The sequence below is a fragment of the Pedobacter sp. MR22-3 genome (genome assembly GCF_026240075.1).
In the GTDB taxonomy this organism is placed as follows: Bacteria; Bacteroidota; Bacteroidia; order Sphingobacteriales; family Sphingobacteriaceae; genus Pedobacter.
Map to the genome: position 1 here is coordinate 692,058 of NZ_JAPIVF010000001.1, position 188,765 is coordinate 880,822.

Below are 188,765 nucleotides of genomic sequence, written 5' to 3' on the forward strand. Positions count from 1 at the left end.
CAATGCGAAGTGGAGAGATCTATAAATAGATTTAGCTTCGCTAAGCATTACGTGGTTCTCGACTGTGCTGCAGCCAATGCTATCGGGTTCGCTCAAAATGACGTAACTTGAAGGGATTTTTAAGCCTAGATCAATTGACTTCAGACTGAAGACTTAGGACTTAAAGACTAACTAAATAATCCCCATGTCTTTACAATAAGCGATTAGTTGTTCATTTTTAGAAAAACCAAGCACTTCCTTCATCAGGTTAAGGCGTTTTTCGATGCTACTGAGACCAGAGGGTTTTATATCATTTTCCTGCAGGTAGTAAGGAATGTTTTTTTGAGGTGTGCCTTCCACCAGTTGGGAGATGATGGCAATATCCAGATCTGTAAAATCGTGTGAATTATTTTCTTTTCTGGCCAGCTTTACATCGGGTGAGAGGTATTTTTTATGGTTATGGATGGCATTGATGGCCAGCTTGAGGTATTGGCCGTCGTGACGGGCTTTTCGGACATAACCATCAATGTTCATTTCTTTAAATAGCATATCGATAACCGCCGTTTTACTTTCTCCGGAAAATACCAGTGTTTTTAAATTAGGCTGTACTTCTTTTGCCGCTTTGATGAGTTCGGCACCCCCGGCAATTTTTTGCCGGTTATGATCTTCTTCAAAATAGAGATCGGTAATCAACAGTTCGTAGGGTTGATCTGTTTTGGCCGCATTTTTTATCCAGGTCAGTGCATCATCACAATAATAAACGTATTCGGGTCTTTCTGCACCCAGGTCGGCCAATGTTCTCTGCAGCGAAATATTCTGTGTTTCTTGATCTTCGGCAATAAGTATTCTTTTAAACATATTAATACAATTAGGAAACCGGAAAAGAGATTTGGATTTTAAGCCCCTTTTCAACTTTGGTATCAAAGATAATTGTACCACCAATGGCATCAATACGGGTTCCCGTATTTGTTAAGCCATTTTTGGGTTGTGGCTTACCTGCTATGCCAATACCGTTATCGGTATAAAAAATGTTTATTTTTTGCTGCACCTGCTCAAATTTGATCACCACATCGCTTGCCTGGCTATGCTTGCCCATGTTGACCATCAGCTCCTGAAGGATATGTTCTATTTCATCTTTGGCCTGTTCAGAAACTTTTTCCCACAATGTGGCCGAATTCCCGACCAGTATTACCCGGGTATTTTCGGAAGCGAAGGATTTTAACAGCTCAAATATTTTGTCGTGAAAGTCTTGATTTTTAGATCTTGGTTTTTCGTAGGAGAGGTCACGCGATTGCTCATAAAGTTCTTCTATCTCGTTAACAATAGGATTGTCTTTTAGGGTCTCCTGATTATCGAGTTTACTCATAATCCGATATAATCCATTGGCAACCACATCATGCACTTTTTGAGAGGTTTTGAGTTTGTTTTCGCGGATGGTGTTTTGAGCTTGGAGCTCTAATCTTTGTTTTCTCTTTTTGTACCAAAGGGTACCGGCGATAATGATTAAAAGAATACCAATAATAAGGATGATGATCTGATACCTTTTGCCTTCATTGTCTTTCTGCAGCACCAAATTATCGGCTTTGCTTTTTTCCGTGTCATAACGGATCAGTGCAAACTGGTTTTTGGCAGCACTACGGGCGGTTTGGACACTATCGTTTAATTTTTCATAAACATTGAAAAAATGTTTAGTTTCTTTGGGTTGACTTAGTTTGATGAGTTTTTGTAGAGCTTCAAGTTGGTCATTTGCACTTTTTATTTCTTTAGCTACTTTATACATTTTATTGGCATAAAATAAGGCAGAATCTGATTGCTTTTGGATATAATAGTCTGCAAGATTTGCATAACTTGAGTTTTGCCCCCATAAATCATTTTCTTTTTTTCGAATTTGTAGCGATTTTAAAAATTGTGGAACTGGATCGTATTGAGAATTTTCAAGCCATTTCGTTTTTGCAATATTGGTTAATACGCGGGCATATTCTTGTTCATTTTTAGACGTTTTTGCTAAAATCTGATCATAGATTTTAAGTGATGACTTATAATCCTTTATTTCTTGGTAAACCTTAGCCTTATTATTTAGATACATATAAGTATCTAAGGAATCATCAGAAAATTTGATCGCAGAATCGTATAGTCTTAGTGAATTATCATAATCTTTTAAATTGTACGTGGCAATGCCTAAATTATTATAATTAGATCCCAGATAATAATGATGACTCGTATCACTTTCATTCAAATATTTATTAGCCTCTATTGAGGTTTCCTGGCCTCCGAAATAATCACCTGCATTTGTTAGCAATATGGCCATATTAATTAAGCTACTAGCTGTACTTAAACTATCTTTATTTTCTAGTCCAAATTCTTTCGCTTGATTAAATACTCTGAAGGCACTATCTGGTTTTCTATTGTTACGATATTTTTTAGCTATATCGTAATATGGATTATGAAATTTCTTTTTTATACTTTCTTTTTTTGAACAAGAAAATAGAAATAAGAGAAGGATAAGTGATGAGAGCAGTTTCAAGGGAGGTATTTTTTTATTCGAAAATACAAAAAAAGCTCTTATTATTTAATGTTTTTATTATCAGATACATTGTGTTAAATCTGATTAATTATTCGTTTAAACTTTCTTAATGTTTATTCAAGTTGTAAGCAGTATAATTGTTTTTGAAATAAAAAAAAGGAAGATGGCTAGTGGCCATCTTCCTTAAAGATATTACCTTGGAGGATTTTGTCCTGTGTCTCCACCAGTACCATCGTCACCTGGGTCTCCTGGGTCGCCAGGCGTATTGTTGTTGGTGCTTACTGTTGTACCGCCATTGTGGGTACAGTTGCTATTGGTATTCGATGGGCTTACAAAGCCTAATAATATGGCAATAAAATATGGTAAAAACATGATTCAAAAATTTTAGAAATGAAATACTGTGTAGTTCCCCTCGCACCATGCGAGGGGTTTGCTACGGTTGTAAATCAGAAGGCCTTCTGAAATTTTTGGGAAGTGATGAGCGTCTGTCGCGGGAGCTAGTAACTGCTTCCCAAACCGGCTACTAACGACCGCGATTTCTACTCTTTTTATTAATCAGTTTTTTATTTAGCTTTGATAATGAATCGCCGCCTGTGCTGATCAACGATACAAATATGGGGTGAGTCAAAAGATTAATTATCAATACATTCCGATGTTTCCCTTCTTTCCATTATAATTCCGGAAAACCGTAAAGTTTCCGGAAATTCCACCCCTATTTTTACGCTAAATTTTTAAAGAAATGTTTGAAGAGTATAAATCATCCCTACTAGATTTTTATCATGTAAAAAGAAAAAGCCAGCGGCTCACGCTTAATCTTGATCAACCCGGCAGAGAAAAGTTAAGGAAAGAATGTGTTGAGGTTTTTTTGAGAAAAAACACTCAAAAAGACAAAGACTTAATTAGGTTTATTTTCGATCCCCGAAACCAATTTGATGATCAGGTGAGAAGTATAGAAAGATTTAAGCTGGACAAATTCAGACCGCTGGTAAGTTTTATGGTAGAAGGAAGAAGTACAAGGGATGAAGGCCTGGTTAAGCTTCTTGCCTGGTTAATAGATTTTCCATCCTACAATGAATGGAGAGAACTTAGCGAAGAAGAATTAAAATTTATTTTTGAGGAAGCAGCTAAAAAGCCAGAAGAAGATGCGAATGATGTTACAATTGATGAGGGAGAGCTTAAGAATGAAGAAGAAGCGATTCAAGTAGAAGATTCAAATGACGATCAGCCAAAAAAGGAAGAATTCAAGAAAGAAGGTCAAAGTGGTGGTGAACTAGAAAATGATAGAGACGGAGAGGAATCTAACCCTGAATCGGAATACGTTCGTCTCTTCTCCCCCCGCTACATCACCATATCCTGTATCCTTCTACTTTTTATTGGCTCGACCTCTTTTGTTGCATGGGAAACTAGTCCCTCTTCAATTCGAATGCCAAAAGCAGATGAGGGATGTATGTACTGGAATGAAGATCATTATGAGCCGGTAAAATGCGGTACACAAATGGCAAATGCTACAATAATCCCATTAAATCTTAAAAAGTTACAGCGTCAAAGGAAGATTAACCTATCAGATACCCTAACCAGCTACTCATTAGGTAAAGTATGGTACAAAGGTTTTGTAAAAAATCATGAATTTTTCACGGATAGCGGTGCATATCCTTTAGATACACAAAGAGTGCTCAAACCCCTTTCAAATACCATTTTAACCAAGTACACGTCTAATTACCGCTATTGGAATGCCCGGTTAGCATGGTTTTTATGTGCCGCTTTTTTTATAAGCCTTTGCGGCTTTGCGGTGAGTAAGCTAGAGAAAGAAGTCATAACAAAAGATGATTCTGGAGCGCAGGATACGCAAGCAGTATTACCATTAGCGGAAGAACCCATAGTTGAACAAACCGAAGGCTCTTTGGCCATGTAATTAATGATAGAATGTTTAGTGCATTTTATATTGTATTTACGTCGCGGGAGTTCTATTACTCAAATTATGGCTACCCAGTTTGAGCAATGGCATGCGCTGGAATTAATGTGTGTAATCAATACAATTGGTGTTCTGCTAAATGGAAGTGCACAAGGATTTCTTAATCTTTGTTTTTTGATGTATGTGTATGATTGTTAGTACGAAAGTAATTCGAAAAACAACCTTGATTTTTCCATCCTAATGATTTTCCCCATCTCGTGAAATACGCTTTCTGCCATTTAATTGCTAAGATCGACAAAGTCATAAGAGGACATTAATATATGGCTGAACTTTAAATTTGTCTTTATTGAAAGGATTTTATAATAGCCCCTAACCAATGGAATATTTAGGATAAAATTGAGTATAAAAAACGGAGGATCAGAAATTTATAGCTGTCCTCCGTTTTCTATTTTTAGAAATATTGATAATCTGGTATGTAAGATCTGGTAATTACAATAGGGGTTTTATCGTACCCTGTTTTGGGTATTATAGTAACTGTTACCTTTACTACAAAGTTTTTATTAAAACCACCAACAGTTATAGTAGGCAAATCATTATCCTCATTTGGGTTACCAGGAACCGGAATAGGGCCTCTGATGTTCTCTGTGAATGAACCATGTTGTACCTGGTAAAATTTATTTGCTTCGTCCTGATAAGCTAAAATCCCGCCAGTAATTAGGCCTGTCATTACAGAATTATTCCAGTTACTGTTTCCTTTAAATTGATCATAATAAAACAAATCCGTACTAACTTCATAAGATTCAATCTCCGGTAATAGATCAGGGTTGATCTTCACTTTAATTGAACTGGGATCTAAGAAATAATGTCTTTGATAGAGGTCGTCATCTGGTGGCAGGTGATTACCTCCGGTAGCTTGCTGGGAAGTTAATAAAACAGGTTTACTTTCCAGGTTCCAAACACCAAGCTGTTTATCAAAACAAGGAAGCAGGAAATTACTCAAGTCTGGGCGTGTACCGGGAGTATAAAGGCCTGCAATTGATGATACATTATTGGCCGATGTTGAACTTATTGTTCCAAGCAGGTTGATGGTACCATTGGTTTTAAATTCTATTTTTTGGGTAGTCGATGTTGTTTCTGATTTTTTGCCTATGAATGATCCAAATAATAAATTGATGCCGGCGTTTATAATCTCTTTTACTCCGCCACCGATCACAACACTTGCGGCACTGCCAAATATTTTTTTTATAAATGATGAACTATCAGATTTTACTTTGCTTTTGATGTAGTCTTTTGCTGCATCGCCACCAGATTTTGCTGCAGAATTAGCAGCGTCCTGTAAACCGTTCTTCGTCCCTACACTAACGATTGTTCCGGCTGAGCTTAGCTGCACATCACCGGATAAGCTAACCTGAGAAATATTACTGGTGGTAGAAAATACACGCATTTTAATTATTTTGGCAGCAGCATCTGGGTCATATGTGATTTCGGTATCAAATGCATTCCAGCCGCGTGAAATTCCTTTTGTAGTCGCATCTAAACTTAAATTGCTTGATATCGCCAATGGATCTTGACTCAGTTCATTAATCGGGGTGGCAAAATAGCCCACATTATTAAGCAATGCATTCTGACTGGTAAAACTAAGTCCCCACATACCGTTACTTCCAGCTGTGACATCATCAGCTAAAAAGTAATAAGTACGAATGATACCGGTAAACTTATTATAAAAAAACAAATAATTCTGACCATTCTCGGTACCGCTTAAAAAATTATATAATAGCTCCCAACCCTCCTCTTTTTTGTAATCACTTAAGATGAAATCAGGTATTTGTGTGGTTGCACCATTATACCATGGAAGAATACGGGTTTGGCCATTTGTCAGGCTTACATAGGGATTGGTTTCCCAGTTGAAACAACTGTTTACACCAGTTATCGTGTTTATCGTTGCCTGCGAACCAGGTTTCGTTAATGCTTCGATATCTTTAGGAAGATCTTTTTTGCAAGATGTAAAAAAGCTTAATGTCAGTGTTAATGAATAAAGGTAGTTTTTTTTCATAAAAGGGTTTTTAGTTTAAAAATATTAGAAATGAATTTGCGAATAGATGAATAACAGTTTGTAGTTGTGATGATCAATAAAGATGCTTTTACAAAATTTTTAAGCAGGCAATATAATATTTTAGTAATGGTACTACAAATTGATTACATTAAAAAAGCACTTTATAAGTATTTTAAAGTAATTATTAATGTATTTCTAATGTAGTTTTAATCTTAATCTTCTGTGATTTTATTTAAAATAGAAATAGTGGTAAATGTTCAGGGGTCATAGATTTTTGAAACGATCGAGAAATATATTTAAGTAGGATTTCAGGCATGGGCATTAAATGAAATAGCTGGCTATCCCTAAAAATAGAGGCACTGCTATGGTATCATAAATTCTCCATGATTTTTTAACTGCGAATATTTAAATTTGAGCACACGCGGATGAAAAATCACCTTTTGTTAACATCATGAACAACGATTTACATTTTCAACTTGGCTATCCGGATCAGTCGCTCAGTGATTTTGTATATTGTTTCTCCTCTCTGCAAAATTTCTCCAATCAAGAGCAGGCCGTGATCATTCCCAATGGCAAAATTGACCTGATATTTTCAAAAATTGGTGAAGCTGATTTTCAGATTGCCTTGCTTGGACTGGAAACCAAGCCTAAACATGTTGATGCCGAGGTGAATAGCTTTTTTTCTGTAAGCTTTCATCCATTGGCAATAGAATACTTGTTCCACTTTCCTATTGCTGAACTGTTGGATACCGGGAAAATATTGCCATCAGGTTTCTGGAATATCAACAGCAATGACCTGAACAATTTTGAAGGATTCTGTAAAAAGATAACAGCGAAAATCCATTCCATTTTACCTGAAAAAATAGATGAGCGGAAAAGAAAGTTGTTTCAACTGATCTTTTCTTCCAATGGGGAAATCTCCATCAGTGTGCTTGCCCAGGAAATTTTCTGGAGCCAACGGCAGATCAACCGTTATTTTAAACAGCAGTTTGGGCTCTCCTTAAAATCGTATTGCAAGATACTTCGCTTTCAGGCTTCCCTTCGTGATATTAAAAATGGTGAGCTTTATCCAAAACTTAATTTTACCGACCAGTCGCATTTCATTAAAGAAATCAAACAGTTTGCCGGCGTGTCGCCTAAAGAACTCCATAAAAACAAAAACGACCGTTTTTTACAATTCCTCGTTTACAAGGAGGAGTAGTTTTGCTGTATAAACAACGATTATGCGGTTAGAAAACAAAAAAATAGCCATTATAGGGGGTGGTCCCGGCGGACTGACCCTGGCAAGACTTCTACAACAAAAGAATATTAATGTGAAAGTGTATGAAAGAGATGTTGATAGAAATGCCCGGGTGCAGGGATCTCCTTTGGATTTACATGAACATTCAGGGCTGGCCGCATTAAGGGAAGCAGGTTTACTGGATGAATTCAGGAAAAATTATATGGAAGGTGCGGATAAGACTACGATTACCAATGAACAGGCAGAGATTGTTTTCAGCGACGCCGAAAATAAACAGGAAGAAGCATTTGGAGAGGAGCATTTTCGGCCGGAGATTGATCGTGGCGTGTTGCGTAGCATCCTGATTGATGCCTTAGATGCGGCGTGCATCGTTTGGAACAGGCAATTTGTCGCCATGCAAAAACAAGGTGAGGGCTGGCTGTTAAATTTTAAAGATGGCACAAATGAATATGCGGATATCGTGATCGGTTCGGACGGTGCAAATTCAAAAATCCGTCCTTATCTAACCCATGTTCAAGCTTTTTATTCGGGTATTACCATGCTTGAAGGCAATATTTACGATGCTGAAAAAAAAGTCCCGAAGATTTCGGCTATGCTGCGGGGCGGAAAGATCATGGCATTCGGAAATCAGCAGAATATCCTGATGGGACAAAAATCGAATGGAGAAATTGGTTTTTATGCCAGTTTTAAAGCCGAAGCACACTGGGCGGAAAAGAGTGGTCTGGATTTTTCTGATAAATCAGAGATGCTTGAATGGTTTAAAACAGCATACAGCGAATGGAATGAAATCTGGCAGGAGTTATTTGAGCATGCAGCTATGCCTTATATTGTAAGACCAATTAACTGTATGCCATTGAACCAAAGTTGGGCTGCCATGCCCAATCTGACCATTATTGGTGATGCTGCACACCTTATGCCGCCATTTGCCGGAGAGGGCGCAAATATGGCCATGCTAGATGCGCTGGAATTGAGCCGGATGCTCTTATCAGAAGAGTATAATGATATTCGGCATGCAATCGCTCACTATGAAACCGAAATGCGGGAAAGAGCATCTTTAAAAGCAAAAGAATCTCTTGAAAATGGCGAAAGGATGCATAGTGAAAATGCACTGTCTGTTATGACCAGTTTCTTTAGCGGAACTTAGCGGAAACTTAAAAAGGCCCTTTTAAATGCTATAAATTAATATTAAATGGCAGTTTATTGTAAGTGGTCACTCGTATTAAAATGTAATTTTAAAATTATTTAATTTGTAGTATAAATTTTATTAAAAATGTAAAATTTATAATTTTTTAACTCTTTTTTGTAAGTTTTTTTAAGGCTAATGTTTTCCGGTTTTGATTAGGCTTATCATTCCAGTTGTAACCGTTTCCTTTTTGATATCATGGTTCTGCATTAATGTGCCTCATATGTGGCAGGATGATAAACTCAATCTTTTATAATGCATATACCATTTAACTGTCCTTTAGGATATTTAAATGCACTATGCTATTTTTGAGAACAAGATCAAAAAAGTTAAATAAGGAATAATATTGTATTTTAAAATATAAAATTTAATAAAATAAATAAGTAATTAAAATTAGATTAAGGTTGCTATAATTCCATAAAACGAATACCGTTGAAGGATTTATGAACATTTGTGTCATAAATTTGATGATTAATAGTGGTGCTGCGGTTGTAGATATATTTTCTTTGCATCTCTAACCAATATAATCATACATGAAAAAACAACACTCACTGACAAGTGTAACCAGGAAGGTTACCTTTGTTGCTGCAACTATTGCGCTGGCAAGCGCTGCATTGTTAACAGGCTGTAAAAAAGATGCAAGGATGGAACCCGAAGCAGTTGCAGTTACTGCCACTACGCCGCCGTCTGACAAATCCGCAGTTACTGAATCCTATCAATCTGGTACAAATAATGGCTTCTTTTGGTCGCTTTGGAAGAGTGATGGTGCTACAGGTACCGTTAATTACGCAAATGGCGCCGCCGGAAATTACAGCGTTAACTGGAATGGTTTCAATGGTAATTTTACCTGCGGTAAAGGTTATTCGGTAGGTTCGGCAAACTATAAGATCGGGTATAACCTTAGTGCTTATTCTAACTCCGGAGGTGGTACTTTTGGCTGGTACGGATGGAGCAGAAGCCCCTTTTATGAGTACTACGTAAACGAAACCTGGGGTGCAGTTTCACCTCACAGCGGTACTTTCCTGGGTACATTTGATAGCGATGGTACAGCTTATAACGTATGGACCCGCTGGATGACAGGTAAAAATATTGATGGTGGCGATGGCTTCAGACAGATTTACAGTTCAAGGGTTACAAAAGCTGCTCCCGGACAAAATCGCGTAATTACTTTTGCCAACCACTACAACAAATGGAAAAGCTACGGATATACGCTTGGTCAGCTAAATATTCCAGCAATTATGGTTTCGGAAACATGGGGCACGAATACCAATGGCAATATTAACTGTACCATTTGGGCACAGTAGACAGTATTTAATGCAATCACAACCGCATCCTGCCTGGCAATAGCCTGGCAGGATGTACTTCAGGTACTTTCTGATCATTTACCTGAATTAAAAATCTTTTAATATTATTTAACAATTAGTTATCATGAGATCCATCTTTTATTTTCTTGCTTTTTTCATTTTTGCCATCTCTGCCTGTAATTCGTCAAAGCCTAAAAACACAGATGGAAATAAAAAATCGCTTATCGGTAAATGGTATAAATTTTCCATGGCAAATGGATATAGTGAATTTGATATTGATTCGCAATATGTAGTTTTCTATAACCAGAAGGTTGGCCGGTTCAAGCTTGCGTATAAAATAGAGAATGATTCATTAAGGTACCTGACCAAACCATATGTAGCCAAAATTGCAAACTATGGTGACTCTGTGCTTATGCAAGGTAACGACAGTACGGAAGCCGTTTTGCACAGGTTTAAAGAACCGAATATTCCTTTTGAAACCATCCCTGAACAAAAGGATTCTTTAAAATTTGCTTCATACATTGCAGGTTTTGATAAAAGATTAATCCGCGAATTTGAGAAAGCCGGAATCAAGATTTCTGATGGTATGGAAAAGCACGAGGAGCCTGCATATGAAGAACTGTTAAAAAAAAGCAAATAAAAGAGTAACTGATCTTTATCGCCCCGGATAGCTTTTGTTCGGTCGTATTGGATGTTCAGCTTGAAAATTTTTTAATTCAGACGTATTGCATAAGAGGATTAAAAAGTTTAAGTGATGTTCTCCTAACCGTTCGTCTAGAAATTAAAGGCGTTGGTCTAGTGGTTGCTGATACTGGTATAATATCGGGTTTTTGCCTGCAACGTTTGATGGACAGCTGCGTCTTAATCACAAAACAATAGCAAAAACTTAAAACATAAAGATATGAAAACCTTCACTAAAATAGTATTCGCAGCAGCATTAACAGCAGTCGTATTCACTTCATCAGTAATGGCCACTTTTGCCGCTGAGCCCGTTAAAGCAGAAATAAAAACTGCTTCATTATCAACATTCAAAAGGATTTGGGTGAGCGGGAATGTAAAAATCATCTTAACCCAGGGTGATAAGCAAAATGTATCGGGCACCAGCAACTACGACGCTGCAAAAACCTTTGTATCAACTGATGGAAAAACCTTGTTCATCAACTCCATGGAAACCAATCAGGTCATACTGAACATTACTGTAAAAGATTTAGAAAGAATTGAAGCATATGGTCAATCGGTAGTGGTAACCAGCAATAACTTCGATGTAAAATACCTTCAGTTGTTTTTGAATCAGAGTGCTACAGCGAAGATTAAAACGACAACAGGTAGTTTGTATACCATTGTTAAGGATGATGCGGTACTAAAATTAAATGGTACTGCCGATCAGAGTACCATGATCGCCAGCAACATCAAAAATGTAAAATTAGGAGACTTTGTCAGTCTTAAATCTGCATCTTTTGTTTCCCAGGCAATCATGGAAGCAGAACAAAATGCGCAGGTTTTAGCAAAATAGATCACTATATTTAAAGTGAATTAAAGCTGTCCATCCGGGCAGCTTTTTTTATTATACCGCGTAAAAGGATTTACCGGTTATCCCAAACCGTATCTTGAGATCAATATTTTTCTTTTCTATTTTGACTGATTTTTGTTCTTAACTTTAAGTAAAAACATGTAACTGGCGAAACAGCATATCATTCCAAAACAGCCCATTAAACTATAAACAAAACCAACAGATAGTTTACCTGCAATCAGCGTAAAAAATAAGATGCCCAGAGATACTATTCCACTGTCTGAAATCAATACTGACATTACTTTTCCCCTGATTTCTGTTGGTGTGTTGAGCTGAAAGATACTCCGACCTGTGCTTCTGAATAATTGACTCATTAATCCTAAAACAAAAATAATAAGTAAAACAGCTAATGAAGTACCCGCAAAGCCCAATAATAACAGGAAAAAACAGGAAAGCATTCCCATCCAGGGCCAAAACCGGAGCAATTGATCCTGAGTAATATATTTAAGTAAGAGTCCGCCAAGCACGGCCCCAAATGCTTCAGTGGCACTGATCATCCCGAATGATCTTGCATCTGACTGGAGTGTGTTTTTAACCAGCAGCGGAAGCATTGCGCCAAATGGGAAAAGAAAAAACATCAGGGTAACACTTAATATCAGGCTATTGCGCAAAACGGGAGATTGCCTGATGTAAGAAATTGCAAAAATATAGCCTTTTTTTGCCATACCCTTGCCCACGGCATCTTGGTGGAGGGGTATGGCGGGAAGCAAAAACAGAATCAGAAAAGAGGGGATCTGCAAACAAAAATCGGCAATTAACAAGGGGGTAATGGTCATGACAGATAGCAGGTATCCGGCTAAAACCGGTGCAAAAATAGCGGCCAGGTTTAAACTGGAAGCATAAAAGCCAACAGCTTTTGCAATGTTTTCTTTTTTTACAATGTCGGGCAATAGTGCATTTCTGATACTGGGCTCTGCGCTGTCAAAAACATTTCGTAAAAAAACAACTGCTACAATATAAATCCAGTGCAAACCAGACAGGTTCCAGATCACCAGAATCTGCAAACCTGTTGTAATCATTAATCCGGAATATACCCCGATAATCAGCTTTTTACGATCCATCCGATCGGCAAAATAACCGCCCACAAAGCTCATGAAAAACCGGGGAACAGTTCTGGCAAAAAATACCCAACCCAGTACTTCTGCAGAACCTACTGAATCTACAATATACCATCCTAATGCAGAAAGGGTCATGTAATCTCCTAATGCGCCGATAAATGAACAAACCAGAAACTTATTATAAAATGTGCCTGACCGATTTTGCGCTGCCGGATTACTTTCTGTTGTTGTATTTTGAAAAAGGGCCATCAGCTAATATTGAACATTGGGTTGGGAATGGCCTGGTACAGCGTTTTTTCTGCAATGCGCATTCTTAATAAGGGTTTGATCATCAGCGTCGGACTAAAAAGCAGCTGACATAAATCATCTTTTAGCTGGTTGGGTACGGTGCAGCTTTGGATAATACGTATACTGGTTTCTTTAACTTTGCTCCAAATCTGCGGTTCAGGTATGGCGTATGCGCTGGCTGTACAGCTGATGATGCCCCCGATAAGATTATTGAAAAGTGTGTGCATCAATTCACTAACGGTATCTTTATAGTTCATAAAAGTGGAGGCTTCTCCATAAAAAAGGTGTTTCTGTTCATTAAAGGAAGGCGATGTGTCTGCCACTTGTACACTCCCCAGATCACGGTAAGCCAGTGCGCATACCTGATGAGATTCATCAAAAACAATCATGGTATTTTGACCATGCAAATCCAGGGCAATACCTTTATACAAAAATACTTCCAGTGGCATAGTTAACAGGGTTTCGATCAATTGATCCAGGTAAATTTCTACTGATAATTTAGACTGATTGATGAACTGACAAAGAAGTGGAGTTGGGTGTAATTTAGTAGAATGGGTTAAAGCCGCAGCAACCACCATGGTTTCTCCCGGTAAACAATGGTTAACGGGATCATTTCTTAAAAGAAAAGACAGACCAGGATTTGTTTCTCCCTCGGTTTTAAAATGTGCCGCACACACATCACTGATTAATCGCCCACGTTTGTTCGCAATAGAGGGGATTTTCTGCATCATATCCGGAATCATTTTGCTGAATTCAATACCGTTATACAAATCCCGGAGGGTTAAGGATCTTTTAACACTGGTAGCCTGAATACTTATGGGAACCTTAATGTGATAAAACGGCTGGCCCGGAGTAGCTGGTAAAAATGCTGTTCTCATAGATAAAGTTGGCAGGGCATCTATCGCCTCATCTTCAAGTTTAAATAAAACACCACTGTTGATGTGTGCCTTATATGCCTGAGCAATAACATGCTTGTATTGCCATGGGTGAACCGGCATGATCAGGTAATCCTTCGCTTGTTTATGTGACAACAGTTCAGCACTGTATTTTGTCCAGATGTCAATTTCATCAGAACATACCAGATGTGACCGGTGTACGGCAAGCAGTTGCAGATTAACCTTCGGTGAAAATTCCGGACTGTAAGCCAATACATCCTGTCTGGAAAAGCCCATTTTGGTTTTGGCACACACGTGGATCGGATGTCCTTTAAAGGGTATGATTTCTGAATGTAAAAGTGTTTCCCTCTGCTGAAAAACAGATTTTTTTGCTAAAATTACTGCTTTAATGCATTGGCTGATCTGATCAGTATGTGCTGCCTCATGATCAAATGCCATAGCGAGGTGATCTAAACAGTTATTGATTTCTGCTCTTATTTTTTCGCTACAGGCCTCTTCCGTTTTCCATAAATCCAGTATGCAGTTCAATAGGGCCATCACATCAAGTTCTGTTAAATCACCATCATTTCTGAGCAATACCACTGATAAATAAACCGTAATATTCCTTTCATTGGTTTCTACGCAGGTTAAAATTCCCCCACTGGAAGGGAGAACAATCCGCCTTACTTTAAACTGATCATTGGTGGTGGTTAAAACAAGCTGCCGCTGATCTGAATGCTCATGAATCAGCGCATAGAGCAGTCTTTGCATCACTTCCTGGCAAGCCTGAGCGTAGCCTGATGTCTCAGTTTGCGGTAAAACTGTTAAAGGTAATGGTTGGGCTAAGTGATTCATGATGGCTTATTTAAATAAATAATCAAGGTATTGTGAAACTACTTGTCTGGATTTCCCTTCGGTTGGATACTCATGATCGACCATACTGGGCCGGATGTTCACCTCAATCACTGCAAAGGCTGATTCCTGGTAAGATACTGCGATGTCATCGCATCTGATATCAATACCAATCACATCAATTTCAGCTATCGCTGCTATTTTTTTGGCAAGGAGAAGGTTATCGGGATGAATATTTTCTGTTTGATCAATCGCTAACGCACCAGCCCAGCCATTTCCGCAATAGCTGATGTAAATTTTTTTGCCATGGCCGGGAACATATTTAAAGTCTAGTCCCTGCAATGCCAGTGCCTGCCCTGCATCTTCCATGGGAACCGGAGAAAGCATTTTAAAATTCCGGTTATAAACAGGCGTACCTTCCGTTTCTCTTTTCTTATTTTCAGTTTCGATCAGCTGTTCCAGCTGATCTTTTCCATTGCCGGTTACATAAGCCCATTCGTTCCATAATACACCGGCAAGTTCATCTCCAATAAGTAAAATCCGATAATCCTTACCTGCAGCCTGACGCTGAAGAATGGCATGGCTGCTTACCTTTCTAACCTTTAAAAAAGCCTGTTCCAGATCTTTTATATTGGAGATATTCAGGTGGATTTCAACCCCCTTGTTGGTGTCAAACGGTTTAACTACCAAAGGCTGATATTGTTCCAGAAATGAGATGGCCTCTTGCTGAAGGTCAGCACAAAACATAAATTCAGGGATAGGAATTCCATGGTTTTGAAGCAAGGTATTGGTTGCTAACTTGTTTTCTGAAAGGGTAGCCGCCATATGACTGACATATGGAGATACGCCACGGTTGATGAAGATTTTACGGTCACCTTTTTGAAGTTCAAAAATTTCTTCATCTCCAGGTACCAGCAGTTCACAACTGATACCTTGTTCCTTACATCTTTCCTGTATGAGGACACTATGTATATTTTTAAATCGCATGTTAATCGGTAGATTGAGGTATAATTTGTCTTTTAAAATTTCATAGCGAGTGAACCTATAATCTGCCTCAGCATTTGTGGCTGTGCATCGCTGTTCCAATATTTTTGGTTAGATAGGTTATTCATTTTAACGGATGCTGTCCAGCTTGGCTGATGATAACTGATTGCGGCATTCAACACTGTGTACGAGGGTATGGTAATGGTATTCGCGGCATCCCAGAATACCTCGCTGACGTAATTGCCGCCAAAGCCACCGCCAAAATTTTTCAAAAAGCCACTCACACACTGATAATTCATCCAAAGGTTAAAGACCTCACCCGGCGCACCGGCAACTTTTTTCCCGATTAGTGAGGGGGTACCAGATATAAATTTATTGCTGTTCCTGGCATATCCGGATATAATATAAAAATGATCAACAGGCTCTGCATTCAGTTCAGCTTCAAAACCCTTGCTTCTTTGTGTGCCCCCTTGTAAGCTAAAATTATTGATGTCGGTATAAGTGGCATTGTTAACTTTGATATCGTAAAAACTTAAGGTAAAACCCAAATGCTTGTTTAACAGATCTGTTTTGACACCGCCTTCCCATTGGTTGGCTTGCTTGGGTTTTAACCGGAGTGTACCGCCATCAGGCTGGGTAACCGGCCCCTGATTTAAAAAACCATTCATGTAATTTCCGAAAAGAGAAACTTTCTGATCTACAATTTGATAAATCAATCCGAATTTAGGGGATAATGCCGTTTGCTGATAATCATCTTTTACCGGAAGACTATTTTCGATGCTGGCCTTGTTTACAAACTGGTCCAGTCGCAAACTTGCCATCACCAGCAGGCGATCGGTTAGGTTAATCACGTCAGAAGCATAAAGGCTGTAATTGGTTTGTGTGTTTTGATAATGACCTGGTGTTTTGGCGGCCATTAAGGCATTGGCACGCTGGGCAAATAACGGAGCGAAATTTTGATTCACATTAATGGTATCATAATTAAAATACGCATAGTTTAACCTGGTAATTGTACTGGTAAAATCTGCACCAATAACGGCCCGGTTACGCATTTTGCCTATTTTAAAGTCACCATTAAAATTCTGTTGAAACTGAATGAACGAAAGTGTACGTGCGCTGTACATTCCTATATTCCTGGTCATCGTAGAATCCGTCAGCCATCTTGGATAAAGCTGATTGGCATAATCTACATAACCATTACTAAAATTCAGGTTGGTAGAGGAAACCCATTGATCAGACAATTTGTAGGTTGCCTTGGTAAAGAAATTAGAAATGGTTGTTTTAGCATCCACATCATCACCACCAATATATTTTTTGTAACCAATTGGAATATCCCTGAAATTTTTAAAAGTTGTATTCGGGCCAAATGACGGGTAGGGTTGCTGTGTTCTGGTTACCGCTGCAAATTCAGCATCAACGAGGAAAGTAAGTCTGTCGTTTATTTTATAAAGAAAACTTGGCGCAGCACTGATACTCTTATAACGTCCGATATCTTGAAAACTATCTTCAGCGTGGTAAGCTGCATTTAGCCTGAATAAGGATGTTTTTGATGCATTTAAGGGGGTGTTCACATCGGCCGTTATTCTCATTAAGCTATTGCTGCCTGTAAAAACGGCTACTTCAGTTGCCGCAATGGGATTTGGGGTTTTGGTTATTTTATTAATTAAGCCGCCAAATGATATGGCACTGGAACCGAAGAGCGTGCCGGCCGGTCCTTTGATCACCTCAACCCGCTCAATATTAATGGGATCAGACTCTGCCCGGTATTGGGTAACCATACCATTTCGGATCGCATTTCTGGTGTCAAATCCCCTTATCCAGGCGCTTACCGTACCAATCGGTGTATAATAAGCCACTACGCCAGTAGCATTATTGATTACATCCTTGCTGTTGAGCGATAACTGACTACTGATAAGCTCTTTCGGAATAACAGAATACACCTGTGGATTCTCCAAATTCTTTAATGGGATTTTGGCAACCTGATCACTTTCCTTATAAATGTATTTATGTGCCCTGAGTGCGCTAACCGCTACTTCTTCCAGCTCTTTTATGGTCTCACTGATTACAAAATCAATATTTGTGGTTTCACCAGGCTCAATTTTAACAGTCTTGGTTTGAGTTTGGATGCCTATAGCAGAGAGTTGGATCACTTGATTTCCTGAAGCAAGATTTTTGATCCTGTAAAGACCTTTGTCATCCGTCACGCTTCCGAGTGTAGTACCTGGAACGCTTACGGTAATACCGGTGGCGGCTTTGCCATCATTGGTGGTGATTTTTCCTGTAATGGTTGCTGGTTTCTGTGCCCTAACCATCAGTACTGGTATCAACATTAAAAAAAGTACGAGTTTAATTTTCATATAAATTTAACCTAAAATAAACACTACAGTTATTTAGACTGAATAAAAATAGTAGCCAAAGTTGTGTAATATTTTTGATAGATCAAAGCATAAGTTTTGTTGAATTAAAATAAATGGAGTTACCGGGTGCTGGCGATTGTTTTGAATGAATATGCTGTATATGGATATTCATTCAGGTTTACTACCTGTATGCCTGAGGAAACCAATTTGGATAACTGTCATGTTATTATGTGGTTTAAAGTAAGGGCTTCAGCAAGTGGATCTGGATTGACCCAGCCTTCTATTCTTATATGACGGGCGAAAAAGGCAATCTCATCGGCATATATAAGGTAATGCCGCTGGTATGGAATGCGGATGCAAAATGGAACGTAGTAAGCCAGTAGGATACGGAAACCTGGATATGTGGCAAGGAGGTAAATTATGTAGCGCTTCTCCCATTGGATGGTATCCCGCAGGGACCACAAAAAATGAGTCAACCAATCAATAAACCGGTGGGTAAAATTTTGTTAGCTATAAAACCAATAATCCTAATCTGTTCTGGACCTTGGCCTAAATGATAAACGGGATCAAGTTTTTGATTATGCTGTTTTTTTAAATGCAGTGCGTGTAGCGCAAGCCTGATCGGTGTTAAATTAATTCTTCTTTTATCCCGCTATACGGTGTTTAAGGAAGTGCAATGCTTTACCATCAAATTTGAAAGTCCAGGCCACGGCATATTCACTGCAAATTTCTTCTTCATCCGGGTGTGATTTTCGGTACTCATCATTTGAATTGGTACCATAGGTTAGTGTGACCTCGTCATGATGATCAACCGATATGCTGTAGAAATAATAACAACCATCGCCTTTAATTATATTGTCGTAATTGACACTGTCCTGGTTTTTCAGGTTATTTATTTTCAGGAATTTAATGAGATTTTTAAATTCCCTCATTTCTGTTTTCTGATAAATGGAAGCAAAAGAATTGTCAAACATTGCTTTTGTAATTCTGTCATTATTCGCTTTACGTGCAGCATCGAAAATGGGATCTACTTCAAAAAAGTTTACTGAACTATCTGCTAATGGAAAGTTGAAATAAGCTAAAATAGCAGGTTTATCCTTTTCAGCCATTGCCTGCATGAGTGTTTTAATTTCGCCAATCAATTTCTCCCGTTTGGTAACGACATTAGTTTGCGCTGAAGGTGTAACTGTTTCGCTTTTTTTTTCTGTTGTATGTTTACGCTCATCAGTTTGATTACAGGCGCAAAAAAATAGAGACAGCAGCAATATGAGAATGTTTTTTTTCATTAGATTGTATCAGGATTAGATCAAATTAACAAACAGAGATCAATTTTGTTCTGTCTCGGCTTGCTCGAAGTAGTTTCACTTAATCTACCGGTAAACCTGATTATAGGTAGATTAAGTGAACTGGAAGAAGATGATGTATAGAATGAAATTTAAGTCCAAAATATTTCAGGTATATGTTGAAAAATAGACCTCATTTAATAAAGCTTAAACGAGGCCATCTCTATACTTTGTGACAGCCCCATTTAAAATTCAGTTAATTGATAAAGTTCAATAGCGTGTTTTATAAATCTATCCTTTCAATTTGCTCTTCCTGCTTTGACAATAATTCAATCAGGATTTTCGCCGTTGGTCCGGCGGAGAGTGGATTTTGCCCGGTGATGAGTAAGCCATCTGTTTCTACATGCGAAAGGAAGGGTACAAGGGCTGTTTTCACTTCTGCACCAAGTTCTTCAAGTTTGGTTTGCAGGAGATATGGTACATTACCACTCCGTCCTACCATGGTTTCTTCAGTATTGCTGAATGCAGCGATTTTTTTACCCTTTAAAAAACCAGGTCTTTGCTGGTCTGCATTAATCAATGCTGCGGGTCCGTGGCAAACAGCGGCCACCGGTTTGCCTGCATCAAGAAAATCAAGGATCAGTATTCCACTATTATTATCAACAGCTAAATCCCAGATCGGACCGTGCCCACCCGGGTAAAACACGGCATCGTAATCGTTAGCATTCACCTGATTCAACACGGTAGTATGTGAAAATGCCGCTTTAGCATGCTCGTCATCCTGAAACCTGCGGTTAGACCCGGTAATATTTTCTGTAAGCTCACTCATGGGGTCAACAGGTGGTCTGCCGCCCTTTGGACTGGCAAGTATTACCTGATAACCGGCATCAATAAATTCATAGTAAGGATCGGTAAATTCGCCGAGCCAAACGCCTGTTTTATGGTCTGTATTTTCCATCTCGCTGTGCGAGGTCAATACCATTAATATCTTTTTCATAGTGTTGTTTATTTAATATCCTCTGCATCAATTTCATTGCCTTCCTCATCTATCTGCTGATGTTCATTCCAATTAGCGTCTTCTTGGGGCTTTACCTCAGGATTGACATTTTCAGCTGTTGCCTTTTCATCTTTTTCTCCGGGATTTTTCATGTTTTCCATTTTAAGTTTAAATCATAACAAAGCTTAACAGGCAATGGTTCGGGAATATTAAAAAGAACGGGCGTTTGAATATGGCCGTACTTGCTTACTAAAAAAGGCTCCGATAAGGGGACGACCTTTTTTGGCTGAAGGTTAATCATATTCCAGCTGCCTTAACAGCACGACTTCAGGTCTTGAAAAAGAGCATTTAACAAAAGTCACGCGTGGCATAATACCAGGGTCAGACAATCTTAATGCGGATAGGTCCTTTAATGTGATCTACATCAACAGGCATACCCTTTTGCGTGATCATTATTTTGCCCTGTTGATGCAGGCCAATAGCTACCTTGCGTATATTTTTCATGTGCTTACGCCAGTCGTCAGGATATAACCTGCGGGCAATTTCAGATGGGCAGGTGCTTTTTTCAGGGCCTCGTTGCTCGGCCATAAGCAAAATGGTAGCTGATATGTCTGTATGATGTCGCATATGGGTTTAACCAATTAAACCTGATGATTGCTTTGAAAAGTGTTTTATACTCCGCTTAACTTATTAAGCCAAAGAAATTATAAAGGCTATTATGTTTAGCCTGTTAACCCATAACGTGTTTTTATTAACTAATATGTTGCAATATAGCTGTTATTGACTCCGAGGTAATGGTTACGGTGTGTGGCAGATTGAGTGGGATCTGCATGAAGTCGCCAGGTCCCATGTTAATGAAATGTTCACCAATATGACAGATGCAGGTTCCTTTTAAAATTAAGAAACTTTCATCCAGGCTTTCATGTACTTCTTCTTCCACATCGGTAGCGGAAATCACCAGCACCTGCATTACCCCATTTTCGTGGCGCAGTAGTTTTTCGAATCTTTCGCCCGAATAATTTTCCGGCAATAATGGTGTAACCAGCTCCAGCCAGGCATCGGCGTTTGATAAGGCACTAATAAGTGGTGTTGCTGAAAGCTGCATGTTTTGTTCAGCCTCCAGGTTGTTAAACATCAACGCCATTTTTTCATCCATTCGGGTATGGGGGCTTACCGCATTCCGGATGGCATCTTCTTCCAGAAAGGATTCAAGTTTGGCCAACTCTGCATGCACTTCGGGATATAATTTACGCATGCTTTCTACCAAAGAAACCTCTTCGGGATGGAGTGTGTTAATCAGATAAAGTTCCAGCATGCCGCTGTTTAAAAATTCATTTAACTCCATCTGATGCATTATTCTTTTAGTTGTTGTCTTAAGCTGAAGATCGCTTCCTGCATACTGATTCCTAATATGCCGGCTGCCTCCTGAGTGCTGAAACCTTCTGAAAGTACCAGTCTTTTAATGCACCGGTTGTCATCGCTTTTTTTTACTGAATAATCTAAAAGATAATCTCTGGAAACCTTTCTGGCTATATTCAGCAGCCAGACCAGTAGCTTCCCCTTAATCAGTCTGTTATTTTCAAGCTCGGCTTTAGCGATTTCAAATACCTTTTCCGTTAATTCATATGCCTTTGCATGGTCTCTGCAGAAAGTTGAAAACTGGCCATAAACAAGTGGACAATAACTTTCATAAAGTGCTTTATGGAAGTCACTGTTTTTTAAAAGCATAAGCTTTCTGATCTCTTCCTCACAGTTTGGATGGTAACGGGGCATTTTCTTTTTGATAAATATAGGCAAAATTGATGTGTTGAGAAAACAGTTTGTTAAAATGGCGAATCTAAATTTTTCAACGCTATTCCATTCCCTCTTAAAATAGTTTAATCAGTGGCTGTTTAATCTGTTTTGAGGTTAAAACATTCTTCCAGACTTAACATTAAAGATATATAGTGTTAAAAGTACACCTCTAGCTTTGCGGCATTAAAGCACTCGAAATATCCTGGTTATTAATTAAGAGAATGCCTATGTGAATCAGCCTCGACATGCCTTTAAACATTACCATACTAGCAAACCAAACACAAATCATTACTAACGATTAAAAGATGACATCATTTTCTTTTATTGCAGGTTTAAAGCCAACCTGCAGAAAATTGCTCTTGCCTATAGGATTACTGGCTATGAGCAATTTGCCTGTTATGGCCAGCAGCCATTATAAGAACGATCTGACTGTGGCCAGAAGCCAGGCCGCTTTTACGATCACTGGTACCATTACTGATGAACAGCATCAGCCCTTGCCAGGTGTAAGTATTTTCGATAAAAAAAATAAAAAAACAGCAGTAACTGATGGGAATGGAAAGTATACCATTTCTGTTCAGGAAGAGACCACACTGGTATTTGCTTTTGTGGGTTATATTACGCAGGAAGTGGCTGTGAGCAATGCAAGAACTTTAAATGTAATTTTAAGGGAAAGCAATAATACTTTGGATGAGGTGGTTGCCATTGGTTATCAGAAAGTAAGAAAATCTGACCTTACAGGCGCCATCAGTAGTGTAAAGGCTTCAGAAATGAACCTCACTTCACCAACAATAGGCCAGGCCCTGGTGGGTAAGGTAGCCGGCGTACAGGTTTCACAAACCAGTGGTGCGCCCTATTCCGGTACCAAAATCAGGGTTCGGGGTGTAGGGTCCATTAATGCCAGTTCAGATCCTTTATATGTCATCGACGGTTATCCCTCAGGAAATAATGTATCCATTAATCCTGAAGATATTGAAACAATTGACATCTTAAAAGATGCCGCATCTGCAGCCATTTATGGTTCAAGAGCTTCGGGTGGTGTGGTATTGATTACGACCAAAAGAGGTAAGGACGGTAAAGGTCATTTTGAGTATGATGTGCAGGGCGGTGTTTCTCAGCTGGCTAAAAAAATTAAGCTGCTTGATGCCAATCAGTTTATTCAGTTACTCATCGACGGACGGAACAATGCCTATAAAGATTTATGGGTCAATTCTGGCAAGACATGGAATGATTCAATGTTTGGCGATGCCAATGCTACCCGTATTGCGAATGTGGGCAACGGGAGTAGTGTAAGTATCCCTTCTGATCTTTATAATTTTTCTACCCAGCAGGCCATTCCTGCACAATACAATACCGACTGGCAGGATGAATTGTATCGAAATGCAGCTTTCCAGCGTCATAATCTTTCTTTTAACGGTGGGAATAAAGATGTTCGGTATTTTATGAGCGGCGGTTACCAGGATAACAATGGTATCGTAACCAATACCAATCAGAAAGTTATCAACTTCAGGGCCAATATTGACGGAAATGTAAGTGAACGCCTGCATGTAGGAGCAAATGTGTCTTATACACAAAATAACAACCGTGAGGTGCAGGAAGGCCGGTACAATTTAAGTCCGATGATGTCTGCCCTGCTCTATCTGCCTTATCTCCCGGCACGCGATGGCAATGGCAATCCCATCCAGTTTGGCATGGCCTCACTGGCTTCTCAATACGGGATCCAAAATCCGGAAAACCCACTGGCTACTGTAGAACAGTTAAAAATTACCCGTAAGGGAAGCAGAAGCACCTATAATGCCAATGCCACCTATAAAATTTTAGACGGTCTTGATTTTAAAGCCAACCTGGGTACGCAAACCTATAATGAGAAATATGATTATTATCTGCCAACCAGCCTGAGTAGTGGCAATAACCCGCCATACTCTACCGCATCGGTTACGGCAGCTAATGCCGTGGCCAGAACAGTGAGCCAGATAGATCAGCTGGCAGAATTTACGATGAACTATAGTAAAACAATAGGAAAACATAAATTAGATGTACTGGCAGGATATTCTGCACAGAAAACAACAAGTGATAGCATCCGTGTTTCGGCTAAAGGCTTTCAGAATGATTATATCGGGGAGATTTCAGATAAAGGTGCCGATCCAAGCTTTTTTGCCCTGGATAATGCCTCAAAAACCACCAATACCTTGCTTTCCTATTTTGGAAGGGTAAGTTACAATTATGCTGGTAAATACTTTTTGTCGGGAACTTTCCGTCGTGATGGCTCTTCCAGGTTCGGACCTTTAAATCAGTATGGTAACTTCCCTTCCATTTCTGCGGGCTGGAACCTTTCTGATGAAGAATTTTACCACAACTTTCTGGGCGAACATTCTACCGTAAAAATCAGGGCGAGCTGGGGTTTAAGTGGAAACAACAACATTCCAAATTACAGAACCCAGCAGCAAATGAGCGCACCCGGCGGCGTAGTGTTTGGCAATGCAATTGCTACGGCCATATGGCCCAATTCAATCCAGGATGCGAGACTGGGGTGGGAATCTACCTCACAGTATAACTTTGGTACAGATATTAGTTTGTTCAGAAATCGTCTCTCTATCATGGCTAACTATTACCTCAGTAATTCTTATAACCTCTTATTTAATCAACCTATTTCAGCTGTTTCAGGCAGTGCTTCTATCCTTACGAATCTGGCAGACAGTAAAGTTCGCAATACCGGTTTCGATATTCAGCTGGATGGAAGGATCATCCAAACCCATGATTTCAGTTTAGGTTTGAGTGGAAACATTGCGCTGAACAGAAATAAGGTATTGGATATGGGCGGTGCGAGTACCATTCTAACCAATGGTGCGGAACGTTCTTACATGACCCACATTACACAGGAAGGTCAGCCAGTAGGTATGTTTTATGGTTTCAAGGTATTAGGTCGAATCACGGCAGACAACCTGGGTAAGGTAGCACCTTCAGCCTCTACCACCAATCCGGCTAAAATCGGTGATCTCTATTTTCAGGATACCAATGGTGATGGAATTGTAAATGATGCGGATAAAACAGTTATTGGTACGCCATATCCTAAATTTACTTATGGCTTCGCCTTAAATGCATCGTATAAAACAATCGATTTCAGGGCCTCATTTAATGGCTCCCAAGGCAACCAGGTGTTGGATGGACAGGATTATTACCTGTACAATTTTGAAGGCTCGGGTAACCAGTATGCCCAGGTGGCAGATCGCTACCGGAATGAAGCCAATCCGGGCAGCGGCTTAAATTACAGGGCCTCACGTGCCGGAACACAAAGTAACAATACCCGTTTATCCTCTTTCTATCTTCAGGATGGATCTTATTTCAGGTGTACCAACATTACTTTAGGCTATAGTTTCCCTAAAGCCATTGCCAACACACTTAAAGTGAGTAACATTCGGGTTTATGCCAGTGTAGATAATGCCTTCACGGTTACCAATTATAAAGGTTATAATCCTGAGGTAGACTACAATGGCGGTGCGAACTTAACGCCTGGGGTAGATTATGGAAATTATCCGCTTGCAAGAAACTATAACCTTGGTATTAAACTGACTTTCTAGAATCTAATAAAATGAAAAAATATATTTTAATGGCTGCCCTGGGTGCTACAGTTTGCTTAAGTGCCTGTAAAAAAGAATTTCTGCAACAAAATAATCCCAATGCCGTAACGGTAGAAAATTATTTCAAAACAGAAAATGATGTTTCGCTTGCTGTTAATGGTGCCTACCAGGCCTTAAGAAGCAGCAATACCATTGGTGAGAACAGTGGTTTGTTTACTGATGAACGCTCTGATGATACCGGAAGAAACGATAACCAGAGTAATGCAGGTGAACCCTTCCAGTTTAATGATTTTTCGGTGTTGCCCAGTAACTCCTTCTTAAAAACACATTGGCTGGCCCTTTATAATTCGATTGCCAGAAGCAACGTTATTTTATCCAATATTGATAAGGTTTCTTTTTCCAATCCGGCCACCAAAGCCAATTATATTGCCGAAGCGAAGTTTTTAAGGGCCATCATGTACTTTGAACTGGTGCGCAAATGGGGCCCGGTTCCATTGGTCACCAAACAACTGGTCACTACCGAAGAGGTAACCGCTGCTACGTTCAGGGCTCCGGAAGCAGAGGTGTATAACCAGATTGTTGCCGATTTAAAAGACGGCTTGAGCAGTACCCTGCCTAATTTTCAGCCAACCGCTGGAATTGGCCGGGCTTCAAAAGCAGCCATTAATGCTTACCTGGGTAAAGTTTACCTCACTATGGCCGCAACGCTTACCAACAATCAAGCTGAAAATCTGGCCAATGCCAATACCTGCCTTTTGGCTGCCTATAATATGAAAACCTTCGGAAATTTATCCGAAATTCCATATGTGGATGTGTTTGATGTAAACAAAAAAACAACCTGTAAAGAATTGATTTTTCAGATCGCCAATAAACAAGGCGATGTAAATTACAGCTCCAGCATCGCTGCAAATAACCAGGCCAAAGGCGAAACCATCAACTCGCTGAAGGTATCAACCGGTATTGGTGGAAACGTGACATTAGATTTAATTAATGAATACGAAGCTTCGGACCTTAGAAAAGATTTCTCCGTAAAATATGCCAATGATCCTATTGTGAAAGATTGGTTCATTACCAAATTCCGTGATGCCAGTTCATTGGCGACAGCGAACGGATATGGCGGCAACGACTGGATCCTGATGCGCTATGCAGATGTGATCCTGATGCTGGCCGAAGTAAATATGCTGCAGGGAAATGATGCTGCAGCCATTCAATACCTGGATATGGTGAGAACCCGTGCCGGAATGCCAAATTATGCGCTTTCTAAAACCAATGCTGCTTATGCCGCTGCTTTCCCTACTTTAAAATTAGCCATTCTCCATGAACGCAGGGTAGAGTTTGCTTTTGAACACCAGCGCTGGTTTGATCTGATCAGGAATTTTACGGCAACCGAACTGGCCGCCTATTTAAAGGCTAAACCGCAATCTTCTTTCGGCATTGCCAAGCTGGCGAACGTAACCACTAAAGATAGATTCTTCCCGATTCCTTTTGATGAAGTAAAGCTTGATCCGGTAAAAATGTACCAGAACCCCGGCTATTAATCGTTTACCTGTATTTTGATAATTAAATGGTGGCTGAAAAACAGCCGCCATTTATCAATCTCCATAGATTTATAAAAAATGACTTATAAAACCTGTTTTAAAAAAGGAAGCTGTTCACTGCTTTTATTGGGCATATTGATGCTATCCTCCCGGACTGCCGTTGCACAACACCCTGACCAGAAACTGGCTGCCGTATTTAGTAAAGGCCATAACCAAATACTGGTTGCCGCCCATCGTGGGGATTGGAGAAATGCACCTGAAAATTCGATGCAGGCGCTTTTAAACAGCATAGAAAAAGGCTTCGATATCATGGAACTCGATGTTAAAATGACGAAGGATAGCCAGATGGTAGTGATGCATGATCAAACCATCGACCGAAGTACAAACGGAAAAGGAAAGGTGAGTGATTATACGCTGGCCGAAATCCAACAGTTTAGGTTAAAAAATGGTCTGGGCAGAACAACCCCTCATCGGATTCCAACAATGAAAGAAATGATGCTGGCTGCAAAAGGTAAAATCATCATCAATGTAGATAAAGGAAATGACCACCTCAAAGAAGTATTCCGGATTCTTCAGGAAACGGAAACCCTTAACCAAACCATTGTAAATATAGGCGATAACCTGAGTTTTGATCAATTAAAAAGCCATGAAGTCATTCCGGCAGAAGCGTATGTGATGGTGGTGGTGAACATGAAAGGAACTGATGCCCTCCCGATTATGAAAAGCTACCTGCCCAATAAAAGAAGTATTATTCAGCCTGTTTTTGATACCGATACCTTGAAAAACCTGAAAATGCTGCCTGAAATTGCTACAAAACAAGTGCTTTGGCTAAATAGCTTGTGGCCTTCCTTAAATGGGGGGCATGATGATGACCTCGCCGTAGAAGAAAACAAAAAGAAAGAAAGCTGGGGCTGGCTTATTGAAAAGAAACCCGCTATTCTGCAAAGCGATCGCCCGGCAGAATTGATTCTTTATTTAAAAAAGGCTGGCTTACATTTTTAATATGTTCCTTCTGGATTTAAGGATTTATAAGGGGTTCAATTGCTTATGATCATGTTGCCAGAACAATAAATGGGCAAAAATAATATGGTCGGATCTAATGATGCTCAGGAACAGGTATTCGATGAAAAATCATTCGAAGACCTTTACCGCCGGATGTACCCCACCTTAAAAAAGTATGCAGTTTACCTGGTAAAAGACAGAGAAGAAGCACAACTGATCTTAAATGATGTGTTCATCTCCATCTGGAAAAATAATCTTATCCCCGCCAACGAAAAGGCCTATCTTTTCCGGGCAGTTAAAAATGCCTCAACCAATTACCATAAAAAAGCCAGGGTAAAACTCTGGCATATAGATGGTGAAGATGAAACACCCGAAATAACAGATCTTAAAGAAACACCGGCGCAAAGCTTCCAGAATAAAGACCGGAACCGCATGCTCTATGCTTTAATCGATCAGATGCCAGAAAGGCGGCGACTGATTTTCTACCTGTACCGGATTGATGGTTTAAGTTACAAGGAAATAGCGGCTTTATTGGATATTTCAGTAAGAACTGTAGAAGACCACCTGGTAAAAGGTTTTCAGTTTCTTCAGCAAAAAGTATTAAATAACAAATCAGAATTTAGGTAGGCTGCTCCTTAACAATTTATTCATGTAACGTTAACAACTTGCGGCCCGTAGTGCAGCTCTGATTCTTGTCTTGTAGGTATAAAGGCATTAGAATGGATCAGGAAACCTGGAAATTAGTACTTGCATATGTAGCAGAAAAAGAGCGTAACGGTGGGCGTAATTTAGAAGTTGAATTGCTGGAGCAAGACCTTAAAGATTGGGCTGGTAATGATCCCGATCGGCTGGAGCAATTGGAGCAGGCACTGCACTTGTGGGAAGATACAGCAACTCTGCACGAGGATCATTCTTGGCAGGAAAGTTTTGCAACGATTAAACAGCAGTTGGAGCCTGCAAAAACCAGAACAATCAAAAAATTAAACTGGTTGACCATGGCAAGTGCTGCCGCAATAACCGGTGCACTGGTATTCTTCGTTTTTAAGAATCAAAAACAACAACCTGTTTCAGAAAGCGCAATCACCTGGATAACCGAGAAAGCCGCTGCGGGCAAGATAATCAACATATTGCTTCCTGACAGTTCAGAAATATGGCTGAATGCCGGCAGTAGCATCAGCTTCCCTAAAAACCTTAAACATGCCGCCATCAGAACGGTAAAGTTAAACGGAGAAGCATTTTTTAAGGTAAAGCGAGATCCCGCACATCCTTTTGTGGTGAGGAGCCAGAATATTCAAACCAGGGTACTGGGCACCAGCTTTAATATCCGTGCCTGGAAAAATAATCAGCCAGAAGTAACCGTACTGACGGGCAAGGTGGCAGTTTCGAGAGATTCAGCAGGTAAACAATCAGTTGCCGTTCATCTATTGCCCAATCAACAAGCATTTTACGACTTAAAATCCAACCGCTTGAGGTGTCAGAACGTAGAAGATGCACAGGCATCAGTTGATTGGAGGGTTGGCAAAATGTATTTTGATAAAACCCCAATGGAAGAGGTATTTCAAACCATCTCGAGAAAATATGCAGTGAAGATCATTTCCGATCAGTCATTCGACAGCTGTGAACTCACTGCAAAGTTTAACAATGTAAGCATCAGTGAAGTGTTGCGCACGCTGGCGCTCACATTTAATATTCACTATACCATTAACAAACAAACGATTTATATAAAAGGAGGTAAATGTAATTAAATACAAACGATAAGAAAGCTGCAGCATGTTGGCGCATGCCGCAGCTAAGAAATTTTAAATTTTATTTTAACCCATCAAGATTAAAACAAACAAAGTTATGAAAAAGTCAGCAGTGACTGGTCAATTAATTTTTAGCGTCATGCGTTTTTTTACCCTTATTTACATCATGCTCTCTGTTATGTTCTTTGTAGGACGGGCATCACCCGTAAATGCACAGCAACTAAACGTTAAAGTAAGCATCAACATTAAACAAGGAAACTTAACTACACTTTTCAAAACCATCGAAAAGAAAACCAGTCTCTATTTTGTCTATACTAATAAAGATAATATAGATCATTTGCAAATCAGTAGTTTAAAAGTTGATAATGAATCTGTAAGCAGTGTGCTCGGCAGGATATTGCCACCCTTGCAACTTACCTACCTGATCGAAAAAAACCAGATCATTATCAAAAAATCAGTGCGCGTAAAAGGTAAGGTAACAGATGAAAAAGGTTTACCATTACCTGGCGTAAATGTAATAGAAAAGGCAGGTAACAACACTACCACCACCAACCTTAACGGCGATTACAGCCTGAATGTAACCGATAATTCAGCCACGCTGATCTTCCGGATGATGGGCTACCAGACCAAAGAAAGCCCAGTTCGTGGTGCAACCGAATTAAACATTAGCCTCATCCCTGATGAAACAGCGCTTTCTGAAGTAGTCGTTACTGCCCTGGGTATTAAACGTGCTGAAAAAGCATTGGGTTATTCTATTGCTACAGTAAAGGGCAGCGATGTGAATACCGTAAAAGAAGTAAATGTAGTGAACTCATTGGCAGGAAAAGTGGCGGGTGTGAATGTAGTGAGTACAGGTTCAGATCCCGGGGCAAGCGCATTCATCACCATCAGAGGGCAATCATCTATCGCAACAGATAACCAGCCACTGTTTGTGGTGGATGGTGTTCCGGTAGCGCATTCACTCCGTGCCACAACAGAAGTTGGACGTTCATCGGTTGATTATGGAAGTCCGATTGCAGACATTAGTCCGGATGATGTGGAAAGCATTACGATCCTTAAAGGCGCAAGTGCTGCGGCACTTTATGGTAGCAGGGCAGGAAGTGGCGTAGTGCTCATTACCACTAAAAATGGTTCGGCCGGTAAAAAAGGATTGGGCATTAACTTCAACTCCACCGCCATGTACGATCAGGCCTGGATGTTTCCTCACTTTCAGCATACATTTGGTGGTGGCGAATATACCGATGATCCAGCTTCTTCTACCTCCTCTGCCTGGGGTCCAAGGCTTGATGTAGGGACCAAGCATCTGCAATGGAACAGTCCGCTTGATGCCAATGGAAAACCAATCGCTACAGATTGGGTATCCTATGGCAATAATCCACAGGATTTTTATGAAACCGGAAGCACCTACACCAATAATATGGCCATTAGTGGAAAAAATGCAGATGGTAATTACCGCCTATCTTATACCAACCTCATCAATAAAGGCATAGTGCCCAACACTGATTTAAAAAGGAATACCCTGAACCTCTCTGCAACCTATGTGTTGCATCCTAAGCTAAAAATCAGTTCCAATGTAGGCTATGTAAATAACCAGAGCGATAACAGGCCATCAGCCTACCGGGAAAGTGTTACCCAGATGTTGTACTCGCTTCCTCCAAACATGAATATCAACGACCTGAAGAATTACTGGAAACCGGGAAGGGAAAACATCGAACAGTTTTCTGCAGATGATTCAGATAACCCATACTTTGTTGCCTACGAACATATCAATGGGTACGACAGAAACCGTTTGACCGGAAATGTGCAGGCCGTTTATGATATCACCAAAGAGCTGAGTTTAATGGTGCGGACGGGTTTGGATTTGTACAACGAAATGCATGAAACCAAACGCCCTTTTAGTTCGAAAAGATTTAAATATGGTGGATACGGTGCAGACAATTCTTTTTTTAAGGAACAAAATACTGATTTTTTACTCAGCTATAAGAAACTGCTGAACCAGAATTGGTCATTCAGTCTTTCGGCGGGTGGCAACCAGATGAGCCAAACCAACCGGAGTACGGCACAGAAAACAGAAAGCCTCAGCATTCCGGGGGTATATAACATTAGCAACGCTCAGGCGGGTACCATTGTGAATTCACAATACAATTCACGTAAGCACATTAACAGTTTGTATGGCTTAGGTCAGGTCTCATTTAAGGATATGGTTTTTCTTGATTTAACAGGAAGAAACGATTGGTCGAGCACTTTACCTGCCGAAAACAACTCTTACTTTTATCCATCTGCATCATTAAGCACCATTGTAACGGACCTGTTCAAAATTAAATCTGATGCAATTTCGTTTATTAAATTAAGGGCTAACTGGGCACAGGTGGGTAGTGATACCGATCCCTACCAGTTATACAATACCATTCCTTTTAACCAGGACTGGGGCGATGTAAAAAGGGCCACCATTGAGTTTAACCTGAAGAATAACTTCCTGAAACCCGAAATTGCAACCTCATATGAATTTGGCGGCGATCTGCGCTTTTTTAAAAGTCGCATAGGTATAGATGTAACCTGGTACAAAACCAATAAAAGAAACCAGATTATTAATATTCCAACAACCATTGCCTCCGGTGCTTCTAACCGCTTAATCAATGCCGGGAATATTCAAAACAGCGGTTGGGAAATTGGTTTAAATGCTGTGCCTTTTAATGGTGCCTTTAAGTGGGAAACCGATGTAAACTTTACGAAAAACGAAAATAAGGTGATTGAGCTTTCAGCAGGTTTGAAGGAGTACTCCATGGGTAGTGCCGATGGTGATAACATCCGTTACCTGATTAAAGAAGGAACCAAAATCGGCGACTTTTATACGCCAAGTTATACCAAAGTAACCAGTGGACCCAATGCCGGAGCAGCCTTATTGGATAAAACCGGGCATTATATCCGCAATAATTCAGAATACATTAAGGTAGGTAATTATAATCCTGAATTTACCGTAGGCTTTAACAATACCTTTAGCTATAAAAACTTCACCTTAAATGTGCTGTTAGACTGGCGCAAAGGTGGTAATTTTTACTCCTACGTGGTTAAAAGCCTGATTAACGCAGGCTTAACCGATAATACGCTCACGGGCAGGGATGCAGAAACAGGGGGCTTGCCGTGGACAGATTCGCAGGGTAGAAAGCGCAATGATGGGATGATCATTCCGGGTTATATCGCAGATGCCAATGGCAACCTGACCGAAAACAAAATCATTATTGCCGCTGCCGATTTTTATAACAATACATATAATAAATACTATGAAAGGTTGACCTATTCGGCGTCGTTCCTGAAAATCAGGGAAGCTTCATTAACCTATGTATTTCATCAAAAGCTTATCCGCAAACTCCCCATCAGTAACCTTTCCATATCCCTGATCGGAAGGAATCTGTACACCTGGACAGCCAATGGATTGGGTTATGATCCGGAAACAACCATGAGTGTTACCGAAGGCTTTAAGTTAGGGGTAGGCCACTGGACCTTGCCTGGCACCCGCTCCTTCGGCTGTAAACTAAGTTGTAATTTTTAATCTGTATAAAATGAAATTCAAATATATAACGCTTTTGTTCGCCATTACAGTGTTATTGGCAAGCTGCACTAAAGACTTTGAAAAGATCAATACCAACCCTAATGCGCCAGAAACCACCAGTACGGAGTTTTTAATGTCTGATGTATTGGTGTCAACAGCCTACGCTTACCAGGAAAATGCCGTTGACAGAAGACCCGCTTCGGCAGCAAGATACCTGACACTGGTGCGCAATACGGGTTATGACCTGCTTGATTGGGGTCCTGTTGACTGGGATGATATTTATGCCCGTTTAGCCGTGAATAAAACTTTTTTAGAAACCGCACAAAAACGATCAGAAAACCAGTATATCGCCATTAGTAAAATTATGAAAGCCTTTAATTTTGGCTATCTAACTGATTTATATGGAGATATTCCCTATTCGCAAGCACTTAAATCTAAAGAAGCCAATCTGATTTATCCGGAATATGATCAGCAGCAAACCATCTATCCCGATTTGTTAAGAGAACTTAAGGAAGCCAATAATTTGCTGAAAAGTAATGTACAGGAGATTAATGCCAAGGGAGATGTGATGTTTAAAGGAAATGCCCTCGCCTGGAGAAAGTTTGCCAATTCACTGCGTTTACGCATGTTATTGCGCATTTCTAAAAACTATGCGCCAGCCTTTACTGAAATGCAGGAGATCGTGAATGATAAAACAGCATTTCCCATTTTTGAAAGCAGTGCTGATAATGCAGAGATAGCCTACCTGGGGAACATGGCTACTTATAGCTGGCCTGGTGGTCCTTTAGCCATGATTGATTTCGACTATTTGAAAACTAAAGTGAGCAAGGAACTGGTAGATCGCCTGATGGAGCGAAATGACCCAAGGCTGGCCGTTTGGGTAGAGCCTGTAAAAAGTACGGTTGGATCAACCATAGATTTTAATAAATATGTGGGCGTACCCAATGCCATTGATGCGCCATCGGCCTATAATGGTGGAGAAGATCATGTCTCTGTTTTTTCTTCCTCATTCTTCAGGAAAAATGGAGGATCAGCCAATCCCTTATTAAAGGCCAGCCTGGTAACCTATACCGAACAGTGCTTTATTCTGGCAGAAGCGCTGCAAAAAGGTAAAATTACGCTCAATGGAGAAACAGCAGAATCCATGTACTACAAAGCGATTAAAGAATCGATGAGCAGTTATGGGGTAACAGCAGCCCAATCTTATTACAATCAGCCACTGGTAAAATACGATGGTACACTCGTGCAACTGATTACCCAAAAATGGATGGCCATGTTGTTTAAAGGTTCTGAAGGATGGTTTGATCAACGCCGAACAGGTTATCCCGCTTTTGTTACTGGTCCGCTGGCTGCCGGAAGAGGAATCCCTAAACGTTACATCTATCCGGATTCGGAAAGCGCAAAGAACAAAACCAATTATCAGAAAGCTGTCTCCGCTTTCGGTACAGACAATCAGTACACCCTAATGTGGTACCTGAAATAATTTAAATTTTAATCAGAATCAACATGAAATCCTTTATAAAATCAATTTTAATCATCACCTTGCTTTCGAGCGGAGTGCTAACCAAACTATCAGCCCAGAACTTTAGTCCAACTCAATACCCTGACCGTGTAATTTTAACCTGGGCGGGAGATCCGGCAACCAGCCAAACGGTTAACTGGCGCACTGATACAACCATCATGGCTTCAAAGGCACAGATTAAAGCTGAGGATGCCAACCCTGCATTAGAAAAGGCCATAACAAGTTACGATGCCAGCTCTACCGTATTAAATGGCAGAAATAATTATGAAACGGCCAAGTATCACCATGTTACTTTTACTAACCTAAAACCAGCAACGGTGTATGCCTATCGGGTAGGTTCAGGTGAACACTGGAGCGAATGGTTTCAGTTTACTACAGCTTCAGCCAAAAATGAACCGTTTTCTTTTATATACCTGGGCGATGCGCAAAATGATATCCGTTCCAAATGGTCGCGGGTTATCCGCAAGGCTTTTTCTCACCAGCCTGATGCACGGTTTATTATTCATACCGGAGATTTAATCAACCGTTCTAATAATGATCAGGAATGGGGCGAATGGCATTATGGTGGTGGCTTTATTAATGGTATGATCCCAAGTATTCCATCACCGGGAAACCATGAATATGTACGGGACGATCAGCGAAAGCTCCTTTTAGATCCACACTGGGGCGTACAGTACACCTTTGCCGGCAACGGACCAAAGGGGCTTGAATCATCGGTATATTATGTAGATTATCAGGACGTACGCATCATTTCCTTAGATTCGCAAATGATCATCCTAGATGAAGCTTCTGCCAAGGCTCAATATGAATGGCTGGAAAAAGTACTGAAAGAAAATAAGAAGTTGTGGACGGTGATCACCTTTCACCACCCTATTTTCTCTACGGCAAAAAGCCGGGACAATAAGGAGTTCAGAGAACGCTTTAAACCACTATTTGATCAATACCACATTGACCTGGTTTTGCAGGGGCATGACCATACTTATAGCCGGGGGCAGAACCTGCCCAGAGGTTTATCCGGACGGGATGCAAGTGGACCAGTTTACCTGGTTTCGGTAGCAGGGCCTAAAATGTACCAGGTAGATGGTGCCAAATGGATGGATGTATCCTTAGAGAATACCCAGCTTTTTCAGGTGATTCACGTAGATGGCGATAAACTTAAATTTGAGGCCTATAAAACTTCCGGTGAGCTTTTCGATGCTTTTTCATTGCAAAAGACAAGTAGAAACCGTGCAGCAGCATTTACAGATTTGAACCCGGCTTTAAAACCATAAAAGATGAACTCAAAAAAGAAACTGGCCTTATGCACCATCTTAATGAGCTGTTTTTGTTTCACTGGTTTTTCGCAACAGGTAGCAAAGTCACTGCCTAAATCAAAACATGGTTTTATCGTTATTGCACACCGTGGAAGCCACCTCAACAAACCTGAAAATACCATAGCTGCTATTGAGGAAGCTATTTTACTGGGTGCAGATTATGTTGAGCTGGATCTCAGGACTACCGGGGACGGGCAACTGGTTCTTTTACACAACGACCGTGTAGATCAGGTGAGTGATGGAAAGGGGTTGATAAAGGACCTTGATTTTGAAGCCATAAAAAAACTTACGCTAAAAGGGGTAGATGGTAGCCTGCACCAGATCGCCAGCTTTGCTGATGCATTAAAAACCTGCAAAGGTAGGATCAATATTTACCTTGATTTTAAAGCTGCGGATGTAGGTCTGGCTTACAAGGAAATTGAAAAAGCAGGGATGACAGATCAGGTATTGGTTTACATTAATGAGCTGAAACAATACTATTCGTGGAAAAAGATTGCGCCGAAAATGCCCTTAATGTCCAGTTTAAATAAGACCATTAGAACAAGGGAAGCATTATTAGCCGCTTTGGACAAAATGTCCCTGAATGCTGTGGATAACATTCCGGCCGAAAATCTTTTACCGGTGATCAGATCTTTAGGAATTAGTGTATTTCTGGATGTTCAAAAAAGCAATGAAATGCCTGATGATTGGAAAAATGCCATCAATAAAGGCATACAGGGTGTACAGACCGATCATCCGAAGGCATTGATTGAATACCTGAAAGTTAACGGACTTAGGTAACAAGACAGTGAATCAATTAAGTGATGGCATGATATATTTAATGGAATGTCATTACTTAATTTTAATGATATAGATAAAAACTATGTTCTTTTTAAAATATATAGTTTTATTTATTTCATTTTCTTTATCTGGTTTTTGTTACGGAAACCCGTAAGATTGGCTTGATGTGGTGTATTACATTTGAATCTTAACAAATCAATACGCAGTAAATCAACTAATATGGAATATAAAGTTATACCTTTTACCGCTACCATAGATCATAAAAAGCAGACTACTGTAGCAGTAGCAGAACAATTGGAGCAAACTATCAACCACTATCTTAACGAAGGCTGGATATACATCAGGTTGGAGAGTGTTTCTACTTATGTGCAACCAGATCCCGGATGCTTTGGATTTGGTGCAAAACCAGGTTATCTTGCCTCATATCAGATGGTTGTATTTGGGAAAAATCTATAATGAGATTTCTGCTGCTATTCTTAATTAAAATATACTGGATGCTCAAGGCTAAAAACCAAGAGCCCCGGTGTATTTTTAGAATAAGCTGTTCCCGGCATGTTTATCAAATGGCTAAAACAGAGGGGTTATTCAAAGGACTAAAGGCATTTGCTTATCGATATCAAAATTGTAGGGACGGTTATCAGGTAATCATAAATCCGATTACTGATCAAAATTATATGATTTTGCCAAATGGTGATCAATTACAACAACATGAAATAGCTAAAAAATTTCAGTCCTGTTTACTAAATAAAACAGAGTTATAGAGGTAAACCATTCAATCGGGCTTTGCTAAAAACTAAATAAATGCATGAGTAAAACTTCTATATCGGCAGGTGCACGGTAAACACTGAGCCCTGATTCCGCTCGCTTTCCAATAAGATTTCACCCCCATGCCTCGATATGATATTATGCGCTAAAAATAATCCGATTCCAAAACCACTGAAATATTTTTCATTCTGACCCTCTACCCTGAAAAAGCGTTCAAAAATTTTGGTCTGGTCTTTTGCTTCAATACCAATTCCATAATCTTTGATGTCAATCAATACTTCATTTTCAGTTGTGGAAACAGCGATATCAACTTGGTTGCTTTTAGGAGAATACTTGATTGCATTGGCAATCAGGTTGATCAGTACCTGGCTGATCCGGTCGCGGTCGGCATGAACAAATATATTCGCAGCCGTTTCCAGGTGGAAAACATATTGCTGATGGCTCAGGCGAAAATCTTCTACCACTTCTTTTACCAATGTATCAATTGCAAAATGATCTACCTTTAAATCCATCCTGCCGGCATCAATCCGGCTAAGGTCAAGCATATCCCTGATGAGTCCGGTTAATTGCAAAAGCAGTACATCAATACGTGATAATGAGGTGCTCAGTTTTTGTAATGATGGAGATAATGTTTCTCTTGATAATAACCGTAAGGCCAGTTGTACATGCCCCTTAATGGAGGTAACCGGCGTTTTAAGTTCATGGCTTAACATGCTTACGAAATCACTTTTACGCTGTTCTTCCTCTTTTATTGTTTGAATATCAGTCGTAGATCCCACCCACATCATGACCTTTCCTTCTTCATCTAAAATGGGCGATGAGATATTTAAATGCCAGATATAGTTGCCATTTCTGTCTTTAAAGCGCATTTCTGCAACATGTGGAGTGCCATTAGCTGCTGCTACTTCCAGCCCTTTTTTAAAGGAGGCAATCTCATCAGGATGCATGATCTGGTAATAGCCAAAATCACGAAGATTTTCAAAACTCATTCCTGTAAAATCCAGCCAGTGCTGATTAGAGAAAGTCACCATGCCGTTTGGTAAAGCATTAGAAATCTTGGCGGGCACCAGGTCGGCAAGTTTCCGGAAATGCTGCTCACTTTGTTCAATCGATCTGCGGGCATGAACTTGTTCTGTCACATCTGTCGCAACGATCAATATATCAGATACGGCTCCATCCTGTCCAACTACAGGTTGATAAACTACATTAAAAAAGATTTCTTTTAATTCTCCTCCATGATTTAACATGGCGCTGATTTCATTGGCGTAAAAGGGTACGCCGGTCATAAATACATTATCCAGTATGCCTAGAAAAGGCTGACCACTTAATTCCGGTAGTGCCTGAGCAAGCGGTAATCCTATAATTTCGGGGCTTTTACCCCAAACTTCCAATATCTTCTGGTTAGCGGTTTCCACAATCAGCTCCCTGGCATGTAAAACTCCAATGGCCACAGGTGCCTCCTCAATAAAAAACTTAAATCGAGCCTCACTGGCTGCCAGTTTATTGTTCGCGATAGAAAGCGACTTATTTACCTGGGTAAGTTCGGCAGTGTATTTTTCGAGTAATCGTTTAGAAAGTATCCTTTCTGTAATTTCAAAAGACATCACCAGTACCCCGTTTCTGTTGCCAAAAGCATCTGCAAGGGGTTGGTAAGTATAGTCTACATAAGTCTCTCGGATGGTACCATCCGGCATAGTAAACAGTACTGGGCTTTCCTTTACATCAATGACTTCGCCGGTATCCATTACTTTGCGAAGCTGGCCGGCAAAAGGCTGATCGGCCAGATCCGGCAATATGTCCAGAAACCTTTTTCCTAAAACCTCTTCTTTGCTTTTGTTCCAGTATTTCAGGTTACTTTCATTAATCAATTCCACCACCAGGTCATAGCCACGGATGACGACCACGGAGGCCGGTAACATATTTAAAATCAGTTCCAGGTTCCTGTTGGCTTCACTCAGCCTGTTCTGGGAAGTTTGAAGTTCTTCATTGGCCGCATTAAGTTCCTCGTTTGTTGCTTCAGCGGCTTCATTTAATAAAGCCAGTTCGGCAGACAACCTGAATTTTTCCTGCTCCTGTTGCTTGCGTTGTGTAACATCGCGGGTAATCCCTGAAATAGCGACTACCAGACCACTGGAATCAAATACGGGTGTCAGGATATAATCGTAAGTTCTGTTACCCAGTGCCGCATGAGGGAAATCGACCTCACCCCGAATGGGTTTTCCGGTGGTAATAATCTCATCAATTTCCCGCTCATGCATCTCTGCATGCCAGGGTTCATAACCATTCTCAAGCAGGGTTTTGCCCACGGCATCTTCCCAACGCTTCCCCCACATTTCAAGCAAAGCTTTATTGGCATAGGTAAAGCGGTAATCTAATCCAAATACATAAATCAGATCAGGTGTATTGGATGTTACCGTTTCATAAAGCCGCTGTTGCTGCTCTGCCAGCTCTTTCGCCTGCTGAAGTTCATGCTCTGTTTGCTTGCGAAGCGTAATGTCTTTGGCAGCACCAAACCATTCCAAAATATCTCCTGCATCATTTAATATGGGTACAGCCCTGGAAATTGTCCAGCCTGTACTTCCGTCTGCACGCAAAACACGGTGCTCCAGTTCAAACATTGATTTTGTGGCAATGGACCAGGATATTGCCTCATTTACCATTTGCAAATCAGCAGGATGCACGTTATGGTTCCGCCAGTTTTTAAGCGGTTCAGAAGTGCTTTTTAAAAAACCCCGGCCATCAAGTTCATACATCACCTCCCAATCCGGACTCATGCGATAAACAACATCTGACGTTGCGGCTACAAGGGCTCCGAAACGATCCTGATTCGCGGCTGTATTGCTCATATATTAAATGGTAATAATCTCAAAAAAACGAATGCAAATTAAGCAAATATCATCAATCCGGATCTTTTTCCGGAATACTTCTTAAAAACAATTCGGCAGTTGATTGCGATTTTCGTGAAGCGCATCGGTCATAATATAGCTACTTCAAGCTTTTTTAAAAGACAATAAAGCCAGATGAAAGATGGAGATTCTCCTTCGCACAAAAGCGAAAAGGGATCAATCCCCACAATGCCAATCTTCTTTTCAGCTGGTGATTGATTTTATAATCTTCAATCCAAAGAACCGTAAAAAAAAGAAAACGGGAATCATCATAAAGACGACTCCCGTTTAATCTAAATTAACGCTCTCCATATAAAGACGATCATTTTAACACATTATTGCCCGGTACTGAAAATAATTTTAAAATAATCTATTTTGAGGGGTATAACGGATCGTTAGGGTGAGAACAATAGCTTAAATATTACTAAATCAGGAAATGCCTCAACAGCTCCTGTTCAAATTGAATCCAAAAGAAAACGGGAATCATCATAAAGACGACTCCCGTTTAATCTAAATTAACGCTCTCCATATAAAGACGATCATTTTAATACATTATTGCCTGGCATCGAAAATATTTTAATTTTTTTTAACGGTGTGGGATGCTGAAGAAAAATGCTGCGCATTAAAAAATGCAGAAAGATCAATTTAAAAGGCCTACAGGACATCTTATCTTGGTAATCATCTGTTTAAAATGAATGATTTTACCGATCTTTAAACAGTAATTTATGGAATATTTTAGACCCTTTGATTTATTTTTAAATAAATCAAAGGGCAGATGCAACATTATTTCCCCTATTGCGACTTCAGGATAGAATAGAAACTTCTTGAATTAAAAATTAACTGAAACGCTACTTGCTTCAAAAAGAAAACATATCTGATCAGGAATTGATTGCCATGTGCCTTCGGGGCAAGGATGCGGGTTATACCGGGCTCTATAACCGATATGCCAGGGGGATTTTTAATTCCATTAGCCGGCTGGTTGCGCACAGTGCGGAGGCAGAAGATATTTTGCAGGAAACTTTCTGCAATGTCTTTAGCGATCAGAAGCGGTTAATGCAAATCAATAGTTTTGAAGCCTGGGTAAGGAGAATGGCGATCAATAAGTCGATCTCGCACCTCAGGCGAAAGAAACTGCTGTTTTCAGATCTGGACAACTATGAGTTCAGGGCCGAGGCTGATTATGACATCAGGGAAGATGAAATTTTTGAAAGCCGTGTTGAGGATGTCAGGCGTTGTATTGACGAGCTTTCGGACGGGTACAGAACAATTTTAACCCTGTACCTTTTTGAAAAAATGCCACAGGATGAAATCGCACTTACACTAGGTCTGGCCCCGTCTACTGTCAGAACGCAGTACCATCGGGCAAAAAAAAGAATATTAGTATCACTAAAAGATAAAGCTTATTATGAATGATCCGATAAAAGATTTTGTGGAGCAGCACCGGGAAGATTTCGATCATCTGGAAGCTCCGCAGTTTAACCTGGCGGGATTTAAAGCCAGTCTGGCTCAAGAACCCATGGTAAAAAAGCACCGTACTTTAAATATCAAACCTGCAAGCTGGATGGCTGCAGCAGCAGTTTTACTGGTATGTACTATTGGATTATGGTTCTTCAATAACACGCAACGGGCAAAGAAAACTGAACAGCACCTGGCCCTGAATAAGCAGAATAAACACCCAAAAATTGCTGAGAAGCCATTAGTAAAGGCCGTTACACAGAATGCAAAACGGTCTCAGTTTGCTGCACATGAAACAACTTCTCATGTAAAAAAGCATCAAAGCAAAGAAGAAGTTCCGTTCATACCCTCACCCGATCAGATGCTTTATAAAAAGTTAAACGACAGCGCTTCATCAAGTACCCGGTTGGCCGCTGTTTTAGCCATCAAAAAAAGTGAATTGATCAGTTATGATATGCTTGATCGTCTGGCTGCAACCATTCAGCATGACGGAAACAGCAATGTGCGTTTGGCTGCATTGAGTGTGTTGGAGAAATATAGGCAAGATACACATGTTACCAATCTTTTGGTAAACGCCCTCAATCACCAGAATGATCCGATGTTACAACTCTCACTTGTTAATCTTTTGGGTAAAATGCAAAATGTCAAGATTGATGAGCGGCTTTACGCCCTTGTGAATGATCCATCTACACTGGAGGCAGTTAAAGATGAGGTTTACCAGATCCTGCTTAAAGAAAATAAATTTTAATCAACATAAACACTAAAGATATGAAACTACACTTGATCTTATTATTTGCCCTATTTACCACTGGCCTGTCGGCCTCGGCACAAAAACAATACAAGCTTGCTAAAAATAATGGAAAACTGAACCTCAACATCAGCGGGGTTACGGTAGAGGGTTACGATGGGAATGAAATTATTTTCTCTCTTCCTAAAAATGAAGATGAAGAAGTTGATGAGCGTGCTAAAGGACTAAAGGCATTTAACAGTTCTGGTTTTAAAGATAATAGCGGTTTGGGTTTTGATGTTACCGTAAGGGGAGATGATATTAATGTAAATCCGGTTAGCGTGGCTAACCAACCAAAATTAAGCATCAAATTACCAAGAAACGTCCGTGTTTCCTTTGCCAATAACAGCAATATGTATCAGGATACAGTTACACTTAAAAATTTGAAAACAGAGATTGATGTAGCGGTAACCGGAAATGATATTGTATTAACCAACAATGTCGGTCCTATGAATATCAAAACCTTACACGGCTCGGTTGATGCGTCATTTCCAGCTGATTTGAAAGGTCCCATCTCTATTATATCTGTGCATGGGCATGTTGATATTGCGCTTCCTGCTTCTGTAAAAGCTAATCTCGAAGTGATCAGTAACTATGGCAAAATCTATGCAGCTGATGACTTGAAAATTGCAATAAATCCCGCTTCTAACCCGAAAACGAATGCAACAGGGCAACCTGTAAAAACACTAACTATTGGAAAGGGCGTTCAGGCTTTAACCATCAAAAGTTTAGCTGCCAACAGTGAAAACCAGGATGAAAATGCTCCTGTATTTGGCTATGAGGGTGGGAATTATGCAGAATCACTTAATGGAAAAATAAATGGTGGTGGAGTAGATTTCATCCTTAAATCTAACCACAATAATATCTACATCAGAGAAAAGAAATAGATGATATAACAGGTTTGATTTAAATTCAAAAGGCCTTCTGTATTAAAATTTGTCATGTTGAGCTTGCCGAATACCGTTAAGCAATTCTTTTAAAGGCCCTTCGGCAGACTCAAGATGACATTTCGAATGTATGATACTGTCTCTGGCAGTAAAATCTTCTACTTTACCACAGTGGCTTCCAGTTCTACCTTTAAGGTTTCAAAAAGACTTTTCACTTCCATTACTGTTGTGGCCTGCTTAATACCATGTTTCACCACCCAATCTTGAAGGATCTGAAAGCTATTAAAAAATTCATCAATATTAGTGTGGTAAACATTTAAGCGGACAATGTTTTTGCAATCATAATCTGCCGAGGTAATTAACTGTTCCAGGTTTGCAATGGCTTGCGTAAGTTGCGTAGCCATATCAGCATCACTAGATTTTCCATCAGCATCAATAGCAGTTTGTCCTGAACAATACAACGTTCCATTCGCTGCTTTCACTTCTACAGCTTGTACATAATTTCTTTGATCCTGCCAATTCCAGGGATTTATTGCTCGTTTTTCCATGTCAAATTGTTTCATTATAGCGAATTTGCTATACCACAAAATTGAGAGAATGATTGTTAAGATCAGTTGCGGGACATCACCATTTTTTTGTGATGTTTATCACACGCTAACCTGACAGCCTGCTCAATGTTTCTCTGGATACACCAAGATAAGCAGCGAGTAACGATTTTGGAACCCGCTGAAATAAAGAAGGATATTGTCTTCGCAATTGTTCATAACGCTCTTTTGCGTTAGCAGTAAGTAACGATAAGATTCGCCTTTGTGCGGCGATATTACCGAAGTGTGCTTTCTCCAGAAAGAAAGATTCTACTTTTTGAAGTCGGGAGCACAGCTTTCTATAATTTACCAAAGAGATGCATAGCACCACCGTATCTTCAATACATTCCAGCGAAAGCATTGCTGGTGTTTGCGTGAGGTAAGCATGGAAATCACTTTCCCACCAATCTTCCATGGCAAAAGAAATAATATGTGCTTTACCACTTTCATCATGATGGACCAGTTTAGTTAATCCTGAAACTAGAAAATAAGAATACCGTACCATTTCCCCTTCCTGAATAATAAATTGATGTTTTTTATATCGTTTAACTTCGAAATGCTGTTGCACAAAATCAAACTCTTCATCTGTTAAGGCAATTTGTTTTTCAATGTGTATGCGTAACGTTTCGTATATAAGCATGGTTAAATTTAATTAACGAAGATAAGCATTGCGACCTGTTCTTCGCCAGCGTATAGTTCGAAGAATTTATGATAAACGAAAAACGTTGCAATTCTGGGTTCCCGTAAAAAAGAGCTTTACAGTTCCTATATTTTTGAGGCATAAATCAAAACAATCCACATAGATTATGAAGATTGGTAAAACTTTAGGGTTTACATAAATTAAAGGATTATTAACGCGAATGAAGATGCGGTGGAATTTGGTCGCTTATTTCGTTCCGGAGACAGCTGGGAGTTTGAAGCAATGGGCCGTGCGCATACCGGAAGCCTGCAAACCTTATTAGATATGCATACTTAAAATAAAAATTATGTCATTTGATTTAAATAAAAATGAGCCGTTGGCAAAAGCCAGAACTCAATTTGATCTTTCTAAAAACGAAACAGCAGAGACTCCAAAAAACAAAAACTGGACGATTGGTTTGCTTCTGGTATTGCTGATTGGTGGTGGCCTTTGGTGTTACCTATCTCTTTCACCAGCAAATTTATCTGAAAGCATGGAAACAGTTAAAAATCCTGGAAAGGCTGCTGCTGCGGGCAAAAAGCCTTCTGGCAAAGCCTTGGCTGATGAAAATAATGTAGATTCTACCGGTCTAATTGTAAAACCGGAAGAATTAAATATTACGACAGTTGTGCGTCACCAGCATCAGTAGAATATTTTTATAATGCCAGGCCATTCCCTCCGTTTAATTATTTCCTGATGAAGTACCTTTTTTGATTGGCGATGACGGTAATAAGTCATTTATATCGTTCGTGTTTTATTGGGGGATTTTATATAGAACTTCTGTAGTATCACCATTCATAATGCGGATAACCTTTGTGCTAAATGCTGGTTTTTGAGGGTAAACATTTTGATGAGTAAATGACGTAGAGCTAAAGGCTAATCGATATATTTACGCTACAAAACAAAGGGATTTAGTGTTAAGATTTAACCAGTATTTTTATGAGTGACGATTTTTTCGGTTACCTGTTTAGAAAGCGAAATAGTGATAACCATCTGCCACCTAATGATGTTATTGCGCATTGGGCTATCAAAATTGTCGACTTGTTATATCCCGAGCATAGCATTATCCACTTTGAAAGTGAAACTGATTTAGTGATTTATACCCAGAGCTTAAAATCTGAGTTGTTTAACATCGCATCAGCTGGCCATCCGGAAAATCCTGGTGATGCCAATTTAATAACGGAACTTTTCTTTGCACAGCTTCCGGTGCTTTATCAAACACTCCATACTGATATCTCTGCAATTTATAAAGGTGACCCTGCGGCGGTGAGTGAATTTGAGGTCATCCGCACATACCCGGGATTTTATGCCATTTGCCTTTACCGCATTGCACATGCCTTGCATGTACTGGGGCTCAGGCTGATTCCAAGAATTTTAACTGAACATGCACATTCAAAAACCGGGATCGATATTCATCCGGCGGCAGAAATTGGCGAATACTTTTATATTGATCATGGAACCGGTATTGTGATTGGCGAAACCACCGTTATTGGTGAACATGTAAAATTATACCAGGGCGTAACGCTGGGTGCTATGAGTGTGAAAAAAGTATTTGCAGGCAGCAGCAGGCACCCAAAGGTAGAAGACCGGGTGGTGATTTATTCAGGAGCCACCATCCTGGGTGGAGATACCACCATCGGACATGACAGCATCATTGGCGGAAATGTATGGCTTACGGAAAGTGTGAATCCTTATTCATTGGTTTATCATTCACCAACCATCACCATCAGAAATATAAAAGAAAAGAATTAAACATTATGGCAGGAATTATAGATTTAATCGGGAACACACCCATGGTTGCATTGAGTAAACTCAGCCCTAACCCAAAAGTGAAAATTTATGCCAAGCTGGAAGGAAATAACCCAGGCGGAAGTGTAAAAGACAGGGCTTCTCTAAATATGATTCGCAGTGCAATAGAACGTGGTGAGATTAAGCCAGGAACGAAATTGGTGGAGGCAACCAGTGGAAACACAGGCATCGCACTGGCCATGATTGCCAAATTATATAACCTGGATATTGAGCTGGTGATGCCTGAAAATTCTACCCGCGAGCGTAAAGTAACCATGGAAGCTTTTGGTGCACGGGTGACCTTGCTCGAAAGTATAGAAGCCTGTCGTGATTATGCTGAAGAAAAAGGTGTTTCTGAGGGTTACTTTTTGCTGAACCAGTTTGCAAATCCTGATAATTACCTGGCACACTATAAAACTACTGCGCCGGAGATGTGGAGAGATACTGAAGGAGAGATTACACATTTTATCAGTTCAATGGGTACAACCGGCACCATCATGGGGTGTTCGCTATACCTTAAAGAACAAAACCCAGCGGTTCAAATTGTGGGTTGCCAGCCAACAGATGGTGCATCCATCCCCGGAATCCGCCGTTGGCCGAAAGAATACTTGCCCCAAATTTTTGAGCCTGAACGTGTAGATCGTATAATGGATATCAGTCAGGAAGAAGCTGTGGAAATGTCGAGGAGATTAGCCAGAGAAGAAGGTATTTTTGCAGGAATGAGTTCTGGTGGTGCCTGTGCAGCGGCCATTCGTGTAGCTTCGGAATTGGAGTCTGGTGTATTGGTTTTTATTACCTGCGATCGGGGTGATCGATACCTCAGCAGTGACTTATTTGGGTAAGTCGCTTTTTATCCTTTTGCGGCTTAAGTATTTTCTCACAGGCAGATCATACCATACCATGGCAAGATAGGCGAGGCACAATAAGACCATTACCCCCGCAATAATTAACAGCGATAATTCTTTGCCCTGCGGTTTATAGGTGCTGTAATAATGGTTAAACATCCAGATCGCTGAATAATGGGTCATGTATAACGGATAGGAAATTTTGCCCGAAAAATGGCACAATCCTGTCAGGCGCTCATGCACTTTAGTGCCCACGCCCAATGCAATGATTAAGGGGAAATAAAATAATACCACCGCTAATTCGGCTAGCCAGCTATAGCTAAAAAAAGGCATCAGGAACGCTAAGCTGAGCAATATGGAAAGGCCAAAAAAGCCTAAATTATTTTTAATTGTCCACTTGAAGCGATAAACCAGCAGGCCCGCGATGAAAGAGTAAAAAATTCGGGCTCCACCATCCCAAAAGTTATCGCCAGCCCATCCGCCCATTAATGAGCCAGCCCGGTAAGCCACTACGCCTAAAAGTATGGCCGCGATAATGGCTAAAATAACCAGGTACTTTCGATGCAGCCTGGCCAGTATAAAAGCATAAAATATATTCGCTACATATTCCCAGAATAACGACCATGATGGCGCATTTAAACCAAATAAGTTAAAAGCCCTTTCTTCCATCGCCGGAAAAGGAACCAGTAAGGCCGAACTGATAAAAAGCAAAATGATCTTACCTGTACTGAAAATAAAGGGTTGACCGCCAAAGGGATCAAATAAAAAGGCAAATAGCCCGAGTACAGAACCGAATAATACCAGCGGGTGAAGCCTGATGATCCGCGATTTAAAAAACTCCAGGATGCCCATTTCTTCTAAACGGTTGTCATAGGCATAGCCAATAACAAAGCCAGATAAACAGAAAAAGAAATCGACAGCCAGGAAACCATGGCCAATAATGTTTTGGGTAAAATCGGTAAAAACGATTTCCATAAAGTGAAAAATAACAATAGCCAGTGCTGCTACGCCCCGCAATCCATCAAGAACCGGAAAATGTTGTCTGCTTTGAAGTATGGGTAAGGTTAAGGATTTCATTTGTAGCTTTAAGGAAATAACTTAATCAGGCTCAATTGCAAGAATAACCAATTGGATGGTTTTATTCAAATCGGGAAGCATATAAAATTTTGATTTCAAAAAAATAAGGCTTCAAATTTGTATTAAAGCCTTATTGCTGGTCATGAACATGCCATCTATTCTAGGGTATATTGACTATAAAAGCATTCTACATTGCTTAAGTAAGAGAAATGGCACCAATTTGTTGCAGCACGCTTAATCCATCAACTAAAGACCAGTGCGCTGTTATTTTTTCGTTGGTAAATTTTAAAATATATACGATATCATATCTGACTTTGATACCTGTAGCCGGTACATTCATGAAAAGGTCTTTGTGCGTACCCTCCAGCGTGAAGTGACAGGTAACCTGATCTGCATCACCTAAAATGTGGTTAAAGCTGATTTTCAGATCAGGGAAAGCCAGTCCATATATCTGGCTGATATCCCGAAATCCGTCAGCTCCTGTTCTTTGTCCGGGAAATGGATTTTGAATACTGACATGATGATCCACAAACTGATCAATGGCATCTATATTTTTTTGGTTAAACAATTCGTCCAAAAATACTTTACAAATCGCTTTATTTTTTTCTACCTGATTATCCATATTTAATTTTCTTGCTGAAACTTTTAAGTACAACAGGATAGTTTTATGGTTGTTTCCGGAAATTCAAAATCATGTTAGGTAGCATTAGATGATATTCAAGTTGGCTTTTTAACAGGCTGAGCAGAACATTCCGGCTCTGCTTAGCTTTTTAAAAACATTCTACTTCCCAGAATCGTTCCCACTGCTGGCCCTGCTTCAATTTTATAATTCCTTCTTTATGGGCAAGTTCCTGGTTATGCGCTACATCATCTGCTACACCACACCAAGGTTCAAGACAAACGAAAGGTGCATCCTTTGCAGCCCAGATGCCAAAGAAGGGGAAATCATCAAAATGGAAATGCAGGCCATAATCGTTTTTGGTGTTTAATAAGCTGATGCAATTGCTTTGCATGGCCTTAAATACCAAAGCATCCTGATAAAAAAGTTCATGTTTTAATTGGAGTTTATGGCCGTTAAGCGCAATGCTTCCGGTTTCTTTCGCAATCAAACCATTGTCCAGTTTCCAATAGGTAAGTTTCTTATCTGCATTAAAAGCCAGGTAATAATCCGTATAATCTGTTTTAGGACTGTTAGGGACAGCAAAAGCCGGATGTGCACCAAGGGAGAAAAGAAGTTCATCATCACCTGTATTGATTACCTGATAAGTGAGGATTAATTTTCTGTCGATGAGCTGATATTTTAATCTCAGTTCAAAATGAAAAGGGTAAACCTTCAGGCTTTCTTCGCTTTGGGTCAACGTGAATATGGCTTCGGTATCACTGTTTTTCTGCTCATTAAAAATCTGGTCGCGGGCAAAGCCATGGCGGGGTAAATGGTAGGTGTTGTTTTTATAGGTAAAACTATCGTTTTTTAAAGCGCCAACAATTGGAAATAAAACCGGACTATGTTTACCCCAGTACTGGTCGTCTCCGCTCCAGAGGTATTCCAGTTTGGTTTCTTTACTGTATAAGCGCTGGAGTTCTGCTCCTTTAGCTGCTAAATTTACGTTGAGGTATTCGTTTTCAAGAGTGATCATGGTGTGCTAAAGTAACAAATATGATGCTAAAAAATATCTTTTTTCTAAATTCCAGGTCCGTTTATATCACGACTGGTTACTATAGACTCCAGACTTTGGACTTCAGACTGCATTACCCTTTCTCTTCCCAGATGGAGGCAATGTTGATGATGGTTTGTACGGCCTTCTCCATATCCTGTACACTAACCCATTCCTGTTTACTGTGAAAAGCATGTTCACCGGCAAATATATTCGGGCAGGGTAAACCCATGAAAGATAAGCGTGAACCATCCGTGCCACCACGAATGCTTTGTTTTTTAGCCATAACACCTGCCCGCTCAATGGCTTCAATTCCGAACTGAACAATTTGCGGAAACTGATCCAGCACTTGCTTCATATTTCTGTATTGTGCCTTAATGTCTAAATCAAAAGTGGTGTTTGGATACCTGGAGATCACATTTTTTATCGTTGCTTCCAGAAATTGACCATGTGCAACAAGTTTTTCATCTGTAAAATCTCTGATGATAAAATGTGCTTCAGCCATTTCTACCTGGCCGGAGATGCTTACCGGATGGATAAAGCCTTCTTTCTGATGCGTAGCCTCAGGAGTTAAGGTGTCTTTTGGTAAGGCCGCAATGATATCCGCAAGAATTTTAATGGCACTTTCCATTTTTCCCTTAGCAAAACCAGGATGTGTACTTACCCCATGAATGACCAATGTGGCACCATCGGCAGAAAAGGTCTCATCTTCAATAGAACCCAGTGTTTCACCATCTATGGTATACCCAAAGTCTGCCCCGAGTTTTTCCACATCCAACTGATCAACGCCACGGCCTATTTCTTCATCAGGCGTAAACAGGATTTTAATGGTGCCATGTTTTACTTCCTGATTTTTCATTAAAAAGCTGGCCGCTTCCATGATTTCGGCTACGCCTGCCTTATTGTCTGCACCCAGCAACGTTGTACCACTGGCTGTGATGATATCATTACCAATTTGATGTTTTAAGTCCCTGTGCTCAGACATTTTAAGCACAATATGAGGGTCATCTGGTAAAATAATATCATCGCCCTGGTAATTGTGATGGATTATTGGCTTAACACCTTCACCGCTGCAATCCGGAGAGGTATCCATATGAGAACAAAAGAAAATTACAGGCAGTATTTTTTTGGTGTTGGGCGGAATTGTTCCATAAACATATCCGTTTTTATCCATTTCTGCATCCGAAATGCCCAATGCTATTAATTCTTCAACCAATAAGGCACCTAAATTCTTCTGCTTTAATGTGGAAGGGCAGGAAGCTGAGTTCGGATCTGATTGTGTATCTATTTTTGCGTAATGTATAAAACGCTGTTGTAAAGATTGGTTTAAATTGATGTATTTGCTCATAATTCAAAGGTAAATGTTATAAATATTCAATAAACATATTATTTTTGTAAAAAAACACCATGATATTCAAGCTCTCCAGGTTTACAGCCCTGACTGTTTTATTTTTCCTGCTGATTAATTATTCCTTTGCGCAATCTAATTATTTTAAATGGTCTGTTGGTTTTGGTGCCGGACCAAACTATTCTAAAACAGATGTATTAAAGGGCAGCTGGGGCCATACAGTATATGGAGAAGTAAATCATTACCTTACTCCTTTTGTATCGCTTGGACTTGAGGGGCAATATGGTTTAGTGCAGGGTGGAGATATTCATACTGATCCGCATAACCGGCAATTTTTAAATGACTATACCAGTCTCAGCGTCAATTTTAAAATGGCACTTGGAGAGTTGATCGACTTTGAAAGAAGCACGCTCCTTGATAATATTAAGGGAATTTACGTTGGCATTGGTGCTGGCGCAATTAAGAATAATATCGCCGATATTGTTCGGCGCAAACCTATGTGGGCTGCTATTGATCCGGGATACGGACCCTTTCCCGGAGAAAATAAAACAACAAACCTCTGGGTGCCTTTAAATCTGGGATATAATTATTATTTCTATGATGGTTACGGTTATGCACGTTTTGCCATCAATCTCAATCTTCAAAGTAATTTCACGTTTGGTGAAGGCTTAGACGGATATGATGATTCATCTGTTAATTTTAAAAATTATTCACCAGATACGTACAATACCTACAGCATAGGGGTTAAGTGCTTCTTCGGAAACACAAGAGTTTATCGTAGAACTTTGTAGGTTTGTTTCACCATATTTTCAGCTTTTTTCCATGAAAAATATTTTTGTGTTTTACCTGCTGTTTTACACATTATTTGCCCACGCACAAAAAACACCATTTGAACGAAGCCAGAAAACACAAACATCCACTTACCCGGAAGCCCTGGCATATTATAAGCACCTGGCAGATCAGTATCCACAGGCAAAACTTTTCAGCTACGGAAATACCGATTTTGGTCAGCCGTTACAGCTGCTGGTATTGTCAAAAGATCAGGTTTTTGATCCTGTAGACATTAAAAAAAGCAATAAAACGGTTCTCTTGATCAATAATGGCATTCATCCGGGTGAACCAGAAGGAATAGATGCTTCTATGATGCTGAGCAGGGATTTATTAAAAGGGAATAAGCTTCCAAAAGATGTGGTTATTTGTATCATTCCACTCTATAACATTGATGGGAGTTTTAATAGAACCTCAACTTCCAGAGCCAACCAGAATGGTCCGTTGGCTTATGGTTTTCGCGGAAATGCGAAGAATCTGGATTTAAACCGTGATTTCATTAAAACAGATTCTAAAAATTCAGCTGCATTTCAACTGATTTTTAATACCTGGAAGCCGGAGGTTTTTGTAGATACCCACACCAGTAACGGAGCCGATTATCAATATGTTATGACCCTGATTCCGACGCAGAAAGATAAGCTGAATACCATTTTGTCGGGATACTTAACCAGTACTTTGGTTCCAGGTTTGTATGGAGCCATGGCCAAACAAGGTTATCCTATGATTCCCTATGTAAATTCAATTGGCGAAACGCCTGAAAGCGGAATTACCGGATTTATAGAATCTCCAAGATATTCTACCGGATATGCTGCACTGCATAATGTAATTGGTTTTATGCCAGAAACACATATGTTAAAATCTTATGATTTGCGTGTTGATGCTACCTATAAATTACTTCAAAGTTATATTGATATCATTCAGCGTGATGCAAAACTTATTCTGGAAAACAAGCAAAGGGCAGATGAGTTTGTAAGCAGGCAACTTGAATTTCCTTTAACCTGGCAGTTGAACAAAAATGAAGTGAATCATATCACTTTTAAAGGTTTCGAAGCCGGGCAAAAACCAAGTGCAGTTAGTGGCTTTAACCGATTATTCTATGATAGAAGCAAACCTTACACCAAAACTATTCAGGAATGGAATAAGTATGAACCCGCAATTACTGTTCAGAAGCCACTGGCTTACATCATCCCTAAAGCCTGGGACAAAGTGATTGCACTTTTGAAACTGAATGGCGTGGAGATGCAGGAACTTAAAAGCGATGCCAAAGTAGAGGTAGAAAGTTATTACATTGAAGATGTTAAAACGAGTTCAAGGCCTTATGAAGGACATTATTTGCATACGGGAGTGAAAATAAACCCAAGGAAACAAACGCTTCAATATTATGCTGGTGATGTGGTGATATATGTCAATCAAAAAAATAACCGGTATATTGTAGAAACGCTGGAACCGCAGGCTACAGATTCTTTTTTTAACTGGAACTTCTTTGATTCCATTCTGGATATGAAGGAACATTATTCTGCTTATGTTTTTGAAGACACAGCTGAAGCGCTTTTAAAAAGCAATCCATTATTAAAGGCTAAATTAGATGAAAAGAAATCTGCCGACACTGCTTTTTCAAAAAACGCTGCTGCCCAGCTTGATTTTGTCTATAAAAATTCTGATTATTACGAAAAAACACACAACCGGTATCCGGTAGCCAGGTTAATGGCAAATGAAAAATTCAATTTAAAATAATCCAAATGGAATACTTAAACATGGCTCCTGTAGCCTCCATCATTTTTGTCTTTACCCTTGTTACCAGCCTTTATGCTTTTTACGATCACAGTTCGTATGGAAAGTTTATGTTACATCCATATAGTGTTTCTAAGGGTCATAAGGTTTTTACTTTGTTAACAAGTGGCTTAATTCATGCCGATTGGATGCACTTGTTTTTTAATATGTTTACCTTTTATGCCTTTGCTTTTACGCTTGAACAAATGATGGGCAGCTGGCAGTTTGGCTTACTTTATTTTTTAGGTTTAGTGCTGAGTGATTTACCTACGGTTTTTAAACATAAAGATGATTTTCATTACAATAGCCTGGGTGCTTCGGGCGCTATTAGTGCGGTGCTTTTTAGTTATATCTTGTATAATCCGATGTCTAAAATTTACATTATTTTTATCCCGATTGGGATACCTGCAGTAATTTTTGGCGGATTGTATCTGGTTTATTGTATGTATGCCTCTAAAAACTCCAGAGATAACATTAACCATGATGCACACTTTTTTGGGGCCCTAACCGGATTGATCTTTACTGTAATTTTTGTGCCCGGCATCATTCAGCATTTTATTGCTGCGCTATCCGGCAGTAGGTAAACAAGGGTTTTCGAAAAAGCTCATGGGATTATTGGGGTCTTTGATAATTTCAAACTGCACATAACCCCAGGGTTTCCAGAAGTTTTCCAGCACCTGGGCATAAACCTTGTGCTGCCAAACATCAAACAAGGGTTTGCTCATGTTTCCGCGTAGTGGCATGGCTTCAAAGTAGGTGGTACCCTCCACCGGCATAATGGTGTATTCCGGCAAACGGTTAAAGAGATAAGCTGAATAATAAAAACGGGCGGTTAATTCTTCAAATTGTTCGGCCGTTAAAGCTTTGTCGCTAATTTCATTAATAATTTCCTGGTGAAAACGTTTGTTCGTGCCGTTATCCTGCAGGCAGGCCACAATGCCAAAATCTTTAAACTTTAGCGAGAAAGTAAGGGTATTGATCTCATCGCGGAAGCTAAAGGGGGTTTCTTTATTTTCAAGTTTTACCACGGTGATTGACCATGGCGTAAAATCTTCAAACGCTATGCTGGTATAGAGGTTTTGCAACATAAAATTGAGGTTGGCAAACTTCATCATCAGTGATTGCGACATATTTAAACCATCTGCAGTCATTTCCTTTCGCAAGGCAGCATGCATTTCGATGTATACAAAACCATATAAAAACTTACCAACCCAGTTGAATATTTCCAGCTCAGTTAAGGTGGAAACGCCGGCATAACCCTTTGCAAAAGCCTGTTCTATTTTATGTTCAAGCGGGATTAAGAATTGCTCATTCACTTCACTATTTGCCGGAATAACCAGTGTATTGTAAGAACGGATACTTTCATCTAAAAATTGAATCTGCTCTTCGCCGGTTAAGCCAGCCTGTGCCAGCAACCATTTTGGAATAAGTGGCAGCTGAATAACAGGTGAGTTGAAAGTGTTGCCACTTAAAAAGCATTTCTTGTATAAAAAATCAAAATGTTGGAAGGGATTGTATAAGCCAGTATTCATCGCTACAATATTAGACATTATATTTTTAGGGCTTATAGAAGATGTTTTATTTTAACGCTGCGATTACGAAGTGATTTGCTAACTATGGAATGGTCTTAACACGCTTTTGTGTAATTTGGAAGAGATGCTGAATCAAGTTTAGGAGGATGTGCGAGAGCATGACTAATGTAATTGAGCCATGCTGAGTTATGAAGCATCTGCATATGATGGAAAGCTGACCATTGATTACGAATAGCCTTAATAATTATTGTAAAAATAACTGATATTCTCCACCAGTTGATTATAAATCGGTTTGGTAAACTCTAAAAATAAGGCTGCAGGTGGTGGTGGAAGAATCTCTTTTCTTCTGGTCATGGCCAATTGGTTTTTATTCAGTGCACGATCATCGCCCTGATAACTTGCCCAACTGTCTCTCCAGACAAAAGTGCCTGGAAATTTTTGCTGTTTAATAATTTTCCGGCTCTGCCAATCTGTAATGGTCATATCCAATAAACCTGAAGAGGAAATACTTTTTTCAAAAATACTTAAGGTTGCAGTTACCGTTCCGTATACAGGTTTTTTATCTCTCGTTTCGCCAATGATCACACTGTCGCGTTTCAGTTTTTCTACCCTTTCTTTTACATAGGTTTGGCCTACCACAAAATCATCAAAATTTAAACTTAATACCTGATCAGGAACAATTTTTTCATTGGTAGCCTGCTCTTCAGGATAAAAGAGCACAAATTTATTGCGGGCATAACTGCTCATGAACTGATTGATTTGTTGCTGGAAATAATCTCCGCTTAGCTGATATGGCCCCCTGTTCACGATGATTGGCTGAACGACCACACGGGTAACTGCCGCCCAATAAGCATCATCCAGTTTCGTTTTAACATCTTTATAACCGGGTTGAAGGTTTTGCGCTTTCTCAAATTCGTAATAAGCTTTTTTAGCCGAGAGGCGATTGTTTTCATTCAGGTAACCCATACCAGAATTGTAACGGGCAGCCGCGGCATTATAACGGCTATCGGCAAGTTCTTTTACATATTTTGCCGGTGCAGGAATAATAACCAAACAAGCAGGGCAGGTATAAATGTCATCTGACAGCTGGTTGATTTTCTGGTAATCATACATTACCGATTCCCATCTGAATAAATCGTTGGATAGCTTAGCCTCATTAATTTTCCGGAGGTGATCCTGTAGTGCCAGCTCATAGGCTGTTTTTAATACCTGCATGGCTTCGCTGTTTTTGGGCGAATTTTGTAATCTGCCAACTGCTTTAGCAACTGATGCATCATAATCGCCCTTTTGCAAGGCATTTTTTCCAGTGGTACATCCACCCACAATGATGATGGATAAATAAATAAAATACCGTAATCTTGAAAGGTTTTTCATAAACAGCGCATTGAGTAGTTATTGGATGAATATAATCAAATGTTTATTCATCCTATGATTAGATTTTAATGATAAATTTCCAGTCATATATTAAGAAGACGATTGATCATGATGATTAGTTACAAGCCTTTTGAATTAGAATTAAAATATCCTTTTTCGATCTCCAAATTTACACGTACCAGCACCCCTATCATGCTGTTGAAAATTAATTATGGTGAAATGGTGGGATATGGAGAAGCATCTATGGTGCCTTATATGGGTGAAAGTGATGAAACGGCACAGGCTTTTCTGAAAAAGGTAGATCTGAGCCAGTTTACACATCCTTTTAATTTTGAGGAGATTATTCATTATCTGGACCAAATAGCACCTGGTCAGCCAGCTATTAAAGCCGCCATTGATATTGCCTTGAATGATATTAACGGGAAGATTTTAAATAAGCCCTGTTATGAAATATATGGTGCAGATCCATTAAAAATGCCGGTAACTTCTTACACCATCGGGATTGACACGCCCGAGGTGATTCGTGAAAAGTTAAAAGATGCTGCACGGTTTAAAGTCATTAAAGTAAAACTGGGGCGGGATAATGACCGGGAAATTATTCAAACCATCAGGAGCATGACAGATGTTCCCCTTTACGTTGATGCCAACCAAGGCTGGACTGACCGGATTAAAGCCATTGATCTGATTTATTGGCTTCATCAACAGGGGGTGGTGTTAATTGAGCAGCCTATGGATAAAAATGATCCTGATGGAAATGCCTGGTTAACAGCGCGCAGCCCGATTCCCTTACTTGCAGATGAAGCGGTACAGCGTTTAAGCGATATGGATAAACTGAAGGGAGCTTATCATGGCATCAATGTTAAACTGATGAAAAGTTGTGGGATGTATGAAGGCCATCAAATGATTTTGAAAGCCCGTACTTTCGGAATGAAAGTGTTAATTGGCTGCATGAGTGAAACCAGTTGCGCCACATTGGCCGCCGCTGCCCTGGCACCACTTTGTAACTGGGCAGATTTAGATGGCCCCTGGTTAACCAAAAATAATCCATTTACTGACCCAGATTTTGAAGAGGGAAAGTATACTTTAACGCATATGCCAGGCTTGGGCTTACAGGGGGTTACTTCGGGTCTTTTTCTTTAAAAGATTTTCGAATGTCTTTGGTTAACTGATATTTAAAATAAAATAAACAGCAAACTACACCTACTAAAAATCCCGCAGGAAGGTATTTAGCATTATTGTAACACCATACTAAACCAAAAATGGAAAGGATGATGGCCAGATTATAAAATATATTTAGTGCGAATTTTTTACCCACAGTGTAAAGGATTGAATGAGGAAATGATTGAATGAGGAAATGAGTGAATTTTGAATGAAAGAATGATCGAGTTGCCTAGCGATTGCTTCATTCACTCATTCAAAATTCACTCATTATTTTAATATACAGGCATATTTGGATCAAAAGCCTCTTGCCAGGCCAAAATCCCACCTTTTAGGTTATACAAATTTTCATAACCGTATTGCGCTTCCAATTGCATCACTGCGGCTGCACTTCTTTTTCCGCTGCGGCATTGAATAATTACCGGTTTATCTTTCGAAACCTTATCAGCCTCAATTAAAATTCCGCCTAGTGGAATATTTTCACCATCCAGGTTGGAAACTTCATATTCGAATGTTTCACGAACATCGATTAATTGAAAATCTTCTTTATTGTCGATTTTCTCTTTTAGTTCTTGTACCGATATTTCTTTCATTTTGATTTTTGTGTTTGTGCAAATATAGGGAATTCAATTTTACGGTTAACATCAAAAAAATACCACATAATCTGATGTTGGTCTGTAACAACTTTAACACTTAGGCGTTTAACTATAAAATAAAATGGACAAGCTGAATCGTTTCTTTTGGTTTTGTTCTGGTGCGCATATCCCAACACTGGAAAAGTATCCATCTGAGCAAAATAAATATACAGGCATTGGTGCCACTATCTTTTTTACAGGATTATTTGCTGCCTTATCTGGTGGCTACGCCATGTACTTTGTTTTTAAAGGCGATGACTTAGCCGTTGTTTTTGCGCTGATATTTGGATTTTTATGGGGTGCGGCTATTTTTAACATGGATCGGTATATCGTATCAAGCCTTAACAAAAGTGCCGGCACAGGCAAGCAGCTTTTACAGGCAACACCGCGTATTTTACTGGCGATCATGATAGGGGTGGTTATTTCCAGACCCATTGAGCTTAAAATTTTTGATAAGGAAATAAAAGAACGCTTAAAAGTTAGTTACCTGAATGGGCAACGATCTAAAATTGACACCTTAAATAAAGCATTTGAAAACAAATACCAGGTTGAATTTGGACGGCTCAAGCAGCAGAAAGCCACACGTGATTCACTGGAAAAAGGAATCAAGGCTGACCGGCAGAAATTAAATTTCGAAATTTTTGGCAATAAAACAACAGAAACTTCTGGTGTGATGGGCTACGGACCTTATGCAAAACGTAAAGAGGCAGAAATTAAGCAGCGGGAGGTAGAGCTTGATTCATTACGGTCAAATATCAATAAATCGGAATCATTTGTAGATCAGCGCAAGGCATTTGACGGCTTGTTTACCGAAAACCTGTATACTAAAAAGCAACTGGATAGTTTGGCTAATCTGGCGGGTTTTGCTGATCGGAACTGGGCCCTGGGGCAATTAAAATTTAATGTAGACGGCACGCGGGATAACAATACCGCCACCGCAGTAACTTTTATCGGCCTGCTTTTTGTCTTTTTTGAATGCCTGCCTGTTTTCGTAAAACTCATGAGTGCCCGCGGACCTTATGATTATGCCACGGCTGACGGCGATGATGTGTTCATTTATCAATCTAAAAAAGATAAGGATTTTTATTTTGAAGTAGCCGATAACATTCATGAAACCCGGGTTGATGCAGAATCATCCAAACGAAAAGAAATCATTAAAGGAAAAGCATACCGGGATCTGGAAAAGTACGATTGGGACCAGGATTAACCAACAGCTTAAATGTTATTAATTATTTTACATCTTAGCTCGCGCATTCTTAGTAATTTAAGCCCATCAAACCTCTTTTATGAAGAAATTTTTAGGCACAACCATATTTAGTGTGCTTTCGCTTTGCGTTTTCGCTCAAAATGAAATTAGTTATACCGTTTCGTTTCCAAATGCAATCCATCATGAAGCTGAAATCGCCATGAGCATTCCTGATGTTCCTGCCGGAAACTTAATCGTGAGGATGAGCCGCTCATCTCCCGGGCGATATGCCACACATGAGTTTGGTAAAAACATCTATCATCTTAAAGCTTTTGATGCAAATGGCAAGGCATTAATCATCAAACAATCTGCCGGTGATGTGTATGAAATCCCATCGCATGGCAACCATGTAAAAGTAACTTATACCTTGTTTGGCAACTGGATTGACGGTACTTATGCCGGTTTCGATGAAACACATGCACACATGAATATTCCGGCAACTTTTGCTTTTCCGGTGGGAATGGATGATCGTCCGAGATTGGTAAAGTTTGATTATAAAGACAAACCGCAATGGAAAGTAGCCACTCAGCTCAAACCATTGGCTAACGATACTTATTTTGCGCCTAATTTCCAGTATTTTATGGATAGTCCGGTAGAAATAGCGGATTACAAAACAGCCAAGTGGGAAGTTAAAAACAAGGATGGGAAAATACAGACCATTCACTTCATTGCACATGCTAACGATAGTCAGCAAACGATAGACCAGTATGCAGAAATGCTGAAGAAAATGGTGGATGAACATTTTGCCGTCTGGGGCGAATTTCCTAGCTATGATTATGGTAATTATTACTTCCTTGATGATGTATATCCGGATAATGCCGGTGATGGAATGGAGCATCGGAATTCTACTTCTATCGTGCAGCGCACACCAAAAATTGAAGGTTATGAGGCCAATTTGCTGGGCACCTTTTCGCATGAATATTTTCACAGCTGGAACGTAGAGCGTCTTCGTCCGAAAACACTGGAGCCTTTCAATTTTGAACATTCTAATATGAGTGATGAACTTTGGCTGGCTGAAGGATTTACACAATATTACGGCGGTTTACTGCTCACCAGATCCGGATTAAAAACAGTAGATAATGCTATTCAAGCTTTCACCGGAATGGTGAATTCAGTTTTGAATACCCCGGGAGCAAAGAATTTTTCACCCATCCAGGCCAGTCGTTATGCCGTATTTGCTGATGCCGGTGTGGCAATTGATCAAACCAATGCAGCTAATACTTTTCTTTCTTACTATACTTATGGTGCAGCTACGGCCTTAGCCCTCGATCTCCGTTTACGTGCTGAATTTAAGCTCACACTTGATGATTACATGCGTGCACTTTGGAAAGCTTATGGGAAGCCTGAAATTGCTTATACTATTCCTGATTTGGAAAAAACGTTAAGCGAGCTGACCAAAAATCAAGCATTTGCAAAGGATTTTTTTAGTCAGTATGTTTATGGAACAGATAAAAATGACTATGCAAAGCTTTTGCTTCATGCTGGTTTTGTATTGCGTAAAGCTAATCCCGGAAAGGCATATGCGGGTTTCGGGCGGTTAAATTTTACAAACGGCAAAGTAGTTTTACCACAAACTTTAATCGGTTCTCCCGCTTACCAGGCAGGTTTAGATGTCGGGGATATTATTTTAACCATGGATGGAAAAGAAATTAAAACCATTGCCGATATGGATCATGTAACTGCAGCACACCAGCCTGGCGATAGCATTCCGGTGAGCTACCTTTATCGTGGTGAAGAAAAAACAACCCAGTTAATTTTTACAGAAAATCCCACTTTGGAAATCATCACAATTGAAAAAACCGGAGGGACATTAACACCGGCTTTGCAAAAATTCAGGGATAATTGGTTAAACTCGCAGGTAAAATCTAAATAACAGCAAAATATATAGTTTATGAAGAAAATATTTTTTTTAACGCTTGCTGGCCTGGCCAGTTTACAGCTCAACGCACAAAACATTGATAAAATCATCACCCAAGAATATACCGACCATCTGATCAAAACCTTAAGCAGTGATGAGATGCAGGGGCGTGAAACCTTTACCCCAGGTATAGATAAAGCAGCTACATTTATCGAGTCTGAATTTAAAAAGATAGGACTTCAACCCTTAACAGGAGAAAAAAATTTTAGACAGACATTTTATAAATATCAGGTTGCGAATGTAAGTAAAACGATTAAAATTGATGGGAAAGAGATTGCCCCCGAAAATTTAATGGTTACGGGCATCACCACAGAAAGTGTTACGCTTGATAAATCTAACACTACAGTTGTTAAATTAGATCCTGAAAAACCATTTGTAGCTCAGTTTAGGGCTATGCTGAATACCAATAAAAATCAGATCGTATTGATAGACAGTAAATTTGCAGATCTTTTTAACCGCTATAGAGACCATTTTAGTAAGCCAACAACTGTTGATGAAAAAGATATAAAAGCAACGACTAGTGTTGTACAGGTTTTTGTGTTAGGTAAAGATGCCGCAACAGATTTTTCAGCAACTTTTAAAAGCAAGGTAACCCAAATGCCATTGTTCAATGTTGCAGGTGTAATTCCAGGTAAATCAAAAGCTAAAGAACTGGTTGTTTTCTCCGGGCATTATGATCATTTAGGCGTACTTAAAACAGTAGATGGGGATAGCATTGCGAATGGAGCTGATGATGATGCTTCAGGAACAACAGCTATGATTGCGTTGGCTAAATATTATAAAACACAAAAAAATAATGAACGTACCTTGATTTTTGTGGCCTTTACGGCTGAAGAAATCGGTGGTTTTGGCGCAAGGTATTTTTCAGAAAAATTAAATCCTGATGATGTGGTAGCCATGTTTAATATTGAAATGATTGGGAAAGATTCTAAATTCGGTAAAAACACCGCATTTATTACGGGTTATGATAAGTCGGATTTTGGAAAGATTTTACAGAAAAATTTAGCTGGCACAGAATTTACTTTCCATCCGGATCCCTACACCGAACAGAATCTTTTTTATAGAAGTGATAATGCAACTTTAGCTGCTTTGGGCGTGCCGGCACACACCATTAGTACGGATCAGATTGATGTCGATAAGTTTTATCATACCGTGAAAGATGAGTATAGCACACTGGATGTGGAAAATATTTTATCAACAATTAAGGCGATTGCCAAGAGTGCAACTTCCATTGTAAATGGCATAGATACGCCCACCCGAATACCAAAATTAAAATAGCATATTCGTTTTTAAGTTTCAATAGCCTACCATAAAAAAGCCTCAAATTATCAGTTCAATACTATAATTTGAGGCTTTTAAATTTTAATGAAGACTAAAATTTGTATTCCATCACATAGTCATCCATCAGAAAGCCTTCACCAATATCAATTTTTACCGATTCTTTGATGGTAAAGCCCCCTTTCAGGTAGAAATCTTTTGCTTTATTATACTTGTTAACATTCAGTTGTAATGCTGATGCTCCGGCTTCTTTCGCCTGATTGAAAATTTCATTGATCAGCAGTTTACCTACACCTTTACCATGGGCTGATGGCAGCACATAAAGCTTATGGAGTTTGTATATTTTTTCTTCAAGGTCAATAATGGAATAACCGGCAAATCCATATTGGGTTTCATTATCCTCAGCAATTAAGAAAATATGCCCTTCCATCAATTGCTTTAACAATTCCCCCTTACTGTACATTTTTTCAAGCATGTAATCAATCTGATGCTGGCCGATAATTTCAAGATAGGTGGATGGCCAGGTTGCTGCAGCAATATCCCGAATGATCTCAATATCTTGTTCTTTGGCCTTTCTTAATGTAATCATATGGGTTCACTGATAAAAATGGGTTGTCCGGAAAAAGTAAATTCTACGAAGCCATCTTTAACCACTACAAAAATTTCTTCTTCTGTCTGCGTCAGATTGGTGACTTCCAGGTATCGGTTTCCGTGGATCAGAAACTCACTTCCTGCGGGCTTCCATACAGAAAAACCAGATTTAATAGGGTAATGTTTCGCTTTTTCTGTGAATACAACGAGGTTAATCTGGTCTTCGAAACCAGCGAATTTTTCCAAATCAAATTTTTTGGCAATCACATTAACTGCCGGATATTTCTCTTCATATAAATAGTTGACGGCAACCATTAAGGCATCAACTGGGCCCTGAATAATTTTCGTGTCTTCCTGTACATCTTCTGTTTTTCCATTTACCAGCACATCCACTTTCAACCCAAGTGAGAAAATTTTATCATAGTTTTCACCATTAACCAACAGTGTTGGGCTCCACTCCAACAGTTGACCCAATAACTCCTCGTTAAAATTTCCAAGCTCATCTATATATAAAGCCGGCTCTTGTTTTTCTTTTACAATATGGTGTGATGACATAATGCGAAGATATAAATTTCGCATTAAGTACGGTACATTAAGAATCAGCTGCAGGTAAAATGATTAACGGTTATAAGGGTATTCACTTACCCAATGAAATCCCCTGTTAATGAGCCTGAAATCGTTAAGATCTTCCCTTTTAAAGCTTACCGATATAGCGTCTTGATCGCTCAAACCAGAGAAAACCAGTTTGTCTTTTCCAATAAGATGGTAGCTTAACATATATTTTGATGAATCTTTAGCGGTAGATTTTAATACCAGTTCTTTCTTTTTCTGATCAAAAACAGCAGTGAAATTAACTGTACTATCATTCATCTTTTTTATCCTCGCATAACCTGTATAATTGATCACCATTTGTTTCCAACGGATGCTATCGGTAGTTAACGGAAGCAATGTTTTATCGTTAAGCCTCATGTCTTCTACATTATAAATACCATATAAAAATGCTTTAGGTGCCACACTGCCATAAGTTTTGGTTTGTTGGATGAAAGTATACAGCAAAGTAATCATTGAGGCGGTGATATACAGATATTTCAAACTATAGGCCGAAATGTAAAGCCAACGCTTTTTAAAAGCAGGGCGGTACATTTTATTGAGTTGCTGAATTTCATATTTGATGAAGAAACGGTACAGTGTTAAGAAATGAGGGGCCAGAATAAAAAGGCTCATGACTACAAGCGCGGTTGAAAGCAGTTTTACAGGTACGTCGAAAAAATAATTCATCGACATAACATGTACAGTTGCCGCCAGGGATAAAAAGGCACCTACCACTACCGTTCGGCGGAACAATAATAAAACAGCAGAAACTTCTACAACACCCATAAAGATATTGTATCCTTTCGAAAAGCCCAGAAATGTCCATGCAAGGCCCATAGGTGAGGCATCGCCAAAAGGTTGTAAAAGTCGGTTTAACGAAGGATCGGGAAATTGAAGTTTGATTACCTTTAATAAACCATATAATATCAGGGTAAAGGCCAGATAAAACCTCACCAGTACTACGAGCCAATAATAGGCCGCATTGTAGCCTTTACGTTTGCGGTCGAAAACTGACCAAATGATACAGCCGATTACTGAAACCAAAAATATAAAAAGCAATAATACCCAATCATATGAGGTATCACCACTGCCGTTGGTGGTGATTGTAAAATCGTAATTGTAATTGATGACATGTTTGGAAAACCACGGAATGAAATGATGTAGCACCAAGCTTGGTAGCTGCAATATGCCCGAGAGAAATGGGAAAGCCTCGTTATTGTTTAGGATGATAAAAAGCGGCAATAAGAGAAAGAAAAACCTGAAAGCGATTTTTGTATAGATATTCCAGGGGGGGCTGGTTTGAGAAACATTTTCTGACATGCTGGTTAGGATTTATCCCAAAACTAAAAAATATCCAACTGGCTTCAAATGATAAAATGTTAATTCACAGCAATTTATTTAACTAAGTTGTAAAAATCCTGATAAGCTTCAATAAAATCATCTGCAGAATAGATTGCTTCAGATACGGCGATTCCATAAATGCCTGTTTGCATTAAAGCTTCTGCATCGTAAGTTTTTATCCCGCCAACGGCCAGAATGGGTGTAGTGATTTTTAGAGATTCAAGCTGTGGCATGATGGTAGCATATCCTTCCACGCCTAAAAGGGAAAAATCATTGGGTTTAGTATTTGTGCTTGCAAAAGGACCAAGTCCGATATAATCTGCTCCTGCTTTAGTCAAGCTGAGCATATTTTCAATTGTATGTGCAGTGCCTCCTAAAGTAATATCGTTTCCTACTAATTTGCGCAGGGCGATAAAATCTGCGTCCAGATCTTCCATATGAAATCCCTGAATATCTGCCTGGCCATTTAAATGAATATGGTTGGTCACGATTAATGTTGTACCCCAATCATCACAGATTTCGGCAATAACATTGATTTCTGCTAAAAGCTCTTCATCTGTTTTATTTAAACAGCGATACTGTATCCACTTCGCTCCTGCCTCACAAGCCATTTGGGCTTGTTCAATATGTGTTAATTGTGGAATGTCGTGCGTGATATATTGAAGTTTCTCAATGTATTTCATAATGATGTGATTCAGTTGGGCGAAAGTATAAACCCGAAGGTATGAATATATCGGATGAACTACATAAAAGTATTATAAGGGCAATTACGCTGAACAGCTAATCTTTTCAAACAGCATTAACCGACAGGAGGATGTTTGCCAGTTCATCTCTGCAAATGGATTAGATCAGTAATGTAAAAAATATAAGTTGAGAGTCTATCTTATTTTTTCTTACATTACTGATGGGGCAAAGAATTAAAAAAATGATAAAGACTAAAATTTCACATTTAAATTCAACAGCAAGTTAGTGCCTGCCTGTGGGTAATAAAAATTTTCTGTAATCCTGCTTCCACCTGAAAGATAACCGTAAGTGTAGCCGTTGCTTTCGTATTTTTTGTCAAACAGATTATTCACCAATAAACCGAGATTGACATTTTTTACGCCTGCAAATTTAAAGTTATAGCCTAAACGTGCGTTACTCACCCAATAGCCATTAATTGTTCTATCATTGTTTTGCGTGTTATCCAGGTACTGTTTGCTGACATATTTACTTTGCAGGGCAATGGCAAAACCTGCTACCGGTTTGTAAACCAATTCGCCGAATAATACGGCTGCGGGTGAGAAGGAAATGTCAGTTAATGAATAATGATTAACCACCTGGCCACCGTTATCGTAGTCGTCATAATATTCCGTAAAATTTTTGATTTTGTTTCTGCTGAATGCTGCATTTGCATTCAGTGCGAAAGATTTATTAATGGTGTATGAACCATCCAGCTCCATCCCCAAACGGTAGCTTTTATCTACATTCTGACGGAAGTTACCACCAACATCATTGATTTTTCCGGTAACCACCAGCTGGTTTTTATAAAACATACCATAAGCATTGGCACCTAAGTTGAAGCGGCTGTTTTTGAAACGGTAACCAAGTTCAACATCATTTAAGCGCTCCGGTTTTGGGAAAACACCAGCCGCCGCATCTACATAATCGTCACGGTTGGGCTCTTTATTGGCTACGCTGAATGATGCATATAAATTGCTTTCAGTATTGATGAAATACGTGGCACCTAATTTTGGATTGAAGAAATTTAACTGATCATTAATGGCCAGTGTATTTAATTTATTCTCCGTTCCGGAAATATCATAATAAACCCTGCGGTATTGTAAATCGGCAAATAAGCTTAGCTGTTCAATAGGACTATAATTTACTTTTCCGTAAATATTAAAGTCAGTTTTAAAACCTTCGTTATCATAATAATGCCTGTCTATATTTCCGTTGGATGCATATTGCGCCCAGATAATCTGTCCGAAATGTGCTCCTTTATATTCATTATATGCACCACCAACTGTAAAGTTTAAGTTTTTTTGTGGTACATAGTTGAAGGCATAGGTAACCCCATAAAAATCATTATCAAGCCAGCGGCGACGGATTAAATCTGTATTGGTTATGGTTGTCTGACCAACGATAACCGGGTTTAAACCATAATCACTTAGCTTATTATCTGTCCTGAATTCCTCATAATATCCTTCTCCCTTTGTATAGTGCAAAGCCCCGTTGAATGAGAATTGATCAGAAAATTGCCTTGCATACAGCAGCTGGTAATGATTTTGCCAGTAATTATCCGTTTGATTATGATAAGTAAAACTGTTATACCGGCGGCCGGAATTTAGTAAGTTTGCGGCATCATCAGCATTCAGACCATTCCTTTCTATATAAGCCTGCATTCCGGCAACATCATTGTTTAATCTTGATTCAGGTATTCCATTCCAGGATTGATAGGTTTTTTCCGATCCCGCAAATACGTTTACCCTTAACAAATCTTTATTGCCATGATAAGCACCTGAAAGAAAGTATGATTTTAAGAGTGAGGCTCCCCTATCAACATAGCCATCAGAACTGATTCTTGACAGGCGGCCATCAAAACTAAAACGATTATTGATTAAACCTGTCCCTACTTTTACCGTGTTTTTCCAGGTATCGAAACTGCCATAGGTATTATTTACCTCGGCGTAAGGCTCCATTTCACTGGCTGTGGTCTGAATATTTAAACTGGCACCAAAAGCACCTGCGCCATTGGTAGAGGTACCTACACCACGCTGAATCTGGATATTATCTACCGAAGAGGCAAAATCGGGCATGTTAACATAAAAAGTTCCCTGGCTTTCACTATCATTAACGGGAATACCATTTACGGTGACATTAATCCGGCTGTTATCGCTTCCGCGGATGCGAATTCCGGTATAGCCTACACCTGCGCCTGCATCCGAATTCACCACCACTCCTGGTGTGTTCTGCAGAATGAAGGGCAAATCCTGTCCGAAATTATTTTCTTCAATCTCGGCTTTGGTTACGTTTTTATAGGTGGTAGCTGATTTTTCATTCGCCCGTGTGGCCCGAACAATTACCTCATCTGCCAGGAAATTTTGTTGAAGCAGCGTGAAATTTAATACGTTGTTTCCATTAAGCGTGATCGGTTTTTCCTGCGTTTTATAACCCACATAACTGACCAGAATGATATAATTCCCGTTCGATAAATTACTTAAGGTATAATTGCCATCCGCATCGCTTAATACCGCAGTTCGCTGGTTTTTGATTTTGATGGTTGCACCCGGTAGGGCGTTTTGATTGTTATCCGTTACTTGTCCGGTAATGGCATTTTGTGCCGATGCCAGAAAAGGTAACATTGCAACAAGCGCGGTAAAAAGTAAATTCTTCAATGTTTTTTGTTTTAGTTAAACCCATCAGAAATAGGGGTACTCCCGATTTTAGTTAAACTTCCATAACTCCAATCCCTACGCCGGCATTATCCGGATCAGGTGCATCTAAGGTAGAGGGATGGAGGGTTTAAAGGCAGAGGGTTTACCTTCTTCCTTTTCAGCTTTAGCCTTCTACCTAAGAATGGGTATGATCTCAGCCCGTTTTTGTGTTTATAACAAACAAGGCACCCCCAATGATGGCGCAAATGTATAAAAATATGTTAACGATTATTTAATTATTTATAAAATAACCAGGTAAAATTAATCACTTCCGGTATTTTTTGTCAGTTGAAGTTCAAACTGAAAGCAGCACTTTAAATCTAACATTAGCATGGCATAAATTTTTTAGACCCTTTTTAATTTTATGCTTCAACTAATCTCGTGTGATCAATAAGTACGTTTCTCATTTGGGTATATTGCTGTTGGGGGTATTATCTTTGCTCCCCTTATCCCTTTTATATGTCCTGGCTGATGGTGTTTATTTGCTGCTTTACCATATTATTGGTTATCGCAGAAAAGTTGTCCGAGAGAACCTGCAGAATGCCTTGCCGGAAAGAACACTTAAAGAAATCATCAATATTGAAAAGAAATATTACCGGTATCTGGCTTCATTGATTTTTGAAGTGGTAAAAATGAGCCGCATCTCGCGGTCTGAAATTGAAAAAAGGTTTGTCTTTAAAAATAAGGAACTTGCTCTATCTTATTTAAAGAGGGGAGAAAGCATCCTCATTTGCTCTGCACACTACGGAAACTGGGAATGGGGTACCTTAGGTCTTGGCCTGAATTTCCCCTGTGCGCATTATCCAATTTACAAGCCCCTGAGCAATCCGGTTTTTGACCGATGGTTTAAAGGAGTAAGAAGCCGCTTCGGGAATAAGCTCATCGCTATGCGCCAGACCATGCGGGCTTTGGCTGCTGGCAAAAATAAACCGAGCATGTTTAGTTTTGGGAACGACCAGGCACCATCCAAGGATGAGTCACATTACTGGACCACCTTTTTACACCAACAGGCCTCCATCCAGCTGGGGATTGAAAAGATTGCGAAAAGAACAAACCGGCCTATCTTTTATTTACAGGTAAAGGTTTTAAGACGTGGATATTATGAAGTAGACTGTGTTCCCTTATGCTTAAATCCTGCGGAAACAGATGAATTTGAGATTACTGAAATGCACACCCGTTTTTTAGAAAAAATCATCAGAGAAGAACCCGCTTACTGGTTATGGAGCCACCGCCGGTGGAAGTATAAGCCTGCGGCATAAACAGAAATTTTTTCAGGCAGAACAAAGGAACAGGCACTAATCGTTTATATTTGTTTGCCTAATGGATTATCCATGAAAACTTTTAAACGTACCCTCATTTATGTGTTTAGCTTTCTGCTGCTGTTTTTTGCCTGCCTGTTCATCTGGCAACCGTATCTGCTGAAAGTGTTGTGGTATCGTACCCCTGATGCAAGCACCTATAAAGTTTTTCCTCAGGAAGTGATTCATAAAAGCGATTCAGCCTTTCATTTTATTCGGGCAGAGAGAATGAGAAACGACATCGATACCCTTCAGGTTCGCGACGGCAGCCATCAATCCATTCCCTTTGGTGAATATTTTAAAAAGGGGAAGTTAAATGCTTTTATCGTCATCAGAAATGACAGCATCCTGTATGAAAAATATAGTGAAGGGTATGCTGATACTACCTTAACCACAGTATTTTCTGGTGCCAAAAGTATGGTTTCGGTTCTTTTGGGGCAGGCATTGAAAGATGGTAAGGTTCAGAATTTATCACAAAAGGTAACGGATTATATTCCGGAATTAAAGGCTAATCCGGCTTTTAAAAATATTACCTTGAAAAACCTGCTGGACATGAAATCCGGACTGGAATTTAAAGATGCTTATGGCGGAATAATTAAAGCTTTTCTCTCGGATGAAGCCAAATACTATTATACGGGTGATATGAAAGCGGAGCTGATGAAAGTGAAACTGGTAAATAAACCAGGCACGGTGTGGAAGTATAAAAGTATCGATCCGATTTTGCTGGGCTGGGTAATTGTTCGTGCAACAGGAAAAACACTGGCAAAATATACTGAAGAGAAACTGTGGAGGAAAATGGGGACGGAGCATGATGCAAGCTGGGGATTGGATCAGGAAAATGGCCTGGTTAATACCGCCAGCAGGTTTCAGGTTTCGGCCATTGACTGGGCAAAGGTGGGCCGTTTATACCTGAACGGCGGAAGATACAAGGAAAATCAGATTGTGCCTCAAGATTGGGTGGAACAATCAATTGATATCGGGAAAGAAGTACCCGCATCTGCAAAAGGCTGGCAAAAATCAGCCCATCATCACTTATGGTGGATTCCGCAAACAGGAGAGAAAGGCGATTTTGCTGCGGAGGGCATGCTGGGACAGCGATTGTATGTAGATGCCAAAACCGGAACCATTATTGTTCAGTTTGCGGAGCATGGTGCCGGTGATTATCCTTACCGGAAAATCAGCAGATACTTGGCCGGTTTGCCATTTCATTATTCGAGAGGGAATTAACCATAGAGCGCACGGTGTTTCACGAAGAGAAAGAGGTAAAATTTACGCTGTTTTCTCTGTGGTAAAAAAAATTAAAATGCTACATTGTCTCTGAATGGAAAACGAAGACGTAAAAATCCTTAAAAAAAAACCAATTTTTCCGGTTACACCAGCTTTACAAAAGTATTTGCGCAAATACCAGCGTGAAGCCAAATTGCCCATTGGCTATCATGATTTGATGCAGTTTAATGAAGCTTTCCCTTTAATGGATAAGTTCGGAAAGGATTCGCTTTGGGAAGGTCCGATTTATGCGCAAGACCTGATTGAAACATTACACAATGGCTTAAAGGAGATTTATGCCAATCTGAAGGCATCAGGAAACCTGCGTATTGTAGAACATAAATACATTGATAAAATTGAATATTGCACTTTTGGAAATACCCATCCCTTCCGGATCAGAATCGTTAACCGCCTGAATGATGTTTACGATTATTTCTACATTAAAAAGGCCGATGCCTCCCGTATTTATGGTTTGGAAATGGAAGAAATCCTATCTCCAAACCAGGTCAATTACCTGGTTGATGGTGATACGCTGGTAGAAGAACATATCGCAGGCATTCCTGGAGATGTGTTTACAAAGGGTCAGTTGTATACCCCGGAATTTAATCCAACACGTATTGCCAAAGAATTTGTAAAGTTTAATGAGCGTTGTTTGATTATGCTGCTGGGCGATATGAGGGCTTATAACTTCGTGGTGCAAATCACACCTGATTTTGATGATATTCAGTTTAGAATCCGTGCAATCGATTTTGATCAGCAGTTTTATGAAGGTAACCTGAAGGTATACTTACCGCAGTTTTTTAAAGAGAACCTACCTTATGTAAAAATGAGTATGGAACAGCTTACCGAAAAAACCGTATTGCAATATCAGCAGGAAGAACGGTCTTCTATTGTGCATCGGGTCAGGAGCGAACGACATCGCCTGACAGATCTTAGGGATGTATCTAATAAAGAAGAATTAACCACGCCCGAAAATATTGCCGTTTTGAAACAAGGTATGAGTGATTACTTTAAGGATGCCAATTATCTGAAGTGTACAAACATGACAGATATAATTGAACTGAATATCAAAAATATCATCAGGCAGGTAAAGCTATAAAACTAAAAACGGCTGGTAAAATTACCAACCGCTTTTTGAGTGAATCTAGAAAGAGCGTCTAAAAACGTTTAGGCATGCTGACCTTCATGTACTCCTTCTGCAAATTCCTCTACAATTTTATCGTTAAAAGCTGGTAAATCTTCAGGAGTTCTGCTGGTTACCAGGCCCTGGTCTACCACAACCTCTTCGTCACTCCATAACGCGCCTGCATGAATTAAATCTTTAGAAATGTTTTTCACAGAGGTCAATTTTCTACCCTCTACTACTTCAGCATTAATTAATGTTTGCGGACCATGGCAAATTGCTGCAACTGGCTTCCCATCTGAAAAAAATGATTTCACGAAAGCAATGGCATCTTCATTTACACGTAGCTGGTCAGGATTGATTACTCCTCCAGGCAATAATAATCCATGATAATCTTCAGCATTTGCTTCTGAAATGGTTTTATCTACATCCACTTCTATAGACCAGTGATCCTGATCCCATGCCCTGATTTTTCCACTTTTTGAGGAGATGATGTGAACGGTTGCGCCCTCTTCTTTTAACCTCTTTACTGGCTCGGTTAATTCAACTTCTTCAAATCCGCTTTCTGAAAGTACAGCAATAGTGCGGTTACTTAATTGTCCCATAATCTTTTCTGTTTTAAATAAGTGATGTATTTAAGACAACATTAATGGAATTTTTGTTTTTATAAATTTAAAGTTAGATGCTTCTTTTGTCGTCAGTTACAATGGCCATTACACAAAGTACAAAGGAATTGGATTTAATTTCAGTTATCGGGAAATTATCATTAAAAAACTTAAGAATTAGATATATTTCAGATGTTAATCATTTGTTCGTCTGTGTTTTATAAAATAAAATGCTAAGTTCCCTGCAATGACAATATGATTTAAAACGTTTGGAATTAATCCATAATATTTCGTGAAAATTTCAAATCTTTCTTTCAGGCTTTCCCGATGCTTTTTCTTGCTCATGCCACCAACTAAATATTTGGCCACATAACGGTGAACATTCACAATATTAGAAGCCTTTTTGGTTGCTTTTATAATCCAGTCGATATCAGCGCTGTATTTGTATTTTAAGTCGTAAGGTTCAGTAATGCTTCGTTTAATGTAAATAGCCTGGTGGCTGATGTTCATACCAAACTGAAAACTTTTCCAGTTAAAATTTTCCGGTGCTTCATGACGCCGGCGGCCTAAACTTTCCCAGTTATCGTTATACATTTCCGTTTCTCCATAGTAGATATCTGCACCGGGTGCAGCGTCAAAAACATCTTCCACCGTTTGCTCATCATAAAGCTCATCGCCGGAATTCATGAATAAAACGTAATCACCGGTAGCTATTGCGAGGCCTTTATTCATGGCATCGTAGATTCCTTTATCTTTTTCTGATATGAGTTTAGCAATATTGATTTTATATTTTTCAATAACTGCTAAAGTGCCGTCAGTTGATTTTCCATCAATTACGATATATTCTATGTTTTTATAGGTTTGATTTAAAACAGAATTAATGGTGCGTTCAATATCCCGAACGTTATTAAATACAATGGTGATGATGGTTAATTTAGGCATACTAATCCATTAATTTTTTTAAGGTTTCCACATCAGGTAAAACACCTTTATATGCCGCAGGTAAAACGGTACTTGTTTTATAGGTTGCAACACCCATGGTTTTACTAAAATCTCTGAAAGAAAACTCTGCTACTTTGTTTTTCTTTTCCTTGCACAGAATAACCCTGATTGATGGCTGTTCATGGGGTTGTTTAATGTACTCATCCAAAGCTGATAAATAAAAATTCATTTTGCCTATATATTCAGGCTTAAACAGTTCTTTATTAACCAGCGCAGCTGCCCTATATTGACGCTGAATAATTGCCGATTTCAAGGCTTTGACATTATTGATACGGCTTTCAGATAGTTCCATAACTTATGATTACTTCGGCTGTAAATCAATTAATGTTTCATACAAATGAATGTGCTCAGCTGCAATTACCTCTTCTGAAAAATGAGTTAAAATGCTCAATCGCGCAGCTTTCTGAATCTCTTCTTTATTCGGGCGATGATACAACCATTCAATTCCATTGGCTAAATCTTCTGCATTTTCATATTCTGCCAGGTAACCGTTTTGCATGTGCTTCACCATATCCGGGATTCCGCCTGTAGTAAAAGCGATTACAGGTGTGGCGCAAGCCAGGCTTTCCATTACCGTATTGGGTAAATTATCTTCGAGCGAAGGCGTAATAAAAGCATCCGCAGCAGAATAGCATTTTGCCAAATGATCGTCATTGCTGATTGTGCCTAAAAAAGTAGTTTTAAAAGGAAATTCCGGCATTTCAGCATGATCTTTATTGCCAAATATCACCAGCTCAAAGTTATCTTTTTCAATTCCGGGGCGCCGGGATAAAATTTCTAAAGCTTCAATTAAATAAGGCGTGCCTTTATGCTTATCATTTTTAGAAGGCATAAAACCACTCATCAGCACAAATTTTTCAGGATCGATTTTTAGAATTTTCTTTGCTTCCGATTTAACATAGGGCTTAAATATCCTGGTTTCAATGGTATTGGGAATTACGGATGCTTTTCTTGTACCAAGTAAACTACTAAACTTAACTGATTTTGCCATCCAATTGCTTGGTGCCACAATATGGAAATTGAGTTTAGTGTAAGCTTTTTGTTTGCGCAACCAGGTTTTATGAGATATATCATCCTTATTGCTGATTTTTAAAACCGGACAATTGCCGCATTGCTGATGAAAGTTTTCGCACCCGTAACGAACATGACAGCCCCCTGTAAAGGCATTGCTGTCATGAAAAGTCCATACAATCGGTTTTTCCAGTTCATCAAGTTCTGTTAAAAACTTAGGCGTTAGAAAACCATGATTAATCCAGTGTAAATGAATAATATCTGCATTTTTAACCGCCGGATGATTTTTAATTGATCGGCCAAACCACTGCAGACTAAATGGTGTTTTTACAGATTTACTTAACCATTTTGCATAATACCTTTCGGATAAAATATTATAAACAGCTTTAGCCTTTTGTATAGGAGATTTAGAAAAAGTATCAATTTGCGGATTTTGTCCAAATTTATAATACACCAGAACTTGTGAGTCAATCCCATTAGCTTTTAAAGCATCGCTCAAACGCAAACAGGCTCTTCCTGCTCCGCCGTTTCCATCGTAGGTATTTAGGTGTAAAACTTTCAAATCAATCAAAAATACATTTTATTGTTTACGAATATAAAATCTGTTGCGTAATTTCAAATTTCTTAAGCCAACAAACAAAAACCATGATCAAAACCGTATTGAAATCGCTTGCGGCAATGGCATTTTTGCTGCCCTGCCAAACATTTGCGCAAAATCAAACTTATTTCGCTTCATTTCCTGCTTTAACGCCTGATGCGCAAACAATAGTATTCAGCTACGATGGCGACATCTGGAAAGTTCCGGTAAAGGGTGGTGTAGCCGATCGGATTACAGCCATGCAGGGTGAGGAAATTAACCCCAAAATCTCTCCTGATGGCAAGTGGCTTGCATTTTCGTCCAATCAGTTTGGTAACCATGATGTTTATGTAATGCCTTTGGCTGGCGGCGATATTAAGCAGCTTACTTTTAATGATGCTGCTGATGAAGTAGACAACTGGAGCTGGGATTCCAAAACCATTTACTTTACTTCAGGAAGGTATAATTCTTTTTCCAGTTATAAGGTAAGCATCAATGGTGGAACAGCAAACAGGTTGTTCGAAAATTATTTTAATACTACCCATCATATTGCCGAAGCTCCGGATGGGGCATTATTTTTTAATGATACCTGGGAGAGCTATCGTTTTCCAAACCGGAAGCATTACAAGGGCGCATACAATCCGGATATTCAATCATACCATCCGAAAACAAAATCTTATCAGCGATATACGGATTATATCGGTAAAGATTTCTGGACCAGCATTGATCAGAAGGGGAACATCTTTTTTGTGTCTGATGAAGGGAATGACGAATATAACCTGTACACCTTCATCAACGGAAAGAAAACAGGATTAACCAGTTTCGCAACCTCCATTAAGCGGCCTTTTGTTTCAGCAAATGGCACTACCGTGGTTTTTGAAAAGGATTACCAGCTGTATACCTATGATGTAGCTTCAAAAAAGGTCGAAAAAGTAAATATCAGCACATCAAGAAATCAGGTGTTGAGTAAGGAACAGGAATATGATGTTAAAGGCAATATTTCCAATTTTGATGTTTCAACAGATGGTAAAAAGATTGCTTTTATTTCGCGTGGCGAAGTGTTTGTAAGCGATGCCGACGGAAAATTTATCCGCAAAATTACCAATAGCGGCGAGCGTGCAATGGAATGTAAATGGCTTGCCGATAACAAAACAATCTTGTTTAGTCAAACCTATAATGGTTATCAAAACTGGTTTAGCATGACCGGAGACGGAAAAGGAACAATCAAGCAGCTCACTAAAGATAAAGCAAATAACCGGGATATATGCCTCAATAAATCGAAAACGATGGCGGTGTATCTGAGCGGCAGGAACGAATTGAAATTAATGGACCTGAAAACTTTTGATAGTAGAACTTTGCTTACAGATGAGTTCTGGGCATTTCAAAATTCGGCTCCAAGTTTTTCACCGAATGATGAATATGTATTGTTCACTGTATACAGAAATTTTGAGCAGGACATTCTGGTGCACCACATTAAAAATAATAAAACCATTAACCTTACCAACACTAGTGTAACAGAAACGGCGCCTGCCTGGTCACCTGACGGGAAGTATATCTATTTTACCAGTGCCCGTACCAAACCAAATTATCCGATGGGCATGTTTGATGCGCATATATACCGCATGGCTTTAAACAATTACGACCAGCCTTACCGGTCTGATAAATTTGATGATTTGTTTAATGAAACGAAGCCTGCCGAAGTAAAACCATTGGAAAAAACAATTAAAAATGGAAAAGTTAAATCTGATTCCAGTAAATCTAAGCCAACGCCTAAACCTGCTAATGTAATCAGCATTAATACACAAAATATTTTAGACCGGATTGAACTGGTAGGGCCAGGTTTCGGAGGGCAGTTTGGAACGGATGTTTTTGCAAAAGGAGATAAAAACTATATCTTTTATCGTTCCAACCATGAAGGCGGTGCACCAGGTTTTTACCGCACTACTTTAGCGCCTTTTGAAGCCAATAAAACAGAAAAAATCACAGATGGTGGGGATAATTCAATTATGCAGTCAGGCGATAGTTTTTTTATATTATCGCGTGGCGTCATCAATAAATACAATCTGGAATCCAACAAGCTGGATAAAATAGACCAGGCATACAAATTCACCCGCAATTTAAATGCAGAGTTTAACCAGATGTTTTATGAAACCTGGGTGGGTTTGGATGAAAATTTTTATGATGAAAAATTTCATGGTGTAGACTGGGATAAAATGAGAACCCGGTATGCTACATATTTGCCTTATGTAAATAACCGAAGCGATTTACGGATTCTGCTTAATGATATGTTAGGTGAATTAAATTCATCGCATATGGGTTTTAATAGTTCGGGAGTAGAAGAGCGCAAAAACCTGAATTATACCACCAATGAAACAGGAATCATCTTTGATCAGCAAAATCCATTTAAGGTGACGCGTATCGCCGCCAAAAGCAACGCAAACCGCTTTGGTGTGAATATATTACCCGGCGATATTTTAACTGCGGTAAACGGAATTAAAGTTGATGAAAAAATTGATCGTGATTATTATTTCAGTAAACCTTCTTTGGATCAGGAAATGACGCTAACCTTTGATAGAAAAGGCAAGCAGGTTTTTGTCAATCTGCATCCGGAGAGTGCCGGGACTTTAAGGGGAAATCTTTACGATGAATGGATCAGCAATAACCGCAAGAATGTGGATAAATGGGGGAATAACCGGATTGCCTATTCATACATGAAAAATATGAGTGGCGGAGAGTTGGAAAATTTCCTGCTTGATATGGTTGCGCAGGAAGAAAATAAAGAGGCCATTATTCTTGATCTCCGCTACAATACAGGCGGAAACGTGCACGATGAAGTATTAAAATTTCTCGCTCAACGGCCTTACCTGCAATGGAAATACCGTGGTGGAAAACTGGCCCCGCAAAGTAATTTCGGACCTGCAGCCAAACCTATTGTGTTGCTGGTTAATGAGCAGTCATTAAGTGATGCGGAGATGACCGCCGCAGGATTTAAACAATTAAAACTCGGAAAAATTATTGGTACTGAAACCTACCGATGGATTATTTTCACCTCTGCAAAAGGCCTGGTAGATGGTTCTTCTTATCGTTTACCCTCATGGGGCTGTTATACCATGGATGGTAAAAATCTGGAAAGTGAAGGTGTAAAACCTGATATTTTAGTGAGAAATACCTTTGAAGACAGGTTGGCTGATCAGGATCCACAACTGGAACGGGCAGTGGCAGAAATTTTAAAGGATTTGAAATAGATCAATATCGTGCTGCCGGATTGATTTATTGCACCCAATAGCCTCATAACAATTGTGCAATAAATCAATTTGGCCATACTACCTTTCAGTTTTACTATTCTTTTCCGTTTCTTTGGAGCGGAATTGAATTATAATATGGCAAATTTATTAACCGACAGGGCTTTTTGGGTAAATTATTGGGAAAGTAAAAAAGGGCTTGCCGTTCAGCTACCTGAAAATTATTTGTTCCATCGCCAGCTTACAGAGATTGTTGAACAAAATCAGGTCAATTCTGCGATTGAACTGGGTGGTTTCCCAGGCTATTATGCTGTATTTTTAAAGAAATATTTAAACCTGGACGTCACACTTTTAGACTATTTTGTTCATCCCCCGGTAGTGAATGAATTACTGAAAAAAAATGAACTGGACGAAAAAGATATTCAGATCATTGAAACAGATTTGTTTAGCTACCAGCCTGCACAGCAATATGACCTGGTATTAAGTTGTGGTTTAATTGAACATTTTAATGATACGGCTGATATTATTAACCGCCATATCAATTTTGTAAAGCCTGGTGGGATACTATTTATTACTTTACCAAATTTTAATGCTGTTAACGGCTGGTTTCAAAAGAACTTTGATAGGGAAAACTATGATAAACACAATATCAATAGTATGAATCCGCAATTATTAAAATCCATTTGCGAAAAGGCCGGACTAAAAGATATTGAATCAGGTTATTTCGGTCGTTTTAGCGTTTGGTTAGAAAATGAAAATCAGAAACCTGCTGCTGTAAGGCTGTTTAAAAAAGCAGTGTGGTTAACAGGTAAAGTGCTCACCAAAATCATCCCTTTCGAGAGCAAAAGTTTATCGCCTTATATTGTTGTTCAGGCTAAAAAGCCGCTATAAGGCTTTTTTATAGAAGCCCACTTCGCTTAATGTGATACAAACCGGCGACTTTGTGATATTGATTCTTACTTTATTTGAATGAACGGGTTGCTCAAGTTTAATTAATCGCTTTGCGCCAATACTGGTGCCGGTATAGATTTTTTTCCACGTATTTTTTTCCAGGATTTCAATGTCATAACCCGCTATTCTCTGGCCTAGCGGAATATATTCCTGTAAACTGATGATATCAAAAGTTTTAGCCGTTTTAAGGTTAACCTCAATCGTAGCCTCATGTATCTTGTCATTGGTTGCCCAATAAGTATTTTTGTTGCCGTCTAATAGCTTTCCTGCAAAGTAATTTTTGCCCCTGCTGTTTGAAGCTTTGATTTGAGCGCCTTTTGCTAAATTATTGGCAAAGGTATTCCTGACCATATCGCCAAAAGTTTTCAAAGCGATTACATCATCATCATGAAGCTGTCCGCGGGGATCAGGAGCCAGGCCTAAATCCAGTCCTGCTCCCCGGCCAACACTTTTCAGGTATAAATCAAAAAGCATTTCAGGCGTTTTTGGTTTTTCTGCAGGATGGTAAAACCAACCCTTGCGTAAAGGTACATCACATTCGGCAGGCATCCAGAATTTCCCGTTTCTGATCCCTTCAGGGCTTTGGGGGTAATTGGCCTGGCCAGGAACGGCTTCACTTTTTCCATCTGGGGCCATAGGTGTAAAAGTTGCCCAGCTGGTTTCTGCGGCATGGCCTTCTTCATTTCCCACCCAGCGAACATCCAAACCTATATCGCTAAAAATATTGGCCATGGGTTGCATTTTCCTGGTGATGCCCCAGGTGTTTTTCCAATCGTAATAAGTGGTGTTGTCAATCGATCGTTTCTCTCTCGCACCTCCATAAAATCCATCTCCGCCATTTGCACCATCATGCCAGCTCATAAAAAGTTCGCCGTAATTGGAATATAATTCTTTCAGCTGTGACTGATAGAGCGCTAAATATTGATCTGTTCCATAAAGCGCGCTATTTCTATCCCATGGTGAGCAATAAATGCCGAATTTTAAGCCACTTTTACGTACAGCCTGCGCTATCTCCCTAACCAGATCACCTTTGCCGTTTCGGAACGGACTTTTGGTAATGTTGTAAGCTGTTGTTTTGGTTGGCCATAATGCAAAACCATCATGATGCTTCGCGACTAAAACAATACCTTTCAATCCGCCTGCCTTTGCTGCTTTGATAATCTGTGCCGCGTTAAAGTCTGTCGGGTTAAAAATTTTGGGATCAGCATCTCCAAATCCCCATTCCTTATTTTCGAAAGTAGTTGGGGTAAAATGCATGATGCCATAAATTTCTACATCGTGCCAGGCCAGTTGCCTTTTTGATGGTAAAGCTCCGTAAGGTTGCGGTGGAGTTTGAGCCAAAGTATGTAAAGAGAGAAGTAAAAGTATAAAGAAAATAGATCTCATGATTTATCGTTTAACTATTCTAAAATACAAAAAATAGCTTACCACCGGGGAAAATATTGTGCCAACTTCTCTGTTAAGAAGCGTTTTGCCCTGACCATGATACCTCCTTTACGTGTTGCCAGGAAATTTTTTATCGTTTCATAGGCATCCTGGTTTTCTTTAATTACATCCGGAAACTCAGAAATTGGTTTGGGGTTAATGATCACATTATAAATGTCGTTGATGCCGGAATGTACGCCCGTACCGTCATGGCCGATATTATTGACCAATGATTGTGAGGGGTTTAAGGTTAAGCCATTTTGCAGAAAAATAGAAGCATACCAGCGGATAGCCCAGCTGTTATTTTTGCCTTTCTTGAATTCCTGCATCTGTTTCCAGAAATTCATGGTATGATCAATAGAGAAAGCAGTCTTTTTTTGATGATCGAACTTGCTCATGAGGGTATCAATATCTGGTTCAAAATTTTTCCATGCGCGTTCCCAGGTGGCCCAGCCCCAACTGGTTGCTGCACGAAAGAAAAAAGACTCTGGAAGATGGTTGGTTTTTAAGGGATACATGTATGCCCCGATATGCATCACTTGTTCTTCCTTCCGATAACGATTTAAGGCCTCATTGAAATAAGTAAGGGTATGCGGAGAAGTGACCAGGTCATCTTCAAAAACAATCACCTGACCATACTCGGCGATCAATTTGCTCACACCGGAAATGATGGAGTTAGCGAGGCCAGCGTTTTCTTTTTTTTCAAAAATCTTAACCGATTTAAAACCATCAGTTTTTTTTATCATTGACCGCACTTCTGCTACCTTATCCTCATCCTGGATGGTTTTCGCGCCATCAGAAAAGATAAATAACCGGCTTTCTGCAGCAAGTTCATTTTGTTGCAAAAACTTTAATGTCCGTTCGGTATGCAGTGGACGATTGTAAACAAAAAGGGCAATTGGGGCAAGATTTTGCATGCGTTGATTTTATCGGTACCTATATTAACACTTCAATGATAACCTTTATCCGATTAAATTTTGAATATCATATTGGTTTGATGCAAAAATATATTAATAAATTGATTCATATGTTTCGTTTACATATGTTTTTTGCCCATCAAAGATAGGTATACAATTGAAGTTTATCATCAGGCCCATTGGGGAAGATAATAGTTTCATATAAGTTAACAGCCGTGCTACTTGAAGTGCCTGAAAAATTCAGGCTATAAAATAGGTTTCTTTATATTTCTCCCAACGTCTTATAGGGTAGAAAATGCAAATGTTCAGGTTGAATTCTAAAATATATGTAAATTCTGATCTGATTTTTTGGTAAGCACGGTATAAGCATTAGCGAACTGTTCCTGCTTTTTTCTGCCCAGTAAGTTGCCTAATGTTTTTTTGATCTTATATTCCAGTTCAATCTTGAGGTTTTTAGCAAATGTTTTTGGTGCTTTTCTATTAATAAATTCATTGAATTTAACTGTTTCAGGAGCTGTCATAGAGACCTTATCTTCCAGAATTTCCAGTCCCTCACTTTGTAGCAAAAACCTAAGCGATGTTGGTGTGTACATATTGATGTGGCCATAATCCAGAAAGTGTTTCATCCTCATATCTACACCAAAGCGATAGTCTTTTGGTACCTCAACCACAATATATTTAGCTACTCTTTTCAATTCGCGCAAGAGTATTCTTTCATGTTCCACATGTTCTAAAACGTGAGCCAGGATAATCAGATCGAAAGTATCATCTGCATAGGGGATTTTATAACCGTCAAAAGTTTGCGCTTCTTTAAGATGAACAAGTTTCCTGTCCTGAATGATGTCCACGCCACTTTGCGCAATTTCCAGGGCATAAAGTTCTGGGGCAAAGTTCCAGTCGTTCAGGAAATGCAGAATACTTCCATCACCCGCACCAACTTCAAGTACATTTTTTGGCTTGATGCTTTTACAAACCTCCACAATATTCTGTGCCTTATACTTCGCACCCAACATGCGCCAGGCAACATCGCTGTTGGTGTAAAAGTTATCGTATGCTGTTTTGACTTCCTCGCTTAACATATGATGGTGATTAAATACCTAAACAGTTATTGGATTTGTAAAAAACTGAAGTGGCTTTTTCGTAAAAAAGTCCCGGCGAAATTCCACTAAAACTAATTTCTTTAAAACCGTTTTCCTGAAGCAATTCTCGTGCGGGCTGGTAAACTTTACGTTCACTGTCATCCAGGATGATTACACCATCCGTAGATAAAGCGTCAAGGCTATATTTACAGCAATTGACGCGATCACGACCATCCACAATAATGATGTTGAATTTTTTGTCCAGCAACGTCGCTTTTCTGGCATATTCACCATCGCGGTGCAACTCGCAAAAAATCATCTCAGCGTTAGCCGGACTGGTGCCTTTAACTTTATCAAACCAACCTTTATCATGTTCTACAGAGGTCACTTTTCCGGCCCTTTCTGCATAAAAAATAGTTGAACTCCCGGAGCCATACTCAAAAATATGCTGGCTTTTCGTTATTCGTCCCTTAATAAAATCGATGAAGGAATAGGTTACCCAAGGTAATGCCCGGCCTTTGCCATCAACGGCCTGTTTCTGATCAAAAGCCGTAAACCAGCCAATGCTGTTTAGGTAGCCTTTATGTCCGTATGATAGTAATGCTTTCAGCCTGTTCGGCTTCGCGAATAGTACTGCTAATGCTTTTAAAGTGCTCAAGGTTTAAATATTTTTTGAAATGCGGTGATCAAAAATAATGATTTTAACATCATTATCCCCTGTTGGCGCGTTTTAGGAATTAATAAAACATAAAAAGTTGAAATAAAACAGGCGATCAGTGTCGCTATTGATGCTCCGACACCTGCAAATTTAGGGATAAGCCATAAATTTAACAGAATGTTTGCCGTTGCTCCGGCTGCGGTACGGTAAAAAGAGATTTTGGTATACCCTTCTGCAATAAGATATTGAGAGCTTGCCATCCCCAAAAATACAAATATACCTGACCAGATATGAATAGAAAGCATTGGTCCGGCACCATCGTATTTACCGCTATAGGCTATGTGAATAATATCCGCACCAAAAAAGCTGATGAATATTGCTATTGGAATATTAATGTAAACTAATAAATCATATAAATTCCCCAGCCGTTTCTGGTAGCGTGAAAAATCTGTTTTTCTGGCATTCAGCAGTGCTGGAAATACAGAAGTAACAATTGCACTTGGAATAAAGTACCATGCCTCACTTAGGTTTTGAGCACTACTATAAATCCCTACTGCTTTACTGCCCACACTTTTTAACATCACCACATCTATTTTCATATAAATGGTAACCATTACGGCTGAAAGTATTAATGGAGAAGATTGAATGAGCAATGATTTTGCCCTTTGTTTATTAAATTGCCAGTTTAATATTTTCAACCCGCGTTTCTGATAAGTCATGATTAATCCTATCGCCAAAATCACGGCATCTAAGATATAAGCAGAAACAATATAAATTAAAGGTAAGCCCATCGTTACAATCAGGATTTTAAAAATTGAAGTCAGGATGAGACTTACATTCTGTACCTGAACTACATACTTGGATTGTACCTGCGATTGAAAATAAGAATCAATTACATTAAACGATTTGAAGAAAGAAGCGAAAGCAAGTAAGGCAATCAGCAAGGTTAAGGGTTCACCCGGATTTTTAGAAAAATGGTGACTGATTAAATAAATACCGATGGCAACCGGAATTAATACACCATTGGTTATCATGCGTAATCCAAGAGAGGTACCTAAAATTTCATCTCTTCTGGACGGTTCCTGAATAATTTCGCGGATAATAAAGGTGTCTAGCCCTAATCCCCCTATGGCGGCCAGAATAGCAACTAAAGATAAACCGAAACTTAAATCTCCAAATAAAATTGGACCTAAATACCGGGCGATTAATAGATTTACAATCAAACTTAATGCTTTACCAAACATCAACCAACCCGTATTTTTTAAATACTTGTTAAACGCCTCTTCATCAAAACCTTTTATGCTAGGTAATTTCATTAGCGCAAAGATGTAAAAAAAAGCGTTAACTAGGTGAGTGGTGCACCAACGGCGATATCACATCGGTGACCGGGATCGCCATGTTTGGGATTAAGTTTAACATCGCTCTGGCTGGTTTCCATCATTTTACTTTCAGTTGGCTGAACTTCAGAAGTTTTTATTGCCGCCGGAGGCCGAACAACTTGTGAACTTAAAGGCGCACCAACGGCAATGTCACACCTGTGATTGGGCTGACCATGCGGTGGATTCATGCCTTTAGCTACTTTTATTGGCGCTGACGAGCTTATTGTTGAGGTGGTATTTGTTGTCTTTGCAATTGCCGCTGGTTTTGAATCCAAAGGTGCACCCACTGCAATATCACATCGGTGGCCGGTTTCGCCATGTTTGGGATTTAATTTCTTTCCGGAAGTATTTACAGCTATAGGCGTCGAAATGGTTACAGGTGATGTATTGTTGATAGATTTTTGAGGCTGTGCCACTGCAGTTTGTTGAAGTGGAGCCCCGACAGCCAGTGTGCAGGTATGGCCGGGTTTGCCATGCGGTGGATTATAGATTAAGTTAGTTTTGGCAGACTGTACAGCAGGTGAAGAAACATTCTTTTGAAGGCCTTCCAGGCCATTAGGCGTTTGAACAATGGTGTGATTACTTTCTTTTTGCTCATTACTGCATGAGCAAAAAATAATAATTACTGATAGGTAAACAAAGTTCTTCATTGTGAGCGTTTTATGGTTAATCAAATATGCTAAAATATCTTAACCTTTAAAACTCTTTTCTATTCGTTCCAGTTGTTTGAGATGATGTTTAAGGTGTATTTCTATAAATCTAAACCATTGTTTTGCATTCAGATAACCTAAACGCGGGTGTTTGGTTTTCAGCTGTAAATCTGCAGTGGCTATTTTAGGGTAGTATTTCTCTAAGGCCGTCTCAAATTCCATAATGAAATCCATGGCTTCAGTTTTACTGATTTTCCTTACCCTATCTGCCAGTATTTTGGGTGCTTCATATTTCTTCGCCGGTGGCAGTGAGCCCAGTAGCAGAATTAATTTCACCATAAAATGGGTGGCTTGCTTTTTGCCCTTTCCTGTAATGCTATTGTCCATCGCAATTAAAGAAAGTAAGCTGGCATCGAAAATATGCGCATATACTTCACTGTAACTCCAGCCGCTAATAGGTGGTGTAAGCTGAAAAATATCATCAGTATAGGAAGATAATTTAGATATATAGGAGGCAATAATGTGATTTAAAGAAACCCTAACTTTTGCTGTATTCATATTTAATTTACTTTAATAGCCCTAAAATAGATGAACCAGGTCCTTTAAGTGCGTAATTTCTTTCTTTACATCTTCAGGTTTTTCCTTTGCCAAGGGATTAAAAAAGATAGCCTCCATACCAAAATTTAAAGCACCATAAATATCTGCTTCTATACTGTCGCCAATCATGATACTTTCTTCTTTTTTTGCTTTTGCCCTTTCTAATGCATATTCGAAAATGCGAGGGTTTGGTTTATTGACCCCAACATCCTCCGAAATAATAACGTTTTCAAAATAAGGATTAAGGTTAGAAAGCTTCATCTTCGTCAGCGTAGTTTCTTTGAACCCGTTTGAGATAATATGTAGCGTATACTTTTCTTTCAGGTAGGTTAAAACATCTGCTGCACCATCAAATAAATTGGTTTTAGTAGGTGAAATACTTACATAATCCTCTTCAAACTGATGCGGGACTACATCCGGACTAATTCCCAGTTGGATAAAAGTTTTACTAAAACGCTCAGCCCTCAGAAAATCTTTAGTGATTTTCCCCAGATGATAATCCGTCCAGAGTTTGTGGTTGTTTTCGGTATAGGTGAGGATGAAATCAGCACAGGAATGAAGGCCTAAACCCTTTAAATCATAAGTCTCGTACAATTCGTTCAGTGTTTCTTCGGCATTGCGGTCAAAATCCCAAATGGTATGGTCAAGGTCGAAGAAGATGTGTTTTTTGTGATGATGCATAATTATTGATAAAGGTAGGACTTATCATCTGGTTTATAAATAATCTGAAACTTTGCTGGTCAGTTCTTCAATTAAATCTTCATCCATATATTGATAGTCATCCGGGATACTTAAAATGATTATTTCTTTTCCATCCGTTTCTTCGGGAAAACGTTCGCTCATCCTTTGTCGATGCTTTTTTTCCATCACAAAGATCAGATCTGCCCAAATAATCAGTTTTGCAGTGATTTTAATTCTGGCTGAAGGTTCAGTTCCGGCAGATTTTATCTGGTGATCAGAATGGTTTTTAAAAATGGTTTCTGCAGTTAAGCTTCTCCATTTATTTCTACTGCAAACAAATAAGATATTCAATAGAATTTAATTATAGCCGGAAACATTAAAAAATTAAATCTTTTCGCCATAAGCCAGGTCTCCTGCATCGCCCAGCCCCGGCACAATATAAGATTTACTGGTCATTTCTTCATCAATAGCACCGAGCCAGAGTCTGGCTTTCGGGAGGTTCGCACGCACATGCATCACTCCTTCTGCACTGGCAATGGCCGCCACAATATGTAGTTCCGAAATTTTATACCGGTTGATCAGTTCTTTACAACACATCACCATACTCTGCCCGGTGGCTAACATAGGGTCAGCCATAATGAGTACCCGTCCATCTAAATCCGGAGAGGAAATATAGTCCATCTGGATGACAAAATCACCGCTTTTTTCAACTTTTCTGTAGTCAGATATAAAACAGCATTCTGCCTGGTCGAAGATATTTAACAAGCCCTGTTGCAAAGGTAGTCCAGCCCTTAAAATGGTAGCCAGTACAGGTTGTTGCGCTAAAACGTCGCATTGCGATACGCCTAGTGGGGTGGTCACTTCCCTGCTCACGTAATTCAGCGATTTGCTGAGCTCATAAGCAAAAAATTCTCCGACACGCTCCAGGTTTTTCCGGAAACGCATGGAATCTTTCTGGATATTTTCGTCCCTTAGTTCGGCTATAAAGGTGTTGGCTACTGATTTAGTTTTACTGAGGTCAAAAATCATAGAAGGCTGTTTATTTAAGCGTGGGTAATCGCTGTCTAATTTATCAATTTCTCTTTTATAGATACCAACCAGGCGTTTGATTGTTTTTTGGAGTTGATTATTTATGATTTCTGCTGAAATAAAGCAGGAGCCTGATTGCCGGCAAATTCCAATAAATATTTGAAACCCTTGTTCAGTTTCTGATATTTCAGATGATTGGAAAGACTACGTAGCTTCCAGCTGCTTAAAAGTGTTCCTTTAACCAGTTTTACGGATTCGGCAAGGTTTCCGATGATTTCTTTAATCTCATCCGTGTTCAACTGATCAAGGGCCGTATCCGTAATGCAATATGACTTTACGTTTAGGGCGGTTACTTTTTCCAGCTGCAGATCGTACCAGCTAAAGGGTGTGCAGGTACCGGCCCTAAATCCTGGCGTTTCTGCATACCCCATAGAATAATCTGAAATGACGGCACTATTTAAGAGGTTCAGATAACATATCGGAAATTTGAGTACTTCCAGTTGCTGACTACTCAGGTTAATTTGCTCCGGTAGCATTTTTTTGAGCCTGGATACACCTGCCTTAACGTTGCTAACTTTCTGCTGATCATTGCTGCAGGGCCTTAATAAGCCCACTGTGCCTTTGTTCAGGATTTTGGAAAGATCACTTATCCCGATATAATCATCAGGGATATTGGGGAAACTGATAAAGTAAACAGGCGAAATATATTTTGACGCCAAATGCATGTTAATTTCTGGCAATACCTGCTTAATGTTAACATCCAGGCCGGTTAAACGATCAAATCCGGCACTTAGATACGTATTCTCCTTGTTGGAAATGCTATTGATAAAAAATCTGGTTTTGTTAATAAAGCCCCTGGGAATCTTCACTGGAACAGTAAAATTAATAGTGGGCTGTTGTATAAACTGCTTTTCAAAAAATTTAAACTGCGGATACCTGGTCTGGATAATATTTTTTAACATCAGCGACCATTCATCTATCACCGGACGTTCCAGCATTTTCCATTTAAACTGATAACTTTTGTTGGCCCCGAAATCATCTGTGGTTTTCTTTTGATAAAGGTATTCTTCATATCTGCTCATGATAAAAAAGGAAGCGGCAAATACATCAAAGGGTAAAAGTGAATTTTCTACAGGAAAGGGTACCTGGTATGGACCAAACTGCACTGTCTTCATTTTAAATTCTTCTACTTTATTAGAAAAAAGTAAATGAGAACTACTGAAAAATAATTCGTCAGCAAGTGGTGCCTGGCCATAGCTGATTTTAGCATGGGCACTATCCAGAAAATGCTGACTGTTTCCGGTAAATTCAACCTCGGCCCTGAGGATATCCTTAAATATAAAATTAAAGATATATTTTATCCGGGGCGTCAGCACTGCAGAGAAAACGATTAAATGCATACTTATTTAAACAAATTGAATAATGTGTAATTAAGATTATTAATAGTGTTTCCCACAGTAACAAATCATGTAAACGGGATATTAAAGTTAACGTAATTTAACGTTTATTTAATATTGAATACAAAAAATACCATTAAAAGTTTACCTGAAAAGTCTTATCAGGGTATAATACTCTTGTGCTTTTACGTGTTTTTCCATTGATTATATGGATAATACTCATCTGATCATCAAACTGATCGTATAGGATAGTGTTGTTTACCTCAGCCGTTTTGAAAGATGAGAGATTGTTCACCTCCAGGTAAATATTGGTCGCTTCATGGTCAATTTCAAAACCAATATATTGCAAAGCTGCAGGTTTATTGTTCACCTTGATTTGAAGGTGGCTTAAAAGATATTTCTTCACCACATCATCCATTTTTGTTTTCATGGCAGGAGCGGAAAGATCTGTTTTCTGGTGGTAGAGTTTGGCTAAAACGGATTCAAAATCATCTGTAAAAATGCGGCAGCTAACTTCCAGTGATTTTTCTTTCGGGTTAAAATTCACTTCTGTTGTACTCACATGGAGCGGATGCTTCAACCCTGCCCCCATACTGATGCAAATACAGCATAACATGAACAGGTAGTATTTCAATTTGAGCATGAAAATGATCTTAAATTACAAATGATTAAAGCCAAAGTTACGGTATAATGTGTTTAATCAAATCATCGCTATTGTATTTGATGTGCCAAATCATGTTCGTAACAAATTTGGTATCTAAATTTCTGTATTTAATATGTATTTATGCCGTAAAAAAGATAATTTTATATTTTTAATGATACTGCTCCGATAATTAACCAATTATTCATGCCGTTACAGGATTTTATCTTTTACTTTAAGTTGGGCTGGGCGCATATTATAATCCTTGATGCACTGGATCATCAGCTTTTTATTTTAGCCCTGGTAGCCATTTACAGTTATACCAATATTAAGCAGGTTTTAATTCTGGTTACGGCCTTTACCATTGGCCATTCTGCAACCCTGCTGTTAAGTGTATTGGATATGATCCGGTTTGAAAGCAAATGGGTAGAGTTTTTAATTCCCTGTACCATTGTGATTACTGCGTTAAGTAATTTATTCCGGAGGAATTTTAAAATGGAAGCGGTAAGGATCAATTATTTTCTGGCATTGGGTTTCGGTCTTGTGCATGGAATGGGTTTTGCCAATTCCATCAGGATGATGCTGGCTAAAGATCAGCAGATTGGCTGGGGTTTATTTGGCTTTAACGTCGGGTTGGAAGCTGGTCAGGTTTTTATGGTATTGATCATACTGGCCGCTACTTTTATCGTTTTTAATTATACCAAAATAAAGAGAATCAGCTGGGTTCTGTTTATATCAGCAGCCGTGTTTAGCCTGGCTTTAAAAATGGCTTTAGAGAGAATTCCCTTTTAACTAAAAAGAATGATTAATAAACTATTCACATTATCTGGCCTGTTGCTTTTTTCAGGAAGCCTGGCTATTGCTCAAAACATTCAGAACAATCCGGGGAGTAATCACGGAAATAAGTTTGAGCAATTGGGTACTATTTTACCCACACCGAATGAGCAGCGTACGGCAAGTGGTGCGCCTGGTGTAAAATACTGGCAACAACGTGCCGATTACAATATTAAATGTGAGTTGGATGAAAAAAACCTGTTGTTAACGGGCGCAGAGACCATTACTTATACGAATAATTCGCCTGACCCCCTCACCTATATCTGGCTGCAGTTGGATGAAAATGAGCATAGCACCAGTAAAAGTGCCAATTATCAGGATGCCACTAAAATGCCGGCTTACGGAACAACACAAACTTTAGACCGGCTGAGTAATCAGGCCGATAACGGCGATGGCATTAACATCACCAAACTGACTGATGCCCTGGGTAAAAATTTAAAATACACGGTCAATAAAACCATGATGCGGGTTGATTTGCCAGTGGCTTTAAAAACCGGACAAAAGTTTATTTTCAACATCAACTGGAATTATAAAATAACAGATAGAATGAGTGTTGGCGGTCGAGGTGGTTATGAATATTTTCCGGCAGACGGCAACTATTTGTTCACCATGACGCAATGGTACCCGCGTTTATGTGTATACAGCGATTTCCAGGGCTGGCAAAACCACCAGTTTACCGGCCGTGGTGAGTTTGCATTAACGTTCGGTGATTTTAAAGTGCAAATGACTGTTCCTGCAGATCACTTAGTAGGAGCTACTGGTGAATGTATTAATTACAGCGCGGTGTTATCTCCTGCGCAATTAAGCAGGTACAATGCCGCAAAAACGGCCACCGCTCCGGTAGAAATTCAAACACTTGCTGAAGCCAAAGCGGCCGAAACCAAAAAATCTACTGCTAAAAAAACCTGGGTGTTTAATGCAAATAATGTCCGTGATTTTGCCTGGACTGCTTCCCGTAAATTCATCTGGGATGCCATGCCGCAAAAAATTCAGGCCAATAATAATACTGTGATGTGTATGAGTTTCTATGGTAAGGAAGCCTACGGTTTATATAGTAAATTTTCAACGCGGGCCGTAGCGCATACCATAAAAACTTATTCTGATTTTACCATTCCATATCCATATCCTGTTGCACAAAGTATTGAAGCTGCAAACGGAATGGAATATCCGATGATTTGTTTTAATTACGGTCGCACAGATGCGGACGGAACCTATAGCGAAAGCACTAAAAATGGTATGCTTGGGGTAATTATCCATGAGGTTGGGCACAACTTCTTTCCAATGATTGTCAATAGTGATGAGCGCCAGTGGACCTGGATGGACGAAGGACTGAACTCTTTTGTGGAATACTTAACAGAAGAACTCTGGGATAACAAATTTCCAAGTAAAAAAGGTCCGGCATATACGATTGTAGATTACATGAAACTGCCTAAGGATGAGCTGGAACCCATTATGACGAATTCAGAGAACATTGCCCGTTTTGGCCCCAATGCTTATTCTAAGCCGGCCACGGGTTTAAATATCCTCCGTGAAACGATTATGGGCAGAGAATTATTTGATTATGCTTTTAAAGAATACGCCAGGAGATGGGCTTTTAAGCATCCTGAACCGGCTGATTTGTTCCGCACGATGGAAGATGCCAGTGGCGAAGACCTGGACTGGTTCTGGAGAGGCTGGTTCTACGGAACTGATCCTTGCGACATCTCACTGGATACGGTAAAATTTGCAAAGGCCGATTTTCCGAATGATGTTCCGGCGGCAAGGTCACGCATGTTGAAGATTGATAAACCTGCTGTAAATGCTTTTGAGGATATTTCCAAAATCAGAAACCGTGAAGAGAAAAAAAATAATTTCTATGTAGATAAAAACCCTGCGGCACAAGATTTTTATTATAAGTATGACAGGGGTTTGGTGAGTATAGATACCACAATAACCAACAAAGTAGAAACCGGAATGCCTTTGGCAACCGTACCGGAAGCCGAGCAGGATCAGTATAAAAACAAGTTTTTATACGAATTGAGTTTTAGTAATAAAGGTGGTTTGGTGATGCCGGTGATTGTAGAGTTTACGTACAAAGACGGTACAAAAGAAATCGATCGGATTCCTGCACAAATCTGGAGGCATAACGAATTGAAAACATCTAAATTTTATGTGAAAGATAAGGAGGTTGAGTCCATCCTCTTAGATCCGTTGCGTGAAACGGCAGATATTGATACCACCAATAATGTCTGGGGTGGAAAAGCAAAAGAAAGCAAATTTAAAACCTTTAAGGCGAAAGCTGGTGTTGCGGTAAGGGGCCAGTCTGTGGGCTTAAACCCAATGAAAGTGGCTGCGGGTAAGTAATATTAACAGTTATTGCTTCATAAAAAATCCTCGCTGAAATTATTCAGCGGGGATTTTTTGTGTACTGTTTATTTGTGTAGAGAAAGGTCTTTCCAGGATTGCACCTGATATTTACTTCTTCTCTGGTTTACATCATTTGGTTACTTCATCAATGCTCACGATTTCATAAAAGAAACATTCCTGACTTTTGCCTGTTTAACTGTTAAGCCCTAAAATCGTACATTTGATTTACACATGAAATTTAAGATCACATCCGAATATCAGCCTACAGGAGATCAGCCGGGCGCTATTAAACAGCTGGTTGATGGTGTAAATGCCAACGAACATTATCAAACTTTATTAGGCGTTACCGGTTCCGGAAAAACCTTTACGGTTGCCAATGTCATTGAGCAGACACAGAAGCCAACACTCATTTTAAGTCATAATAAAACCCTGGCTGCACAGCTTTACGGAGAATTTAAAAATTTCTTTCCGGAAAACTCTGTCAATTATTTTGTTTCCTACTATGATTATTACCAGCCTGAAGCTTTTATCGCTTCAAGCAATACTTATATTGAAAAGGATTTAAGTATTAACGAAGAGATTGAAAAACTACGTTTACGTACTACCTCCTCTTTAATGAGTGGTAGGAGAGATATCATCGTTGTTTCTTCCATTTCCTGTATTTATGGTATGGGTAACCCGGAAGATTTTTCCAGAATGGTGTTCCGTTTTGGTGTAGGCTTAAGGATTTCGCGTAATGCATTTTTACATAGCCTGGTCGAAATTTTATATTCCAGAACCACTACTGAGTTTAAAAGGGGTACGTTCAGGGTGAAAGGTGATACGGTTGATATTTATCCGGCCTATCTGGATCATGCTTATCGCATTTCCTTTTTTGGCGATGACATTGAGGAGCTTTCAGCCATTGATCCGGTTTCGGGCAAAACGATTGAAAAACTGGAAGATATGGCCATTTATCCGGCAAATCTTTTCGTCACTCCAAAGGATCGTTTCAATCAGTCGATATGGGGCATACAGGAAGAACTGGAAATAAGAAAGAATCAGTTAATTGCTGATCGGCATTTACTGGAAGCAAAGCGTTTAGAGGAACGGACCAACTTCGACATTGAAATGATGAAGGAACTGGGCTATTGTTCAGGGATTGAGAATTACTCCCGTTTCTTCGATGGAAGAACGCCGGGAATGCGTCCGTTCTGCCTGCTTGATTATTTCCCTGATGATTATTTAATGGTAATTGATGAAAGTCATGTAACGGTTCCGCAAATCAGGGCCATGTATGGTGGTGATAGGTCGAGAAAGTTATCATTAGTAGAATACGGCTTTCGTTTACCGGCTGCACTAGATAATCGGCCACTTAACTTTAATGAATTTGAAGCTTTAGCCCCGCAGACGATTTACGTCAGTGCCACGCCGGCAGAATATGAACTGGAAAAATCAGAAGGTGTGGTGGTAGAACAGGTGATCCGGCCAACAGGTTTACTGGATCCGGTGATTGAAATCAGGCCTGCCATCAACCAGGTGGATGACCTGCTGGATGAAATCGACATTACCATTAAGGACGGCGGACGTATTTTAGTCACTACTTTAACCAAGCGCATGGCTGAAGAACTCACAAAATACCTGGATCGGCTCAATATTAAAACGAGATATATCCACTCTGAAATTAAAACTCTAGAGCGTGTGGAAATTCTGCGTGGATTGCGGTTAGGAGAATTTGATGTATTGGTGGGAATTAACCTGCTTCGTGAAGGACTGGATTTACCGGAGGTTACTTTAGTTGCGATTTTAGATGCTGATAAGGAAGGTTTTCTTCGTTCAGAAAAATCTTTAATTCAAACCATTGGCCGTGCTGCCCGTAATGATCGGGGCAGGGTAATTATGTATGCCGACGGAATAACCGAGAGTATGGAAAAAACGATTTCTGAAACCAATCGTCGCCGGGATATTCAGATTGCCTATAACCTGGAGCATGGCATTACGCCAAAAACCGTAGGAAAATCGCGTGAAGCGATTCTGGAACAAACATCTGTTTTAGATTTCTCGCAAAAGGCCAGTGATAACAAAGCCAGGGCCTATGTGGAAAATGCTGAAATCAGCATTGCTGCCGATCCGATTGTACAATATATGGGTAAAAGCGAATTGCAAAAAGCCATTGATACCACTAAAAAGGACATGCAGAAAGCAGCAAAAGATATGGACTTTTTACAGGCAGCAAAACTTCGTGATGAAATGTTTGCGTTAGAGAAAATGTTTGCTGAGAAATTTGGGAAATAAGTTATATTGTTTGCTTTTCTGCTTTAACAAGATAAGTACTGGTTAAGCCATCATGCCAACCTCTGGAGGTAAAAATAAAGGAAAGCGGTTCAAATGGAACAAGGCGAAGGAAAGTTCGTCCTACCCGCTGACCAAAGCTTGGTTTTCCGGCCGTACTGTTTGTAATTACATTACCCAAAATTGTTTTTCCAATTGAAGTATTAAACAAGCCTTCATTGATCAGGTAATAGAGGGTAATGAATAAGTAAATCAAAACGTAGAGAAAATTTTTCGACTGGAATAACAAGGGTATGGTACTATTTGAACCTTCAAGAAGCTTTATTAAAAATCTTGCGATATAATCAAACGAGGGGCAAACCACTAATGCCACTGCAGATAAATCAAATATTCGGTGTAAAAATCGCTGCCATTTACTTACTTCATCAAAAGTGCTGTTTCCATCACCCAATGGAATGAGTTGAGGTCTAGTTGGAACCAGTTGCTGCAATACATAAACATAAAATGCACTAACCAGGAAGCTTGATACGTATGTGATAAAAAACAGGCTATCAAGCAGTGGTGGCTGATGGAGATCAGTTATAAAAAAACTTTTAATCGTCCAGATGGGAAAAAAGATAAAAGAAGAAAACGTGCTGTACAATAAGAAAATTCTTAATAGAACGGTGCGCCTGAACTTACTGGTCACAAATTGAAGTATGGCAATTAAATTAAATATATAAATCAGTGGATTAAAATAGAAGGAAAATGAAAATGACATGTTTGATATGTCATTCCTCTTAATTAAATTATAATATCCATACATATTCCATGCAAACATGCAAAATTCGTATAAGAAAATAATAGAAAGAACCAGTGCGATAATTTTGTTTTTAGACATTGAGGGGTTAATTTTTATCTTTGCAGGATGCAAGATATCTTTTTTCTTGTAATTAATTATCAATACAGTAAATCCAATTAATGATTTATTAAAATGAACGGACAAAACAGAAAAGACATTTACGCAGGCTTAGAAGTAGGAATTATCTTAAAAAAAGATCAACGATCCGGTAATATTACATATGGCATAGTAAAGGATTTACTTACTTCATCCGCATTTCATTCACGCGGCATCAAGGTGAGACTAGATGACGGTCAGGTTGGCCGGGTGGCAGAGATTGTGGCAGAATAAAACTTTATTTAGCCGGTTTGCGTTAATTATTGTAATTGAAATGCAATCAAAGGCCTAAAAAGTAACAAAATAAAGCCTTATACGTCTATATTTGTAATAACAGTAAATAAAGAATGGGATTAATAAAGTTCATTTTCATCGCTATATTGGTACTTTGGATCATCAGAATGCTGATCCGGTTGATATTGCCTATGCTCTTTAGTAACCTGGCCAGCAAAATGCAGCAACAGGCAAACGGCCAGGCAAATCAGCAACAAAGACGATCGAAGCCTGAAGGATCGATCTCTATAGATTACATGCCGCCAAAGCAGACGGGTAAAACCGATAAACTTGGTGATTTTGTAGATTACGAAGAAGTTAAACAATAACATTAAACCCTGAACCTGCTTCAGGGTTTTTAGTTTAATGCACGTTCAGCCTCCAGGCGGATCATTTTATTTCGCTCCAATAATAATTTCCGCAGGTACTTTTTCAGAAATAGCCAATCGGCCAATCGCCCCCATAAGCCGAAAGGTGAAGCAAATTCAAGTCTATCAGTCATTTCTGTTTTACCGCAGGCCGATTGGAAGCGGTGCTGGTGATGGAACTTACTGAAAGGGCCTGTAACCAGCTTATCTGTGAAATGATCAGGGTATTTCATCTCTGTTATTTTAACTGTCATCCGGAAAAGGATTCTAAAATGTCTGGCCTTCCAGGTTACAGTTTCATGGAATCCGATTAATCCCGAAGTTCTGCCATCAATTGCCCTTTCATCCTTATGTTGCATCGACTTCAGGTGCAGGTCAATGCTTCGGGAAAGATCAAAGCATTTTTCTATAGGGGCTGCGATCTGTGTTTTAAGAATGATAACAGCCATATTTTATAGCCTTAAACTTAAAATATCCTGTATGGCTTCGTCAATTGTGCCATATTGAAATTCAAATCCATGTTCCAGTAAAATGGCTGGCTTAACCCATCTGCTTTTTAAAATGAGTTCTGTTTCTGTCCCGATAATTGCCGCACCAATAGATAGCAGCCAAGCCGGTGTGGGCAAACCAAACGGAATCCCGTAAGCCTTTCTAATGCTTTGCATCAATACTTCGTTGGTAACGGTATGAGGTGCCGTACAATTTACTATCCCACTGATTTGTTCCTGATTAAATAACCAAGCTATCGCACGGATGGCATCCTGCTCATGTATCCAGTTTACATACTGTTTTCCACCACCCTGTCTTCCGCCTAATCCAAATTTAACCAGGTTTAGTAACCTCGGAAAAGCACCATCAGTTTTGCCAAGTACTATGCCCATTCTTAAAGCTACTCTCCTGGTTTGAGGCAATTCTGTTTCGAAAAAAGAATTTTCCCAGGCTTTGCATACATCAATAGAAAATCCACTGCCGATTTCTCCGGTATATTCATCCTGCGGATGATCTTCAGCATGCCTGTAAATGGTGGAAGATGTCACATTGATCCAGAGTTTAGGAGGCTTTATTAGGTTTTTAATTGTATTTCCCAATAAACGGGTGGGTAGCACTCTTGAATTGATAATCTCCTGCTGGTTTTTTTGTGTGTAACGACAGTTTACGTTTTTTCCGCATAAATTAATCAGTAAGTCGGCTCCCTCCAGTTCTTCAACCCAGCTATCTGTAGTTTTTCCATCCCAAAGTACAGTGGTGATATTTCCATTTTGTGCCTGAGGTTTTCTGGCTAGAATAATTACCTTTTCAGCGATTTCACTGAAGTGTTTGGCGAGTAAACCTCCGAGGTACCCGTTTCCTCCTGCTAAAATAATTTTGTGATCATTCATCATTTCTAAATATAAAAGATTAATCCTAAAATAATCAGGCGATAAATTGCCCAGGTGATGCTCAATAACCAGCCAAGTTTTAACAATTTACTTCTTCTGATGTGTTCCAGAAACATTAGTCCGGCGACAAACAGAAAATAAAGTATATAGATTACAGGTTGAAGGTCAATGAAATGACTGGCGAGGAGTACAGGGATGAGTAAGATTGATCCCGCAAAGGATATCGTCATCATATTTCCGAGGTAATCCCAAAGTTTAGCTCTCTTATAGAAAAATATTATTATGCCCTGAAAAACCATCTGACCGCCACAAATAAAATATTCCCGGTATTCTCCGCCTATAGGAACATAACCGGTAAGTAAATGCGCATAAGCGGTAAGGATATAAGCGGTAGCTAACCATGTAAACAGCAGGTATGCCATACGGTAAGCTATTTTAAAAGTGGGTTGGATGGTATTGGGCAGTATTGCTGCCGGAATAATCACCTTTCTGTTGTAGGAAATAAAAGCATACAATTTAGTCATCATATAGATGAAAGGTTTAAACGCAAACAATGGCCTGAATACGGGCAGTGCATTTCCGATAACTTTAAACAAGCTTTCTATTCCATAAGTCACTTCACCATTTTCTGTATTCACCATGGCGATTTCATTTGCCGCACGCTGACGGTCTACCAGCGGACAAATTGATTCAGGAATTTGCTGATAAGATGTCCTGCCGTTTTCTGGCAACATGCCGGTTTTAACAAATGCTTTGGTGTAAACCTGACACATGGGACATTCATCGTCAAATAAAATGATATGATTTTGAAGTGTTTTCATTTCTTTTGTGTTTAAACTTTCAGTAATAAATGAAAATTATGCTTAAAAAATAAAGCCATATATGATATAAGGCTTATGCTTTACGCTATGGGGTTTACAATCGGTGGTTTTGATGCTTAAATCTTGTCACTTGTTACTTCCTCCTCCTACTTAAATACTTTCAACACCGATCCCCAGAACCAGCTTTCTTCCGCTTTTAACATAGTCTCCAGCGTTTTATCAACATTACCGGCCAGTTTATTAATATCAGCCACTGATTTCTTAAATGTGATCAGTTCCGGGTCTTTCTCGTTGCCTGTAACAGCAGACAGTTCATTTAATACTTTAAGAACCGGCTCCAGTTCTCTTTTTTTCCTTTCTTTGGCTACCTGTCGGGCAATATTCCAAACATCTTTATCCGCAAAAAAATACTCTTTGCGTTCTCCTGCCTTATGTTGCTTTTCTATTAGTCCCCAGCCGATCAGGTCCCTGAGCGTCATGTTGGCGTTTCCCCTGGAGATACTCAGGTTTTCCATAATTTCTTCAGTGGTCAATGCTTCAGGCGAGATCAGCAAAAGCGCGTGCACCTGTGCCATGGTACGGTTAATTCCCCATTCGGAACCCAATTTTCCCCAGGCTTCTATAAATTTTAGTTTTGCTGCTGCTAATTCCATAAACAAAGATAATAATATTATCAAACTTTCAAAAATTATTGAAAGTTTATTTATTTTATATTTCCCGCTTTAATTTTATCAGTTATTTGGTTGATATCCGATTGTCCATTCAATAGCTGATTTAATAAGTCTTGTTGGGCGTGATCAAAGTAAATCACTGATTTTAAAAGTGGTATAGCCAGTTGAGGTGCAAATAATGTTCCGGCTGCAAACCCCGGTTCATTATTCCTGGCTCGATCATGATCAAACTTTACGGTTGTATTCACATATTCCTCATGCTTCTTATCGCCCTTTATATACGGAATAAGCCAGTCTACAGACTTTTTAATGGAAGATCCATTTGGAGACAAATAAGTATAGAAGTTGGTGCCTTCTCCGCGGTTAATCATAATGGCGAGCTTAAGCAAGGGTTCCAGATCATAAAGGTGATAGTGCAGGGCATCTCTTTGCTTAAAATCCAGGCTGCTTCCGTCAGGATATAAATTAATACTAATGTGACTTTTTAACTGATCTATCGTCCAGCTAATGAATTCGTGGTTGTTTAAAGCATATCCAATCTCACCCACTACTTTTAGCCGGTGCGCATTCCAGTTATTAATGGTCGTGGCTTTACCAGGTTTCATGCGTTTACTGTTAATTTCTGCACTGGCGGTTTCACTTAACCATTTGTCGATGATTTTTTTATCGCCCCTGGCCATATTGTTTTTGATCAGATCATAGGCTTCAATAGCCTTATCCAGATTGGTGTCATCAATCGGATCGCCACCGGAATGATTGATTTTAGCCCACGCACTTAAAAATGAAGTACATTGATTCAGGAAAGTCTGATTGCCGGTAAGCCGGTACTGGAGTGCCAATGCATACATTTTAGGCATATCTGCCAGTGCCAGTTTTGACTTCTCCTTTTTTGGATTGCCTTTAAGTAAACCTTCAGTCCTGATGGTATCAATAGGATCAGGTTGTTCGTTTAAATATTGCTTTGCAGATTTCTGAAAGCCGGCATATATTTTCTTTGCCCCAGGCGCATTGGAAATCTGGGTTTTTAGAATGTTGATCTCCTCATTATTTAAACTCGCTATTTGCGCTTTGGTAATCGAATATGTGGCGAATAGCAATACGGTAAACACAAATTTTCTTCTCATAAGGTGGCTTCATTTGCAGTTTTGATTTCACAAAACTAATTTTTTATTCTGCTCACATTTAATTTATTCCTTTTTTATACGGACCAAATTTTTATTTTTGACATTCCTTTAAACATAAACAAACCTTAATGAATAACTGGTTTAACAAAAATGGCATCCATTTAGCCATCATAGCAATTTTTGTAGTCATCACTTTTGCCTACTTCAGTCCTGTTTTACAGGGTAAAGCACCACAGCAAGGTGATGTTTTGCAAGCGAAAGCCATGCAAAAAGAAATTATGGATGTAAAGGCGGCAACAGGTAAAGGGCCGCTATGGACAAACCAGATGTTTGGTGGTATGCCAGCTTATCAGATCTGGGTGCAATATCCATTAAACATTACTACTTATGGTATTGATGTCATTAAAGGTGTATTTCCTGATCCGGTTGGAACAGTCGTGTTATACTTATTGGGCGCTTATCTTCTTTTCTGCGTACTCAAAATCAATCCATGGCTTGCAGCAGCGGGAGCGATAGCTTTTGCTTTTACATCATACAATTTTATCATTATAGCTGCCGGTCATAGTAATAAAGCATTAGCGATTGGATTCTTCGCTCCTATTTTAGCTGCAATCATTTTAACCTTAAGAGGACGATATTTGGTTGGAGGAAGTTTATTCGCATTGTTTATGGCTTTGGAGATCCGTTCAAACCATATCCAGATGACCTACTATTTATTTATTGCCTTGTTCATTTTGGCTTGTATTGAGTTTTACCATGCCTTTAAAGCGAAGCAATTGGCTACTTTCGGCAAGTCAATAGGTTTTATTGTTGCCGGAATGGTATTGGCCGTTTTAGTTAATGCCGGTACTTTATGGACAACATATGAGTATGGAAAAGAAACCATTCGTGGAAAATCAAATTTAACAACGGATAAGGCAGAGCCGGCAAATGGCCTTGATAAGGAATATGCTTATCAATGGAGCCAGGGTGTAGGAGAAAGCTTCTCCTTCCTGATTCCAAATATTTATGGTGGAGCGAGCAGTATTGATGAGATGATCAAACCTGAAAGCAATACCTATAAAGCAGTAGAAAAAAATCTTCAGGGCATTGATCCAAAACAAGTAATCGGCTATGTTGCTCAAAATTTGGGTACAAACCAATACTGGGGAAATAAACCGGGTACTTCTGGCCCTTACTATTTTGGTGCCATTATTTGCCTGCTTTTTGTATTTGGCTTATTTATCGTTCAACACCGTTGGAAATGGTGGATTTTAGGCAGTAGTATCTTGTTATTGTTGCTGTCATTCGGACAAAATTTCCCACTAGTCTCAGACATTTTCTTCGATTATCTGCCCATGTATAACAAATTCAGAGCAGTTGAATCAATCTTGGCCGTTGTAGGTTTGTTAGTTCCGTTACTGGCTGTTTTAGCGATTAAAGAAGCACAGGAAGGTAAGTATGATCAAAAGTATTTAGTCAAGCGATTAACATGGTCGGCCGGGATTACGGGCGGTTTATCATTAATCATTGCAATTATTCCAACTGCATTTTTCAGCTTTACACAGGCAAACCAGCCTCAGGTTTTGGATGCGTTAACACAAGCACTGCAAAATAATAGAGGTGCTGCCATGGAAATTATCAATGGAGTTATTGCTGATCGTGTATCACTTGCCCGTGCTGATGCATGGCGTACATTGTTATTCATCGTGATCGGTTTCGGTTTAACATGGGCTTTTATTACTAAAAAAATGAACATGCAATTGGTTTTTGGCTTATTAGCATTGTTTGTTTTAATCGATTTATGGCAAGTTGACCGTCGCTACCTGAATAGCCAGAATTTTGTGAGCAAAACCGATCTGGCAAACCACTATCAGGCGAGGGACGTAGATAATTTTATCTCTGCAGATAAAGATCCGAATTTCAGGGTTTTTGATTTGTCGCTTGGCGATCCGTTCAAAAGTGCCGAAACATCATACTTCCATAAGACGGTTGGTGGTTTCCATTCAGCAAGATTAAAGCGTTTTCAGGAATTGGTTGATCATCAAATGACTAAAAGTATCAATCAGGATGTGCTGGATATGTTGAATACGAAGTATATCATCACACAGGATCCGCAGAACGGATCATATAAAATGCAGCGTAATCCTACCGCTGCGGGCAACGCCTGGTTTGTAGAAAGCGTTCAGTTTGTAAAGAATGCCGATCAAGAAATGAAAGCCATCAGCAGTTTCGATGCGAAGAAAGAGGCTATTGTAGATGAAAGCTTTAAAGCTTTGATCGATAGTAAAATTTTAGGGAACGGACAGGGAGGCTTTATCAAGCTCACTGATTATCATCCTGATCATCTCACTTATGAATATTCAACAGCTAAAGATGTAGTGGCTGTTTTTTCTGAAATTTATTACAATAAAGGCTGGAAAATGTATATTGATGGTGTAGAAAAACCCTATTTCAGGGCAGATTACGTTTTACGTGCAGCACAGCTGGAAGCAGGTAACCACAAGCTTGAATTCATTTTCCATCCAACTTCATACTATACTGGTGAGAAAATATCCTTGGCAGGATCAATCCTGTTATTGGCTGGCTTAGGCTTTGGATTTTACACGGAAGAAAAAAAGAAAAAGAAAGCGGTTAAAGTTTAACATAGGCTCTGATAAAACTATATCCCCGCTTGATTCCAATCTTGCGGGGTTTTTTTATTGATTTAAGTCTGGATAGCAAGTTGTTCTAACTTATTTCAATTTCCAGCCTGCTACCGCCTTCAGCGCAGAAGGCAAAGCTGTCTTAACCTGTATGGATCAGATCTCTTCCGCTGCTTCAGTTTATGTAGCATAAAAGGTTTAAGCCAGGTTAGCCAACTAATGGTCAAATAACATTGAATCACGCTTGTAATAAAATTTAACAATCACGTAACATTTGGTTGATAGACAGTGTCTTACCTTTGTAATGTAAAACCAGATGATATGCTAGAATTATTCTTCGCCGTATGCCTGCTCATAATTGTACTTTATTTCTTTAGCCCTTTCGAGGTAAAGCTTGATGAGGAAGAAGACTGGTAGGGCAGTTTTTTTATATCTGAACTGCTTTTTTAAAGCGGTAATAGCATTTGTCCCCCCAAAATTTAGTTTATGAACAAAAGAAATGTTGATGTAGTCGTAATATCCGATGTGCATTTGGGCACCTATGGCTGCCATGCCAAAGAACTGTTAAAGTACTTAAAGAGTATTAAGCCCAAAACACTTATCTTAAATGGTGATATTATAGATATCTGGCAGTTCAGTAAACGCTACTGGCCGGAATCGCACATGAAAGTCGTTCGTAAATTAATGAAATTCGTTTCTGAAGGCGTGCAGGTTCATTACCTTACCGGAAATCATGATGAAATGCTGCGTAAATTTGACGGTATGGAAATGGGTACATTTCACCTGCAAAACAAACTCATTATGGAACTGGATGGCAAGAAAGCCTGGTTTTTCCATGGTGATGTTTTTGATGTGACCATGCAGCACTCTAAATGGCTGGCGAAAATGGGCGCAGTTGGTTACGACAGTCTGATCCTGATCAACAGCTTTGTAAATTGGGTACTCACAGCCTTTGGAAGAGAAAAAATGAGCTTTTCCAAAAAGATCAAGGCGAGATTTAAGGACGCCGTAAAGTTTATCAATAGCTTTGAACAAACTGCGGCCGAGCTGGCTATTGAAAAGGGTTATGAATATGTGGTTTGCGGTCATATCCATCAGGCTGAAAAGCGTAATATTAAAATGGAAAACGGAACGGTAACTTATCTGAATAGTGGAGATTGGGTAGAAAGCCTCACCGCTTTAGAGTATCAGGATCAAAACTGGACGGTTTTTAAGTATGATCATAAAGAGTTTACAAAAGACGAAACAGATGATGGAATCCTCTCAGATTCAGAAGATTTGAAGAGCAAGCTGGATGTAAATATTCTTTTGCAACATATAAAATATGAAATTGCCCAATAATTTTGAGATATTAGGGCTTAAATGAAAATACTTTATGCCATACAGGGAACCGGTAACGGACATATTAGCCGTGCCAGGGAAATTATTCCATTGCTGCAACAATATGGCGAACTTGATATTCTGGTGAGTGGCACACAGGCAGATGTAAAGCTGAGTCAGCCGGTGAAATACCAGCTTCATGGTTTCAGTTTTATCTTTGGCAAAAAAGGTGGTGTAGACCATTTCAAAACCTGGCTGAGTATGAACCTTTTTCGTTTCAGAAAAGACATGAAGCAGCTGCCCTTAAAAGATTATAACCTGATTGTGAATGATTTTGAGCCTGTAAGCGCATGGGCCTGTAAACTTCAGGGAATTGATTGTGTGTCACTAAGCCATCAGGCGGCGTTTAAATCTAAAAAAGTTCCCCGCCCGAAAACATTGGATTGGGGTAAGTTAATTTTAAGCCGGTACGCACCCACAAAATACCACATTGGTTTTCATTTTGATCGGTATGACAGCTTTATTCATACACCGGTGATCCGGTCTGAAATCAGGGCCATGAAAACGGAGAACCTGGGCCATTATACTGTTTACCTGCCCGCTATAGATGATAAACGGCTGGTGAAGCTTTTTATGCAACTGCCAGAGGTAAAATGGGAAGTTTTTTCCAAGCATAGTAAAGTGGCCTATCAGGAAGGAAATGTATGTGTAGAACCGGTGAACAATGAAAAATTCAACAAGAGTCTGGCTACCTGTGAAGGTTTGTTTACCGGGGGCGGATTTGAAGGGCCTTCTGAAGCACTCTATTTAAAGAAAAAATTATTGGTGGCACCCATGCGCTTTCAGTTTGAGCAGCAGTGTAATGCTTATGCATTGAAACAATTTGGTCTGCCTGTAATCTGGGGGAGTTCTGATAACTGGTTGCCCGTTATAAAGGATTGGGTGGCAAATCCTCAAAAACATGAATTTGATTTTCCGGATGAAACAGCCCGGATTATTGATGATATGGTAAAAAAATATGCAAGGGTTTAATTCAAATGGGATGTGTGTAAAGTCCTGAGTCTATCAGGTTCTTTTATAGTGAAATGCTGAGGTATCTCAGGTGGTTAAACATTTAGCTACTTAAACACTGCAGTTAATTCTTAATAGATAAATATTTTTTTATTCCAAAGCGAAAAGCTTTGAGCAGTTTGTGATTAAGCTATAGTCTTATTTTTTGACCATATAATACACATAAGTTAATGTAAGCCGGAGTGTTATTAAACTGCAAAGCAAAGCTTAAGCTTTCTGCCTGGTCTTTAAGCTTTAGTCTTTTCGCTTTAACCTTTCTTAAATTATTTTCTTTACTTTGCATCTCTTTGAAAAAGGCATGATTAATCAGTTTAGAAAGCTAAATCCCATAAACCTCATCTTATTGTTAGCTTATACGTTTTTTATGCGTATAGCGATATTTTATGAGTTGCCGGGCCAGTTAAATTTTGATTTTTTGGAGCCTTTTGCAAGATTGCTGATTCATGTAGATCTAGATCAGGCACTTTCACCGGCTGCAAATATCTTTTTTGCCACAATGCTTGTTTTTATCCAGGCCTTAATATTTAACCGTGTTACGAATAACCATAACCTGCTTTCAAAGCCCAGTTTTTTGCCTGCTTTAATGTATGTTACAGGTACCAGTTTATTTATGCCATTTATGGTTTTAAGTCCGGCATTAATCACCAATTTTTTGCTGATCTGGCTGATTGATAAATTTCTGAAGCTGAATAAAAGCGCAAATTCAATCACAACCGTTTTTGATATTGGGATGATCATTGGTGTGGGCACCCTGATTTATTTCCCGTTTATGGCCATGCTGCTGCTCATTTTTTTGGCACTTTTGCTTTTCAGATCATTTAACTGGCGCGAATGGGTAGCCGGTTTGGTGGGCTTTATTACGATCTTTTTTTTCCTGGCCGTATTTTATTACTGGAACAATAACATTGGCTCTTTTTACCAGATCTGGAGGCCATTAGGCAGTAAATTTCCATCCGTTTTTAAAATTAATTATAACGATTACCTGGTGCTTATTCCCGTTACCATTATTATTATTCTGGCATCGTTACAACTTCGTGAAAATTTTTTCAGGAGTTTTATCAGCACCCGGAAGGCCTTCCAGTTATTGTTCTTCATGTTTATTGTTGCCGGGGCGAGTTTTTACCTTAAGCCTCATTTTCGTACCTGGCATTTTTTACTGGCTGTACCTCCAGGCGCAGTACTTTTGGCCTATTATTTTAGTAATGCCAAGGTAAGATGGTTTTATGAAACGCTGTTTGTTTTATTTATCCTTTCTGTACAGTACTTTCTTTTTGTTTAACCTTTTTTAACAAAAAACTAGAACAAAACTTAACAAAGATTAATAGCTTTGTGGCATGAAGTTTCGTATTAAAGCTTTTTTAGGTTTTAATCTGGTTGATAAGGCATGTTTTCAGGTCAGTAGATAAAGCATAATAAAATGACATGCATAGGTTAACTATTGATATCGGGAACTCATCAGCAAAAATAGGCGTTTTTGCCGATCGTGAAATGATTCATCATCTTCGTTTGCTTAAGGTAGGTATTATTGATCTGGCACACCTGATTGATAAGTTTTCACCTCGTAAAGCAATTATCAGTAGTGTAAATCAGGACATCACACCTTTAGAAGAATTTTTAAAAAAACGAACAAGCTATACCCGGTTTTCAACTTTATTAACGAATGGCGTGATCAACCGGTACCAAACACCCAATACCTTAGGTTTAGACAGGTGGGCAGCCATGTTGGGTGCCAATGGTTTATTTCCTGAAACGGCTTGTATGGTAATCGATGCCGGTACCTGCATCACTTATGACCTGCGCACAGGAAGTAACGAATATTTCGGCGGAAGTATAAGTCCGGGGATAAAAATGCGTTTCAAATCCATGCATGAGTATACAGGCCGGTTACCTGTAATAGATTGGGATGCGAATGAAGAGATTCCGCAAGGTGTTGATACCGTTTCTGCAATGAAAAATGGTGTTTTGCAAGGAATTATTAATGAAATTGAAGGTTATATAGCCTTAAATAATATAAAAGAAAGTGCTTTAAAGGTGATTATAACAGGTGGCGACGCTAATTTTTTGTTTAAGCAATTACAAAACAGCATCTTTGCCCCTCAAATTATAAAAGATCCGTACTTGGTATTAAAAGGATTAAATGAAGCTATTGCAGATTAAAATGTACAAAAGAATAAATTATATTGCAGCCATACTCGTTCTCGTTTGTGGTTTAGGTGCCCAGGCGCAAGTTACCACCTCATCACCATATTCAAGATTCGGACTTGGAAATATAAAGGGCTCATTGCTCCCTCAGCTTAGGGCCATGGGTGGAATTTCAACTGCGGTAAATAAAGTAACCGGGTTTAATTACATCAACATGCAAAATCCGGCTTCGTATTCCGGCATTACCTTAACCACCATTGATATTGGGATGAGTGCCAGCTTAACAAGCTTATCCAAAAACAATTTAACTGAATCAAGTTTTAACTCTACGTTCAGTCACCTGGCTTTTGCTATTCCGGTAAGCAGAAAATCAGCAATCAGCTTTGGTATCATGCCTTATTCTGATCTCGGATATTCTTACCGAAACAATGTGAAAATAGATACCTTATCTGTTGATCAGCTTTACGAAGGTGAAGGTGGCCTGTCAAAGGCCTATTTTGGCTATGGCCATCGCTTTGGAGACCATTTAAGAATAGGCGGAAATGTTGAGTATATCTTTGGTAACCTACAAACCACCCGGGCTACGGAATACACGGCAACAGGTGCAATTAATGCGAAGCTTCAAAATAAAAATAGTGTTGGCGGCTTAAATTATTCTTACGGTATTCAGTATGATTTCAACCTGGGCAGCAAAACACTGCTTACTTTAGGTTATTCAGGAAGCACATCATCTACCATTAATTCTCAGCAAAATGCCTATGCTATTCAGTATACCAGGGCAGCAGACGGAACTGAAAATCTGGCTACAGATACTTTAAATGTAATTAACGGCGCAAAATCTAATCTGAAACTACCCTTATCACACAATTTCGGAATTTCGATACAGCAAAATGATAAATGGTTAATTGGCGCAGATTTCAGGATGAGTAAATGGGCGGCAACCACTATCAATAATGTTAATTCGGGCTTGCAAGATAGCTGGGGTGCTTCATTGGGAGGGCAGTGGACACCGGATTATACTTCCTATAACAGTTATCTGAAACGTGTTGATTACCGTTTAGGGGTTAGCTATGACAAAACTTACGTTAAAATCGGAAACCAGGACATTAAACAAATGGGTGCATCATTGGGCTTTGGCTTCCCGCTTCCAACGGCCAATGCAGGCTCGGCTTTTTATAAAATCAATTTTACTACAGAAGTAGGCCAGAGAGGGACTATGATGAATAACCTGGTTAAAGAACAATACATTAACTTTCACCTGGGTTTCACGCTTAATGATACCTGGTTCCGCAGATACAGGGTTGATTAATGAGATTGCAAACATTGCTTTATGGTTTGGTGCTGGGGTTACCACTTTTTATGGTGGCCTGTGGAGAGGATGACCTGAAAAATGCAAATGCAGTTTCTGCTAAAAAAATAACGTTCACCCGTGACCGTACTTTAGGTGTGGAAATTATTTACAGTGACTCGGCCAGGGTGAAAGCAAGAGGCAAAGCGCCCATCATGGATAAAGTTACGCCCTCAGCCGGTGTGGCCTATGAAGAAATGATCAAAGGGGTGAATATCGATTTTTTTAATCCAAAAGGAACCATTGATGGTAATCTGGTATGTGATTATGCCATCAGAAAAGATGAAATAAAGCAAACCATCTTCAGAAAAAATGTAGTGGTAAAAAATAATAAAGGCGATACCTTTTCTTCTGAAGAATTAATCTGGGATGAAAATAAAAAGATTTTTTATTCTAACCAAAGGGTTTATGTTAAGGGTGCAGACGGCAGTATCGGAGACGGAATTAATTTTAAAGCCCCTCAGGATTTCAGTACATATGAAATGGAAACCGGAAGCGGGCAGTTAAATATGCAGGAAGGTATTGCGCCGTAGGTAGCGTAGATTGTATGAATTTTGAATGAAAGAATACGGTTTTCGTTTGGCTTAAATTATGCGTTATCCTATCATTCTACCCCTCCCTCATCCCACTAATTAAAGCGTTCTATTTGCTTAAAGATTAAACACTTGATAAATAAAATTTTGTATTTTCTTTTTTAAGGCAAATTTGTATCTTGCGCCCTCTTAAAAAAAACTAAATAAATTATAATTACAATATGGGATTAATGACATTTTTGCGTAACCGTGCGGGCTATATCCTGGTCTTCGCCATCGGTTTTGCAATTGTTGCATTTTTAGTAGGTGATGCAATTAACGTGGGTAAACCTTTCTGGTCAGCAAATCAGAAGGTAGTGGGTTCTGTCGATGGAAATGATATCAGCATTGATGATTTTCAACCTAAAGTAGATCAAAGCCTGAATCAATTCAAACAACAATACGGCGGAAGCTTAAACCCACAGATGACTGCAATGGCAGTAGATCAGGCCTGGAATGCTGAATTGGGGAAAGTATTATTAACCAAAGAATACGATCGTTTAGGCCTTACCGTTTCTGAAGATGAGTTAGTAGACTTGTTACAGGGTCAAAATCCAAGCCCGCTGATTAAACAATATTTTGCCAATCCGCAGACAGGGCAGTTAGACCGCGCAACCTTAATGAACTTTCTGAAATCAAAAGAACCACAGGCTTTACAGCAGTCTACCCTTTTACAACAGGAAATTACAAATCAGGCTTTGCAGACTAAATATTCAAACCTGATCCGCAATTCTGTTTATGTAACCTCACTGGAAGCAACAGATGAATATACCAACCGGAATAAACTGGCTAACTTTAAATATGTAAGCCTGGATTATTCCAGTATCCCGGATGCCACTGTGAAATTAACGGATGCAGATTATAGTGCTTATTACGATCAAAATAAAGCGCGTTTCAATAATCCACAGGAAAGCCGCTCTTTTGATTATGTTTCTTTTGACATTAAACCTACTTCAGGTGATTCAGCAGCAGTTAAGTCACAAATAGACAAAATCGCAGCCGACTTTAAAACGGCTAAAAACGATTCTCTTTTTGCAGCAATCAATTCAGAAGTAAAAGTTCCGTTTACTTATTTAACAAAAGGTAAATTAGATCCGGCAGTAGATTCAGCAGTTTTTGCGCTTCCGGCAGGAAGTTTTTACGGTCCTGTTTTATCAAATAATTCATATAAACTGGTTAAGGTGGTGGATACCCGTTTCTCTCCTGATTCGGTAAAGGCCAGCCATATCTTAATTGATCCGGCTAAAGTTGGCGGAGAAGATAAAGCCATCAAGTTGGCAGATTCATTAAAAGGCCTGATTCAAAAAGGCGGTAACTTTGCCCAGTTGGCGAAAACCTATAGTGTAGATGGTTCTAAAGATAAAGGCGGCGAGCTGGGTACATTTGCACGTGGCGCTATGGTGCCGGAATTTGAGAATGCTGTATTTGATGGAAAAGCCGGTGATATCAAAGTGGTTAAATCGCAGTTTGGTGTGCATGTTATTAAAATTGAAAAACAAATCGGTTCATCTAAAGTGGCTAAGCTGGCTTATATAGAAAAAGCATTGGCTCCAAGTAGTAAAACTCAGGCGGTAGCATACAAAGCAGCCAGTAGTTTTCTAAACGATGTTAAAGGGAAAGATTTTTCAAAATACGCAAAAGACAAAGGGTTAAAAGTTGCAGTGGCGGATAAGGTTTCGGCCATTCAGGGGTTTGCGCCAGGATTAGATAATCCACGTAAATTAATTCAGGATGCCTATGCCGCCGATCAGGGTGATGTATTGCCTGAAATCTACACCATGACCAATGCTTATGTGGTTGCCCACCTGACTGATGTTAAGCCAAAAGGTACTTTAACTTTAGCGCAGGTTAAAAAAGAAATTGAACCGATGGTTCGCAATGCCGTGAAGGCCAAAATGCTGACAGATAAATTTAACAGTGCCGGCAAAGCAAGCCTGGCTCAGGTTGCTTCTAAAGTTGGGCGTACAGTTAATCCTGTACAAAACATTGTTTTTGCAAATCCTATTCTTCCGGGCATTGCGCAGGAAAATAAATTAGTAGGAAGTGTATTTGGCGCTCAGCCAGGTAAAGTTTCTGCTCCGGTAGATGGCGAACGCGGTGTTTATGTGTTTTCTGTTGATGGATTCACCAATCCTGCACCCATTGCCAACATGTTTAAGCAAAAGGAAAGCATGCTGTTGAGTTTAGGACAACGTTCTTTACAATCGGCTTTTCAGGCCTTACAGGATAATGCCAAGATAAAAGACAATCGCGTGAAATTCTATTAATCAGAAAATGCGTAATTTTGTAACCGTTCCGAAGCATATTCGGAACGGTTTTTTTATTTAAGGCCATGGACATCCAAGAGAATATCATCAATAAAGTAGCCAACAGTGGATTAATGACGTTAAACCTGGAAGATTTTTATCACCAGGGTGAACGGGTAATCTATGACATCAAAGAAAATCTTTTCCATGGGCTGATGCTAAGGGAAAAAGATTTCAGGGCATTTATAAAAGAACATGACTGGGCGCAATATCAGGATAAAAATATAGCCATTATTTGTTCTGCTGATGCCATTGTGCCTACCTGGGCATATATGCTGCTGGCCAATAAAATGAATCCTTATGCCAATGAGGTGGTTTTTGGGGGCATCGATACCTTAGAAGCTGTACTCATGACTAAGGCATTATCTAAAATCAATCCTGCAGATTATGCGAATGAGCGTGTGGTTATCAAGGGTTGCGGTGATATTGATATTCCGGTATCCGCCTATGTGGAAATTACCAACCTGTTAACACCCGTAGTAAAAAGCATAATGTTTGGCGAACCCTGCTCTACTGTTCCGGTATTTAAAAGAAAAGATTAAATTGGTTTGCTTTTTGTATACCTTTCAGGATTCAGCATTTATTAAGTTCTCTTTGAATCTACATTCTATACACAAAAGTAAATGAAACAAATATTTTTAACTTTTCTGGCCGTTAGTTTAACCTTAACAGGTATTGCACAACAACTGCCTTTAAAAAAGGAGCCTGTTTTTCAGGAAGGTGAAGAATTGCAATATAGGCTCCGTTATGGTTTTATTACCGCTGCAGAAGCCACAATAAAAGTGACCAATTCTGATTTGAAGTTTGATAACAAGCCTACATACAGGCTGTCAGTTGATGCGCATACATCCGGTACATTTGATGTGTTTTATAAAATCAGAGACCGGTATGATTCCTATATTGATAAAACAGATTTACTGCCCTACTTCTATCAGGAGAATATCAGGGAGTCGAGTTACAAAAGACAGGATAAGGCGCGGTTTAACCAGGATGGAAAAAAAGTTGTATCCAACCGGGGCACATTCAGCACACCGACCACGCAGACTTTTGATCTGGTATCTGCATATTATTTCGCCAGGAGCCTGGACATCAGTAAAATGAAAATTGGCGATACCTTTAAACTCAATTATTTTCTTCAGGATGAGATCTCTGCGCTGGAAGTAGCATATGTGGGTAAGGAAACCATCAAAAGTAAACTGGGCAATATAAGGTGCCTCAAATTTAGTCCGTCCATTAAACCCGGCCGGATCTTTAAAAAAGACAGCCGACTGTATCTCTGGGTAACAGATGATGGAAACCGGGTGCCGGTAAAGGCCCAGGTCGAAATATTGGTGGGTGCGGTCACCATGGAATTAAAATCAGCTGCAGGTTTAAAATATGCCTTGGCAAAAGAATAATGATGATAGAAGTTGAACAGGTGCTGGTGCACGAAGATGTATTAAAAGAGAATTTTGTTTGTAACCTGAGCAAATGTAAAGGGATTTGTTGTGTAGAGGGCGATTCCGGTGCGCCGCTCGATCAGGAAGAAACAGCAATTTTAACTGAAATTTACCCTAAAATCAAACACCTCTTAAATGAGAAGGGCATTAAAGCGATCGAAGAACAGGGTACTTACGTGGTCGATGAAGATGGTGATCTGACTACCCCATGTGTAGATAAAAATAAAGAATGTGCTTATGTGCTTTTTGAAAATGGCATCACCAAATGCGCCATTGAGAAAGCCTATGAAGAAGGCATCGTGGAATGGCAGAAACCCATATCCTGCCACCTGTATCCTATCCGCATTACCAAATACCCCGAATTTGATGTATTAAATTATGATCGCTGGCATATCTGTCACGATGCCTGTACCTTTGGAAGAGAACTGAAAGTTCCTGTTTATAGTTTTTTGAAGGGGCCGCTCATCAGAAAATATGGTGAAGAGTGGTATAAAGAACTGGAAAGTTCGGTTGCTGCATTGTGATCAATGTACGTTAAGATGAGTCAGTTACTAAGGCTTAAATGTCCCTCAGGTAGTTGAGTTGTAATTTGCAAAGGTCAGCATCAAATTGTTTATTTGTAATAACTATGTTATTTTAGCCAATTGAAAATACTTAATATACTGTGAAAAAAATTCTAATCACTGGTGGGGCAGGCTTTATAGGCTCTCATGTAGTCCGTCGATTTGTTCAAAATTATCCTGATTACCAAATCGTAAACCTGGATAAGCTTACCTACGCAGGTAACCTGGCGAATTTAACCGATATCGAAAATGAGCCGAATTATCGTTTTGTAAAAGAAGATATTACTGATGCAGTTGCCATGAGCGATTTGTTCGCGAAAGAAAATTTTGATGCAGTAATTCACCTGGCTGCAGAAAGCCATGTAGACCGTTCCATTTCAGACCCGACAGCTTTTGTGATGACCAATGTTATCGGTACCGTTAATTTGCTTAACGCCGCACGCGAACACTGGAAAGGCCAATATGATCAAAAGCGCTTTTATCATGTGAGTACGGACGAGGTTTATGGCGCGCTGGGTGAGGAAGGTATGTTTACAGAAACGACTGCTTATGATCCGCATAGCCCTTATTCGGCATCAAAAGCCAGTTCTGACCATTTTGTCAGGGCTTATCATGATACTTACGGAATGGATTGTGTCATTTCCAATTGCTCTAATAATTATGGTTCGCACCACTTTCCGGAAAAATTAATTCCGCTGGCCATCAACAACATTAAAAATAATAAACCCGTTCCGGTATATGGTAAAGGTGAAAATGTGCGCGACTGGCTTTGGGTAGAAGACCATGCCAGGGCGATTGATGTGATTTTTCACCAGTCTAAAACAGGCGATACGTATAATATTGGTGGCCATAACGAATGGAAAAATATTGATCTCATCCATTTGCTTTGCGAAATTATGGATGAGAAATTAGGCCGTGAAAAGGGTGAATCAGCCAAACTGATTACCTATGTTACTGATCGTGCCGGCCATGATTTACGTTATGCCATCGATTCTACCAAACTGCAGAATCAGTTAGACTGGGTACCTAGTCTGCAATTCGAAGAAGGCTTAGCCAAAACCGTTGACTGGTACCTGCAGAACGAAGAATGGTTAAATAACGTCACTTCAGGAAATTATCAGTCTTATTACGAGAAGCAGTACAGCGAAAAATAATGGAAATTGAACAAACAGGATTAAAAGACTGCATCATTATCAAACCCAGGGTTTTTGAAGATCCCAGGGGATATTTCTTTGAAAGTTTTAACAAACAAACTTTTGAAGAAAAAACAGGTTTATCCGGCGATTTTGTGCAGGATAACCAATCTTATTCTGCTTACGGTGTTATCCGTGGCCTACATGCGCAGACTGGTGCTTTTGCGCAAGCCAAACTGGTGCGGGTAACCAAGGGTGAGGTATTGGATGTGGCTGTAGATGCACGTCCGGGTTCACCCACTTATGGCCAGCATGTGGCTGTGCGTTTAAGTGCAGAAAATAAGTTGCAATTGTATATTCCAAGGGGTTTTGTTCATGGTTTCTCCGTATTAAGTGAAACGGCCGAATTCCTTTATAAATGTGATAATTTCTTCAATAAAGCTTCAGAAACGGGCGTCATTTATAATGATGCGGATCTAAACATCGACTGGATGATTCCTCAGGATCAGCAGTCTGTTTCAGAAAAGGATCTTTTGTTAAAAACTTTTGCAGAACTGCATCATGGATAAGATTGTTGTAATTGGTGCCGGAGGCCAGCTGGGGCAATGCCTGAAAACTGTAGCTTCCAGACGCGGCATCACAGAAATTGTATTCCCCTCAGAAACTGATGCGAATATCCTGAATCTGGAAGGCCTTCAGAATTTGTTAGCTAAAGCGCAACCCGCATTTGTCATCAACTGTGCGGCCTATACAGCCGTGGATAAAGCAGAAGATGAGGCGGAATTAGCGAAAGCGGTAAATGAAACCGGTGCCGCTAACCTGGCCATTGCCTGTGCTGATGCAGGAGCAACGTTGATTCATGTATCCACTGATTTTGTATTTGAAGGCCATGAGGTGAAACTTCTCTTGGAAAGTGATGTCGCCAATCCAATTAATGTATACGGACAGACTAAACTTGATGGGGAAAAGGCGGTAATCGCCTTACTAAAATCTCATTTTATTCTTCGTACAAGCTGGTTATATTCAGAATATGCCAATAATTTTGTCAAAACCATGCTGAAGCTGGGGGCTGACCGTGATGAATTAAATATCATTGCCGATCAGGTTGGTACACCAACCTATGCCATTGATTTAGCGAATGCTATTTTTGATATCATTGAATCTGGTTCTGATGCGTATGGCATTTATCATTACAGCAATGAGGGCGTAACGTCCTGGTTTGACTTTGCAAAAGCAATTTTTGATATCAGCAATACAGCGGTTAAGGTAAACCCTATTCCGGGGTCTGCCTACCCCACAAAGGCTACCAGGCCGGCATTTTCAGTGATGGATAAAACAAAAATCAAAGAAACGTTTCATCTGGAGATCCCTTATTGGAGACACAGCCTGGTTGAATGTATCAAACAAATTAATAATAGTTAAACTAAAACAGGTATTGGCTGAGTATTCCTCAGATCTAATGTCTCAAATCTTGAATCTGATATGAAAGGTATAATTCTTGCCGGCGGAAGCGGGACCCGCTTACACCCACTTACACTTGCCTGCAGCAAACAAATGATGCCGGTTTATGATAAGCCCATGATCTATTATCCCTTGTCAACTTTAATGCTGGCCGGGATTAAAGAAATTCTCATCATTTCCACACCACATGATCTGCCTAACTTTGAAAAATTATTAGGTGATGGATCTGCCATTGGGTGTAAGCTGAGTTATGCGGTGCAGGCCGAGCCGAATGGTTTAGCGCAGGCTTTTGTCATTGGTGAGGAATTTATCGGTCAGGATAAAGTGGCGCTTGTATTGGGTGATAATATCTTCCATGGCGATGGAATGGCCAAATTACTGCAATCCAGTTCAGACCCGGATGGCGGTGTTGTATTTGCCTATCAGGTTTCTGATCCGGAACGTTATGGGGTAGTGGAATTTGATGCAGACAAAAAAGCGATTTCTATTGAAGAGAAACCGGTTTCTCCCAAATCAGATTATGCCGTTCCGGGTTTATACTTTTACGATAATGAAGTGGTTGAAATTGCTAAAAATATTAAACCTTCACCTCGTGGGGAATATGAAATTACGGACATTAACCGCATTTACCTCGAACGTGGAAAACTGAAAGTTGGTGTTTTAAGTCGTGGTACAGCCTGGTTAGATACCGGAACATTTACCTCTTTAATGCAGGCGGGGCAGTTTGTGCAGATCATCGAAGAACGCCAGGGCTTAAAGATTGGCTGTATTGAAGAAATCGCCTATCGCATGGGCTTTATAGATGCGGAGCAATTGAGAACGATTGCAACGCCATTGGTTAAAAGCGGATATGGTGCTTACCTGTTAAAACAGATTAAATAGCCTAATCGATTTCCTTTTAAATCCCAGATTAAGATAAATTCTTAACCTGGGATTTTTTTTATGGGCAGATCAGCTAAGTTCATCGTCATTCCGATCGCCGTAGCGGAATCTTTGAACCACAAAGGTCGTTAAAGTCCAATCATCGCTCGCTGTCTTCGCAAACAGGTATGGCGCTTGTACAGGAATCTTTAAAAACGGCAAGCTTAGCCGGTTCAAAAATCCTCCCCATTGTTTTTTCTTCCCTTCATGCGCGCTTTGACTTGTATCTTTTGGAGTGGTTGAAAGATCAACTTAAAGCATCCTTGATTTATCTTATCTTTGCCCAATCACCAAAATAAAAATGAATAAAAACAAACAGATGGCCATTATCGGCCTTGGGTATGTTGGCCTGCCTTTAGCCATCGAGTTTGCCAAACACTTTCGTGTAATTGGGTTTGATATTAATGAAAGCAGGGTCGGGAGTCTTGGTAATTTAATCGATCTTACCCATGAGGCCAATCTTCCTGATCTTGCGCAGGTATTGGCAACAACCGAACAAGACCGGGGCCTGATGTTAAGTTCCAGCCGCGCTGATCTTGCCAATGCGCAGATTTATATCGTTACCGTACCTACACCTATTGATCACCTGAAGAGGCCTGATCTTCAGCCGCTATTGAAGGCCAGTGAAATGATTGGTTCTGTTTTAAAAAAAGGTGATATCGTTATTTATGAATCCACCGTATATCCAGGTTGTACAGAAGAAGACTGTGTGCCTGTGTTGGAGCGGGTTTCAGGGCTTCAATACAATCAGGATTTCTTTTGTGGTTATTCGCCTGAGCGGATCAATCCCGGCGATAAGGTGAACACCCTCACCAAAATTAAAAAAGTTACATCAGGTTCTACACCCCAGATTGCAGATGAAGTTGATGCACTTTATGCCACAATCATTACGGCCGGAACACACCTGGCACCCAGCATTAAAGTGGCAGAAGCATCCAAAGCCATTGAAAACGCACAACGTGATGTAAACATTTCCTTTGTAAATGAGCTGGCACTCATTTTCGACCGGATGGAGATTGATACGGCTGATGTACTCGCCGCGGCAGCCACCAAATGGAATTTTTTAAATTACAAGCCTGGTTTAGTGGGGGGGCACTGTATAGGCGTCGACCCTTATTACCTGGCGCATAAATCAGAAGCACTGGGCTATAAGCCGGAAGTGATTTTATCAGGAAGACGGGTGAATGATAATATGGGGATGTTCGTCGCCAATAAGATCATCAAAATGCTGGTGGCCCGAAACAAGCCTATCCAGGGTGCTAAAGTATTGATCCTCGGGTTTACCTTTAAAGAAAATTGCCCGGATACCAGGAATACCAAGGTAATTGATATTTATAAGGAACTGCAGTCATTCAGTATTGAGGCCGATATTTATGATCCATGGGCGAGCCCGGCAGAGGTGAAGCTGGAATATGGAATTGACCTGATTGCTGCAGATGATTTTATGCCTTATGATGCGGTGATACTAGCCGTAGCACATGCCGCTTATCGGAAAATTGATTTCCAGTCATGGAAAGACAGCGGAACCATTATTTTTGATACAAAGGCCTTCATTGATCGTGCTGCGGTGGATGCCAGGTTGTAAGGATTTTTAATAAAATCATAAAACATTTCTTTTGATTTTTCGTTTCCAATTTAGTTTATCCCTTTATTATGATTACGAAAATTGAAATCCTTGGCATTGCTGCCGTAGTTTTTTCTAATTTAATCGCATACCTCGCCCTTAAACGTTTAAAAGAAAATGAAAAGCGTAAAGAACGCAATAGGTTTAACAGGCAAAATTCACTTACTTAATCTTTGCTTTTTTAAGGAAATCTTTAAATCATCTGACAGGAAATCTGATCAATGCTTAACCCCTGTTTTCTAAAATACAGCGTGCTTTATCAATCAAATGAATTATTCAGTATGTTTGCAGTTCAAAAATTAGAATAGTTTATGAAAGTTGCTTTAATTACAGGTGTAACTGGACAGGATGGTGCATACCTTGCAGAATTTTTACTTAAAAAAGGATATTTTGTGCATGGCATCAAAAGGCGTGCTTCGTCTTTTAATACCGACCGCATTGATCACCTGTACCAGGATCAGCATGAAAGCAATGTGCGTTTCAAACTGCATTATGGTGATTTAACTGATTCGACCAATCTGATCAGGATTGTTCAGGAAGTGCAACCCGATGAAATTTACAATCTTGCGGCCATGAGCCATGTGCAGGTGAGTTTTGAAATGCCGGAATATACAGCAAATGCAGATGGTCTCGGCACCTTACGCTTATTGGAGGCGGTCAGGATATTGGGTTTAACCCGAAAAACAAAAATCTATCAGGCTTCCACTTCTGAGCTTTATGGATTGGTACAGGCGGTTCCGCAAAGCGAAACCACTCCTTTTTATCCACGCTCACCCTATGCGGCAGCTAAAATGTATGCCTACTGGATCACGGTAAATTACCGTGAGGCCTACCAGATGTTTGCCTGCAATGGTATATTATTTAACCATGAAAGTCCGCTGCGTGGTGAAACCTTCGTTACCAGGAAAATTACCAGGGCCTCCTGTAAAATTGCCCTGGGTTTACAGCAGTGTTTATATTTGGGTAACCTTTCTGCCCAGAGAGATTGGGGGCATGCCAAAGATTACATCGAAGCCATGTGGTTAATTCTGCAGCAGGAACAGCCGGAAGATTTTGTAATTGCCACCGGGGTAACCACCACAGTTCGCGATTTTGTACGCATGAGTTTTGCCGAACTGGGTATCGAAATTGAATTTTCCGGTAAGGATGAGCACGAAAAAGGCGTGATTATTGATGTTGATCAGGATTGTATTGCACGTTTAGGGTTAAATGCTGAAAACCTTAAACCAGGGCAAACAGTTGTGCGGGTTGATCCAAAGTATTTCAGGCCTACCGAAGTTGATTTATTACTGGGCGATCCCACCAAATCCAAAACAAAACTGGGCTGGACACCTCAATATGACCTGCCCTTATTGGTAAAAGATATGATCTCATCTGATCTGAATTTAATGAAGAAGGATGAATACCTTAAACAAGGTGGTTACAGAACGCTGAATTATTTTGAATAAGAAGAAAAAGAATACTGAATATATGATGAGCCACTTTGGGATATTCCGGATTAAATATCTGATTTAAAATAGTATAGCGTAGTGGGTGTATAGAATTAAGTTCTTTTTATGTTGTGAATTAAAACAAATAAAAATAACTGTCAAGAATTTTAAAGAGTAGGGCGGCTAAATTTAATGATAAGGGGAAGAGTCGCTTTTTAAATAATTATTTTAACAACTATTCAGTATTCTGATAAAAATGTTTAACTTTTTTAGTAAAAAAAATAAAATTACGGATATTTCCTGGTTGGGAATAGACATGCATTCGCACATTCTTCCTGGTATTGATGATGGTTCGCCCGATGTGGCCACTTCATTAAGATTTGTAAAGGCACTGGAGGATCTGGGTTTCGATCAATTGATTGCAACGCCCCATATCTTTAAGGAATTGTACCCGAATACCAAACTCAGCATAGATCAGGCCCGGTTTGCCTTGCAGCTGGCCATGGATCAGGCAAAGGTTTCATTAAAATTAGATTCCGGAGCGGAATATATGATCGATCAGGATTTTGACCTGGAAGCAGAAATGTGCCCTATTCAACAAAAGTTTCTGTTAATTGAAATGTCCTATCTGAATGAAAGTCCAAATATCAGTCAGCGGGTTTTTGATGTAGAAATTAAAGGATACAGGCCTATTCTGGCGCATCCTGAGCGTTATACATTCTATTTTAAAGACAGGACAAGACTCAACCGCTTTAAAGACAAAGGCTGCTTGTTGCAATTAAATCTGTTGTCAATTGTGGGTTATTATGGCAAAGAAGTAAAGCAATTTGCAGAATATCTGTTAAAAGAAAACATGTATGACCTTGCCGGAACAGACCTGCACCACGATAAACACCTCAATACCCTTACGGAAGCTGTTCAAAGCGGAAAGCTATATGATTTACTGGGTCATTATCCATTTAAAAATAAAGAGCTTTTCGGACAGGATATGACACAAACCATTTAAATGCGCTAAGCCTGACCCGCTATACCATGCGCAAGCGTAAAACATGTGTTCATGTTTGATATGCTTTCCTGTGCAATGAAATAATTTTGTATTTTTGGTGCAATATAGCATATCAATAAAATGAAAATTTGTGCATGCTCGTGATGGCATCAAAACGATCCGCACTTTTTTCATAAAAAACCTACACATGAAGTTTAAAAATTTACTTAAGGCCCTGTTACTTTTCTTTGCCTTTTTTCTCTCCACATCCTTATCTGCGCAAACCAATTATGCTGATGTAAAGGTGGATGAACTGAGCGATGCCAAAATCAGGGAGCTGATGCAGCGGGCAGAATCTATCGGCTATAATGATGCCCAGCTGGAGCAGTTAGCACTGGCCCAGGGTATGCCACAAACTGAAATTGAGAAACTGCGTGTCAGGGTAGAGAAAATCAGAAAGCAGGATGGAACCGGTACAACCAATACCAGTACCAATACCGGTCAGGCGGCAAATAAGCCTTTTGTAGATGTAGAACGTTCAAGGGTCAACAGTGCACAAAGTAAAATAGATTCGCTCAAAAAGATCAATAACTCCCTCTCAGAACAGGCTCTGGCCAATGCCAATGCCTTAAATAACCTGAAAATATTTGGCGAGGAACTTTTCGGATCAGGTACACAAACCTTTGAGCCCAACCTGAGAATGGCTACGCCAAAGAGCTATGTGGTAGGTCCTGATGATGAGTTATTGATCGATATTACCGGTGATAACGAAGTCAGTTACAAATCAAAAGTGAGCCCGGATGGTACCATCAGGGTTCAATACGTGGGGCTTATTTCCGTAGCAGGGCTGAACATTGAGCAGGCCACTTCTAAAATCAGGTCTTCGCTTGCCGGTACCTATCCGGCCATTAAATCTGGCCGAACTTCCGTATCGATCACGCTGGGCAACATTAAAAGTATCACCATTATGGTGGTGGGTGAAGCAACCAGGCCGGGCGCCTATACGGTATCTTCCCTGTCTTCCTTATTCAATATCTTAAGTGGTGCGGGTGGCCCGAATAAAAACGGTACTTACCGGAACATTCAGGTGATCCGGAATAATAAAGTCATTTATACGGTTGATATTTACGATTTCCTGCTCAACGGGCTTCAAAAAGGCAATATCCGCCTGCAGGATCAGGATGTCATCAATGTACCGGTATACCAAACCCGTATCGCATTATCCGGTGAAGTGAAACGTCCGGCTTATTTCGAAATTAAAGCTACCGAAACACTGGCCGATGCCCTGCGTTTTGCAGGCGGCTTTTCTAATGATGCCTATTCGGCACAGATAAAAGTATTGCAGAATACGAACAGGGAACGTAAAATTACAGACATTCCGGAATCTGATTTTCAAACTTATCAACCTCAAAATGGCGATAAGTTTCTGGTCGAGAAAATTCTGGACCGCTTTGCCAACCGGGTGGAAATTGATGGGGCTGTTTTTCGTCCGGGACAATATGAACTTGATGATCAGCTGACGCTGAAGGGCCTGATTCAAAAAGCAGATGGGGTTAAAGAGGATGCCTTTTTAAACAGGGGTTATATTTCGAGGTTAAATGCCGATAACAGTTTGGCACTGGTTTCTTTTGATCTGGGCAAAATTTTAGCCGGTACTGAACCGGATATCAGGTTGCAGCGGGAAGACCGGGTCAGCATTAAATCAATATTTCAGTTACGGGAAGAATTCAGGGTGACCATTCAGGGAGAAGTGAGACAGCCGGGCACTTTTATGTATGCAGAAGGAATGAACCTGGAATCTTTAATCCAGATGGCGGGTGGCTTCAGGGAAAGCGCCACACCAAACAGAATTGAAATCTCCAGAAGAATTAAAAACAGCGATGCCACCTCGGTCTCGGCACAAACGGCAGAGGTATTTACAGTTAATGTAGATCCGGATTTAAAATTACAGGACCAGGATTTTACCTTAAAGCCATTTGATATTGTGTCCATCAGAAGTTCGGAAAGTTACCATACACAACGCCAGATTAAAATTGAAGGTGAAGTGTTATATCCGGGGATATACACCATCACCAAAAAAGACGAAAGGATTTCTGATATAATTAAAAGGGCTGGAGGATTAAGTCCGCTGGCTTATGTAGAAGGTGCATCTTTAAGGCGGACTGGTAAAGGCGATTTACGGATGGACAGTCTGGAAACCAGAAGAGAAGAACGCGAGAAATTGTTAAACCTGCAGCGTTTAAAGCAATCAGGCGCAAGAGATACCACCAGTTTAGATAAAGACCTTGAAATATTAAGAAGTGACCTGGTTGGGATCGACCTGAAAAAGATCATGAATAAGCCATTATCACGTAACGATCTGATTGTAGAAAACGGAGATGTGATCCGGGTACCCAAAGAGCTGCAAACCGTTCGGGTAACTGGCGAAGTTTTAAAACCCAACAGCATTGTGTATACCAAAGGCAAAAGCTTTACCGGTTACATCAGTGGCTCAGGTGGTTTCAGCTATAATGCATACCGAAAAGGCGCATTTATTGTATACTCCAACGGATCTGTTGCTGCCAACCGGAAATTTTTGTTCTTCAATAATTTTCCGCAGGTAAAACCGGGTGCTGAAATTTTTGTGCCGAAAAGGGCAGAGCGTGAGAAGCTCAATGCCGCTACGTTTATTGGAATATCAACAGGTATCGCCTCACTGGCTGCCATTATTGTGAGTTTATTACGTTAAGCCATGTCTGAAACCCATCATAAAGAAGTTACGCTGAAGGAGCTGGCCATCAAAACAAATGAGTGGTTATCTTATCTCCGGTCGAAATGGCTGATCATGCTGATCGGCTGCCTATGTGGCGTGGTATTGGGCTACCTCTATGCAACCTATAAAAAACCAAAGTATGTAGCGGCAAGTACCTTTGCTCTGGAAGATGCAAATGGCGGCGGAAGCCTCGGACAGATGGCGGGTTTGGCATCCATGGTGGGTATTGAGATTGGTACTTCCGGTAATGGAGGTGTTTTCCAGGGTGATAACCTGATTGAACTGTATAAATCCAGGAACATGATCCAGAAGTCACTTTTAAATGAGGCTGATTTTAATGGCAAAAAACAGTTATTGATTGATCGTTACCTGGAATTTAATCACCTGAAGGAGAAATGGGCCAAACATCCGGTGCTGAAAAATATCAACTTTAAGCTAAAACAAAATGACCGTTTAACCAGGGCTCAGGACAGTGTTCTTGGTGAAGTCGTTAAAGAAATCGGGAAAAACAACCTGGTGGTTACCAAGCCTGATAAGAAACTAAGTATTTTAAAGGTTCAGGTGACTTCTAAAGACGAATTATTTTCCAAGGCATTTGATGATGAGATTGTCAAGAATGTGAATGAATTTTATGTGCAAACGAAGACAAAAAAATCATTGCAGAACGTGGCCATTCTGCAGCATCAAACGGATTCAGTGAAGCGGGAATTAAACGGCGCACTGGCTGGTATGGCTTCTTTAACGGATGCCAACCCCAATCCTAACCCGGCCAGGCAAATCCTGAAGGTACCCTCCCAACGGAGACAGGTGGATGCACAGGCCAATACAGCCATTCTGACGGAGCTGGTGAAAAACCTGGAAATGTCAAAAGTATCACAACGCAAGGAAATGCCCTTAATTCAGATGATCGATGCACCGGTTTTACCTTTAACCAAACTGGCGACCACCAAAACCCAGGGGATGGTGGTTGGCTTCTTCCTGGCCGGATTCTTAATGTCGGTACTGTTATTGGTAAGACGCGGATTTTTATTGATGATTAAATAATGCATGTCGGGCTTAAAGAAAAATATTGTCTTTAATACACTCTTATCCGTTTCTCAAATCTTATTTCCGTTGGTTACCTTCCCTTATGCTTCACGCATATTGGGGCCGGAAGGTATGGGGGCCGTAAACTTTGCCGATAATTTTATTACCTACTTTTTAATTTTTTCAGCACTGGGTATTCCCTTATATGGCGTAAGGGAAATTGCGAAGGTAAAACATGATTCCATCGCACTCGGACGTGTGTATTCCGAACTGATCTTCATCCACCTGGTTACGTCACTGATTTCCATTGTGGTATTGCTGGGCATCAGCTTATCCAGTGATAAGTTATTTGCGAATTTTCAGCTTTATCAAATCGGGATGGCCATTTTACTGGGTAATGTTTTTATTGCCGAATGGTTTTTTCAGGGCATAGAAAAATTCAAATACATTGCCATCCGCACGGTTCTGATCCGTTTATTCACCATCATATTGCTTTTTGCCCTGGTGCATACGGTAGCCGACCGGAATACCTATTATGCCCTAAATCTGGTGGCTACCTTGCTGGCTGCTGCTACCAATATGTATTCTGTCAGTAAGCTGGTCAAAATCTCTTTTAAAAACCTGACCCTCCGGCATCACCTGAAACCACTCTTCATTATCTTTTCCAATAGCATCATCACCACCATTTACCTGGTTTTTGATACCATCATATTGGGCTTTTTAACCAGTGATGTCTATGTAGGGTATTATTCTGCTTCCATGCGGATCAGTAAAATTTCGCTGGCCGTCATTGGTGTTTTATCAGCAGTGCTGTTACCCAGGCTGACCATTGCTTTTAAAGCCGAAAACTGGGCGGAGGCCAGATTACTGCTGCACAAATCCATCAACTTTGTGGTATTTTTAAGTATTCCCATTGCCATTGGTACGTATTGCCTGTCAGAAGAAATTATCCGCTTATTTGCCGGTCAGAAATATTTGCCGGCCGTAAGCTCCTTACAAATTCTATGTTTCATTGTGGTATTTGTGGGTATGGCACAGGTTTTTGCACATCAGATTCTTTTGCCCCTGCATCAGGAGCGTAAAATTTTGTATGCCTCATTGTTCGGCGTTTTTGTGAGTCTGGGTTTAAATTTCTTACTGATCCCCATCTATAAGCAAAATGGTGCAGCGATTAGTTCACTGGCTACAGAATGCAGTGTAACCATGCTTTTGTTCTTTTTTTCGTTTAAACTGTTTAAGGTAAAGTTTCCTGTGCTAGAAACATTACAGGCCTTATTTACTTCGGCTTTGTTTTTTCTGATTAAAATGCTGGTGCTGAAAATCAGCAGCCTGCCTATCGTGGTTGTCATCATTACCGTGCCCCTGTGCGGCCTGGTTTATCTGTGCATGCAGGTATGGGTTTGGAAAAACAGGAATGTTTTAGAAGTATTGGCAGGTTTTGGCCCCTTAAAGTTTTTACAAAAAATTTAATTATGAAAGCTTGTGTTGTAATTCCGGTGTATACAGATCAGGTTGGTTCATTTGAGCAGATCTCCATGGATCAGTGTTTCCGGATACTGGCTAACCATGATATCTATTTTATCGCACCCAGAAGACTGGAAGGCTTTATCCGGAATCACAATTATGTGCTTAATCATCAGGCCGGTTATAAGCTTTTTGACGATCAGTTTTTTGCCGATATTCCGGCTTATAACCGGTTAATGAAGTACCATGGTTTATATGCCAGCTTTTTAGCTTACGATTTTATGCTCATTCATCAACTGGATGCCTTTGTATTTAGGGACGAATTGATGGACTGGTGTAAAAAGGGATACGATAATATCGGAGCACCGCTGTTTGAAGGACATGATTTGGCCGGAACAGATAGTCCGCTGGTGAGTTTAGGCAATGGCGGCTTTTGCCTTCGGAAGGTGAGAAAGTGTTATGAAGTGGTCACGAAGTTTAAAAAACTGAAGTTTACCCGCACATTTGATGATACAAACCGGCCGTTTTACATCAATTTTTACCGGTATATCAAACACCAGATGGTTTATATTTATGCTGGTTATCCTTTTCAGCCCATCATCAATGAAGATCTGTTCTGGTCAGAAGTGATTCCTCATAATTTTCCTGATTTCAAATTACCCACAATCGATGAAGCCATGAAATTCAGCTTTGAAGTGAACCCAGAGGTATTGTTTGAGCTGAATCACCACAAATTGCCTTTTGGCTGCCATGCCTGGTGGAAGTATAATTTAGCGTTCTGGCAAAAGCACATCAACGCATACGGGTATCATATTAAGGTGGATTAAAGTTTATAAAAATTTGCACATTTGTAATCTATGGGAATAAAACTGCGCCTGTTGCAATCCAATGATGGAGAATACTTTCTTGATTGTATTGATGAGTTATACCGTACAATAGAAAAGGCACCTGCAGGTTTTGACCCAGCGCGTAAAATGCTTAAACACTCCCGTTTTAAGTCTTTCGTTGTTAGAAAACTTACCCGCTATCCATCCTTATTTAAACTGCGGTTAAGATTTAAACAGGAACTTGCTGTTAATTTTGTTTCCATGATCAGCGGCGATTTCAGGTTGCTTATTCCCTATGCTTTTAAAACAAAACTGAACTTTGTGTACATGTACGATGTGTGGCCAAGGTTTCACCGCTGGATTTTCCCGCTTCTTGATTTTTTTAATGTATATTATGTATTCTTCTCCTCTAAACAGGTGATGGAGAATTTTAATCAGAATTATAGCCATATTAAATGCCGGGCCATCTGGCTTCCCGAAGCTTTATCTGCTCAGGATTATCATTTCAAGGCATACCATGACAAAGAAATTGATGTGCTTGAATTTGGCCGGATGTATGATGAATACCATCATCTGATCACCGGGCCGCTTCAGCTCAACGGAAAGCATCACGTCTACAGGAAACCGGGAATGAATTTACTTTTTCCTGATAAGCCTGCTTTTTCTGCGGCACTGGCGGCAGCTAAGATTGTCATTTGTGTACCCTCTAATATCACTCACCCTCACCGGGCAGAATATATTTCTTCCATGACGTTAAGGTATCTTCAGGCAATGGCTTCCAAATGTTTGATTGTCGGTGTTTTACCTTCGGATATGGCAGAATTATTTGGCTATAATCCGATCGTTGAGATTGACATGGACCATGCCGGAGACCAGATGCTCAATGTTCTGGCCAGTTATAAAGATTATCATGCACTGATTGAACGGAATTATAATCATGTGATTCGCCACCATCAATGGGAAAACCGCTGGCAGGTGATTCAGGAAAAAATACAGGAAGCTTTATGATGGAACCTTTGGTGAGTATTATTATTCCTGCTTTCAATTATGGTCATCTGATCGTAGAAACCCTGCAGAGCATCATCAAACAACGCTACCTTCACTGGGAGTGTATCATCATTGATGATGGTTCAACAGACCATACCGCCGAAGTGGTGGCCGGCTTTATCGCGGCGCATCCAACCTATCGCATCACTTTTCATCCGGTGAAAAACGGGGGCACATCCGCCGCAAAAAATGCGGGCATCCGGCTGGCGAAAGGCAAATACCTTCAGTTTTTAGATGCCGATGATCTCTTGAGTGCAGAGAAATTAAGCATTCAGGTGGCCCTGGCAGAAACATCAGGTGCTGGCCTGGTTTTTTCTAAAGCAGTCTTTTTTACCGGAGAAGCTACAGCACGAGAAGAAATTCAGAAATATCCTGCCGGCTTTTTAGCCACGGAAACCTTAAGTGGTGTTGAACTTTTAAAAAGGCAGGTGACCAATAATATCTTAACCATCAATAGTCCATTGGTAAAAAAGGAACTCGTCATCGCTGCAGGCCTGTTTGATCAGGATTTGAAAAACAATGAAGACTGGTTGCTGTGGTTTAAGGTGGCCATGCGCGATCCGCATTTTATTTTTGACGGGGATGACCGTTCCTGCGCGTTGATCAGGGTACATGGAAAAAGCGCCATCAACAATAAAAGAAACATGTTTTTAGGCGAAGTAGTGGTCCGGACCCACATGGATCAGGCACTTTCCACATTACAGGATCCAAAAGCAATGGCATGGTTAAAGAAACTGAACCTGGATTTACTGGCCCTTCATGAAATACGTTCACTCAGTGTTTTAAAGGCGTTTGGGTATATTTTCAGTAATTTTGTAAAAAATCCGCTTCAGGAGTGGCCCCTGCTCAAAAAGGGAATGTTAAAATTAGGCATCAGGATGTATAAAACGATCAGATAAATGGGTATTAAACCTTATATATTAGTACTCATTATTGGTGCATTGCTGTTTATAGATGTTTACCTGCTGGCAAGGTATGCGTCATGGGGTTGCAGCCTGGAAGAGCTCGTCCCCTTTGCCACCTTCCTGCTGGTAGCAGAGGGATTATCGGTCTTCTCCGTGATCAGGTTCGGGCAAATCATCAACCCTTTTACCATTTACAGCATTTTTGTATACATTGCCGGTTTCTCCTTCCTGATGGTTTCAGACAGGCAAATGGGGTACGAATGGCAGTTTGTTTTGGTATTGGCTTTTAGCGTAGCCTTTTTTATTATTGGCGGGCTGGTATCCATGAAAACATTTTCCTTTAGTCTTAAAAATTATATCCCGCCATTAAGCCCAAGGTTAAGCCTGGCCTTTTTATTACTGGTTTTTATAGCGGGTATAGGCGTCTTTATCATGGAAGTAGGCCAGTTGGGTTATTTACCGGTACTAAATTTAGGAAATGCCGCCGTGTACCAGGACATCAATGAAAATGATGTTACCCCCCTGCATAACTTTATTGTACTCAATTCGGTATTGCCGGCCATGTTCTATATCCTGTATAAGAAAAAGACCTTACGTTTCTGGCAGTTTCTGGCACTCAGTTTTGTCTGCGTTTTTATTATCCTTAACTTTTTCAGCCGGCAAATCATCGTCCTGTTTTTCTTTTCGATGCTGATTGCCTACAGCTATTATAAAACCATTCCCTTACTGCGGCTTTTTTCTATCGGTGCGGCCTGTATCGTCCTGTTTGTTATATTGGGCCAGTTGCGGGGTGGCTCAGCAGAAGACGATAAAGAAATGTCCGTCAATGAATTTTTAAGGGATTACGGCGATATTACCAAGCCCACCAATATTATTGAAACCTACCTGTCCCTGTATGGGGCCGTTAATTTTTCTACCGGAAGTGAAATTGTCAGTACGGCTTTACGGGATGATTATGTCAGCTATGGGACCTATTCTGCCAGACCCCTTATTACCGTGCTACCCATTGATAAAAATGCCATTTATCCGCCGCTATACAGTTCATATACCAAAATCGGGACTTATATCGTAGATCCGTTTTTGGATTTCAGGTGGTTTGGTGTAATCGCCCTGAATTTTTTATATGGGTTTTTATCTATGAATGCCTTTAAAAATTACATGTCTAAAAATGGCGAATATTATATTGTAGAATGGTCCTTATTTATATTCTGCATCTTTATGAGTTCATTTACCAATTTTTACCACATGTTTTTTGTGGCTTTCTTTTTCATTGTCAACCGGATAGCCATTAAATAAACATGAAAGAAGCACCGGTATTAACGATCCTGATGGCCACTTATAATGGTGCCGAATACCTGGAGAAACAACTGGATAGTATTTTAAATCAATCCTATGAAGCCTGGGAACTGATCATTCGTGATGACCGGTCTACCGATGCTACTCCTGAGATCATTCACAGCTATGTGCGAAAAGATGCACGCGTGACATGTATTCAGTATGGTTCGGTGCATGGTTCTGCCTGTCGCAATTTTTCCCAGCTTTTCGACTGGGCTTACGAAAACAATAAATCATATGTTTTATTTGCAGATCAGGATGACATCTGGCTGGTGAACAAGCTGGAGCGTTCACTTGCAGGTTTATTAAAAAATGAAGCGATTTATGGGTCAGATTATCCATTGCTTTGTTATGCCAACCTTACCTTTATTGATGAGCATGATCATCGGATCGATGCCCGCCTGCCATTACCCGCTCAGCTCAGTTTACCGGTATTAATGAATGAAAACTATGCCTGGGGCTGCACCATGATCTTAAACCGGGCGGCCGTCCGGAAAATAAAACACATTCCGGCCGAGTCGGTTAACCATGATTATTATGCCGCATTGGTGATTGGTGCTTTTGGTAAAAATATCTTAATTGATGAAGACCTCATCCTTTACCGGCAGCATCAAAAAAATGTTAGTGGTAATGTAAACAAAATGACTTTCATGAGCCGGTTTAACCGGTACTTCAGCGACACAACCTATATGCTGAAGCCTTTGGTCCATAATTACGAACTGCTACAGTCCTTTTTTGACCGTTACCAGAATGAACTGTCTGATCAACAGGTGAAGATGATCAGCAGTTTTCTTCACCAGTATCAGAAAAGCTTTACGGCATTGTTCAGGACCATGTGGAGATACCATATTTTTAAAATCGGTTTAGGCAAAAATGTCGTTTACCTGTATACTTTGTTCCTGTTGCGCAAAAAGGTGATGGCAAAAGTTAAGTCGGGGGGATTCAGATGAAGATACACTTTGATAATATTATTTACAGCCTGCAAAGGGCAGGCGGCATTTCCACTTACTGGACGGAGCTGATTTACAGGCTGCTGCGCGATCAGTATGAAGTAAGGTTTACAGAATTGCCTCATCAGAATATTTCCCGTGCAGGCTTATATATTCCTGAACAAAGCCGAACCCTGACGCAGGGCGGCCGACTTTTATTCAACCGTTTTAAGGTACTGTCTTTAAGGGCAGAAAAAGATCCCTTTATTTTTCATTCCAGCTATAACCGCATTACTTCCAATCCTCATGCGCAGCAGGTGCTGACCATTCACGATTTTGTACACGAAAAGTTTTACAGCGGCTTACGCCGGTACCTGCACCTTCATCAGAAAAATAAAGCTATCGGCCTTGCTGAAAAAATTATTGTCGTGTCTGAGCATACCAAACAGGATTTACTTCACTTTCATCCCTATTTAAAGGAGGAAAACATTGCGGTGATCTATAATGGTGTCTCCGAAAGCTTCTATCCGCTTAGTGATGGCTGTAATCAAAAGCTCAATCCCTATCTGCTGTTTATCGGATCAAGAGCCCATTATAAAAACTTTAACTTTGCCGTTGAACTTTTAGGCCGACTAACCGATTTTAACTTTTATATAGTAGGTTCGTCACTTTCGGAAAAAGAAATCCGTTTACTGAACCAAAAAATTCCTGGCAGGTGGAAGATGTTCACTAATATAGACAATGAGCAGTTAAACCGGGTGTACAATGCGGCTTATGCTTTAATTTATCCCTCTTCATATGAGGGCTTTGGAATTCCTTTACTCGAAGTAATGAAAACTGGAACTCCTTTTGTAGCCTTAAATCAATCTTCTATTCCGGAAGTAGCCGGAAATGCCGGGATTTTGGTAGATGAGCTCGATCTTGATGCTTTTGAACAAGCCATTCTACAGATTAACGGGAATGAGGCATTACTGAAAGAGAAAGGGCAAACACAGGCCGGTAAATTTTCATGGGAAAAATGTTTCCACGAAACCCTACAGGTATACCACGATTTAGGACAATGAAAATTTCAATCATCACTGTAGTCTACAACAACCATAAAACCATTCAAACAGCTATTGATTCCGTTTTAGGTCAACATTATGACGATATAGAATATATGATCATTGATGGCCAATCAACAGACGGCACCATGGATGTAATTCGTCGTTACGGTAAAGCCATCAGCCAGGTCATTTCTGAACCTGATCAGGGCATTTATGATGCCATGAATAAGGGGATAGCACGTTGTACAGGCGATGTCATCGGTATTCTGAATTCAGATGACGTATATGCAGACCCGAATGTGTTGATGGAAGTGATGCAGATGTTTGCACAAGATCCTGAACTGGATATGCTCTATGGAGATTTGGTGTACGTTAAAAATAACGACCTGAACCAGGTGGTTCGCCGGTGGACTTCGAAAAGCTACTACCCTACGTTTTTTGAAGATGGCCATGTACCGCCGCATCCCTCACTTTTTGTGAAGCGTGAAGTGTATCAACAGGTTGGTTTATTTAACCTGGATATGCGGCTGGCTGCAGATTATGAGTTGATGCTGCGGGTTTTTAAACTTAACCGGTATAAGAGCCGGTATATCAATCGTTTATTTGTTAAAATGCGTTTGGGTGGTGCAACCAATGCCAGTATTAAAAATATCGTTCGGGGCAACCAGGAAATTTTAAGGGCCTGGAAAATCAATAATTTTAAGGCTCCTTTTCTGCTGATGCCTAAAAGAATGGTTAAAAGATTAATTCAATTTGCCAGATGACCATTCTATTAACAGGTGCCAATGGTTTCCTGGGTAAGGCCATTGGCCATCATTTCGCTGCTGAAACCATGATCCGCCTGGGCAGAACAACAGGTGAGGTGATTGCGGATCTGCAACAGGAACTTCCGCTACTTCCTCTTGCAGACCTGGTTATCCATGCAGCAGGTAAGGCACACGCTGTTCCCGGAACAGCAGCAGAAAGTGCCGCTTTTGAACATATAAACGTGGGGGGTACACGCCGTTTGCTTCAGGCATTAAGTCAGGCAGCCCGTTTACCCAGGTATTTTATCTTCATCAGTTCCATCGCCGTTTATGGCCTGGAACATGGGGTGCTAATTGATGAGAATCATCCTTTAGGCGCTACAGATCCTTATGGAAAGAGTAAAATTGAAGCGGAGCAGCTGGTAGAAAAATGGTGCCGGGACAATGATGTGGTTTGTACCATTCTCCGCCTGCCGCTGCTGGCGGGCGAGAATCCTCCCGGTAATTTACAGGCCATGATCAAGGGCATCAGCAAAGGCTATTACTTTGACATCAAGGTACCTCCTGTAAAAAAGAGCATGGTGCTCATTGAGGATGTGGCTGTTTTTATAGAAAAGATTTACCAGATTGGCGGCACTTACCACTTAACAGATGGATATCATCCGGGTTTCAGTGAAATTTCCCATCTGATGGCCCGACAGCTGGGTAAAGGAAAGCCAAAGGCTATGCCATATGTTTTAATCAGGACCCTGGCCTATATAGGGAATTTTTTAGGCCCGCGTTTCCCGATCAATATCCGGAAGCTGGAAAAAATGACGAATACTTTAACTTTTACAGATCAAAAGGCAAGAACAATAACCAACTGGCAATCCAGAGCTGTTCTGGAACATTTTAAGATATGATTGACTTTACCCTGATTTTATTTACGGTTGTGTTGTTTGGCATGATGTTGCTCTACCTTCGGATTGCAGATAAATATGATATTATCGACAAACCAAATGCGCGGAGTTCTCATGCTGTTCATACCATCAGGGGCGGCGGAATTATTTTTCCCATGGCCTTGCTGCTTGAATTTGCCTTTTCTGGTTTTCAGTATGGCTGGTTCATATTGGGTTTGGTCCTGATCAGTGCGGTTAGCTTTCTGGATGACCTTAAACCACAAAAAGCCAGGTTACGTTTCAGCGTGCACCTCCTTGCAGTAGCCCTGCTGTTTTATGAGCTGCAGCTCTTTGTTTTGCCCTGGTATCTCGTGGTATTGGCCTTGTTTTTTGTCATCGGCAGCATCAATGCCGTAAATTTTATGGATGGCATCAACGGGATAACCGGTGGTTATGCGCTGGTTACTTTACTGACATTGTGTTACATCAATATTAAAATCGTATCCTTTACCGATCAACAGATGCTGCTGGCGGCCATTATTGCGCTACTGGTTTTCAATTGTTTCAACTTCCGGAGGGTAGCCAGGTGTTTTGCCGGAGATGTGGGCAGTGTAAGTATCGCTTTTATCATGCTTTTCTTTATGCTCCGGCTCATCATGGTTACTGAAAACTTCAATTATATTTTATTACTGCTGGTCTACGGTCTGGATGTGGTGAGCACCATAATTTTCAGGATGATCAGAAGGGAAAATATTGTGGAAGCCCATCGCACTCATTTTTATCAGTTTCTGGTGAATGAGAAAAAAAAGCCACATTTAATAGTGGCCACGGCTTATTGTATGGTACAATTGGCCGTTAATGCGGGGGTGATTTACTGGTCTGTAAACAAATTATCTTATCTTGCGCTGGTTTTGGTGATAACAGGTACGTTTATTGTAGTGTCCCGGTTGATCATTCAGGGCAAAAGGCAGTTGGTTGATCGCACCTACGCAGAAAATAGTTAAAAAAATCCGGTGTTTAGCAAAGTTAATATAGTACCCCGCTGGCTTATATTCATCATTGACCTGATGATTTGCCTCATCTCCCTTGGAGTTGCCTATTTTATTCGGTATAATTTTGATATCACCGATTTAGATGTCATCTTTTTTAGCCGCAGTGCTTTAGTGACCATCGGGATTAATATTGTCGTTTTTCTGGCCGTTAAATCATACAGTGGTATTATCCGGTATACCAGTGCTCAGGATACTTTACGTATTTTGTTTGCGGTGGTATTAAGTAGTGCCAGCTTATTTATTCTGAATGTGTCTATCCTGGCCTTCATGAACAAGATGCTGATTTCCAATATTATCGTGGTGGTATATGGTTTAGTCAGTTTTGTAGCATTGATCACCTACCGGGTGCTGATCAAATATTTCTTTACCTATGTGAAAAACCTGAATCTGGATAAGATGCGGGTAGTGATATACGGTGCTGGTGAAGCGGGTGTGGCGACTAAAAGAACCTTTGATCATGATAACCGCATCAATAAAAATATTGTCGCTTTTGTGGATGATGATTTGCGAAAAGTAGGGAAAACTATTGACGGGGTTAGGATCCTGGATGCAAAGGATCTAAAATTATTAATATCAAACCGGGAAATTGACGAACTTATTTTTGCTTCCTTCAGTATTCCTATTGAGGTGAAAAATGAAATTGTTGATGCCTGCCTGGCCTATGATGTGGTGGTGCTGAATATTCCGCCTTCCAATGTATGGATCGATGGCAAGCTGCAGTCGTCTCAGATTCAAAACCTGAATATCGAAGATCTGCTGAACCGGAAAACCATAGAAATTGATGTGGAGGGGATCCGCAGCCAGATCCGAAACAAGCGGATTTTAATTACCGGGGCAGCCGGCTCCATCGGCAGTGAAATTGTTCGTCAGCTGCTCAAATTTGAGCCCAGCCTCATCATCCTGAACGATCAGTCGGAAACCGCTTTGCATGAGCTTTACCTGGAACTGGAAGAATCCAGCCAGAATGCCAATTACCATGCTGCAGTAGGTGATGTACGCGACGTGAAAAGAATGGAGTACCTGTTCGAAACCTATAAGCCACATTTTGTGTACCATGCGGCAGCCTACAAACACGTGCCATTAATGGAAGATAACCCTTGTGAAGCCATTAAAACCAATGTGATGGGGACCAAAATCCTCGCAGACCTTTCTGTAAAATATGGTGTACGCAAGTTTGTGATGATTTCGACTGATAAGGCCGTAAATCCCACCAATATTATGGGGGCTTCCAAAAGAATTGCCGAAATATATGTACAGTCTTTAAATAATACCTTAATCAATCATAACCATATTTTCAGCAACGGACTAAGTTACATCAACGGGTTGAATGTAAAACCGATTACTAAATTCATCACCACCAGGTTTGGCAATGTGCTCGGTTCAAACGGCTCCGTGATCCCGAGGTTTAAACAGCAGATTGAAAAGGGCGGACCAGTTACGGTTACGCATCCGGAAATTACCCGGTATTTCATGACCATTCCTGAAGCCTGCCGGCTGGTGCTCGAAGCCGGAAACATGGGTGTGGGTGGTGAAATTTATATCTTTGATATGGGTAAATCGGTTAAAATTGTGGAACTGGCCAAGAAAATGATCCGCTTAGCCGGATTAATTCCTAATCAGGATATTAAAATTCAGTACAGTGGCCTGCGTCCGGGGGAAAAACTCTTTGAGGAGCTCTTGAATGATAATGAAAATACCATGCCAACCCATCACCATAAAATTATGATCGGGCGGGTAAGGGAATATATCTTTAATGATGTAGAACAGCACATCTATAAACTCATTGACTGTGCCCGGTTAAACGATAGCCGTCAGGTGGTCGTGCTGATGAAGCAATTGGTACAGGAATATAAAAGCAATAATTCAATTTACGAAGAACTAGATCATGCGAATGAAAAAAACTAATACGCCATTTTTAATCTTATTGGTTACCCTTATCCTTTCCTTTGCCTTACATGAAGGATCTTTTGCACAAACCCCCAATCAGCAAATTCCATATTCCTACCAGTTCTATCAAAAGTTAAATTCTGCTGTTTACGATATCAATTCCAGCTTTCACAGTTCCATCAGAGGCTTTTATGCGGATGACAGCCTGTTAAATGGCCAATACCAGGCGCTAATGAAACTGGGTGTAGACAGTCTGAATAAAAGAAGCTGGTTAAGAAGAAAACTCACTGATGAACATCTGGTCAATTTCAATGGAGATGATTACCATGTTTACATCGATTTCCTACCTGATTTTCAGATCGGAAGAGAATTTAAGGAAAGTAAAACAACCTGGTTAAATACCAGGGGTTTCCAGATTGGCGGCGATATCGGGAAGCAATTCTCGTTTTATGCCAGTGCCTATGAAAACCAGGGTGTTTTTGCCAATTATGTGACGGATTTTATCAATACCAACAAAGTGGTGCCAAGTGAAATGACAGGCAAACTGGACGGAAAAACGAAAGATTGGTCTTATGCAACAGCCTTACTTTCTTTTACCGCCAATAAATATTTAAATATTGCGCTGGGTTACGACAAAAATTTTATTGGTGATGGTTACCGTTCCATGTTGCTTTCTGACGTGGCGGCAAACTATTCCTTCTTAAGGTTAAGGACTTCATTGGGTAATGTGCAATACCAAACCATCTTTGCTTATATGCTTGATCCGGGTGCGGAGCGCTTTACTGAAGACAGAAGATTGGGCGATCGTGGCAAATGGATGGCAGCGCACTACCTCGACTGGAATATCACCAAACGTTTCTCTGCCGGCTTTTTTCAGGCAGTTACCTGGGCTGATGCAGAGAAGGAAGGAAAAAGAGGCTTTGACTTTAATTATGTACACCCCTTTATCTTCCTGCGTTCTGTGGAGAGTGCCAATACCACTTCACCGGATAAAATGCGTTTAGGCATTAACCTGAAATATGAAATTCTAGACAAAACCACGCTTTATGGTCAGTTCATGTTTGATGAATTTACGGCCAAAGAAATCTTTGCCAATACGGGCTACTGGGCCAACAAACATGCCATTCAGCTGGGCTTCCGCGGATCCGATCTGTTTAAGGTGCCCCGCTTAAACTACCTGGCTGAATTTAATACGGCCAAACCTTATACCTATGCCCACTTTGACCGCGTTTCCAATTATGCCGCCATGAACCAGCCATTGGCCCATCCCTTTGGTGCAAATTTCAGGGAATTTTTAGGCTTGCTGAACTATAGCTATAAGCGGTTCGATTTTCAGGGACAAATGATTTATGCCAATTATGGTGAAGATCCGGAAGGCTTAAACTATGGTAAAAATATCTTTTTAAGTTATGAGACACGGGTGCAGGATTATGGCGTACACACCGGACAAGGCATTAAAACCAACCTGTTTTTTACGGAAGCAAAGGTTTCTTACCTGATTAATCCCAAATACAACCTGCGTGCAGAAGTTGGCGGCATCCTCAGAAGAGAATCTTCATCCCTGACGGCGCAAAATACAGGTTTAATTACCTTTGGGATCAGAAGTACCTTCAGAAACTTATACCGCGATTTTTAATCTGTTGCCTACACCCTTTTGCTTATTACACCTATCTAAATTAATGGATCATGCTGCTCATTGAAAAGACCTTTAATTATTTCAAGCAAAGATTTCTGCGGAAATTTTTTTACCGGTATGGTTTTGGAAGTCCGGTCAGCAAGAATATCTGGGAAGCGCAGTTTAAAGATGGAAAGTGGGATTATCTTTATGCAGACCAGGAAGCCCTGCATTACAAAAGCATAGCCAAATTCTACAGGCAATACGGGAAGGGAAGTATGCTGGATGTGGGCTGCGGACAAGGCGTTTTATACCATTATCTTCAGCAGGATATTCATCCGCCTGAAGCCTACCTGGGTGTAGATATTTCAGATACTGCCATTATGCAGGCTAAAACCAGCTTTCCGGGTGCCAGATTTGAGCAAATGGACTTCGATAATAGTCGCCTGGATGAACAATTTGATATCATTGTTTTCAATGAATGCCTTTACTATTTCAAAAAACCCTTTGATAAACTGGCTTCTGCTATCGCCAAAAACCTGAAGCCTGGTGGTGCTGTTATGGTTTCCATTTTCTACTATGCCGAGCATGCGGTATTATGGAAAAAATTAAATGAACAATATCAGTTCCTGGCAGTAGATGAGGTGACCAATGATAAAGGCCAAATGTGGAAAATAGGCATTTTTAAACCTTAATTCATCCATTTTTTGTGAGGGCAAGAAGGCAATTTTGGACGCAGGATGATCTGTCTATCTCCGCATATTGCGTTACGCTCTCCCTCAGGCCTTCCCTTTGCTTCGCCATAACGGGCTTTACTTGGTTTTCATAGCAGCGCACTTTTTTCAGCGGTTTCAGCACCTTGTATGGACACTGGTCGGCGTAAGCATATCCCTTTATACAATAGGATAAATTAAAACAGGCGGTGCCTGACCAGCGTTAAGCGAGACTTGACTTATGCCCAGGGCATGAGCAGCGGCATATTTGTGGCTATCTTGATCAAGAGAAATGAGGCTGAGAGCATACCAAAAACCGGCGTTCCTGATTACACACCCACGGCCGTACAAAGCCCTTCTCTTCATACAAGCAGCGGAGGGAGTGCATTTTACGGATAGCTGTTGCAATACCCGTTAAAACTTAATATATTCATTCATCTAAATCTTATCTCATGCAAACACTTTCAATCGGCTCAGCAGGCAGCGAGGTTTTTATGCTGCAAAGAGCACTCTCTTTTCTTAATTATTCATTGGCCATTGACGGCAACTTTGGCCCGGGTACCCAGGCAGCAGTCAGGCAATTTCAAACGGATCATCAATTAGGTGCCGACGGCATTGCCGGGCCCGCTACCTGGGCTGTGCTGGATAATCTGGTACCGCAGGGCATGGATATCAGTCATTTTAACGGCCTTATCAACTTCGCCCAGTTATCACCGCATATTCAGTTTGTGTATTGCAAAGCCAGTCAGGGCGCAGGTTTTAAAGACCCTACGCTATCTTCTAACATGGCAAGCATCAGGCAGCAGGGGCTGATATTTGGTGCTTACCATTTTTTAACCTTTCAGGATTCTGCCGCTGTTCAGATGCAGAACTTTTTATCGTGCGGCATTGATTTCAGGGCACCGGGCACCTTGCCACCAGTATTGGATATTGAATGGCAGGTCAGCTCAAATGATGCGCAGAGCCAGGCCATGAACCAGTACATCCTGAATAATAAAAATGCCTGCGTTCAGCTGATTCAGGATTGCCTTACGCAACTTTCCGCTGCAACAGGTCGCATCCCGATGATCTATACCGCAAAATCGTTCTGGACGGAATATTTTAACGGAGTCACTTTCCCTGATTATCCTTTATGGGTGCCTTCTTACCAATTTAACCCACCGGGGTTATTTGGTTCATGGCAGGCATACACATTCTGGCAATATTCGGGAGCCGGAGCAGTAACAGGCGTGGCTGGTCAGGTAGACCAGGATCTTTTCAATGGCAACAAGGCCGCTTTAAATGCACTGGCATTGATCAGCAGCAGTGAAGCGCAGGTATAAATAGCTTGGGGCTTGCCCTGCAAGTGTTTAACGTATACTGCTATAGTCAACATTCTAAAGTATATAAATATGAAAGCCCTATCAGTACCTGATAGGGCTTTCGTAATAAATGATGGGGCGAGATTAAAGAATTCCTGTCTGCTATCCCTTTTAGTCGCCACAATCTTTCACTTTCCTATCCGTTTGGGTTTGCGCACGAAGATGGCTTTCAATTGATCGCATATTTTCTCGTTATGATTTGGCACCGCTGTTTATACCGGTCGAGAATGGAAGTGCCATGATGGACAAATCCAGCAATCAAATCAGTGGGCAGTTTGGCTTGAAGTGCAGGATGTTACTTTCATTGAAACATACACTTTTTTCTACTACGGGCAGCCTATATGCTTAAAAAATATTAAATGAATTGAGCTTTATACCAAAAAATGAAAACTATCAAAAGGTAAGTCTCATATAATCTAAATTAACGCGCTCAATGAGATTACGTTAGGGATATTGATTTGTATTGCCTTATCCAAAATATTGATTACGTAAGCTAGGTTCCTTTTAATGATACATTAAAGCGGTAGATTATAATAACTTGGCTACTCTCCTTCCCGACATTATAGCTTTAGTGATGGTGGCATTATTTAGAATCAACAAAGAAAGGTGTTTGTCTGATTTAGAACATAATAGTTATTTTTTCATGACGTACTTTAAGTTATCAAATAAACGCTCAATTAGACGTCTATCATTTGTTATAATTTCTGCTGAGCCTTTTGCCTCTGCTTTGAAAGCAAGATTAGTACCATAGTTAGTCTTAAGTTGCTCAGGAAAAGTAACAAGAATCATATAAGTTTCGACTTCGGATTTTTCAGTTTTGGTTGTATTTGATGTTAATGAAACTGATTCAATACGACCAGTTATAGATCCATATTCTAAAAATGGGTAATTATCTAATTTAACGATTACTTCTTGGCCCAGTTTAATTTTGCCACTTCCTTGCGCTGGCAACATTACTTGTCCAAATGCTTTCTGTTCTTTTGGAACAATAGTAAAAATCTGTTCTCCACTCTGAACAAACTGATTCTCATGGTAAAATTTAAGAAATTGAACTTTTCCATCGAAAGGTGCTTTGAAAATATACTTTATTTCCCAATTCTTTATATTATCTAACAGATCATTGTAACCAGAAATTAATGAAATCTGAAGTTCCTTTTCTTTTTCAGGTTTTTGTATGCCTATTTCCTGAATTTTGCTTTCGGTTTGCTGGGCTGCTTGTATTGCATTGGTCAAATTGTTTAGGGCATTTTGCAATGCGTCCTTACTTGTCAGGTAGCTCATTTGTGTTTTATCAAGCTCTGACTCGCTAATAACCTTTTTCACAAAAAGTGTAGAATCCCGGCTAAAAAACTTATGCGCATATAATAAGCTGTTTTTTGCCATTTCAACTCTATTATAAGCAGTTGCTATAGCCTTTTTCTGTTCTCGGAGAAGTCCTTTATAGTTATCAGATTGTTTATTCAAGAGTCTATCTTGTTTATAGTTTATAAATTCCTGAAGACTATTTTCAAAAGCATAGTATTTGGAGTTTAGTTCCCCTAAAGAAAACTTATGTGGCAATTTTCTCTGTATTGTTATAATGCTATCAGTATTTGGATTGAAAAGTTTAAGTATGCTATCCAGATAAATTACATTTTCTGGATTGGCAGAGTTTTCAATATAGGCCAATAGTTGCCCTTCCTTTATCTTATCTAAAGATTTAATGCCATTCAATCTCAATTTACCATTACTATTTGCTATTAACTTCAAAGGTGAATTGTTTGTACTTATGGAAATTTGTCCGTTTATGATATCAGGATAACGGACTATCCATCCGAATAGAAACATTAATGAAAAAAGAAAGAATACAATTGCTGAAACCCAAATTCCAAAACTAGTTGGCATTCTTTCGATAATATGCTGTATCTCTTCAGTTCTTTCATCTGCGAAGCGTTTCTTATCTTCAATCATAACTTAATTTTGTCCATTTTTATCTAACTCAACTAAAACCGTGCTGGTTAAATCCATTTGAGACTGAACCAATCTATTATAATGCCCTTTTCTTTCCATTAAGGAGGCATGATTTCCAATTTCAATTACACGGCCGTCCTGCATAACAATTATTTGGTCCGCCTTACGAATTGTACTTAGCCGATGTGCAACAACGATTACGGTCTTATCTCTAAATACATCATCTAAAGCCGCTACAATTTTCTGCTCATTTATGGTGTCCAAACTATTGGTTGCCTCATCGAAAAACAAATAATCGGGATTTTTATACAGTGCCCTGGCAATAAGTACTCTTTGCTTTTGCCCTCCGCTTAATCCTCTTCCTTGCTCCCCCATCATTGTCTGGTAGCCAAGAGGAAGCTGTTCAATTTCTTGAGCAATATTGGCTGTTTCCAGAGCTCTTTTCAATTTGCTATAATCAATTTTTTCATCATCCAGAACGATATTGTTTAAAATGGTATCATTGAATATTTTGCCATCCTGCATTACTGCTCCACATTTATCTCTCCACTGCCTTAAGCTGATATTATTGATATTCATATTTCCTATCATGATCTCCCCATAACTTGGCTTGTACAAACGAAGCAATAATTTCAAAAAAGTTGATTTGCCACTACCGCTATCGCCTACTATAGCAGTCACTCTGCCTTCCGGAATAACTAATCTTAAGCCTTGCAATACCATTTTACTATTTGGAGAATACTGAAACATCACATTGTTAATAATTAGACTTTTGTTTTCTGGCAGATCAACATTATTGCTGCCGATACTTTCATGTTCATCATCCAATTGATGTATCTCGTTAAGTCTTAAGAAACTGATCTTGGCAAATTGAAATGATATAATAAATTGAATGAACTGTACAACCGGGGCATTGAGCATTCCAATTATAAATTGGGTAGAAATCATCACTCCGAAGGTTATTTCTCCGGAGATTACAGCTTTAGCACAATAAAATGTAATAAATAAATTTTTGAGACTGTCTATGAACTGTGCGCCTAAATTCTGGGTATTCGTAATTCCTAATACCCTTAAGTTAACTTTATATAAACGAGCTTGAATATCTTCCCACTTCCACCTTTTTTGTTTTTCATAATTATTTATTTTTATATCCTGAATGCTTGCTATCGTCTCAACCCAGTAACTTTGGTTTTTACTTACCAGATCAAAATATTCCCAGTCAAGTTTTTTTCTGACGTTTAAAAATGCTAGTACCCATGCTATATAAATGATGCTTCCTGACAGAAAGATATAGAAAATAACAGGATTATATATAAACATAATTATCCCAAAAACTATAAAAGTGAGTGCCGAAAAAACCATATTAAGTGAATTGTTCATCACAAAACTTCTGATACGCTCATGATCCTGGGCTCTCTGCAGAATATCACCTGTCATCTTGTTTTCAAAAAAGGTGATGGGCAAACGCATTAGCTTAATAAGGTAGTCTGAGATTAAAGCAATGTTAACTCTTGAGGTAACATGTAACAAAATCCAGTCACGAACAAGATTACTTAAGAGAACACTGACGATTATGGCAACGTTAGCAATTAAGACTATATTTATAAAATCGATATCGTGTGTTTGTATTCCTACATCAATAACAGCCTTACTTATAAATGGTAGTAATCCCTGTAAAACAGTGACGAGCAGCATCACAATGAATAGGTTAATGAAACTTTTTCTATAGGGAGTAAAGTATCCAATAAAATTTTCAAAGGTTTTTCGCCTTTCGAGCTTTTCATCACCCTGCCTCTGATAAAAGTCTGCCTGTGGCTCCAAGGCCATTAGCTTTCCATTGTTACTATCTGATCTGATCCATCTGTCTGCGAAATCCTTTACGCCATATTTAACATGTCCTTTCGCCGGATCAGAAACGTATATTGTTCCATCAGTATTCTTCAGTGATGATGGAATTACCGCCGAATCATGATTTTTTTTCCTTTTTTTACTCGCCTTAACTTTATGTACAACTATAAAATGGCTTTTATTCCAATGAACTAGGGCTGGGAGCGGAACCTTAAATAAGAGATCATCAATTGAACATTTTATGGAAAGGCTACGAAGACCTATCTCTTCCGCAGCATTGCTAAGATCTAAAAAAGAGACGCCCTCCTTTGTAGCGCCACATTTATCTCTTAGATATTGTAATGAATAGAATTTACCATAATACTTAGCAATCATTTTTAAGCAAGCAGGACCACAGTCCATTTTATCTAACTGCCTATCACTTGGGAAAGAGCGTAATTTTATCAATTTAATGTTGTTAAGGAGATACCTAATAATTTTATAGACTATTTCATTTCAGAAAGTCTTTTTAGAATTTTAAGGTTAGCAAAACAGAGCCTACGATAATTATTCCTTATGGGATGTCGTAAGCTCTATTAAGTAAGAATTGGCTATTTTAATTTATCGTCAATTTCGTATCGATAAATTTTAGGTTCGGCGTTACCCATTGATTTAAGTATAAATCTTTCCTGAGTAGGCTTTATTGATCTTTCAACCCGATAAATCACAACAAATGATTTATAAATATTGCTTCCTTCTTTTGTAGATTTAGTTTCGCAACTAACTACAGCCGAACGATTAATCAGACCGGTTTTCTTCTCATAATCTCTATAAAATTTGAAAAGCTTTCCAGTATCTGTTTTTTTTGAGAATTCTTCTGAAAAATAGCCGGCAGAATTCTTATAATTCCTTTCCTTCATAGCCTTGTAGAAATCACTTGTAATTTTCTCTCCTAATAGTTGGTCTGATTTGTCATTTAATTTGCTGGTTGTAAAAGTACAGCTACACACTAAAAGACACCAAATGGTGTAACAAAAGAAGCACTTAAAATTTTTCATATATTTTTTAAAACGCAAAATTGATTATTTCACCAGTCTGCTGCTTTGTAACTTTATAAACTGATATCCCCTTTTTTTTTTCTATTAAATCACCTACTCTAACCTTTTCTTTGAATTCCTTTCTTAGTGGGGTCAAATTATAAGTTATACCTTTAACTGTTACATCTGGAATGTTTTTTTCATCATAGCTAAGCTTTTCAATTGTTCCACTAAAATTTATGCTTTCCAGTTCTTTACGACCATTAAAATACATAACAGCAGTGATTCCAAAAAATAACCCAAAAAAAACAATGGCAAACCATATATTTATTTTCATTAATCTAATATTAGTGGAACGCCATTAATATAAAGTAGATGTGTGTCGGTTGTACCAACAGATCCGCCATCTCCGGGACCAGCACCTACACTCATACCTACCCATGTCGGCATTCCGGTCTCCCCATTATTTGATGTCCAGCCACCTACTCCTACTGCTTCAAAATCAAGACTTCCTTCAACTCCTCTTCCCAGAATCCCGTCTAACGAAGCGTTCTGGACGTCACCAAGTATCCATCCAACAGAAGCATTTACAGAAGCATCAGCATGAAGTCCAGCTTTTACTCCCTCAGTGAATGTCGCTGAGAGGCTTGGATTTCCTCGTGTGATGATGTTAAGGGAAAGCGTTCCGCTTCGGCCCACACCGAGAACAGCTGTTGATGAAACATTTATGCTAACTACATCCGGGAAATAAGTCCTCATGGTTGGGCTATTCCAAAAATCCCTCAAAACGTCCATAAAAGCATTTTTGAAGGTAGTAACAAACGAGCTATCGGTTCCTGTATTTGTACCCTCTCCATAACCACCACCACTACCATCGCCACCGCCAGTGCTGCCACCGCCGCCACCGCCATATGGGTTGGGCTGGCCATTATAAGGGCTCCATTGTCCTCCTGGCGTATTATTGCCATCTGGTCTAATTGTAGCGCCAGTCCCCAAATCACCGCCATAATAAGTTCCCTGACCATCCTGGTTCATATTAACCCATCCACCGCTACCCCATGTCCAGCCAGAATAATCATCGGAACCTCCTTTTGTTGATTGTTTCTCGGATTCCTCCATTTCTGGGAACGCGAGCATTAATGCTGTTAGATTTTTCATATGATTTTTTTTTAAAGCTACAGAAATGTTACTTTTAAAGAAGATATCGAAGCGTAAATGGCAGGAAAAATTGAAGAAAAATTACTAACATTTGTTAGGGAAAAATTTCCCGATGTTTATGTGGCATTTCTAACAGGTAGTAGGGTTGATGGAAATGCAAATGATGAATCAGATTATGATATTTATCTGCTGACTTATACCAGAGATTACGTTTTTAGTGAGCTTTTTCTTTGGGAGAGTAAAAAAATACAGCTTGTTCATATTCCTGTCGCTAAAGTTGATGAGATATTATGGTATGATTGGTTTGCAAGAACAGGCATCCATCTCGGATCATTTGCCAAAGGCCTGATACTTTTGGATAACGGATACTATCTAAAGCAGCTTATCAGCGAATGCAAAAAACTTTATAATGATGGACCTCGCCTTTGTACATACAATGAGCTTTACTTATATAAGGTAAACATGCTTAATTTGATTTCCGATTTGTCTGCGAATAATAGAGATGAAGAGAAAATGATACTTGGGCAGGAACTTTATAGAACATTCATACAGTACTATCTTCACTCAAATTTTCGTTGGGTTAACAACCATAAACATCTCGCAAGAGAAATGAATCTGTTTTCGCCGGCTCTATCAAATAGACTACTTAATGAAATGAGAAGTTTTAGCCACTCATTAAATCCTGATGCTTTGCTGAATCTCATCCGGAAAGAGTTAGTCCCAATGGGCACTTTAGATAAAGGATACAGCAGATATTCCGGATTGATAGAGTTAAAATTCAACTATTTGGTTATTAACTTCCTTGGAACGCATGATTTTTTCAAAGTTCATTATTTGATTCAAGATGCTATTAAAACGATTAAAGAAGATATCATATACTATTTTGTTTTCAGATCAAGACCAATAGGAGACGACTCCTCATCTGCGGAAACCCTCTATCTGGTTTTACAGGTAGAAAGCGAAAATTTTCCCAACTCTATAATTACGAAAATCAAAGAAATTTTCTCTACCCAAATTAGCCCGGTCAAAATCCACTATCCTGTTAATATAGATTTCTCATTGATTTTTGGGGGAGGAGGCATGGTAGTTCCATTCTTCAGATTCTTTAATACCATTAGCAACACCTTCAGTAAGGATTTAAAGAACGAAAGTGAATCAATATTTTTTGCACTTGTTATTATAAAGAAAATTAAAGATGTTTTCTTCGAAGCTGAAAGCAAATGGATCGATTTCATAGGCTTCGTCGAAAGAACCTGGATTTCTAGTGCATATGACAATAAAAAAAATCATTTATTTGATCAAATTGTTGAGGCTAGAAAAAACTTATACGATCTTTTTTTTCAGCAGTTCTCGAGGCAAAATGAAATCCTTTCTGAAGTATTCCATGTACATTCTTCTGAAAACGAATATTTTTTTATTGAAGAGCAACTTAAAAACCTAGAAAAATCACTCAGATTAAATCAACAAGTCAAGCCGCACCAGAGGTGGGTGCCCGGTGCAAAACAGGTAGAACCGCATTGGGTTGTTGTTAAAAACCTATTGGATTATTCTCTTAGAATCTTACTTATTAATGAAGGTCAAAAATCATATTTAATTTATGCCATTGCCCATCTTTCAAAAATTGATAAATAGCTTGATGGCGCTTATATGTTGCCAAAGCTAGTTTTTATCAGCATTTTAAGTCGAAGGAGGATCTTTGCGTCGAGTTTTTGAATGCCAGGCATGAGTACTGGTTCAATGAACTGTACGAATTTATAAAAAATAAAAAAGAGGTAAAACCAAAGGTAATCTCATCATTTGATTTTTTGATTCACATGAATCACAAGGAAAATTTTCGAGGGTGTAGCTTCCTGAATATTTTAGTTGAAATACCAGGTGATCATGTTAAAATTTTGAATCCGATCCTGAAACATAAGGTAGACCTCCTGGAATTTTTTCAGTCACTTATAGCTGATGAAATGATGTCGGATCACATTTATCTGCTCTTCGAAAGCTGCATGATGGAAAGTAAACTGTTCAAATCGAATCAACTCATAGAAAAATCAAAATCAATTATAAATAACTTAATACATTAAAATAATGGAACAGAAACATCCGCTGCCACCATATACATTGGAGACCGCATTACAGAAAATCCAGTTTGCCGAAGATGCCTGGAATTCACAGGATCCTGAGAAAATCGCTAAAGCTTACACAATCGATAGTGAATGGAGAAACAGAGACCAATTTGTAAACGGAAGAGAAGAGATTGTGAAATTTCTTTCTGAAAAATGGAAAAAAGAGTTGAACTATAAGCTTAAAAAAGAATACTGGGCGCATACAGACAACCGTATTGCAGTAAGGTTCAAATATGAATTCCAGGATTCAGAAGGTAACTGGTTTAGGGCATATGAGAACGAAAACTGGGAATTTGATGAAAACGGTTTAATGGCTAAAAGATATGCAAGTATTAATAACTTAGCCATTAATGAAGGAAAACGAAGGTTAACATAGCCATTGGTTGTCGTATCATTACGCTAATTTTTAACCTTAAGGATATGCTTCATTTAAGCCGGAAATAAATATCAGGGATGTGATCAGCAGTAGGGATTGATCCGGAATGATTTACCACAACGGGTGTCGGTCAAACCAATTGTGGCAGGCAATAACAGGATTGGCCATCTTAATTTAGGTGATCAGCGCATCTTCGCTATAGGCACCATTGGCAGTCGTGCCTTTGCTTTGTTCCTGACGTACGACTAACGGCCTTCTTTTGGACAGCAGTTGCTGCGGCCCTCCGGCATTTGATTTAATTTTTTTCATCATCATCTTTTTTACACGCAACATTGCGATCATCAAACTTATCAACTCTGCCGGTTAAAAAAAACTGTCAGTTGTGTCGCTGATATAAAAGAGCCGGATTAGCTGATTAAATCGTCCAAATTGTCATCCAAACGGTCCGAAAACGTCAAATATCCGCCCCAATACTTTTTAGTCCCTCCTGATAAAAATAATTATAGCGAATAGGAATAATATTGTATTTTTTTATTGAATATGTTTTTTGATATATTTTCTATTTAAAAATAAATATTTCTATTTTATGTACTCAATTTCAAACCAAAAAACACATTACCCATCCTTTTACACCAGGTTTGTTTTGGCTATTCTGGTGGCTGTTTATATCGTGGCAGAAGGCCAGATCAGTCCGGTGAATGAATTGATTGTTGCCTCCGGCATATCTATCACTTTGCTGTTCAGTGTGGCCATCGTCATGGTCTTAATCAACTACATCCATCTGGTTTCCATACTGCTTGATCGATGGTGTCCGTGGTCCCTAAGCTGGAACAGGCGACTGGCTTATCAGTTGCTATTTTGCACTTTAGTTCCTGTATATCTCGACCTGGTTCTGATTAAGTCTTTTTTGTGGCTTTTCAAGCTGGATTTTCAAGGAAACAGCTGCCTCCTTTCAGAATTTCCATTGGCTAAACTATTGATTTACCTTATGAATGGCTGGTATATGAAAATTAAGACTGGCCACGATTATGGTCCGACACCACTGGAACCTGAGCGGGCACAGGTATTTGAAGGCGTAATGGGCAAAAAGAAGCGTGTTTTCCATGTAAAGGAACTGAATTACTTTGTACGACAATCGGGTACCGGGAAAGCTTCACTAGCAGACGGCAGCATCTGGTTTATAGACATCACCACCAGAGATATGGAAAGTCAGCTGGATCCGGATCATTTTATTAAAATAAACCGGAATGTGATCCTTGCTTTTCACCTGATAGACAGTTATACCACCAATAGTAAAAAGGGCGAGGTGATTTTGAAGCCCGATGTTGCATTTGACGGCGACAAAAGGATTACCCGGCAACAGTTTCAGGACTTCAAAACGGCTTTTATAAAATTTGTGGAAAGGCAGTAATACCTACCCGGGTGTGGAAAAATACCTTTGTGTTGAAACATAAAAGTATTTTTTGAACCAGGTTTTTTATAATTTTAAGTGTCGGTCAAACATCATTTCAATATTATTTAAGGCGAATTTCGAGTGTGTGTGCAAGCCCTGCAGGGCGCGCCATCCCCTGATTCTTAATGCCTTCAACCCTCAATAGCTGTATATGAAAAAGATCGATACCCTGATTAAAATCCTTTATAACATTTATCTGCTGTTAAAAGAAAACCCCGGCCTGCTTAGCCCGCCACGTTCCTGTAATACGGATGTACAATTGACCCGCCAGGAGGTAAAAGATTACCTGAAAATCAGTGAAACCACCTATAAGCGCAAAGTAAAAGACGGCACTTTAAAACCCATAAAAATGCCTGGTGGTGATCGTTTTTACAAAAGTGAATTACTGGCCGCTTTTGAAGAAAGCCATCGCCGGGGCCGCACCTGATGTATGGCCTGTTGTTGCAGCTGGGTTTACCTTTTGTTAACCCCTGCTGTACCCCATGTTAACCCTTTGCTTACCCTTTGTTAACCCCCTGCTTACCCTTTGCTTACCCGCAGGGTAAAGCGGGGGTAAAGGAACAGTAGTGAAAATGGCAAGGGTATACGTCCCTGCCTGCATGATGGTTTCACTGCTACTGCCGGGCTTATCTGCCGGCGATCTGTGCGGTATATGCCCCCTAACACCATCCTTAATGGTTCAAAACAAACCAAATGGGGCCAATATAGCTCATTTCAGTCCGGAATTCGGGTGCCGCCTCCCGGCGCGCTAAGTTTGCGTCATGGATTTAAATATACCGGTATCAAATGTCCATGTTATCAACATTTATTCACATTTAAAAATTAAAATTATGGGATCGTATTCAAAAGGTGCCAATGGCACATTCTCAGGAAAGGTAGGCAGCGTAATCGGCAGCAGCTGGCGCAGCATTGATTATTTAAAAAGTTTGCCTAAGAAATCAGGTAAAGAAGCCACTACAGAACAGGTGGCGCAAAGAACAAAATTTGCAATGGCACCGGTTTACCTCAGGTCGATTAAGGACATCCTGAACATTGGTTTTAGCGATAAGAACCTGAACAAAACCACAGGCTACAATGCCGCGGTAAAGATTTTCTTAACCCAGGCCATACAGGGCGATTATCCCGACTACCGTGTTGACTTTTCAAAAATCGTAATGAGTAAAGGATCACTGTCGGTTTTCCATGCATTGGCCGCTACATTAACCGGGAATGACCTGGTGCTTACCTGGAACAGCATTTTAAACCGGTATAATGCATTTACGGATGACAGCCTGATGGTGGTGGTATTAAATGTCACAAAGATGATGTACCTCATTTATGAAAACATCACCCGTGCGGATTTAACCTATACCATCAATATGGCTGCAGATTTTACGGGTGACGTATTGCATACCTGGGCTTTTGCCATTAAGCGTGAAGGTGATATTGTAGGGAACAGCCAGTACTTAGGTTCGGTTACCCTGCCTTAATCCATTATTCATTTAACCCGAATGGCTGTTTGCCGGAAGGTGCAGCTTCACCTGATCCGCAAAGCAAACAGCCATTCCTAAATAAAAACATAATGAAAACACTCATTTTAAAATTAAGGGAAGCGAATTTCGCTAATATCTTAGAAATTGCATTTGCCGGCATTATCATTGTTGTCAGCTGGAACACTTTAGCCAGGGTATTGCTATCCGTTGATGCCACAACGGCTTTACCTGATCCGGGGATCTGGCAATTGATCTATTTAAGCGTCCTGCTTTTTACCGGCTGGCTGCTGCTGGCCTGGCAACTGCTGCATTACTTCTGGCATCGCCTGGGCTTCATCTCTTTCACTCACCTGGTTTCACATTTTAACACTTTAGCATTATGGCAACAATTAGGGTTTTACTGGGCATCGTTTGCCTTGTTTTTACTGGCGGGCATTGCTTGTGTAGCAGCCGTATTTTAGGAAGTCGGGCGTTGGAAGTCCGAAGTCAGCAGATATGGTGTATTAAAAAAGCACGGTGTTTCTCTGTTGAAAACGTTGTGCCCTTTGTGGTTAAAAATAACGACTGCAGAAAACCTTCTCATCACTTTAAGTCCGCTGTTATTTTCATTGCGCAATCGCAGATCGGGGTAAGGGAAGCCACAGGCCATAACGACGGCCGCCAGGTAGAAGCCTATCTGCGCTATACGGGTTTAAAAAAGGGAAATCCATGGTGTGCTGCCTTTGTGAGCTGGGTTTTCGGTCAGGCTGGTTATCGCCAGCCGGTAACTGCCTGGAGCCCGGCTTTATTCCCGGCTGGAAGGCGGACCACCGACATTAAACCTGCAACCCTGTTTGGCGTCTACTTTCCGGCACTTAAAAGAATTGCGCATTGTGGTTTAGTTGCACAAAAGGACGGCCATTGGTTCATCAGCATTGAAGGCAATACCAATGTGGACGGCAGCCGCGAAGGTGATGGGGTATACCGGAAACGCCGCCTGGTAAAAAGCATCCATCTTTTTGCCGACTGGACAAAACAGAAGAGAGGCAACCATGCGCATGAATAATGTTGGGTTTCTACTGCTGCCTTTCATGTGCTGCGCCTGTGGCAGCCTGAAAAGTACACAGCAGTTCCGTGAACAAATCAGCCAACGCGAAACCGCCACTTACAGCCATACAGATGAAACCCGGCAAAGCAGCCATACCGCATTCATTACTGACAGTAGCAGCGCAGCGTACGAGGTGCAGATTATACCTGTAGGTGCCTTTACTTATGATGCCGCAAGGGGTTTTCAGGGGATGGCTACAAAAGTGATCCTGAAAGGGAAACAGCAACGCAACATGCAACAGCAGCTTGCAGCAAACAGTGTGAGCCACCTGAAACAGGCAAACCTGGTGAAGGATAAAAAGGAATACCGCAAAGTGGAGAAGGCACAGGTAAAAACCAGGCCGACTATTCCGGCATGGCTAAGGGTAAGCCTGTTTGTGGGCTGCTTAGCGGGATGTTTATACCTCCGCCGACATCGATAACCTGGGGTTTGAAGGGGGTAAAGGGCTGTATGCCAAATTCGAAATGTCATCCTGAGCTTGTCGGAAGACTGATAAAAAAACACTTAACCGTTTTTCGGCAAGCTCACCTGACAAATCTTCGTGAATAATGATGCTATCAGCTTTTTTGGATTGACCGGTTGCAGAGACTGATGTTGAGAGTGCATTTTGCCGGGGTATACGCCTTATCCTTTTGAAAAGGGATAAGCCACCTGCTGTCATTCCGGAGCAGCCTAATTCAAAACAAGCATGTTATCACTGTTTTAGCTGGCTGACAGGCATAACTGATGCCTTAATCCTTCACTACCCGGTTTTTCAATAATAAAATGGGGTCATATAAGGCCCGCATAAGGCGGTATCTTTTGCCGAGTTTCATCGTGATGATTTTCCAGTCATCCGTCTCATTAATGGCAAATCTCCGGAGCGTATATCGCGTTTCCACCGAAGTATAAATGGATAAGCCAAAAGTATACCCGGCCTTTACCAGCATTTTTTGATGTTTCGCCGGGATTTTGCCGTATGGATAGGCAAAGGAATAGACCGGGGACTGCAGTAAGCTTTCCAGGTTTTGTTTCGAACCGGCAATATCCTGGTAAGCCGTTGCTTCACTTACCTTGTTCAGCCGGATGTGGTTTTCGCCGTGGCTCCCTATTTCCATGCCGAGTGCCAATAAATGCCGGAGTTGATCAAGATTCATGAGTTTTACACTGCTCATGGCAAATTCTTCAATATCCCAGGTGTTTTCACCGTCAATATGATTGGAAGGCATATAAAACACCGCTTTCATGCCGCGTTTCAGCAATTCAGGGATGGCAAATTCAAAAAGCTCGGCTGCACAATCATCAAAGGTGATGATGATCCGGTTTTTTAAGTCTTTTGCGGTGAATTTCTGGCTGACGATTTCATGAAAGGTGGTGGTTTGCAATTGCTGTTCTTCAATGCAGTTTAAAAATTCCAGAAACTTACCATGACTGATACACCAGGTCTGCAAACTCGGGTGAGGCTGTTCTGCTACATGATGGAGCATGGCAATGGGGATATTCAAGGGGTTTTCCGGTTAAAGCGTCAGCGAAATTTTAATTCTCAAATAAACGGATTTAATCGGTTAAAAACTCAGATTCCATCAATTTTTTTAACGCTAAAACGAATAAAACGACTTAGCTGTCAAAGTTGTAAAAGTGCCAAACTGGTAAAAAATTTCTCATCCGGCTAAACTTTACATACCTTTGCGAGCATTTTAGCGTTCTTGTAACAAAACCATATCATGACTATGCGGATATTTTATCCCTTTTTATTGCTGATTTTTCTGAGTAGCTGGGTTTCTGCACAGACTTTACCGGTAGGTTTATTGGAAAATGTGGAAGATGCCTACAGGAGGCAGCAATTGCTGGGTAAAGACAGCTCCAATACTTCCTATATGATCAGGCCGATGTTTATGTCGGACCGGAATGACCTGTCGTTGGATCCGGACAGCAGCTACTCTTTACTTCATTTCAGGAAGCTACTGTATAGCAATCCCAAATTCAAAACCCAGATTTATGCCTTGCCCTTAGCCTGGCAGCAACAAGTCAATTCCCATCATCCCTATGGCATGAATGATGGTTCCATGGTACAGGCCAAAGGTTATGAAACGCAAATCTCCGCAGGCATTTATGCCAAGATCGGTCCCTTAAGTATTCAGCTCCGGCCAGAATATGTATATGCACAGAATCTGAAATTTCAACGTTTAGCAGATGCACCGAATGGTGTCTATTGGAATACGCCGGTTACAGGGTTTTTCTATAATAGAATTGACCTCCCGGACCGTATGGGGAACAAGCCCTACTCGAAACTAAGTTTAGGGCAAAGCAGTATCCGCTTAAATGTTGGCCCTGTTTCAGCCGGATTCTCCAATGAAAATTTATGGTGGGGACCTGGGGTAAAGAATTCTTTATTGATGAGTAACAATGCTTCAGGTTTCAGGCATGTCACTTTAAATACGACAAGGCCTGTAAAAACCTATATTGGTTCTTTTGAAGCACAAATTATTGGCGGACGGTTGGAGCAATCCGGTTTCACTTTAAATCGTGATCCGACTGTTCCGCAAGCGATCAGAAATGAATTGTTTCAAAAGCCGTATGAATGGCGCTATATTTCTGGCATGGTACTCACTTATCAACCCAAATGGGTTCCAGGTTTATACTTGGGATTTGACAGGACATTTGTCGTAAACCGATCAAAAATGGGTAATAAATTTGGAGATTATTTTCCGATTTTTTCCCAGGTAGAGAAAGTTGGCTATGTGACGCCTGAAGGGACCTATAGCGAAGATGCAGCTGAAAGAGATCAGTATATCTCTTTTTTCACTAAATATGTATTTACCGAAAGTAAAGCGGAAGTTTATTTTCAGTTTGGAAGAAACGATCACTCTTATGATTTACGAGATGCGTTAGCGGAACCTGAGCATACCCGGGCATATGTAGTTGGGATGCGAAAATTAATTCCGCTAAAAAGAGCTGATGAATTTATTCAGGTTGGCGTTGAACTTACCCAATTGGAAAGAAGTGCTACCACGCAATTAAGAGACTATCCAACCTGGTATATTCATGGCCAAGTCTTAGATGGTTATACCAATCAAGGGCAGGTTTTAGGTGCTGGTATTGGACCAGGAAGTAATTTACAAACACTGGATGTTAGTTGGGTTAAAGGATTAAAAAGAATCGGATTACAATTGGAACGTAAGGTAAATGATAATGATCTTTTTTATGAATTTGCTTTTGCATCTGGAGATAAGAGACAATATATTAACAGACATTGGATTGATCTAGCCATCGGAAGTACCTTCTCCTGGAATTTTAAACGTTTTGTAGCTAATGCCCAATTGACTTATATCCGATCATTAAACTATCAATATCAATGGCAGGATAGTACGCCTCCTGGAGATTATTGGAACTGGAATAAACAGGATGTCAATAATGTACATGCAAAGATTGGCATAGTTTATCTATTCAATTAATAATAATCGTTTAAAGACAAAACAATTTAAATCATCAATAGTCAAAACATCCCTTTTTTGTTATTACATTTAAATGATTAAGTTTGCATTCGTCTTGAAAATAATTTTATTCAAATCTATTAAGCATTAATATTACGACTTGGGATATTTATATAAAATTTCGACGGCCCACCTCTAAATACCTATGAACAAAAACAATTTAAACAGATACAAGTACCTTTATTACATGTTACTTGTTGCTTTTTGCTTAGGCACATCTTGTGTAAGCAATAAAAAAATCGCCTATTTTCAGGATATCCAAAGCGTTAATCAAGCTAAATTAGAAGACGCTGCATCTTTTACAGAGCCTATCATTCAACCGGATGATATACTAAATATAAATGTATTTACATTAAACCCTCAAAGTGGAGCGATTATTAATCAATCATCTGCTACACCAGCGCTCGGAGGTAGTTCAAATAGTAGTTTATCAACACAAAGCACAGGTTTTTTGGTTGATAAGAATGGTGAAATTGAATTGTCTTTAATTGGGAAACTAAAAGTTGCTGGCCTAACTACTTATCAGGCTAAGGAACTTATTAGGGATAAAGCATCTACTATTTATAAAGAACCAAATGTACAACTTCGTTTTGCTAACTTTAAAGTTAGTGTTTTAGGTGAAGTTGGAGCTCCATCAGCATATACTTTACCAAATGAAAAGGTATCTATCTTGGATGCCCTAAGTTTAGCTGGAGACCTTACAATTTATGGGAGAAGAGATAATGTACTTATTGTACGAGATAATAATGGTAAAAAGGAATTCGCCCGTTTAGATTTAAACTCATCAAAAATATTTAATAGTCCATATTACTATCTCAGACAAAATGATGTTGTTTATGTAGAGCCAAATAAGCGAAAAGTTGCAGCGACTAATTCTGCTCAGGTTCAAACCATTAGTGTGTTGGCATCTGTATTGTCAGTAATTATTGTTGCTATAACAAGTTTTAGATAAAATAACTGAATATTATTAAAATGCATAATTCGAAATATAACAATCACGATTTGGGTGGGAATGATGAAGATAAAATTGATTTTAAAAATATTTTAACTAAATTTTATGATAAATGGATTTGGTTTTTAATAAGCATTGTATTGTGTCTTATTATTGGAGCAATTTATAATACCTATACTGCACCTACTTACCAGATAGGGGCTCGTCTTTTAATAAATGATAATGACAAAGGTTCATCAGGAGCAAGCTCAGGTGCTTTAATGGATTTTGGTGGATTAATTGGGGGCAAAAGTTCTGTAGATAATGAGTCTGAAATATTAAAAACTAGGTTTTTGATGGAACAGGTTGTACGGCAAATGCAGCTAAACATCATTTATTCTCAAAAGCAAAGTTTCTACAGCAGAGAAATATATCAAGCGCCTTTCAAGCTACAGATAGAAAAAGGAGTTGATACAATATCAAGTACTGTCCTAAAGGTTCAGCAATCCACTGGTAATAAGCTAAAGGTTAAAGCAGATAATGAAGAATACGTCGTTTCATGGAATGAAAGGTTTAAAGTAGATGGAGTAGGTACTGTTTATTTATCAAATACTGATAACGAGGGAAAGCTAAAAGGCGAATTTGAAGTGAAAATAGTTTCTATTGACGAAAGAGTGTCTAATTTAATGCGTCAATTATCAGTGAAAGTTGGTAATAAATTATCTACAATTATAGATCTTGGATTGTCGTACCCAATTCAAAAGAAAGGAGAGGATATACTAAATACTATAATTTCAAGATATATTAACTCGAGTTTAGAAGATAAAAATACCATTGCTGATAGTACAACAAAATTTATACAGAATCGATTAAGTATCATATCTAATGAACTTGGCGATGTTGAAAATAACCAAGAAACTTTTAAAAGAGAAAACAAGCTGGCAGATTTATCAGAACAAAGTAAGCTACTGGTTCAAAATACATCTGAATATAGAAACGATCTTGCTAAAGCAGAAACCCAAGTTATCATAGTTGAAGATCTCGAAGCTTATTTAAAGGATGAAACAAAAAACAAGAGAGTTTTTCCAACTGCTTTATTACCATCGGACATGGTTTTTTCAGGCTTAATGAATCAATATAATGCTCTATTAATTGAAAGAGATAGACAACTTTTAAGTGTAACAGAAGACAGCCCTTTTATTAAAAATATCGATAGCCAAATTGCAAGCTTAAGAAAGGGAATACTTGGAAATATCCAAAGCACTAAAAATACTTACGTTGTTACTAGAGATAAATTAAGAAATCAACTCTCACAAATTGAGAATAGAGTAGAAAAAGTACCGCAGATTGAGAAAAATTACTTGAAACTTGCTCGTAATCAAGGAATAAAACAAGAATTATTCATTTTCTTAATGCAAAAGGCTGAAGAAACTGCCATATCAAAAACATCTAATATTTCAATAGCTAAAACTATTGATCCACCAAAAGCTGATGCAACTCCAATCAGCCCTAAAAAGAATTTAGTCTATTTATGCAGTTTATTTTTTGGATTTGCAATACCAATTGGGCTGTTATTTGTTGCTGAATTATTAAATACAACTATCACAACTAAGGAAGAAGTTGAATCTGGTGTTGATGTACCTATTATTGGTGAAATAAGCCATAATGCAGATAATGATAATTTAATAGTTGCAAATCAAGAAAGATCAACAATATCAGAACAGTTCAGAGCACTAAGAACGAATTTATCATTTTACCTTAAAAACGATGATGAAAAAGTAATTCTATTAACCTCTAGCTCTAGTGGCGAAGGTAAATCATTTACTGCCATAAACTTAGGTAATATATTAGCATTGGCTGGGAAGAAGGTATTATTAATGGAATTAGACTTGCGTAAGCCTGGACTATCTGAAAAATTAGGTGTTTCAAATAAAGTTGGCTTCAGTAATTTTACTATTGATAAAACTATTCAGATGGAGCATATTATAAAACCACTTTCTATTAATAAAAATATCTTTATTATTTCATCCGGACCACTTCCTCCAAATCCTGCTGAAACATTAATGAGTGATCGTACAGAAAAGTTGATAGCTGATTTAAAAATGCAATTTGACTATATAATTATGGATGCGCCTCCAATTGGTGTTATTACAGATGCTCAATTGCTTGCTAAATATGCCGATATGACATTGTATTTAATTAGACATAAGGTAACTCAAAAGGCACATCTATCTATTATAAACGATCTTTATAACAGTAAAAAAATGAAGAATATTGCTATAGTTGTAAATGATATTAACACCAAACATTATGGTTATGGATACGGATATGGCAACTATGGACAAGAGAAAGAAACTGAAAATTGGTTTACTAATTTATTTACCAAAATTAGAGGTTAAGAGTGATGACAAATTATACTCTGAAAGTTACAGAAATTAGAAGGGAGACTGATGACACTATAACTTTATGCTTCAAACAACCCGGGTTAAAGAAAATTAAATATATTGCGGGTCAGTATCTCACATTAATTTTCAGAATTAATGGCAGACGGTATATCCGGCCCTATTCTTTTTCTTCTTGTCCCGGTGTAGATTCATTTCTGGAAGTCACTATAAAACGTGTGGAAAATGGTTTAGTTTCCAATCACATTAATGATATGGTCAAAGTGGGGGATTCAATTGAGGCCATGCCACCTATGGGTGATTTTATCTTTGAACCAAATGATGATTTAACCGATGTTTATTTCTGGGGTGTAGGTAGTGGGATTACACCCTTAATATCCATTATTAAGCATATTCTAAATTCAACGGAGCATATAAATGTGCATTTGAATTATGGAAATAAAAACCAAGAAACAACTATATTTAAAGATCAGATTGAAGCTTTAAAAACTAATTATGCTGAAAGATTAACCATTAGGCATTTCCATACCAAACTTGTGCTTGATGAGGGAAATCCATACTTGATACAAGGAAGAATTGATCAAGCTAAAGCCTTATCCATTTTAGATGCCAAACTTGATCCAAATTGCTGCTCGCATTATATCTGTGGACCGACAGGTTTAAAAGAGTCAGTTAAAAGTGCCATACAAACTAAGTTTGGTCGCTTAATTAATGTTTATTCGGAAGATTTTGAATTGGTTAAAGATCCCAAAGACTTTATAGATATCCACACCCAACAGATTGCACTTACTTTCGAAGGCAAGTTACATAAGCTAGAAATAGCTAAAGGCAAAACTATTTTAGAAGCTGCTTTAGATGCGGATATTGAGTTACCCTATTCTTGCCAAACTGGTAATTGCAGTACTTGTAAAGGTAAAGTAATGAATGGGGCTATCAAAATGATTGGCCTCACAAAGGAAAGAAATGACTTAGAAGAGGATGAGTATTTATTATGTTGCTCACATCCATTAACAGAAAACGTACAAATAGAAATCCAAAATTAAAGATATGAAGGTTGTAATACTTGCAGGTGGCTTAGGCACCAGGCTGATGGAAGAAACGGAAGCCAGGCCGAAACCAATGGTTGAAATTGGTGGTAAGCCGATTTTATGGCACATTATGAAGATATATGAAGCCTATGGCTACAATGATTTCGTATTGTGTTTAGGATACAAAGCGCAAAGCATTAAAGAGTATTTTTTAAATTACTATCTCTATAATTCAGATGTATCTATTGATATTGAGAAGAATAAGGTTGACGTCCATTTTTCCAATTCTGAATCTTTTAAAGTTACCTTAGTGGATACGGGTTTAACCACCAACACTGCAGGTAGAATTAAAAAAATTCAAAAATATGTGCAGGATGAAACCTTCATGCTGACCTATGGGGATGGCGTAGCTGATATCAATATTACCAATCTTGTTGACTTTCACAAAAGTCATGGTAAGTTGGCCACATTGACTAGCATTCAAACGCCCGGCCGTTTCGGCAACATCGAAATGGACGAGGATGGTTCCGTAAATCACTTCGTAGAAAAACCGCAGGGTGATGGGATGTGGATTAATGGCGGGTTTTTTGTTTTAGAGCCAGGTATTTTTAAATATTTAGATGGTGATATGGATGACATCCAGTGGGAAAATGTTCCGTTGAAAGAAATTGCAAACGATGGACAGTTGGCTGCCTATAAACACAGCGGTTTTTGGAAACCGATGGACGCCTTAAGGGATCGAATTGAATTGGAACAACTTTGGTCAACAGGTCAGGCTAAATGGAAAATCTGGTAGTATGTTGGATCAATTGAAAGAAACTTATTCCGGAAAGAAGGTTTTTCTAACCGGTCATACTGGTTTTAAGGGCTCATGGATGCTTAAAACCTTGAAATTATTAGGCGCAGAGGTAAAGGGTTATGCCTTGGCTCCCCAAACCGAAAATGATTTATATCATTTAATCGATGGTGATCAAATTTGTGAATCAGTTATCGCTGATTTGAGAGACCGTGAAGTGCTAAAAAAAGCTGTTCTTGATTTCCAGCCAGATTATATCTTCCACCTAGCGGCACAACCGCTGGTGAGGCTATCTTATGATATCCCTTCCGAGACCTTTGAAGTCAATGCCATTGGTACAGCAAACGTATTGGATGCCGTTCGATTACTTGACAAAAAGTGCTCTGTCGTCTTAATCACAACGGATAAGGTATACCACAATAACGAGTGGGATTATCCTTACAGAGAGAATGACCGTTTAGGTGGATACGATCCTTATAGTGCCAGTAAAGCATGTACGGAGCTGGTTATCGATTCTTATAAAAACTCATTCTTCAATAAGGCAAAAATTGATATTCACCAAAAAGGCATAGCCATTGGCAGAGCTGGAAACGTGATTGGTGGCGGTGACTGGTCAAAAGACCGATTAATCCCGGATATTGCCAAGGCTTTATCAAAGGATGAAGAAATAGTAGTTAGAAATCCTAAATCTGTACGTCCATGGCAACATGTTTTGGAGCCGGTTATCGCCTATTTGATATTAGGCATGAAGTTAGAAGCTGATCCGGTTAAATTTGGAGTGGCTTATAATTTCGGGCCTTATGCAACGGATGCCTTACCGGTAAGCGAAATGTTAAAGTTGGCAATTGATTGTTGGGGTAGCGGAAAGTTTAAAGTGGAGCAGCTACCAAATCAACCTCATGAAGCAGGGCTGCTCAAATTAGACATTAGCAAAGCTATAGCTGATCTTCACTGGCAACCAAAGTTGAATGCAGCTAAGGCTGTTGAAACTACAATCAGCTGGTATAAGTCATTCGTTTCTGATAAGAAATATATAGATGCATTCACTGCAAATCAAATTTTAGCATACCTAAATGCGTAGGGTATTAATAACTGGTATTACAGGTTTTTTAGGGTCGCATATAGGAGAAATATTAAATCAGAATAATATTGAGATCATTGGCTTAAAAAGAAGTACATCAGATTTATCAAGGTGTATTTCTTTTGCCGATGAGATCAAATGGATAGACCTTGATCATGCCGGTGAATGGAAACAGCAAGTAATTTTGCAATCACCTACAGAAATTATTCATTGTGCATGGATAGGAGTTGAAGCTAACGATCGAAATCAATGGTCTCTCCAGGCAAAAAATATTGAGCTTTTAGTTGATCTCTTAGAAATTACTCAAAGTTTAAATTTAAAAAAATTCATATTTCTCGGGTCTCAGGCAGAATATGGCAATATCAGCCGCAAAGTTTCAGAAGATGATGTGGTACATCCGATGAGCGCTTATGCCAGTATCAAATTGAGTTGTCTACAAATCTTGAAAACTTATTCTGAACTTAATCATATCAATTGGCTTTGGTTAAGGGTGTTTTCTGTATTTGGCGAAAAGGAAAGTGACAACTGGTTGATCCCTTCAGTTATTAACAAGATGAAAACTGGCACGGAAATGGATTTCACTGGTGGTGAACAACAATACGCTTATTTATATGCAGGCGATTTTGCAAAAATTTTATTATCAATCGTAGAACGTGAAATTAAATCTGGGATTTACAATGTTTCAGGAAATCATACGTTAACATTAAGGTCGCTGCTTAGTCAAATCAGAGATAAAGTAAACCCATCTTTTCAGCTAAATTTTGGGGCTATTCCGTATCGTCAGAACCAGTCGATGCATATCCAAGGCGATATTACCAAGCTTACTGATGAAATTGGCGTGATCGATTTTACTGATTTTAACGTAGCTTTGTCTAAAACCTTAAATTATTACCTATCTAAATAAAATTTCCATGAAGGCATCTGATTTTATTGCTAGCTTTTTGAGCAAAAAAGGAATTGAAAGTGTATTTGAACTTTCAGGAGGGATGATCACGCATATCTTAGATTCTTTAAACCAAACAACTAAAATCAAAATTGTTACGATGCACCATGAGCAGGCTGCTGCATTTGCAGCCGAAGGTTATGCACGTATCACAAATTTACCTGGAGTGGCACTGGCAACAAGCGGGCCTGGTGCAACGAACCTACTGACAGGTATTGGAAGTTGCTATTTTGATTCTACTCCAGCGGTATTTATCACCGGGCAAGTCAATACCCATGAACAGAAAGGTGATCGCGATATTCGTCAATTGGGGTTTCAGGAAACTGATATTGTTGCGATGGCTAAACCAATTACCAAAGCTTGTTATCTCGTTAACGATGCTAATGAATTGGAAGAGGTTTTTGAAAAGGCGTTTGCTTTAGCGCTTTCCGGTAGACCAGGGCCTGTACTGATTGATATACCCATGAATGTACAAAGGGCTCAAATAGAGGTATCAGATAACTATCTTAAAGAAGAGGAAGCTAATAATATCTCTCCAGAGATATTAAATGACTTAATTGCAGACATCAAATCAGCTAGGCGCCCGCTAATTCTTTCTGGTAGAGGGATTAAAGCTGCTTCTAGCCAAACTGCCTTTGATCAGTTTGTAGAAAGAGTACAGGTGCCTGTTGTGACTACTTTGTTAGGTCTTGACACGATAGCTTATCAGGATCATTTAAGAGTTGGGTTTATCGGAAGTTATGGAAATCGTTGGGCTAATATTTCCTTTGGTGAATGTGATCTACTGATTGTTTTAGGGAGTCGGTTGGATATACGACAAACAGGTGCAGATACTAAGTTTATTGAAAATAGAAAAATATATCATATTGATTGTGAACCTGGTGAGATTAATAATAGAATAAAAGGTTGTGTTCCTATTGTTGCTAATTTAACTGAGTTTTTTAATCAATTTGAAATAGCTACCCAAAATTCATCATTTAGTTTACCTGAAGCATGGATAAAAAAGATTAATGAACTAAGGTCTGAATGGCCAGATACAAATGAACTTACGCCCGAAGGTATCAATCCAAATAAGTTCATGCATGCACTGTCTAAAGCAGGTGAAAATAATAAAGTATATCTGGCTGATGTTGGCAGTCACCAAATGTGGGCTGCTCAATCTTTAGAGTTGTCAAAAGGCCAGCACTTTATGACGTCTGGAGGCATGGGGGCTATGGGCTTTTCCTTACCTGCAGGTATAGGCGCATGTGTGGCCTTGAATAATCAACCGGTTGTCGTATTGATAGGTGATGGCTGTATGCAAATCAACATCCAGGAATTACAGACAATTGTACGAAATAATCTTAAGGTAAAGATCGTAGTATTAAATAATAAAACACTTGGTATGATCAGGCAATTTCAGGATAGCTATTTTGAATCCAGATATCAATCAACCTATTGGGGATATAGCGCCCCAGATTTTAAGAAAGTTGCCATAGCCTATGGAATTGAGGCTCTAACCATTGAAAATCCAGAAGAAATTCAATCCGGTGTAGATTGGCTTTGGAACAAAGAAAATAAAGACAAACCACAACTTTTACAAGTGATGGTTGATCCCCATACCAATACCTATCCTAAGATAGCGTTCGGAAGACCCATCACCGAAATGGAACCTTTCGCAAAACCTATTGAAATGGAAGGTACTTAAGAATGTTAAAATAGATAAATACAGAACAATACAAAACATATGTTAAAGAATATCACTGATTCAAATTTAGAAACTGCATTGCGTGCAATTGCTAAGCAGAAAACAACTCAGACCATCATTCCAGGTCAAAATTATATCCCAGTTACGGGGAAAGTTTTAGATGAGGAAGATATTATGTTAGGCGTTGATGCAACATTAGATGGTTGGTTGACGGCTGGTCGTTTTGCCAGCCAATTCGAACACGAATTTGCACAATATTTTGGTGCTACGAAAGCACTTCTTGTTAATTCTGGTTCATCAGCAAATTTAGTTGCTTTTTATGCTTTGACTTCTCCAAAGTTGGGAGATCGTGCGATAAAACCGGGAGATGAAGTCATTACTGTAGCCGCTGGATTTCCGACTACGGTTAATCCAATTGTACAATTCGGTGCAATACCTGTATTTATTGATGTGGATGTTGCCTCACATAACGTGAAAGCTGATATGATCGAGGCGGCAGTATCTCCTAAAACTAAAGCCATTATGATTGCGCACTCCTTGGGTAATCCATTCGATTTGGATGAGGTGATGCGTGTAGCGAAGAAATATAACTTATGGGTAGTAGAAGATGATTGTGATTCTCTAGGCGCTACATATAAAGGAAAGAAAACTGGTACATTCGGAGATATCGCCACATTCTCGTTTTACCCGGCGCACCATATGACCATGGGTGAAGGTGGCGCTGTAATTGTAAACAATCCGGATCTTGCAAAATCAGCAGAAAGCTTTAGGGATTGGGGTAGAGATTGCTATTGTTTACCAGGTAAGGATGATACCTGTGGGTGCCGTTTTGGACAACAATTAGGGTCCTTACCTTATGGTTATGACCATAAGTATACCTATTCTCATATTGGATTTAATTTGAAGGTTACGGATATGCAGGCTGCATTTGGTGTTTCACAGTTCAAAAAGTTAGACTACTTCATCCAACGTCGTCGCGAAAACTTTGCAGCCTTATACTCCAGGATGAAAGAATTCGAAGATGTTTTCATTTTACCGGAAGCTACACCGAATTCTGATCCATCTTGGTTTGGCTTCTTATTAACATTAAGAGAAGGTGATTCAAACGATCGCCACATGTTGGTTCAACATTTAGAAGAGAAAAAGATTGGAACAAGATTATTATTCGCTGGTAACCTATTAAGACAGCCTGCTTATGCCGGTGTAGAACATCGTGTAGTTGGCGATCTAACTAATACCGATATCATCATGAATCAATCTTTTTGGTTAGGTGTTTGGCCTGGATTAAATGAATCTCACTATGATTATATTGCTGATGTTATCAGAGCTTATTTACAATAATTATCATCGTGTATTGCAAATGGATATGATCCATTGTAAACATTTATTCTACTAAACACATCACACTATGAATGTTTCTCTTATAGGAACAAATGGCTTTATGTCCAATTGTATTGGAAAATATTGTAACGAACAAGGATATTTCTTGGACGTGTATGGACGAGGAGAACCAAAAAGTCACAATTACGAACAATTTTTTAAATTGGATTTACTGTCTGATAATTTAAGAAATCAGAAGTTTGTTAATTCTGATGTTGTCATTTATGCTGCGGGGGGAGGAATACAATTCGGTCTAAAGGAAGATGTTGATGCTATTTATAAGTTAAATGTTTCTGTGCCAATAAGCATTTTTAATATTTTAAAAGATGCTGGGTTTAATGGAACCTTTATTACATTTGGATCATATTTTGAAATCGGCGAAAACATAGAAAACATTTCTTTTGCCGAGCAAGATTTAATAAGTACTCAACTATTTGCTCCTACTGATTATACAATTTCAAAAAGAACGTTAACCCGTTTTTTCAGTTCAGCACATGCCAATTTTCAATTTTACCATTTTATTTTACCAACAATTTATGGTGAAAATGAATCCAAAAATAGATTAATCCCCTATACGCTTAATTCTATTTATAATAATGTAGAAATGAAACTCACATCTGGCGGACAAGTAAGGCAATATATTTACATCTTTGATGCGATAAGTCTCCTTTTTAATTCGATTTTGGCAAATATTGAAAGTGGGATTTATAATGTTCCAGGAATAGAGGAATTTTCCGTGAAGGAACTAGTTGAATCTTTATTTAATTTGGCTGATGCGAGGGTTCCAGAAGATATTTTTGGTAAAACTGAAAGGGCTGATGTGGGTATGAAAATCTTAAAACTGAATGCAGACAAGCTTTTAAATTGCGTTAAACTTAAGTCAGAGACAAAAATAGCGGATGTATACCAGAAATACAGCTTTGATAGTTAGTTTACTAAATTTAAACTAGCATTAATCAAATAACAATTTGGAGAAGATCTCATAATTTAAAGCACAAAAAGTAATAATGCCCAATCGAACAATGATTGCTATAAATTCACCCATCGTTAGTATTTGTATACCAACCTACAATAGATCAACTAAAGTAGTTAATTTAGTAAAGGATATATTAAAATATCAAAGCGATGAGATTGAAATTATCGTAGTTGACAATTGTTCTTCTGATGACACTGAGATAAAGCTTAAGGCGATTCACGATAGTCGTCTTAAGTACTCAAGAAATGAAGAAAATATTGGAGGTACTATAAATCCTATAAAAGCACTAACTTTTGCAAATGGACATTTTGCTCTTCTTTGTTTAGATAAAGATCGTTTAGACAGTCAGTCGATTTCAACATTGATTGATAAATTGAGAAAAAATTCTACGGTTGTTTATGGCCATTGTTCAATAAATATTACAGCTTCAAGTAATGATGTCGTTTATGAGCAAGGAATAGATTCTCTTTTAAATAATGCTTATTTATCGGAACATCCATCTGGTATGTTTTATAAAGTTAGTGAATTAAAAAAGCTTTCCTTAATAAAAGATATTTTGGATAAAAAGGAGAAATTTGGATTTTACATGGATCTTTTGAACGGGGAGATGGCTATCAAAGGTAAATCATTAGTTATAAATTCTCCAATTATTCATACAGAGACGCAGGATGATTGCGCAGATGTTGTATCATTTAGTTATGATGAAAGTAATTTATTTTTTGCCCCACAACAGAGAATTATTGAATTTAATAGGTATCTGAATTCTATAAATGGATTAAAACTGTGCACCGCAGATTATTATAGGCTCATCAAGAAAGTGTTTACAAGCGGTTTAGTAGCAGCTACAATTGGTTATAAATCAATAATGGCAAATGAAAAGGTGTGTAGACATTACAATATTTCGCCACGTACTATTGGGATGAGAGAATTAATTAATAGTGGAAAATTATATTTGCATAATTTCTTTACAAAAAAAATTGCCATACCTTATGCTGGTAAACTTGCAATAGTAGCTGCTTTACCAACAAGGTTTTTATCAAAAGTGACTAAAATTTTTTAGTTCTTTTAGCATTAAATCAAACGATATGCAAAAAACTTATTCCAAAATTAAAAAAAACTCGGTTTATTTAATTAATGCACCAAATTACAACAGTCTAATTGGTAACTTATGTTAAACGAAGAGGTTAATAGAGTTTTATCCATATGCATTCCAACTAGGGGTAGAGCTGAAATATTGATGAATACTCTTACGAGTATATTTGAATCTGAAGTAGATCAAAGCTTATATGAAGTTGTTATTTACGATAGCTCAAATACGGATGAGACAGAATTATTTATTAAATCAAAATTTCAACAGTCAAACTTAATTTATATTCGTGGAGTAAATTACGGCTATTTAAATTTAATTGAAGCCCTTAAGATGGGAAATGGTGATTATCTTAAATTACATAATGATTATTCCTCTTTTAAATTAGGTTCCTTAGAGGCAATAATAGATGAAATAAAGAAAGCTACTCTGACTAAACCAGTTCTTTTATTTTCAAATGGAACGTTGGATCAAAAGGTACAAAATTTTGCTAATTTCGACTCGTTTTTATACACATTATCTTTCTATAGTACATGGAGTACAATTTTTGGCATCTGGAGGAGCGATTTTGACTTATTAAATAAGAGGAACGTCAATTCAATGTTTCCGCATACTTCATTATTGTTTGAATTTATAAATAAAGATGGATACCGAATCGTTAATCATCCACTATTTACAAATATAGAGGTCGGCAATAAAGGTGGTTATAACCTTTTTCAAGTCTTTGCTATAGTTTATCTGGATATGGTAAAAGAACTTCTTGATAGACAGTATATAGAGTTTAGAACATTTGAAAAAATTAAAAGGGATTTGTTTTATAAATTTTTGGTTCATTGGTATAGTGAAACTAAGGTTTTAAGAAACAATTATACCTTCATATTGACTGATATAAAAAAATCTATTAGAACATATTATAGTAATTTTGACTATAATTTTCTGATTTTTTTATCCTACTTGCGATCTATTTTTAGTATCGTAAAAAAAACAATAAAAAGGTTGTTTAATTTAAAGTAATGGAAAAAGACGAGTCTTATAAGCAAATAGTAAAATCTACTGGTATTGTAGGCGGCACACAAATTCTCAATATTTTAATTGGTATCGTAAGAATGAAATTTTTAGCTATTCTATTGGGGCCTTCGGGAGTAGGAATGGCGGGGATATTTCAAACAATAATAGACTTGGTACGAGATGCGACTGGATTTGGGATAAATTTCAGTGGAGTAAAAAACATTGCAGAAGTAAGTGGTAGTGATGACAAAAACAAAGTTTCTAAAACGATAACTATACTACGAAGATGGGCACTAGGAACTGGTTTACTTGGTATGGTTATCATCGTGGCTTTTAGTTCTATTTTTAGTTTGCATTCTTTTGGTAGTACAAATCAAACTCAAAGCATTATCTTCTTGTCTATTATAGTATTAACATCCTCAATATCAGCAAGTCAGGTTGCGTTGCTTCAAGGGCTTAGGAAGATAAGCCAAATGGCTCAAGCAAACTTATTTGGAACATTATTTGGGACAGCAATTAGTATGCCTCTATATTATGTTTACGGCATAAATGGAATTGTACCTGGTATGATTCTTACATCAATAGGAGCAATGGCTATTTCATGGATATATGCTAGAAAAATTAAAGTAGAAAATCTATCAATTTCTTTTATTGAGACAATAAAAGGTGGAATAGGAATGGCTAAGCTTGGCTTTTTTATAGTTGTAAATGGATTTTTAGCTACACTGTCTATGTATATTATACGATCTTTTCTTGTTAAAAAAGGTGGTATAGAAATGGTTGGTTATTTTCAAGCTGTTATGACTATTTCTACAGTGTATATGAATGTATTATTACACGCAATGCTCGCCGATTATTTTCCAAGGCTTACGCTCGTACAAAATGATAATGTAAAATCAAATAAGTTAATTAATGAGCAGCTAGAAATTACCTTACTAATTGGAACTCCTATGTTGATCGCAGTAATCATTTTCGCTCCTATTGGGATAAATATTTTGTATTCGTCTTCATTTTCAGTTGCAGTGCCAGTTCTGCGTTGGCAAATGGCTGGTTCCTTTTTTACGTTAGTTAGTTGGCCCCTTGGTGTATTATACTTGGCTAAAAATGCTGGTTGGTATGCCGTTATAACTGAGACATTTAGGCAGTGTGTTTATATAGGTCTTTTATATTTTCTTTGGAACTTTTATAAGTTCGAGAGTATAGGCATAGGGTTTTTCATTGCTAGCTTTTTAAATATGATTTTTGTGATATTGAGTTTAAAAAAGATATCTAATTTTGTATTTTCTACCGTTAACTTTAAATACATAGTTTTCTTAGGAATAAGCGTAGTTCTTACTCTATTTATAAGTTCACAATTAAATATGATATTAAGTTACATTCTTAATTGCATCTTACTTATATGTATCTTTTACTTATGCTTTATTAAATTAAACACTTTAACTGGTATTGGTTCAACAATAAGAACTAAATTTCCATTATTTAAAAGGAATAAATAAGTTATATGAAATCAATTCTAAGGGTATTTGGCGTATTTATTTCTTATATTTTCCCATTTAAACTTCTTAGAAGTTTAAAGTCATGTCGAACGTATTTATATTCTGGGTATATTAGAAATTCATTTCAAAAAATTGGACAAAATTCTTATATTGAATACCCTATGACCTTAATTGGTGGTAATTGTATGAATATTGGAAGCAATTTTTATGTAAATGAAAGGTTAAGAATAGAGGCTCATACCGAACATAATTTTAATCACTACTCACCAAAAATTTTGATTGGAAATAATGTAGCAATTAATTCGGATTGTCACCTTGCGTGTATTAATCAAATTTCTATAGGGAATGACGTATTAATTGCCAGTAAAGTATTTATAACCGATCATTTTCATGGGAGAGCAGATCTAAATTCGTTAGAGTTGCCACCCAATTCGAGACCTTTAGTTAGCCCAGGGCCGGTTTCAATAGGTAATAGTGTATGGATTGGCGAAAATGTGGCCATCATGCCAAATGTTAATATTGGAAATAATTGTATTGTAGGTGCTAATTCTGTAGTAACTAAGTCATTTCCAGAAAATTCAGTGATAGCCGGTGTACCGGCAAAATTAATAAGAGAATTAAAAAAATAAATATGAATGCAATATTTACTATAGTTGCCAAAAACTATTTCGGTTTTGCCAAGGCACTATATGTTTCAATAAAAAAACAAAATCCAGAAGTTGATTTTTATGTTTTGATTTCAGATGAGTTTGATAAAGAAGAAGATTTTATTAATGAAGAATTTACCGTTTTGCAGGCTAAGGACATCGAGATCCCAAACTTCTATGAATTAGCCTTTAAGTACAATATTACGGAACATTCGACAGCTATAAAACCATTCTTTTTTACTTATCTGTTTAATAAAGGTTATGATAATGTCATATATTTTGATCCTGATATTTACGTTTATTCTGATTTAAATCAAATTTTCAATAAACTAGAGGCGCATGATATTATTTTAACACCACATTTTGTAACTGCTGAAAATATATCTACTGCAAATGCTCCTGAAACCTTAACATTATTTGCAGGAATATATAATTTGGGTTTTACCGCAATAAAAAATTCTAAAATTGGACAGGAAATAGCTATCTGGTGGTCCGCGCGTTTATCAAAATATTGTTTTGTAGATAAATATGATGCATTACATGTAGATCAAAAATGGATGGATTTTGTTCCGGCTCTTTTTGGTAATTCAGTTCTTATTATGAGGGAGTTAGGTTGGAATATTGCATATTGGAATATTCATGAAAGGAAAGTAATAATAGATGGTAAAGATATTTGTATTGGTAACAGACTCGTAGATGGTGGTAAGGATAATTTAGTGTTTATCCATTTTTCAGGATTTAATCCGGATAATATTTTTCAAAATAAGCAATGCCCAAGTTTAGATCTTAACCAGTATGCAGATTTTATTCCATATTTTGAGCGTTATGCAGCTTTCTTACAAGAAAATAATTTTAACATGTATTTTCATAAAACATATTCTTATGGCTCATTTGAAAACGGTGTCAACATAAATATTTTTCAGAGAAGACTTTATAGACGATTTATTGACGAGGGTGGCTTTATAGAAAAGCCTTTCGCAGTTGGTAAAAATTCATTTTATGAAAAACTGAGTAGAAGTGGTCTTTTAAGCTTGTCAGATACGAGTGTTGATAAATTAAATGAAAGGAACTTTGATGGTTTGGATAAAAAGATTAAACTACTAAATAAGATGATGAAAATCTTAAAGAAGACGTTAGGATTTGATAAATACGTTCTTTTATTAAAGTTTTCTCAACGATATTTTAGACCTGAAAATCAAGTTTTTCTGATTGATGAACTTAAGGACTTGAAGTTTATTAATGAAAATGTTAAAAGATAATTTAAAAACTTAACAAAATAAAATTGGATACAATTGAGTTATTTAATGGTGGAGTAAGGTTTAATAAATATCTTATATTAGTAGATTTCATTCTGATCATACATTTTATTTATGATTGGTATTTGATTTATAAAAAGACTGGAAGAACTTTAGATTATTGGACATTAACGATGAGCCTTACCTATTTTCTTCCTTTCCTAATCATGTATCCTTTTGCATCGTCAGTATACAATGTCGTGTCTGTCGGCGGGAATGTTTCAATTATACAGGACGTTATAGATACAGCTTATATAATATTTATGATAGGTTATATTTCTATGTATCTAGGGCGGTACCTCTATATTAGAAACCGGACAAATACAGCCATTTATAAGGTTTTGATAAATCCAGTTAAACAAACTTTAACGAAAAGTTTCATCACTGCTGTTAAAAGCTCTCTTATTTCTAGGATACTTTGCATATTATATTTCATAGGATTATTGGCAATTTTAGCATCAGGTCTTGGTGATGGAAGTTCTGATATTCGTGCTGTTTTTCAGGCAAACCCAGCAATTAGAGCAATATATAACTTTGTATTAATTTTGAGTTCTATCGTATCTCTTATTCTTATTGCAAGGGTTTTTCAATATCGCTATTTTATAGATAAAGTTTTGTTATTCCTATTTTTTATAATAACACTATTTATTGGTGCCAGAGCTTTTTTGGCCCAACCGTTAATCTACTTATTTGGATTTTATGTATTCTATAATAAGATGGGTAAAATCAATTTAATTAAAATTGGGATAATTGGTTTTTCAGGCTTATTTTTAGGAATGGGCTTGAGTTTGTTCAGATCTGGTGATTTAAGTCTAAAAGGAGCTTTGAGTGGTTTTGGAGAGCAAATATTCTATGGGAATTCTTATTCAGATCTAAGGGATTTCGCATGGGTTTATGCCTATTGGGACAAAAGCTTACTTTTCGGCAAAACATATTTAGCCGCCTTTATGTCTTTTATACCGAGCTACTTTTCTGATTATCGAACCCAGTGGGCTGCCGGAAAATTCACTGCAGTTACAGTTGGTTTCGATCCAATCATTCATCCTGGTCTGAGACCGGGGATATTTGGTGAAAGTTTTTTCAATTTCGGCTATCTTGGCGTCGTATTTCTTGGAACGATACTTGGTTATGCATATAAGTTTATAGATGATTCGATAAAGATTTCGTCAAAAATTCCAAATAAGGTTTTCGGTATTTCTTCGATAGTTTCCACTCTTTTTATTGCTAACTTAACAATTACTTCTGGATTTTTTGCACTCTACGTTTTTCTTGTCGTTCTAGTTTTAGTAAAACTTTTTTCAAAGGCATTGAAACTGTTCAGTAGATAAATATACGAATCCCGTGTTATTCATTAAATATGATGTGGATGGAGTTTATTTAATAAATTTTGCAGCGTATTAATCAAGGTAAGTTCATGAGTCAAAAAAAAAATATTAGGTTATTAATTGATGCTAGGATGCTATATAGTTCTGGGATCGGTATTTATCTACAAGAGTTATTAAACTATCTTAAAAATATCGAAGGAGTTCATTGTTTAATTAGAGAAGAAGATGATGTTTTTTTTACGATAAGAGATATACCTTTTACTATTTTTAATGAAAGCATCTATTCTATTCGAGAACAGCTTAATTATCCATTCAAATTACCGAAGGCAGATATTTTTTGGTCGCCGCATTACAATACACCGATACTCCCAATTAGATGTAAAAAAAGGGTCGTTACCATTCATGATGTTTATCATCTAACTGATGTTGGGCAAATTAACTTAAAACAGAAAATTTATGCTAATTTGTTAATGCAAAATTCTATTAGACGAAGTAATCAAATAATTACTGTCTCCGAATTTTCTAAAAATGAAATTATTCGTCATACTGGATGTAAGGCTGATAAAATATCCGTTATTCATAATGGTGTTGCTGAAATTAACACAATTGCAGATTTACCGAATAAAAAATATAACATACCTGAAAAATACTTGCTTTTTGTAGGGAATGTAAAGCCGCATAAGAATCTGATTGTACTTTGTCAGGCTTTTTTAAAGCTTCCAAACAATTTACAAGATGAGCTAAAAATTGTTATAGTTGGAAAAAAAGAAGGTTTTATTACTGGGGATATCCAACTTCTTGATCTCATTAATAATGAACCTATGTTGCAAGAAAATGTTATTTTCACAGGCTATGTAGAAGATGAAGATATGAATGCTATTTACCAAAAAGCAATGATTTTTATATTTCCTTCTTTATACGAGGGCTTTGGCTTGCCCCCTTTAGAAGCGATGCTTAACTCCACGCCTGTAATTTGTAGTGATATTCCTCCTCTAAAAGAGATATGTGATGATGCAGTTTTGTATTTCGATCCAAAAAATTCAGATGACTTAGTTACTAAAATAATTCATATGAATGATCATAATATAGCAGAAAAATATGTCCTATTAGGTAATAATAGGGCGAAAGAGTTTACATGGAAGAAGTCCTTTGATAAGCATTTAGAAGTTTTTAATTTATAATATTATAGAATTGAAAGTAGCGATAATACAAGAATGGTTGACGACCATGGGAGGATCTGAGAAAGTAGTTCAGGCTATAGCAGAGATTTATCCACAGGCAGATATATTTGCATTGGTCGCAGATAATAATTTAGTTAAGGAGTTAGGATTTGAGAATCGAAAGATTACTACTTCACTCATTCAAAAAATGCCATTTGGCTTAAAAAAGTACAAAACTTATTTACCCCTTTTTCCATTTGCGATAGAGCAATTTGATTTAAGAGAGTATGATTTAATAATTTCATCAAGCCATGCAGTTACAAAGGGGGTACTCACCAATAATGAGCAGTTACATATCACCTATTGCCATTCTCCGATTCGTTATGCATGGGATTTACATCATCAATATTTAGAAGAAGAAGGTTTAGGTTTTGGTTTAAAAGGCCTGCTTGCCAGATATTTTCTCCACAGGATTAGAATTTGGGATTTTATTTCATCTAATAGACCTGATTATTATATAAGTAATTCAAATTTTATTGCAAAACGTATAGCAAAGGTATATCAGCAGCCTGCTACAACCATTTATCCGCCAATTGAGATTGACGACTTTAAATTAGAGATTAATAAAGAAGATTACTATGTAACTTCCTCTAGAATGGTGCCTTACAAAAAGATTGACCTGATTGTAGAAGCTTTCACTAAAATGCCAGATAGAAAATTAATTGTAATTGGTGATGGTCCTGATTTTAATAAGATTAAAGCTAAAGCAGGAAAGAATATAATTTTTACGGGCTATCTTCCGTTTAAAGCCTTGATTGAAAAATTGCAAAAAGCAAAGGCATTTGTATTTGCAGCTATTGAAGATTTTGGAATGTTACCGGTAGAAGCTCAAGCTTGCGGTACGCCTGTTATTGCCTTAGGAAAAGGAGGAAGTCTTGAAACAGTGGTGGATGGAGTAACCGGAGTACTTTTTCCATATCAAACTATTGCATCGCTTATGGAAGGTGTTTCCAGATTCGAGCAGTTAACTTTTGATCCTTTGGCTATAAGAGCGCATGCAGAAACATTTGGTAAGGAACTTTTTAAAACCAAGTTTGAAGGGTTCGTTAATGAGAAATTGGCAGATAAAGTAAATTAAAAGAAAATGAATCACATTATATTTGGAGGTTCCGGTTTCATCGGTACACACCTCAAACGTTACATTAATGAAACCTTAGCTTTACCTGATCAAGTTTATAGTTATGACATCAGGAAAAAAGTTAGTGATGGTTTTACCGAACTGGATATTAGAAAAGCTATTACCGTAAATATAACTAATGCAGCTAATAGCATTATTTATAACCTTGCGGCTGTGCATACTACTCCTGGCCATCCAGATCATGAATATTTTGAAGCCAATATTTATGGTGCTCAAAATGTTTGCGATTTTGCCAGGAAAAACAATATTGAAACGATTGTTTTTACCAGTTCTATTGCGCCTTATGGTGCATCAGAAGAATATAAAACGGAAGATACCTTACCTATGCCTAACACACCGTATGGTATATCTAAACTCACCGCAGAATACATTCATAAATTGTGGCAGGCTGAAGATCCAGACAATAGGAAATTGATTATTGTACGTCCTGGTGTGGTATTTGGTAAACAGGAGGGTGGGAATTTTACGAGGCTATATGAATCTATGAAAAAGGGATTCTTTTTTTATCCAGGCAGAAAAGATACCATTAAAGCTTCGGTATATGTGAAGGATGTCGTTCGGATTTTATTTGAAACAGCCCAAAAAGAATTACCAGGCGTAGTTACATTTAATTTAACGTATTTCCCGGCACCTACCATCGAGCGTATTTGTGAAACGATGGCAGAAGCTACGGGTGTAAAAGCGCCTAAAGTTCTGGTACCAGGCTGGGCGTTAAAATCGGCTGCCAGTAGTGCCTATATGGGGGGAAGGTTATTAGGGAAGAAAATAGCGGGCATCCATCCTGACCGGGTAAAAAAATTAATGATCTCAACAAATATTTCTGGTGAGAAACTCAGTAAATCACCCTATTCCCTTCAATTTAGTTTAAGAGAAGCATTGCAAGACTGGTTTGACGACTGCGATAAAAGTGGACTTTATTAATCAACGTATGAAAAGTAATAATAACCAATTTGTACTTATCATGGCCGGCGGCGTTGGCTCCCGTTTTTGGCCGAAAAGCCGTAACCATTTCCCAAAACAGTTTATTGATATCCTGGGGACCGGAGAGTCTCTGCTGCAACTGACTTATCAGCGCTTTCTAAAGATTTGCCCAAAGGAGAATATCCTGATCTTAACGAATGCAGGTTACGCAGATTTGGTGAGGGCGCAATTGCCAGCGATATTAACTGATAACATTTTATTAGAACCCAGCCGCAACAATACGGCACCTTGTATTGCATACGCGACCTATAAAATTCTGCAAAAGAATCCGGACGCGAATATCGTTGTGGCCCCTTCGGATCATTTGATTTTGAAGGAGGACGTCTTTATCGAGAAGATTAACCTGGCATTGGATTTTACGGCCGACAATGATGCCTTGTTAACGCTGGGAATTAGCCCAACCAGGCCGGATACGGGATATGGGTATATTGAGTATTTGGAGGATGAAGGCGTAGAGAAGGAGATAAAAAAAGTGGCTGCTTTTAAGGAAAAACCCGTATTGGAAAAAGCACAGGAATATGTGAACAGTGGGAATTATCTATGGAATGCAGGGATCTTTATCTGGAAAGCGGCCAACCTGCAGAAAGCATTTGAAAAATATGCTGTAGAGATTGATGCCTTATTTAAATCGGGAAATGCCTTTTACAATACGCCGGCAGAAGCGCAATTTATCCTGGATCAATACCCGGGCAGTCCGGATATATCCATTGACTATGCCATTTTGGAAAAAGCCGATAACATTTATACCATTCCGGCAGATATTGGCTGGTCTGATTTAGGTACCTGGGCGTCTTTGCATGCCATTGCCCAACAAGACGAACACCACAATGTTTGTAATTCGGAACACCTTCATTTGCATGATACACATGACTGCATGATCAACTTACCTAAGGGGAAAGCTGCAGTGATCAGGGGGCTTGACAATTTTATTGTGGTGGATGATGAACAGGTATTGCTGATCTATCCCAAATCGGCAGAACAGGAAATCAAAGGGGTCTCTAAAGAAATGGTTTCCAGGTTTGGCGATCAATATTCATAATCTTTTTACAGGAGAGCTTATCATAAAGATAGGCTCTTTTTCTACACAGCAGGCAGATAGCTCGACTAAATGATCGGTCAATCCTACTTTACATGGGAGTTCAGGTAAAAAATTGTAACTTTGCTGTGAACTAAAAATATTCGTGAACGGGTTTTAAGTTAAAACTTAACACTGAATTTATATTAGGGCATTATTTTTGCTATGGGTAAAAACATTTGTAGCACTTCATTGTTAACGCACAAATTTTTATGCAAACACGTTACCTTTACATCCTGAAATACATCTTGCCGGTCACTGACTTATTAATGGTGCTGGCCGTTTACTTCTTCTCTTATCAGTTCACCAGTTATTTAGGCAAAGTTGTTGATTCTGAATTGCAGTGGCATTACGTAGTGGTATGCAGCTTGCTTTGGATTGTTTCCACCACTTCTTTTGGCCTGTATACGGAATATGGTTCCAGACGTATTGAACGCATTTACAGGGGGACCTGGCGTAGTGTACTCTTGCATGCCATTTTATTTTCCATTTATTTATTTTTTTCTAAGCAGAATGATTTTTCCAGGTCATTTCTCGTGGTATTCTATGGTGCCTTAGGCATGCTATTCTTGGTTAATCGTTTTATCGGTACTTCTTTTCAGTTCTTGTTATTTAATCACCTCAGGGGGGTAAAGTCAGTAGCCATTATGGGAAACAATGCCACAGGGGAACAGCTGGCTTCTTATTTTGAAAAACAGAAATACATTGAATTTCATGGTTTTATTCCGGATGTACCGGAGCATTACCTGGAACGGGATGGCCGGTTAAGTGATGCGGTAGGCAAGCAGTTTGAGCTGGCGATTGAAAAGGGGATCAAAGATATTTATGTCACCATAGCACCAGAGCGGATGAGCGATATGCTGATCCTGACCCAGGAAGCAGAACGCCAGTGTGTGCGCTTAAAATTTATTCCGGATATCAGCGGGGCCTTATTGTCGCCTTATACGGTGAGTTACCTGGGAAATGAATTCCCGGTGATTTCGCTTCGTTCAGAACCTTTAGAAAAAATTCACAACCGTTTCAAAAAGCGACTGATTGATGTGGTTTTCAGCGGGCTGGTGATTTTGTTTGTGTTGAGCTGGTTATATCCCATTATTGCACTGTTGATTAAATTACAAAGTAAAGGACCGGTATTGTTTAAGCAACTGAGAAGTGGCCGGGATGATGAGCCTTTTTATTGCTTTAAATTCCGGAGCATGCGTATGAACGCAGACAGTGATAAAAAACAGGCCAGTAAAAATGATGACCGCATCACGCCCATTGGTAAGTTCTTAAGGAAATCAAGCCTGGATGAGTTGCCACAGTTTTTTAACGTATTTATGGGGCATATGAGTGTGGTTGGTCCACGCCCGCATATGTTAAGCCATACAGAGCAGTACAAAGGTATTGTTGACCAGTTTATGGTACGCCATTTTCTAAAACCGGGGATCACGGGATGGGCGCAGGTCAATGGTTACCGTGGCGAAACCAAAGAGGATTATAAAATGGTTAAAAGGGTAGAGCACGATATCTGGTACCTGGAACACTGGACGGCCGCACTGGATGTCAGGATCATTTTCATGACCGTGATTAACATGGTGAAGGGAGAAGAAAACGCTTTTTAATCTATAAAGATGTCAAAATATAAAAAAAGCTCGGTGTTGTAACAACCCGAGCTTTTTTATATTATTCATATCACCGGAATTTGTCTTTTATCCCGCCATCGTATTCGTGGTTCTTTTTACAGCAACCTTTCTTACGGCCTGAATAATGGCTTCTTTATCGTAACCACATTCTGCCCATAATTCAGGTTGTTCGCCATGATCAATAAACTGATCCGGGATGCCCAGTCGAATGACAGTAGCGGTATATTGATGGTCTGCCATAAATTCTAAAATGGCCGCACCTACTCCACCCGGTAATGAACCGTCTTCCACGGTGATGATGTATTTGTATTTAGCGAAAACCTCGTGCAGCATTTGCGCATCCAGGGGTTTTACAAAGCGTAAATCGTAATGCGCAGGATAAATGCCTTCGCTGTTTAGTTCTGAACGTGCCTCAACGGCAAAATTACCCACATGCCCGATGGTTAGTAAAGCTACTTCTTCACCATCACATATTTTACGGCCTTTACCAATTTCCAAAGCTTTGAACGGGCGTTTCCAATCGGGCATGACGCCATTGCCACGCGGATAACGGATTACAAATGGCCCCATGTTTTCCTGCTGGGCAGTAAACATCAGGTTGCGCAATTCTTCTTCATTCATCGGGGATGAAATCACCAGATTGGGGATGCAACGCATATAAGCGATATCATAAGCACCATGATGCGTGGCACCATCTGCGCCGGCTAAGCCCGCCCGGTCCAGGCAAAAGACCACATTCAGTTTCTGAATGGCCACATCATGAATCACCTGGTCATAGGCCCTTTGCATAAAGCTGGAGTAGATATTACAGAAAGGAACCAATCCCTGGGTAGCTAAACCTGCAGAGAAAGTGACGGCATGCTGTTCGGCAATGCCCACATCAAAAGCCCTTTTGGGCATGGCCTTCATCATGATGTTTAAGGAAGAGCCGGATGGCATAGCTGGTGTAATGCCCACAATTTTATCATTCGCCCCGGCCAGTTCAACCATGGTATGGCCAAATACATCCTGGTATTTTGGAGGCTGTGGTTTATCTGGTATGCTTTTTTTAATTTCGCCCGTAATTTTATCAAACAGGCCTGGTGCATGCCAGATGGTCTGGTCTTTTTCAGCCAGGGCAAAGCCCTTACCTTTTACGGTAATGCAATGCAATAATTTAGGGCCCGGAATGGCCGATAAATCTTTGATGGTTTGTGCTAAACGCGTAACATCATGCCCGTCAACCGGACCAAAGTACCGGAAGTTTAAAGCTTCAAACAGATTGCTTTGTTTCAGCAATGTTCCTTTGATGCTTTTTTCAATTTTCTTTACGTATTTATGTGCATTGGGACCAAGCTTGGATAGGCCGGCGAGCACATTTGAAATATCGTCGCGAAAACGGTTATAAGATTTAGAAATGGTGATGCTGGTTAAATACTCTTTCAATGCGCCAACGTTGGGATCGATAGACATACAGTTGTCGTTTAAAATCACCAGTACATTGCTGTTTTCAATTCCGGCATGGTTTAAACCTTCAAAGGCCAAGCCGGCCGTCATGGCGCCATCACCAATCACCGCAACATGCTGCCGGTCGGTTTCCCCTTTTAGCTGTGAAGCAACAGCCATGCCTAAAGCGGCAGAAATAGAGGTAGAAGAGTGGCCAACACCAAAAGTATCATATTCACTTTCGGTAATTTTCGGGAAGCCGCTAATGCCTTTGTAAATTCTGTTGGTATGAAACAACTCCCGGCGGCCGGTCAGGATTTTATGTCCGTAAGCCTGGTGTCCAACATCCCATACCAGCTTGTCATAAGGGGTATTTAAGGCATAGTGCAGGGCTACTGTTAATTCAACAACACCTAAGCTGGAACCAAAGTGCCCGCCATTTACGCTTACCACGTCAATAATATACTGACGTAATTCCTGGCTGATTTGTTCTAAGTCAGACTCACCATACTGCTTTAAATCAGCAGGATAGTTAATTTTAGATAATAGGGGGCCAGCTTTAACTTGCATTCAATTTTTTTAGTAAAAACAAGATACAAAGTAAGGTATTTTTGTTCTAATATTCATGTAAAAAATCAATCAATGCACTGAAAGCCAGATCAGCTTATTTTCAAAAACATGAAATACAGGGCTAAAGCTTTCATATAAAAATCATTATGTTTGTTTTTACAAATGCAATCTGAGATTTTTGAAATAAAACTTCCGGTATTCGAAGGTCCCTTCGATCTGTTATTATTCTTTATCGAACGGGATGAATTGAACATCCAGGATGTGGAGATTGCAAAGATCACCAACGACTTTCTGGCTTATATCCATCAGCTGCTTGCCGTAAATGTAGAAGTGGCCAGTGAGTTTATTCTGGTGGCAGCCACCCTGATGCGCATTAAATCCAGGATGTTATTGCCCAGGATGGATTTGAATGAATCGGGAGCGGAAATGAATCCTGAAGAAGATCTGATTGCACGATTGATTGCCTATAAGCAATTTAAATCTGCTGCGGAAGAAATGAAGCTTTTGGAAGATGCACGGATGAAACAGGAACGCAGGGGAAATATTGAGTATGACCTGCACCTTGCGGCAGAAAATGCTGCCCATCAGGATGAATTGTTATCACTCGATCTGTATAAATTGCTTACGGTATATCAGCGGCAGATGCAAAAATATGAGCTGCGTAGTGAAGAGGTTAAACATACAGTGGTACAGTATCCCTATACCATTGAACAGCAGAAACATTTTATGGCCAATTTATTAAACATCAATGAGCAAATCGATTTTGCCCTGGTGTTAAAGCATTCAGAAAATAAAGTTCATTTTGTTTATAATTTCCTGGCTATTCTGGAAATGCTGCAGCAACAACTCGTTGAGATTACGATAGGAAGTGGTTTTAATAATTTTAGCATCAGGTAAAAGGAAAGAGGCAATAGGATTTAGAAATCACATAGCAAGACACAATCTGGCATGTGTTTTTAAGGATCGTTATGCTTTGTTTTACTGATGACGACAAGATGTTAATCAAAACCCTGTTTTTCCTGGGTACCTGCCTCTATTTTCTCGGTGGTAACTTTTTATGTCTATCGGCATTAGTACTACGTGCTGGCATGCTGCATGGGCAATTCTGTTTATTTTACTGTTTTTTTCGGTTAAGCATTTATCCCTTAATTATCTCATATTCATCTCTGCGTTAAGGATTAATTTCTTACTTTTGCAAAAAAAAACAGAAACCTATACAGGATGACACGCGACACCAAAATCTTTGAACTTATTGATAAGGAATTAAACCGCCAGGAACATGGTTTAGAACTTATTGCATCAGAAAACTTTGTGAGCAAGCAGGTAATGGAAGCTGCTGGTTCAGTACTCACCAATAAATATGCGGAAGGCCTGCCGGGGAAACGCTATTATGGCGGTTGCCAGGTGGTTGATGTAGTGGAGCAAATCGCGATCGATAGGGCAAAAGAATTGTTTGGTGCAGCATGGGTTAACGTTCAGCCACACTCAGGTGCACAGGCCAATGCAGCAGTAATGCTGGCTGTTTTGCAGGCAGGTGATAAAATTTTAGGTTTCGATCTGTCTCATGGAGGACATTTAACTCATGGTTCGCCTGTGAATTTCTCCGGTAAACTTTATCAGCCATTATTTTATGGTGTAGAAAAAGAGACCGGGTTAATCGATTATAAAAAATTAGAGGAAGTGGCCTTAGCTGAAAAGCCGAAATTGATTATTTGTGGCGCTTCTGCTTATTCTCGTGAATGGGATTATGCTTTCATCCGTTCGGTTGCTGATCAAATTGGGGCCCTGGTGTTGGCAGATATTTCTCATCCTGCTGGCTTAATTGCTAAAGGTTTATTGGCAAACCCACTGCCGCATTGTCATATTGTAACCACAACTACCCACAAAACATTACGTGGCCCTCGTGGTGGAATGATTATGATGGGTAAAGATTTCGAAAACCCATGGGGATTAAAAACACCAAAGGGCGAAACCCGCATGATGAGCAATTTGCTGGACATGGCCGTTTTCCCAGGTACACAAGGTGGGCCTTTAGAGCACATCATCGCAGCAAAGGCCATTGCATTTGGTGAGGCTTTGACTGATGAGTACGGGGCTTATATTAAACAGGTAGCAGCCAATGCGCAGGCCATGGCCAAAGCTTTTGTGGCTAAAGGTTATGGAATTATTTCTGGAGGTACCGATAACCACCTGATGTTAATCGATCTCAGAAATAAAAATATCACAGGTAAAGTTGCGGAAAACGCTTTAGAAAAAGCGGAAATCACGGTTAATAAAAACATGGTTCCCTTCGATGATAAATCTCCGTTTGTCACTTCAGGTATTCGCGTAGGTACAGCTGCGATCACTACCCGTGGCTTAAAAGAAGCTGAAATGGAAAAAATAGTAGATTTAATCGATCAGGTTTTAACTAACCCGGAAGATGCGTCTAATTTAAATGCGGTAAAGGAAGAAGTGATTAAATTGGTGAGTGCATTCCCGCTATATAAATAGGATAAGAATAAAGATTTTAAAATAAAAAGCGCTTTGCATTTACTTGTAAAGCGCTTTTTATTTAAAAGGATTTGGATAACCTGATTATGCTTGGCAATGGTCTTCTGAAAATTAGCGAAAAAGTAAAGGGCCGATATCCTAAAAGAAGTATCGACCCTTACCATCTAAATTAACGCTCTCAAATATATAAACGCAATTACAGGCTAAATGGTTTTAAAAAAAATAAAAAAGTTTATCTTTTTATGATTTAGCCTATTCATATCCCTTTAATCAGGTATTAATGGTTTGTATAATTATCTGATTAAGATGTACTTACCTTTAATCACTCATATATATAGATAATTAAATTATTCAGCAAAAGCTATCGCCGCAATACTGATCTTTAGTGCGCCCTTATGAATTAAAGCATTTGCACAGGATTCTAAAGTAGCCCCGGTCGTGATCACATCGTCTACCAGTAAGATATGTTTACCCCTTATGGGTTCCTGCTCAGCAACTTTAAAAACAGCTTTCATATTTTCATACCTGCTGAAGCGGTTTTTCCTGGTCTGACTTTCTGAAGAAACAACGCGGACTAAAATCTGTTCATTCAGCGGAATGTTCATGGCTTGTGCGATCCCTGCTGCAATGAAATGGCTCTGGTTATAGCCTCTGGATCTTAATTTACGCTGATGCAGCGGAACAGGAACGATATAGTCAATATCTGCATAAGACGAACTTAAATTAAGTCTTTCTCCGATCATATTGCCCAGTAATATACCGACATCAGTTTTTTTATTGTACTTTAAGTTGTGAATCAGCCGTTGTACTTTTGCGCCTTTTCTGAAATATAACAAAGCCATGGCTGCGTGTATGGGCACTCTCCCCCACAATTGTTTCATTACCCTGTTTTCCTGGTATACATGATAATCGGTAAAGGGAAGGTCATACAGGCATTTGGTGCAAATCAGTTGCTCATTATGAAACAAACTTGTGCCGCAGGCATTACAAAGATTTGGGAACAGCAGGCTGATTAAGTCTCTTCCCCAGTGTGAGATCATTTGCATATCCCTAATTTATAAATTTATAGCGATAAGTTGTATGGGGGGGGGTGTTATTTAATGATAAGCCTTATGAGCCATTATTGATTACAGTATCCTTTATTATATTTTGCTCTTATTAATAGGATATCAAATCTTCCTTTAATAATCACCATTACCGTCTCTATGTTCTCTATGCCTCTATGGTTAAACATAACTTAATCTGGTCTTTTTCCTGAAAACCGCCCCTGCAAACACTCCTGATTTAAAAATGTTTTATTTATTTTAATTTTTTATGGATGATTTACAGCGGGTTATGTTTTTAGGGGAATGAAAGGGTTGGGATGGGTTTGCGGGGGTATGATTTTTTGCTACCTTTGCATCCCGCTTCGGAGGAAAGGGC

Annotated in this window: 168 protein-coding genes and 1 riboswitch; of the genes, 107 read left to right on the top strand and 61 right to left on the bottom strand. The window is 39.2% G+C overall.

Translation table 11 applies throughout. From position 1 onward, the window contains the following. Positions 1-171 precede the first annotated feature (171 nt). The 3 genes from OQ267_RS02990 to OQ267_RS03000 all read right to left on the bottom strand — a co-directional run bounded on the left by OQ267_RS02990 (position 172) and on the right by OQ267_RS03000 (position 2,875). Entirely contained in the window at positions 172-837 is a 666-nt protein-coding gene (locus OQ267_RS02990; protein WP_265834833.1) for a response regulator, read from the bottom strand. A gap of 10 nt (positions 838-847) precedes the next feature. Continuing rightward, entirely contained in the window at positions 848-2,287 is a 1,440-nt protein-coding gene (locus tag OQ267_RS02995; RefSeq protein ID WP_265834834.1) for a tetratricopeptide repeat-containing sensor histidine kinase, read from the bottom strand. A 408-nt stretch (positions 2,288-2,695) separates the two neighbouring features. After that, positions 2,696-2,875 (bottom strand): hypothetical protein, encoded by a 180-nt coding sequence (locus OQ267_RS03000; protein WP_265819484.1) that lies wholly within the window; start codon positions 2,873-2,875, stop codon positions 2,696-2,698. Between the two features lie 367 nt (positions 2,876-3,242). On the opposite strand from OQ267_RS03000, the gene OQ267_RS03005 reads away from it, so the two are divergent. After that, a complete protein-coding gene (locus tag OQ267_RS03005) occupies positions 3,243-4,415 on the top strand; it encodes a hypothetical protein (RefSeq protein WP_265834835.1) in 1,173 nt (390 codons plus the stop codon). Between the two features lie 451 nt (positions 4,416-4,866). Here the strand turns inward: OQ267_RS03005 and OQ267_RS03010 are convergent, their stop codons facing one another. Further along, positions 4,867-6,468 carry a hypothetical protein gene (locus OQ267_RS03010; RefSeq protein ID WP_265834836.1) on the bottom strand — a complete coding sequence of 534 codons (1,602 nt, stop codon included), beginning with the start codon at positions 6,466-6,468 and terminating at the stop codon, positions 4,867-4,869. Positions 6,469-6,919: 451 nt separating this feature from the next. Here OQ267_RS03010 and OQ267_RS03015 point away from each other — a divergent pair, with 451 nt between their 5' ends. From OQ267_RS03015 to OQ267_RS03035, 5 genes are all read left to right on the top strand, one after another. Beyond that, entirely contained in the window at positions 6,920-7,669 is a 750-nt protein-coding gene (locus OQ267_RS03015) for a helix-turn-helix domain-containing protein (protein ID WP_265834837.1), read from the top strand. A gap of 22 nt (positions 7,670-7,691) precedes the next feature. Continuing rightward, a complete protein-coding gene (locus OQ267_RS03020; protein ID WP_265834838.1) occupies positions 7,692-8,852 on the top strand; it encodes an FAD-dependent oxidoreductase in 1,161 nt (386 codons plus the stop codon). Positions 8,853-9,424: 572 nt separating this feature from the next. After that, positions 9,425-10,195, top strand: coding sequence for a glycoside hydrolase family 11 protein (locus OQ267_RS03025; RefSeq protein WP_088301136.1), 771 nt, complete (start codon positions 9,425-9,427; stop codon positions 10,193-10,195). Between the two features lie 124 nt (positions 10,196-10,319). Further along, positions 10,320-10,835, top strand: coding sequence for a hypothetical protein (locus OQ267_RS03030; protein ID WP_265834839.1), 516 nt, complete (start codon positions 10,320-10,322; stop codon positions 10,833-10,835). A 261-nt stretch (positions 10,836-11,096) separates the two neighbouring features. Next, on the top strand, positions 11,097-11,708 hold the full coding sequence (locus tag OQ267_RS03035; RefSeq protein ID WP_265834840.1) for a GIN domain-containing protein: 612 nt from the start codon (positions 11,097-11,099) through the stop codon (positions 11,706-11,708). A 116-nt stretch (positions 11,709-11,824) separates the two neighbouring features. Here the strand turns inward: OQ267_RS03035 and OQ267_RS03040 are convergent, their stop codons facing one another. From OQ267_RS03040 to OQ267_RS03085, 10 genes are all read right to left on the bottom strand, one after another. After that, positions 11,825-13,072 carry an MFS transporter gene (locus tag OQ267_RS03040; RefSeq protein ID WP_265834841.1) on the bottom strand — a complete coding sequence of 416 codons (1,248 nt, stop codon included), beginning with the start codon at positions 13,070-13,072 and terminating at the stop codon, positions 11,825-11,827. Further along, complete coding sequence (locus OQ267_RS03045) at positions 13,072-14,841, bottom strand: IucA/IucC family protein (RefSeq protein ID WP_265834842.1); 1,770 nt, start codon at positions 14,839-14,841, stop codon at positions 13,072-13,074. Before OQ267_RS03045 ends, OQ267_RS03040 begins: the two co-directional genes overlap by 1 nt. 6 nt (positions 14,842-14,847) lie before the next feature. Beyond that, the gene (locus OQ267_RS03050) at positions 14,848-15,825 is read right to left on the bottom strand and encodes a hypothetical protein (RefSeq protein WP_265834843.1); all 978 of its coding nucleotides are present in this window, start codon (positions 15,823-15,825) and stop codon (positions 14,848-14,850) included. Positions 15,826-15,857: 32 nt separating this feature from the next. Next, complete coding sequence (locus OQ267_RS03055) at positions 15,858-18,179, bottom strand: TonB-dependent receptor (RefSeq protein WP_265834844.1); 2,322 nt, start codon at positions 18,177-18,179, stop codon at positions 15,858-15,860. A gap of 644 nt (positions 18,180-18,823) precedes the next feature. After that, positions 18,824-19,465, bottom strand: a complete 642-nt coding sequence (locus OQ267_RS03060; protein ID WP_265834845.1) for a hypothetical protein — start codon at positions 19,463-19,465, stop codon at positions 18,824-18,826. A gap of 280 nt (positions 19,466-19,745) precedes the next feature. Next, positions 19,746-20,459 (bottom strand): type 1 glutamine amidotransferase domain-containing protein, encoded by a 714-nt coding sequence (locus OQ267_RS03065; RefSeq protein WP_265834846.1) that lies wholly within the window; start codon positions 20,457-20,459, stop codon positions 19,746-19,748. Positions 20,460-20,467: 8 nt separating this feature from the next. Continuing rightward, entirely contained in the window at positions 20,468-20,611 is a 144-nt protein-coding gene (locus OQ267_RS03070; RefSeq protein WP_265834847.1) for a hypothetical protein, read from the bottom strand. Positions 20,612-20,840: 229 nt separating this feature from the next. Further along, complete coding sequence (locus OQ267_RS03075) at positions 20,841-21,086, bottom strand: DUF3253 domain-containing protein (RefSeq protein WP_265834848.1); 246 nt, start codon at positions 21,084-21,086, stop codon at positions 20,841-20,843. 124 nt (positions 21,087-21,210) lie between these two features. Next, positions 21,211-21,804: a cupin domain-containing protein gene (locus OQ267_RS03080; protein WP_172406486.1), complete on the bottom strand. Its 594-nt coding sequence runs from the start codon at positions 21,802-21,804 to the stop codon at positions 21,211-21,213. Between the two features lie 8 nt (positions 21,805-21,812). Beyond that, positions 21,813-22,256, bottom strand: coding sequence for a hypothetical protein (locus tag OQ267_RS03085; RefSeq protein WP_265834849.1), 444 nt, complete (start codon positions 22,254-22,256; stop codon positions 21,813-21,815). Between the two features lie 302 nt (positions 22,257-22,558). Between OQ267_RS03085 and OQ267_RS03090 the strand changes: the two genes are divergently transcribed. The 11 genes from OQ267_RS03090 to yidD all read left to right on the top strand — a co-directional run bounded on the left by OQ267_RS03090 (position 22,559) and on the right by yidD (position 38,039). Beyond that, positions 22,559-25,828: a SusC/RagA family TonB-linked outer membrane protein gene (locus tag OQ267_RS03090; protein WP_265834850.1), complete on the top strand. Its 3,270-nt coding sequence runs from the start codon at positions 22,559-22,561 to the stop codon at positions 25,826-25,828. An 11-nt stretch (positions 25,829-25,839) separates the two neighbouring features. Beyond that, complete coding sequence (locus OQ267_RS03095) at positions 25,840-27,366, top strand: RagB/SusD family nutrient uptake outer membrane protein (protein ID WP_265834851.1); 1,527 nt, start codon at positions 25,840-25,842, stop codon at positions 27,364-27,366. Positions 27,367-27,444: 78 nt separating this feature from the next. Further along, positions 27,445-28,368: a glycerophosphodiester phosphodiesterase family protein gene (locus tag OQ267_RS03100; RefSeq protein ID WP_265834852.1), complete on the top strand. Its 924-nt coding sequence runs from the start codon at positions 27,445-27,447 to the stop codon at positions 28,366-28,368. A 69-nt stretch (positions 28,369-28,437) separates the two neighbouring features. Continuing rightward, the gene (locus OQ267_RS03105) at positions 28,438-28,995 is read left to right on the top strand and encodes an RNA polymerase sigma-70 factor (protein WP_265834853.1); all 558 of its coding nucleotides are present in this window, start codon (positions 28,438-28,440) and stop codon (positions 28,993-28,995) included. Positions 28,996-29,087: 92 nt separating this feature from the next. Next, positions 29,088-30,113 (top strand): FecR family protein, encoded by a 1,026-nt coding sequence (locus OQ267_RS03110; RefSeq protein WP_265834854.1) that lies wholly within the window; start codon positions 29,088-29,090, stop codon positions 30,111-30,113. A gap of 97 nt (positions 30,114-30,210) precedes the next feature. Continuing rightward, a complete protein-coding gene (locus OQ267_RS03115; protein ID WP_265834855.1) occupies positions 30,211-33,663 on the top strand; it encodes a SusC/RagA family TonB-linked outer membrane protein in 3,453 nt (1,150 codons plus the stop codon). A gap of 10 nt (positions 33,664-33,673) precedes the next feature. Next, positions 33,674-35,146 carry a SusD/RagB family nutrient-binding outer membrane lipoprotein gene (locus tag OQ267_RS03120; protein ID WP_265834856.1) on the top strand — a complete coding sequence of 491 codons (1,473 nt, stop codon included), beginning with the start codon at positions 33,674-33,676 and terminating at the stop codon, positions 35,144-35,146. A gap of 23 nt (positions 35,147-35,169) precedes the next feature. After that, positions 35,170-36,456, top strand: a complete 1,287-nt coding sequence (locus tag OQ267_RS03125; RefSeq protein ID WP_265834857.1) for a purple acid phosphatase family protein — start codon at positions 35,170-35,172, stop codon at positions 36,454-36,456. 3 nt (positions 36,457-36,459) lie between these two features. Continuing rightward, a complete protein-coding gene (locus OQ267_RS03130; RefSeq protein WP_265834858.1) occupies positions 36,460-37,278 on the top strand; it encodes a glycerophosphodiester phosphodiesterase family protein in 819 nt (272 codons plus the stop codon). Positions 37,279-37,497: 219 nt separating this feature from the next. Beyond that, on the top strand, positions 37,498-37,734 hold the full coding sequence (locus OQ267_RS03135; protein WP_088301117.1) for a hypothetical protein: 237 nt from the start codon (positions 37,498-37,500) through the stop codon (positions 37,732-37,734). Beyond that, the gene (yidD, locus tag OQ267_RS03140; protein ID WP_265834859.1) at positions 37,734-38,039 is read left to right on the top strand and encodes a membrane protein insertion efficiency factor YidD; all 306 of its coding nucleotides are present in this window, start codon (positions 37,734-37,736) and stop codon (positions 38,037-38,039) included. The genes OQ267_RS03135 and yidD overlap by 1 nt, the downstream gene beginning before the upstream one ends. Before the next feature lie 57 nt (positions 38,040-38,096). On the opposite strand, the gene OQ267_RS03145 is transcribed toward yidD, so the two are convergent. After that, positions 38,097-40,889 carry a PAS domain S-box protein gene (locus tag OQ267_RS03145; RefSeq protein ID WP_265834860.1) on the bottom strand — a complete coding sequence of 931 codons (2,793 nt, stop codon included), beginning with the start codon at positions 40,887-40,889 and terminating at the stop codon, positions 38,097-38,099. Positions 40,890-41,780: 891 nt separating this feature from the next. Between OQ267_RS03145 and OQ267_RS03150 the strand changes: the two genes are divergently transcribed. From OQ267_RS03150 to OQ267_RS03160, 3 genes are read left to right on the top strand one after another with little or no spacing between them, the layout of a single operon-like run. Continuing rightward, positions 41,781-42,341, top strand: a complete 561-nt coding sequence (locus OQ267_RS03150) for an RNA polymerase sigma factor (RefSeq protein ID WP_265834861.1) — start codon at positions 41,781-41,783, stop codon at positions 42,339-42,341. Continuing rightward, a complete protein-coding gene (locus tag OQ267_RS03155; protein WP_265834862.1) occupies positions 42,334-43,131 on the top strand; it encodes a HEAT repeat domain-containing protein in 798 nt (265 codons plus the stop codon). Before OQ267_RS03150 ends, OQ267_RS03155 begins: the two co-directional genes overlap by 8 nt. Positions 43,132-43,151: 20 nt before the next feature. Beyond that, positions 43,152-44,057 (top strand): DUF4097 family beta strand repeat-containing protein, encoded by a 906-nt coding sequence (locus tag OQ267_RS03160; protein WP_265834863.1) that lies wholly within the window; start codon positions 43,152-43,154, stop codon positions 44,055-44,057. Positions 44,058-44,215: 158 nt separating this feature from the next. On the opposite strand, the gene OQ267_RS03165 is transcribed toward OQ267_RS03160, so the two are convergent. Then, positions 44,216-44,605: a RidA family protein gene (locus OQ267_RS03165; protein WP_265819513.1), complete on the bottom strand. Its 390-nt coding sequence runs from the start codon at positions 44,603-44,605 to the stop codon at positions 44,216-44,218. A 106-nt stretch (positions 44,606-44,711) separates the two neighbouring features. Next, positions 44,712-45,281: a Crp/Fnr family transcriptional regulator gene (locus OQ267_RS03170; protein WP_265834864.1), complete on the bottom strand. Its 570-nt coding sequence runs from the start codon at positions 45,279-45,281 to the stop codon at positions 44,712-44,714. A gap of 210 nt (positions 45,282-45,491) precedes the next feature. On the opposite strand from OQ267_RS03170, the gene OQ267_RS22530 reads away from it, so the two are divergent. From OQ267_RS22530 to cysM, 4 genes are all read left to right on the top strand, one after another. Continuing rightward, on the top strand, positions 45,492-45,617 hold the full coding sequence (locus OQ267_RS22530) for a TerD family protein (protein WP_416348653.1): 126 nt from the start codon (positions 45,492-45,494) through the stop codon (positions 45,615-45,617). Between the two features lie 10 nt (positions 45,618-45,627). After that, a complete protein-coding gene (locus OQ267_RS03175) occupies positions 45,628-45,969 on the top strand; it encodes a hypothetical protein (protein WP_265834865.1) in 342 nt (113 codons plus the stop codon). 290 nt (positions 45,970-46,259) lie between these two features. Then, positions 46,260-47,072, top strand: coding sequence for a serine acetyltransferase (locus OQ267_RS03180; RefSeq protein WP_088301109.1), 813 nt, complete (start codon positions 46,260-46,262; stop codon positions 47,070-47,072). 5 nt (positions 47,073-47,077) lie between these two features. Then, the gene (gene cysM / locus OQ267_RS03185; RefSeq protein ID WP_265834866.1) at positions 47,078-47,950 is read left to right on the top strand and encodes a cysteine synthase CysM; all 873 of its coding nucleotides are present in this window, start codon (positions 47,078-47,080) and stop codon (positions 47,948-47,950) included. Here cysM and OQ267_RS03190 read toward each other — a convergent pair. The 4 genes from OQ267_RS03190 to pepT all read right to left on the bottom strand — a co-directional run bounded on the left by OQ267_RS03190 (position 47,939) and on the right by pepT (position 52,033). Next, positions 47,939-49,030 carry an acyltransferase family protein gene (locus tag OQ267_RS03190; RefSeq protein ID WP_265834867.1) on the bottom strand — a complete coding sequence of 364 codons (1,092 nt, stop codon included), beginning with the start codon at positions 49,028-49,030 and terminating at the stop codon, positions 47,939-47,941. The two genes, cysM and OQ267_RS03190, sit on opposite strands and share 12 nt — an antisense overlap. Before the next feature lie 196 nt (positions 49,031-49,226). Next, a complete protein-coding gene (locus OQ267_RS03195; RefSeq protein WP_088301106.1) occupies positions 49,227-49,652 on the bottom strand; it encodes an ester cyclase in 426 nt (141 codons plus the stop codon). Between the two features lie 148 nt (positions 49,653-49,800). Then, positions 49,801-50,667, bottom strand: coding sequence for an aldose 1-epimerase family protein (locus OQ267_RS03200; RefSeq protein ID WP_265819518.1), 867 nt, complete (start codon positions 50,665-50,667; stop codon positions 49,801-49,803). Positions 50,668-50,779: 112 nt separating this feature from the next. Continuing rightward, the gene (gene pepT / locus OQ267_RS03205; protein ID WP_265834868.1) at positions 50,780-52,033 is read right to left on the bottom strand and encodes a peptidase T; all 1,254 of its coding nucleotides are present in this window, start codon (positions 52,031-52,033) and stop codon (positions 50,780-50,782) included. 59 nt (positions 52,034-52,092) lie between these two features. Between pepT and OQ267_RS03210 the strand changes: the two genes are divergently transcribed. From OQ267_RS03210 to OQ267_RS03220, 3 genes are read left to right on the top strand one after another with little or no spacing between them, the layout of a single operon-like run. After that, positions 52,093-52,824, top strand: coding sequence for a hypothetical protein (locus tag OQ267_RS03210; protein WP_265834869.1), 732 nt, complete (start codon positions 52,093-52,095; stop codon positions 52,822-52,824). 31 nt (positions 52,825-52,855) lie between these two features. Then, the gene (locus OQ267_RS03215; RefSeq protein WP_265834870.1) at positions 52,856-54,595 is read left to right on the top strand and encodes a M14 family metallopeptidase; all 1,740 of its coding nucleotides are present in this window, start codon (positions 52,856-52,858) and stop codon (positions 54,593-54,595) included. Between the two features lie 5 nt (positions 54,596-54,600). Then, positions 54,601-55,215 carry a rhomboid family intramembrane serine protease gene (locus OQ267_RS03220; protein WP_265834871.1) on the top strand — a complete coding sequence of 205 codons (615 nt, stop codon included), beginning with the start codon at positions 54,601-54,603 and terminating at the stop codon, positions 55,213-55,215. Here the strand turns inward: OQ267_RS03220 and OQ267_RS03225 are convergent. Together OQ267_RS03225 and OQ267_RS03230 are read right to left on the bottom strand one after the other, a co-directional pair. Further along, positions 55,198-56,181 (bottom strand): hypothetical protein, encoded by a 984-nt coding sequence (locus OQ267_RS03225; protein WP_265834872.1) that lies wholly within the window; start codon positions 56,179-56,181, stop codon positions 55,198-55,200. The genes OQ267_RS03220 and OQ267_RS03225 overlap by 18 nt on opposite strands. Before the next feature lie 219 nt (positions 56,182-56,400). Beyond that, positions 56,401-57,537 (bottom strand): hypothetical protein, encoded by a 1,137-nt coding sequence (locus OQ267_RS03230; protein ID WP_265834873.1) that lies wholly within the window; start codon positions 57,535-57,537, stop codon positions 56,401-56,403. 108 nt (positions 57,538-57,645) lie between these two features. Between OQ267_RS03230 and OQ267_RS03235 the strand changes: the two genes are divergently transcribed. After that, positions 57,646-58,677, top strand: a complete 1,032-nt coding sequence (locus OQ267_RS03235) for a dipeptide epimerase (RefSeq protein WP_265834874.1) — start codon at positions 57,646-57,648, stop codon at positions 58,675-58,677. Here OQ267_RS03235 and OQ267_RS22415 read toward each other — a convergent pair. After that, entirely contained in the window at positions 58,655-58,852 is a 198-nt protein-coding gene (locus tag OQ267_RS22415) for a DUF6358 family protein (protein WP_029281176.1), read from the bottom strand. The genes OQ267_RS03235 and OQ267_RS22415 overlap by 23 nt on opposite strands. A gap of 118 nt (positions 58,853-58,970) precedes the next feature. Further along, positions 58,971-59,288, bottom strand: a complete 318-nt coding sequence (locus tag OQ267_RS03245) for a rhodanese-like domain-containing protein (RefSeq protein ID WP_088301097.1) — start codon at positions 59,286-59,288, stop codon at positions 58,971-58,973. 124 nt (positions 59,289-59,412) lie between these two features. Here OQ267_RS03245 and OQ267_RS03250 point away from each other — a divergent pair, with 124 nt between their 5' ends. From OQ267_RS03250 to OQ267_RS03260, 3 genes are all read left to right on the top strand, one after another. Next, on the top strand, positions 59,413-60,537 hold the full coding sequence (locus OQ267_RS03250) for a DUF4407 domain-containing protein (RefSeq protein WP_265834875.1): 1,125 nt from the start codon (positions 59,413-59,415) through the stop codon (positions 60,535-60,537). A 79-nt stretch (positions 60,538-60,616) separates the two neighbouring features. After that, the gene (locus OQ267_RS03255) at positions 60,617-62,449 is read left to right on the top strand and encodes a M61 family metallopeptidase (RefSeq protein ID WP_265834876.1); all 1,833 of its coding nucleotides are present in this window, start codon (positions 60,617-60,619) and stop codon (positions 62,447-62,449) included. An 18-nt stretch (positions 62,450-62,467) separates the two neighbouring features. Continuing rightward, positions 62,468-63,772, top strand: a complete 1,305-nt coding sequence (locus OQ267_RS03260; protein WP_265834877.1) for a M20/M25/M40 family metallo-hydrolase — start codon at positions 62,468-62,470, stop codon at positions 63,770-63,772. Positions 63,773-63,866: 94 nt separating this feature from the next. On the opposite strand, the gene OQ267_RS03265 is transcribed toward OQ267_RS03260, so the two are convergent. The 5 genes from OQ267_RS03265 to OQ267_RS03285 all read right to left on the bottom strand — a co-directional run bounded on the left by OQ267_RS03265 (position 63,867) and on the right by OQ267_RS03285 (position 69,672). After that, entirely contained in the window at positions 63,867-64,361 is a 495-nt protein-coding gene (locus OQ267_RS03265) for a GNAT family N-acetyltransferase (RefSeq protein WP_088301093.1), read from the bottom strand. Then, positions 64,358-64,918, bottom strand: a complete 561-nt coding sequence (locus tag OQ267_RS03270) for a thiamine pyrophosphokinase (RefSeq protein ID WP_088301092.1) — start codon at positions 64,916-64,918, stop codon at positions 64,358-64,360. The genes OQ267_RS03265 and OQ267_RS03270 overlap by 4 nt, the downstream gene beginning before the upstream one ends. A gap of 63 nt (positions 64,919-64,981) precedes the next feature. Continuing rightward, positions 64,982-66,274 carry a hypothetical protein gene (locus OQ267_RS03275; protein WP_265834878.1) on the bottom strand — a complete coding sequence of 431 codons (1,293 nt, stop codon included), beginning with the start codon at positions 66,272-66,274 and terminating at the stop codon, positions 64,982-64,984. A 74-nt stretch (positions 66,275-66,348) separates the two neighbouring features. Beyond that, positions 66,349-66,978, bottom strand: a complete 630-nt coding sequence (locus tag OQ267_RS03280) for a thiamine phosphate synthase (RefSeq protein WP_265834879.1) — start codon at positions 66,976-66,978, stop codon at positions 66,349-66,351. A 252-nt stretch (positions 66,979-67,230) separates the two neighbouring features. Next, the gene (locus tag OQ267_RS03285; protein WP_322974739.1) at positions 67,231-69,672 is read right to left on the bottom strand and encodes a TonB-dependent receptor; all 2,442 of its coding nucleotides are present in this window, start codon (positions 69,670-69,672) and stop codon (positions 67,231-67,233) included. 54 nt (positions 69,673-69,726) lie between these two features. Then, positions 69,727-69,801: riboswitch (TPP riboswitch) on the bottom strand. A 293-nt stretch (positions 69,802-70,094) separates the two neighbouring features. Here OQ267_RS03285 and OQ267_RS03290 point away from each other — a divergent pair. From OQ267_RS03290 to OQ267_RS03300, 3 genes are all read left to right on the top strand, one after another. After that, complete coding sequence (locus OQ267_RS03290) at positions 70,095-70,970, top strand: lysophospholipid acyltransferase family protein (RefSeq protein WP_265834880.1); 876 nt, start codon at positions 70,095-70,097, stop codon at positions 70,968-70,970. A gap of 72 nt (positions 70,971-71,042) precedes the next feature. Further along, positions 71,043-72,236 (top strand): serine hydrolase domain-containing protein, encoded by a 1,194-nt coding sequence (locus OQ267_RS03295; RefSeq protein ID WP_265834881.1) that lies wholly within the window; start codon positions 71,043-71,045, stop codon positions 72,234-72,236. Positions 72,237-72,330: 94 nt separating this feature from the next. Then, entirely contained in the window at positions 72,331-73,374 is a 1,044-nt protein-coding gene (locus OQ267_RS03300) for a hypothetical protein (RefSeq protein ID WP_088301086.1), read from the top strand. A 68-nt stretch (positions 73,375-73,442) separates the two neighbouring features. Here the strand turns inward: OQ267_RS03300 and OQ267_RS03305 are convergent, their stop codons facing one another. The 4 genes from OQ267_RS03305 to OQ267_RS03320 form a co-directional block, all read right to left on the bottom strand. Further along, positions 73,443-74,003: a type 1 glutamine amidotransferase domain-containing protein gene (locus OQ267_RS03305; protein WP_088301085.1), complete on the bottom strand. Its 561-nt coding sequence runs from the start codon at positions 74,001-74,003 to the stop codon at positions 73,443-73,445. A 195-nt stretch (positions 74,004-74,198) separates the two neighbouring features. Further along, a complete protein-coding gene (locus OQ267_RS03310) occupies positions 74,199-74,945 on the bottom strand; it encodes a glycosyltransferase family 2 protein (RefSeq protein WP_265834882.1) in 747 nt (248 codons plus the stop codon). Position 74,946: 1 nt separating this feature from the next. After that, positions 74,947-75,297, bottom strand: coding sequence for a PDDEXK nuclease domain-containing protein (locus tag OQ267_RS03315; protein ID WP_265834883.1), 351 nt, complete (start codon positions 75,295-75,297; stop codon positions 74,947-74,949). A gap of 9 nt (positions 75,298-75,306) precedes the next feature. After that, a complete protein-coding gene (locus OQ267_RS03320; RefSeq protein WP_265834884.1) occupies positions 75,307-76,578 on the bottom strand; it encodes a glycosyltransferase family 4 protein in 1,272 nt (423 codons plus the stop codon). 83 nt (positions 76,579-76,661) lie between these two features. Here OQ267_RS03320 and OQ267_RS03325 point away from each other — a divergent pair, with 83 nt between their 5' ends. Next, positions 76,662-79,838, top strand: a complete 3,177-nt coding sequence (locus OQ267_RS03325) for a S41 family peptidase (RefSeq protein WP_265834885.1) — start codon at positions 76,662-76,664, stop codon at positions 79,836-79,838. A gap of 135 nt (positions 79,839-79,973) precedes the next feature. Beyond that, positions 79,974-80,726, top strand: a complete 753-nt coding sequence (locus OQ267_RS03330) for a class I SAM-dependent methyltransferase (RefSeq protein ID WP_265834886.1) — start codon at positions 79,974-79,976, stop codon at positions 80,724-80,726. On the opposite strand, the gene OQ267_RS03335 is transcribed toward OQ267_RS03330, so the two are convergent. From OQ267_RS03335 to OQ267_RS03390, 12 genes are all read right to left on the bottom strand, one after another. Next, positions 80,721-82,172, bottom strand: coding sequence for an alpha-L-fucosidase (locus tag OQ267_RS03335; protein ID WP_265834887.1), 1,452 nt, complete (start codon positions 82,170-82,172; stop codon positions 80,721-80,723). The two genes, OQ267_RS03330 and OQ267_RS03335, sit on opposite strands and share 6 nt — an antisense overlap. 38 nt (positions 82,173-82,210) lie before the next feature. Then, positions 82,211-83,128 carry a sugar transferase gene (locus OQ267_RS03340; RefSeq protein ID WP_265834888.1) on the bottom strand — a complete coding sequence of 306 codons (918 nt, stop codon included), beginning with the start codon at positions 83,126-83,128 and terminating at the stop codon, positions 82,211-82,213. A 317-nt stretch (positions 83,129-83,445) separates the two neighbouring features. Next, positions 83,446-84,207, bottom strand: coding sequence for a class I SAM-dependent methyltransferase (locus tag OQ267_RS03345; protein ID WP_088301077.1), 762 nt, complete (start codon positions 84,205-84,207; stop codon positions 83,446-83,448). Positions 84,208-84,217: 10 nt separating this feature from the next. Then, positions 84,218-84,865 (bottom strand): FkbM family methyltransferase, encoded by a 648-nt coding sequence (locus OQ267_RS03350; RefSeq protein ID WP_265834889.1) that lies wholly within the window; start codon positions 84,863-84,865, stop codon positions 84,218-84,220. Then, on the bottom strand, positions 84,862-86,181 hold the full coding sequence (locus OQ267_RS03355) for a flippase (RefSeq protein WP_265834890.1): 1,320 nt from the start codon (positions 86,179-86,181) through the stop codon (positions 84,862-84,864). Before OQ267_RS03355 ends, OQ267_RS03350 begins: the two co-directional genes overlap by 4 nt. A gap of 29 nt (positions 86,182-86,210) precedes the next feature. Then, on the bottom strand, positions 86,211-86,894 hold the full coding sequence (locus tag OQ267_RS03360; RefSeq protein ID WP_265834891.1) for a hypothetical protein: 684 nt from the start codon (positions 86,892-86,894) through the stop codon (positions 86,211-86,213). Between the two features lie 39 nt (positions 86,895-86,933). Further along, complete coding sequence (locus tag OQ267_RS03365) at positions 86,934-87,452, bottom strand: DinB family protein (RefSeq protein WP_265834892.1); 519 nt, start codon at positions 87,450-87,452, stop codon at positions 86,934-86,936. A gap of 21 nt (positions 87,453-87,473) precedes the next feature. Then, complete coding sequence (locus OQ267_RS03370; RefSeq protein WP_088301071.1) at positions 87,474-88,172, bottom strand: YjjG family noncanonical pyrimidine nucleotidase; 699 nt, start codon at positions 88,170-88,172, stop codon at positions 87,474-87,476. 33 nt (positions 88,173-88,205) lie between these two features. Further along, positions 88,206-88,523 (bottom strand): low molecular weight protein tyrosine phosphatase family protein, encoded by a 318-nt coding sequence (locus OQ267_RS03375; RefSeq protein WP_265834893.1) that lies wholly within the window; start codon positions 88,521-88,523, stop codon positions 88,206-88,208. A gap of 33 nt (positions 88,524-88,556) precedes the next feature. Further along, on the bottom strand, positions 88,557-89,201 hold the full coding sequence (gene upp / locus OQ267_RS03380) for a uracil phosphoribosyltransferase (protein ID WP_265834894.1): 645 nt from the start codon (positions 89,199-89,201) through the stop codon (positions 88,557-88,559). Positions 89,202-89,302: 101 nt separating this feature from the next. Next, positions 89,303-90,601 carry a DUF7033 domain-containing protein gene (locus tag OQ267_RS03385; protein ID WP_265834895.1) on the bottom strand — a complete coding sequence of 433 codons (1,299 nt, stop codon included), beginning with the start codon at positions 90,599-90,601 and terminating at the stop codon, positions 89,303-89,305. A gap of 133 nt (positions 90,602-90,734) precedes the next feature. Beyond that, entirely contained in the window at positions 90,735-91,241 is a 507-nt protein-coding gene (locus OQ267_RS03390; protein WP_265819549.1) for a DUF6702 family protein, read from the bottom strand. A gap of 204 nt (positions 91,242-91,445) precedes the next feature. Between OQ267_RS03390 and OQ267_RS03395 the strand changes: the two genes are divergently transcribed. From OQ267_RS03395 to uvrB, 3 genes are all read left to right on the top strand, one after another. Then, positions 91,446-92,030, top strand: coding sequence for a HupE/UreJ family protein (locus tag OQ267_RS03395; RefSeq protein WP_265834896.1), 585 nt, complete (start codon positions 91,446-91,448; stop codon positions 92,028-92,030). 9 nt (positions 92,031-92,039) lie between these two features. Next, entirely contained in the window at positions 92,040-94,415 is a 2,376-nt protein-coding gene (locus tag OQ267_RS03400) for a M1 family metallopeptidase (RefSeq protein ID WP_265834897.1), read from the top strand. A gap of 234 nt (positions 94,416-94,649) precedes the next feature. Continuing rightward, positions 94,650-96,692 carry an excinuclease ABC subunit UvrB gene (uvrB, locus tag OQ267_RS03405; RefSeq protein ID WP_088301064.1) on the top strand — a complete coding sequence of 681 codons (2,043 nt, stop codon included), beginning with the start codon at positions 94,650-94,652 and terminating at the stop codon, positions 96,690-96,692. A gap of 1 nt (position 96,693) precedes the next feature. Here the strand turns inward: uvrB and OQ267_RS03410 are convergent, their stop codons facing one another. After that, positions 96,694-97,569, bottom strand: a complete 876-nt coding sequence (locus OQ267_RS03410) for an RDD family protein (protein ID WP_265834898.1) — start codon at positions 97,567-97,569, stop codon at positions 96,694-96,696. Positions 97,570-97,662: 93 nt separating this feature from the next. Here OQ267_RS03410 and OQ267_RS03415 point away from each other — a divergent pair, with 93 nt between their 5' ends. Next, the gene (locus tag OQ267_RS03415) at positions 97,663-97,860 is read left to right on the top strand and encodes a YwbE family protein (protein WP_029281115.1); all 198 of its coding nucleotides are present in this window, start codon (positions 97,663-97,665) and stop codon (positions 97,858-97,860) included. A gap of 113 nt (positions 97,861-97,973) precedes the next feature. Next, positions 97,974-98,228, top strand: a complete 255-nt coding sequence (locus OQ267_RS03420; RefSeq protein ID WP_265819551.1) for a DUF4834 family protein — start codon at positions 97,974-97,976, stop codon at positions 98,226-98,228. A gap of 29 nt (positions 98,229-98,257) precedes the next feature. Here the strand turns inward: OQ267_RS03420 and OQ267_RS03425 are convergent, their stop codons facing one another. The 5 genes from OQ267_RS03425 to OQ267_RS03445 all read right to left on the bottom strand — a co-directional run bounded on the left by OQ267_RS03425 (position 98,258) and on the right by OQ267_RS03445 (position 102,262). Continuing rightward, positions 98,258-98,716 (bottom strand): SRPBCC family protein, encoded by a 459-nt coding sequence (locus OQ267_RS03425; RefSeq protein ID WP_265834899.1) that lies wholly within the window; start codon positions 98,714-98,716, stop codon positions 98,258-98,260. Between the two features lie 3 nt (positions 98,717-98,719). Then, positions 98,720-99,649: a TIGR01777 family oxidoreductase gene (locus OQ267_RS03430; RefSeq protein ID WP_265834900.1), complete on the bottom strand. Its 930-nt coding sequence runs from the start codon at positions 99,647-99,649 to the stop codon at positions 98,720-98,722. Between the two features lie 2 nt (positions 99,650-99,651). Then, positions 99,652-100,467 (bottom strand): DUF393 domain-containing protein, encoded by an 816-nt coding sequence (locus OQ267_RS03435; RefSeq protein WP_265834901.1) that lies wholly within the window; start codon positions 100,465-100,467, stop codon positions 99,652-99,654. A 146-nt stretch (positions 100,468-100,613) separates the two neighbouring features. Beyond that, entirely contained in the window at positions 100,614-101,120 is a 507-nt protein-coding gene (locus OQ267_RS03440; RefSeq protein WP_088301060.1) for a GbsR/MarR family transcriptional regulator, read from the bottom strand. Positions 101,121-101,170: 50 nt separating this feature from the next. Continuing rightward, complete coding sequence (locus tag OQ267_RS03445; RefSeq protein WP_265834902.1) at positions 101,171-102,262, bottom strand: alginate lyase family protein; 1,092 nt, start codon at positions 102,260-102,262, stop codon at positions 101,171-101,173. A gap of 128 nt (positions 102,263-102,390) precedes the next feature. On the opposite strand from OQ267_RS03445, the gene OQ267_RS03450 reads away from it, so the two are divergent. The 35 genes from OQ267_RS03450 to OQ267_RS03620 all read left to right on the top strand — a co-directional run bounded on the left by OQ267_RS03450 (position 102,391) and on the right by OQ267_RS03620 (position 142,745). Further along, the gene (locus OQ267_RS03450; RefSeq protein ID WP_265819557.1) at positions 102,391-104,886 is read left to right on the top strand and encodes a YfhO family protein; all 2,496 of its coding nucleotides are present in this window, start codon (positions 102,391-102,393) and stop codon (positions 104,884-104,886) included. Between the two features lie 486 nt (positions 104,887-105,372). Then, complete coding sequence (locus OQ267_RS03455) at positions 105,373-106,227, top strand: UDP-2,3-diacylglucosamine diphosphatase (protein ID WP_265834903.1); 855 nt, start codon at positions 105,373-105,375, stop codon at positions 106,225-106,227. A gap of 21 nt (positions 106,228-106,248) precedes the next feature. Further along, entirely contained in the window at positions 106,249-107,238 is a 990-nt protein-coding gene (locus OQ267_RS03460) for a glycosyltransferase family protein (RefSeq protein WP_265834904.1), read from the top strand. A 403-nt stretch (positions 107,239-107,641) separates the two neighbouring features. Further along, positions 107,642-108,556 carry a DUF6427 family protein gene (locus OQ267_RS03465; protein ID WP_265834905.1) on the top strand — a complete coding sequence of 305 codons (915 nt, stop codon included), beginning with the start codon at positions 107,642-107,644 and terminating at the stop codon, positions 108,554-108,556. A 143-nt stretch (positions 108,557-108,699) separates the two neighbouring features. Then, a complete protein-coding gene (locus tag OQ267_RS03470; protein WP_088301054.1) occupies positions 108,700-109,434 on the top strand; it encodes a type III pantothenate kinase in 735 nt (244 codons plus the stop codon). 1 nt (position 109,435) lies between these two features. Further along, positions 109,436-110,728: a hypothetical protein gene (locus OQ267_RS03475; protein WP_253248996.1), complete on the top strand. Its 1,293-nt coding sequence runs from the start codon at positions 109,436-109,438 to the stop codon at positions 110,726-110,728. Then, complete coding sequence (locus tag OQ267_RS03480; RefSeq protein WP_265819560.1) at positions 110,728-111,300, top strand: hypothetical protein; 573 nt, start codon at positions 110,728-110,730, stop codon at positions 111,298-111,300. The genes OQ267_RS03475 and OQ267_RS03480 overlap by 1 nt, the downstream gene beginning before the upstream one ends. A gap of 221 nt (positions 111,301-111,521) precedes the next feature. Beyond that, a complete protein-coding gene (locus tag OQ267_RS03485) occupies positions 111,522-113,606 on the top strand; it encodes a peptidylprolyl isomerase (RefSeq protein ID WP_088301051.1) in 2,085 nt (694 codons plus the stop codon). A 65-nt stretch (positions 113,607-113,671) separates the two neighbouring features. After that, entirely contained in the window at positions 113,672-114,187 is a 516-nt protein-coding gene (locus OQ267_RS03490) for a DUF2480 family protein (RefSeq protein WP_088301050.1), read from the top strand. A gap of 81 nt (positions 114,188-114,268) precedes the next feature. Continuing rightward, complete coding sequence (locus OQ267_RS03495) at positions 114,269-115,042, top strand: DUF3108 domain-containing protein (RefSeq protein WP_088301049.1); 774 nt, start codon at positions 114,269-114,271, stop codon at positions 115,040-115,042. A gap of 2 nt (positions 115,043-115,044) precedes the next feature. Next, positions 115,045-115,608, top strand: coding sequence for a DUF3109 family protein (locus tag OQ267_RS03500; RefSeq protein WP_088301362.1), 564 nt, complete (start codon positions 115,045-115,047; stop codon positions 115,606-115,608). 140 nt (positions 115,609-115,748) lie between these two features. Next, a complete protein-coding gene (gene rfbB / locus OQ267_RS03505; protein WP_088301048.1) occupies positions 115,749-116,801 on the top strand; it encodes a dTDP-glucose 4,6-dehydratase in 1,053 nt (350 codons plus the stop codon). Beyond that, complete coding sequence (rfbC, locus tag OQ267_RS03510; protein WP_088301047.1) at positions 116,801-117,349, top strand: dTDP-4-dehydrorhamnose 3,5-epimerase; 549 nt, start codon at positions 116,801-116,803, stop codon at positions 117,347-117,349. Before rfbB ends, rfbC begins: the two co-directional genes overlap by 1 nt. Beyond that, positions 117,342-118,202 (top strand): dTDP-4-dehydrorhamnose reductase, encoded by an 861-nt coding sequence (rfbD, locus tag OQ267_RS03515; RefSeq protein ID WP_265834906.1) that lies wholly within the window; start codon positions 117,342-117,344, stop codon positions 118,200-118,202. The genes rfbC and rfbD overlap by 8 nt, the downstream gene beginning before the upstream one ends. Before the next feature lie 60 nt (positions 118,203-118,262). Further along, a complete protein-coding gene (rfbA, locus tag OQ267_RS03520; RefSeq protein ID WP_088301045.1) occupies positions 118,263-119,123 on the top strand; it encodes a glucose-1-phosphate thymidylyltransferase RfbA in 861 nt (286 codons plus the stop codon). A 340-nt stretch (positions 119,124-119,463) separates the two neighbouring features. Beyond that, on the top strand, positions 119,464-120,747 hold the full coding sequence (locus tag OQ267_RS03525) for a nucleotide sugar dehydrogenase (protein WP_265834907.1): 1,284 nt from the start codon (positions 119,464-119,466) through the stop codon (positions 120,745-120,747). A 68-nt stretch (positions 120,748-120,815) separates the two neighbouring features. Further along, entirely contained in the window at positions 120,816-120,956 is a 141-nt protein-coding gene (locus tag OQ267_RS03530) for a hypothetical protein (protein ID WP_172406482.1), read from the top strand. A gap of 141 nt (positions 120,957-121,097) precedes the next feature. Further along, positions 121,098-122,234 (top strand): GDP-mannose 4,6-dehydratase, encoded by a 1,137-nt coding sequence (gene gmd, locus OQ267_RS03535; RefSeq protein ID WP_265834908.1) that lies wholly within the window; start codon positions 121,098-121,100, stop codon positions 122,232-122,234. 238 nt (positions 122,235-122,472) lie between these two features. Then, the gene (locus OQ267_RS03540; RefSeq protein WP_088301042.1) at positions 122,473-123,222 is read left to right on the top strand and encodes a tyrosine-protein phosphatase; all 750 of its coding nucleotides are present in this window, start codon (positions 122,473-122,475) and stop codon (positions 123,220-123,222) included. 187 nt (positions 123,223-123,409) lie between these two features. Next, complete coding sequence (locus OQ267_RS03545) at positions 123,410-125,929, top strand: SLBB domain-containing protein (RefSeq protein WP_265834909.1); 2,520 nt, start codon at positions 123,410-123,412, stop codon at positions 125,927-125,929. A 3-nt stretch (positions 125,930-125,932) separates the two neighbouring features. Beyond that, complete coding sequence (locus OQ267_RS03550; RefSeq protein WP_265834910.1) at positions 125,933-126,997, top strand: lipopolysaccharide biosynthesis protein; 1,065 nt, start codon at positions 125,933-125,935, stop codon at positions 126,995-126,997. Between the two features lie 3 nt (positions 126,998-127,000). After that, positions 127,001-128,449 (top strand): flippase, encoded by a 1,449-nt coding sequence (locus OQ267_RS03555; protein WP_265834911.1) that lies wholly within the window; start codon positions 127,001-127,003, stop codon positions 128,447-128,449. A 2-nt stretch (positions 128,450-128,451) separates the two neighbouring features. After that, positions 128,452-129,270: a DUF5672 family protein gene (locus OQ267_RS03560; RefSeq protein WP_265834912.1), complete on the top strand. Its 819-nt coding sequence runs from the start codon at positions 128,452-128,454 to the stop codon at positions 129,268-129,270. A 30-nt stretch (positions 129,271-129,300) separates the two neighbouring features. Beyond that, positions 129,301-130,278, top strand: a complete 978-nt coding sequence (locus tag OQ267_RS03565) for a glycosyltransferase (RefSeq protein WP_265834913.1) — start codon at positions 129,301-129,303, stop codon at positions 130,276-130,278. After that, on the top strand, positions 130,227-131,216 hold the full coding sequence (locus tag OQ267_RS03570) for a glycosyltransferase family 2 protein (RefSeq protein ID WP_265834914.1): 990 nt from the start codon (positions 130,227-130,229) through the stop codon (positions 131,214-131,216). Before OQ267_RS03565 ends, OQ267_RS03570 begins: the two co-directional genes overlap by 52 nt. Then, positions 131,217-132,518, top strand: coding sequence for an O-antigen polymerase (locus OQ267_RS03575; RefSeq protein WP_265834915.1), 1,302 nt, complete (start codon positions 131,217-131,219; stop codon positions 132,516-132,518). Between the two features lie 2 nt (positions 132,519-132,520). After that, a complete protein-coding gene (locus OQ267_RS03580; protein ID WP_265834916.1) occupies positions 132,521-133,507 on the top strand; it encodes a glycosyltransferase family 2 protein in 987 nt (328 codons plus the stop codon). Next, on the top strand, positions 133,504-134,550 hold the full coding sequence (locus OQ267_RS03585; RefSeq protein ID WP_265834917.1) for a glycosyltransferase family 4 protein: 1,047 nt from the start codon (positions 133,504-133,506) through the stop codon (positions 134,548-134,550). Before OQ267_RS03580 ends, OQ267_RS03585 begins: the two co-directional genes overlap by 4 nt. Beyond that, the gene (locus OQ267_RS03590) at positions 134,547-135,296 is read left to right on the top strand and encodes a glycosyltransferase family 2 protein (protein ID WP_265834918.1); all 750 of its coding nucleotides are present in this window, start codon (positions 134,547-134,549) and stop codon (positions 135,294-135,296) included. The genes OQ267_RS03585 and OQ267_RS03590 overlap by 4 nt, the downstream gene beginning before the upstream one ends. Further along, positions 135,293-136,180, top strand: coding sequence for an NAD-dependent epimerase/dehydratase family protein (locus OQ267_RS03595; protein ID WP_265834919.1), 888 nt, complete (start codon positions 135,293-135,295; stop codon positions 136,178-136,180). The genes OQ267_RS03590 and OQ267_RS03595 overlap by 4 nt, the downstream gene beginning before the upstream one ends. Further along, positions 136,177-137,160 carry an MraY family glycosyltransferase gene (locus OQ267_RS03600; RefSeq protein ID WP_265834920.1) on the top strand — a complete coding sequence of 328 codons (984 nt, stop codon included), beginning with the start codon at positions 136,177-136,179 and terminating at the stop codon, positions 137,158-137,160. The genes OQ267_RS03595 and OQ267_RS03600 overlap by 4 nt, the downstream gene beginning before the upstream one ends. Before the next feature lie 9 nt (positions 137,161-137,169). Further along, positions 137,170-139,113, top strand: coding sequence for a polysaccharide biosynthesis protein (locus tag OQ267_RS03605; RefSeq protein ID WP_265834921.1), 1,944 nt, complete (start codon positions 137,170-137,172; stop codon positions 139,111-139,113). After that, on the top strand, positions 139,100-140,731 hold the full coding sequence (locus OQ267_RS03610; protein WP_265834922.1) for a gliding motility protein RemB: 1,632 nt from the start codon (positions 139,100-139,102) through the stop codon (positions 140,729-140,731). Before OQ267_RS03605 ends, OQ267_RS03610 begins: the two co-directional genes overlap by 14 nt. A 50-nt stretch (positions 140,732-140,781) precedes the next feature. Next, positions 140,782-141,405 carry a class I SAM-dependent methyltransferase gene (locus OQ267_RS03615; protein ID WP_265834923.1) on the top strand — a complete coding sequence of 208 codons (624 nt, stop codon included), beginning with the start codon at positions 140,782-140,784 and terminating at the stop codon, positions 141,403-141,405. Positions 141,406-141,875: 470 nt separating this feature from the next. After that, entirely contained in the window at positions 141,876-142,745 is an 870-nt protein-coding gene (locus OQ267_RS03620; RefSeq protein ID WP_265834924.1) for a GH25 family lysozyme, read from the top strand. A gap of 672 nt (positions 142,746-143,417) precedes the next feature. On the opposite strand, the gene OQ267_RS03625 is transcribed toward OQ267_RS03620, so the two are convergent. The 5 genes from OQ267_RS03625 to OQ267_RS03645 form a co-directional block, all read right to left on the bottom strand. After that, complete coding sequence (locus OQ267_RS03625) at positions 143,418-144,734, bottom strand: HlyD family secretion protein (protein WP_265834925.1); 1,317 nt, start codon at positions 144,732-144,734, stop codon at positions 143,418-143,420. Between the two features lie 3 nt (positions 144,735-144,737). After that, positions 144,738-147,029: a peptidase domain-containing ABC transporter gene (locus OQ267_RS03630; protein WP_265834926.1), complete on the bottom strand. Its 2,292-nt coding sequence runs from the start codon at positions 147,027-147,029 to the stop codon at positions 144,738-144,740. Positions 147,030-147,172: 143 nt separating this feature from the next. Continuing rightward, positions 147,173-147,619, bottom strand: a complete 447-nt coding sequence (locus OQ267_RS03635) for a hypothetical protein (RefSeq protein WP_265819582.1) — start codon at positions 147,617-147,619, stop codon at positions 147,173-147,175. Positions 147,620-147,626: 7 nt separating this feature from the next. Beyond that, on the bottom strand, positions 147,627-147,935 hold the full coding sequence (locus OQ267_RS03640) for a hypothetical protein (protein ID WP_265834927.1): 309 nt from the start codon (positions 147,933-147,935) through the stop codon (positions 147,627-147,629). After that, on the bottom strand, positions 147,935-148,756 hold the full coding sequence (locus OQ267_RS03645) for a hypothetical protein (RefSeq protein WP_265819584.1): 822 nt from the start codon (positions 148,754-148,756) through the stop codon (positions 147,935-147,937). The genes OQ267_RS03640 and OQ267_RS03645 overlap by 1 nt, the downstream gene beginning before the upstream one ends. 57 nt (positions 148,757-148,813) lie before the next feature. Here OQ267_RS03645 and OQ267_RS03650 point away from each other — a divergent pair, with 57 nt between their 5' ends. Next, the gene (locus tag OQ267_RS03650) at positions 148,814-150,388 is read left to right on the top strand and encodes a nucleotidyltransferase domain-containing protein (protein WP_265834928.1); all 1,575 of its coding nucleotides are present in this window, start codon (positions 148,814-148,816) and stop codon (positions 150,386-150,388) included. Positions 150,389-150,835: 447 nt separating this feature from the next. Next, positions 150,836-151,249 carry a nuclear transport factor 2 family protein gene (locus OQ267_RS03655; protein ID WP_265834929.1) on the top strand — a complete coding sequence of 138 codons (414 nt, stop codon included), beginning with the start codon at positions 150,836-150,838 and terminating at the stop codon, positions 151,247-151,249. Between the two features lie 174 nt (positions 151,250-151,423). Here OQ267_RS03655 and OQ267_RS03660 read toward each other — a convergent pair whose 3' ends face one another. After that, positions 151,424-151,603, bottom strand: a complete 180-nt coding sequence (locus tag OQ267_RS03660; RefSeq protein ID WP_265834930.1) for a hypothetical protein — start codon at positions 151,601-151,603, stop codon at positions 151,424-151,426. Between the two features lie 232 nt (positions 151,604-151,835). Here OQ267_RS03660 and OQ267_RS03665 point away from each other — a divergent pair, with 232 nt between their 5' ends. The 6 genes from OQ267_RS03665 (at position 151,836) to OQ267_RS03690 (ending at position 155,682) form a co-directional block, all read left to right on the top strand. Beyond that, positions 151,836-152,660 (top strand): LytTR family transcriptional regulator DNA-binding domain-containing protein, encoded by an 825-nt coding sequence (locus tag OQ267_RS03665; RefSeq protein WP_265834931.1) that lies wholly within the window; start codon positions 151,836-151,838, stop codon positions 152,658-152,660. Positions 152,661-152,853: 193 nt separating this feature from the next. Beyond that, a complete protein-coding gene (locus OQ267_RS03670) occupies positions 152,854-153,129 on the top strand; it encodes a helix-turn-helix domain-containing protein (protein ID WP_265819589.1) in 276 nt (91 codons plus the stop codon). Positions 153,130-153,532: 403 nt separating this feature from the next. Next, positions 153,533-154,171 carry a DUF6266 family protein gene (locus OQ267_RS03675; protein WP_265834932.1) on the top strand — a complete coding sequence of 213 codons (639 nt, stop codon included), beginning with the start codon at positions 153,533-153,535 and terminating at the stop codon, positions 154,169-154,171. A 92-nt stretch (positions 154,172-154,263) separates the two neighbouring features. Next, entirely contained in the window at positions 154,264-154,635 is a 372-nt protein-coding gene (locus OQ267_RS03680; protein ID WP_265834933.1) for a hypothetical protein, read from the top strand. Continuing rightward, positions 154,554-155,219 carry a peptidoglycan-binding protein gene (locus OQ267_RS03685; protein ID WP_265834934.1) on the top strand — a complete coding sequence of 222 codons (666 nt, stop codon included), beginning with the start codon at positions 154,554-154,556 and terminating at the stop codon, positions 155,217-155,219. The genes OQ267_RS03680 and OQ267_RS03685 overlap by 82 nt, the downstream gene beginning before the upstream one ends. Further along, a complete protein-coding gene (locus OQ267_RS03690; protein WP_265834935.1) occupies positions 155,206-155,682 on the top strand; it encodes a hypothetical protein in 477 nt (158 codons plus the stop codon). Before OQ267_RS03685 ends, OQ267_RS03690 begins: the two co-directional genes overlap by 14 nt. A 310-nt stretch (positions 155,683-155,992) precedes the next feature. On the opposite strand, the gene OQ267_RS03695 is transcribed toward OQ267_RS03690, so the two are convergent. Then, positions 155,993-156,745 (bottom strand): polysaccharide deacetylase family protein, encoded by a 753-nt coding sequence (locus tag OQ267_RS03695; protein ID WP_265834936.1) that lies wholly within the window; start codon positions 156,743-156,745, stop codon positions 155,993-155,995. 219 nt (positions 156,746-156,964) lie between these two features. Between OQ267_RS03695 and OQ267_RS03700 the strand changes: the two genes are divergently transcribed. The 21 genes from OQ267_RS03700 to OQ267_RS03800 all read left to right on the top strand — a co-directional run bounded on the left by OQ267_RS03700 (position 156,965) and on the right by OQ267_RS03800 (position 182,834). Then, on the top strand, positions 156,965-158,695 hold the full coding sequence (locus tag OQ267_RS03700) for a capsule assembly Wzi family protein (RefSeq protein ID WP_265834937.1): 1,731 nt from the start codon (positions 156,965-156,967) through the stop codon (positions 158,693-158,695). Between the two features lie 184 nt (positions 158,696-158,879). Further along, complete coding sequence (locus OQ267_RS03705) at positions 158,880-159,686, top strand: polysaccharide biosynthesis/export family protein (RefSeq protein ID WP_265834938.1); 807 nt, start codon at positions 158,880-158,882, stop codon at positions 159,684-159,686. A 20-nt stretch (positions 159,687-159,706) separates the two neighbouring features. After that, positions 159,707-162,064 (top strand): GumC family protein, encoded by a 2,358-nt coding sequence (locus OQ267_RS03710; protein ID WP_265834939.1) that lies wholly within the window; start codon positions 159,707-159,709, stop codon positions 162,062-162,064. A gap of 5 nt (positions 162,065-162,069) precedes the next feature. Beyond that, on the top strand, positions 162,070-163,110 hold the full coding sequence (locus OQ267_RS03715; protein WP_265834940.1) for a ferredoxin--NADP reductase: 1,041 nt from the start codon (positions 162,070-162,072) through the stop codon (positions 163,108-163,110). 4 nt (positions 163,111-163,114) lie between these two features. Beyond that, positions 163,115-163,891: a glucose-1-phosphate cytidylyltransferase gene (gene rfbF / locus OQ267_RS03720; protein ID WP_265834941.1), complete on the top strand. Its 777-nt coding sequence runs from the start codon at positions 163,115-163,117 to the stop codon at positions 163,889-163,891. After that, positions 163,839-164,972 (top strand): CDP-glucose 4,6-dehydratase, encoded by a 1,134-nt coding sequence (gene rfbG, locus OQ267_RS03725; protein ID WP_265834942.1) that lies wholly within the window; start codon positions 163,839-163,841, stop codon positions 164,970-164,972. The genes rfbF and rfbG overlap by 53 nt, the downstream gene beginning before the upstream one ends. Further along, a complete protein-coding gene (locus tag OQ267_RS03730) occupies positions 164,965-165,876 on the top strand; it encodes an NAD-dependent epimerase/dehydratase family protein (protein ID WP_265834943.1) in 912 nt (303 codons plus the stop codon). The genes rfbG and OQ267_RS03730 overlap by 8 nt, the downstream gene beginning before the upstream one ends. A 7-nt stretch (positions 165,877-165,883) precedes the next feature. Next, a complete protein-coding gene (locus OQ267_RS03735) occupies positions 165,884-167,602 on the top strand; it encodes a thiamine pyrophosphate-binding protein (RefSeq protein ID WP_265834944.1) in 1,719 nt (572 codons plus the stop codon). Between the two features lie 39 nt (positions 167,603-167,641). After that, positions 167,642-168,943 (top strand): lipopolysaccharide biosynthesis protein RfbH, encoded by a 1,302-nt coding sequence (gene rfbH / locus OQ267_RS03740; protein ID WP_265834945.1) that lies wholly within the window; start codon positions 167,642-167,644, stop codon positions 168,941-168,943. Between the two features lie 67 nt (positions 168,944-169,010). Next, complete coding sequence (locus tag OQ267_RS03745) at positions 169,011-169,913, top strand: NAD-dependent epimerase/dehydratase family protein (RefSeq protein ID WP_265834946.1); 903 nt, start codon at positions 169,011-169,013, stop codon at positions 169,911-169,913. Positions 169,914-170,004: 91 nt separating this feature from the next. After that, the gene (locus OQ267_RS03750) at positions 170,005-171,018 is read left to right on the top strand and encodes a glycosyltransferase family 2 protein (RefSeq protein ID WP_265834947.1); all 1,014 of its coding nucleotides are present in this window, start codon (positions 170,005-170,007) and stop codon (positions 171,016-171,018) included. 108 nt (positions 171,019-171,126) lie between these two features. Then, complete coding sequence (locus OQ267_RS03755) at positions 171,127-172,059, top strand: glycosyltransferase family 2 protein (RefSeq protein ID WP_265834948.1); 933 nt, start codon at positions 171,127-171,129, stop codon at positions 172,057-172,059. Next, positions 172,059-173,549, top strand: a complete 1,491-nt coding sequence (locus OQ267_RS03760) for an oligosaccharide flippase family protein (protein WP_265834949.1) — start codon at positions 172,059-172,061, stop codon at positions 173,547-173,549. Before OQ267_RS03755 ends, OQ267_RS03760 begins: the two co-directional genes overlap by 1 nt. Before the next feature lie 5 nt (positions 173,550-173,554). Continuing rightward, positions 173,555-174,178: a DapH/DapD/GlmU-related protein gene (locus OQ267_RS03765; protein ID WP_265834950.1), complete on the top strand. Its 624-nt coding sequence runs from the start codon at positions 173,555-173,557 to the stop codon at positions 174,176-174,178. A 2-nt stretch (positions 174,179-174,180) separates the two neighbouring features. After that, positions 174,181-175,455 (top strand): hypothetical protein, encoded by a 1,275-nt coding sequence (locus OQ267_RS03770; protein ID WP_265834951.1) that lies wholly within the window; start codon positions 174,181-174,183, stop codon positions 175,453-175,455. A 23-nt stretch (positions 175,456-175,478) separates the two neighbouring features. Then, positions 175,479-176,819 (top strand): O-antigen polymerase, encoded by a 1,341-nt coding sequence (locus OQ267_RS03775; protein WP_265834952.1) that lies wholly within the window; start codon positions 175,479-175,481, stop codon positions 176,817-176,819. An 86-nt stretch (positions 176,820-176,905) separates the two neighbouring features. After that, entirely contained in the window at positions 176,906-177,997 is a 1,092-nt protein-coding gene (locus OQ267_RS03780; protein WP_265834953.1) for a glycosyltransferase family 4 protein, read from the top strand. Positions 177,998-178,007: 10 nt separating this feature from the next. Continuing rightward, positions 178,008-179,114: a glycosyltransferase gene (locus OQ267_RS03785; protein WP_265834954.1), complete on the top strand. Its 1,107-nt coding sequence runs from the start codon at positions 178,008-178,010 to the stop codon at positions 179,112-179,114. Between the two features lie 6 nt (positions 179,115-179,120). Then, positions 179,121-180,095 carry an NAD-dependent epimerase/dehydratase family protein gene (locus tag OQ267_RS03790; protein ID WP_265834955.1) on the top strand — a complete coding sequence of 325 codons (975 nt, stop codon included), beginning with the start codon at positions 179,121-179,123 and terminating at the stop codon, positions 180,093-180,095. Positions 180,096-180,102: 7 nt separating this feature from the next. Next, a complete protein-coding gene (locus tag OQ267_RS03795; protein WP_265834956.1) occupies positions 180,103-181,194 on the top strand; it encodes a mannose-1-phosphate guanylyltransferase in 1,092 nt (363 codons plus the stop codon). Positions 181,195-181,442: 248 nt separating this feature from the next. Continuing rightward, complete coding sequence (locus tag OQ267_RS03800) at positions 181,443-182,834, top strand: undecaprenyl-phosphate glucose phosphotransferase (protein ID WP_265834957.1); 1,392 nt, start codon at positions 181,443-181,445, stop codon at positions 182,832-182,834. An 87-nt stretch (positions 182,835-182,921) separates the two neighbouring features. On the opposite strand, the gene dxs is transcribed toward OQ267_RS03800, so the two are convergent. Continuing rightward, a complete protein-coding gene (gene dxs, locus OQ267_RS03805) occupies positions 182,922-184,850 on the bottom strand; it encodes a 1-deoxy-D-xylulose-5-phosphate synthase (RefSeq protein ID WP_265834958.1) in 1,929 nt (642 codons plus the stop codon). Between the two features lie 162 nt (positions 184,851-185,012). On the opposite strand from dxs, the gene OQ267_RS03810 reads away from it, so the two are divergent. Then, positions 185,013-185,747 carry a segregation and condensation protein A gene (locus OQ267_RS03810; protein ID WP_265834959.1) on the top strand — a complete coding sequence of 245 codons (735 nt, stop codon included), beginning with the start codon at positions 185,013-185,015 and terminating at the stop codon, positions 185,745-185,747. A gap of 324 nt (positions 185,748-186,071) precedes the next feature. Further along, positions 186,072-187,343, top strand: a complete 1,272-nt coding sequence (gene glyA, locus OQ267_RS03815; RefSeq protein ID WP_088300998.1) for a serine hydroxymethyltransferase — start codon at positions 186,072-186,074, stop codon at positions 187,341-187,343. Between the two features lie 347 nt (positions 187,344-187,690). Here the strand turns inward: glyA and OQ267_RS03820 are convergent, their stop codons facing one another. Beyond that, entirely contained in the window at positions 187,691-188,389 is a 699-nt protein-coding gene (locus OQ267_RS03820; RefSeq protein WP_265834960.1) for a ComF family protein, read from the bottom strand. Between the last annotated feature and the right edge of the window lie 376 nt (positions 188,390-188,765).

Excerpts from the sequence above, each read along its gene's own strand:
- OQ267_RS02990 (WP_265834833.1), bottom strand. The coding sequence starts at position 837 with ATGTTTAAAAGAATACTTATTGCCGAAGATCAAGAAACACAGAATATT.
- OQ267_RS02995 (WP_265834834.1), bottom strand. The coding sequence starts at position 2,287 with ATGGCCATATTGCTAACAAATGCAGGTGATTATTTCGGAGGCCAGGAA.
- OQ267_RS03000 (WP_265819484.1), bottom strand. The coding sequence starts at position 2,875 with ATGTTTTTACCATATTTTATTGCCATATTATTAGGCTTTGTAAGCCCA.
- OQ267_RS03005 (WP_265834835.1), top strand. The coding sequence starts at position 3,243 with ATGTTTGAAGAGTATAAATCATCCCTACTAGATTTTTATCATGTAAAA.
- OQ267_RS03010 (WP_265834836.1), bottom strand. The coding sequence starts at position 6,468 with ATGAAAAAAAACTACCTTTATTCATTAACACTGACATTAAGCTTTTTT.
- OQ267_RS03015 (WP_265834837.1), top strand. The coding sequence starts at position 6,920 with ATGAACAACGATTTACATTTTCAACTTGGCTATCCGGATCAGTCGCTC.
- OQ267_RS03020 (WP_265834838.1), top strand. The coding sequence starts at position 7,692 with ATGCGGTTAGAAAACAAAAAAATAGCCATTATAGGGGGTGGTCCCGGC.
- OQ267_RS03025 (WP_088301136.1), top strand. The coding sequence starts at position 9,425 with ATGAAAAAACAACACTCACTGACAAGTGTAACCAGGAAGGTTACCTTT.
- OQ267_RS03030 (WP_265834839.1), top strand. The coding sequence starts at position 10,320 with ATGAGATCCATCTTTTATTTTCTTGCTTTTTTCATTTTTGCCATCTCT.
- OQ267_RS03035 (WP_265834840.1), top strand. The coding sequence starts at position 11,097 with ATGAAAACCTTCACTAAAATAGTATTCGCAGCAGCATTAACAGCAGTC.
- OQ267_RS03040 (WP_265834841.1), bottom strand. The coding sequence starts at position 13,072 with ATGGCCCTTTTTCAAAATACAACAACAGAAAGTAATCCGGCAGCGCAA.
- OQ267_RS03045 (WP_265834842.1), bottom strand. The coding sequence starts at position 14,841 with ATGAATCACTTAGCCCAACCATTACCTTTAACAGTTTTACCGCAAACT.
- OQ267_RS03050 (WP_265834843.1), bottom strand. The coding sequence starts at position 15,825 with ATGCGATTTAAAAATATACATAGTGTCCTCATACAGGAAAGATGTAAG.
- OQ267_RS03055 (WP_265834844.1), bottom strand. The coding sequence starts at position 18,179 with ATGAAAATTAAACTCGTACTTTTTTTAATGTTGATACCAGTACTGATG.
- OQ267_RS03060 (WP_265834845.1), bottom strand. The coding sequence starts at position 19,465 with ATGAAAAAAAACATTCTCATATTGCTGCTGTCTCTATTTTTTTGCGCC.
- OQ267_RS03065 (WP_265834846.1), bottom strand. The coding sequence starts at position 20,459 with ATGAAAAAGATATTAATGGTATTGACCTCGCACAGCGAGATGGAAAAT.
- OQ267_RS03070 (WP_265834847.1), bottom strand. The coding sequence starts at position 20,611 with ATGAAAAATCCCGGAGAAAAAGATGAAAAGGCAACAGCTGAAAATGTC.
- OQ267_RS03075 (WP_265834848.1), bottom strand. The coding sequence starts at position 21,086 with ATGCGACATCATACAGACATATCAGCTACCATTTTGCTTATGGCCGAG.
- OQ267_RS03080 (WP_172406486.1), bottom strand. The coding sequence starts at position 21,804 with ATGGAGTTAAATGAATTTTTAAACAGCGGCATGCTGGAACTTTATCTG.
- OQ267_RS03090 (WP_265834850.1), top strand. The coding sequence starts at position 22,559 with ATGACATCATTTTCTTTTATTGCAGGTTTAAAGCCAACCTGCAGAAAA.
- OQ267_RS03095 (WP_265834851.1), top strand. The coding sequence starts at position 25,840 with ATGAAAAAATATATTTTAATGGCTGCCCTGGGTGCTACAGTTTGCTTA.
- OQ267_RS03100 (WP_265834852.1), top strand. The coding sequence starts at position 27,445 with ATGACTTATAAAACCTGTTTTAAAAAAGGAAGCTGTTCACTGCTTTTA.
- OQ267_RS03105 (WP_265834853.1), top strand. The coding sequence starts at position 28,438 with ATGGGCAAAAATAATATGGTCGGATCTAATGATGCTCAGGAACAGGTA.
- OQ267_RS03110 (WP_265834854.1), top strand. The coding sequence starts at position 29,088 with ATGGATCAGGAAACCTGGAAATTAGTACTTGCATATGTAGCAGAAAAA.
- OQ267_RS03115 (WP_265834855.1), top strand. The coding sequence starts at position 30,211 with ATGAAAAAGTCAGCAGTGACTGGTCAATTAATTTTTAGCGTCATGCGT.
- OQ267_RS03120 (WP_265834856.1), top strand. The coding sequence starts at position 33,674 with ATGAAATTCAAATATATAACGCTTTTGTTCGCCATTACAGTGTTATTG.
- OQ267_RS03125 (WP_265834857.1), top strand. The coding sequence starts at position 35,170 with ATGAAATCCTTTATAAAATCAATTTTAATCATCACCTTGCTTTCGAGC.
- OQ267_RS03130 (WP_265834858.1), top strand. The coding sequence starts at position 36,460 with ATGAACTCAAAAAAGAAACTGGCCTTATGCACCATCTTAATGAGCTGT.
- OQ267_RS03135 (WP_088301117.1), top strand. The coding sequence starts at position 37,498 with ATGGAATATAAAGTTATACCTTTTACCGCTACCATAGATCATAAAAAG.
- yidD (WP_265834859.1), top strand. The coding sequence starts at position 37,734 with ATGAGATTTCTGCTGCTATTCTTAATTAAAATATACTGGATGCTCAAG.
- OQ267_RS03145 (WP_265834860.1), bottom strand. The coding sequence starts at position 40,889 with ATGAGCAATACAGCCGCGAATCAGGATCGTTTCGGAGCCCTTGTAGCC.
- OQ267_RS03155 (WP_265834862.1), top strand. The coding sequence starts at position 42,334 with ATGAATGATCCGATAAAAGATTTTGTGGAGCAGCACCGGGAAGATTTC.
- OQ267_RS03160 (WP_265834863.1), top strand. The coding sequence starts at position 43,152 with ATGAAACTACACTTGATCTTATTATTTGCCCTATTTACCACTGGCCTG.
- OQ267_RS03165 (WP_265819513.1), bottom strand. The coding sequence starts at position 44,605 with ATGGAAAAACGAGCAATAAATCCCTGGAATTGGCAGGATCAAAGAAAT.
- OQ267_RS03170 (WP_265834864.1), bottom strand. The coding sequence starts at position 45,281 with ATGCTTATATACGAAACGTTACGCATACACATTGAAAAACAAATTGCC.
- OQ267_RS03175 (WP_265834865.1), top strand. The coding sequence starts at position 45,628 with ATGTCATTTGATTTAAATAAAAATGAGCCGTTGGCAAAAGCCAGAACT.
- OQ267_RS03180 (WP_088301109.1), top strand. The coding sequence starts at position 46,260 with ATGAGTGACGATTTTTTCGGTTACCTGTTTAGAAAGCGAAATAGTGAT.
- cysM (WP_265834866.1), top strand. The coding sequence starts at position 47,078 with ATGGCAGGAATTATAGATTTAATCGGGAACACACCCATGGTTGCATTG.
- OQ267_RS03190 (WP_265834867.1), bottom strand. The coding sequence starts at position 49,030 with ATGAAATCCTTAACCTTACCCATACTTCAAAGCAGACAACATTTTCCG.
- OQ267_RS03195 (WP_088301106.1), bottom strand. The coding sequence starts at position 49,652 with ATGGATAATCAGGTAGAAAAAAATAAAGCGATTTGTAAAGTATTTTTG.
- OQ267_RS03200 (WP_265819518.1), bottom strand. The coding sequence starts at position 50,667 with ATGATCACTCTTGAAAACGAATACCTCAACGTAAATTTAGCAGCTAAA.
- pepT (WP_265834868.1), bottom strand. The coding sequence starts at position 52,033 with ATGAGCAAATACATCAATTTAAACCAATCTTTACAACAGCGTTTTATA.
- OQ267_RS03210 (WP_265834869.1), top strand. The coding sequence starts at position 52,093 with ATGATATTCAAGCTCTCCAGGTTTACAGCCCTGACTGTTTTATTTTTC.
- OQ267_RS03215 (WP_265834870.1), top strand. The coding sequence starts at position 52,856 with ATGAAAAATATTTTTGTGTTTTACCTGCTGTTTTACACATTATTTGCC.
- OQ267_RS03220 (WP_265834871.1), top strand. The coding sequence starts at position 54,601 with ATGGAATACTTAAACATGGCTCCTGTAGCCTCCATCATTTTTGTCTTT.
- OQ267_RS03225 (WP_265834872.1), bottom strand. The coding sequence starts at position 56,181 with ATGTCTAATATTGTAGCGATGAATACTGGCTTATACAATCCCTTCCAA.
- OQ267_RS03230 (WP_265834873.1), bottom strand. The coding sequence starts at position 57,537 with ATGAAAAACCTTTCAAGATTACGGTATTTTATTTATTTATCCATCATC.
- OQ267_RS03235 (WP_265834874.1), top strand. The coding sequence starts at position 57,646 with ATGATGATTAGTTACAAGCCTTTTGAATTAGAATTAAAATATCCTTTT.
- OQ267_RS03245 (WP_088301097.1), bottom strand. The coding sequence starts at position 59,288 with ATGAAAGAAATATCGGTACAAGAACTAAAAGAGAAAATCGACAATAAA.
- OQ267_RS03250 (WP_265834875.1), top strand. The coding sequence starts at position 59,413 with ATGGACAAGCTGAATCGTTTCTTTTGGTTTTGTTCTGGTGCGCATATC.
- OQ267_RS03255 (WP_265834876.1), top strand. The coding sequence starts at position 60,617 with ATGAAGAAATTTTTAGGCACAACCATATTTAGTGTGCTTTCGCTTTGC.
- OQ267_RS03260 (WP_265834877.1), top strand. The coding sequence starts at position 62,468 with ATGAAGAAAATATTTTTTTTAACGCTTGCTGGCCTGGCCAGTTTACAG.
- OQ267_RS03265 (WP_088301093.1), bottom strand. The coding sequence starts at position 64,361 with ATGATTACATTAAGAAAGGCCAAAGAACAAGATATTGAGATCATTCGG.
- OQ267_RS03270 (WP_088301092.1), bottom strand. The coding sequence starts at position 64,918 with ATGTCATCACACCATATTGTAAAAGAAAAACAAGAGCCGGCTTTATAT.
- OQ267_RS03275 (WP_265834878.1), bottom strand. The coding sequence starts at position 66,274 with ATGTCAGAAAATGTTTCTCAAACCAGCCCCCCCTGGAATATCTATACA.
- OQ267_RS03280 (WP_265834879.1), bottom strand. The coding sequence starts at position 66,978 with ATGAAATACATTGAGAAACTTCAATATATCACGCACGACATTCCACAA.
- OQ267_RS03295 (WP_265834881.1), top strand. The coding sequence starts at position 71,043 with ATGAAAACTTTTAAACGTACCCTCATTTATGTGTTTAGCTTTCTGCTG.
- OQ267_RS03300 (WP_088301086.1), top strand. The coding sequence starts at position 72,331 with ATGGAAAACGAAGACGTAAAAATCCTTAAAAAAAAACCAATTTTTCCG.
- OQ267_RS03305 (WP_088301085.1), bottom strand. The coding sequence starts at position 74,003 with ATGGGACAATTAAGTAACCGCACTATTGCTGTACTTTCAGAAAGCGGA.
- OQ267_RS03310 (WP_265834882.1), bottom strand. The coding sequence starts at position 74,945 with ATGCCTAAATTAACCATCATCACCATTGTATTTAATAACGTTCGGGAT.
- OQ267_RS03315 (WP_265834883.1), bottom strand. The coding sequence starts at position 75,297 with ATGGAACTATCTGAAAGCCGTATCAATAATGTCAAAGCCTTGAAATCG.
- OQ267_RS03325 (WP_265834885.1), top strand. The coding sequence starts at position 76,662 with ATGATCAAAACCGTATTGAAATCGCTTGCGGCAATGGCATTTTTGCTG.
- OQ267_RS03330 (WP_265834886.1), top strand. The coding sequence starts at position 79,974 with ATGGCAAATTTATTAACCGACAGGGCTTTTTGGGTAAATTATTGGGAA.
- OQ267_RS03335 (WP_265834887.1), bottom strand. The coding sequence starts at position 82,172 with ATGAGATCTATTTTCTTTATACTTTTACTTCTCTCTTTACATACTTTG.
- OQ267_RS03340 (WP_265834888.1), bottom strand. The coding sequence starts at position 83,128 with ATGCAAAATCTTGCCCCAATTGCCCTTTTTGTTTACAATCGTCCACTG.
- OQ267_RS03345 (WP_088301077.1), bottom strand. The coding sequence starts at position 84,207 with ATGTTAAGCGAGGAAGTCAAAACAGCATACGATAACTTTTACACCAAC.
- OQ267_RS03355 (WP_265834890.1), bottom strand. The coding sequence starts at position 86,181 with ATGAAATTACCTAGCATAAAAGGTTTTGATGAAGAGGCGTTTAACAAG.
- OQ267_RS03360 (WP_265834891.1), bottom strand. The coding sequence starts at position 86,894 with ATGAAGAACTTTGTTTACCTATCAGTAATTATTATTTTTTGCTCATGC.
- OQ267_RS03365 (WP_265834892.1), bottom strand. The coding sequence starts at position 87,452 with ATGAATACAGCAAAAGTTAGGGTTTCTTTAAATCACATTATTGCCTCC.
- OQ267_RS03370 (WP_088301071.1), bottom strand. The coding sequence starts at position 88,172 with ATGCATCATCACAAAAAACACATCTTCTTCGACCTTGACCATACCATT.
- upp (WP_265834894.1), bottom strand. The coding sequence starts at position 89,201 with ATGATTTTTGACCTCAGTAAAACTAAATCAGTAGCCAACACCTTTATA.
- OQ267_RS03385 (WP_265834895.1), bottom strand. The coding sequence starts at position 90,601 with ATGCATTTAATCGTTTTCTCTGCAGTGCTGACGCCCCGGATAAAATAT.
- OQ267_RS03390 (WP_265819549.1), bottom strand. The coding sequence starts at position 91,241 with ATGCTCAAATTGAAATACTACCTGTTCATGTTATGCTGTATTTGCATC.
- OQ267_RS03395 (WP_265834896.1), top strand. The coding sequence starts at position 91,446 with ATGCCGTTACAGGATTTTATCTTTTACTTTAAGTTGGGCTGGGCGCAT.
- OQ267_RS03400 (WP_265834897.1), top strand. The coding sequence starts at position 92,040 with ATGATTAATAAACTATTCACATTATCTGGCCTGTTGCTTTTTTCAGGA.
- uvrB (WP_088301064.1), top strand. The coding sequence starts at position 94,650 with ATGAAATTTAAGATCACATCCGAATATCAGCCTACAGGAGATCAGCCG.
- OQ267_RS03410 (WP_265834898.1), bottom strand. The coding sequence starts at position 97,569 with ATGTCTAAAAACAAAATTATCGCACTGGTTCTTTCTATTATTTTCTTA.
- OQ267_RS03415 (WP_029281115.1), top strand. The coding sequence starts at position 97,663 with ATGAACGGACAAAACAGAAAAGACATTTACGCAGGCTTAGAAGTAGGA.
- OQ267_RS03420 (WP_265819551.1), top strand. The coding sequence starts at position 97,974 with ATGGGATTAATAAAGTTCATTTTCATCGCTATATTGGTACTTTGGATC.
- OQ267_RS03425 (WP_265834899.1), bottom strand. The coding sequence starts at position 98,716 with ATGGCTGTTATCATTCTTAAAACACAGATCGCAGCCCCTATAGAAAAA.
- OQ267_RS03430 (WP_265834900.1), bottom strand. The coding sequence starts at position 99,649 with ATGATGAATGATCACAAAATTATTTTAGCAGGAGGAAACGGGTACCTC.
- OQ267_RS03435 (WP_265834901.1), bottom strand. The coding sequence starts at position 100,467 with ATGAAAACACTTCAAAATCATATCATTTTATTTGACGATGAATGTCCC.
- OQ267_RS03440 (WP_088301060.1), bottom strand. The coding sequence starts at position 101,120 with ATGGAATTAGCAGCAGCAAAACTAAAATTTATAGAAGCCTGGGGAAAA.
- OQ267_RS03445 (WP_265834902.1), bottom strand. The coding sequence starts at position 102,262 with ATGAGAAGAAAATTTGTGTTTACCGTATTGCTATTCGCCACATATTCG.
- OQ267_RS03450 (WP_265819557.1), top strand. The coding sequence starts at position 102,391 with ATGAATAACTGGTTTAACAAAAATGGCATCCATTTAGCCATCATAGCA.
- OQ267_RS03455 (WP_265834903.1), top strand. The coding sequence starts at position 105,373 with ATGAACAAAAGAAATGTTGATGTAGTCGTAATATCCGATGTGCATTTG.
- OQ267_RS03460 (WP_265834904.1), top strand. The coding sequence starts at position 106,249 with ATGAAAATACTTTATGCCATACAGGGAACCGGTAACGGACATATTAGC.
- OQ267_RS03465 (WP_265834905.1), top strand. The coding sequence starts at position 107,642 with ATGCGTATAGCGATATTTTATGAGTTGCCGGGCCAGTTAAATTTTGAT.
- OQ267_RS03470 (WP_088301054.1), top strand. The coding sequence starts at position 108,700 with ATGCATAGGTTAACTATTGATATCGGGAACTCATCAGCAAAAATAGGC.
- OQ267_RS03475 (WP_253248996.1), top strand. The coding sequence starts at position 109,436 with ATGTACAAAAGAATAAATTATATTGCAGCCATACTCGTTCTCGTTTGT.
- OQ267_RS03480 (WP_265819560.1), top strand. The coding sequence starts at position 110,728 with ATGAGATTGCAAACATTGCTTTATGGTTTGGTGCTGGGGTTACCACTT.
- OQ267_RS03485 (WP_088301051.1), top strand. The coding sequence starts at position 111,522 with ATGGGATTAATGACATTTTTGCGTAACCGTGCGGGCTATATCCTGGTC.
- OQ267_RS03490 (WP_088301050.1), top strand. The coding sequence starts at position 113,672 with ATGGACATCCAAGAGAATATCATCAATAAAGTAGCCAACAGTGGATTA.
- OQ267_RS03495 (WP_088301049.1), top strand. The coding sequence starts at position 114,269 with ATGAAACAAATATTTTTAACTTTTCTGGCCGTTAGTTTAACCTTAACA.
- OQ267_RS03500 (WP_088301362.1), top strand. The coding sequence starts at position 115,045 with ATGATAGAAGTTGAACAGGTGCTGGTGCACGAAGATGTATTAAAAGAG.
- rfbC (WP_088301047.1), top strand. The coding sequence starts at position 116,801 with ATGGAAATTGAACAAACAGGATTAAAAGACTGCATCATTATCAAACCC.
- rfbD (WP_265834906.1), top strand. The coding sequence starts at position 117,342 with ATGGATAAGATTGTTGTAATTGGTGCCGGAGGCCAGCTGGGGCAATGC.
- rfbA (WP_088301045.1), top strand. The coding sequence starts at position 118,263 with ATGAAAGGTATAATTCTTGCCGGCGGAAGCGGGACCCGCTTACACCCA.
- OQ267_RS03525 (WP_265834907.1), top strand. The coding sequence starts at position 119,464 with ATGAATAAAAACAAACAGATGGCCATTATCGGCCTTGGGTATGTTGGC.
- OQ267_RS03530 (WP_172406482.1), top strand. The coding sequence starts at position 120,816 with ATGATTACGAAAATTGAAATCCTTGGCATTGCTGCCGTAGTTTTTTCT.
- gmd (WP_265834908.1), top strand. The coding sequence starts at position 121,098 with ATGAAAGTTGCTTTAATTACAGGTGTAACTGGACAGGATGGTGCATAC.
- OQ267_RS03540 (WP_088301042.1), top strand. The coding sequence starts at position 122,473 with ATGTTTAACTTTTTTAGTAAAAAAAATAAAATTACGGATATTTCCTGG.
- OQ267_RS03545 (WP_265834909.1), top strand. The coding sequence starts at position 123,410 with ATGAAGTTTAAAAATTTACTTAAGGCCCTGTTACTTTTCTTTGCCTTT.
- OQ267_RS03550 (WP_265834910.1), top strand. The coding sequence starts at position 125,933 with ATGTCTGAAACCCATCATAAAGAAGTTACGCTGAAGGAGCTGGCCATC.
- OQ267_RS03555 (WP_265834911.1), top strand. The coding sequence starts at position 127,001 with ATGTCGGGCTTAAAGAAAAATATTGTCTTTAATACACTCTTATCCGTT.
- OQ267_RS03560 (WP_265834912.1), top strand. The coding sequence starts at position 128,452 with ATGAAAGCTTGTGTTGTAATTCCGGTGTATACAGATCAGGTTGGTTCA.
- OQ267_RS03565 (WP_265834913.1), top strand. The coding sequence starts at position 129,301 with ATGGGAATAAAACTGCGCCTGTTGCAATCCAATGATGGAGAATACTTT.
- OQ267_RS03570 (WP_265834914.1), top strand. The coding sequence starts at position 130,227 with ATGGGAAAACCGCTGGCAGGTGATTCAGGAAAAAATACAGGAAGCTTT.
- OQ267_RS03575 (WP_265834915.1), top strand. The coding sequence starts at position 131,217 with ATGGGTATTAAACCTTATATATTAGTACTCATTATTGGTGCATTGCTG.
- OQ267_RS03580 (WP_265834916.1), top strand. The coding sequence starts at position 132,521 with ATGAAAGAAGCACCGGTATTAACGATCCTGATGGCCACTTATAATGGT.
- OQ267_RS03585 (WP_265834917.1), top strand. The coding sequence starts at position 133,504 with ATGAAGATACACTTTGATAATATTATTTACAGCCTGCAAAGGGCAGGC.
- OQ267_RS03590 (WP_265834918.1), top strand. The coding sequence starts at position 134,547 with ATGAAAATTTCAATCATCACTGTAGTCTACAACAACCATAAAACCATT.
- OQ267_RS03595 (WP_265834919.1), top strand. The coding sequence starts at position 135,293 with ATGACCATTCTATTAACAGGTGCCAATGGTTTCCTGGGTAAGGCCATT.
- OQ267_RS03600 (WP_265834920.1), top strand. The coding sequence starts at position 136,177 with ATGATTGACTTTACCCTGATTTTATTTACGGTTGTGTTGTTTGGCATG.
- OQ267_RS03610 (WP_265834922.1), top strand. The coding sequence starts at position 139,100 with ATGAAAAAAACTAATACGCCATTTTTAATCTTATTGGTTACCCTTATC.
- OQ267_RS03615 (WP_265834923.1), top strand. The coding sequence starts at position 140,782 with ATGCTGCTCATTGAAAAGACCTTTAATTATTTCAAGCAAAGATTTCTG.
- OQ267_RS03620 (WP_265834924.1), top strand. The coding sequence starts at position 141,876 with ATGCAAACACTTTCAATCGGCTCAGCAGGCAGCGAGGTTTTTATGCTG.
- OQ267_RS03625 (WP_265834925.1), bottom strand. The coding sequence starts at position 144,734 with ATGATTGAAGATAAGAAACGCTTCGCAGATGAAAGAACTGAAGAGATA.
- OQ267_RS03635 (WP_265819582.1), bottom strand. The coding sequence starts at position 147,619 with ATGAAAAATTTTAAGTGCTTCTTTTGTTACACCATTTGGTGTCTTTTA.
- OQ267_RS03640 (WP_265834927.1), bottom strand. The coding sequence starts at position 147,935 with ATGAAAATAAATATATGGTTTGCCATTGTTTTTTTTGGGTTATTTTTT.
- OQ267_RS03645 (WP_265819584.1), bottom strand. The coding sequence starts at position 148,756 with ATGAAAAATCTAACAGCATTAATGCTCGCGTTCCCAGAAATGGAGGAA.
- OQ267_RS03650 (WP_265834928.1), top strand. The coding sequence starts at position 148,814 with ATGGCAGGAAAAATTGAAGAAAAATTACTAACATTTGTTAGGGAAAAA.
- OQ267_RS03655 (WP_265834929.1), top strand. The coding sequence starts at position 150,836 with ATGGAACAGAAACATCCGCTGCCACCATATACATTGGAGACCGCATTA.
- OQ267_RS03665 (WP_265834931.1), top strand. The coding sequence starts at position 151,836 with ATGTACTCAATTTCAAACCAAAAAACACATTACCCATCCTTTTACACC.
- OQ267_RS03670 (WP_265819589.1), top strand. The coding sequence starts at position 152,854 with ATGAAAAAGATCGATACCCTGATTAAAATCCTTTATAACATTTATCTG.
- OQ267_RS03675 (WP_265834932.1), top strand. The coding sequence starts at position 153,533 with ATGGGATCGTATTCAAAAGGTGCCAATGGCACATTCTCAGGAAAGGTA.
- OQ267_RS03680 (WP_265834933.1), top strand. The coding sequence starts at position 154,264 with ATGAAAACACTCATTTTAAAATTAAGGGAAGCGAATTTCGCTAATATC.
- OQ267_RS03685 (WP_265834934.1), top strand. The coding sequence starts at position 154,554 with ATGGCAACAATTAGGGTTTTACTGGGCATCGTTTGCCTTGTTTTTACT.
- OQ267_RS03690 (WP_265834935.1), top strand. The coding sequence starts at position 155,206 with ATGCGCATGAATAATGTTGGGTTTCTACTGCTGCCTTTCATGTGCTGC.
- OQ267_RS03700 (WP_265834937.1), top strand. The coding sequence starts at position 156,965 with ATGACTATGCGGATATTTTATCCCTTTTTATTGCTGATTTTTCTGAGT.
- OQ267_RS03705 (WP_265834938.1), top strand. The coding sequence starts at position 158,880 with ATGAACAAAAACAATTTAAACAGATACAAGTACCTTTATTACATGTTA.
- OQ267_RS03710 (WP_265834939.1), top strand. The coding sequence starts at position 159,707 with ATGCATAATTCGAAATATAACAATCACGATTTGGGTGGGAATGATGAA.
- OQ267_RS03715 (WP_265834940.1), top strand. The coding sequence starts at position 162,070 with ATGACAAATTATACTCTGAAAGTTACAGAAATTAGAAGGGAGACTGAT.
- rfbF (WP_265834941.1), top strand. The coding sequence starts at position 163,115 with ATGAAGGTTGTAATACTTGCAGGTGGCTTAGGCACCAGGCTGATGGAA.
- OQ267_RS03730 (WP_265834943.1), top strand. The coding sequence starts at position 164,965 with ATGCGTAGGGTATTAATAACTGGTATTACAGGTTTTTTAGGGTCGCAT.
- OQ267_RS03735 (WP_265834944.1), top strand. The coding sequence starts at position 165,884 with ATGAAGGCATCTGATTTTATTGCTAGCTTTTTGAGCAAAAAAGGAATT.
- rfbH (WP_265834945.1), top strand. The coding sequence starts at position 167,642 with ATGTTAAAGAATATCACTGATTCAAATTTAGAAACTGCATTGCGTGCA.
- OQ267_RS03745 (WP_265834946.1), top strand. The coding sequence starts at position 169,011 with ATGAATGTTTCTCTTATAGGAACAAATGGCTTTATGTCCAATTGTATT.
- OQ267_RS03750 (WP_265834947.1), top strand. The coding sequence starts at position 170,005 with ATGATTGCTATAAATTCACCCATCGTTAGTATTTGTATACCAACCTAC.
- OQ267_RS03755 (WP_265834948.1), top strand. The coding sequence starts at position 171,127 with ATGTTAAACGAAGAGGTTAATAGAGTTTTATCCATATGCATTCCAACT.
- OQ267_RS03760 (WP_265834949.1), top strand. The coding sequence starts at position 172,059 with ATGGAAAAAGACGAGTCTTATAAGCAAATAGTAAAATCTACTGGTATT.
- OQ267_RS03765 (WP_265834950.1), top strand. The coding sequence starts at position 173,555 with ATGAAATCAATTCTAAGGGTATTTGGCGTATTTATTTCTTATATTTTC.
- OQ267_RS03770 (WP_265834951.1), top strand. The coding sequence starts at position 174,181 with ATGAATGCAATATTTACTATAGTTGCCAAAAACTATTTCGGTTTTGCC.
- OQ267_RS03780 (WP_265834953.1), top strand. The coding sequence starts at position 176,906 with ATGAGTCAAAAAAAAAATATTAGGTTATTAATTGATGCTAGGATGCTA.
- OQ267_RS03790 (WP_265834955.1), top strand. The coding sequence starts at position 179,121 with ATGAATCACATTATATTTGGAGGTTCCGGTTTCATCGGTACACACCTC.
- OQ267_RS03795 (WP_265834956.1), top strand. The coding sequence starts at position 180,103 with ATGAAAAGTAATAATAACCAATTTGTACTTATCATGGCCGGCGGCGTT.
- OQ267_RS03800 (WP_265834957.1), top strand. The coding sequence starts at position 181,443 with ATGCAAACACGTTACCTTTACATCCTGAAATACATCTTGCCGGTCACT.
- dxs (WP_265834958.1), bottom strand. The coding sequence starts at position 184,850 with ATGCAAGTTAAAGCTGGCCCCCTATTATCTAAAATTAACTATCCTGCT.
- OQ267_RS03810 (WP_265834959.1), top strand. The coding sequence starts at position 185,013 with ATGCAATCTGAGATTTTTGAAATAAAACTTCCGGTATTCGAAGGTCCC.
- glyA (WP_088300998.1), top strand. The coding sequence starts at position 186,072 with ATGACACGCGACACCAAAATCTTTGAACTTATTGATAAGGAATTAAAC.
- OQ267_RS03820 (WP_265834960.1), bottom strand. The coding sequence starts at position 188,389 with ATGCAAATGATCTCACACTGGGGAAGAGACTTAATCAGCCTGCTGTTC.